Genomic DNA, 230,686 nt, shown 5'->3' on the forward strand with positions numbered 1-230,686 from the left:
GCCCAGCTCGTCCCCGATCGCCGCGGCCTGCTCCCGGGGCGAGAGGGACACCGGTCCGGTCAGTTCGTACGTGGCGCCTGCATGGCCCGTGTCGCGCAGCGCGGCGGCCGCGACCTCCGCGATGTCGAGCGGATCGACGACCGGCAGCGCGACATCGCCGAACGGCGCGGTCACCTCGCGCCGCTCACGGACCGATTCGGCCCACAGGAAGGCGTTGGAGCCGAACCCTCCCGGGCGCAGCACCGTCCATTCCAGGCCCGAACGCTTGACGGCGTTCTCGAACCCCGGAGGGTGACGCAGCGACCCGACGCCCTGCGAGGACAGCAGGACGACCGTCCGTACACCGCGGGACCGCGCGGCTTCGAGGGCGCCGTCGATGTCTCCGCCGCCGAGCACCAGGTCGCCGGAGGTGAGCAGGAACAGGGCGTCGGCGCCGTCGAGTGCGGGCCCCAGGCCCGCCGGGTCGGCGACGTCGGCGCGCAGCTGCCGTACGCCTTCGGGGACGTCCGGCGCGGATATCCTCCGTGAGACGGCCGTTACCTGTTCGCCCGCCGCGGCGAGGGCCCGCACGAGCGGCCTGCCGACGTTGCCCGTAGCTCCAGTGACCACGATCATTCTCGCTCCCCTGAGTCGTTCTGCCGAGTCGTTCTGTGCCGACTCGACGGAAGCTATCGGTGCGGGGGCAGTAGGTACCTAGGGGAAAGTAATGGCGAGAGGGGGTATGCGTGACCGACCTCACAACTCCCTTGGCACGCACGGCTGTCCGCGCCTTCCCCCCCTCCAGGCAGGTCGCGGCTGGCGACGGTGCGGTTCGGCGCGTACCGCTTGCACTGGACGATCACGGTCCGGTCATCAGCGCCAGCTCCAGGAGCAGCACGGCGCCGCGCACCGCCCAGGGCTTCCCCGGCCCTTGTGCCGCTTCCGCGAAGCCGTGTGCCTTTCCGTCGAGCTGCCATCAGAGCCCCCCTCCGCCGTCCCTGCCCAGCGGTGTGGGCAGGGACGGCGGGTTCGGGAAGAGCGCACGCAGATACGGTCGGCGGCCACCCCGTACATCCGGCCGGACCAAGCTGACCTGCGGTCTTCGGCCAGCGCTCATACGGTGACTGAATGGTCATCAGGTACCTCTCGCGCTCCTCATCCGCCCGCACCGCGGCCCTCGCGGCAGCCGCTCTGGTCCTCCTGCCCACACCCGCCTCCGCGGCCGCCGACGAGCCCACGCCGCCCAAGCCAGGCCCCGCGTACTCCTCGAACCTCCTCGACCGGCCGGGCGTTCAGGTCCGGCCGAACGCCGGCGCCCCTGCCGTGCCGAGCGACGTCTCCGCGCTGTCCTGGGTGGTGGCCGACGCCCGTTCGGGCGAAGTGCTCGCCGCGCACGACGCGCACCGCCAACTGCCGCCCGCCTCCACCCTGAAGTCGCTCTTCGCGCTCACGGCCCTGCCCCACCTGGACCCCGTGGCCCGGCACAGGGTCACCCAGAGCGAACTCGACGGCGTCGGGGACGGCAGCAGCCTGGTGGGGGTCGAGGCGGGGCGCAGCTACAGCGTCGCCGACCTGTGGCGCGGCGTGTTCCTCAGCTCCGGCAACGACGCCGTGCACGTGTTGGCCAAGCTGAACGGCGGCTGGCAGCAGACCGTCCGTCAGATGCGCACCAAGGCCCGCGCCCTGGGCGCCCACGACACCCATGTGGTCTCTCCCGACGGCTACGACGCGCCGGGGCAGGTCTCATCGGCGTACGACCTGGCGGTCTTCGGCCGGGCGGGGCTCGCCGACCCGGAGTTCGCCCGCTACTGCTCGACGGCGGTCGCCAAGTTCCCGCACGGCAACTGGTCCTACCCCATCCAGAACACCAACCGTCTCCTCACCGGAGCCGACGGCGTGGGCCGCTACCCCGGCCTGCTCGGCATCAAGAACGGCTACACCAGTCACGCGGGCAACACCCTCATCAGCGCGGCGCAGCGCGGAGGGCGAACCCTCGTCGTGTCGGTGATGAACCCTCAAGCGGAGGGCGGGCACCGCGTGTACGAGGAGACCAGGTCGCTCCTCGACTGGGGCTTCAAGGCCGCCGAACACGTCAGGCCGGTGGGTTCGCTGATCCCCAAGAGCGAGAGGCAGCGCACGGCGCAGGGGCCCGCTGCCGAGCTCGTCGCCACTTCGGTCGATGCGGACGGCTCGGACTGGACCGCGATCCTGCTCGTCGCCGCGGGTTCGGCGGCCCTGGTGGCAGGTGCGGTGGTGGTGATCCGAAGGAGGTCGGCCCGTGCCTATCGCTTCTCGGGGCGCCAGTAGCCCAACGCGTGCACGCGCTGCTTCGGGATCGAGAGCTCCTTGCGGACGTACGAGGTGAGGGCCCGGGTCGTCGTCGTGTCGCAGGTGATCCATACGTACACGCCGGCGGGGTCATCGAGGAGCGCGGGCAGCGCGGCCCTGACCGCCTCGACCAGGTGGCCGCCCGCGTCACGCCGCTCCACGCGGTGCAGGTCGTGCAGGCCCGGGGTGAGACTCAGGTCGAGGTCGTGGTCCGAGGGGTGCTGCGTCTCGAGCCAGAGGGTCGCCGGCACGTGGGGCATGGCGGTGAGGAGCGAGTTGACGGCCGGGACCGCCGCCGTGTCCCCGATCACCAGGAGCCGTCCGGGCAGCGGGTCGGGCACGTCGAAGCCGGTGCCCTGCAGGGTGGCCCCGATCCTGTCCCCCGGCCCCGCCTCGCGCGCCCAGTCGCTCGCGCGGCCATCGTGCAGAGCGAACTCCAGGCTGAACGTCCCGGCGGCGGGATCGGGGTCCACCAGGGTGTAGGCGCGCTGGTGGTGCCTGCCGTCCGCGTGGTCGAACCACAGGCGCACCCACATCGTCGGATGCACTCCGGTCTGCGCGAGCATGCCGCCGTCCGTGAAGTGCAGGCGCCGGTAGTGCTCGGTGACGTCCTCGGCGCCGGTCACGGTGAACGCGAAGTCCTTGCCGCGGAACAACTTGAGGACGACGCCTTCCCAGCCATGGCCCATCGGATTCCCCTCCCCTGAACGGCCGGAAACCGCTCACCAGCATTAAGTTAGGGCAGCCTAACCTAATAACGGCTGGGTGCGAACGCCCCACTCGGCCGCCTCACTCAGACTCCGCCGAGCAGGCGGGCCAGATCCCGCTCCAGGTCGAGATCCGCGGCCTCGCGCCCCGCGCCCACGGCGGCGTATGTACGCAGCAGGAACCGCTGGAGTACGACCCTGTCGAACTGCACCAGAGCGAGACCCTGCGGCGCATGGAACTCGAGGACCGTGCGCGCCCGCCCGCACGGCCAGACGTGCACGTCACCCCCGCCCGCAGGGGCGCGAAGCCCGTCATCGAGGAGCTGACGGGCGAAGATCCAGGTGACCTCCGCGCCATCGAGGGAGGCCTCCGGCGGGAAGGTGATCTGGACGGCCAGGGGGTCGTCGGCCGCGTAGCGCAGGGTCACGGGCACCCAGCGCTCGCGCCTTTCGGGGGTGACGAGACGGGCACGAGCGGGCTGCTCAAGGGTGACGGCCATGATCGGACTCCTCTGGTGCCGCAGCTGCCGCTGCTCGCTCTGCTTTCTTCCGTGTCTGTTCGAGTCCGCGGCGAGGGCTTTCATTACGCGACATCCGGATCAATCTCTGTGACCTACGCCACTTCGGCGAGCGGAGTGTGGGGCAGCACCCCCAGGCTCACCCCTTGTTTCGGGGATGGCCCCGACCGGGGAAAGGACATCGCATGCTCCTAGCCCGCCTCGCCCACGTGTCCGCCGCCGTGGCCACCACCCCCGCCCGTTCCCGGAAGATCGGCCTCCTCGCCGACCTCTTCCGCGCGGCCACCCCCGCGGACGCCCCCATCGTCATCCCCTATCTCGCGGGCCGTCTTCCCCAGGGGCGGCTGGGTATCGGGTGGAGCCTTCTCAAGGAGGCGCCGCCTCCCGCCGCCGAACCCACTCTCACCGTCCAGGCCACCGACGCCGCCCTCACCGCCATCGGCGCGCTCGCCGGGCAGGGGTCACAGGCCGGACGCAAGCGGCTGGTGCGGGAGTTGATGGGGGCTGCCACCGGTGACGAGCAGCGGTTTCTCGTCGGGCTGCTGACCGGGGAAGTCCGGCAGGGTGCGCTCGACGCCATCGCCGTGGAGGGGCTCGCTCGGGCCACGGAGGCACCGGCGACCGCCGTGCGGCGCGCGGTGATGCTGGCGGGGGCGGTGACCCCTGTCGCCGAGGCCCTCCTCGCCGAGGGGCCGAGCGCCCTTGAAGGGTTCCGGCTCAGGGTTGGCCGGCCCGTGCTTCCGATGCTCGCGCACGGCGCCGGTTCCGTCACCGAGGGCGTCGGCAAGCTGGGGAGGCCGTGCGCCGTCGAGGAGAAGCTGGACGGCATTCGCGTCCAGGTGCACCGCGACGGGGACGACGTGCGCGTGTACACCCGTACCCTCGACGACATCACCGATCGGCTGCCCGAACTCACCGCCGCCGCCCGGGGATTGGCGGACGAGGCCTTCATCCTCGACGGTGAGGTCATCGCACTCGACGGCGACGGCAGGCCTCGCCCCTTCCAAGAGGTCGCCGGGCGCGTCGGTTCCCGAGTCGATGTCGCCACCGCCGCCGCGGGACTTCCCGTCTCTCCCGTCTTCTTCGACGCTCTGTACGCCGGGGGGCTCGATCTCCTCGATCTGCCGTTCGCCGAGCGGCACAGCCACCTCGCGCGGCTCGTCCCCGAGCCGATGCGCGTACGGCGCGCCGTCGTCGCCGACCCCTCCGACCCGGCTCAACTCCGCGCCGCCGATGACTTCTTCGCCGACACGCTGCGGCGCGGTCATGAAGGCGTGGTGCTCAAGGCCCTCGATGCTCCCTACATCGCCGGGCGTCGCGGGGCGAGCTGGCTCAAGGTCAAGCCCGTGCACACCCTGGACCTCGTGGTCCTGGCCGCCGAGTGGGGGCACGGGCGGCGGACCGGCAAACTGTCCAACCTCCACCTCGGTGCCCGGCGCGCGGACGGGACGTACGCCATGCTCGGGAAGACCTTCAAGGGCATGACCGACGTGATGCTCGCCTGGCAGACCGAGCGGCTGCGTGAGCTCGCGGTCAGCGACGACGGTTTCCTCGTGACCGTACGTCCGGAGCTCGTCGTCGAGATCGCCTACGACGGGCTGCAGAAGTCCACCCGCTACCCAGCAGGGGTCACGCTCCGATTCGCCCGGGTCGTCCGCTACCGCGAGGACAAAACACCCGCCGAGGCCGATTCCGTCGAGACGGTTCTCGCGGAGCGCCGGCTTTAGCTCTCGGAGCGGGACCTCTACCACCAAGTTCAGGCAAAGAGCAGGCCGATAGGGTGACCTTAACGCGGTTTTGACGCCCATCCGCCCGAACAGCACCTAGGGGAAGAGCTGTGCCCGCTTCACGCCTGAGCCAGACGCCACTTCCAGGCATCGGAATCCGGTACGACCTGACGACCCGAGAACAGCGCCGTCTCTCGGTCGTCGCGCACCGGGACGGCGCGCGTACCCTCAGCGCCTACCGCGCCGACGACCCCGACGAGTGCGCGCTCTCGCTGCGGCTCAGCTCGGGCGAGGCGGACGCGCTGATCGACGCCCTGATGCCCTCGCACCACAGCCCGAACCTGCTGCACACCACCGACCTCGGCCTCGTCGCCGAGCGCATCGAGGTGACCGGCACGTCGCACTGGAACGGGCGGGTGCTCGGCGAGACCCAGATGCGGACCGAGACCGGCGCCTCCATCGTCGCCGTGCTGCGCAGGGCCGAGGCCATCCCGTCGCCCGCGCCTGACTTCCGTCTCGCGGGCGGGGACACGCTCATCGTGATCGGCACCCGCGAGGGTGTGGAGAGCGCCGCCGCGATACTCGGCCGGGAGTGATTCGATGCACTCCGCTGTCTTCCTGATCGAATTCGGCGCGATCATTCTCGCGCTCGGGCTGCTCGGCAGATTCGCCGGACGGTTCCGCTTCTCCCCCATCCCCCTCTACCTGCTCGCCGGGCTCGCGTTCGGCGAGGGAGGGCTGCTGCCGCTCGGCGCCAGTGAGGAGTTCGTCGCGATCGGCGCCGAGATCGGCGTCATCCTGCTGCTCCTGATGCTGGGGCTCGAGTACACCGCCAGCGACCTGGTCAGCAATCTCAAGACCCAGTATCCGGCCGGTCTCGTCGACATGGGGCTCAACGCCGTGCCGGGCGCCATCGCCGCCCTGCTGATGGGCTGGGGCCCTGTCGCCGCCGTCGTCCTCGCGGGCGTCACCTGGATCTCGTCGTCCGGGGTCATCGCGAAGGTCCTGAACGACCTCGGCCGCCTCGGCAACCGCGAGACGCCCGTCATCCTCAGCATCCTGGTCCTCGAAGACCTGGCGATGGCGGTGTATCTGCCCATCATCACCGCCCTGTTGGCCGGCGTCGGCTGGGCCGCGGGCAGTCTCACCCTGGGCATCGCGCTCGGGGCGGCCGGTCTTGTGCTGTTCCTCGCCTTGCGCTACGGCCGCGTCATCTCGCGCTTCGTGTCGAGCGACGACCCGGAGAAGCTGCTCCTGGTCGTCCTCGGTCTCACGATCCTGGTCGCCGGGATCGCGCAGCAGCTCCAGGTCTCCGCCGCCGTGGGCGCGTTCCTGGTCGGCATCGCGCTGTCCGGCGAGGTCGCCGAGGGAGCGCACAGCCTCCTTGCGCCTCTTCGAGACCTGTTCGCCGCCGTGTTCTTCGTCTTCTTCGGCCTGCACACCGATCCGGCGAGCATTCCGCCGGTGCTGCTTCCCGCGCTCGCGCTCGCCGTGGTGACGGCCTGCACGAAGATCGCCTCGGGGTACTGGGCGGCCCGCCGCGCCAAGATCTCCGTCAAGGGACGGTGGCGGGCGGGCGGTGCGCTTGTGGCGCGCGGCGAGTTCTCCATCGTCATCGCGGGCCTCGCGGTCACCGCGGGGATCGAGCCCAGGCTGGGCCCGCTGGCGACGGCGTACGTCCTGATCCTCGTGATCGTCGGCCCGCTGACCGCACGCTTCGCACAGCCGGTGGCCGCGCTGGTGGGCGGCGCCGTGTCGCGCCGCCGGGGAACCGCGGCCGCCGTCGCGCTGCCCTCGCCGAGGGAGCCGGAGCAACCGGCGCAGGAGTCGTTGGACGGTCAGGAGACGAGCGGCCGGTCCTGACGCCCGCCCTCGGCCGGGTACGCGGCGCGCGACGCCGCGTACCCCGCCGTGCCGCAGGGCTCATCGGATCTGCGTGCCGGTTCGCGCCGTTGCCGACCGCGGGCCCTGGTCCGTCCTCGCGCAGTTCTCCGCGCCCCCATTTTCGGGGCGCTCTCCGGGTCTTCTACCGCCCCACGGCGTACCCCTGCATCCCACGCGGGTTGGCCGCCGCCGAGAGCACCCCGGTGCGCGGATCGCGCGCCACCGCGCACAGCCGCCCCTCCGACCAGGGCTCGCCGACCGTCACGTCGTGCCCGCGCCGCCGCAGCTCATCGACGACCGCCTCGTCCATGCGGGACTCGACCGTGACGCTCCCCGGACGCATGCCGCGCGGGTAGAAGGAGCCGGGGAAGCTGTCGTTGTGCCAGTTGGGTGCGTCGATGGCGCCCTGGAGGTCGAGGCCGCCGCGTACGGAGTCGCGCAGCGCGACCGCCAGGAAGAAGTGCACCTGCCACTGGTCCTGCTGGTCACCGCCGGGGGTACCGAAGGCCACCACCGGTACGCCGTCCTTGAGCGCGAGGGACGGGGTGAGCGTGGTGCGCGGGCGGCGGCCCGGCGTCAAGGAGTTGGGCAGGTCCTCTTCGAGCCAGGCCATCTGGAGGCGGGTGCCGAGCGGGAAGCCCAGTTCGGGGACGACCGGGTTGGACTGCAGCCAGCCGCCGCTGGGCGTGGCCGCGACCATGTTGCCCCAGCGGTCGACGATGTCCAGGTGGCAGGTGTCGCCGCGGGTGGCGCCGTCCGCCGATACGGCCGGTTCGCCGGGCACGGGCGAGGTGCCGCTCTTGGCCACGGTCGGCTCGCCCGCGCCCGCTCCGGGCAGACCGAGCGCGTCGAAGCCGGGCTCTCCGTCGGCCACGGCGCGCGCGTGGGCGGAGATCTTCGGGGTGCGCCCGCCGGGGCTTCCGGGGCGCAGATCGTGCGAAGCCTTCTCGCCGATGAGCGTGCGCCGCTCGTCGTTGTAGGCGGGGGACAGCAGATCGGCGACCGGGACCGTGCCGGGGCCGTCCGCGTCGCCGTACCAGGCCTCGCGGTCGGCCATGGCGAGCTTGCAGCCCTCGATCAGCAGGTGGACGTAGTCGGCCGAGCCGTACGCGGGCAGGTCCGCGCGCGCGGAGGGCAGCAGGGACAGCTGCTGCAGGAAGGTAGGGCCCTGGCTCCAGCCGCCCGCCTTGCACAGCGTCCAGCCGTTCCAGTCGTACGTCGCGGGAGCCTCGTAGGTCGCTTCCCATCCGGCGAGGTCGGCTGCCGTCAGCGTTCCGGTGTGCCTCGATCCGCTGGTGTCCATCGTGGGGCGCGCCGCCTGGCGTATCAGGGCCTCGGCGATGAACCCCTCGCTCCAGATCTTCCGCGCGGCCTCGATCTGCTCGACGCGCGAGCCGTCGCCCGCCTCCTCGATCACGCGGCGCCAGGTGGCGGCGAGGGCCGGGTTGCGCAGGAGTTCGCCGGGGCGCGGGGCGTTGCCGCCGGGCAGGTAGACCTCGGCGGACGACGGCCATTCGGTCTCGAAGAGTTCGCGCACCGTCTCGACGGTCTCGCCGACGCGCTCCACGGGGGCGTGCCCGTCCTCGGCGTACCCGATGGCGTACTTGAGGACATCCTTGAGGGACTTGGTGCCGTGGTCGCGCAGGAGCAGCATCCACGCGTCGAACGCGCCCGGCACGGCCGCCGCGAGCGGACCGGTGCCCGGCACCAGTTCGAGCCCGAGCGAGCGGTAGTGCTCCACGGTCGCTCCGGCGGGGGCGACGCCCTGCCCGCACAGGACCCGCACCTCTCCCTCGGCGGGCGCCAGGATGATCGGCACCTCGCCCGCCGGGCCGTTGAGGTGCGGCTCGACGACGTGCAGGACGAAACCGGCGGCGACGGCCGCGTCGTAGGCGTTGCCGCCGTCCTCCAGGACGGCCATCGCGGACTGCGAGGCGAGCCAGTGGGTGGAGGACACCATGCCGAAGGTGCCTTGGAGGGTCGGCCTAGTGGTGAACAAGAGAGCTGCTCCTAGCGTGCGGTGCGGGTACTGGGGATCGTACGGAGGGTCGGGGCGGCGGCCGCGTCCGGCGCCGTGCCGTCGTCCGCGACGAGGTGGCAGGAGACCTCGCGCCGGCCATCTCCGGGCAGGACGCGCAGCTCGGGCACCTCGACGCGGCAGCGGTCGACGGCCAGTGGGCAGCGCGTGTGGAAGCGGCACCCGGGCGGCGGGGCCAGCGGGCTCGGCAGTTCGCCGCTGAGGACGATGCGCTCCCGGGTGCGCTGCAGGGCCGGGTCGGGGACCGGCGCGGCGGACAGCAGGGCCTGCGTGTAAGGGTGTTTGGGGTCGGCGAACAGCTCGACGGTCGGCGCCTGTTCGACGATCTGCCCGAGGTACATGACCGCGATGCGGTCGGCGAGGAACTCCACGGCGGCCAGGTCGTGCGTGATGAACAGGCACCCGAAGCCGCGGTCGCGCTGCAGGTCGGCGAGGAGGTTGAGGACCGAGGCCTGGACGGAGACGTCGAGGGCCGATGTGGGTTCGTCGGCCACCAGAAGGTCCGGGTCGACGGAGAGCGAGCGGGCGATGGAGATGCGCTGGCGCTGCCCGCCGGAGAGTTCGTGCGGATGCCGGTCGGCGTGCTCGGGGCGCAGGCCGACCTGGGCGAGGAGTTCCGCCACGCGCGCGCGTGCCGCGTCCCCTTTCGCGATGCCGTGCAGGCGCAGGGGTTCGGCGATGATCTGCCCGACGGTCATGCGCGGGTCGAGCGAGGATGAGGGGTCCTGGAAGACGAGGTGGAAGTCTTTGCGGAGGGGCCGCAGGGCTCGGCGTGAAAGGCGGGTCACGTCCGTGCCGTTGATGTGGACGGTGCCGCCTGTCGGGTCGTCGAGCCGTACGGCACAGCGTCCGACGGTCGACTTGCCGCTCCCCGATTCCCCCACCAGGCCCACGACTTCGCCCTTGCCCACCGTGAGCGTGACTCCGTCAGCGGCGCGCACGACGCCACCGGGGGCCGCGAAGTGCCGCTGAAGGCCGCGCAGTTCAAGAACGGGGGTGGGGATCACTGTCCGGCCTCCTGGGTGGTGGGCGTGAGCACGGCGGCGTCCTGCGGGTGCCAGCAGGCCGCCCGGTGCGCGGCATCGGCTCCGGCGTTCAGGGAGACCGCCTTGAAGCCGGGCCTGCGTGTCGTGCACTGGTCGTCGGCGTGGGCGCAGCGCGGGGCGAAGGTGCAGGCGTCCGGCTGTGCGTCGAGGCTGGGCACCAGGCCGGGGATCTCGGGCAGGCGCCGCTTGCCCTCGCCGCCCGGACGCAGGACCGCGCCAAGCAGACCGCGGGTGTACGGGTGGCGGGGCTCGGCGAACAGCTCGTCGACCGGGGCCTGTTCGACGGGGCGGCCCGCGTACATGACCAGGACGCGGTCGGCGGTGTCGGCCACCACGCCCAGGTCGTGGGTGATCAGGACGATCGCGGTGCCGAGCCGTTCGCGCAGGGACTGCAGGACTTCGAGGATGCCCGCCTGGACGGTGACGTCGAGCGCGGTGGTCGGCTCGTCGGCGATCAGGACGGACGGGTCGCAGGCGACCGCGATGGCGATCATGACGCGCTGGCGCATGCCGCCGCTGAGCTGGTGGGGGTATTCGTCGATGCGCTGGGCCGGGGCCGGGATGCCCACCAGGTCGAGGAGTTCGACGGCACGCGCACGTGCCTGCTTCTTCGACAGGCTCTGGTGGCGCCGGAGCACCTCGCCTATCTGCCGGCCGATGGTCAGGACCGGGTTCAGCGAGGTCATCGGCTCCTGGAAGATCATCGCGATGTCCTTGCCGCGGACCCGCCCGAGCTCCTTCTCGCTCGCTCCGGCGATCTCGGCACCGCCGAGCCTGATCGACCCGTCGATGTGCGCGGTGGGCGGCAGGAGCCCCATCACGGCCATCGCCGTGACGGACTTGCCGCACCCCGACTCGCCGACCACCGCGAGCACTTCGCCCGGTGCGACGTCGTACGAGAGATGGTCGACGGCGTGCACGGTGCGGGTGTCGGAGCGGAAGGACACCGACAGGTCGCGCACGCTCAGGACGGGCTCGGTCGTCGTCACTGGATCGGTCATCGGGTGGCTCCTCGGGGGTCGAGGACGTCCCGCAGGCCGTCGCCGAGCAGATTGAACGCGAGGGTGGCCGCGACGACGGCGAGTCCGGGGAAGACCGCCATCCACGGCGCGGGCGCGAGGAAGGACTGGGCGCCGGAGAGCATCACGCCGAGCGACGCGTCCGGTGGCTGCACGCCGAGGCCCAGGAAGCTGAGCAGTGCCTCGCCGATGATCGCGGCGGGGATGCCGACGGTCGCCTGGACGGTCAGCGCGGAGGTGGCGTTGGGCAGGATGTGCCGGAAGAGCACGGTGGCGTCGCCGCCTCCGTTGGCGACGGCGGCGGCCACGTAGTCGACGTGCCGCAGCCGCAGTGTCTCCGCGCGGGTGATGCGGATGACGGCCGGGATCTGCGAGATGCCGATCGCGATGGTCGCGTTGGTGAGCGAGGGGCCGAGCACCGCGGCGAGCCCGACGGCGAGCACCAGGAAGGGGAAGGCCAGCATGGTGTCGGTGAGCCGGGAGACGATGCTGTCGGTGAACTTGCCGTAGTAGCCCGCGAGCAGGCCGAGCGGGACGCCGACGACGAACGCGAGCGCCACCGCCAAGACGCCGACCTGCATGGACGCCCGCGCCCCGTACACGACCCGGGACAGTTGGTCGCGGCCGAGGTCGTCGGTGCCGAGCCAGTGCGACCAGCCGGGTGCGGCAAGGGCATTGGCGAAGTCGGGGCGCGCGGGATCGTAGGGCGCGACCAGGGGCGCGAGCAGCGCCACGAGGACGAACAGGGCGGCGATGACGCCGCCGGTCATGGCGAGCCGGTTCTTGCGCAGGGCGCGCAGCTTGCCGCTGCCGCCGCCCGCGCTCGCGGAACGTATCCGCCCCAGCGTGGTGAGCACTGCTGTCGTCACCGGGCACCTCCGAGCCGGATGCGCGGGTCGATGACCGAATACGCCACGTCGACCAGCAGGTTGATGAGGATGTACGCGGCGGAGGTGCACAGCACCACGCCTTGCAGGGTCGCGTAGTCGCGGGTGAAGACGGCGTCGATGGTGAGCTTGCCGAAGCCGGGCAGGACGAAGATCTGCTCGGTGACCACCGCGCCGGAGATGAGGTGGCCGAGCTGGAGGCCGAGCACGGTCACGACGGTGACCAGGGAGTTGCGCAGCGCGTGCCCGCCGATGACCTCGCGCCGGGACAGGCCCTTGGCCCGCGCGGTGCGTACGTAGTCGGCGGAGAGCGAGTCGAGCATCGCCGCCCGCGTCTGGCGCATCACCACCGCCGCGAGACCCGAGCCGAGGACGATCGCGGGCAGCACCATGCGGCGCAGGTTGTCCAGCGGGTCGGTGCCGAACGGCACGTATCCCGAGGCCGAGAAGACCGGCAGGGCGATGGCGAACCCGAGGACCAGGACGATGCCGAGCCAGAAGGTGGGGACCGAGAGCCCGAGCAGGGCAAGGGCGTTGGCCAGCCACTCCTCCGGCTTGCCGCGCCGCACGGCGGCGACGATGCCCGCCCCGATGCCGACCGTGATCGCCAACAACAGGGAGAGGGCTGCCAGTTCGAGGGTGATGGGCAGGGCTGCCGTGATCGCGTCGGCCACGGGAAGGCCGGTACGCGAGGAGGTACCGAGGTCACCGGTGATCGCGTGCCCGATGAACCGCCCGTACTGGACGACGATGTTGTCATTGAGGCCGTAGCTGTCGCGGATCGCGGCGAGCGCCTCGGGGCTGCGCTCCTCGCCGGCGAGCGCGAGCGCGGGGTCGCCGGGCAGTGCGCGGATCCCGGCGAAGACGACCATGCTGACCAGGACGAGCGTGATGAGGGACTGCCGGACGCGGGTGAGCAGGTAGGACGTCATGGGGCTGAGGCGAGCAGTCTGCGGGCGGAGTGGGCTCAGGCTCATCGGGCGTACCCCGCAGTCGTGAGGCGGACCAGGCCGTCCCCGAAGACGCGGACGCCCGCGACGTCCTTGCGGGCGACGATGTAGTTCTTCTGCCGGTAGAGGTAGATGAGCCCGCGCCGCTCCTGGGCGATCCGGGTCAACTCCTCGTATATCTCGGCGCGTTCGTCCTGGTCGGCCTCGGTGCGTCCGCGCTCCACGAGCCGGTCGATGGCCGGGTCCGAGAGCCCGTAGGCGTTCATCGCGCCGCGCGTCTGCAAGAAGCTGGCGATGTTGCCGTCCGGGTCGAGCCGCCCCGACCAGCCGCTGGTGAAGGCGTCGTAGTTCCCGGAGTCGGTCTCTTCGAGCATCGTGGCGTACTCGGTGGGGCGCAGTGTGACCGCGAACCCCGCTTCCTTGGTCATGGCCTGGACGACCTGCCCGATGCGGCTGGACTCGGGCGTCGTGGACACCTTCAGCTCGATGCGCACCGGGGTCTTCACCCCGGCCTCCCTCAGGAGCCGCTTGGCCTTGGCGACGTCTCGCCTGGGGCACTCCGATGCCTTGACGCCGGGGGCGATGGCCGACTCGGGTGAGACGGGGCCGCAGGCGGGCTCGAACATGCCCTGGAAGACCACCTTGTTGATCAGGTCGCGGTCGATGGCGAGCTCGAAGGCCTCGCGGACCTTCGGCTCGCGGGCGAGAGGTGTGTCGACGCGCCCCGGCTTCTGTCCGAGGCCCTTGACGTTGCCGACGTTGAAGCCGATGCCCTGGTAGCCGAGCGAGGGCGAGTTGAAGAGCTGGAGGTCGGGCTCGGTCAGCGCGCTGCGGACGTCGACGGGCGTCATCTGGTCGCCGACCTGGATGTCGCCGGAGCGCAGGTTGGCCAGGCGGACGTTGCCGTCGGGTATCGGCTTGTAGATCACCTTGTCGAGGTGGACCTGGTCGGCCGCGTAGTAGTGGGGGTCCTTGGCGAGCACGATACGGTCCCCGCCGACGCGCTCCACGTACTTGAACGGGCCCACGCAGGAGGGGTGGTTGGTGAAGTTCTTGCCGTACTTCTTGAGCGCGGTGGGCGACATCACCATGCCGGAGCGATCCGCGAGGACGGCGGTGAGCGGGACGTAGGCCTGCTTGAGCGTGAGTTTTACCGTGTACGGTCCGGTCGCCTCCGCCTTGGTGAGCGGGGCGAGTTCGGTGGCGCGGGCCGATCCCGCGAGGTCGCGGTGGCGGTGCAGCGAGGTGACGGCGGCGTCCGCGTCGAGCTTGGTGCCGTCGCTGAACTTCAGGCCCTTGCGCAGGCCGAAGGTGACGGTGCGGCCGTCCTTCGACGTCTTGGGCAGGGCCCTGGCGAGCTGCGGGATCACGGTCCCGTGCTCGTCGATGTCGTAGAGCTTCTCGCACATCCCGGCGAAGACGGTGCGGCCCACGAGGGTCTGCGCGAGGGTCGGATCGAGCTTGTCCGGGTCGGCGTTGAGGGCGACAGTGAGGGTGCCGCCGTCGCGCACGGGACGGTCGTCGGTCATGCGCTCCCCGCCGACCTCGGTGGCCGAGGACTGCAAGGAGCCGCAGCCCGCCGTTGTGGACATCACCAGGGCAACTGCCGCCAGGGCAACCGCTTTTCGGCGCACGAGTAGGTACCTCCGCCAGGGTGGTTCCGGGCTGATCGTGGACGATCAAGGAATACGGCAGAACGTATTTCGCATACAGTCCGCACACAAGAGGCCCGTCCGGATGCCGGACCAGATTTGATGAAGATTGAATAACCGGGCGCGACAAATGACCGGGGACGACATGCGGCGGACTTTCCGTCCATCAGGCGGGCTTTCCGTCCATCAGGCGGGCTTTCCGTCCATCAAGGGACGACGCACCCCAGAGCCACTCGACGGGCCGTTGTCAGTGGGCCGCGCTAGTCTCCGCGCAACTGACCGTTCACCCCGTTCTGGGAGGTTTTCATGGTCTCGCGTCTCAACCCGTATCTGAGCTTCGGTGGCGACGCCCGCCAGGCGATGGAGTTCTACAAGGAGGTCTTCGGCGGCGAACTGGCGCTCCACACCTTCGGCGAAGTCGGCCATCAGGGCACCCCGGATGCCGACAAGATCATGCACGGCATGCTGGAGGCGCCGAACGGCTTCACCCTCATGGGCGCCGACACCCCGCCGGGCATGGACTTCACCCCGGGCAGCAACTTCTCGGTGAGCCTCAGCGGAGACGACGAGGCCGAGCTGCGCGGCTACTGGGAGCAGCTGTCCGCCGGCAGCTCGGTGTCCGTGCCGCTGGAGAAGCAGATGTGGGGCGATGTGTTCGGCATGTGTACGGACCGCTTCGGCGTCCCGTGGATGGTCAACATCAGCCAGCCGCAGAGCTGATCGTCCACCCACGCCCCGAGCGGTTCCGCCACCGGGGCGCGGCCCCGCCGGGCCCCGGTCGCGGGCTCTGACCAGCGCGCCTACGGTGTGACGGGGATGTCTCGCCGGGGGGCGTCTGGAGGCCAGCGATGGACCGCTCACCCGCGCCCGATCCCTTCGACCCGCTGCAGACCGCAGGATCCTCGGCCTCCGCTCCCCCGCATCCGAGCGGTGGGGCGCACGAGCACCGCTGGCTGATTCTCGGCGTCGTCGGCATCGCCCAGCTCATGGTCGTCCTCGACGCGACGATCGTGAACATCGCGCTGCCCTCGGCCCAGCAGGATCTGGGATTCAGCGACGGCAACCGCCAGTGGATCGTCACCGCGTACGCGCTCGCCTTCGGCAGCCTGCTGCTCCTCGGCGGACGGATCGCCGACCTGGTGGGCCGCAAGCTGGTCTTCCTCGCCGGTCTCGGCGGCTTCGCGCTCGCCTCGGCCCTCGGCGGCGCGGCGACCAGCTTCACCATGCTGGTGGTGGCCCGCGCCCTGCAGGGCGTCTTCGGCGCCCTCCTCGCCCCCGCCGCGCTGTCCCTGCTCACCACGACGTTCACGGACCCCAAGGAGCGCGCGAAGGCGTTCGGCATCTACGGCGCCATCGCGGGCGCGGGCGGCGCCGTCGGCCTGCTCCTGGGCGGCGTACTGACCGAGTACCTGGACTGGCGCTGGTGCCTGTACGTGAACCTGATCTTCGCCGCGCTCGCCATGCTGGGCGGCGCCCGGCTGCTGCACGGAGGCAGGCCCGCGGACCGGCCGAAGCTGGACGTCCCGGGCACCCTGCTGGTCTCCGCGGGCCTGTTCTGCATCGTCTACGGCTTCTCGAACGCCGAGACGCACGCCTGGAGCGACGTCGACACCTGGGGGTTCCTGGTGGTCGGCGCCGTCCTGGTGGCCGCCTTCGCCTGGTGGCAGACGCGCGCCGAGCATCCGCTGCTTCCGCTGCGGGTGGTGCTCGACCGGGACCGCGGGGCGTCGTTCCTCGCGATGTTCATCTCCGGCGCCGGCATGTTCGGCGTCTTCCTGTTCCTGACGTACTACCTCCAGCAGATCCTCGGCTACACACCGGTCAAGACGGGCCTCGCCTTCCTGCCGATGGTCGCCGTGATGGTGGTGATCTCGGTCGTCACCACGAACTCGCTCGTGCCGAGGTTCGGCGCGAAGCCGATCGTGCCCCTCGGCATGGGTCTCGCGGCGGCCTCGATGGCCTGGCTCACCGCCCTCGACGTGCACAGCGGTTACGCGGCGCACGTGCTGCCGCCGCTGCTCGTCGCCGGTCTCGGTCTCGGCCTGGTCTTCGCCCCGGCGATGAGCATGGCGACCGCGGGCGTCGCCGCACATGACGCGGGGGTGGCCTCGGCGATGGTCAACACCAGCCAGCAGGTGGGCGGCTCGATCGGCACGGCCCTGCTCAACTCCCTGGCGACCAGCGCCGCGGCCAACTACCTCGTGGGCAGGCAGCCGACACCCGAGGTGCGGGCCCAGTCGGCGATGGAGAGCTACTCGACCGCGTACACGTGGTCGGCGGTCTTCTTCGCGCTCGGCCTGCTCGTTACCGTCGTGCTGTACCGCAGGGGAGCTCCGGTCCACTCCGAGGCGGGCGGCGGCGCGGTGCACCTGTAGGGCGGAGGGACGATGGCATCCACATCCGAGGCTTCGTCGACGGAGAGCGCCGACGGCGGCGTCGCGCTGGCCTCGGCCCGGGGCCGCTGGGTGCTCGCCTGCGCCGTACTCGCGTCCGGCATGGCGATGCTGGACGGCACCGTGGTGAACGTCGCCCTGCCCACCCTCGGCCGCGACCTGGACACGTCGATCGCGTCCCTCCAGTGGGTCGTCAATGCCTACATGCTCACGCTCTCCGCCCTGCTGCTCCTGGGCGGAGCCCTCGGCGACCGCATCGGGCGGCGCCGCACCCTGGTCATCGGCGTCGTCTGGTTCGCCGTCGCCTCCGCCCTGTGCGGGCTCGCGCAGGACGCGGGCACGCTCATCGCCGCGCGGGCGTTGCAGGGTATCGGCGGCGCACTCCTGACACCGGGCTCGCTGGCCCTGGTGCGGACGTCGTTCCGGCCGCAGGACCAGGCACGTGCCGTGGGCGCGTGGTCGGGGCTCGGCGGGGTCGCGGGCGCGATCGGACCGTTCCTGGGCGGCTGGCTGATCGACGGACCCGGCTGGCAGTGGATCTTCCTGATCAACGTGCCGCTGGCCGCGCTCGTGCTCTTCGCGGTCCGTCATGTGCCGGAGAGCAGGGACGAAGGCGCCGCGGACAAGCCGTTCGACATGACGGGGGCGTGCCTGGCGGCACTGTTCCTCGCGGCCCTCAGCTTCTCGCTGATCGGCGCCGCGGGTGACACGTCGAGGACCGCGGCCCTCCTGCCCGCGCTGGGCGCGCTCGCGGCGGGTGCCGCCTTCCTCGTGGTCGAGCGCCGGCGCCGCAACCCGATGCTGCCGCTCTCCCTCTTCCGCTCCCGCCTGTTCAGCGCGGCGAACCTCATGACGCTGTGCCTGTACGCGGCCATCGGCGGGCTCTTGTTCATGCTGCCGGTACAACTGCAGACGACCCTCGGCTACGACGCCCTGCAGGCGGGCACGGCGACGCTCCCGATCACGGTCCTGATGCTGCTGCTCTCGGCCGCGGCAGGGGATCTGTCGCGGCGGGTCGGCCCCACGTTGCCGCTGGTCGCGGGCCCGTTGATCGCGGGCGCCGGTGCGCTCCTGATGCTGCGGATCGAGCCCGGCGCCGCGTACGTCACGGAGGTCCTGCCCGCCGTCGTGGTCCTCGGCCTGGGGATGAGCGTGTTCGTGGCCCCCCTGACGGCGACAGTCCTCGCCTCGGTCGACGCCGGGCGCGCGGGGCTGGCCAGTGGCGTCAACAACACCGCGGCGCGGGTCGCGCAGCTGCTCGTCGTCGCCGCGCTGCCGCTGGCGGTGGGATTGTCCGGGACGGCGTACGCGGATCCGGACGCGCTGAACACGGCGTTCGGCAAGGCGGCCGTGGGCTGCGCGGGCCTCTTCGTCCTCGCGGCGGCAGCGGCGGCGGTCTTCATCCGTCCGCGCCCCGACTCCTGGCACGAGGACCCGGGGAACACGCCGCGCTGCACGTCCCATCTGGGCGTCACCGCACCGCCGTTGGAGCCGGGCAAGGGCTGCGCGGGACAGCGCACGCCCGTCAGGCCATCACATCGGGGGCGGCGCGCACGAAGAGAGTGACCGACACGCTCTCCTCGAAGCCGTTGCGCCGCATCAGCGCGGCGGACGCGGTGTTGCGCGACTCGACGTCGGTCACGACGGCGGTGGCACCGGCGGCGGTCAGCGTCGCGCAGCAGGCCTGCACCAAATGGCTGGCGACGCCCATGCCCTGATGGGCGGGGGCGCTGGCGATCCACTCCAGGTTCCCCCAGTCCGCACGCTGGTCGAATCCCATCGAGCCGAGGACGAACCCCGCGAGAGCGTCACCGTCGAGCGCCACCCAGCAGGAGGAGGCGTCGGCGTCCATGTGCCCGGCGATCGCCGAAAGGGACCAGGACGTGTACGGCTTCACCGAGGTGTCGTACAGCTCGCGCCCCAGGGCGAGGACGTCGGCCAGATGGGTGGGAGCCATCCGTTCGAGAACGATCGGGGACCGCTGGTGAGCGGCGGCGGCGGACATGTGACCTCCCAGGGGACTGGCGCCGGGACCTGCACGGGGGCGGGCACGGTGGCCGACCGTTCCTCACGCTATGAGGGCTCGGGGCGCGGCGCACGCCAGGACCGGACGCCGCCGGGCCCGAGGCGGAAGCGAGGAGCCCTTTAACGGGCTTCCGTTGCGAGCGCCTATCGTGGTGCACATGTCCGCTCCTGAGCTGATCCGCATCGTCTCCCGTTCCTCCCCCATGGCGCTGGCCCAGGTGGAGCGCGTACGCACCGAACTCGCCGCGCTGCACCCCGGGATCCGCACCGAGGTCGTGCCGGTCACGACCTCCGGCGACCGCTGGATGGGGGACCTCGCGAAGCTCGGCGGCAAGGGCGCGTTCACCAAGGAGGTCGACGCGGCGCTGCTCGCCGGTGAGGCGGACCTCGCGGTGCACTGCGTCAAGGACGTACCGGCGGACCGGCCGCTTCCCGCGGGCACCACCTTCGCCGCGTTCCTCAAGCGGGACGACATCCGCGACGCCCTCATCCACCCCGGCGGGCTCACCCTGGACGAGCTGCCCGCGGGCACCCGCATCGGCACGTCGTCCGTGCGCCGCATCGCCCAACTCGCCGCTTCTCACCCGGAGTTGGAGTGCGTCCCGATGCGCGGGAACGCCGGGCGCCGGATGGAGAAACTGGCCGCGGGCGACGCGGACGCGCTGCTGCTCGCGGTGTCGGGTCTGGAGCGCATCGACCGGATGGACGTGGTCACCGAGGTCCTGTCGGTGGAGACGATGTGCCCGCCGATCGGCGCCGGGATCCTGGCGCTGCAGTGCCGCGAGGACGACACCGAGACCATCGAGGCGGTCTCCGGCCTAGGCGACCCCGACACCTGGCGGGAGGCCACCGCCGAGCGCATGTTCCTGCACGTCCTGCAGGGGCACTGCAACTCCCCCATCGCCGGGTACGCGCGCTGCGAGCGGGGCGGCGAGCTCTCGCTGCGCGCCCGTGTCTTCACGCCGGACGGCAAGACGGTCCTCAACGCCCACGAGTGGGCCGGCCCGCTCGACCCGGCGACGCTCGGCACCTCCGTGGCGGTGACGCTGCTGCGCCAGGGCGCCCGCGAGCTGATCGACTCCATCGCGCACTGACAGCAGGACAGCGCTCATACGACGGTGACCTGCACCCCGACGGCGGCGATGGCATCGAGCTCGCTCGCGGACGCGCCGCTGTCAGTGACCAGGGTGTGCACTCCCGCCGTCGGGCAGATCCTGGCGAACGTCGCCCTGCCGATCTTGGTGTGGTCGGCGACCACGACGGTGCGGCCACTGTGGCCGGCGAAGGCGCGGTCGGTGGCCGCCTCCAACTGGTCGTGCGTGGTGCACCCGCGGGCGGCGCTGATGCCGTCCACGCCGAGGAACGCGATGTCCGTGTGGTGGTCGGCGAGGGTCTTCTCCGCGATGGGGCCGACCAGTTCGTAGCTCTCGCTACGGGCCGTACCGCCGACCACGATCAGGGTGACGGTCGGGCGCAGCACGAGGGCTGCAGCGATGTTCACGGCGTTGGTGACGATCGTGACGGGGCCCCGTTCGGCCAGCAGCCGGGCCACTTCCGTGGTGGTGCTGCCGCCGGTGAGACCGACCACGGCACCGGCGGGCACCAGGCGCGCCGCGGCCCGCGCGATGGCCTGCTTCTGCGGGGAACGCTGGTCGATCCGATGCTGGAGCGGCACCTCTATGCTCAGGCTGCCGAGGACCGCGCCGCCGTGCGTGCGCTCGAGCAGCCGCTGGTCGCTCAACTGCCGCAGGTCACGGCGCACGGTGGCCTGCGAGACGCCCAGCATCCGGGCCAACTGCGGGACGTCCGCGCTGCCTTGGGCCGCGACATGCTCAAGTATCCGCGCCTGGCGGTCGCTTCTCAGCACTGGGTGAGCATAGTCCGCGGCGACCGATACGAGCAGGGTCTCGCAGAATCACTGCGCGTTTGTGCGCGAGTACGCCACATGCTCATCAGTCCCTTTCTCTTGACATGCCTGAAACTGCTCGCTTAACTCCCTGGCACGCCGATGCCGAGCACTCGGCGCAGAGGTACGCCCAGCCGGTAGTTGGCCTCGGCCATGAGCCCGGACTGAGTCGCCAGGACCCTTCACGTGTCCGAGGCGGGGACGTGCCCTCGGACATCTGGAGCTCTGAGATGAGCCTCAAACGTGTTCTGCGCAGGGGTATCGCCGCGTCCGCGGCCCTCACGGCCACCGCGGTCACCTGTCTGTTCGCCGCTCCGTCGCCGGCGTCCGCCGGACCGACCGCCGCCGAACCACCTCCGTCTCACGCCGGTTTCGACTACCAGATAGGCGGCGCGTACACGCCGCCCGCCGGGGTCGAGGTCGTCAGCCGCGACCGGGGCGCATCACCCGCACCCGGCCTGTACAACATCTGCTACCTCAACGCCTTCCAGGCCCAGCCCGGCGCGGAAGGAGACTGGGACCCCGACCTGCTGCTGCGGGACACGGACGGCGACGTCGTCTACGACGGCGACTGGGGCGAGGCCGTCCTGGACATCCGCACCGCCGACAAGCGCGAGCGGATCGCCGCCAAGGTCGGCGGTTGGATCGACGGCTGCGCCGACAAGGGCTTCCAGGCCGTCGAGCCGGACAACTACGACACCTTCACCCGCTTCCCGGAGCTGCTGACCGCCGATCAGGCCATGTCCTACGTCGAGCTGCTCTCCGCACGCGCCCACCAACAGGGCTTGGCCGCCGCGCAGAAGAACACCCCCCAGCTGTCCGGTGAGCGCGAGCGGACCGGGCTCGACTTCGCCGTGGCCGAGGAGTGCGGCGCGTACGACGAGTGCGGGGACTACACCGCCGCATACGGCGACGACGTACTCGTCATCGAGTACACGGCCGACGGCCTGCGCGAGGCGTGCGCGGGCTGGGGCGAGCGGCTGAGCGTCGTGCGCCGCGACGTCGAGGTGTCCCCCGCGGGCAGCGGCGGATACGTCCGTCAGACCTGCTGACCCGCGGCCCTTCCGGGCTTCCCTCTCCACCTCCCCGCCATGGACGTCCGTGCCACGGCTCTTCGCGCCGCGGGCGCACCCGATCCCCCTGGAGGCAGTGATGACCGCAGGACCCCGAGCGCCGGGACGTCCGTCGCGGCGCGGTGTGCTGCGCGCGGGCGGCGCGGCGGCGATGGCGGCGGGCGGGGGCGTGCTGGCCGGCTGCGGCACGGGGCCCGCCGACGGGGTCGGCCCCGACGGGCGGGTGACGATCCAGCTGTGGCACGGCCAGACGGACACCGCGGCGAAGGTCATCAAGAGCCTGGTCGCCGGCTTCGAGCGCGCCCATCCGGACATCCGGGTCGACCTGGGCGGCGGTGTGCTCGCCGACGCAATGCTGCAGAAGGTCACCGCCGCGCTCGCCGCGGGCTCCTACCCCGACATCGCCTATGTCTTCGGCTCCGACCTGGCCAGCGTCGCGCGCAGCCCCGAGGTGGTCGACCTGACCGGGCACGTGCGCGAGGGGCCGACGCCGTGGCGCAACTTCCTGGCCCCGGCCCGGCAGGCCGTCACCGTCAACGGCCGGGTCCGGGCCGCGCCCGCGGTCCTCGACTGTCTCGCCGTGGTCTGCAACAAGAAGCTCTTCGCCGAGGCCGGGATCGATCTGCCCGAGGCGGGCTGGACCTGGCAGGAGTTCACCGACACCGCGCGGCGCCTGACCGATGCCTCCCGGGGGCGGTTCGGCACCGGCTGGCCCGGCGTCGGCGACGAGGACACCGTCTGGCGTCTGTGGCCGCTGGTGTGGGACCTGGGCGGCGACGTGATCGCCGACGACGGGCACGGCATCGGCTTCGCGCGGGAAGGCGTACGCGCGTTGGAGGTCGTACGGGACCTGGCGCGCGACAAGAGCGTCTACATCGACCCCAAGCCGGGCAGCGAGCAGATGTACCAGGTCTTCCTGTCAGGCCGGATGGGCATGGTGCCCACCGGCCCCTGGCAGCTCCCGGACATCACCCAGGCCGAGATCGACTACCACGTGGTGCCGCTGCCCAGCTTCAGCCGCCGTCCCGTGACCATCTCGGGCCCCGACACCTGGACGGTGTTCGACAACGGCGAGGCCCGGACGAAGGCGGCCCGCACCTTCGTCGGCTGGCTCAACCAGCCGAGCCAGGACAGCCGATGGGCCGTCCAGGCAGGCAGTCTTCCGCTGAGCCGCCGCAGCCAGGACCGTCCGGCCTGGCGCGAGCACACCCACCGGATGCCCGGCCTTCCGGTGTTCACCGAGGCGGTCGCGTCGGCGCGGGTGCGTCCCGTGCACGCCGCCTACCCCCGCATCTCCCAGTCCCTCGGGCAGGCGGTCGTCTCCGTGCTGCTCGGCCGCAAGAGCCCCGCCGACGCGGTGCGCTCGTGCGCCGAAGAGGCCAACGCCGCCCTGTTGATCCCGCGTTGAGGACGTTGAGGACACCGCCATGCCGCCACTCCCCCGCCCTCTGACCCTGCCGCCGGACACGTCCGGCCCACGTGCCCGGCGCCGACGGCGACGCGGTGAGACCGCCACCGCCTGGGCGTTCGTCTCCCCCGCGGTGCTCGTCATCCTCGGCCTGAGCGTCCTGCCGGTCGTCTGGTCGCTGCTGCTGTCCTTCCAGGCCAACGACCTCGTCACGCCGAGCCGTTGGGTGGGTCTTGACAACTACCGGGCACTGGCCCAGGACCCGCACTTCAGCCAGGCCGTGCGCAACACACTGCTCTACACCGCCTTGTACGTGCCCTTGAGCATCGTCATCGGACTGGCCCTCGCCCTGGCCCTGAACCGGCGGATCCGCTTCGTCGGCCTCTACCGCACCTTGTTCTTCGTGCCGTTCGTCATCTCGGCCACCGCCCAGGGCGTGCTGTTCTCGTTCATCCTCGACCCCGATTTCGGGGCGGCCAATTCCGTCCTTCACCACCTGGGCATCTCCCCGCAGGGATTCCTCACCGACTCCTCGCAGGCACTGTTCGTGCTGGTCGCCATCACCCTGTGGAGCGGCACCGGGCTGTGCACGGTCATCTATCTGGCCGCGCTGCAGGACGTCGACCAGTCGCTGATCGAGGCGGCCCGCCTGGACGGCGCGGGGCGGTGGCATCTGCTGCGGCACGTGACGCTGCCCGCGCTCTCCCCGGTCAGCGTGTTCCTGCTGCTGTGGCAGACCATCCAGTCCCTTCAGGTCTTCGACCTGGTCTACGTGACCACCAAGGGCGGTCCCCTCGGCTCGACCACGGTGATCGTCTACTTCATCTGGGAGCAGGCCTTCAAGAACTTCACCGCCGGGTACGGAGCAGCCGCCGCCTACGTCCTGGCGCTCGCCCTGTTCGTCGTGGCCGCCGTGCTGCGGGTGGCCCGCGGCCGTGGGCGCACCCTTCGTACGAAAGCAGCCGCCTGATGACCGCGACCACCACCGCGCCCGAGGCCACCGCACGCCGGGCGTCCGAACCCGCGGCTGTGCGCCGCCGCCGCTTCCGACTGCCCTTCAGTGCCTGGCACGTGCTGCTCGCCCCGCTGGCGCTGCTCTTCGCGGTGCCGCTGATCTGGCTGCTCCTGAGCTCGGTGATGAGCAACGCGGAGATCAACCGGTTCCCGCCGGCGCTGTGGCCGTCCGGGATCGACCTGGGCGGATACCGCTATGTGCTGGGCAACGCGATGTTCCCGCGCTGGCTGCTGAACTCGGCGATCGTCTCCGCGGTCGCCGTCGCGTCGAACCTCGTCTTCGGCGCCCTCGGCGGCTACGCGTTCGCGCGGATGCGGTTCCGCGGCTCGCGCACGCTGCTCGTCCTGATGCTGGCGACGATGGCTGTGCCCTTCCAGCTGACGATGATCCCCACCTTTCTGGTGATGAAGAAGCTGGGCCTCATCGACACCCTCGGCGCGCTGATCGTGCCCTCCCTCGTCACACCGTTCGCGGTGTTCCTGCTGCGGCAGTTCTTCCTCTCCCTGCCCAGGGAGCTGGAGGAGGCCGCCTGGATCGACGGCTGTTCGAGGCTGCGGGTCCTCTACGCGATCGTGCTGCCGCTGGCGCGGCCCGCGCTCGCCACGGTGGCCGTGCTGACGTTCCTCACCACGTGGAACGACCTGACCTGGCCGCTGATCGCGATCAACCACGACACCCAATACACGCTGCAGTTGGGGCTGACCACCTTCCAGGGCCAGCACCACACCCGCTGGTCCGCGGTGATGGCGGGCAACGTGATCACCGTGCTTCCGGTCCTGCTCGCGTTCCTCGTCGCGCAGAAGGCCTTCATCCGCTCGGTCACCTCCAGCGGCCTGAAGGGCTGACCTTCTCCGCTCCGAAGGGCCGACCTCACCGCACCTGTTCCCGCACGATCCGAAGGAACGCGATGCCGCACTCGTACGACCTGCTCGTCATCGGGGACGCCAACCCCGACGTGATCCTGGGCCCGCTCACCGGCCCCCTCGCCTTCGGCCAGCGCGAACAACTCGTCGAAGCCGGGGCCCTGACCCTGGGCGGCTCGGCCGCGATCATGGCGTGCGGGGCCGCGCGTCTCGGCCTGAAGGTGGCCTTCGCCGGCCGCGTCGGCGACGACGACGCGGGCCGCTACATCCGCGACGCCCTGACCGCCCGCGGAGTCGACACCCGCGCCCTGCACCTGGACGCCTCCCTGCCGACCCCGCTCACCGTCGTACTCACCCGGGGCGAGGACCGCGCCATTCTCACGTCGCCGGGCACCCTGACCGCCGTCAGCGGCGACGACGTCCCCGCAGAACTCCTCGCCGATGCCCGGCACGTCCACGCCGCCTCGTACTTCCTGCAGCCACGTCTCGCCGCCGACCTGCCCCGGCTGCTGCGCACCGCGCGATGGCACGGTGCGAGCACGTCCTTGGACACCCAGGACGACCCGTCGGGCCGGTGGGAGCCGACGGCCCTCGACGCCGTCATGGCCGAGACCGACATCCTCTTGCCCAATGCCCGAGAGGCGCTGCGGCTGGCCGGTCCATCGTCCGGCAGTCCGCAGGAGGCGGCCGAACTCCTCGCCGCCCGCGTCCCGTTGGCGGTCGTCAAGAACGGCGCCGAGGGCGCCCTGTGCCACACCGGCCACACACTCCTGACCGCACCGGGCCTCGCCATGGCCCCCGTCGACACCGTCGGCGCCGGAGACAGCTTCGACGCCGGGTTCATCGCCGCCCTCCTCGACGGGCGGCCCCCGCACGAGGCACTGCGGTACGCCGTCGCCTGCGGATCCCTGTCCACCCGCGCCCACGGCGGCACCTCGGCCCAGCCCACGCGGGACGAAGTACTCGCCCACACCACCCTGAGCGGAGCGCACGCCTCATGACCCACCCCAAGGTCGCCTTCATCGGCGCCGGCAGCGTCGTCTTCACCCAAGGCCTGCTCGCCGACCTCTTCGCCTTCCCCGAGCTGCAGGGCGCCCATATCGCCCTGCACGACATCGACGCCGAACGCCTGACCACCGCGCAGGCCGCGGCCGACCACATCGCCGAACACCTCGGCGCGCACGCGACCATCACCAGCCACGCCGACCGCCGCGAGGCCCTGGCGGGCGCGGACTTCGTCATCAACATCGTGCAGGTCGGCATGGGCGACGCCACCCGCACCGACTTCGAGGTCCCCGCCCGCCACGGGGTGCGCCAGACCATCGGCGACACCCTCGGCATCGGCGGGATCTTCCGCGCGCTGCGCACCTTCCCGCTCCTGAAGGCACTCGGCGAGGACATCACCGAACTGTGCCCCGACGCCTGGCTCCTGAACTACACCAACCCCATGGCCATGAACATCCAGTACCTCACCCAAGCCACCGGCCTGACCCGCGTGGTGGGCCTGTGCCACTCCGTGTACTGGACCATGCGGGACCTGGCCGAGCTCGTGGGCGTCCCGTACGAGGAGATCACCTATCGGGCGGCGGGCGTCAACCACCAGGCGTGGGTGCTGAAGTTCGAGCACCAGGGCACCGACCTGTACCCCCGGCTCGACGAACTGATCGAACGAGACGCGCAGTTGCGGCGCCGGGTGCGCGTCGACATGTACCGGCGGCTCGGCCACTACCCCACCGAGACCAGCGAGCACTCCTCCGAGTACGTCCCCTGGTACCTGCACCACGACAGTGAGATCGAGCGCCTGCGCCTGCCCATCGGCGCCTACCTCGGCATCGTCGACGAGAACGTCGCCGCCTACCGCCACACCCGTGACGCCCTGGCCGCCGGCGAACCGCTCACCGTCGAGGGCACCATGGAGTACGCCCCTCAGATCATCCACAGCATCGTGACCGGCACCCCGCGCACCGTCTACGGCAACGTGCCCAACCACGGCCTGATCGACAACCTCCCGCGCCACGGGGTGGTCGAAGTGCCCTGCCTCGTCGACGCATCCGGCGTGCAGCCCACCCGCGCGGGATCCCTGCCCCCGCAGCTCGCCGCGCTCAACCGCACCTACCTCAGCATGAACGATCTGGTCGTCCGCGCCGCGCTCGACGACGAGCCGCGCCACATCCGGCACGCGGCGATGACCGACCCGGCCACCGCGGCGGCCCTTCCCGTGGAACAGATCTGGCGGCTGTGCGACGACATGGTCAGCGCCCACGGGGACCGCCTCCAGCCCTCCCTGCGGCGACTCCTCGGCGACTGACCGGCGGTCCACCGCCGTGTCGGCGCTCGATGCGGCGCCCGACGTAAGATCGACATCGTCATACATTTCCGTACGGTCACCGCCAAGGCCGTGTATGTCGCGCCCCCACCGGCCGCCGCCTCTCACGAAAGCCCTTCATGCACCGCCTGCACCGCTCGCGCCTCGGCCGGCTCACCGCCTGTGCCGCCGCCCTTGCCCTGGCCGCTGCCTGCACCGCCGGCGACGGCAAGGACACCAAGGCCACGGACCGGCCGGCCTCCGTGCGCCCGCCGGAGGCCGACGCCGTCTTCGACTACCAGCTCGGCGGCCCCTACCCGCCCGACGCCGCCGTCCGGGCGGTCTCCCGCGATCGCTCGGCCGAACCGGCCGAGGGCCTGTACAACGTCTGCTACGTCAACGCCTTCCAGACCCAGCCCGGCGACGCCATCACCTGGTGGAAGAAGAACCACCCCGACCTGCTGCTCAAGGACGACGGCGGCTCCCTGGTGGTCGACACCGACTGGGAGGAGCCGCTCCTGGACATCTCCACGCCCGGCAAGCGCCGGGACCTGATGGATGTCGTGGGACCGTGGATCGACGGCTGCGCCGAGAAGGGCTACGACGCGGTCGAACCCGACAACCTGGACTCCTACGAGCGTTCCGACGACCTCCTCACGTCCGAACACGCCGCGGCCTTTGCCGAGTTGCTCGCCGAGCGGGCGCACAGCCGCGGCCTGGCCATCGCTCAGAAGAACACCACCGACCTCCTCCCCGACCGCGGGCGCGTGGGATTCGACTTCGCCGTCGTCGAGGAGTGCGCGGCGTACAAGGAGTGCGGCGACTTCGCCGACGCCTACGAAGACAAGGTCTTCGCCGTCGAGTACACGCGCAAGGACTACCGCGCCGCCTGCGACGCCTGGGGCCCCCGCCTGTCCGTCACCCTGCGCGACCGCGACGTCAGCCCCAAGGGCACGAAGGGGTACGTCTTCGCGCAGTGCTGATGGCTTTGATCGGCTCGGAACGATGGATCCGGGCTCCCGTACTCAACCCACCAGCGCTCCCGTGAGCAGATGGTTTCCGAGTTGCGTGAGCGTGTGCTGCATGCGGTGGCGTTCCCTGGTGCTGGCCACGAGTCCGGCGCGGCGCAGCACGGAAGCGTGCTCGCTCGCGGAGGACAGGGAGACTCCCGCGCAGCGCGCCAACTCGCTTGTCGTGCAGGGCACTTGCAGTGCCTGCAGTACGGCGGCCCGGGTATGGCCGAGCAGCGGCGCCAACCTGGCGCCCGGTGTGGCGAGCGCCTCCGGACAGGGCGGACGTGCGGGGTAGACCAGGACCGGCCACAGAGCCTCGTCCAGCAGGGCCACCGGAGTACTGCGACAGAAGTACGAGGGCACGAACAGCAGCCCTCTCCCCTCCAGGCGCACGTCGCGCTCTACGGGGTAGTCGGCGCACAGGACCGGGGACTGCCAGCGCAGCACCGGCGCGAACGTACGCAGCATCTCTTCGGTGCCGAGGCGGCACTGCGTCTCGGTCCGGAACCGCCGGTCGTCCTCGACGCGGGAGGTGATGTCCCGCCAGGAGGGCTCCAGGACGGATGCGTGGTACTGGCGCAGGGCCTGACCCAGGCGGTGCAGCGTGCTCACGTCTCCCTCCGCCAGCTGCCCGGCCCAGGGAGGCAGCGGGTTGCCGCTCGCCAACAGCGTGATTTCGGAGCGCAGTTGACGACGCGGAGTGGTCAGCACGGCGTCGATCCCGCACTCGAGTCCGCCCGAGCCCTCGGCGGGAGTGAGGAAGTCCGGGAAGTAACCGCGCGGCGGCATCAACGGCGACAGCATCCGCAGGGCGTGGGTGGCACGCGCGCACCTGCGGCGCCGCCAGCCGTCGAGCACCGGTTCCCGCCTCCTCTCGCGGAGTTGGTGCAGGCTGAGGACCGTTTCCCACAGCGGGTCCGGTTTTTCGGCGATCCTGGTGCGAGCCAGGTCTCCGGCGCTGAAATGGATACGCAACACGACTTCCCCCGATAGTCAGCCACGGCGTTCGATGAACGCGTTCCGGACCGCATGACGAGCCGGAACGCTCCTGTTCTATGCTGGGACGATACTGACGAGAACCGCGGTTCTCAATCCGCCACGAGGGTGATGCAGATGCTGAAGGCGCGTTCAGGACAGGCGTGTTGGAGAGAATGGGCGCACCATGCCTGACTCCGCGCGCACTCATGTGGTGGCGGTCGCCGATGAGTTGTTCTACGCCCACGGCGTCCACGCGGTGACGATGCGGCGTGTCCGGGACACCGCGGAGGTGCCGCTGAAGCGGCTCTACGAATTGTTCCCGTCCAAGGACGAGCTGCTGGCGGCCTGTCTCGCCCGCCGTGACCTCACGGCTCGCACGGCGATCGTCCAGCGGATCGACACCATCGAGGATCCGGTGGCCAAGGCCCTCGGCCCCTTCGACTTCCTGAACGACTGGTTCCACCAACCAGGCTTCCACGGCTGCGTGTTCGCGGGCGCGTTCGGCGAAGCAGGCGCCGCCTCACCGGTCGTCGTCACGGCCGTGCAGACACACAAGCAAGCCCTGCGTGAGCTGCTGACCGACCTGGTCGCGAAGGCGGGCGTCCAGGACGCGGCCGGGACCGGGGCACAGTTGGCGGTGCTGTTCGACGGGGCGATGGCCATCGCCACGTTCACCGGCGACACCGACGCTGCGCTCCACGCCCGCCGGGCGGCGAAGGCCGTGCTCGACACCGCGACCTGATAGGGCGGATCCGGAGAGGCCTGGCCCTTGCCGCTCATGCACCGCGACCAGGACTCCGGGCCGCTTCGACTCCCGAGCCGCCGCAGCATACGGCTCCGGCGTACGGTCACGGTAGCCGTTTCGGATGCGTCCGAAGCCGTTTCGGATGCGTCCGAAACAGGGAGCTCACGACCCTGGCGGGCTCCTCCCCAAAGCAGCGCCCGGTTGCTTAGGCTGGGGGGCGGCAGTGCCCGACGCCCCCGGCGTCGGACGCTCTGCTCGTCGGAGAACCGATCTCCGATCCGGGACCAGGTCCACCGCACGAGCAGGGAGGCACCGTGCCACAGCACGCCACGCCCCCCTCGTCCCCCTCGTCCGGTTCGTCCGGCTCGTCTGGCTCGTCTGGCTCGTCCGCCCGGGACGCGCGAGCGTCGCGGGTGCTCGCGCTGGTCTCCGCGGCGTTGCTCGCGCTCGTCACGCTGTTCGCCCCCTCGGGGTCGCTGACCTCTCCGGCGGCGCAGGCCGACGCCTCGTCGGCCGTCTCCGCATGGTGCGGCGACCCGCAGGGCCGACCCGACCCGCACGCCGCCCTCCTGAACACAGCCGCGGCCCGCGGCATCCCTCCCGAGACGGTTCCTTCCCCGTATCCCGGACTGATCACGGCGACGGCGCCCGAGCCGGCCTCGCTCCGCGGCCTCGGCGGACCGGACCACGCCCTCGCGCGGGGCCCGTCGGCCGAACAGGACTCCGCAGGACCGGCAGCACCGCGTGCGCCGCCTGCTCCGCGCAGCGACATCACCGTCGTCAGCGGCTGACCTCTCCACGCACCGCGCGTGCGCAGCGGGCGGCCCGCTGCCCTTCGTCCTGCCGTGGAGCAGTCACATGTCTCAGACCAAGTCCCGCGCGCCCTTGTGGCGTGCGCTGTTCGCACTCGCGGTGATCGCCGCGTCGCTCGCCGTCGCTCTCACCCAGTCCGCCCGCCTCGGCCTCGATCTACGGGGCGGCACCCAGATCGTCCTGGAGACCAAGGATTCCCCCGACCGGAAGATCAAGGCCGACTCCCGGGCCACCGACCGCGCCTTGGAGGTGATGCGCCAGCGCGTGGACGCGCTCGGTGTGTCCGAGCCGAGCCTGTCCCGCTCGGGCGACAAGCGCATCATCGTCGAGCTGCCGGGAGTTCAGGACCCGCGCGAGGCGGCCGACGTGATCGGCCGAACCGCCCAGCTGACCATCCACCCCGTATCCGGCATCACCGACCGGGCCCCCGGAGGCGACGGCCGCAGCGCCGAAGACGGATCCCGCACCCTCCCCGACCCCGATCAGAAGGGGGCCTATCTGCGGCTCGGGGCGACCGCGTTGACCGGCGACGGGGTGCGGAACGCGGAAGCCGCCTTCGACCAGCAAGGGGTGGCGGGCTGGACCGTCGGCCTCACCTTCCGCGAGGACGCGAGCGGCGACTGGGCCCGCGTCACCGGCGACGCCGCCTGCGCCGCCCAGGGCTCTCCGGAACGGCGCGTGGCCATCGTCCTCGACGGCAAGGTCATCTCCGCGCCGAGCATGAACCCCGACGTGTCGTGTGACACCGGCATCACCGGCGGCGACACGCGCATCACCGGTGGGTTCTCGCACGAACAGGCCCGGGATCTGGCCGCGCTGGTGAAGGGAGGCGCCCTGCCGGTGCCGGTGGACGTCGTCGAGCAGCGGACGGTCGGCGCGACGCTCGGCGCCGACGCCATCGCCGCGTCGACACAGGCCGCGCTCATCGGGCTCGCGTTGACGGCCCTGTTCATCATGGTCGTGTACCGACTCCTCGGCGCCCTCGCCACCCTCGCGCTCGCGCTCTACGGACTCATCTCCTACGCGTCCCTCGTCGCCCTGGGGGCGACGCTCACGCTGCCGGGCCTCGCCGGCTTCGTCCTGGCGATCGGCATGGCCGTCGACGCGAACGTGCTCGTCTTCGAACGGGCCCGCGAGGAATACCTCGGCGCACGGACGAAGTCGCTCGACAAGCCCCTCGCCCGCGGATTCGGCAAGGCGTGGAGCGCGGTGATCGACTCCAACGTCACCACGCTCCTCGCCGCGGGCCTGCTGTTCTTCTTCGCCACCGGACCCGTCAAGGGATTCGGTGTGACGCTGTCCATCGGTGTCGTCGCGTCGATGGTGTCGGCCCTCGTCGTCACCCGCGTGCTGGCCGACTTCGCGGTGCGGCGCCGCTTCGTACGGAGGCGGCCCGGCATCACCGGGATCACCTCTACGGGACGGGTGCGAGCCTGGCTGGCGCGACGCGACCCGCAGATCGTGCGCCATCGCAGGCGCTGGCTCGGCGTCAGTGCGGTGCTCGTGTTGATCGCGGTCGCCGGGATCACCCTGCGCGGTCTCGTCTTCGGTGTCGAGTTCACGGGCGGCCGGCTCGTCGAGTACTCCACGAGCCGGACGGTCGACGTCGACACCGCCCGGACCGTCGTGGCCGACGCCGGCTTCCCCCGTGCCGTGGTCCAGGAGTCCGGCGACGACGACATCTCCGTACGCACGGGTGAACTCACCGACGACGAACAGCACGCCATCAAGAGCGCGCTGGAGAAGCCGGGCGGCGACGTCACGGTCGAGCGCGACGAGATGATCGGCCCGAGCCTCGGTGACGAGCTGCGGGTGAAGGCACTGATCGCGCTCGGGATCGCCGTCGCCGCGCAACTGCTGTATCTGAGTGTGCGGTTCCGGTGGACGTTCGCCGCGGCGGCCGTCAGCGCGATGGCGCACGACGTACTGGTCGTGGTGGGACTGTTCGCCTGGCTCGGCAAACCGGTGGACAGTGTCTTCCTCGCGGCGTTGCTCACGGTCATCGGGTACTCGGTCAATGACACCGTCGTCGTCTTCGACCGCGTGCGGGAGGCACGGCGCCGCGATCCCCGCATGGACCTGGAAGCCACCGCGAACAGGGCCGTCCTCCAAACCCTGCCGCGCACCGTCAACACCGGCATGGGGGCGCTCTTCATCCTCACGGCGCTTGCCGTGCTCGGCGGGGACTCGCTGGCCGACTTCTCGCTGGCGCTGATCGCGGGAGTGGTGATCGGCACGGTGTCCACCGTGTTCACCGCAGTACCGACGGCGGTCACGCTGGAACGGCACCGCCCGCCGCGGGAGCGCCGTGGCGGGCGCGGACGCCCCACCGGGTCCGGAAAGGGCCGCAGCCCCCTCGATGCACGGCGCGCGGCGAGGGAGGACACCGGCGCCGTCGTGTGACCCCGGCTGGTCCGGGTGCGGGGGCGACGTGGCTCGATCCGTGACCGGCGGGACGGCCTCCGGGGCAACCGGATAGATTGCGCGGGTCGACAGTCCGGCGAGGTGAGGAGGGGAAGCGTGACCGACACCAGCGAAGCACGATCCGCGGACGGTGCGGCGCAGGCGACCGAGCAGAGCCGACTGCGCCGCCTGATGCGCTACATCCCTTTGATCGCCCCCGTCCTGCTGTGGACCGTGCCGTGCTGGGTCCTGCTCCACACCGGCCAGCACTGGCCGCTGCCCGTGGCGCTGGGCGGCACGGCGCTGTTCGCCCTGGGGCTTGTCGGCATGCCGCTCGCGATGATGCGGGGCCACGGCCGACGGCAGCAGGACTGGGCGGCGATCATCGGGGACACCCTCCTCGGGGCCGGCTGGGTGCTGTTCACCTGGTCCGTCCTGCTCGGCGTCCTGCTGCGCGTCGCCCTGGCCGTGGCCGACGTCGGCGACGGGCAGAACCGGGCCCGGGTCGTCACTTGGGCGGTCCTCGGCACAGCCGCCGCGCTGCTCGCCTGGGGGTATGCCGAGGCCCGCCGGGTGCCGCGGGTGCGCGAGCTCGACGTGGAACTCCCGCGCCTGGGAGCCGGGTTGGACGGCACCCGCGTCGCCCTCATCACCGACACCCACTACGGCCCGCTCGACCGCGCCCGCTGGTCGGCGCGGGTCTGCGAGACGGTCAACACCCTGGAGGCCGACCTCGTCTGCCACACCGGCGACATCGCGGACGGCACGGCCGCACGCCGCCGTGCCCAGGCCGCTCCGCTCGGCACCGTGCGAGCGACGCGGGCGCGGGTCTACGTCACCGGGAATCACGAGTACTACAGCGAGGCGCAGGGCTGGGTCGACCTGATGGACGAGCTGGGTTGGGAGCCGCTGCGCAACCGTCACCTGCTGCTCGAACGCGGCGGCGACACCCTGGTGGTCGCCGGTGTGGACGACGTCACCGCCGAGTCCTCGGGCCTGGCCGGCCACCGGGCCCACCTCGACGGAGCCCTGAACGGCGCCGACCCCGACCTGCCCGTCCTGCTCCTGGCCCACCAGCCCAAGTTCGTCGACCGGGCCGCGGCGGGCGGCATCGACCTCCAGCTCTCCGGTCACACCCACGGCGGCCAGATCTGGCCCTTCCACTACCTCGTCCGCCTCGACCAGCCCGCACTCGCCGGCCTCACCCGCCACGGCACCCGCACTCTCCTGTACACCAGCCGCGGCACCGGTTTCTGGGGCCCGCCGTTCCGCGTCTTCGCCCCCAGCGAGATCACCCTGCTCGTACTCCGCTCCCCTCAGCGGCCCTCCACGCCCTGACCATGTGTCCGCCGTCTTCGACGAGCTCGGGCTGCCCGCGTCACATGACCACGGCTGACCACAACCGCCGTGTCGCGGCCGTCATCCGCCACGTACACGGGTGATCGAAACCCTGCCGCCGGAATGCACTGCTCCGAAGGACATAGGCATATGCCATAAGCAAGGCCGGGTCGTGTGTTGCCAAATCCCTTACGAGCCACCCCCAGCTGTGCGAAAGTCATTAGCGGTCCATCCCGCCCGTTTGGTCGCACCGCATCCTCAACGGAGCACCTCATGCCGTCCCATGTCTTCGCGGACCGCCCTTCCGCCCAGCCGCCCGAGCGCGGCTCGGTCGAAGCGCTGATCACGCAGACGCGCCGGCTCCGCGGCGAAGTCGACGCCGTGCGCCGCGACACCGGGCCCGACCGCGCCGACCCGCAGGGGCGCTGGCAGCGCGCCCTGTGCGACCTGGCGGTCCATCAGCTCAACGACTTGGACGACCACCTCGCACAGTTGCGGGACGGACCCGTGGAACCGGCCGTGGAGCCCGCCGCTCCGGCCGTGCCCGCCCCGCTCGAACCGCAGCGCGGCTCGCTGCTCAGCCGGGTCGGCAGCGCGGAGTGGAACCTCCTGAACGACGAGGCGAGTTGGTCGGGCGAGCTGTACCAGATCCTCGGGCGGGAGCCAGCGGCTCCCCCGCTCTCCCTCGACGAGCTGCCCTCCGTGGTGCACGTCGACGACCAGCCGATGCTGACGGCCATGGTCACGGACTGCCTGATCGACGGTAAGCCGATCGACGGCGAGTTCCGTATCGTGCGCCCCGACGGAGGCGTACGACAGGTGCACATGATGGGCGAGCCCGTGCTCGCCGCTGATGGCAGCACCGCCTCTATGTGGGCGGTCTTGCGGGACGTCAGCGAATTGCGCCGCAGCCAGCGAGTGGTGCGCGAGACCCGTGACTCGCTGCACCGCCAGCGGCACATCGCGCAGACAGAGCACCGGCTCGCGGTCGAACTGCAGGAGGCCGTGCTGCCGCCGTGGCGCGGCTCCCTGCGGTTCCCGCACGGCGGGCCCGCGGCGATCGATCTCGCCGCGCACTACCTCCCTTCGTCCACGAGTTCACTGGTCGGCGGCGACTGGTACGACGCGATGGAGCTGCCCGACGGCCAGTTCCTGCTCAGCATCGGCGACCTCACCGGGCACGGCGTCACCGTCACGTCCGGCATGGCGATGCTGCTCGGCGCGGTGCGGGGCATGGCGGTCGCCGGAGTGCGCCCTGCCCAACTGATGGGCTGGCTCAACCAGTTACTGGACACCACCGCGCAACCGGCCCTCGGCAGCGCCGTCTGCTGCCAGTACACCCCCGCGACCCGCACCCTGACCTGGGCGCAGGCGGGACACCCCGCCCCGCTGCTGTTCCGCGACGGGACGGGGCGCGCGCTGGCCCCGCCGGGTGGCGTGATCCTCGGAGCGACTTCCGGAGCCACGTACGAGCAGGCCGAAGTCCAACTCGAGCCCGGCGACCTGTTGTTGCTGCACACCGACGGCCTTGTCCCCCGGCGCGCCAGGGACGCGGCCACGAGCCGGCTGCTCGCGCTCGCGCCACGCTTCACGGACAGGCGGGGTGCGCAGGACTGTGTGCGGACGGTCGTCGAAGAGTTCGGCGTGGCCCCACGTGAGGACGACGCCTGCCTGTTGATCGCGCGGGTCAACTCCTGACCCGCGCCCGGACGCTGCGGGGCGCTGTGCCTGCGACCCTGCCGGGCCCTATGCCTGGACCCGGCTGCCACCTCCGGTCTTGGCCGCCACCTTGGGCAAGGCCATCTTGATCTCCTCACGCAGGTCCTGGATCTTGGGATAGCCGGAGTACTGGGCCGTCAGGCGGTACATCTCGCGCAGCCGGTCCCATGTGCGGTGCGAGGAGTTCGACCCCATCGAGACCAGCGCCAACCGTGCGTACCGATCGGCCTGTTCCGGGTCGTCGGCGATGAAGCATGCCGACGCCAGCGAGATGTAGTCGAAGATCTGCGACCGGTCGCGGCCCTGGGACCGCAGGTCGATCGCCTCCTTGGCATGACGCTGGGCGGTGTTGGCCGCGGACGCGTCGTGATCGGCGAGTGTGCGGTAGGCCAGGGCCTGCATGCCGTGCATGTCCGCCTCGTCGAACATCTGCATCCAGCTGGGCGGCGGCACGTCCCCCTTGTCGGAGACGAAGAGGTCCTCCGCGACCCCGAGGGTGCGGCGCATCGCCTGGCCCTTGCCCATCGACGCCTGTGCCCAGGCCTCGATGGTGTAGAGCATGGCCTGCGTGCGCGGCAGGACTTCCTCGCCCGAGCCCGACTTGGCGAGCTTCATCAGGTCGAGGGCGTCGTCCGGGCGGCCGAGGTGCACCATCTGGCGCGCGGCTCGGGACAGGGCCTCACCGGCGCGCGGCCGGTCGCCGCCCTCGCGCGCCGCGTGCGCGGCGATCACGAAGTACTTCTGGGCCGTGGGCTCCAGGCCGACGTCGTGCGACATCCAGCCCGCGAGGACGGCGAGATTGGCAGCGACGCCCCACAGACGTCGCTGGAGATGGTCGGGGTGTCGGTAGGCGAGCATGCCGCCCACTTCGTTGAGCTGTCCCACCACAGCCTTGCGCTGCAGCCCGCCGCCGCGGGCCGCGTCCCAGGCCCGGAACACCTCGACGGAGGTCTCCAGCTCCTCGATCTCCTGCGACCCGATGGGGGCGGCCTCATAGCGGTCGAGCCCAGCGGGGTCGGCGTGCAGGGGATGGTCGGAGCGGGGGGCATCGGCAGCGAGGGCCGGATCGGTGTGCAGCCAGTCGTGCATGGCACCGGTCAGTGCGGAGCCGGCGGCGAGCGCGGCACCCGCGCCCACCAAGCCGCGTCGGTTGAGCATGAGGTCCATTCCCGTGAATTCGGTGAGGACCGCGGCTGTCCGTTCGGGCGCCCACGGCACGCCGTCGGGGTGCTCCACACCACCGTCGCCATGCCGTTTCCCCACGCGCCCGTGCCGGACCAGACCAAGATCCTCAATGGTCACGACACGGCCGAGACGCTCGGTGAACAGAGCCGCCAAAACCCTGGGCACGGGATCGCGCGGGATTTCTCCCATGTCGATCCAACGCCGTACCCGCGAGGTGTCGGTGGCCAGTTGCGGGTGGCCCATGGCCGCCGCCTGCCGGTTCACCAGTCTCGCGAGTTCCCCTTTGGACCAGCCTGCCAGGCCGAAAAGGTCCGACAGTCGGGTGTTGGGTTGTCCGTTCACGTCAAGCCCCCAGGTTCTCGGCTGAGTTGACAGTAACCGCCTGTCAGTTGCTGAGCGACTATTCGCCAGGGTTCGCCAGGGTGCGCCACATGGTGTGCCAGGGGACGACGGGTGTCAGGTAGGAAAGCGCCACCCCGACCCGGCCCACCGCGGGACATTCCCCAGGGTGCTCCCAACGGAGCCGGGGCGGGAGGCGCCGCAACTCGCAGGCACACGAAGGGATCTGTATCGCCCATGTACACAGCATCGTCCTCCGTGTCCGCCCCGCCCCGGCCACTGCACAGCCGACAGCCCGGCAGCGGCCCGTATCTGGAGCCCGCGCGCCCCGCGGCCGGGTCGCTCGGCGCCGGCCGGACGCGACGCGTTCCGGGGCCCGGCACGCAACCGCTCAGCGGGAGACTCGACTTGTCAGGCCCCCAGGGGGCGCAACTGCGCACCGCGATCGCCTCGGTGCACCGCATCTGTCCGGAGTTCAACCCGGTACAGGTCCTCCGCCGCAGCGGACGCACCGTACTGCTCGTGGGGACAACAGGACGCAGCACCGCGATCGCCAAGTGTTTACTCGACCACTCGCCGGTCTGGACCGAGCGCCTCAGGCACGAGATAGCTGCCTACCGCTCGTTCGTCCGGCACCGTCCTCCGGTCCGGGCCCCGCGGCTCATCGCCGCGGACCCCGAGGACTGCACGCTGGTGATCGAGCGCATGCAGGGACGCGTCGCCGCGCTGTCCCGCCACCCCGTGGAGCCGCCGCCGCGCGCGGACGTGCGGTTGGCGCTCAACGCGATCCGTCACCTCAACCGGTGGCGTCCGCCACAGGAGTTGTTCGGCAGGCCCATGGACTACGGCAAGCGGATCTCCCGCTTCCATGAGCTGGGCCTGCTCACCGACCGGGACCTGGGCGACCTGCAGAAGCTGCTGCACGGCATCGCGCACTCGGCCGGGCAGCACGGCACCTGGCAGTTCTGCCACGGCGACGCGCTGTTGTCGAACATCCTGCTCTCCCCCGCGGGCCCGGTGTTCGTGGACTGGGAGCACGCGGGCTGGTATCTGCCGGGCTACGACCTGGCGACGCTGTGGTCGGTGCTCGGTGACGCACCGGTGGCGCGGCGCGAGATCAGTCAGCTGGCGCAGGAGCAGGGACCGGCGGCGCGCGACGCGTTCCTGGTCAACCTGATGCTGGTACTGACCCGGGAGATCCGTACGTACGAGATGGCCGTGCAGCGATCGATGCACGACGCGACCCCGGCGGCACCGGGACCAGCCCACCCGGGTGCTGCGCCGTCCGGTGAGGAACAGCGGCTGCTGCTGCGGCGGCTGCACGACGACTGCCAACTGGCCCGCAGGGCCGTGCGCGCGGCGGTCGGTACTCGCTGACGGGGAAGACGGTCCGCAGTGCGCCTTGGACAGCGGCGCACTGCGGACTTGTCTATGCCCCCGGCTACTTCCGGGTGACTATGACGTGGTGAACTGCACCGCGTCCAGGTCGAAGGAATTGTTCTGTGGCGACTTGAAGACCACGTACAGCTTGTGCGTGCCTGCCAGCGCTTCGACCGGCACGTCGGGTGTGGCCTGATAGGTGTCCCAGCCCCCGGTGTTGGGGACGGGGGTCGTGGCGAGCAGCTTGCCGTCGGGAGCGTCCGCGCGCAGTTCGATCGAGCCGACGCCGTACGGCGATGACAGCTTGTAGCTGACCTTGCTGACGCCTTCGACACTCATCGGGCTGTACGCGATCCAGTCGCCGTCACTGACATCGCCGATGCGCTTGCCGTTCTCGGCGCCCTCCTGGGAGACGATGCGGGTTCCTGACTGGTCGTCGTGGTACTCGGCCTGCTTGTGCTTGGGGTGCATGACGGAACGGCCGTAGCCGGTGAGGGCGCTGACGCCGTCGCCACCCTTGTCGGTGTACTTCGCGTTCAGGACGTACGTGAGGTCGGCGCCTTCGGGGTGGCCGCCCAGGTCACCGGTGTCCACGGTGCCTTCGCAGCCGGGGATGTCGGTGGTGGGGTGCTCGTGGTCGTCGTGGCCGAGGGCCGGATTGACGGTGACCTTGGAGCAGTCGATCGTGCCGTCCTCGGGGTCGGTGACCGTGACCTTGTAGGGGATCTTGTCGCCGAACTCGATGAGCTTGCCGTCGACCGGGGTCTCGACCTTCACCTTGGGTGCCGTGTTGCCCGCCGTGACGGGCACGTTGGCGAAGCCGGACTTGCCGGAGGCGTCGGTGACCTTCAGCTGGGCGTTGAAGTCTCCCTTGGTGTCGTACGTGTGGGAGGGGTTGGCCTCGGTCGAGTCGTACGTGCCGTCGCCGTTGAAGTCCCAGGCGAAGGAGAGCGGATCGCCGTCCGGGTCCTTGCTGCCCTCGCTGGAGAAGTCGACCTTCAGCGGGACCGGGCCGTTCGTGGCGGACGCCTTGGCCTGGGCGAGCGGGGTGCGCTGGCCCTGGGCGTAGTCGATGCGGTAGAGCCCGGAGTCGTTGTTGCCGCCGCCGAACTCGCTGCCCCATTCCAGGACGTACAGCGAGCCGTCGGGCCCGAAGGTCATGTCCATGGGCTTGGCGAACTTCGCCGACTTCAGGAAGTCATTGATCTTCAGGAGTTTGCCGTCCTTGTCGAAGCGGATCTCCTTGACCGAGTCGCGGGCCCATTCGTAGAAGAAGCTCGCGCCCTCGAAGTAGGCGGGGAACTTGGTCTTGGAGGGGTTCTTGGGGTCGTAGTCGTAGACCGGTCCGCTCATCGGCGCCGAGCCGCCCGCGCCCATCTCCGGGAACTCCTTGGACTCGCCGTAGCCGTACCAGATCTCGGGCTGCTGGAGCGTCGGCAGGTCCTTCAGGCCGGTGTTGTTCGGCGAGGGGTTGGTGGGCTTGGCGCAGTCGAACTTGGCGCCGACTTCCTGCGTGTCGGGGTTGTAGGGGGCGTACGCCTGGTTGTTGCCGTGGCAGAAGGGCCAGCCGAAGTTGCCCGCCTTCTTGATGACGTTGTACTCGACCAGGCCCTCAGGTCCGCGGTCGGTCGTCGGGGCGCCCCGGTCGGGGCCGTAGTCGGAGGCGTGGACGTAGCCCGTCTTGGGGTCGACGGTGAAGCGGAAGGGATTGCGGAAGCCCATCGCGTAGATCTCGGGGCGGGTCTTCGCGGTGCCCTTGGCGAAGAGGTTGCCCTTGGGGATGGTGTAGCCGCCCTTGTCCGTGGGCTTGATGCGCAGGATCTTGCCGCGCAGGTCGTTGGTGTTGCCCGCGGTGCGGGCCGCGTCCAGCATCTGCTTGCCCTCGCGCCAGTCGAGCGGGGCGTAGCCCTGCCAGTTGGGGTCGAGGTTGGGCGGGGTGTCGTCGCCGACGCCGAGGTAGAGCGTGCGGTTCGGGCCGAACTCGACCGCGCCGCCGGTGTGTCCGGGCTCGGGGAAGGTGCGGTCGCGGTAGGCGGGGACGTCCAGGAGTTTCTTCTCGCTGGCGAGGTCGAGGGTGTTGTCCTTCTTGACCGTGAAGCGGGAGAGGCGGTTGACGTCCTCCTTGGCGCCCGCCGGCGCGTAGTAGAGGTAGATCCACCGGTTGTCGGCGAACTTCGGGTCGAGTTCCATGCCGACCAGGCCGTCCTCGCCGCCGGTGTAGACGTCGAGCTTGCCGGCCGTGGAGGTGGAGTGGCTCTTCGGGTCGAAGATCTTCACCTCACCGCTGCGCTGGACGTAGAAGACCTTGCCGTCCTCGGCGACGTCCAGCTCCATCGGGTCGGCGGTGTTGTCGTCCAGTGCTGTCTTCTCGTAGCCGGACCAGACCGTGCCGCCGCAGTCGCCGGGCTTGTTGCCCGCGGCCCACTTGATGCCGCCGAGCACGTGCTCGCGGAAGGCGGGCTCGGTGTACGACGCCTTGTCGTGGCCCATGGCGGTGGCCCAGACCTTGCCGCCCTCTGCGTTGCGGCACCAGGAGATGGGGTGGTCGGCGCCCATCTTGGAGCCGCCCGGGTCGTACGTCGTCTCGTCGGCGGTGACCAGGACGTGCACGTCGCCGCGGGGGTTCTTGTCGAAGTTGTACCACTCCTCCGGGCGCTCCCAGCGCTCGGGAAGACCCTTGGTGGAGGGGTGCACGCGGTCGGCGACCTTGGCGGTGCCCTTCAGGACGCCCGGTGAGTGGGCGGGCATGTGGGCACCGGCGTTGATGAGGTCGTCCCACCAGGGGAAGGAGTCCTCGACGCCCATGTCGAGGGTGTTGTGCAGGGCGACGACTCCCTTGCCGCTCTTCACGTACTTCTTCATGGCGTCGCGCTGGGCGTCGGTGTCCCAGACCATGCCGGAGTTCTGCAGCATGATGATGACGTCGAAGTCCTCGAGCTTCGCGTCGTCGAAGACCGTCGCGTCGGCGGTCTCGACGACCTCGAAGTTGTTCGCGGCTGCCTGCTCCTTGACCATCTGGATGCCGGCCGGGATGGAGTCGTGGACGTAGCCGACGGCCTTGGTGAAGAGCAGGGCGCGGAAGGCGGGCGCCTTGTCTGCGGCGCTCGACGTGGCGGGCAGGAACCCGACCGCGAGCAGCAGCGCCGCGACGACGGCGATCACCGTTCTTCGCAACCCTTTCGCGTCACGCGTTCTCATGTCACGCACATGACAGTCCATGGAGTGGTGGTCCTCTCTGCGGGAAGGACGGACGGACGTGCGGGATTGCCGGATGTCTGTGGGATTGCCGTACGCCAGAGGGTCAGAGGGCGGCCACGGCCCGACGCAGAAAGCCGAGCCCGTCGGTCGCGAGCGCGTCCTGGGTGGGCGCGAGGGGCCGCCAGACGGAGGCGGCGACGGCGATGGCGTCGTTGTGGGCCGTGAACGACTCGATGCAGAGCGCCCCCCGGTAGCCGGATTCGCCGAGGGCGCGCAGGAATCCGGGCCAGTCGAGATGGTCGGTGCCGGGGGCGCCGCGGTCGTTGGCGCACACCTGCACGTGGGCGATACGGCCCGCCGCCGTGCGGACCACTTCGGGCAGGGAGTGCTCCTCGATGTTCTGGTGGTACGTGTCCAGGGCGACGCCGGTCGATTCCTCGGGCAGCCCCGCGAGGCCCTCCAGGGTCTGGGCGACGGTGTTGAACAGGCTGGTCTCGTAGCGGTTGAGGGGCTCGACGGCGATGCGGACTCCGGCGCGCGCCGCGTACTCGACGACCGGCGCGACGTGCTCGCGCCATTCCTCGTACGCCGCGGTGCGCGCGGCCCGGTCCATCCGCCAGGTCCGGCCGACCGCCGCGTACACGGGACCGGCGACCACCGGGGCGCCGATCGCGTGGGCCGCGTCGACGCACCGGCGCAGGTAGTCCTGGGTGGCGCGCAGCGTGCCCGGGTCGGTGCGGACCAGGTTGCGCTCGTCGGGCATGACGGCGACGACGGCCGCCGGGGTGAGGCCCGTGGCGTCGAGGAGCTTGACGGCCGCCGCGGGCTCCCAGTCGTCGGGCTGTTCCAGGGGGAGTTCCACGCTGTCGAATCCCCAGCCCGCGAGCCGTGGCAGCGTCTCGCCGAGGACCTCGGTGGTGACCGGCGAGTGCCAGATCCAGGGGTTGGCGCCCACCTGCCAGGCTGTGTACGTCACTTCTTGCCTCCCCAGTCCTCGGGGAATCCCGGCATCTTCTGGCAGCCGCACATCGCGTAGTGCAGCGGCGGCATGCCCTCCTGGAGGTACTCGTCCAGGTTGGCCTGCGTGACCGTGGGCTGCGGCAGCTTCCACTCCTTGGGGACCTCCTTGCCGTCCAGGATGCGCAGGGCCGCGATGACCGGGGTGCGCCACTGGAAGGTCGGGTAGGTGGGGGCGATCGCGGTGAGGTCCTTGTCCTTCCACGCCTGGAGGAAGTCCTGCTGGTCCTCGCCGGTGATCGGCGGTACGTCGACGCCCGCGTCCTCGAAGGCCTCGACGGCGGCGACGGCCGTGGCGCCGGAGTCCATCCAGACGCCGTCGATGGAGCCGTGCCGGGAGATCGCGTCGGAGACGATCGACTTGGTCTTGGCGGGGTCGCCGTCGGTGAACTTGGCGTCCACGACGTCGAGTTTCCCCTTGTCGAAGGCGAGCTTCGCCGCCGACCAGCGGGTCTCCAGGACGTCCACGCCGGGCGAGATGCGCAGGGCGAGGATCTTGCCCTTGGGCTTGACCTTGTCGACGAGGAAGTCGGCGGCGACCGCGCCGTAGCCGTAGCCGCCGATGGGGTTGACGAACGTGACGGCGCAGTCGGTCTCCACGCCGCGGTCGAAGACGATCACGGGGAGCTTGCCGCAGGCCTCCTTCACCGCCGGGGTGAGGGTGGCGGTGGTGTTCGGCGAGACGATGAGCGCGTCGCAGTCCTTGTTGCCCGCGAGCTCCTGGATGTCGGAGATCTGCTTGTCGTCCTTGCCCTGGGCGTCCAGGACGGTGAAGTCGCTGATCTCCTTGTGGAGCTTCACCTCGGCCTTCATGTTCTTCAGGCCGACCTGGCGCCAGGGGTTGAAGACACCCGCGTTCGAAAAGCAGAGGTGGGTACCGCCCGAGCCCTTCTTCTTGTACTGGGCGGTATCGGTCATCTCCGGTTCGAGCATCTGCTCCCAGGGCTTGGCGGCCGGGCCCTCGGGGGTCTCTTTGCCGAGCTTCAACTGGCGTTCGTACTCGGCCTGTTCGAAGAACTTGGAGGGCTTGTCCCCGTCCTGGTCGGACCCTGCGGTCTGCGAGGCGCCCGCGGGCGAGTCGGGCGGTGTGTCGCTGGAGCAGGAGACGAGCAGGGCGCCCGCGAGGAGGGTGGCGGCGGGCACGAGGGCGCGTCTGCGGTTCGGTTTGATGTGCCTGACGAGGTTCTGCATCACGAGGGTCTGCCTCCCGAGGAGTGGGTACGACGGCGGCGCAGCCGGGACCAGTCGGCGGCCCCGAGCCCGACCGCGGCGATGACGATGACGCCCTGGACGGTGGACTCCAGGGCGCCCGATACGCCCTGCAGGTTGAGCAGCGTGAACAGTGCCTGGAGCGAGAAGGCGCCGGCCATCGCGGCGATGACACTGCCCCGGCCGCCGCCGAGGACGACTCCGCCGAGGACCACGGCGGTGATCGCCTCGAACTCGTAGCCGCGGCCCGCCTGGGCGGAGACCCCGGAGAAGCCGCCGACGAGGACGGCGGCGAGCGCAGCCGCCGCGCCGGACAGGACGAAGGCGATGACGCGGGCGCGGTGCACGCGCACTCCCGCCAGGGCGGCCGCGCGGTCGCTGTCCCCGGTCGCGATCAACGTACGGCCGAAGTCGGAGCGCATGAGCAGGGCGGCGACCAGGCCGGCGACGAGGCAGGCCAGGACCGCCCAGGGCAGCCAGCCCATGGCGGTGCCGCGTCCCATCTGGCGGAATCCCTCGGACAGTTGCCCGTGCGGGGAGCCGCCCGTCCAGAAGAAGACGGCACCCTCCAGGATCAGCATCATGCCGAGTGTGGTGATGAAGGAGGGCACTCTCAGGCGTGTGGTGATCAGCCCGCTGACGAGGCCGGTGACCGCCCCCGCCAGCAGCAGTCCGGCCGTGATGAGCGGCCAGGGAGCGTCCGGGAACGAGCCGTAGACCTCGGCCGCCGCGACGACGCCCGCGGTGACGATCGCCCCCACGGACAGGTCGAACTCCCCGCAGACGATGACCAGATACTGTCCGGCGGCCAGGATCACGAGGGGCGCGGCACGTTTGACGAAGGCGAGGAAGCGGTCGGGTTCGTAGAAGCCGGGGTCGGTGGCGGCGAGGGCGACGAGCAGCACGACCAGAAGTGCGTAGACGGGCGCCCCGGTGCCGAGTGAGCGAGCAACGCGCTTGTACGGGGCTGGTGTTGGCGCCTTGGACGGTGCGGCCGTCTGGCTGCTCATGCGGACCTCCTGCTGCCGCGCCGGGCGTAGATCGCGACGGCGGCGATGATGACGACGCCGCGCACGACGTTCTTGAAGAACGGGTCGACGCTGAGCTGGTTGAAGACGGAGTCGAGCACGGCGAGCACGAGTACTCCGCCGAGCGTCCCCGCCACTCCCCCGCGCCCGCCGGCGAGGATGGTGCCGCCGAGCACGACGGCGGCGATCGACTCCAGGTCGTAGCGGGCCTCGGTGCCCGCCCAGGGGGCGCCCGCGCCGAGCCGTGAGGCGAGGAAGAGCGCGGCGGCGCCCACGCAGAGCGAGCACAGGACGTGGGCGGCGATGATCGTACGCCGGGTGCGGACGCCGGAGAGCCGGGCCGCGTGTTCGTCGCCGCCCGTGGCGTACAGGTGGTGCCCGAAGCGGGTGCGCCGGGTGATCAGCCACATCGCCGCGGCGACGGCGGCGAGCAGGAAGAGCGAGACGGGGATCGGGCCCATCCGGTCGTAGCCCAGATGCTGGAAGGAGGCGGGGACCTTGCCCGCCGGGCCCGTGTAGTTGTCCTCGATCCAGCCGCGCAGGATGAACGCGGTGCCGAGCGTCGCGATGAACGCGTTGACCTTGAGCCCGGTCACGATGAGACCGTTGGCCAACCCGACGGCCGCCGACAGGGCGAGGACGGCGAGCACCGCCGTGACGACGCCGCCGTCCTCCATGGTGGTCGCGGCGACGAGCGTGCCGAGGCTGATCAGGTACGCCACCGAAAGGTCGAGCGAGCCGGTGAGGATGACGGCGGTCTGGCCCACGGCGACCAGGCCGAGGGCGACGCAGTTCTGCAGGATGCCGACGACGTTCGAGAGCGTGAGGAAGTCGCCGCCGCGCGCGGCGACCACGATCCAGCCGAGCGCGGTGACGGCCCCCGCCGCGAGCCAGACGCCGACGGCGGGATCGGTGAGCCTGCTGCGGCTCGGGGCGCGGGTCTTCACGGCGGGCGGTGGGGCGACGGTGGTGCCGGTGGTACCGCTCACGCGGCGGACTCCTCTCCGGACGGGTCGGTCGTCTCTGAGGACGCGTCTGTCGTGGCGAGCCGCATCACGTCCTCCTCGGCCGCCCCCGCCGGCAGTTCACCGGCGATGCGGCCCTCGGACATGACGAGGATGCGGTCGCTCATGCCGATGAGTTCGGGCAGTTCGGAGGAGACGATCAGGACGGCGATGCCCTCGCGGGCCAGTTCGCGGACGAGGGTGTGGATGGCGGCCTTGGCGCCCACGTCGACGCCTCGGGTCGGTTCGTCGAAGAGCAGGACGCGGGGGCGGGCGGCGAGCCACTTGGCGATGACGACCTTCTGCTGGTTGCCGCCGGAGAGGAAGCGGGCCTCCTGGTCCTCGCCGCGCGCCTGGAGGCGTACCCGCTCCAGGAGCGCGGTGAGTTCGCGGGCGGCCGGCGGCTCCCCCCGGGCGGGTACGGCACGGGTCACGAGCAGTGCGTTGTCACGCACCGACTGGCGCAGGGCGAGCCCCTCGGCCTTGCGGTCCTCGGTCACCAGGGCGATCCCGGCGCGGATGGCCTGCCGGGGGGTGGTGGGCCGCAGGGCGGCGCCGCTCACCGTCATGGTGCCGCCGGTGAACGGTGCCGCTCCGAACAGGGCCCGCGCGAGGGACGTACGGCCGGAGCCTTCGAGGCCCGCGATGCCGGTGACCTCGCCTGCCCGCAGCGTCAGGTCGATGCCGCGGAGCCGGTCGTTGCCGCCCCCGCTGACCGTCAGGCGTACCTCGCCGATGTCGTCGGGGTCGGCGCGCGGCGGGTAGTAGGCACTCAGCTCACGGCCCACCATGGCGCGGACGACCTGGTCGGTGTCCGTGTCCTGGGTGCGCACCGTCGTGACGTGGCGGCCGTCCTTCAACACCGTGATCCGCCGCGAGAGTTCGAAGACCTCGCGCAGGCGGTGCGAGATGTAGAGGATGCCGAGGCCGCGGGCCGCGAGGCGGCGCACGAGATCGTGCAGGAGACCCGCCTCGTGGTCGGCGAGCGGCGCGGTCGGCTCGTCCATGACCAGGACGCGGACGTCGGACGCGAGCGCCTTGACGATCTCGACGGTCTGCTGCCGGGCCACGGACAGATCGCGGATGTACGTGCGGGGCGTGATGCCCGATACGCCCACCTCGGCGAGGAGTTCGGCGGCCCGGGCCTCCATCGCTCGGCGGTCGACGAGGCCGTAACGGGTCGGTTCGCGGCCGAGGAAGACGTTCTCGGCGACCGTGCGGTGCGCGAGGAGGGCGAACTCCTGGTGGATGATGCCGATCCCGGCGGCCTGGGCCTGTGCGGGATGGCTGAAGGAATGCTCTGTTCCGTCGAGCGTGATGCTGCCCTCGTCCGGGACGTGTTCGCCCGCGAGGACCTTCATCAAGGTGGACTTGCCTGCGCCGTTCTCACCGACGAGCGCGTGCACCTCGCCCGCGGCGAGGTCGAGCGATACGCCGTGCAGCACACGCACCCCGAGAAAGCTCTTGGACACCCCGCGCATAGCCAACATCTCTTGCGTCGCCTGCATCGCCTGCACCCTCGGCTCCTTCGGCAGCGGTCTGCAGAGCAATGTGATGAGCGAACTTTGACCTGTCAAGGTCTCAAGCAGCTTTCTCCACAAGCGAGTTGACGATGACTTAGGTCGATCGTCGAACACCATCGGCCTTGTGAGCAGCGAAACTCGTCCCTATGGTGGCTGCCATGTCTGGAGCGCCGGATCACCCCGTTTCCCTGCCGTCGTCACCCGGCGAAGTCCTCGCCCTGCTCCGGACGGGAGCGGCGGAGACCCGCGCCGACATCGCCCGTGTGACGGGGCTCGCGCGGTCGACGGTGTCGCAGCGGGTGGACGCGCTGATCGCGCACGGCTTCCTCACCGAAGAGGCGGACGGCGGGTCGACGGGCGGCCGGCCACCGCGCCGCCTTCGACTGCGCACACGCGAACACGCCGTCGCGGGCGTCGACTTGGGTGCCTCGCACTGCCGGGTCGCCCTGCTGGACATCGGCGGCGAGATGCTGGCCCTGCGCGAGGACCCGCTCTCCATCGCGGACGGGCCCCAGGAGGTCCTGGGCCACGTCGAGCGCACGCTGCACGCCCTCCTCGAGGAGGCCGAACGCGACCCCGCGTCCCTGCAGTCCATCGGGGTCGGGGTGCCGGGACCCGTGGAGTTCTCGACGGGCCGCCCGGTGGATCCGCCGATCATGCCGGGCTGGCACCAGTTCCCCATCCCGGAGTTCTTCGCCGAGCGGTTCGGCCCGCGGGCGCTCGTCGACAACGACGTGAACGTGATGGCGCTGGCCGAGCAGCGCCGCGCCTTCCCCGACACGCGCTATCTGCTCTACATCAAGGTGGGCACGGGCATCGGCTGCGGCATCGTCGCAGACGGCCGGCTGCACCGGGGCGCGCAGGGCAGCGCGGGCGACATCGGGCACATCCGGGTCGGCGACATCGAGGAGCCCTGCCGGTGCGGCAACTCCGGCTGTCTGGAGGCGGTCGCGGGCGGCGCGGCGATCGCCCGCAAGCTCTCCGAGCTCGGCCTGCAGGCGACCTCGGGCAGCGACGTCGTGGGCCTGGTGAAATCCGGCAACCGCGATGCCGTACGCATGGTGCGCGAGGCGGGCCGCGCGGTGGGCGAGGTGCTCGCGGGCCTGGTGAACTTCTTCAACCCGGACACGGTGGTGGTCGGCGGCGCGCTGGCCGCCGTCCACGACCAACTCCTCGCGGGCGTACGGGAAGCGGTGTACCGCCGCTCGCATCCGCTGGCCACGCATGTGCTGCGGATCGAGCCGAGCCGCACCGGCGAGAACGCGGCGGCGATCGGCGCGGGCATCCTCGCGGTCGAGCATGCGCTGTCCCCGCGGCAGGTGGACCGGGCCCTGGCGGGCGCGGCACGCTGAAAGGCGTCAGGCCCAGCACGAGCACCCCGGTCCGCGTGGACAAGCACCATGCAACTCCGGCCATAGCGCCAACTGCCCCATACGACAGGGTCAATTGCGCCCCAACTTCGGCCTATGCTGCCCAGCAGCTGGGACCTGTGGAAGGCCCACTTCGAGCCCGCCGGTTTCGCGCTGGGGCGGATCGCCGATCACCTGGCGGGCCTGATCGACGGCCTGGAGCGGAAACCGGCCGTCATCAGGCACTCCGTCGGAGGGCTGCTCACCCACGGAACGGGACGCTCTTGTCGACCGGGCGTTCGCGACGCTGCGGCCGTGAGGCCGACTGCCATCCCCGCGCCCGTCCGCCGCCCGTCCCGGCGCCCGCCCATCCCAGCCCCCATCCCCCGAACAGGTGGACCGAACCTCTGACGCCGCGGGCGGTCCGTCCACCCGTCGGCGTGGTGTTCGTGCTGCTCATTGGTCCAATCCACTGACGCGCCGCAGGCCGTGCGGCCTCCCGGGGCGAAACCCGCCGGGACCGGCGCTGACATGGGAAATCCCGTCCCCTGGGCATGATTGACGGATCGTCGGAGAGCCGGTACCACTGACGCACGCCCGGCCCCGCACGCCCCATCACGCTTCACCGTCCCAGGAGGCTGCATTGCGAGGATCCGCCACCGCCCGTACCCCTGCCGCGCGCAGACGCGCCGTCAGGGCCGCGGGCGCCCTTGTCTCCGCCGGCCTGCTGCTTCCGCTGCTCGGTGCCGCCCCGTCCTCCTCCTCATCGTCGCCGGGTGCGCCCGCCCAGGCGTCCTCGGACGGGCTGCAGGGCGCCTTCGCGGCCGCGTCCGCCGAATACCGCGTACCGCAGAGCGTCCTGCTCGGAGTGTCCTATCTGCAGTCCCGCTGGGACGCGCACGGCGGCGCGCCGAGCGTCACCGGCGGCTACGGCCCGATGCACCTCACCGACGCACGCTCCGCCATCGCCGGGGCCCCGCACCACAGCGAGGGCGACGAGGACCCGCGCGGCGACGCGTCCCGCGGCGTCCTCAAGCCGAAGGAGTTCACGGCCAAGGTGCCGGAGATTTCCCAACTGCCGTCCCGACTCAAGACGTTGCCCCGCGCGGCCGAGCTGAGCGGGCAGTCCACCGAGCAGCTGCGCACCGACCCTGCCGCCAACGTCCGCGGCGGCGCCGCCCTGCTCGCCGCCGCGCAGAAGAAGCTCGGCAAGCCGCTGAGTGACGACCCGGCCGACTGGTACGGCGCGATCGCCCGTTTCTCCGGCGCGGACGACCAGGCCACCGCGGCGACGTACGCCAATGACGTCTTCGCCGTCATCAAGGACGGCCAGGAGCGCACCACGGACGACGGCCAGCACGTGGCCCTCGCGCCGGTCGGCGGTCTGGAGCCGGACGCCGCGCAGGTGCGGTCCATGGGGCTGCGGAAGGCCCCGAAGGGCGAGACCGAGTGCCCGTCGACCGTGTCCTGCGAGTGGATCCCGGCGCCGTACGAGGAGTTCAAGGACCCGGACGGCAACGACGACTACGGCAACCACGACCTGTCGAACCGGCCGGGGAGCCAGAGCATCGACACGATCGTCGTCCACGACACCGAGGGCCGCTGGGAAGGCGTCCTCAACATGGTGCAGGACCCCACGTACGTGTCCTGGCAGTACACCCTGCGCTCCACCGACGGCCACATCGCCCAGCACGTGAAGGCCAAGGACGTCGCCTGGCACGCGGGCAACTGGTACGTGAACTCCAAGTCGATCGGTCTGGAGCACGAGGGCTTCCTGACGGCGCCCGACACCTGGTACACGGAGGCGATGTACCGGTCGTCGGCGCGCCTGGTGAAGTACCTCGCCAAGAAGTACGACATCCCGCTGGACCGCCAGCACATCATCGGCCACGACAACGTCCCGGGCACGCTGCCGTCGACGATCGCGGGCATGCACACCGATCCCGGCCCGTACTGGGACTGGCAGCACTACTTCACGCTGATGGGCAAGCCGTTCAAGCGCACGGCCGGCCCGAACGGCGGTCTGGTGACCGTGGCTCCCACGTACTCCAAGAACCGTCCGGAGTACACGGGCTGCGTCAAGCCGGGCGACAAGTGCGTGCCGCACGGTTCCGCCGCCGTGCGCGTGCACACCGAGCCGCGTGACGACGCGCCGCTCATCAAGGACATCGGCCTGAGGCCCGGCGGCGGCGACTCCACGATCGGTGTGAACGACACCGGCGCGCGCCTGTCCACCGGTCAGCAGTACGCGGTCGCCGACCGCAAGGGCGACTGGACCGCCGTGTGGTACCTGGGCCAGAAGGCCTGGTTCAAGAACCCGAAGAAGCAGCCGACGGCCGTCGACGCGTCGGGGCTCGTGGTGACGCCGAAGGGCGACGCCAAGGAGATCCCCGTGTACGGACGCGCCTACCCGGAGAAGGCTGCCTACCCGGCGGGCGTCCCGGTGCAGCCGGTCACGCCGCTGCCGTACAAGCTCCTCGCGGGACAGAAGTACGCGATCGGCGACAAGGTGCCGGGCGAGTACTTCTACGCGCCGACGTTCGACACGGCGCCGCACAAGGTGGTGCGCGGCAAGGACATGTACTACGAGGTCCAGTTCGGGCACCGCGTGGCGTATGTGCGGGCGGCCGACGTGCGAGTGGTGCGGTCGGGCTCCTAGAGCCACCGGGGCTGTCAGGGCCGGGTCCGCGTGGGGGCGGGCCCGGCCCCGGCATGTGTGTGGCCCCAAGGGACTCAGTCGAAGACGTAGCGCTGCCCCGCCCGCGCCTTGAAGGTCTTCTCCCCGCCCTTCAACAGACCGCTGCGCACGGTGAGTTCGCGGGTGCGCGACGCGATGAGCACGATGCGTGTGGCCCGCCCGCCCGACCACTCGACGTCGAGGCGTGCCCCGCCGCGCGCCCGCAGCCCGCGTACCGACCCCTCGGGCCAGCTCGCGGGCAGCGCGGGCAGCACCTCGATCACGTCGAACTGGCTCTGCAGGAGCATCTCCACGATGCCTGAGGTCGCCCCGAAGTTGCCGTCGATCTGGAACGGCGGGTGGGTGTCCCAGAGGTTGGGCAGCGTCGAGGACTTGAGCTGCTCGCCGAGCATCTTGTGCGCGTGGTCGCCGTCGCGAAGCCGCGCCCAGAAGTTGACCTTCCAGGCCTTGGACCAGCCGGTGCCGCCGTCGCCGCGCGCGGTGAGCGAGACCTTCGCGGCGTCGGCCCACCGGCTGCCGGGCTGGATCTGGCGTCCGGGGTGCAGGGCGTAGAGGTGGGAGACATGCCGGTGGTCGTCGGTCTTGTCGTCCAGGTCCGCCTTCCACTCCTGCAGCTGACCCCAGGAGCCGACGCGCAGGCCGGGGTCGAGCTTGCCGAGGGTCTTCTCGAGATCGGCGCGGAAGGCCGCGGAGTCACCGAGGACGCGGGCGGCCTCCAGGGTGTTGGTGAGCAGGTCGTGGACGATCTGCTGGGCCATGGAGTCGCCCGCGGTGAAGTCGCCGTGCTCGGGCGAGTAACTCGGGGTGACGACGAGCGTGCCCTCCCGCGGATCGGTGCGGAGGTTGTCGAGCCAGAACTCGGCAGCCTCCTTCATCGCCGGATAGGCGGTCGAGCGCAGGTACTCCGTGGAGCCTCCGAAGCGGTAGTGCTCGTACATCTGCGCCGTGAGCCAGGCGGCCGCCTCGGGGAACCAGAAGGAGGTCGACCAGTCGTGGACGCCGGTGAAGCCATAGGGGTTCGTTTCGTTGTGCACCACCCAGCCCCGCGAGCCGAACATCTCCTTCGCCGTACGCCGGCCCGGCGCGCGCAGCGCCTCGACGAAGCGGTCGTAGGGGGCGGTGGTCTCGGCGAGGTTGGCGGCCTCCGCGAGCCAGTAGTTCATCTGGAGGTTGATGTTGGTGTGGTAGTCGGCCGACCAGGGCGGGGTGGTGCTGTTGTTCCACACGCCCTGGAGGTTGGCGGGCAGCGAGCCCGCGCGGGAGGAGGCGATGAGGAGGTAGCGGCCGTACTGGAAGAAGAGTGCTTCAAGGGCGCGGTCGGCGGGGCTCGACCCTCCCCCGTAGCCCTTGAGCAGCTGGTCGGTCGGCACGTCGGCGGGCGCGGCCTGGCCGATGTCGAGGGCGACGCGGCCGAACAACTCGCCGTGGTCGCGCAGATGGGCGGCGCGGAGCGCGCCGTGGCCCTTGGCTACGGCCTGGTCGACGGTGCGGGTGACGTCGGCGTGCGGGTCGTCGCCGCGGTAGTCGGGGTAGGTGTCGGCGTAGTCGGTTCCCGCGGCGAGCGCGAACCAGACGTGGTCGGCGCCGCTGACGGTGATGCTGCCGTCCGCGTTCGCCGAGCGCGTGCCGCCTCGGTGGACTACGCGCAGCTGCGCCTCGAACTGCAGGCCGTTGTCGGCGAGTTCACCGCGTACGGCGATTCGGTCGCCGTCCGCCTTCGCGGTGAAGTCGGCACGGGGCGAGGTGTACCGCAGGGTGCAGGTGACGCTCGCCGGGCGGTCCGCGGTAAGGCGTCCGACGAGCACACCGTCGGGGTACGAGGCGAAGAACTCCCGCTCGTGGCGCACCTGTTGGTGGGTGTACGTGACGGTCGCGAGGGCCCTGCGGAGGTCGAGGGTGCGGCGGTACGTGGCGTCGGGCGCGTCCGGTGCGCCCGCCACGTCGAGGTGCAGATCGCCGAAGGTCTGGTGGGCGCCGTAGCCGCGGCGGGGCTGACCGAGATCGGCGGCGACCGCGTCGGGGGTGAGGCCACCCTTCTCGTCCAGCTCCTTGCGCACGGCGTCGAGGGCACCGGGTCTGGCCTCGCGCCAGTTGCCGTGGTCGTATCCCTCGCGGGAGCCGGGGCCGCCGGTCCACAGGGTCTTCTCGTTGAACTGGAGCTGTTCGGATGCGGGGGTGCCGAAGACCATGGCACCGAGTGCGCCATTGCCGATGGGGAGGGCCTCGCGCTCCCAGTCGGCGGCGGGCGCCGCGTACCAGAGCAGCAATTCATCGGATGTGTCGCGTCGCCCCTCGGCTGCGGTCGCCGTACGAGAGAGCACGCCTCCGCCTGCTGCCAGTACGGCTGCTCCGCCTACGGCGGACTTCATCGTGGTCCTTCGCGAGATCCCGGGAGTCATGACCGGTCACGTTAAACGTCCGATGACTGGCCTGGCAAGGCACATGACAAAACCCACCCCTCCGGCAGAAGGGGTGGGTCGGTGGACGTCGGTGGTGCCGGGAGTGTCAGCCCTGCTGGAAGAGTTCCGCGGGCAGCGGCTTCAGGAGGGCGTACAGATCGTCGGTGATCGGCCGGTCCCAGGCGGCGATGGTGACAAGGACGCCGTCGCTGCGGTCGAACTGCACACAGGAGATACGGCTTTCGGAGAGCTTGAGACGGCGCACGATCAGGAGGTTGTCGCCCTGCATCACCGGCATGTCCTCGGTGGTGACGACGGTGATCTCCTCGTCGTTCTCCAGCGCCAGCAGCAGCTGGGCCACCTCGAAGGGCACCTCGTCGTCGGCCGTCTCGCGCGCCGGTGATCCCTCGGGCAGATTGCCGATGATCATCGCGGGACCGCGCCCGCCGAAGAGGTCGTAGCGCAGGAAGACGCCCTGGCAGCTGCCGTCGGGGGCGGGCAGCAGGCCCGCGCCGAGATTGCCGGGCCAGTCACCCGGGTCCATGGCGAGGACATCGAAGTCCGGGCCAGCGGGAGTGGCGGAGCTGCGGCGGCGGAGGAAGGACATGCGCCAATGGTACGTGGCCCGCGGTGCTTGTCGGCGCGGGGGCGGCGCCGGTCCGCGCGGGGCCTTCCGGGGGCGGGCCCCGTGTTCAGCGCGAGGTCAGCGGGGGTGCGGGGGCGCCGAGCGCGGCGGCAAGACCGGAGTGATCCGTTCCCACTTTCCGGTACACGGCGGAAAGCAGCCGGACGACGGCCGCCTCGTCGGTGTGCACCTCGTCGGCGCTGCGGGCGGCAGGCTCACGGCTAAGCCGTCGGCACCGCACTGGACTGCCTTCCTGCTGCGCATGCCTCGGCCTTCAGGCACTTCAGATTGCGCCCGCGGGGCCCGCAGGGAGCCGATTCGGCCACAGCGATGGGGTGTTGGCGGGGCATGCACTCCGGCCGGCGGGGCGTTCGGTCAAAGCCCGCCGGCCCGAGCACCCGCTACTGGGACTGGGGAGGCACCACAGCCACCGCACCTCTGGCGTGCAACAGCACCGCGTTGGTCACCGACCCCATCAGGCGCCCCAACGGCATCCGGCTCCGATGCCGCCCCACCACGACGAGCTCCGCGTCCCGCGACGCGTCCACCAACGACCCCGCCGCGTCCCCCGGCAGGACCTCCCGCTCGACCCGCACCTGCGGATACCGCTCCTGGAAGGGGGCGAGCTGCTCGCCGGCGAGCTCCGTGTACTGCGCCGCGGTCGCCGCGTCCGCCTCCGCCGAGGTCACGAAGTCGCCGGTGGCCGTGTAGACGAGCACGGGCCCCGGGTACGCGCAGACCACCCGGAGCACGGCGCCCCGCAGTGCCGCCTCGGCGAAGGCGAAGCCGATCGTCTCGTCGTGCGGGGAGAGCGCGTCGAGCCCGAGCACCACGCATGGCTCGGCGCCCGCCATGGGCTCGTCGCCCGGTCGCACCACCACCACCGGGCAGGCCGCGTCCCGCGCGCACGCAAGCCCGTTCGAGCCGAGCAGCAGACTGGTGAACCCGCCACGCCCGCGTGACCCGATGACCAGCAGCTGCGCCCCGTCACCGAGCTTCGGGATGTCACGCCCGGGGGCGCCCTCCACGACCTCGAAGCTCAAGGAAGGCAGCTCCGGTCGCCTTTCCAGGGATCGGCGTGTCCGGTCGATGACCGGGTCGGCCTCTCGGCGGTGATCGATGGCCGGCATGTGCGGGCCGTCGGCCAGCGGCATCGCGTACTGCCGCACATGCACGATCCGCAGCGGCGCGCGCCGCAGCCGGGCGGCGGTCAGCGCCCATTCCAGGGCATGGTCGCTGCCGGCCGACCCGTCGACGGCCACCACAACGGGTTCAACGGGCGCAGTGTCACTCATGGCTTCCTCGTCTCCGGCGCAAGGCCACGGTCGACCGGCACTGCTCCCGGCCCCGCCTCGTCCAGGAGGCGGGCCAGGCGCAGAGTCCAAAGTCACCAGGTCAACACGGCGCGCGCCACGAGCGGCCGCGACAGCCGGAGACAAGGGGCACAACGCCCCACACGGCCTACGTCAGATCGAACTCCCCGGCCCGTGCGCCGTGCACGAACGCTCCCCACTCCGCAGGAGTGAAGATCAGGGACGGGCTCTCGGGCCGACCGGCGTTGCGCATCGCGATGAAGCCTTCGACAAAGGCGATCTCCACATCACCCCGCCCCTCGCTGCTCGATCGCCAGTCCGCTGTGCTCAGGTCGAGCTCCGGCTTGTCCCAGCCCGCGAGCGGGCGCTGCTGACCTGCGAGCGGATGCTGCTGAATGGTGCCTTCGGCCACGTCCGTGCTCCTCCCGATGCGTCGTCCGCCCGCCAGCCTAGCTTTCGGTTCCGGTACCGGACAGGCCGCGGAAGGAGGACGGCCGCCTGTCCGGCACGACGGACCCTTCACGTCGTGGGCGGCTCCGCGCCGACCAGCCACATGGAGAAGAACTGCGAGCCGCCTCCATAGGCGTGCCCGAGCGCTCTGCGGGCCCCGTCGATCTGGTGCTCGCCGGCCTGGCCCCGCACCTGAAGTGCCGCTTCGGCGAAGCGGATCATCCCGGAGGCGCCGATGGGATTGGTGGACAGGACGCCGCCCGACATGTTGACGGGGAGATCGCCGTCCAGCTCCGTCACGCCCGACTCGGTCAGCTTCCAGCCCTCGCCCTCCGCGGCGAAGCCCAGGTTCTCCAGCCACATCGGCTCGTACCAGGAGAACGGCACGTACATCTCCACGGCGTCGATCTCGCGCCGCGGGTCCGTGACCCCCGCCTGCCGGTAGACGTCGGCCGCGCAGTCCTTGCCGGCCTGCGGCGACACGAAGTCCTTGCCCGCGAAGAGGGTCGGCTCGCTGCGCATCGCACCGCCGTGCATCCAGGCCGGCGGGCGGGGTGAACGGGCCGCACCCGCACGGTCGGTGAGGATCATCGCGCAGGCCCCGTCGGAGGACGGGCAGGTCTCGGAGTAGCGGATCGGGTCCCAGAGCATGGGCGAGGCCTGGACCTTCTCCAGGGTGATGTCCTGCTCGTGCAGGTGGGCGTAGGGGTTCTTCAGGGCGTTGCGGCGGTCCTTGTACGCGACGAGGGAGCCGACCGTGTCCGGCGCGCCGGTGCGCCGCATGTACGCGCGCACGTGCGGGGCGAAGAAGCCGCCCGCGCCCGCGAGGAGCGGCTGCTGGAAGGGGACGGGGAGCGAGAGCCCCCACATCGCGTTGGATTCCGACTGCTTTTCGAAGGCGAGGGTCAGTACGGTGCCGTGGACGCGGCCCGCGACCAGGTTGGCGGCGACCAGTGCCGTGGAGCCGCCGACGGAGCCCGCCGTGTGGACGCGCAGCATCGGTTTGCCGACCGCGCCGAGCGCGTCGGCGAGGTACAGCTCGGGCATCATCACGCCCTCGAAGAAGTCGGGCGCCTTGCCGATGACCACGGCGTCGATGTCGGCCCACGTCAACTCGGCGTCTGTCAGTGCCTGTTGAGCGGCTTCGCGGACGAGTCCCGCGATCGAGACGTCCCGCCGGGTGGCGACGTGCTTGGTCTGGCCGATCCCGACGACGGCCACGGGCTCCTTGCCCACCTCACTCATCACGCATCTCCTTCGAGGACGGCGACCAGGTTCTGCTGCAGACAAGGACCGGACGTGGCGTGTGCCAGGGCCCGGTCCGACTCGCCCCGGTGGATGCGGGCGGCGGCCTCACCGAGCCGGATCAGGCCGGCGGCCATGACGGGGTTCGCGGCAAGCGCGCCCCCGGACGGGTTCACCGAGACGTCGTCGCCCAGCTTCAGCGCCTTGCGCAGGACGACCTCCTGGGAGGTGAACGGCGCGTGCAACTCGGCGGTGTCCACGGGCCGTTCGAAGGCACCGGCCCGCTCGGCGGCCAGGCGGCTGGAGGGCGAGTCGGTGAGGTCACGCACGCCGAGGCTGTGCGCCTCGATGCGGTGGTCTATGCCGCGGATCCACGCGGGCCGCTCGCACAGGTCACGGGCCCGCTCCCCCGCCGCGAGGATCACGGCCGCGGCCCCGTCGCCGATCGGCGGGCAGTCACCGGTCCGGAGGGGACGTACGACGTAATCCCCTTGCGGAACCGAACCCTTCACCTGCGCATGCGAGTTGGCGGACGCGTCCTGGCGGCTGCGCGCCGCGACACCGGCGAGCGCGGGCTCGTCGGTGTCCCCCGCGTCGATCAGCGCCTGCGCCTGGAGGGCGGCGAGGGCGACCGAGTCCGGCCAGAGAGGCGCCGCGTAGTACGGGTCGAGCTGCCGGGTCAGTACGTCACGCACCGATCCGGGGGACGACTTGCCATAGGAGTACACGAGCGCGGTGTCGGCCTCACCGGTGAGCAGCTTGGTCCACGCCTCGTACAGCGCCCAGGCCCCGTCCATCTCGACGTGCGACTCGGAGATCGGCGGCCAGGCACCGACCCCGTCGAGCGCCATGGTGAAGGAGAAGGCGCGCCCGGCGAGGTAGTCCGATGACCCGGAACAGGTGAAGCCGATGTCACTGGTCTTCAGGCCGGTGGCGTCGAGGACCTGGTGCAGGACCGGCATGAGCATCTCCACCTCGGAGAGCTCGTCGGTGGAGCGCAGGTGGTCGGTCTGCCCGAAGGCCACGATGGCGATGTCCCGGACGGGCCGCATCACGGACGGCTTCGCGGACGGCATCTACACCAGCTCCTTGTACGTGTCGTAGTCGGCGTCCGGCTCGCCCGTGGGCCGGTAGTGGTCGGGGAAGCGGGCGCCCTCGGTCCACACCGGCTCGACACGCAGGCCCATCCGCACCTGGTCGTAGGGGATGTCCGCGATGCGGGCGTGCAGGGCGAGGTCGGCGCCGTCGAGGGCGATGTGCGCGTAGACGTAGGGCACTTGGATGTCGAGGTTCTTCGCCTTGATGTTGACGATGCAGTACGTGGTCACTGTGCCGCGCGGCCCGACCTCGACCCGCTCGGTCGTGGCGACGCCACAGGTGGGGCAGGCGCCGCGGGGCGGGACGTAGACCTTGTGGCAGGAGGGGCAGCGCTCGCCGACGGTCTTCTGGTCGGACAGTGCCTTGATGTAGGCGGTCTGGGCGCGGCCCGGCGCGTAGGTGTAGTCGAGGCGCGCGTGGGCGACGATGCCGGTGACGGGGTCACTGAACTGCCCGTCGTGCGGGGTGGCTTCACCGCCCGACGCCCCGTCGTACGCCTCGAAGCAGGCGATGTCGGTGATGGCGCCGGTGCGTTCGGCGGCCCAGCGGATGCGCACGCGCATGCCGGTCCTGACCGCATCGGGCCCCGGCGCGTCCAGGGCGTGCAGCAGAGCGGTGTCGGCGCCGTCGAGCTTCACCAGGACCCAGGCGAAGGGGGTGCCCAGGGGCTGCCCCCTGCGGGGTTCGTGGTTCCAGGCCCAGGTGGTGACGGTGCCGGTGGCGGAGACCTCGACCAGGTCGCGGATCTCGTCGGCGGTGACGGGGTCGTACTCGACGGGCGGGACGAGGGTGCGCCCATCGGTGGTCTTCACGCCGAGTACGGTGCGTTCACGCAGCCCGGTGAGGAAGGCGCTCTGCACGGGCCCGAGGGAGCGGGTGAACGGAAACTCGACGACGAGAGGCGCACGAAGCACTTCGGGTACGGGGGCGGATGCCATCAGCAAAACTCCCTGTGAGGACGGGACTGGAGGGCGCCCCGTCAGAGGAGCGCCCCGTCAGGGGCGCGGGGCTGTATCGATATGCGGCTCCGCCGCGTGGGCGCGACCAGCCACGGCGGGCCCGCAGGCGAAACGAGACCTACGTGCGCCGAAACACCGGGGGCCGTTTCTCCGCAAAGGCTCTGGAGCCCTCCTTCGCGTCGGCGGTGTCAAAGATGGGCCACCCCCGCTTCAACTCCGCAGCAAGCCCGTCCGCCTCGGACATCTCCGCGGCCTCGTACACGGACGCCTTGACCGCCTCCACGGCCAGCGGCCCGCACGCGTTGATCTGCTCGGCGATGACGAGGGCCTTCTCCAGGGCGGTGCCGTCCGGGACGACGTGCCCGATGAGCCCGATCGACGCGGCCTCGGCCGCCGAGTAGGGGCGCCCGGTGAGCAGCATCTCCAGGGCGTGCGTACGAGGGATCTGGCGCGGCAGTCGCACGGTCGAGCCGCCGATCGGGAACAGGCCGCGCTTGACCTCGAAGAGCCCGAACGTCGCGGACTCGCCCGCGACGCGGATGTCGGTGCCCTGGAGGATCTCCGTGCCGCCCGCGACGCAGTACCCCTCGACCGCGGCGATGACGGGTTTGCGCGGGCGGTGGTGGCGCAGCATCGCCTTCCAGTGCAGATCGGGGTCGGCCTTCATCCGGTCCCGGTACTGGTCACCGCCCATGCCCTTGCCCGCGAGTGCCTTGAGGTCCATGCCCGCGCAGAAGGCGCCGCCCGCTCCGGTGAGCACCACGGAGCGGATCTCGTCGTCCGCGTCGGCGGCCAGCCACCCGTCGTAGAGGCCCACCAGCATCGGCAGCGAGAGCGCGTTCTTCGCCTCCGGCCGGTTGAGCGTGAGTATCAGTGTGGCGCCTTCGCGCTGCACAGCGAGATGTTCCGTCCCACCCATAGCCGTGCTCCTTCTCATAACGGCTCGTCAACGGCCGGCCTGCGTCGACCATCTGCTGTCGGCTTCGGACCTGGAACAGGTTGCAGTAGGCGGGGAGCCAGTTCAAGAGTTTTCTGACAGTCAGTCAGATTTCTTCGACGAGCACCCTTCCCACTTGTGAGGGCCTCTGCTCTGATGACCGCCAGAAGAGATGACGCCGGGGTCAGGAGGAGCGGTGGAGTACAACCTTGCCGACCTGTTCGAGTCGGTCGTCGACGTGGTCCCCGACCGCGAGGCGCTCGTGTACATCGATCACCCCGGAACCGGGGCGGAACGCAGGCTGACGTACGCCGAACTCGACCGGGCCGCCAATCGCCTCGCGCACCACTTGATCGACAGCGGCCTCGAACCCGGCGAACATCTGGGGCTCCACCTCTACAACGGCGTCGAGTACGTGCAGACGGTGCTCGCCTGCCTCAAGGCACGCCTGGTGCCGGTCAACGTCAACTACCGCTATGTGGAAGAGGAGTTGGTCTACCTCTACCGCGACGCGGACCTCGCCGCGCTCGTGTTCGACGCGGAATTCACCGAGCGGGTCGCGGCGGCGCAGCCGCGCACGGAGAAGCTGCGGCATCTGGTGCGGGTGGGGACCCCGCCGGCCGACGCGCCCGCGCTCGACGTGGTGGCCTTCTCCGAGGCGGAGGCGGCGGGTGCGCAGGAGCGCGGGTTCGCGGCGCGCTCGGCCGACGACCTGTTCATCATCTACACCGGCGGCACCACCGGTATGCCCAAGGGCGTCATGTGGCGCCAGGAGGACCTGTTCTTCGCCGGGCTCTTCGGCGGCGAACCCGCGGGCGAGCCGGTCAAGCGACCCGAGGAACTGGCGGAGCGCGTCGCGGCGGGCGGACCCGGCATCACGTTCTTCCCCGCTCCCCCGCTGATGCACGGCACGTCGACGCTGACGTCGTTCATCGCCTTCAACTACGGGCAGCGGGTGGCCATTCACCGCAAGTACGTCCCCGAGGAGGTGCTCAGGACCATCGAGCGCGAGAAGGTCTCCAGCGTGTCGCTGGTGGGCGACGCGATGCTCAGGCCCCTGATCGACGCCCTGCACGGCCCGCTCAAGGGCACCGACCTGTCGTCGCTGTTCAGCGTCTCGTCCTCCGGGGCGATCATGTCGGAGACGGTGCGCGCCCAGTTCCAGGAACTGGCCCCGAACGTCCTGCTCCTGAACAACTTCGGCTCGTCCGAGTCGGGCTCCAATGGCAAGGCGACGGACGACTCCGGCCCGGAGAAGGGCTTCCGTCTGGAGGTCAACGAACGGACGCAGGTGGTGGATCTGGTCACCCACGATCCGGTGCCGGTGGGCGTGGTGGGCCGTCTGGCCCAGCGCGGCCACGTACCGCTCGGCTACTACAACGACCCGGCGAAGACCGCGGAGACCTTCTTCCAGAAGGGCGAGGAGCGCTGGGTGCTGCTCGGCGACATGGCGACGGTGGACGAGGACGGCATAGTGACCGTCCTCGGACGCGGCTCGCAGTGCATCAACACCGGTGGCGAGAAGGTGTATCCGGAGGAGGTCGAGCAGGCGCTGAAGTCACATCCGGATGTGTACGACGCGCTGGTGGCCGGAGTCCCCGACGAGCGCTGGGGCAACCGCGTGGCCGCGGTGGTCCAACTGCGGGACGGCGCACTCCAGTTGGACCTCGAAGCCATCCAGACCCACTGCCGCGCCCGCCTCGCCGGCTACAAGATCCCCCGAGCCGTGGTCTTCACCACCGAGATCCAACGCTCACCGAGCGGCAAGGCGGACTACCGGTGGGCGAAGGCGGTGGCGGCGAAGGGCTGACCGCCGCCCGGATGCGGTGGCCCAGAAGGGCGGTCACCTCGCGCAGACAGACGGCAACGCCCGCCCCAGGGCCACGCTGTGCAGCACGTCAAGCTGCCGCTCACCCCGTACCCTTACGCCCGCTACGGCCACAAGCCCACGGCAGGACGGAGCCGAGCGCGCCGACGCGGAGTCGGCGATCCCCCGCACCAACTCCCCGTTCACCCGATTGATCTCCTCACGGACCTCCCCGAGGTCCGGCTTCTCGGCAGGCACCTGCGAAGGGTCCGCGTCCCACCGCCGGTGCAGTTCCCGCTGCACCACCTTGTTGGCCTCGATCTGGTCCCGGAAGATCCGCACGGTCGCCTCGGGGTCGGCGCCGAGCTCCCGCGCCCGGTGCGCGACGTCGTCGAGCACCTGCTGCTCCCGGGCCGGGTCGTCGATGGGGCTGCCCGTGCCGTACTTCGCGGCGGCGACAAGATCGGCGGTGGCAAGACGCCGGGCGGCGAGATCGACCAGCGGATGGAGGCGGGCGTACGCCCCCGCGGGGGCGGCGGCCACGGACCGCTGCGGCGGAGCGGCGACGGCGACGCCCGCGCTCCCGGCCAGCAGAGCCACGCTCACGGCTCCAGCGGTGAACCAACGCCCCGCGGACGAGGTAAGACGCACTGTGTTCTCCTCGGTAGTCCTAGTCCTGCGCAAGGAATCCTGCCACGCGCCGCGCGAACCACTCCGGATCGTCGAGCCAGGGGAAGTGCCCACCACCCGGCTGCACTTGCCGCACCCCGCCCGGGAAGTACCCGGCGAACTCCTGCGCGTGCGCGGGGTTGGGCGCACCGTCGTACTCCCCCGCGAGGACGAGCACCGGCGCAGCAAGACCGGCGAGGGCCTCGCGCGTGGCGGGCGGGTCGAGGGCCCCGTCCCCGTAGAAGAGAGCGGCCGCCTGCGCGTTCTTCTCCCTCGCGCTCGCCGCCTGGTGCGCCCGCGCCGCGTCGTCCCAGCGGCCGTAGGCCAGGGGCACGATCGCGTCCCATACCTCAAGAGGGCTGCGCCCGGCCTCGATCTCCTTCAGCGCGGCCTCGGCGGCCGGGTACCAGGGCTCGTCCTTGCGCAGCAGCGCGGCGGCACGGTGATCCCCCGCGTCCAGCGTGAGGCCGAGCGACTGCGTGGCCGGTGTGATCAGGACGAGGCGGCGGATCCGCTTGGGGTGGCGGGCCGCGTACATCGTGGCGATGTTGCCCGCCGCCGAATGGCCCAGCAGGTCGACTTCTTCGAGGCCCAGATGCTCGCGCAGCGCCTCGACGTCGTCCACCTGCCGGTCGCAGCGGTACGTCGCCGGGTCGGCCGGCACCGCGGAGTCGCCCGTGCCGCGCAGGTCGAGCAGGATCAGGCGGCGGTGCGCCGTCAGGCCGCCGAGATCGCCGAAGTAGGCGGAGGCCCGCATGGGACCGCCGGGCACGCAGAGCAGCGGCTCGCCCTCGCCCTTCTCGTGGTAGGCCAGCTCGGTTCCGTCGTACGCGGTGAAAGTCGGCATGGGGGTGATCATCACATCTCGCGCCGCGCCCGGACAATGCCGTTCTGCCGCGGCGCTCCAGCTCCATGCGGCACTGCGCGATCTCTTGACGGCCGCCTCCGGGGCTGGATTACTGACCTCGACAGAAGATCCACGACCGAATGATCGGTCGCCCGTTTGGGACGGGAGTACCCCTCTATGACGGCCATGCTGGACGCCGCGGAGCGACTCGGGCGCGAGGAACTCGAGGCCCTGCAGCTGGAGCGCCTCCAGGACACCTTGCTGCACGCGTACGAGAACGTGCCCTTCTACCGGGCGGCGTTCGACAAGGCGGGTCTGCGCCCCGACGACTGCCGTTCGCTCGCCGACCTGGCCCGATTCCCGTTCACGGCCAAGACGGATCTGCGGGACAACTACCCCTTCGGGATGTTCGCGGTCGAGCAGTCCGAGGTGCGGCGCCTGCACGCGTCCAGCGGCACCACGGGGCGGCCCACGGTCGTCGGCTACACCGAGCAGGACCTGTCGATGTGGGCGGACGTCGTCGCCCGCTCGATCCGCGCGGCGGGCGGCCGTCCCGGGCACAAGGTCCATGTGGCGTACGGATACGGCCTGTTCACCGGCGGCCTCGGCGCGCACTACGGCGCGGAGCGGCTCGGCTGCACGGTGATTCCCGCGTCCGGCGGCATGACGGCGCGCCAGGTCCAGCTGATCCAGGACTTCCGCCCCGAGATCATCATGGTGACCCCGTCGTACATGCTGACGCTCCTGGAGGAGTTCGAGCGCCAGGGCGTCGACCCGCGCACGACCTCCCTGAAGGTCGGCATCTTCGGCGCCGAGCCGTGGACGGAGGAGATGCGCCGCGAGATCGAGGAGCGGTTCGCGATCGACGCGGTCGACATATACGGGCTCTCCGAGGTCATCGGCCCCGGTGTCGCCCAGGAGTGCGTGGAGACGAAGGACGGCCTGCACATCTGGGAGGACCACTTCTATCCGGAGGTGGTGGACCCGATCACCGGCGAGGTGCTCCCGGACGGCGAGCGCGGCGAGCTGGTCTTCACGTCCCTGACCAAGGAAGCCATGCCGGTCATCCGCTACCGCACCCGCGACCTGACCCGCCTCCTGCCCGGCACGGCGCGGACGTTCCGCCGGATGGAGAAGATCACGGGTCGCTCGGACGACATGGTGATCCTGCGCGGCGTGAACCTCTTCCCCACCCAGGTCGAGGAGATCGTCCTGCGCACGCCGGGCGTCGCACCGCACTTCCAGCTGCGCCTGACCCGCCAGGGCCGCATGGACGCGCTGACGGTGCGGGCCGAGTCCCGCGCGGACACGACTCCCGAGCGGCGCGAGGCGGCGGCCCGGGAGATCGCGACGGCGGTGAAGGACGGCATCGGCGTCTCGGTGGCGGTCGAGATCGTCGATCCGGAGACGATCGAGCGGTCGGTGGGCAAGTTCAAGCGGATCGTGGACCTGCGGGACAAGTAGAGACCGGCAAGCAGCGCCTATGACGCGCTGAAACGGTCCCGCAGCTCCCGCTTGAGGATCTTCCCGCTCGCGTTGCGCGGCAGCTCGTCCACGAACAGGACCCGTTTCGGCGCCTTGAAGTGGGCGAGCTTCTCGCGTGCGTGGTCGATGAGTTCGGCCTCGCTGACGTCTCCGTTGCGTACGACGACGGCGGTGACCGCCTCGATCCAGCGCTCGTCCGGCAGGCCGATCACGGCCGTCTCCGCGACGCGATCGTGGGTGTAGAGCGCGTCCTCTACCTGGCGGGACGCGACGAGGACGCCACCGGAGTTGATGACGTCCTTCACCCGGTCGACGACCGTGAAGTAGCCCTCCTCGTCCCGCACGGCGAGGTCCCCGGAGTGGAACCACCCGTCGCGGAAGGCCTCCTTGGTCTCCTCGGGCTTGTCCCAGTAGCCCTCGCACAACTGCGGTGAGCGGTAGACGACTTCGCCCTGTGTGCCGTCGGGCACCTCGAGGCCGCGCTCGTCCACGACCCGCGCCTCGACGAACAGGACGGGCCGCCCGCAGGAGTCCATCCGCCCTTCGTGCTCGTCGGGCCCGAGGACCGTGGCGAGAGGGCCGATCTCGCTCTGCCCGAAGCAGTTGTAGAAACCGAGTGACGGCAGCCGTTCGCGCAGCCGCTCCAGGACGGGCACCGGCATGATCGACGCCCCGTAGTACGCCTTGCGCAGGGCTCCGAGGTCGCGGGTGGCGAAGCCGGGATGGTTCGAGAGGCCGATCCACACGGTGGGCGGCGCGAAGAGGCTGTCGGCGCGGCCCGCCTCGACGAGGTCGAAGATCCGCTCGGCGTCGGGCGCGTCGATGATGGTGTTCTCGGCGCCCACGGCCAGGTACGGCAAGAGGAAGACATGCATCTGTGCCGAGTGGTAGAGCGGCAGCGAGTGGACAGGCTTGTCCGTCTCCTTGAGGTCGAGGGCCGTGATGGCGCTGACGTACTCGTGCACGAGGGCGCGGTGCGTCATCATCGCGCCTCGTGGCGCTGCGGTGGTGCCGGAGGTGTAGAGCAACTGGGCGAGGTCGTCCGCGCCGGGCTCCTCACCGTCGTACGCCATCGCACCCGGGAGCCGCGCGAGCAGGGAGTCGTCCGTGTCGCGGAGGGCGATGACGCGCACATCGCCGGGAAGGCGCGGGGCGAGGTCTGGGTCGGCGAGGACCAGCGAGCTGCCCGACTGGCCCACGATGTACGCCAGGTCGTCGCCGACGAGGTTCTGGTTGACCGGCACATGGACCAGGCCTGCTCGCGAACACGCCAGGAAGCCGATGAGGTAGGCGTCCGAGTTGTGGGCGTAGGCGCCGACGCGGTCACCGTGGCCGAGACCCTCCTCGCGCAGCACCTGGGCGGCACGCGACACGGCCGTGTCGAGTTCCGCGTACGTCCAGACCCGCTCCCCGTAGCGCAGAGCCACTCGCCCCGGTACGCGCCGCGCGCTCCGCCGCAGGACCCCGTCAACCGTATTTCCGCGTACACCCGTCATGGCGTGATCCTGTGCCGCGCGCCTCGCGGCGGTCAAGGATCCGGACGCGGCACGAACTGGCCGGTCCCGGCACTCGATCAAGTGACATACCGATTGGTATGCTCAACCGCCCCTTCCCTCACTCCAGTTGGGAGGCACCAATGCGTACCCGCTCCAGACGCCTGACGGCCCTCGGCATCAGCCTGCTGACCGCCACGGCCCTCCTGCCGTCGTCCGCCACCACCGCCGGCGCGGCTCAGGCGCGCGACGACCGCCCGTCGGGCGGCGGTCTGTCCGCGACCGTCCGCTACACCGAGTACGGCATTCCGCACATCGTGGCCAAGGACTACGAGAACCTGGGCTTCGGCACCGGCTGGGCGCAGGCCGCCGACCAGGTGTGCACCCTCGCCGAGGGATATGTGACCGTGCGCGGGGAACGGTCACGTTACTTCGGCCGTGACGGCAAGGCGGACGGCTCGCTCTCCTCGGCCACCACGAACCTCTCCAGCGACCTCTACTTCGGCGGGGTCCGCGACACCCGCACGGTGGAGAAGCTCCTCAAGCAGCCCGCCCCCGCGGGGCCGAGCGCCACGTCCAAGAAGCTGATGCACGGCTTCGCGGCGGGCTACAACGCCTGGCTGAAGCAGAACCGCGTCACCGACCCGGCCTGCAAGGGCGCCAAGTGGCTGCGCCCGATCACCTCCCTGGACGTGGCGCGGCAGGGCTTCGCCGTCCAGGTCCTCGGCGGCCAGGGGCGCGGCATCGACGGCATCACCGCCGCGCAGCCGCCGGGCGCGACGACACCGGACCGCGCGCCGGATCCCGAGCGCACGGCCAAGGAGGCGCGCGAGCTCTTCTCGGCCGACGAGGCCGTCATGGGTTCCAACGCCGTCGCGTTCGGCGGCAGGACCACCGCGAACGGCAAGGGTCTGCTGCTCGGCAATCCGCACTACCCCTGGCAGGGCGGCCGCCGCTTCTGGCAGTCGCAGCAGACCATCCCCGGCGAGCTGAACGTCTCCGGCGGCTCGCTGCTCGGCACGAGCGTCGTCAACATCGGCTTCAACCGCGATGTGGCGTGGAGCCACACGGTGGCGACCGGCGTGACCCTCAACCTGCATCAGCTCACGCTGGATCCGGCCGACCCGACCACCTATCTGGTGGACGGCAAGCGGGAGAAGATGACGAAGCGGACGGTCGAGGTGCCGGTCAAGGACGGCGCCCCGGTGACCCGCACCCAGTGGTGGACCCGGTACGGCCCCGTCACCACCGGGCTCAGCGCGCAGCTCCCGCTGCCGTGGACGGCGACGACGGCGTACGCCCTGAACGACCCCAACGCCACGAACCTGCGCGGCAGCGACACCGACCTCGGCTTCGGCAAGGCCCGCTCCACCGAGGGCATCCTGAAGTCCCTGCGCGACACGCAGGGCCTGCCGTGGGTCAACACCATCGCCGCGGACCGCGGGGGCCACTCGCTGCTCAGCCAGTCGCAGGTGCTGCCCCGCATCACCGACGACCTGGCCGAGCGCTGCTCCACGGACCTGGGCAAGGTGACGTATCCGGCGTCCGGCGTTGCCGTGCTGGACGGCTCGCGCGGCGCCTGCGCCATCGGCTCGGACAAGGACGCGGTCCAGCCCGGCATCTTCGGCCCGTCGAAGATGCCCACGCTCAAGGACGCCCCGTACGCCGAGAACTCCAACGACAGTGCCTGGCTCACGAATGCGGACCGGCCCATCACGGGCTACGAGCGGATCTTCGGGACGATCGGCACGCAGCGCTCCATGCGCACGCGCGGCGCCATCGAGGATGTCGCGGCGATGGCGAAGGAGGGTGATCTGACGGTCAAGGACCTCCAGAAGCAGCAGTTCGCGAACCGGGCGCCCGCGGGCGACCTCGCCGTCGACGACGCGGCACGCGCGTGCGCCGCACTGCCCGGGGGAACGGCAACCGGCAGCGACGGCAGGGCCGTCGACGTACGCAAGGCCTGTGACGCCCTCAAGTCCTGGGACCACAGCATGAATACGGACAGCAAGGGAGCCCTGCTCTTCGACCGGTTCTGGCGGGGGCTCGTCGCGGCCGTGCCGAACACCCAGTTGTGGAAGGTGCCGTTCTCGGCCGCCGACCCGGTGCGCACCCCGAACACCCTCAACACGGACGCGCCGGGCTTCGCGACCGCGCTGGCCGACGCGGTGGCGGAGCTGAACGGGGCGGGCATCGCGCTCGACGCGCCGCTGGGCAAGAACCAGTTCGTCGTACGCGGCTCGGAGCGGCTGCCGATCCATGGCGGCACGGAGTCGATCGGTGTGTGGAACAAGGTCGAGCCGGTCTGGGACGCGAAGGGCGGCGGCTATACCGAGGTCGCCCACGGTTCGAGCCACATCCAGGCGGTCGGGTGGGACAAGAGCCACTGCCCGAAGGCGCGCACGCTCCTCACCTACTCGCAGTCGTCGAACCCGAACTCGCCGCATTACCGCGATCAGACGCGGTTGTACTCCGGTGAGCGCTGGGTCACCTCGCGGTTCTGCGAGAGGGACATCTTGAGTGATCCGAAGCTGCGGGTGGTGAAGGTCCGCCAGCGGTGAGGACTCGACGGCCGTGCATCGGGCCACCGGCGTCGAGGTCGACGCCGGTGGCCCGATGCGTGTCCACCCGCACGTCCGTGGAGGCTGGGCGCGCAGTTCCCCGCGCCCCTTCGGGGCGCTCCTTGGCTGCGCTACACGGCGCGCTCCCGTCCCTCCCAATACGGCTCCCGCAGCCTTCGCTTGTAGAGCTTGCCGTTCGGGTCTCGCGGCATGACCTCGATGAAGTCGACGCTCTTCGGGCGTTTGTAGCCCGCGAGTTGGCGCTCGCAGTGGGCGAGGATCTCGGCGGCGAGTGCGTCATCCGCCGCGTGGCCCTCCGCGACCTCCACGACCGCCTTGACCTGCTCCCCCCACTCGTCGTGCGGGATGCCGAACGCGGCGGCGTCCGCGACGGCGGGGTGAGTGAGCAGCGCTGACTCGATCTCGGCGGGGTAGATGTTGACCCCGCCCGAGATGATCATGTCGATCTTGCGGTCGCGGAGGTAGAGATAGCCGTCCTCGTCCAGGACGCCGAGGTCGCCGACCGTGAAGAAGTCGCCGATGCGGTTCTTCTTCGTCTTCGACTCGTCCTTGTGGTACGAGAAGCCGCCGGTGCTCATCTTCATGTAGACCGTGCCGAGTTCACCGGGCGGCAGCTGGTTGCCGTCGTCGTCGAAGACGGCCAGTTCGCTGATGGGCCAGGCCTTGCCGACGGTGCCGGGGCGCTTGAGCCAGTCCTGCGCGGTGGCGAAGGCGCCGCCGCCCTCGCTGGCCGCGTAGTACTCCTCGACGCACTCGCCCCACCACTCGATCATCGCCCGCTTGACGTGGTCGGGGCAGGGCGCGGCGCCGTGGATGGCGTGGCGCATGGACGACACGTCGTACGCGGCCTTCGTCGCGTCCGGCAGCGCGAGGAGACGGTGGAACTGGGTCGGCACCATGTGGGTGTGCGTGCACTGGTACGTGTCGATGAGGCGGAGCATCTCCTCGGGCGTCCATTTGTCCATCAGGACCAGCGGGTGGCCGATGTGCAGGGCGGCGCCCGCGAATTGGAGCACCGCGGTGTGGTAGAGCGGCGAGCAGACGAGGTGGACGTTGCCGTCGAAGGGCTTGACGCCGAAGATGCCGAGGAAGCCGCCGAGGTAGGACTCCTCGGGGAGCTTGCCGGAGAGCGGGCGCCTGATGCCGCGCGGGCGTCCCGTCGTGCCCGATGTGTAGTTCATGACCCAGCCGAGGGTGCGCGCGTCCGGCGCGGACTCCGGCTGTCCGGCGAGGAGTTCGGCGTAGGGGCGGAAGCCGAGTAGGTCTCCCACGGCGTACCGGTGCGTGGCCGGGAGTTTCGCCTCGTCGGCGGCGTGCGTCGCCGCCCCCGCGAACCGCTCGTGGGCGATGAGCACCTTGGCGCCGGAGTCGGCGACGATCCAGGCGATCTCGGGTCCGACCAGGTGGTGGTTGACCGGGACGAGATAGAGACCGGCCTGCGAGGCCGCCAGGTACGCGGTGAGGAACTCGACGCCGTTGGGCAGCACGACGGCGAAGGCGTCACCGCGCTGCAGGCCCGCGGCGCGCAGCCCGTGGACGAGTTGGTTGGTCGCCGCGTGCAGGCGCCGCGCGGTCCACTCCTCGCCGTCGGGCGCGGTCAGGACCGTGCGGTCCGGGTCCGCTTCGGCCTGCGCCCAGAAGCCGTTGGGGGGCGTGCTGCCCGGCATGCTGCTCATAAGGACCTCTCCTCCGTCGTCTCGTCAGTCGCGTCCGGCGCGTCAGTGGCGTCCGGCGATGCGGTTCACGCGGTCGATGGCGCGCTCGAAGCCGCGGGTCAGCTCGTCGAAGACGGCCTGGACGCTGCGTTCGCTGTTCATCCGGCCGACGATCTGCCCGACGGGCGTGCCGAGCAGCGCCTGGACCTCGTACTTCTGGATGCGTGAGACCGCCTCGGCGACGAGGAGTCCCTGCAGCGGCATGGGCAGCGTGCCGGGTCCGTCCGGGTCGTCCCAGGCGTCGGTCCACTCGGTGCGCAACTGGCGAGCGGGCTTGCCCGTGAGGGCGCGCGAGCGGACCGTGTCGCCCGAACCCGCCGCCAGGAGCTTCTCGGTGAGCGCCCGCGAGTGCAGGTCGGCCTCCGTCGTGGTGAGCCAGAGGGAGCCGAGCCACGCGCCCTGCGCGCCGAGCGCGAACGCGGCGGCGATCTGCTCTCCGCTGCCGATGCCGCCGGCGGCGAGGACCGGCAACGGCGCGACGGCCTCGACGGCTTCGGGCGTCAGGACCATGGAGGCGATCTCACCGGTGTGGCCGCCCGCCTCGTAGCCCTGCGCGACGATGATGTCGATGCCCGCTTCCGCGTGCTTGCGCGCGTGCCGTGCGCTGCCCGCCAGAGCGGCCACCAGGACGTCGTTCTCGTGGGCGCGCTGGATGACGTCGGCGGGCGGTGAGCCGAGCGCGTTGGCGAGCAGCTTGATCGGGTAGTCGAACGCGACGTCGAGCTGATTGCGGGCGACCTGCTCCATCCACCCGGTGATGCGCCAGCCGGAGGCCTCACCTTCGGCGAGTTCGGGTACGCCGTACTTGCCGAGAGTGTCCTTGACGAACTGCCGGTGCCCTTCGGGGATCATCGCCTCGACGTCGGCCTCGCTCACCCCCTCGACCTTCTTCGCGGGCATGACCACATCGAGTCCGTAGGGACGGCCGTCGACATGCTCCTGCATCCAGTCGAGATCCCGGGCCAGCTCGTCGGGCGCCGTGTAGCGGACCGCACCGAGCACACCGAATCCGCCCGCCCTGCTGATGGCGGCGGCCACCGCAGGGAAGGGCGTGAAGCCGAAGATGGCGTGCTCGATCCCCAGTTTCCTGCTCAGATCTGTCTGCATGGGCGCAGGATGCCGCAGCCGTCCGGACGACGGAAGAGATTTTCTGATGCAGTGTCAGATCTTTGGCGGACGCCTGTGGTTGACAGGGCCGGGCGCTGACATGAAAGTTTCAGCAGTCTCTTGTGATCCCGAAAGATAATTTCAACTCAGGAGAGTTCCAGGAGGGGGCACGGTCATGGCCGAGGACAGCGGGGCGGCGTCGGACAGAGCCGGTGGCGGAGCGTCCGGCAGAGCGGACGGCGGCCTGAGCCGACGCCAACTGGGCGCGCGGGTCGCGGCGTTGGGCGGTGCGCTCGCGCTGGTCCCGTTCCCCGCGGGGCCCGCCGCGGCGGCGGGGTCCGTGAACGGCGGCGGGCGCCCGACCCTGCGGCCCGGCAGCCCCGAGCGGGCCGGGCTGCTCGCCGGCCATCTGCGGCAACTGGTGGCCGACGCCGAGCAGTTCCTCGGCCCGTCCCCCAAGCACCCCTGGTACGCGGGCGCCGTCCTGCTCGCGGGCCGCGGCGGCACGGTCGCGCTGCACCAGCCCATCGGCAAGGCGGTGCGCTATTCGGCGTACGACGAGAAGACCGACACCGGCGTCGAGCTGCCCGCCGACCGGCAGATCGCGATGGCCAAGGACACGGTCTTCGATCTGGCCTCCGTCTCCAAGCTGTTCACCTCGCTGCTCGCGGTGCAGCAGATCGAGCGGGGCAAGCTGGAGCTTGAGGCGAAGGTGGCCTCGTACCTCCCCGATTTCGGGGGCGCGGGCAAGCGGGACATCACCGTCCGGCAGCTCCTCACGCACACTTCGGGCTTCCGCGCCTGGATCCCCCTCTTCAAGGAGCCCACGCGCGAAGGCCAGTTGCGTCTCATCTGGAACGAGGCGCCGCTCAACCCGCCCGGCACCAAGTACCTCTACTCGGACCTGAACCTGATCTCGCTCCAGCTGGTCCTCGAAGAGATCACAGGTCGTCAGTTGGATGCACTGCTCCACGACGAGATCACTGCTCCGCTCGGGATGCACCGCACTCGCTACAACCCGCCCGCGTCCTGGCAGCCGAAGATCGCCGCCACCGAGGACGCCCGCCTGCCCTGGTCGGGCCTCGAACGCGGCATGGTGTGGGGCGAGGTACACGACGAGAACGCCTTCGGCTTCGGCGGGGTCGCCGGGCACGCGGGCGTCTTCTCCTGCGCCTGGGACCTCGCGATCCTCGCCCGCACCCTGCTCAACGGCGGGGTCTACGGCCGCTCCCGCATCCTCTCCGCCGATTCGGTGGACCTGTTGTTCACCGACTTCAACACCGACTTCCCCGGCGACGAGCACGGCCTGGGCTTCGAGCTCTACCAGCACTGGTACATGGGCGCGATGGCGACGCCGCGCACCGCGGGCCACACGGGATTCACCGGCACGTCCCTGGTCCTCGACCCGACGACCGACTCCTTCCTCGTCGTCCTCGGCAACTCGGTCCACCCGGTGCGCAGTTGGCGCTCCGGCTCGGCGCCCAGGGTCGCCACCGCGAACCGCATGGCACGCGCCGTTCCCGTACGTCCCGCACGCGGACGCACCGCATGGTTCTCCGGCATGGCGAACGGGACATCGGCCACCCTCACCCTGCCGCCGCTCACCCTCACCACGGACCGGGCACGGCTGCGGTGTTCGCTGTGGTGGGACACCGAGCCGGGCTCGGACCAGCTGCGCCTGGAGGCCTCGCGCGACGACGGCGCGACGTGGCAGCCGGTGCCGTTCACCACGGAGCACAGGGGATCGGACCGCAGACAGCACCCCGACGGCACGGCCTCCGGCTGGTCGGGGCGAGTCTGGCACCGGCTGACCGCGGACCTCTCGGAACTGCGGGGCGACGAGGTACGGCTGCGCTGGCGGTACGCGACGGACCAACTCTACGTGGGGCGTGGCGCGTACGCCGACGGGCTGCGGGTCGAGGACGGCGGCCGCACGGCCTTCGACGAGGCACGGCCCGCCGACGCGGCGCGCATGGAAGCAGTGGGGTGGGCCCCTTCGGCCGACTGAGGGCCCTCCCCCGGGGAGGCGCGGCCCTCACTCCCCCAGCGCGGCCATCGCGGCGTTGTGCCCGGGGATGCCGCTGACGCCGCCGCCGCGCACGGCGCCCGCACCGCACAGCAGGACGTTCGCGTGCCGCGTCTCCACGCCCCAGCGTCCGGTGTCGTCCTGGGCGTAGGGGAAGGCGAGGTCGCGGTGGAAGATGTTGCCGCCGGGCAGGCGCAGGTCGCGTTCCAGGTCGAGCGGGGTCTTCGCCTCGATGCAGGGGCGGCCGTCGGTGTCGGTGGCCAGGCAGTCGGCGATCGGCTCGGCCAGGTGGGCGTCCAACTGCGCCAGGGTCGACTTCAACAGCTCGTCCCGTACGGCGTCGTTGTCGTCGGCGAAGAGACGGGCGGGCGTGTGAAGGCCGAAGAGGGTGAGGGTCTGGCAGCCGCGCTCCACGAGTTCGGGGGCGAGGATGCTGGGGTCGGTCAGGGAGTGGCAGTAGATCTCGGACGGCGGCGCGGCGGGCAGTTCACCGGACGCGGCCTGGGCGTACGCGGTCGCCAGCTCCCCGTACCCCTCCCCGATGTGGAAGGTCCCGGCGAAGGCCTCGTGCGGGTCGACCGAGGTGTCGCGCAGCCGCGGCAGCCGTTCGAGCAGCATGTTGACCTTGAGCTGGGCACCTTCGGCCTGCGGGGGCGGCGGGTCGCCGACGAGGTGGGCGAGCTCCTGCGGTGAGGCGTTGACCAGGACGTGCCGAGCGGCGACGGTGGCCTCGCGCTCGGACGTACGGTACGTGACCTCGGCGCTCCGCCCGTCCGACTCGATCCGGATGACCTCGTGGTCCGTGGCGAGCTCGGCGCCCGCCGCGCGGGCCGCGGCGGCGAGGGCGCCGGTGAGCGCGCCCATGCCGCCGACGGGCACGTTCCAGTCGCCTGTGCCGCCGCCGATGACGTGGTAGAGGAAGCAGCGGTTCTGCCGCAGCGACAGGTCGTGGGCGTCGGCGAACGTCCCGATGAGGGCGTCGGTGAGCACCACCCCGCGCACCAGGTCGTCGGCGAACCGCTCCTCGATGGCGGCGCCGATGGGCTCCTCGAACAGCGTGCGCCAGGCGGCCTCGTCGCCGACCCGCTGCCGCAGTTCCTCGCGGGTGGGCAGGGGTTCGGTGAGCGTGGGGAACACCTGCTCGGCGACCTGCCCCGTCATGGCGTAGAACTCCCGCCACGCCTCGTACTCGCGCGGGCCGCCGGTGAGCCGCTCGAACGCGTCCCTCGTGCGCGCCTCGCCCCCGCCGACGAGCAGCCCTGCCGGGCTGCCGTCGCGCTCGGTCGGCGTGTAGGAGGAGACGGTGCGGGTGCGCACCCGGAAGTCCAGGTCGAGGTCCCGCACGATCTTCCGCGGCAACAGGCTCACCAGGTACGAGTAGCGCGAGAGCCGGGCGTCCACCCCGGCGAAGGGGCGACTGGAGACGGCGGCGCCACCGGTGCCGGAGAGCCGCTCCAGGAGCAGGACGGAGCGTCCGGCGCGGGCAAGGTAGGCGGCGGCGACGAGGCCGTTGTGACCACCGCCGACGATGACGGCGTCGTATCGATCGCGAGGAGACATGACTCTTGGTAGCACGTGGAGCGCCCCGAAGGGGCGCGGGCCGTGACAGATGCGGCTCCGCCGCGTGCGCGCGACCAGCCACGACGCGTCGGCAGCCTTCGACGCCCACGCGAGTCAGTGCCCCCGGACGCCTGCAGCTGCCGGAGCGCCCGAAGGGGCGCGAGGAACGGCGCGACCAGCCACGACGCGTCGGCAGTCGACCATCCACCGAAGTCGCCCGGCACAACGCGCCCCGCGCGTCAGTGCCCTCCCGACGCCCGCTGCTGGCGCAAGGCCGCCACCCGGCGGTACAGCTCGACCGCCTCGGTGCCGCGGCCCAGCTGTTCCAGGCAGTGCGCCTCGTCGTTGCGGCTGGCCAGGGCGTCGGGGTGGTCGGAGCCGAGGACCTGTTCGCGGGCGGCGGCGACGCGGCGGTACTCGGTGAGGGCGTCCGCCCAGCGGCCGAGCCAGCCGAGGCCCACGGCCACCTCGCGGCGGCTGACCAGGGTGTCCGGGTGGTCTCCGCCGAGGACGCGCTCACGGATCGCGCAGACGTCACGGGCCTCGGCCAGGGCTTCCTCCCAGCGGCCCTGGCGGCCGAGGTTCACGCCGAGGCCGTGCCGCGCGCGCAGGGTCTCGGGGTGGGCCGGGCCGTTCACCCGGGCGCGGTCGTCGATCAGGTCGCGGTACAGCTCGAGGGCCTCACCGCTGCGGCCGAGCCTGCCGAGGCTGATGCCCACTTCATAGCGGGCGGCAAGGGTGTCGGGGTGCTCCGGGCCGAGCGTGCGCTCCCGGCCCTGGGCGACGCGACCGTACTCCCGCAGGGCGTCGGCGGCGCGGCCGGTGCGGCTGAGCGTGAAGCCCACTTCGTAGCGGCTCGCGAGAGTGTCCGGGTGGTCGGGGCCGAGCGCGTGCTCCCGCTCCGCGGCCACCGCGCGGTGCACCTCGCCCGCCTCGGCCCAGCGGCCCAGGCGCCCCAGGCTCAGGCCCGCGTTGTGCCGGCTGACGAGGGTGGCGACCACTTCCGGTGGCGGCGTGGGGCGTTCGGGCCGACGCGGCGCCCTGGCCCGGCGTGCGTCGGTGCGCGGGATCCACTCGCCGGTCAGACCCGCCGCCGCGTCGGGCGGCGTGGTCCGCAGCTCGGAGGCGCCGTTCGCCTTGTGCCCGGTCGTCATGCCGCGGGTCCACGAGGGCAGCCGGGGCTCATGCGAGGGCGGTTGCTCCGGGCGGCGCACGGGCGGGGTGACGACGGTCGGGACGTACGTGGGGACCGTGCGGCCCGTGACGATGCGGCGGCCCAGCTCGCGCGCGTCACCGGGCCGCTCGTCAGGCTCCTTGGCGAGCAGGTCGAGGACGATCCTCTCGAAGTACTCGGGCAGCTCGTCGCGGTGGCTGCGCGGCGGTTCGGGCGGCGTGTCGCGGTGGCCGACGAGCACCGCCCAGGCGTCCTCCAGGTCGAAGGGCGGCGCCCCGGTGGCGATCTCGTACAGCACGCACCCGAAGGAGTAGAGGTCGCTGCGCTGGTCGACCTGGGCGCCGCTGATCTGCTCGGGCGACATGTAGTGCGGGGTGCCCATCGCGATGCCCGTGCCGGTCAGGCGCGAGGTGAAGCCGATGTCGTGACCGAGCCGGGCGATCCCGAAGTCACAGATCTTCACCGTGCCGTCCGTGAGCCGCATGATGTTGGCGGGCTTCAGGTCCCGGTGAACGATGCCCTGTTCATGGGTGTACGCGAGCGCGGACGCGACCTGGTCGGCTATCTCCACGACGTCCGCGACGGGCAGCGGATGCTGTTTGTTGTCCTCCAGGAGCTGGCTGAGGTTGCGCCCTTCGAGCAGCTCCATGACCAGATACAGGACGCCGTCGTGCTCGCCGAAATCATGGACGACGGTGACTCCGCGGTGCTGGAGCGCCGCCGCGACGCGTGCCTCTCGCCGGAACCGTTCACGCAACACGCGCGTGAAGGACTGGTCGTGCTGCGGCCCCATCGGCTTGAGGCACTTCACCGCGACCCTCCGCCCGAGGGACTCATCGCGGGCACGCCACACCTCGCCCATGCCGCCGCGCCCGATCAGGTCCAGTAGCCGGTACCGGCCCTGGATCAGCCTGGTGTCCGCCATCTCCCGCCGTCGCCCCCGTTGCCTCGCTTCGCCCTCCCCGGCCCGTCCAGTATGGCTGCCCGCCTGTCGAGTTTGTACGGGGCAGGCCGTGCGCCGGGGCCCAGCCTGGCCATCGCGCGCAGAATGTGCTTGGGCGGAAGTTGCCAGCGTAGACGCGAGGGAACGGTGCGCAGGATGGTGCCGGCGGTGACGAGCCGCCGGGTCACGGTGACGGGCGGCGGGGCCGCCCTGCCGTACAACTCGTGGGCGTACGGCGGCAGCGAGGCGTACGCCAGATTCGCCACGCGCCGCCACAGCAGGGCGCGCGCCGGGACCAACAGCGGGTGGGTCGGCGGGCGTTGGAGGAAGTCGTCGACGTCGCGCGCCTCGGGGCCCGCGGCCAGTTCGGGCCGCACACGCTCGAAGTACGCGGCGAGTTCGGCGGTCGACGCCGGTACGTCGGCGGGGTCGAGGCCCACGAGCCGGGCGCTCTCGCGGTGTTCGGCGACGTACCGGTCGGCGAGCTCGCCGGTCAGGCGGAATCCCGACCGGCGCGCGACGTGCAGATAGGAGTCGATCTCGGCGCAGTGCACCCAGAGCAGCAGCGCGGGCTCGTCGACGCCGTACCGCTCCCCCGTGTCGGGATCGGTGGCCTTGAGCATCGTATGGATCTTGCGGACGCGCGCTCCCGCGCGCTCGGCGACCTCGGTGGTGCCGTACGTGGTGGTGCCCACGAAGTTCGCGGTGCGCATGAGGCGGCCCCAGGCGTCCTTGCGGAAGTCCGAATTCTGCATGACGCCACGGACCGCGCGGGGGTGCAGGGCCTGCAGATACAGGGCGCGGATCCCGGCGACCCACATCATCGGGTCGCCGTGCATCTGCCAGGTCACGGACGAGGGTCCGAACAGCCCCGGATCGGCCGCCGTCGGCCGCTCCGATGAGGATGCCTCGCGCATACAACCACCTCCTCGTCGCAGGCTACGCCGCCGAGGCCACCCTCAACCCGCCTTGAGGACCTCGGGGTTGGCGCAGTGCTCCAGCGGCTCGCCGCGCAGGTAGCGGCCGACCTCGGCGGCCACGATGTTCGCCGCCTTGTGCGCGACCTGCTGGCTGCCGCCCGCGATGTGCGGGGTGAGGACGACGCCGGGGGCGGTCAGGAGCCGGGAGTCGGCGGGCAGCGGCTCCTCGGGGAAGACGTCGAAGCCCGCGCCCGCGAGGTGTCCCGATTCCAGTGCGTCGCAGGCGGCCTCGTAGTCAAGGAGCGCGCCGCGGGCGCAGTTGACCAGGATCGAGCCGCGGGGCATCGCGGCGATCTGCGCGCGGCCGATCATGCCCTTGGTCTCGTCGGTGACCCGGGCGTGCAGGGAGACGATGCGCGAGCGACGGAGCAGTCCGGCGAGCGAGACCTGTTCGGCGACACCCGTCAGCGCATCGGGCCGTACGTACGGGTCGTGCACCAGGACTTCGGCGCCCATCGCGTGCAGGACCGTGGCGACCCGGCTGCCGATCGCGCCGTAGCCGATCAGGCCGACGGTCGCGCCGTCGATCTCGATGCCGCAGTTGTCGTAGTCGTAGTAGTCGCCGCGCCAGGTGCCCTTGCGCAGGTCGGTGTGGGTGTCGCCGACACCGCGGGCGGCGGCGAGCATGAGGGTGAGGGTGTGTTCCGCGGTGGCGGTGGCGTTGCGGCCGGGCGCGTAGCAGACCGCCACGCCGTGCCGTGTCGCGGCTTCGAGGTTGGCGTTGACCGGGCCGCCGCGGCTGGTGCAGAAGAGCTCGAGGTCGGGGCAGTTGTCGAGGATGCGCTCGGTGAGCGGGCCGTGCTCGGTGACGCAGACCTGCACGCCCCGCAGCGCCTCGATCATCTCGTCCTCGCTGCCGGATGCCTCGATGACCTCGGCGACCGGGCCGAACGGCGTGTGTGGCCAGGGGAATTGAAGTTCGCGTACGTCCAGCGGCAGCTCTCCGGCGGCGGCGCGCACGGCCTCGGTGAGCAGGCTCGGGCGGATGAAGTGGTTGCCGGCGGCGAGGACGGTGGTGCTCATGGGTGGGTCTCCCCTGAAGGTCGGTGGAAGGCGGGGGGCTCGGTCGTCGCGGGGGTGTTGAGGCGAAGCAGTGCGGTCCGCCCGTCCTCGACGCGGATCTCCGTGAGGGCGCCGTTGAGGAGGCGCGGGAAGACCCTGCGGTAGTCGGCGAGCGGGATGCCGAGGAGGTGGCAGAGCAGGACGCGGACGAGGGTGGAGTGGGCGACGAGGAGCACTCTGCCGTGCGGCTGTTCGCGGGCGATGTCGGCCAGGCACTCGGCGGCGCGTGCGGCGGCCTTGCGCGGGTCCTCGCCGCCGGGCAGATGGTTGTCGACCGGGTCGTCGAGGAAGGCCGCCAGCTGCTCCGGGAAGCGCTGTCGCATCTCGTCCCTGGTCAGGCCGTCGCCCTGACCGAAGTCGAGTTCGACGAGACGTTCGTCGATCCGCTGGGTGAGCCCGCAGGCGTCGGCGGCGGGGGCGGCGGTGAGCCGGGCCCGCGAGAGCGGGGAGCTCCAGACGGCGGTGAGCCGCGCGGAGACGGCCCACCGGGCGAGCGCGGCGGCCTGCTCGCGCCCGTGCTCGGTGAGGGGCACATCGGTGCGCCCCGCGTAGCGGTTCTCCGCGTGCCAGGCGGTTTCGCCGTGGCGTACGAGGATGAAGTCGGTCACTGCGCTGCCCTCCTGCGGGCGTGGTCGGCCACGGTCTGGTCGAGCCAGCCGCGGCGGGTGAGTTCGTCGATGAAGCGGAGGTAGAGCGGCAGGTAGCGGTCGGTGCGGTCCTGCGACGGGCGGATCTCGGCGCCGATCCGCACCATGGCGGCCGCCGCGTCCTGGAGGCTCACCCCTGATGAGGTGGCCGCGAGGACCGCCATGCCGATGGCGCCCTCGGCCTGTTCCGGCAGGCGTACGGGACGCCCGAGGACCTCGGCGCGCAGGCGGCACCAGTAGCGGTTTCGGGCGCCGCCACCGGTGAGGGTGAGCGGGCCGTCGACGGGGGCGCCGAGGTGGTCGAGGTAGTCGAGGCAGAGCCGCTCCAGGCAGGCGACGCCGAGCAGGTAGGCGTGGAACTCGGTGGCGCGGTCGGGAACGTGACCGAGGATGAAGGGTTCGGCTTCCGGGGCCCGGAAGGGGAAGCGTTCGCCGCCGGTGGAGACCAGGGGGTAGGCGACCGCGTCCGGGTCGAGCGCGGCGGCCCGCTCGGTGAGCGCGTCCAGGTTCTCGCCGTGGAAGTGCTGGGCGATGACGCCCGCGCCGCTGCTGGAGGCGCCGCCGGGCAGCCAGCTCTCGCCCGGTCCGCGGTGGCAGTAGACGACGCCCGCCGGGTCGCGGACCAGGTGTGTGCCGGCGCCCTTGAGGACGAGGGTGGTGCCGAGCACCGAGTTCCAGGCACCGGGTGCCAGGGCTCCGGCGCCGATCTGGGCGGCGCAGCCGTCGGTCATTCCGGCGACGAGGGCGGTGCCTTCGGGGATGCCGGTGGCTTCCGCCGCCACGGCGCACACGGTGCCGAGGACGCTTCCGGGGCGTACGACGTCGGGCAACATGCCCTCGGGGACGCCGAGTTCGGCCATGACCTTGTCCGGCCAGCGCTCCTCGACCAGGTGGTAGCCGGTCTTGAGGGCATGGCTGGCGTCGGCGGCGACCTGATGTCCGGCGAGCCGCCAGGTGATCAGGTCGACCTGATGCAGGAGCCGGACACCGGATGCAGCCGCCGCGGGGTGGTGGTCCAGGAGCCAGCGCAGCTTCGGCAGCGCCCAGGACGGCTGCATGCTGCGGTAGCCGAGCTCACGCCAGACCTCGGCGCCGGACCCGTTGACGGTGGCCGCCTCGTCGGCGGCGCGCCCGTCGTCGTACATCAGGCCCGGGGTGAGCGGGCGCCCCGCGGCGTCGGCGAGCAGGATCGTCCCGGAGGTGCCGTCGATCGCGAGCCCGCGGATCCGTCGCGCGTCGAGTCCGTCGAGGGCCTCGCGGCAGGCGGCGGACAGCGCGGTCCACCACTGCTCGGGGTCCTGCTCGTGGCGTACGCCGTCGCGGTGGCTTGTCAGCGGCCGGGATGCGGCGGCGAGGGTCTGCCCGGTGCCGTCGACGGCTACGCAGCGGGCGCTCTGGGTGCCGAGGTCGAGGCCGAGCCAGATGCCGTCGAGGGGCCCTGGGACGCGGTCGGCGGGGCGGGTCTCAGACATGGATCTCTCCCGGGTCGTTGCGGTCGTCGTCGCCGTCGTGCGGCCTGGTGGCACTGCTCCCCTGCCATATCGCGCCACCCCGCCAGCCGGCCTCGCGGGCGAGGGTCCGCCGGCCGAGGAAGTCTTCGTACAGGGCGGTGTAGAACTGCGCGCGTTCCGGGTCGGGCTCCCAACTGCTCTGCATCCGCACGTATTTGGCGGCGGCGGTGTGCATGCTGCTCTCGGCGCCCGAGCGGACGAGGCCGGTGAGGAAGGCGCCCTTGGCGCCGAGTTCGGTGTCGCCGGAGCGGGCGGTCGGCACGCCCGTCGCGTCGGCGATCAGCGCGCACCACGCGTCGCTGTTGGCGCCGCCGCCGCACAGCCGCAGCTCGCTCACGTCCGTACGGGCCGCGGCCAGTGAGTCGCGCAGGACCAGCGAGAGTCCGTCGAAAACGGCGCGGGCCATGTCGGCGCGGGAGTGCTCGAGGGACAGTCCCCAGAAGGATCCGCGGGCGTGCGGGTCGAGGAACGGCGCGCGTTCGCCTGCCGGGGAGAGGTAGGGCAGGAAGATGAGCCCGCGGGCGCCGGGCTCCGATTCGAAGGCGAGGCGCGCCAGCTCCGGCGGCCCGGCAAGGCCCAGCATCTGCGCGGCCCAGCCGAGCACTTCGGCGCCGTTGAGGGTCGGGAAGGCGCGCAGGACGCGCTCGCGGCCGCGGTAGGCGATGTTGATGCCGGACGGTTCGCCGCTGGTGTCCACGTCGGTGCGGACGATCTCCGTGCACAGGGTGGTGCCGAGGATGCTGCACGCCTGGCCGGGGTTGACCACGCCGACGCCGCGGGCGGTGGAGGCGATGTCGTACGGGGACATCACGACCGGCAGCCCTGCCGGGAGGCCCAGTTGGCCCGCCGCCTCGCCGGTGATCTCGGCGATCCGCTCGGACTCGCCGAGGACGGTCGGCAGGAGCCGGTGATACGCCCTCAGGCCGAACAGGTCGAGGATCTGCGGGTCGTAGTCCCCGGTGGCGTGGTCGAGGAACGGGGCGGAGGCATCGGATTCGTCGCAGGCACGGACACCGGTGAGGCGCAGGAAGAGCCAGCCGGCGGCGGTCAGCGAGGTGCGGGAGCGCGCGAGGCGGTCCGGGTCGTGTGCGGCGAGCCAGCTGAAGAGGGCGTTGGGCATGCCGGCGCAGGTCAGCGAACCGTTGCGGCGGAAGGCGGCTTCGAGGACGCCCTCGCGCTGCCAGGCGGAGAGCAGGTCACCGGCGCGGCCGTCGGACCACAGGATCGCGGGTCCCGTGGGGCGGCCGTCCTCGTCGATCAGCCAGGCGCCGTCGCCCTGGGCGGTGAAGGACACCAGCCAGACGGGGTCGGCGAGGCCGGAGAGAACGCTGCGGACCGTGTGGACGACGGCGTTCCAGACGGCGTCCATGTCCTGCTCCGCCCAGCCGGGGTGGGGCCGGAGGACTTCGGTGGCGAGCCGGGAGACGGCGATCTCCTTGCCCTGGTCGTCGAAGACGACCGACTTGATCATCGTGGTGCCGACGTCGATGGTCAGTACGGACATCAGGTGGGTCCTTTCACGCCAGGGTCACGCCGGGGCCGACGCGGTGGTGGGCGCGGCGTCCGGGGAGACGTCGGCCGCTCGTGCCGGTGCCGCGTCGTCCGGCAGCTTCAGGAAGAGTGCGAGCACGGTGCTCACCGCATGCATCCCCGCGAAAATCCAGACCACCCCTGTGACACCGAGCGGCCCGACGAAGACGGCGACGACCGCGGGGCCGACGAAGGTGCTGGCTCCCGCGCCCAGGTTGAGCGCGGAAAGGGCCTGCCCCTTGTGCCGCGGCTCCAGCGAGGGCACGAGGGCCGAAAGCGGTACATATCCGGCCAGCGTAGCCCCGTAGAAGGCGGCGGCCAGCAGTGCGAGCGGGAAGTTGTCGCCTGCCGCGTTCGGCACGTAATAGAGCAGCAGCGTGCTGACGGCGCAGCCTGCGCCACCGAACCAGGCGATGGTCCTGCGCCAGCCGAACCGGTCGCCCACCACGCCGAACAGCAGGTTGGCGAAGATGTTGGTCGCGAACATCGCGCTGAGCAGGTGCAGCCACTCGGTGAGGCTGAAGCCGACGGTCTTCGTGAAGTGGATCGGCATGATCACGAAGAAGCCGAACTGCGAGGCCGTGTTGATGACCCGCGCGAGCGATCCCGCACCGACCCGGGGGTTGCGCCACAGGACCGTGACGCTCCCGAGCAGCGTGGCGACCGGCCCCTCGCCCTCGCCCCGCGGCTGCTTCGCGCCCCGGTCGTCGCGGACGAGGAGCAGGGCGATCAGGCCGCCCGCGGCCACCAGGGCCAGCGCGGACCACAGCGTGGCGTAGGCGCCGATCTGCGGAATGAGTCCGCTGGCGACCAGCGAACCGAGGGTGGGCAGGCCGCCGGTGAAGGCGAACCAGAACCAGCCCATGGCCGTGCCGAGCCGGGCACGCGGCGCCACCGAGGCGATCCAGACCAGGAACCCGTAGGCGAACAGCGGGTAGCCCAGGCCGCGCAGGCCGTACCCGAGCATCATCAGCGGATAGCTCGTCATGGGGATCGCCAGGACGAGGAAGAGCAGTTGGAAGACGCCCCAGATGCCGAGCCCCGTCCACATGACACGACGCGGGCCCCACAGGTCGGAAAGGACTCCGGAGAGCCAGGCGGCGATGGCCGCGGCGCCTCCGTACACGGTGAAGAGCAGTGCCACACGGGGCTGCGAGATGCCCTCGTCGATCAGGTAGGGCGAGAGGTAGCCGGACTCGACCCCGTCTCCGATCATGAAGAGGAGCAGCCCGAGGTAGCCCCAGGCGAGGGTCGGCGGAATACCCAGGCGTGTGATCAGCGAACGCGGAGGAGGGGTCGGCATCGACTCTCCCCTTTCTGCGGCGGGGGCAGGAGGGACGGACGAGCCGATGGAACCGTCGGCCGGAAAGGCGCGTCAATGGCGTCCGGAATCTTCCCATCAGGGTGGCGACCTGCCGTGTTGCGTCGAACCGGAGCCGCTCGCGGACGCCGTACTCCTTCGACGGCATGCGTTAAATCCATGCGAACATAACGCGGCGATCTCACACACGGAGGGAGTGCCACATGGACCGGGTCGAGGCTCAGGAGGAGCGGCGGCGGCAGATGCGTGAGGCCGTCATCGGGCGCGGATTCGTGCGCACCGCGGACCTCGCCGAAGAATTCCGCGTCAGTCTGATGACCGCGCACCGCGATCTGGACGCCCTCCAGGCGCAGGGGTGGCTGCGCAAGGTGCGGGGCGGCGCGACCGGGCTGCCGTCGGCGCAGTTCCACGGCAGCGTCGCGGAGCGCATGGCCACCATGGCACCGACCAAGCAGCTCCTCGCGCGGGCCGCAGCGACGCTGCTCGTGCCGGGCCAGACGGTGCTGCTCGACGACAGCACGACCTGTCTCCTCCTCGCGCACCAGGCCACCGAGCACACCCCGCTGACCGTGATCACCAACTCGCTGCCCGCCATCACCACGCTCGCGAAGGAACCCGGCATCTCGCTGATCACGCTGGGCGGCGCGTACTTCCCGGCGTACGACGCGTTCATGGGCCTGCACACCGCGGACGCGGTGCGCGCCTTTCGGGCCGACGTCCTCTTCATGTCCACGACGGCCGTCTCCAACGGCCGCTGCTATCACACGTCACCGGAGACGGTGCAGGTCAAGCGGGCGATGATGGAGTGCGCGGCGCGTCGTGTCCTTGTCGCGGACCACACCAAGTTCTGCAAGGACGGGCTGTACGCCCTCGCGCCGCTGACGGACTTCGATCTGCTGATCGTGGACGACGGCCTGGCGGCGGAACAGGTGCGGGCGGTGCGGGCGGCAGGCACCGAGGTGATGGTGGTGCCTGCCCGCGATCAGTGAGGGGTCAACTGCCGTCCGCGCCGGGGCGATCCGCGGTCAGGTAGGAGATGACCATGTCCCCCAGCATCGTCCGGTAGTACTCGCGGCGAGACGCCTCGGTGAGATCGCGGCCGAAGAGCGTGCGGAACGTCTGACGGTTGGAGACCCGGAAGAAGCAGAACGAGCTGATCATCGCGTGCAGGTCGACGGCGTCCACCTCCGCCGTGAACACGCCCCGCTCGCGCCCGGCTTCGAGGATGGAGGCGATGACGGCGATCGCCGGGGAGCTGAGGGACGCGAGGCTCGGCGATGCGGCGATGTGCTTCGCCTCGTGGATGTTCTCGATGCTGACGAGCCGGATGAAGTCCGGATGCGCCTCATGGTGGTCGAAGGTCAGCTCGGCGAGGCGGCGGATGGCGGAGACCGGGTCCAGATGCCCGACGTCGAGCTGCTGCTCCTCGTGCCGGATGACCTTGTACGCACGCTCCAGGACCGCGGTGAACAGCTGGTCCTTGCTGCCGAAGTAGTAGTAGATCATCCGCTTCGTCGTCCGCATGCGGGCGGCGATCTCGTCCACTCTGGCCCCCGCGTATCCCATGCGGGCGAACTCCTCGGTGGCCACATCGAGGATCTCCCCCTGCGTACGGGCCGCGTCCCGGGTTCGCTTGACGGGCGGGGACGGCGGGGGGACGGCGGCGGCCATGCGGCTCCTCAGGGCGGATTCTCCGGCGCCGGTCAGTCTAATGCCGGTGCAGATTCCACCTAAGGCTGCTGGAGATGCTGTGCGGCGAGCCGTACGGCCGCGTTCTGGGCCCCGTATCCCCGGTAGCCGCCCGTGCGCCGCACCAGTTCGAAGAACACGCGGCCGACGGTGGCGGTATAGCAGTGGAAGAACTCCCCGTTCTCGTCCCGGTCGTAGAGGATGCCGAGCTCCGCCATCGTGGCCAGGAGCTCCGGCTCCAGCTCGTAGCGGGCGTCGAGGTCGTCGTAGTAGTTGGCGGGGATCGGGAGCAGGCCCGCGCCCCGTTCCCGGATGCGCCGCGCGGCGCCGACGATGTCGTCCGTCGCGAGGGCGATGTGCTGGAGGCGGCTGCCGTCGGGGTCGGGCGCGGGCGCGATGTTGAGGACGACACGCACGCCGCCGTCGGGGGACGCGACGGCCCGGCTGCGCACCAGACCGTAGGGGTCGGCCAGTTCGAGACTGCCGTCCGGCTCCAGGCCCAACACGCCCCGGTGGAAGAGTGACGCCTCGTCGAACTGATGCCAGGGCTGGGTGAGGGCGATGTGGTCGATGTGACGGATGGTCCCGGCCGCCGGTTCGTCCCGCTCCCCCGGCAGGGCGCGCGCCGGTACGTCGGTGAAGTCACCTGTCCAACTGGGGTGGTCGGGCTGCTCCGTACGGCAGAAGAAGTACTCCGTGCCATCGGGCGCGGCCACCGCGTCCAGCGGTGCGTCGCGCGGGCCCCGGCGGCGCGGCACCACGGGTGCGAGCACCGCCTCGGCGCGCAGTGCGGCCCGGCCCGGGTCGGTTGTCTCCACGCCGATGGCGGTCAGCGCCGGGCCCTGACGGCGGCCGCTGACCCCGGTGTTGAGCAGGATGCGGGCCTCCCCCTGCTCCCACAGCTCGACCGGCTTCCAGGTGTGCCGCGCGGTGTGGGCGAAGCCGAGAGCCCCGAGCACGCCGCGCAGCGGTTCGGTGTCCGCCGCGGTGAGCTCGGCGAAGGCGAAGCCGGAGGGCACGGCCGCGGCGGGCAGCGCCGACAGTCCGGCCGACTCCTCGAGCAGGAGCAGCGAGCGGAGCGCGTCGACGGCGGTGGAGGCCGCCCCCGCCTGCCGGAAGACGTCGTTGAACACTTCGAGCGACAGGGGCCCTTGGTATCCGGCCCGTACGGTGGCGGCCACCAGCGGGGCGAGGTCGAAGCCGCCCTGGCCGGGGAAGCAGCGGTAGTGCCTGCTCCACTGCAGGACGTCCATGGCCATCAGCGGTGCGTCCGCCAGCTGAAGGAAGAAGATCTTCTCGCCGGGGATGTCGGCGATGCCCTTGGGGTCGGACCCTCGGGAGAGGATGTGGAAGCTGTCGAGGCAGGTGCCGAGGGCCGGATGGTCCGCTTGTTCGACGATCCTCCAGGCGTGGTCGTACGTGCTGACGTGCCGCCCCCAGGCCAACGCCTCGTAGGCGATGCGGATGCCGTGATCCGCCGCCCGGTCGGCCAGCATCCGCAGCTGCTCGGCGGCGAGCGCGTCGTCGTCGACCGATTCGGGGGCGACGCTGGAGCAGACGAGGAGCAAGTCCGCGCCCAGGCGCTCCATCACGGCGAACTTGCGTTCCGCGCGCCGCAGATTGCGGGCGAGGGTGTCAGCGGGGACGGCCTCGAAGTCGCGGAAGGGCTGGTAGAGGTCGATGCCCAGGCCCAGATCCGCACAGCGAAGGCGCACCTCCTCGGGGCTGAGCGGCCCGCCGACCAGATCGTTCTCGAAGATTTCCACGCCGTCGAATCCGGCGGTGGCGATGGCGGTGAGTTTCTCGGACAGCGGGCCGCTGAGCGAGACGGTGGCGATCGACTTGCGCATGGACTTCTCCTGTTGGGCCGGGTCGTCAGGCCGCCGGGAAGGCGGCCAGGTCACCGAGGTCGGCGAGCATCGGTCCGGTGTGCGGTTCGAGTCCGGTGAACAGCCGGAAGGCGTCGGCCGCCTGGAAGACGGCCATGCCGCCGCCGTCGAGCGTGCGGCAGCCCAGCGCGCGGGCCTCGCGCAACAGCTCGGTCTCCAGCGGCCGGTAGACGATCTCGGCCACCCACAGCTCGGGCCTGAGCAGCGCGACCGGCAGCGGCAGGCCCGGGTGCGCGACCATGCCGGTCGGTGTCGCGTGGACGAGCCCGTCCGCCGCGGCGAGCCGCTCGGCCAGCGCACCGCTCGGAGCGGACACCGCACGGCCCGGCCCGAAGCGCGAGGCCAGCGCGGCGGCGAGGGCTGCGGCTCGGGCCGGGTCGATGTCGACGAGGGTGACCCGGTCGACACCAAGGTTCAGCAGCGCGTGCGCCACCGCGGCGCCCGCCCCGCCCGCGCCGAGCTGTACGACGTCGCCGGTCGGCGCGTCGGCCAGGCCACGGGCGAAGGACTGGGCGAAGCCGGTGGCATCGGTGTTGTGCCCGATGGCGCGCCCGTCCCTGAAGACGACCGTGTTCACCGCCCCGAGCTCGGCGGCCTCGGGGGCGAGCTCGTCCAGGTGCTCGACGACGAGCTGTTTGCAGGGGTGGGTGATGTTGAGGCCGTCGAAGCCGAGGCGATGGGCGGCGTGCACCAGTTCGCCGACGGCCTCGGGTGCGACGCCCAGCGTGTCGATGTCGAGGGTGCGGTAGACGAGGCGCACACCGTGCCGGTCCCCCTCGCGCTCGTGCAGGGCGGGACTGAGGGAGGGGCCGATGCCGGAGCCGATCAGGCCGGTGAGGTACGAGGTCATCAAGGGTTCCTGTGGGTCGGCTTGGCACGGTCGATCAAGGGGTTGCGGCTCCGGCTGGTCAGAGGGCGGCCGCCTCACGGGCCTTCGCCGGTTCCGTCGCGTCCCCGGTGCGCAGGCCAAGATCGGCCGTGGGTACGCGGTGCGTCTCGCGCCCCGTGGCCACGGCGATCGCGCAGATCGCGCAGAAGACGGCGGTGAAGATCGCGACGCCGAGCCAGTTGTCGCCGTCGGGGCCGGCGATCTGCGCCGCGAAGGTCACCGCGAAACCGGCCACGGCGAAGCCGATCTGGGTGCCGATGGCCATGCCTGACAGCCGGACCTTGGCGGGGAACATCTCGCCGTAGAACGAGGGCCAGATGCCGTTGGCCGCGCTGTAGACGACGCCGAAGAGCAGCACTCCGGTGACGAAGACCAGCGGGTAGCTGCCGGTCGATATCGCCCACAGATAGACGAAGATCATGACTCCGCTGCCGAGCGCCCCGACGAGGAAGACGGGCTTGCGGCCGATGCGGTCCGAGAGCCCGGCCCAGAGCGGGATGGCGAGCAGGGCCACCGCGTTGGCGCTGCCCGCGACCCAGAGCATGCCCGTCTTGTCGAGTCCGACCGCGTCACTGGTGGCGTACGAGAGGGCCCAGACGGAGAAGATCGTGCTGACCGTCGCGATGAGCGCCGCCGCGACCACCCGCAGGACGTCTGCCCAGTGGTTCCTGAGCAGCTCCGCCAGCGGCATCCTGGCCACCTCCTTGTCCGCGGAGACCTGTTGGAAGACGGGGGTCTCCTCGAGGGTGCGGCGGATGACGTACCCGGCGACCGCGACGAAGGCGCTCAGCAGGAACGGGATGCGCCAGCCCCAGGCGTAGAGCTGCTCGTCCGGCAACGCGGCGACCGGCAGGAACACCAGGGTCGCGAGGAGCTGTCCGGCCTGGGTCCCGTTCAGGGTGAAGCTCGTGTAGTAGCCGCGCCGATGTTCCGGCGCATGCTCCAGTGTCATCGCGTTCGCGCTGGCCTGTTCACCGGCCGCGGACAGGCCCTGGAACACCCGCATCAGCACGAGCAGCACCGGGGCGACGGTGCCGACCTGCGCGTACGTGGGCAGGCAGCCGATGAGGAAGGTGGAGAGACCCATGAGGACCAGCGTCCAGACCATGATCTTCCGGCGCCCGAGCCGGTCACCGAAGTGGCCGAGCACGAGCGCCCCGAGGGGCCGGGCGGCGTACGCGACGCCGAAGGTCGCCATCGAGATCAAGGTGGCGGTGGCCGGGTCGTCCGGGTCGAAGAAGACCTTGGGGAAGACCAGGGCCGCGGCACTCCCATAGATGAAGAAGTCGTAGTACTCCAGCGCGCTGCCGATCCAGGCGGCGAAAGCGGCCTTGCGTGGTCGGCCTTGGGGTGGCGCGGCCGACGGCCGGCCTGCCTGTGGGTGAGCGGACACGTGAACTCCTCGGGGACGGAACGGGTGGCGAGCGGTGCACACCCGGCACGTGCAGTTAACACACTAGATAGTTAATTAACTTGGCAGTGATGTTGGCCCGCCCTTCGGGCCGTGTCAATACATCTGGCGGCAACACATACGGCGGGGCCCTGAAGACCTCGATCGCGGTCTTCAGGGCCCCGGAAAGGGACTGCGTCAGCGGCGCACGCGCGGCATCCCCAGCCCGATCCAGGAGATGATCTCGCGCTGGATCTCGTTGTTGCCGCCGCCGAAGGTGAAGATGACGGCGCTGCGGTAGCCGCGTTCCAGTTCGCCGTGGAGGACGGCGCCCGCCGAGCCCTCCTTGAGCGAGCCGGCCGAGCCGACCACCTCCATGAGCCAGGCGTACGCGTCCCTGCGCGCCTCGGAGCCGTACACCTTCACGGCGGAGGCGTCCTGGGGGGTGAGGGTGCCCTCCTGGACGGCGTTCACCATCTGCCAGTTGAGGAGTTTCATCGCATCCAGTTTGGTGTGCGTCCTGGCCAGGCGCTGGCGGACCCAGCCGAGGTCGATGACGCGGCGGCCGTCGGCGAGCTTGGTGTCGGCCGCCCAGCGCTGCACGTTGTGGAAGGCGCGGATGGCCATCGTGCCGTGCGCGGCGAGCGTGACGCGTTCGTGGTTCAGCTGGTTGGTGATCAGCCGCCAGCCCTTGTTCTCCTCGCCCACGCGACGCGAGACGGGGACGCGGATGTTCTCGTAGTAGCTCGCCGTGGTGTCGTGCGAGGCAAGGGTGTTGATGATGGTGCAGGAGTAGCCGGGGTCGCTCGTCGGTACGAGGAGCATGGTGATGCCCTTGTGGGGCGGGGCGTCCGGGTCGGTGCGGACGGCGAGCCAGACCCAGTCGGCCGTGTCGCCGTTGGTGGTCCAGATCTTCTGACCGTTGACCGTGTAGTGGCCGGTGGCCTCATCGCCTTCGCGGACCGCCTTGGTCTTGAGCGCCGCGAGGTCGGTGCCCGCGTCCGGCTCGCTGTAGCCGATCGCGAAGTCGAGCTCGCCGGAGAGGATCTTCGGCAGGAAGTACGCCTTCTGCTCGTCGGTGCCGAACTGCATCAGGGTCGGCCCGACGGTGTTCAGGGCCATCAGGGGCAGCGGGACGCCGGCCTGTGCCGCCTCGTCGAAGAAGATGAACTGCTCCATCGGCGAGAGCCCACGCCCGCCGTACTCCTCGGGCCAGCCGACGCCGAGCCAGCCGTCGGCCCCCAGGCGGCGGATGGTCTCCCGGTAGAACCGCTTCTGGGCCGCGGGGTCGGCGTATCGGGCGTAGGCGTTGTCGGGCACCAGCTCAGCGAAGTACGTGCGCAGCTCGGTGCGCAACTGCCGCTGCTCAGGCGTGTATTCGAGGTGCACGGCCCCTCCTGCTTTCGCTGGCTCCCCGGGCGTGGGCTTGACGGCGCACACAGTAGAACGCGTTTCAGAAATAGGGAATGGCGGTGACGCATGTGCCCGCGTGTGCCGCCCGGATGAGATCCCAGTTTGGTGAACGCCGACATAAGGAGATCTCCGATGCTCAGCAGGAACGGCACCCGCAGGAACACCGCCTACTTCGCCTCCTTCGCCGCGGCGGGAGTCCTGTTGCTCTCCGCCTGCGGCGACGGGGGCGGTCACGACCGCGCCGCCGCCTCCGGCTTCATGGACCTCGCGCTGAAGGCCGGAACCGGACCAGGCAGCGCCCGCGAGCAGCGCCATCCTCTTCGACGACGCCAACTTCTCGGATAACGGCCCAGCGCAGGGTGTCGCGGGCGAGGGCTGCCAGAACGTCACCCGCCCGAAGGTGACGTCGTCCATCTCCGTGAGCGGCTCGATGAAGCTCTGGACATCCCCCGACGGCAAGGGCACGTCCAAGGTCAGCGGTGACGTGGCCGACTTGTCCACCATCGGCTTCGACAACAAGATCAGCTCGGTGACGTTCGGCTAGGACCGCGGACCGGCGACGTACAGCACCTGCGCCGCGCCCCACTCGACAAAGCCCTCCGCCTGCTCCATGCCGATCGACTCGAGCAGGCGACGCGACCGGACATTGGCCTCTTGCGTGACCGCGACCATCTCCGAAGCGCCGGAGGTGGTCGCTTCACGCACCCAGCCGACGGCGGCGGCGACCGCCTCACGGCCGTACCCGAACCCCCAGTGTTCGGGCAGCAGTTGATACGACACCTCGGTCCGCCCGGCCCGCCGCCCATCGGGTTCCAGCTGTACCCCGCCGATCACCGGTCCGCCCGCGCGCAGCGTCACGCTGAAGGCGCCGCGCGTACCGACGCAGTGCTGCTCGCGCACGCGAAGTGTCTCCTTGTCGACCGGCCCGCCCAGATGGCGGCGGACGTCCGCGTCCGTCCAGAGCCGCGCCATGGCGGGGACGTCGTCTGCCTCGATCGGGCGCAGGACGAGGCGGTCCGTGGTGAGGGTGGCGGGCCAGGGGAACGTGCTCGGTGATCGCGACATGGGCCCGATCCTGCCGGACCCGCCCCCTGGGCACGCGAACAGGTCCGCCCCGGCAGCGAAGTCGCTGCCGGGGCGGACCTGAGTCAGCCGAAGTTCACTCAGCCGAGAAGGCCGAGCGCCTTGTTCAGCGTGGCGGACGGGCGCATGACCGCTGCGGCCTTGGCCTCGTCGGGCTGGTAGTAGCCGCCGATGTCGGCGGGCGAGCCCTGGACGCCGTTCAGCTCGTCGACGATGGTCTGCTCCTGCTCGACCAGCGTCTTGGCCAGCGGGGCGAACTCCTTGGCCAGCTCCGCGTCAGCGGTCTGCTTGGCCAGCTCCTGGGCCCAGTACATGGCCAGGTAGAAGTGGCTGCCGCGGTTGTCGATGCCGCCGACGCGACGGGTCGGCGACTTGTCCTTCTCCAGGAACGTCGCCGTGGCGCGGTCGAGGGTGTCGGCAAGGACCTGGGCGCTGGCGTTGTCCGTGGTCTGCGCGAGGTGCTCGAAGCTGGAGGCCAGGGCGAGGAACTCACCCAGGCTGTCCCAGCGCAGGTAGTTCTCGCGGACCAGCTGCTGGACGTGCTTGGGGGCGGAGCCGCCCGCGCCCGTCTCGAAGAGGCCGCCGCCGTTCATGAGCGGAACGATGGAGAGCATCTTGGCGCTGGTGCCGAGCTCCAGGATCGGGAACAGGTCCGTGAGGTAGTCACGGAGGACGTTGCCGGTCACCGAGATGGTGTCCTCGCCACGACGGATGCGCTCCAGGGAGAACGCGGTCGCGTCCACGGGCGACATGATCTCGATCTGCAGACCGTCGGTGTCGTGCTCGGGCAGGTACGCCTTGACCTTCTCGATGAGCTGCGCGTCGTGCGCGCGGGTCTCGTCGAGCCAGAACACGGCCGGCGAGCCGGTCGCGCGGGCGCGGTTGACGGCCAGCTTGACCCAGTCGCGGATCGGGGCGTCCTTGGCCTGGCACATCCGGAAGATGTCGCCGGTGGAGACGGCCTGCTCCAGGACGACGTCGCCGGCCTCGTTCAGGACGCGCACCGTGCCGGGCGCGGCGATCTCGAAGGTCTTGTCGTGGCTGCCGTACTCCTCGGCCTTCTGCGCCATGAGGCCGACGTTGGGCACCGAGCCCATGGTCGCCGGGTCGAAGGCGCCGTTGGCGCGGCAGTCGTCGATGACGACCTGGTACACGCCGGAGTAGCTGGAGTCGGGAAGCACCGCGAGGGTGTCGTGCTCGCCGCCGTCCAGGCCCCACATGTGGCCGGACGTACGGATCATCGCGGGCATCGAGGCGTCGACGATGACGTCCGAGGGCACGTGCAGGTTCGTGATGCCCTTGTCGGAGTCGACCATGGCCAGCTCGGGGCCCTCGGCCAGTTCGGCCTCGAAGGACGCCTTGATCTGCTCGCCCTCGGGCAGCGCGCCGAGGCCGTTGAGGATGCCGCCGAGCCCGTCGTTCGGGGTCAGGCCCGCGCCGGCGAGCGCCTCTCCGTACGCGGCGAACGTCTTCGGGAAGAAGGCGCGCACGACGTGGCCGAAGATGATCGGGTCGGAGACCTTCATCATCGTGGCCTTGAGGTGCACCGAGAACAGGACGCCGTCGGCCTTGGCCTTGGCGATCTGCGCGGTGAGGAACTCACGCAGCGGACCGACGCGCAGCACGGAGGCGTCGACGACCTCGCCCGCGAGGACCGGTACGGACTCGCGCAGCACGGTGGTGCTGCCGTCCTCGCCGGTGAACTCGATGCGCAGGGTGTCGCCCGCGGCGATGACCGTGGACTTCTCGGTGGAGCGGAAGTCGTCGACGCCCATGGTGGCGACGTTCGTCTTCGAGTCGGCCGTCCAGGCACCCATGCGGTGCGGGTGCGCCTTGGCGTAGTTCTTCACCGAGGCAGGGGCGCGGCGGTCGGAGTTGCCCTCGCGCAGGACCGGGTTGACGGCGCTGCCCTTGACCTTGTCGTACCGGGCGCGGATGTCCTTCTCCGCGTCGGTCTTCGGGTCGTCCGGGTAGTTCGGCAGCGCGTAGCCCTGCGACTGGAGCTCGGCGACGGCCGCCTTCAGCTGCGGGATCGAGGCCGAGATGTTCGGCAGCTTGATGATGTTCGCGCCGGGCGTCTTGGCCAGCTCGCCCAACTCGGCGAGGGCGTCGTCGATGCGCTGGCTCTCCTCGAGGAACTCGGGGAAGAGAGCGATGATGCGCCCCGCCAGGGAGATGTCACGGCTCTCCACGGCGACCCCGGCCGTCGAGGCGTAGGCCCTGACCACCGGCAAGAACGAATACGTCGCGAGGGCCGGGGCCTCGTCAGTCTGGGTGTAGATGATGGTCGAGTCAGTCACCGGGTGCTCCGCTCCACGTCTGCAACATTGCTCGACATCAAGATATCTCCTGATCGCCCATGGCCACGAAGCGGCCCCGCATTGCGGGCGTCACAGCCCGTGGCCCGCGTCACGCTCCGTGGTGCAGGCCGCCACGGATGGTTGCTGTCCGGTTCCCACAAGGTCCGGTCCGTTGTTCCTGGCGGTGACAGGGCCCTTGCGGTCGGGCCCGCGCGGCGAGGATGAGCGGGTGATCGCTCCCCCGGACATCGCTCCCCTGGACCCCGCTTCCCTGGACCCCGCTCCCCTGGACCCTGCAGACCCCGCCTTCGCGCGCGACCCGTATCCGTACTACGCGCGCCTCCGAGACCGGGGGCCCGCCGTGCGGGTCCCACTCGCCAACGGGACGTACGCCTGGCTCGTCACCGGATACGAGCGGACGCGGGCCGTGCTCGCCGACGCCCGCTTCTCGAACGTGCCCCCGCGGGGCGCCGGGCGGCCGAAGGGTGACTCGCCCGCGCAGCGTGCCCGCGCCTGCCTGGCCCGGCACATGCTCAACTCCGATGCGCCCGACCACACCCGGCTGCGGCGGCTGACCACCGCGGCGTTCGCCCCGCGCCGCGTCGACGCGCTGGGGCCGCGGATCGAGGAGCTGACCGCCGGGCTCCTGCGGGAGATGGAGCTACGGCTGCGGCGCGAGGGGAGCGTGGACCTCGTGGACGCCTTCGCCTTTCCGCTGCCCGTCCTCGTGATCGGTGAGGTGCTCGGGGTGCCGGAGGCCGACCGGGCGGATCTGCGGGACTGGACGTACCGGGTGGGCTCGCCGGCCGACGCGCTGGAGCCGGGCGCGGTGGACGAGGCGTGGACAGGTCTGTACGCCTACTTCTCCGAGCTGATCGCCCGCAAGCGCCGCGCACCCGGCTCCGACCTCTTCAGCGCACTCACGCAGGACGCGACGGGGGGCGGGCTCGACGACGGCGAACTGCTCGCCATGGCGTTCCTCCTCCTGTTCGCGGGCTACGAGACCACGATGAACCTCCTTGCGTCGGCGTCGCTGCTGCTGCTCACCCACCCCGAGGAGCCGACGGCCGCGCGGCATGATCCCGCGCGGTGGCCTGCCGTCGTGGAGGAGACGCTGCGGCACGCCAGCCCGCTGGAGGGCACGACGTGGCGGCACACGACCGAGGAGGTGGACCTCGGCGAGGGTGTGGTCATACCCGCGGGCGCCTCCGTCCTCGCGGTACTCGCCGCCGCCAACCGCGACCCCCGGCACTTCCCTGACCCGGACGCCTTCCGTCCGGCCCGCTATCTGGCAGGGTCCGGTGATACGCGCCCGGCGCCGCACGCCGCCTTCGGCCATGGGCCGCACTTCTGCGTCGGCTCCCGGCTGGCCCGCCTGGAGGCCACGATCGCACTCCCCCGCCTCCTGGCAGCCTTCCCCACCCTGCGCCTGACGGCCGACCCGGCCCAACTCCCCTACCGTCCAGGCCTCTTGGTCCGCGGCCCACGCCACGTCCCCGTAACGACGGCTCCATCCCCCGTGCGGGCCGTCAGCGGGTGAGTAGCAGCGCGTCGCCCACCGCGCGCTCGGTGCCGTCCGACGGGGAGTTGATCACCTTTCCGTTCACCGCCATGGTGACGGACCCGCCGCCGTCCAGGGCCATGGCCCGCACCGCGCCGAGCGACTTCATCAGCTCAGCGCCCTCGTTCAGGCCGAACCCGTCGCTGAATCCGGGCTGTCGGCCGTCCGCGCCGACCAGGAGCATGCGGCCCTTCCGGTCGACGCCCAGGAGCATGCGCGGGTTGCGCTTGATGCCCCAGGTGTACGCGAAAGAGGGGTCACCGGCGCGCTCGATGCCGTCGGCGGCGTAGTTCACCGCGACCTTGCCCCCGCGCACCAGCTCGGGGCCGCCGTTGACGATGTCGTCCTGCGGGCCCAGCTTCAGCTCCCGGCCCCCTTCGTCCAGGATCCGCTCCCGCACCTTCACACCGCCGCCCGGCTTCGCGTGCGTACGCAGCCAGGACGCGCCCGAGCCGATGCCCGCCAGGACGCTGCCGCCTTCCGGCACCGCGCCGCCGCGCGCACGCACCTCCTGGACCTGTCCACTCGCGTCAAGGACCGCCTCCACGCCCTCGCCCGCCGGAGTCTCCGTGCCGAGTTCGTCGGTGAACCTCACGATCTCGTCGGGGTCGGTGCAGGTCACGTCGTGCTGCGGCCGCTCGGTCGGGGCATCGCCGCCCACACCGCCGCAGTTGCGCACCAGACCCGGTACGCGATTGACGCCGTCCACGACCGCGGACGCGGCGCCCGCGCGGACCCGGAGCTCCGTGCTGAGCTTCTTGAACTCCGGGCGCAGGCCGTCGCCGCGGAGCACCGCCGCGATCCGGCCGTCGGTCGCCGCGCTCTGCAACTCGCCGTCGTACGCGGCGATGCCGGCCGACGCGCCCGGCACGCCGTCCTTGCCCTCCATGACGAAGAAGCCCGCGTTGACACCGAGCAGGGCGTCGTCGCCGGTGGCCATGTCGCTCACCGTCTCCCGGCCCGCGACGCCCTTGCCGTACGTGCCCTTCATCGCGCCGCGGTAACGCTTCGGGTCGACGATGGCCACCTCGACCCGAGCGGTTCCCGTACCGGGCACACCGTCGGCGCCGGTCCACTCGCTGACCGCGTCGAACCCGGCGGCGGCGAGCTCCTTCCGCGCGGCGTCGGCGTCGGCCCGTGCGGTGTACTCCCCCACCCTGACCCGCACCCCGATCACCCCGCGCCGGTCGGAGCCCCGCGGCCACGCGACGGGTTCGGCACGCGCGTCGAACCCCGCGCCACGCACCCGCTGCGCCAGCGCATCCGCGTCCCGCTCACCGGCGAGGTGAGCCCCGCCGGCCCGCACCGTGACCTTCCAGTGGTCGGCACCGGGACGGCCCGAGACGCTCCCCTGGTACAGGTCGACCCCGGAGGCGAGGCGATCGTGCTGCCAGTCCGCGATCGGCCGAGGGACAGCGGCAGTTGACGCCGCGGCGGCCGCCGCGGTGTCCCCGTACCGGTCGACCACGGCACCTGGGGTGAGAAGTCCCGCCGCGGCGACGGCGACCACCGTCACCTTCCCGGCAGCTCTGAACGGCAACGGACGGCATGCGAGGGCCACGGAAACTCCTAGGTCGCGTCGGTACACCGCAGCGAACGCGAGCGCGCGGGCGGCGATCGATCCCAGGAGTGAATACCAGAAGTCCGGCCGGAAAACAGGGGCCGCGCCCCCTCCTCGGGGCCCGCACCCCGCAGTGGGGTCCGGAATCAGTCGCCTTGCCCCGTGGAACGCGCGCGGTGCCGCCGTACCGCGTCGCGGTTGGCGCACCGCTGGGAGCAGTAGCGCCGGCGCCCGGTGCGGGAGGTGTCGGCGAAGATCGTGGCGCACTCGGTCACGGAGCACCTCCGGAGCCGGCGCATGCCCCGCCCCGCCAGATGCAGGGCCGTACCGACGGAGATCAGCTGGAATGGGAGGGCGCCGAGCGGCTGCCGGTCGTCGCGGTAGTGCAGGTGCCAGCCCGAGCCCGCGTGGTCGGTCAGCCGCGGGTGGGCCGCGGACGCCGCGAGCATCCCGTTGAGCAGCTCCGCGCGTTCGTCCTCGTCGGCGGCGTCGACGACCTTCTCCCAGGCGTCCAGTGCTTCCTGGGCGCGGTCGAGATCCTCCGGTGTGACGGGACGCTCCCTCTTCGGCTTCGGCTGGTACGGGCCGTGGGTCACCTACGTGACCGAATCGGCTCCGCCGGACAGGACCGGGTTCGCGCTCGGGCTCGCCATGTCCGTCAACCAGGTCGCCATCGTGGTGATGCCGCCCGTCCTCGGCCTGCTCAAGGACCTCACCGACAGCTTCGTACCGTGCGATGACCGCCGTCGCACTGGCTCTCTGGGCCCGGATGCGGACGGGCAACCGGCCCCGCTCGTGTGGCCGACACGGCGTGTGCGGTCCACCGTGAACCCGTACGAGGTGTTGCCGCGACAGCGGCGGGTAGCCGGGCCACCGCACCGGATTCCGCCGTGTGACCGCGCGGAACGACGTGACGAGGTACTGGAGGAACACCGTGAGCGAGGAGCAGCCCGAGACCCGGGGCGACGAAGAGACGCCCGTACCGAGGGATCTGCCCGATCAGCAGGCGTCGGACGGGGAGGACCGCTGGGAGCCGGACGACGAATCGGCCACCACCGGCAACGCCCCGGACGCCGACGACGACGTACCGGACACGGACGAGGCGGGCACCGGCCCGCGCGGTACGCCGCACACCGACGGCGAGCACCCGGACCAGCCGGTGCCGGACGAACCCGCCGACTGAGCCGGAGCCCGCGCGGGGCTTCGGCTCACTCGGCCGAGACGGCCAGGACGAAGGAGTGGCCCGCCGGGTCGCTGTAGGTACGGGTGTCCCGGGGGCCGGAGTTGTCCTTGGCGTCCACGGGCCGGGCGCCCAGGCCGACGGCCTCGCGCTCCGCCTCGTCCATGTCGCCGCGGGCCACCAGGATCCTCAGGTGCGCCTGCTGCGAGTCCTCCGGCCGCGGCCAGCTCGGCGGGGCGTAGCCGTAATCCCGGTGGACCGCCAGGCAGACGCCGTGCTCGTCGAAGACCTCGACATAGTCGGGATCCTTGCTCAGGCGGGCCGTGCCCCCGAGCAACCCCGCGTAGAACTCCGCGAGCTCCTCGGGCTTCGCGCAGTCCAGGACGATCACCGTGGTCTTCTTGACAGCCATGGGTCCCTCTCACGTCGACAAACAGCGACGGGCAGCCGTCTCGTCCGGCCACCCGCGTCTGTCCGGGTGCCCCGCTTCGCCCGCCTCAACCGGCGTCCGTCCGCGGGAGGTGGCCGACTGATCCGCGGTGCGATCGTCGGCGTAGAGTCGAACTCCACTACCACGGCGCCTTGTTCGAGGGGCGATATCGCGACGAAGTGATCAGCTGGGCGGAGTGTTCCGACTCTCCGTCATCCGCGCCGTGCCGGGTGACTAGCATGGCGCGATGTGTGGCCCGGAAGATCGCCGTCCTCTTTGGTGTTCCCGCCGGGCCCGCGGCCGATGTGTGTGATCGGTCGGCTCGTTGCTTACCTGCACTCAAGGACCGAGGGACCGCTGAATGCCCGTGCCTGCTCCTCCCAGCCCGCACCGAATAGCGAAGGCGCGCCGCCGCGCGTCGGCCGTGCCCGTGGTCGTGCTGGTGGTGACCGCAGTGGCCGGCGCCGTCGCGAGCGTCACGGCACCGGACAACGCCCGGGTCTGGACTGCGGCTTCGGTCGCGGCCGGCTGGCTGTGTCTGGCGGTCGCCCTCGTGACGAGTTCACTGCTCGTCACGAGGATCCGCGGGGCCGCCGAGGCGGACCGCTCCGAGGCCTCTTCCCTCAAGGCGCAGCTCGCGCGCCAGGGGGCCGAGTCCGCGCACCTGGTGAACGTCACGCTGCCGACCGTCGTGAAGCGGCTGCGCGACGGGTCGAGCGCGGGTGAGACCTTGGCGCAGACGGCTCCCCCGTCCGATCCACAACTGCGCCAGGTGGTCCAGGAGTTCGCGACCGTGGTGGAGGAGGCCGTGCGGCACGCCGCCGCCGTCGAGGCCCGCCACGACCAGACAGAGGGCCAACTCGCCCAGGCCGCCGAGGAGTTGGACCAGCTTACGGCGGTCACACTGCCCGCCGCGATCGAGCGGCTGCGTGACGGCGCGTCCGCCGACACGGTCCTGGCCGGCCTCGAATGGCCGCACAACGCCTTGCTGCGCGTGCCCGCCGAGTCGTTCGTACGGGAGCTCGCCTACAGCGAGCGGCGCGCCGCGGCCGCCCAGGCGGCCTCCGCCAAGGCGCTGAGCCGGGTGCAGGCCAAGTCCGTGGGCATGCTCGCCGACCTGCGGGACATGCAGGAGCGGCACGGCGTGGAGGTCTTCGGCGACCTGCTCCGCCTCGACCACAGCACCTCCCAGCTGGGGTTGATGACCGACCGCCTCGCCCTGCTGATGGGTGGCCGCTCCAGCCGCGCCTGGAACAAGCCGATCGTCATGGAGAGCATCCTGCGCGGCGCGGTGGGCCGGATCTCCGCCTACCAGCGTGTGCGGCTGCACTGCTCGACGACCGTGGCGATCGCCGGGTTCGCGGCCGAGGGCGTCATGCACGTGCTCGCCGAACTCATGGACAACGCGGCGAACTTCTCCCCGCCCATCGACGAGGTGCACGTCTATGTGGAGGAGCGCAGCGCCGGGATCGTCGTGACGATCGAGGACAGCGGCCTGAAGATGGCCGACGCGGCGATGCGCCGTGCGGAGGAGTCGGTCTCCGGCCACGTGACGGACCTGGCATCGCTGCAGGGCACCCGTCTCGGCCTCGCGGTGGTCGGGCGCCTCGCCGCCAAGTACGGCATGAGCGTCAACTTCCGCCCGTCCTCGCGCGGCGGCACGGGCGTGGTGGTGCTCCTGCCGCTCCAGCTCATGGCCCAGCAGCGCGACCCCGCCCCGCAGCATCTCGCACCCCGGAGCGCCGAGCCGACGCCCGCGGCGGTCCCGGCCCAAACGCCCGCCCCGGTGGGAGCGACCGACCCGGTGGCCCAGGAAGCCGCAGCCGTCCCGGAGCAGCCCGCCGCCCCGGAGGCGGCCGCGGCCCCCGCAACCCCCGCGCGGCCCGCGGCCGCTGCGGACGCCACCCTGCCGCCGGCGCAGCCCCGCCCCGCCGCCGCCACGACGAACGGTCTGCCCGTGCGGGCGCCCGGCCGCACCATGGCCGAGGCGGAGCGCGAGCGTCAGCAGCGCAGGGCGGCGTCCGATGCCGCCGCCGCGGCGGGGGCCGGGACGCTCTCCGGCGAGGCGGGTCTTCCGCCGCGTGACGCCGGTTCCCGTTTCGGCGCCTTCCACCGTGCGCGGCGGGCGGCGGGCGACGTGCCCGGCTCCCCCGCGGCACCCGAGTCCGCCGCCGATTCCGGGCCGCCGCCCGCCGAGTAGACCGAAGCCACCCGCACGGCGCCCGGGCTCTGGCGCCCCCTTCCCCGCTCGAGATCGTGAGATTGGAGGGACGGGCAGGTGACCGGCAGACCCGGCGCACCTCGCCCCACCTACCATGCAGACCACTGACAACAGCCTGACCTGGCTCCTGCAGAGCCTTCTGAAGCGCACCCCCGGTACGCGGCACGCCCTGGTGCTCTCCCGGGACGGCCTGAAGCTGTGCTGGAGCGAGCATCTGACGCTCGACCAGGCTGACCAGCTGGCGGCGATCTGCTCCGGCATCCAGGCACTGGCGCAGGGCGCGTCCATGGAGTTCGGCGACGGGACCGGAGGCGTCCGGCACTCCATGACCGAGTTCCACGGCGGGTTGCTCTTCATCGTCGAGGCCGGCCAAGGCGCGCATCTGGCGGTCGTGGCCGAGGAGAACGCCGATCCCGGAGTGGTGGGCCATCAGATGACCGAACTGGTCGAGCAGATCGGTGAGCACCTGCGCGCCGAGCCGCGCGGGCAGAGCGAAGGCAGCGGCTCCTCGTGACGCCGCGCAGGCCCGTGGACATCGGTGATCCGGACCGGCTCTACACGGTCACCGGTGGCCGCAGCCGCGCCGACGACGATTCGTTCGACCTGGTCACTCTGGTGGTGAGCGAGTGCGAGCCCACTGCCGGGATGCAGTCGGAGCACGTACGGATCCTCGAACTGTGCCGGCATCCGACAGCCGTGGTGGAGATCGCGGCGGAGACGAAGCTGCCGATCACGGTGGTGCGGATCCTGCTCGGTGACCTGCTCGCGATGGGCCGGATCACCGCCCGCCACCCCCGCGCGGCCTCCGCCGCCTCCATCCCCGATTCCGCCCTTCTCAAGGAGGTGCTCCATGGGCTCCGCAACATCTGAGCTGCCCTCCCGTACGCCGCTTTCCGACACTGCCGAGACCGGCCTGAAGATCGTCGTCGTGGGCGGCTTCGGGGTCGGCAAGACCACGCTGGTCCGGTCGGTCAGCGAGATCCGTCCGCTGAACACCGAAGAGGTGATGACGCAGGCAGGCGTCGGCGTCGACGAGACGACCGATGTGGCCGCCAAGACCACGACGACGGTGGCGTTCGACTTCGGTCGCATCAGTCTCAACGAGCGTGTGGTGCTGTATCTGTTCGGCGCACCCGGCCAGGAGCGCTTCTGGTTCCTGTGGGACCGGCTCTTCTCCGGCACGCTCGGCGCGGTCGTCCTGGTCGACACGCGGCGGATGGACGACTCCTGGTACGCCATCGACCGGCTCGAACACCACAAGACGCCGTTCGTGGTGGCCGTCAACCGGTTCGACGACGACACCTCCACGCATTCCCTGGACGAGATCCGGCAGGCGCTCGCACTGCCCGACCATGTGCCGCTGATCGACTGCGACGCACGGGTGAGGTCGTCCGGCAAGGACGTCCTGATCACCCTCGTGGACCACCTCTACGCACTGGCCATGGCCCAGGAGATGACACCGTGACCGAGCCGACCGGATCCTCTTTGCCGCAGAGCCCGCCGCCCGGGTGCCCGGCCCACGCGGGGGCGGGCCCCGTGCGCCTGGGCGGTCTGGAGTACCAGCAGACGCCTTCGCAGCTCTACCGCAGCCTGCGCAAGGAGCACGGCGCGGTCGCGCCGGTCCTCCTGGACGGTGACGTGCCCGCATGGCTGGTGCTCGGCTACTCCGAGGTCAGCTATGTGACAGGACACGACGAGCTGTTCGCCCGTGACTCGCGCCGCTGGAACCAGTGGGAGCACATTCCCGCCGACTGGCCGCTGTTGCCGTTCGTGGGCTACCAGCCGTCGGTCCTGTTCACCGAGGGCGAGGAGCACCAGCGCCGGGCCGGGGTGATCACTCAGGCCCTCGAAGGGGTCGACCAGTTCGAACTCGCCCGGGACAGCGCCCGGATCGCCGACCGGCTCATCGCCTCGTTCGCCGGCAGCGGCCAGGCCGAGCTGATGAGCGCGTACGCGCACGCCCTGCCGATGGTGGCCGCGGTACAGATCTGCGGTATGCCGCACGAGGGCACGGACACGCAGCAACTCGTGGACGACCTGCGGATCTCGCTGGACGCGGCGGAGGGCGACGACCCCGTGGCGGCGTACACCCGCGTCGGGGAGCGGATCCAGCTCCTGGTCAAGGAGAAGCGGGAGAAGCCCGGCGCGGACGTCACGTCGCGGATGCTGCTGCACTCGGCGGGCCTCACCGACGAGGAGATCGTCCAGGACCTGATCTCCATCATCGCGGCGGCGCAGCAGCCGACGGCCAACTGGATCTGCAACACGCTGCGGTTGATGCTGACCGACGAGCGGTTCGCCCTGAACGTGTCCGGCGGGCGGCTGAGCGTGGGTGAGGCGCTCAACGAGGTGTTGTGGCTCGACACCCCCACCCAGAACTTCATCGGCCGCTGGGCGGTGCGTGACACCCAGCTCGGCGGGCGGCAGATCCGGGCGGGCGACTGTCTGGTGCTCGGCCTCGCCGCGGCCAACACGGACCCGCAGATCTGGCCCGAGTCGCACGTCGGCCCGGAGAACTCCGCGCATCTCTCCTTCAGCCACGGCGAGCACCGCTGCCCGTACCCTGCTCCGCTGCTCGCGGACGTCATCGCCAGGACCGCGGTCGAGACGCTCCTGGAGCGGCTGCCCGACCTCGTCCTTGCGGTGGAGCCGCAGGAGTTGACCTGGCGCCCGTCCATCTGGATGCGCGGTCTGACGTCGCTGCCGGTGCAGTTCACGCCCGCGGCGCACTGACGCGGTGCCGGGGCGCCGCCGTTCGGGAGGCGCCCCGGTCGGGTCAGGCGGTGACGGGCGTGAAGACCACCGGCAGCGACTGCGGCCCGCGGGTGAACACCCCTTGCTCGACGGGGTCGAAGCCATCGGCGAGCCGCACGTCCGGCATCGCGTCCAGGAGTTGACCGACGCCGGTCTCCACCTCGGCCTTGGCAAGGAGGGCGCCCACGCAGAAGTGGCGGCCGAGGGCGAAGGAGAGGTGGTCGGCGGCGGCGGAGAAAGCGGTCGTCGTGGTCAGGTCGTCCCGGAAGATGTCGAAACGGTCCGGCTCGCGGTAGCGCTGCTCGTCGCGGTTGGCCGAGCCGATCAGGCAAGTGACGGTGGCTCCGGCGGGGATGGTGCCACCGGACACCTCCACGTCGGTCGCCGACTGCCGCATGATCATGTGGACCGGCGGCGTGTGACGCAGGGTCTCGGCGAAGGCGCGGGCGATGAGGGTCCGGTCCTGCCGGACGGCCTCGAGCTGCTCGGGGTTCATCAGAAGGTTGGCGAAGATGCTGGCGATCGCCTTGTCGGTGGTCTCGCCGCCCGCCGCGAGCAGCAGGCTGCAGAAGGCCTTGATGTCCTCGTCACTCATGCGTACGCCGTCGACCTCGGCGGCGCACAGCGCGGAGAGCAGGTCATCGCCCAGGTTCTCCCGGCGCTCCTGGATGATCGGGATCATGTACTCGGCGAACTCGACGCGGGTGCGTTCTCCGGACGCCGCGACCTCGGCGTCGCCCGACAGGTTGCCGAGGAAGGCGATGACGGTGGTGTACCAGCCGTGGAAGCGCGCGTGGTCGGCCTTGTCCAGGCCGAGCATGTCGGCGATCACGTTGACGGGGAAGCGGGTGGCGTAGCCCTCGACCAGGTCCACGCTTCCGGTGTGCCGGAAGGCGTCGATGAGTTCGCGGGAGTTGCGCTCGATGACCGGCAGGAACTTCTCCTGGAGGTCGCTGCCGCGGAACGCGGGGGCGACGAGCGCGCGCCGCACGGAGTGCTCCCGGCCGCTGAGCTGGAGGATCGTCTTGCCGTGGACGGGCTCGATCTGCCAGTCGTAGTTGTCGGTGGTGAACTGCGAGGCCTTGTCCTTGAACACGCGCTCGACGTCCGCGTACCGCGAGATGATCCAGCTCTGCGTCGCCTCGTGCCAGAAGAGCGGTGCTTTCTCCCGCATCGCCCGATAGGCCGGATAGGGATTCTCTGCGAACTCGGGCGAAAGGATGTCGGGGACCTGCTGCGCGGTGGACATGTGGCTCCTAGCTCGGAAAGAGGCAATGTGCACCAGGCTATTGATCACCTACGGGCCCAACCAGACCCCCTTGGCCGACTGTTGAGCGCTGCACTAATGTTGGCCGAAAACCCCCCTCTCCCCGCAGGATCAACCTACGGGGAGAGGGGGAGCAGCGGCGTCCCGCTGCCGGAGCCTCAGCAGCTGAGCTTGTCGCCCGGGGTGACGTTGAGGATCCCGGTGAACCGGGTGTAGTTGTTGATCCGGCTCTGCACCTGCTCGGGGTTCTTCCCGTCGCACTCCAGGCTTCCGTTGATGCTGCGGATCGTCTCGCCGAATCCCGCGCTGTTGACCATGGCGTTGTGCGGCGTCATGGTCCCCGGACCGTTCTGCGTGTTCCAGTACCAGAGGCCGGTCTTCCACGCCACGGCCGGGTCGTTCTGGACGAGGTCGGGGTTGTTCAGGAGGTCGATGTTCAGGGCGTCGCCCGCCGCCTTGTAGTTGAAGTTCCAGCTGAGCTGGATCGGGCCGCGGCCGTAGTACTTGTCGTTGCCCGCCGGGCAGCCATAGGGCTGCGAACTGTCGCAGTAGTGCGGGTAGTTCGCCGTGTTCTGCTCGACGACGTGGACCAGACCACCCGTCTCGTGGCTGACGTTGGCCAGGAAGGCGGCGGCCTCCTGCTTGCGTACGGTATCGCTGCCGGTCCCGGTGAATTCGGGATAGGCGCTGAGCGCCTCCTTGAGACCGCTGTAGGTGTAGAAGGAGTTCCGGTTCGGGAACATCTGGTTGAACTGGGCTTCACTGACGGGGAATTCGGCCGCGGCCTGCTTCCCCGCATCCGCCTTCTCCACCTTCTCCGCGGAGGCGTTGGGTGCGAGGGTCAGGAGAGTCAGTGCGGCGGCGGACGCGGTCGCGGTCAGTGCGGCAATTGCACGAGGACGCATGGGGGATCACTCCTTGGGCCGCCGGCGCGTGCGCGACCGGCCGCCGCGTGGTGGGGGGATGTGCGGCGGGGGATGTGCGGCCCGGAGCGCACCGGGCACACCAGGCACACCAGACACGCCGGGCACACCGGACCTGCGGCTATCCGGAATATCTCCCGCCGTTGGACTAGACCATACCGAGTGACGCATTCACGTCAAGAGGTCTTCGGATAACGGCAGTTGAGAGGCGGCGCGGGTACCTCAGGCCGTGCCCGGCCCGGCCAGCGCCTCGATCGCTCCGGCGACGTACGCGGCCCAAGGCCCCACGAACGGCCGCAGCTCCGCCCAGCGTTCCGCCTCCCCCGTCACGTACACGCTCCGCGCGTGGGCGAGCACGGGCCGGTGCGCCGCCGGGAGTCGCGCGAGCGCCCAGTCGGCCGCGGCGTCCTTGGACGTCAGGGCGCCGGTCTCCAGCGTCAGCCAGATCCGGGCCGGCGTCAGGACGACATTGCGCGTGTCCGAGTCGAGCTCCGCCAGCAGGTCCGGCACCCCGCCGACGATCGCGCGCGCGAGGTCCTCGCGGGGCACGGGAATCAGCACCTCCCCCGGCGGCGGCCCGGACAGCGGAGTGTCCGCGAGCAGCACCATCGTGATCAGGGGCGCGAGATCGGGGCTCCGTACCGGTGACGGCAACCGCCCGAGCTCGTACTCCCCCCCGCAGCCACTCCCCGTACTGGAACTCGCAGCGCGGCGGGTAGGTCCAGGGCACGACGTCGCGCCGGACGACGACCGTCAGCTCGACGGGACGCGCCTCCCCCCGGGCCGGCCAGACGGACAGATCCAGCAGCCCGTCGACGAGCCTCTCGCGCGAGCCGGCACTCACGGGCCGTTCCACGACGGCGAACAGGTCGATGTCGCTGTGCGGCCGCAATCCGCCGAGCGAGGCGGAGCCGTGGAGATAGATTCCGACGACGTCCGCGCCGAGCGTCTCGCGCACCAGGCGGACGGTGTCCTCGGTCTGTGTCACCACGGCCCTTTCGCACACGGCGGTCTCGTACGACGACGTGCGAGAGCGGGGGATGAACCGGTCACGATCGTAGAAATGCAGACCGCCCTAGGGCCAGCGAGTTTCCGACACGTCTGCCGCGAGCGTTCGCGGACGTACACTGAAGCGGTGTCGGGCAGGTCCCTGCTCCGCCCGGCCACCTGTGCTCAGCCCTCCACGACCCGGGACGAACCGGATCCGGTCCTCAAGCGACCAGTCGTACGGCGCACGGGTAGCGTTCCTCGGCCGTCTTGGCCCTTCGGCCCGCACGCAGATATCCCCCTGTGGGGCCCCGCTCGCCTGACGCGTATCACCGCGGACTCCGGCTCACCGTCGCCCTTGCCCCTCAGGCCGGGCGTGCGCGGTGTGCCGTGAGCCGCCTTCGAGGGGACTGTTGTGAAGCTCAGCGCACTGCTCGACGGGCACGACCACCACGTTCTGCACGGCGACCCGGGTGTCCCGGTCACCGCCGGAATGACCTTCGATGCCGGGCAAGTGACGTCCGGATCGCTGTACGTCGCCGTACCCGGCCACGAGGAGGGCGGGCCCGGGGGCATCGGCCGGGCGCTGGAAAGGGGGGCTGTGGCGGTCCTCGCCGAGGACGACGCACTGCCCGTCGACGGTTCCACCGGGGCGGCGTGCGTGGTGCGGGTGACCGACGCACGGGCGGCGGCCTCGCTCGTCGCCTCCCGGTACTACGGCGAGCCCGGCCGCTCGATGGACATCGTGGCGATCACGGGTACGAACGGCAAGACCTCCGTGTCGTACATGGTCGAGTCGGCGCTCAGGCTGGCCAAGGGCGCGAAGGTGGGGGTGATCGGCACCTCGGGCAGCCGGATCGGCACGGAGCGGATCCCGATGCCGCACTCGGTCCTGAGCACCCCCGAGTCGCCGGACCTGCAGTACCTCCTCGGCCACATGCGCGACCGCGAGACGAGCAGTGTGGTGCTGGAGGCCACGTCCATGGGTCTGCTGCAGCGGCGTCTGGACCATGTGCCCGTCGCCGTCGGTGTCTTCACCAATCTCACCCAGGACCACCTGGACGACCACGGGACCATGGAGCACTACAAGGACGCCAAGCTGCGCCTCTTCGCGGGTCTCTGCGACCGCGCGGTGGTCAACGCCGACGACCCCGTCAGCGCCGAGATCATGGCCCTGATGCCGGGGGCGGTGACCACGTACGGCCTGGACGCGCCGGCCGACTACCGGGCCAGCGACCTGGTGGTGGACGCGGCCGGCACTCGCTTCACGCTCCACCACGACGGCCGCAAGTACCCTGCCGCGATCCCGATTCCGGGCCGCTTCTCGGTGTCCAACGCGCTGGCCACGCTCGCCGCATGCCATCTGCTGGGGCATGAACTCCCCTCCCTCGTCGAGGCCCTGGACCGGATGCCGCCCACCCCGGGCCGCCTCGAGCGCTTCACCAGCGCGCGGGGCGCCTGCGTGATCGTCGACTACGCGCACTCGCCGGACTCGCTGGAGAAGGTCCTCGCCACCATCCGCGGCTTCGCGACCGGCTCGGTGATCACCGTCTTCGGCTGCGGCGGCGACCGTGACACCACCAAGCGCGCCCTGATGGGCGAGATCGCGGGCCGCCACTCCGATCTGTGCGTCCTCACCTCGGACAACCCGCGCACCGAAGACCCCGAGCACATCCTGGACCAGGTCGTTCCCGGCCTGACGTCCACCGGGACGCCCTTCCACCGCGTGGCCGACCGCCGCGCCGCCATCGCACGCGCACTGTCCACCGCGCGGCAGGGCGACATCGTGCTCGTCGCGGGCAGGGGCAGCGAACCGCACCAGATCGTCGGTGAACGGCTCATCCCCTTCGACGACATGACGGTGGTCCGCGAACTCGACGCGTTGTAGGGGCATTTACGCAGGCGAATGTGCGATTCATCCATCGCCTCGGCGTGCGCAGTGCGAATCGGGCACTGGCGCGGTGGGGCGAACGGCGTCTACGGTCCCTGCATTTCCGCCACATCACCTCGTCCGCCGTGGTGCTGTCATGCCAGGGAGCTGCCTGTGCCCAAGGAGCCATCTCCGTCCGTCACCGAGGTCGAGACGCACGGAGTCGAACGCATCCCGGACGCGGACCGCTCGGCAGGGCCGCTCGATCTGTTCCGGCTCGCGTTCGGCGGCGCGAACACCTTCGCCACCTGTGTGCTCGGCGCGTTCCCGATCCTGTTCGGCCTCTCCTTCTGGCAGGGTCTCGCGGCGATGCTCGTCGGGCTGCTCATCGGTGCGCTGCTGCTCGCGCCGATGGCGGTGTTCGGGCCCCGCAACGGCACGAACAACGCCGTCTCGTCGTCGGCGCATCTGGGCGTGCACGGCAGGATCATCGGATCCTTCCTGTCCCTGCTCACGGCCGTGGCGTTCTTCTCGCTGTCGGTGTGGAGCTCGGGCGACGCGCTCATCGGCGGGGCGCACCGGCTGCTCGGCGTGCCGGAGAGCGACGTGGCCTACGCCTGTGCGTACGCCGTCTTCGCCGCGCTGGTGCTCGCCGTGTGCGTCTACGGATTCCGCTTCATGCTGCTCGTCAACAAGATCGCGGTCGTGGCGGCCACCCTGCTGTTCGTCCTCGGCCTCGTCGCCTTCGCGGGGGACTTCGACCCCTCGTACGCCGGGATCTTCACCCCGGACGCCGACCGGGCGACCCAGGACCTGTTCTGGCCGTCCTTCATCGGCGCCGCGCTGATCGTGCTGTCCAACCCGGTCTCCTTCGGCGCCTTCCTGGGTGACTGGGCGCGCTACATCCCGGCCGACACCCCTCGCCGCAAGGTGATGGGAGCTGCCTTCCTCTCGCAGGTGGCCACGGTGCTGCCGTTCGGCTTCGGCCTGGCGACCGCGGCGATCATCGCCGAGCAGGCGCCGAAGTACATGGACCCGGCCGCCCCGAACTTCGTCGGCGGGCTGCTGGCGATCGCGCCCGGCTGGTACTTCCTGCCGGTGTGCCTGATCGCGCTGATCGGTGGCATGTCGACCGGGACCACCGCGCTGTACGGAACCGGTCTGGACTTCTCCTCGGTCTTCCCGCGGCTCGGCCGTGTCCAGGCCACCGTCCTGATCGGCGTCCTGTCCATCACGTTCATCTTCGTGGGCCGGTTCGGCTTCAATCTCGTCCAGGCGATCTCCACCTTCGCCACGATGATCATCACCTGCACCGTGCCGTGGATGATCGTCATGATGCTCGGCTACGTCACCCGGCGCGGCTGGTACGACCCCGAGGCGCTCCAGGTCTTCACGCGCAGGCAGCGCGGCGGACGCTACTGGTTCGCCCACGGCTGGAACTGGCGTGGTCTGACGGCCTGGTGGACCGGTGCGGTGACCGGCGTGCTGTTCACCAACATTCCGGGACAGTTCGTCGGGCCGCTCGGCGACCTCGCGAACGGCACCGACATCAGCCTCCCGCTGGGAGCGGCCGTCGCCGCGGTCGTCCACCTCGCCCTCCTGGCGGCCTTTCCGGAGCCGCGCGCGGTGTACGGGCCCCTGGGCCCGCGCTGGGTGCGCTCGGCGGACACGCCGGTCGCTCCGATCACCGGGCCGCCGGGCGTCGATCACGCAGAGGACTCCGCGACCGTGCGGGCGTAGCGGATCAGCCCGCCGTCTCGAGCTCCCGCTTGAGGTTCTTCAGCGTCCTGTCGATGTTGCCGACCTGGAAGGCAGCGAAGGTCTTGCCGCCCGTGGCGACTCGGTCGAAGGCGCCTGCCACGAAGGTGGGCCAGGACCGCCTGTCGTCCGTCCAGGTCTCGGTCACCTTGGTGGCGCCGTCGCTGTCCTCGAAGCGGTACTCCCAGGTGGCGATCGGGGCTCGCAGCCGGGGGCTCTTCAACCCGATCGCGTGCACGCGGAAGGCGAAGCGCAGGCCCGGCTCGGCCTTGGTCACCGTGCAGCGCGTGGTCCAGCGGAACGGACCGCGCTTGTTGTGCCCGTCGAAGACCAGGCCGACGCGGGCGGGCTCCTCGTCTCCGGGCACGGTGGCCCCCAGGTTCTCGGGGCTCCAGCGCCCCATCAGAGCGGGCCGGCTGACCTGCTCGTACACCGACTGCGGTGACGCCTCGACCAGGATGCTTCGTGACACTGTGAACGTGCGGGTCATGACAACTCCGATCCTCGACCCGCGACCTTACTCACCAGTAGCATGAATGTCAGCCCCACCGCCCACCGCAGGGTGCCACGCGTGCCGATGACCGGCGCCCCATGCCTCAGACGAGTCCGGTGACGGTGACGGCGATCCCTGGCGCGGCAGGCTCCCCCGTCACCCGCCGGACGGCGTCCGCAGCGGCCGAGCGCACCTCGCGCGACACGTCCAGGGCCCGCCGCCCCCGGTGCAGGACGACGTACACCTCCACGCTCCAGTCCTGGGTGCCCGTACTCCGCCGCACCCGCACGCCGGCGGAGCCCGCCGGAGCACTGGGGAGACCCCGTCTCAGCACGGCCGATGAACGCAGGAGATCCGCGAGACCCGGCCGCAGGAAGGCCACCCCCGGGGTGTCGAGGACCGCCTCCATGACGGCATCCGTCAGGACACGGGAAACATCTCGGTCGCTCACTGCTGCCGTCCTTCCGTGCTGTCGTCGCCGGCGTCGTCGATGACATCGGTGATCGTCACGTCGACGACCGCGGTCCGCATGCCCAGCTCGGCGTCCACCGCCCCGAGGACCTGGCTGCGCACCCGGTCGGCGACCTCCGGCAGGTTCCATGTGAGCGGGACCTGCACCTCGACGCGGATCCTGACCGGCTCCCGCCCGCGGGAGGCGTCGGACGCCGGTGCGTCGTCCAGCGGACCGATGCGGCAGCTGCCCGCCCGCACGCCCGGCAGGGACTCCGCCGCCGCCCGCACCGTTCTGGCCGCGGCGGCCTCCACGATCCACGCGTCCTCGTCCTCGTCGCCCAGCGGCAGCGTCCGGCCCGGCCGCAGTTCCAGCCGCACCACGTCCATGACACGGCCGGTGAGCGCGGAGGTGTCCGGCTCCCGCGGTGCCGTGTCGCGCGCCTGCGTGACGATTCCCTCGAGCTGCCGCAGGGTGTTCACCGCCTGCGCGCAGTGCGGGCAACTCTCGGCGTGGGCGTCGGGCACGCCCGCCTCCCACTGTTCCCATACGTACGACAACTCGCGCCCACAAGGCAGCAGTTCGTCCTCGGGCAGCACTTCGAAGCCCGCCTCCCGCTCATCGTCCGGTACGGATTCCCCGTTCATCGCCATGCGGCCATCGCCTCCGTCAGATAGCGCCGCGCCCTGAAGACACGGCCGCGGACCGCCTCCGGACTGATGCCGACCGTCTCGGCGATGGACTCGTACGGTGCGCCGTCCAGCTCGCGCAGCACCCAGCACACCCGCTGCTCCGGCGAGAGCCCCTCCATCGCCCGCGCGAGATCCTGCACGGCGGCGTGCGCCTCGGCCGCCCTCGCGGGCGAGACCTCGTGCTCCGGCGCGGGCGGCTCGGGCAGGCCGTCGAGCGCCACGAGCGGCCGCCGCGAACGCAGCACGTTCAGGCAGCGGTTGGTGACGATGCGGTAAATCCACGTACCGAACTGCGCGTCCCCGCGGAACTCCGGCAGCTTGCGCCACGCGCTGACGAAGGAGTCCTGCACGGCGTCCTCCGCCTCCTGACGGCTCCCCAGCAGGCGCGTGGCCAGGCGCAGCGCCCTGGGCGCGTGGCGGTGCACGAGCGCTTCGAAGGCCTCCTCGTCACCTTCCGCCGCCCGTACGGCCAGCAGTCCGTCCTCACGTCTCGAGGACGCGTCGGCTTCCTCGGATGTTCCGCCCCGGTCGCCCGGCACACGCGGCTCCTCTCACTTGGATCGTGCCCCTACGACACACGAAAGGCCCTCCGCGTTACGCGGCCCAGGAACGCTACATGCCGGGCGAAGAAATTCCCGCGAGGCGCGTAACGGACGCGGGGTACCCGGGTCGGAGCAGGTGGAGAGACAGAGAAGTCCCTGACAGCCAAATCCCCGACGACGACCAGGAGATGCCACCATGACGACGCAGGACCTCACTTCGCAGCCTGCCGGATCCGGCAGCACCCACAAGGACCTCACCGGCGGGGGCCAGAAGAGCACCCTCGGAGCCACCACCGTCACGGGCGGCACGGGCGCGGCCGAGCCCGCGGCGACGCGGGGCAAGACGTCCATCGCCGATGTCGTGGTCGTGAAGATCGCCGGAATGGCGGCCCGCGAGATTCCCGGCGTGTTCGACATGGGAGGCGGCCTCTCCCGCACCATCGGCGCCGTGCGCGACCGCGTCCCCGGCGGGCGCCCCAACGTCGGCCGCGGGGTGAAAGTCGAGGTCGGCGAGCGGCAGACGGCGATCGACCTCGACATCGTCGTCGACTACGGAGTGCCCATCACGGACGTCGCCCACGACGTGCGCGAGAACGTCATCTCGGCGGTGGAGCGCATCACCGGCCTCGAGGTGGTCGAGGTGAACGTCGCCGTGAACGACGTCCACCTGCCGGACGACGACACCGCGGACTCCGGCGGCGAGACGCGCGTCGAGTAGCGCGCGCCGCCCCACGCGGGCCCAGTCCTCACGCCGCCTTCCGCGGCATGGGGAGTCCTCTTTCTGTGGTGTGAGGTGAGTGGTGAGCACAGCTCTGGTCGGTCTGATGGCGGGCATGGCCCTCGGATTCGCCGGGTGGTTCGGCGGCTTCGGCGCGTTCCTCCTGGTCGCCGCGCTCGGCGCGGTCGGCTTCGTCCTGGGGCGGCTCGTCGACGAGGGCACGGATCTGCGTGCCTTCCTCGGCGGGCGTGACCGTGACCGGGAGCGGCGATGACCACGCCCGCGGCCGAGCGCGGTTCGACGACCATCGCGGACCGCGCGGTGCGGCGCATCGCGGAACGGGCGGCGACGGAGGCCCTGGCACCCGGTGCGGTCGAGGTGGGCAGAGGGTCGGCGGCCGTGCGCGGCCGCCGGGCCCAGGTCGGCGTCACCGTGACCCTGCCCTATCCCGCGGTCCTCGACGACGCGGGCGAGAGCGTACGGTCGCATGTCGTCGAGCGCACCGCCCGGCTCACCGGTCTCACCGTGCCGTCGGCGCGGATCCGCGTCCGTGGCCTGACCCGCCGCGAACGGTCCGCCGCGCAGTCGGCACCGCCGGTTGCCGCCGCAGAAGCCACAGAAGCCGCCGGGGCGGCCGGGGCGGCCGGGACCCGTGCGTACCGCCCGTGGTCCCAACGCCGCCTTCCTGTCGCGGTGTTGGCCTTCACAGCGGCCGCGGTCTGCGGGGTGCTCCTGTACGACGTGGTGTCCGTGCACGCGGCCGGGCGCGCTCCCGCACGGTGGCGGGTCCAGGCCATGGAGTGGCTCTCCACGCACGGCCCGGACGGCGGCACGACATCCGGCGTGCTCGCGGCGGTCGCCGTGTTCGCGCTCGGTGTGTGGCTGCTGGTTCTCGCCGTCACGCCGGGGCGTCGCGGCGGTCTCCCGATGAGGGCTCCACTGCCGGGCGTGCGCGCGGTACTGGACCGCCGGGCCGTCGCGATCCTGCTGCGGGATGCCGCGACCGACGTGCCCGGCGTCGGCCGGGTCCTGGTCCGGGTCGGCCGCCGTACGGCACGGGTGCGCGCCGGCCTCGAGTTCGGTGAACCCGACGGCGCGCGACGGTCGGTGATCCAGGACGCCGAGGCGGCGACCGCAGAGCTCGGGCTCGCCCGGCCGCTGCGGCTGCGCGTGCGGCTGAGAACGGCACCGGCCTGGCGCGCGCCCGCGCCTGAAGCTGCACCCGCGCCCGAAGCCGGGCCTGAGTCCGCGGGCGGGCCCGGGTCCGAAGTCGGGCCTGAGTCCGCGGGCGGACCCGCCGCCGCGGAGAGGAGCACCCCTGATGAGCCGACTCCGTAGCGGCACGAACCGCTCGACTCTGTTCTGCGTGGCGGCAGTTCTCCTGGCCGCAGGCGCCGCGCTGGCGTCCATGTCCGCCCCCGTGCGCGATCGGCTGCCGTCGGGCCTGCCCCGTATCGGCGCCGACCGGGTGTGGCTGGACCAGGAGCTGCTCGGGCGCTGGCGTGATCACGGCTGGTGGGTGCCGGTGGTGATCGCCGGACTGGCTCTCGGCGCCGTCCTGTTCCTCTGCTGGGCCGTCGCCCAGATCCGCACCGGACGGCTGCGCGAACTGCCGCTCGGGCAGCCCGGCGTCACTCTCTCCGCCACGGCCCTGGCCTCCGTGATGGCCGAACGGGCCCGGACCGTCGACGGAGTGGCCCGTGCCCACGTGAGCTTGCTGGGCCGCCCCCGGCGGCTGCGGGCCCGCATCACCCTGACCCTGGACCCCGACGCGTCACCCGAAGCGGTGCTGCGCGAGCTCGCCCGGGACACCGTCGCCGAGGCACGCGCGGCGGCAGCGCCCCGCACCCTGGAGGCCGACGTGCGCCTCACGGCCCGGCCGCACCGGGCGCGCCGCATCCACTGAGCGCCCGCGGCCGCTACGACTGCAGGGCTTCGAGGGTGGTGCGCAGGTCGTCGGGGTGCGGGCGGTTGTGCGGAAGCCTGCCGAGGACGGCCGCCATGCCGCAGGTGTTGGTGACGGCGGAGAAGACGAGGCCCGCGCCGATACCGGCGGCCAGCCAGCGCGCGGGCCGGTAGCGGGTTCCGGCCGCGAGGCCGAGGACGACCAGGGATCCTGCGGCGAGCCGGACCTGGCGCTCCATCGCCCAGGCCGTCGGCGCGCCCTCGGAGCGGTGCAGCGGGTGGCCCTGCGCGGCCCAGGCGGCGGTGCCGCCGACCAGCGTGGCGGCGGGGATGTCGGCGGCGGCCAGCTCGGCGCACGCGGTGGCGGAGCGGTTTCCGGAGGCGCAGACCATCAGGAGCTCACCGCGGGCGGCGGCGGCCTTCAGCTCGGGCAGCGCCTCACCGAGGTGGTCGACGGGGATGTTGTGCGCTCCGGGGAGGTGGCCGGATGCGTACTCGCCGGGGGTGCGGACGTCGATGACGGTGTAGCGGTCCAGTCGGGCCGCTGCCTGTGCGGGCGCCAAGTCGGTGGGGGTCAGATCGGTGGGGGAGGTCATGTGGAGCTGTCCTTTCCGTTGAACCAAGGCTCTCACTCCGGCTCGTGTGACCAAGACTCCCACCCCGGCTGGTGTCACCAAGACTCTCGCCCCGACGGGAACGGCAGGGAACGCCGAAAGCCTCCGCCGCCCCGGGCGGGGCGGCGGAGGCTTTGGGCGCGAGCCATCAGCTCTTGGGCATCAGGACGGTGTCGACGATGTAGACCGTGGGGATCTTCGCGAAGGCGTCGTCGGTCGGTGCGAACACCGTGACGTTCTTCGCGTTGTTCAGGGTGTCGACGAGCCCCGCCTTCTTGACCGCGGTGACCAGGGTGGACAGCTCCGGGTTGTTCGACGCGGCGGTGGCGACCGGGTCCTTCGCCATCCCGTCGAAGGATCCGGCGCCACTCTTCGGAACCGCCGAACAGGCCGGTCCGAACGGCTCGTTCGCCTTCGTGGCGTCGTCCGTTCTTCGCTCACATGGGGAATTCGTCGCGTGGCAGGCCGGGGATTGGTCCGAGATCTCCATTCACCCGATCGTGCGCACCCGGCCTGCCGGCCGTCAGGCGCCGCGGGCCTGCTCGAACCGGGCACGGCCCTCGGCAAGTTCGACGATCGGGTCGGGATAGTCGACGTCCGCCCGGCCCAGGCCCTGGCGTTTCCACGGCTCGTGGACGTACTTGTCCGGGACGGCGGCGAGTTCGGGCAGCCAGTGGCGTACGTACCTGCCGCGCGGGTCGAAGCGCTTGCCCTGGATGACGGGGTTGAGGACCCGGCCCGGCCGGGTGTCGGTCCCGGTACCCGCCGCCCACTGCCAGTTCATCTGGTTGTTGGCGACGTCGCCGTCCACCAGGAGGCTCAGGAAGTGCCGGGCGCCCACGCGCCAGTCGACGTAGAGGGTCTTGGTGAGGAAGCTCGCCACCACCATCCGCCCCCGGTTGTGCATCCAGCCCTCATGGCGCAGCTGCCGCATCGCGGCGTCCACGAAGGGGTAGCCGGTGCGCCCGTCCAGCCAGGCGGTGATCTCCTTCTCGTTCGTGCGCCACCGGTCGCCGCGCGAGCGGTAGTCCTGGACGGCTGCGTCCGGGCGGGCCGCGAGGACCTGGTGGTGGAAGTCCCGCCAGGCCAGCTGCCGTACGAAGGCCTGCGCTCCCGGAGAGCCCTCGCGGGATGCCTGGTGGATGACCTCGGCCGCCGACAGGGTGCCGAAGTGGAGGTGGGGGGAGAGGCGCGACGTGGCGTCGGCCGCGATGTCGTCGTGGCCTTCCTCGTACTCCGTGATGCCGCCGGAGAGCCAGGCGCGCAGCCGCCTGCGCCCGGCGCTCTCACCGCCCGCGTCGAGTCCCGGCGAGACGCCGGTGATCTCCGCGCGCGGCAGCACCGGATCCGATGCCACGTCGGCGACCCGCACCGTGTGCGGAGCGAACACGGGATCCCGTGGGCCCGCTTGCGTCCAGCGCCGGAAGTACGGGGTGAACACGGCGTAGTGGTCCTTGCCCGCCGGGAGCAGCTCCCCCGGAGCGACGGCCGTGACGACCGCGTCGTGCACGACGAGGCGGCAGCCGGTGTCGCCGAGCGCGGCCCGCAGCCGCTCCTCGCGCCGGGTCGCGTACCGGCTGACGCCGCCCGCGACGTGCACGTTCGCCGCCCCGCTCTCCGTCACGACCCGGTGGACCTGCTCGACGACGTCACCGCTGCGGACCACGAGGCTGCCGCCGCGCATGCGGAGACCCGAGTCCAGATCCGCCAGGCAGTCGGCGAGGAAGGCACGCCGGTTCGGGACCGCGAAGCCCGTGGCCTCCACCCCGTCGTCGTACACGAACAGCGGCACGATCCGGTCCGCCTCGCGCAGCGCGGCCCGCAGCGCGGGGTTGTCGTGCAGCCGGAGATCGGAGGTGAACAGGACGACGGAGACAGTCACTTGCTGCGGCTCCTCATGCCGTGGGGAAGTTCATCAGGGCCACCGGGTCGGACGTCGGTTCCTCGGAGCCGCCCGCCGGCTCCACGGTGATGCCGATGCCGGACGCCTCGTCCACCGGACCGTCGAGCAGCACCGCCTCGGTGCCGCGGGCCGGATCCATCAGACCCGCCGAACGCATCGAACCGTCGTCGTTGAACCACAGTTGATAGACCTTTCCCGAGGGCGGCTCGGGCATCTTGGCCGCCACGAAGACCGCCTGGTCGAGGCTCTTGGCGATCACGACCGTGCCGGTCGCGCCGTCGGGGAGCCGGGCGGTGGAGGCCTTGGCGTCCGGCGCCGCGAGCACCTTCGCCAGCTCCTCGGACCGGCGCTGCGCCTGCTGTTCACGCTCGCCCGCCTCGTCGGCCCGCTGGTGCTGCCACACGGCGATCCCGCCGAAGGCCGCGGCCGCCGCGAGGCACGCGGCGAGGGCGAAGCGGGACAGTTGCCGTGCACGGCCCGAGCCGCCGCTTGTCTTCCCCGATGTGGGGATGCGCGGGGGCAGTTGGCGGACGGTGGCGACCCGCCGCAGCACCTCGGCCTTCATGTCCGCCGGAGGGGCGTACGACACGGCGCGGGCCAACCGCCCCGCTGTCGCGGCCAGTTCGCTGACCTCCTGGGCGCAGGCGTCGCACACCTCCAGATGCCGCTCGAACTCCGTGCGCTCCTCGTCGATGAGGGCATGCAGGACGAACGCGCCCGTCAGCGTGTGCAGATCGGCGGCGCTCACGCGCTCACCCCCAGGCAGTCGCGCAGGCGGATGAGGCCGTCGCGCAGCCGAGTCTTGACCGTCCCCAGGGGTACGGAGAGGAGCTCGCCGACCTCCCGATAGGTCAGCCCCCGGTAGTAGGCCAGGGTGACCGACTGACGCTGCAGTTCGGTGAGACTGCGCAGGCAGCGGCGCACCTGCTCGCGCTCCAGGCGGTTCTCCACCTGCTCGCTCACCTCGTCGAAGGCCGGCGTGCGTTCGAGCAGCGCAGCCTTGTGGTCGCGCTCGGCCGATGCCTGGACGGAGCGCACGCGGTCCACCGCTCTGCGGTGCGCCATCGTGAGCACCCAGTTCATGACGCTCCCCCGCTCCGGCCGGTAGCGCGCGGCACTGCGCCACACCTCCACAAGGACCTCCTGGGCGACCTCCTCGGACTGGGCGGGATCGCGCAGCACCGTGCGCACGAGCCCCAGGACGGGAGAGCTGATCGTGTCGTACAGCGAGGCGAAGGCCTGCTGGTCGCCGCGTGCCACCCGGCTCAGCAGCTCGGCCGGATCGGGGCCCGCGGAGGGGGCCCCGCTGATGTGCACCACTTCGTTCACCCGGTGAATCCTCCTGGACGCTCGTCGCCTTTCAGAGGTGATTCGGAGCCGGTGCGTCGCCGGATTGCCCGTGGTTCACGATGGTGGCGTGGTTTCGGCGGTGCGCTGTTCGGCCGTCCGGGTGATGTTGCGGGCCATGCCGCCGAAGACGAGCGCGTGGAACGGCGAGACGCTCCACCAGTAGGCGTGCCCCAGCAGACCGTGCGGGTGGAAGAGCGCCCGCTGCCGGTAGCGGGTGCGGCCCTTGTCGTCCTCTTCCGCGTACATCTCCAGCCAGGCGAGGCCCGGCAGCCGCATCTCGGCCCGCAGTCGCAGCAGCCGCCCCGGTTCGATCTCCTCGACCCGCCAGAAGTCCAGCGAGTCCCCCACCCGCAGCCGCTGGGCGTCACGGCGGCCCCGTCGCAGGCCGACCCCGCCGACGAGCCGGTCCAGCCAGCCGCGCACCGCCCAGGCGAGCGGGAAGGAGTACCAGCCGTTGTCGCCGCCGACGCCTTCCACGACGCGCCACAGGGCCTGCGGCGAAGCGTCCACGGTCCGCTCGCGCCGGTCGGCGTAGAGGCTGCCGCCCGCCCAGTCGGGGTCGGTGGGCAGCGGGTCGCTGGGGGCACCGGGCGCGGAGGCGGACGACCACCGGGTGCTGACCTGGGCTTCCTTCACGCGTTCGAGGGCCAGTGCGAGCGCCTCGTCGAAGCTGATCGGGACGCCGGGCGCGTCGGGAACGTACCGGCTGATGTCGCGCTCGTGGCAGACGACCTCGTACCGCAGCGATTCCGCGAGCGGCCGGGCGATCGACGCGGGTACGGGAGTGATCAGGCCGACCCAGTGGCTGGAGAGGCGTGGGCTCAGCACGGGGACCGGCACGATGAGGCGGTGGGGCAGGTTCGCCACGGTCGCGTACCGGCTCATCATGTCGCGGTAGGTGACGACGTCCGGGCCGCCGATGTCGAAGGCGCGGCTGACCTCGTCCGGCAGGGTGGCGCTGCCCACGAGGTAGCGCAGGACGTCGCGCACGGCGATCGGCTGGATCCGGGTGCGCACCCAGCTCGGCGTGACCATGACCGGCAGGCGTTCGGTGAGGTAGCGCAGCATCTCGAAGGACGCGGAGCCGGATCCGATGATGACGGCGGCGCGGAGCATGGCGGTCGGCACGCCCGACTCCAGGAGGATCCGGCCCACTTCGGCCCGCGAGCGCAGGTGCGGCGACAGCTCCTGCTCCGGGATGCCCTCCGGGGTGAGCCCGCCCAGGTACACGATGCGCCGCACGCCCGCGGCGCGTGCCTGCTCGGCGAAGATCCGGGCCGTCGTCCGGTCCGTCTCCTCGAAGCCGGATCCGGTGCCGAGCGCGTGGATGAGGTAGTACGCGACGTCGATGTCCCGCATGGCCGCGCCGATCGACTCGGCGTCGGAGGCGTCGCCCCGCACCACCTCGGCCCGCCCGGCCCAGGGGTGGTCGCGCAGTTTGCCCGGCGAGCGGGCGAGGCACCGCACCTGGTGCCCCGCGTCGAGCAGTTCGGGGACGAGGCGCCCCCCGATGTATCCGGTCGCCCCGGTCACCAGGCAGCGCAGGCCCCCGGCGTCCTCGTCGCGCTCCATGGGGGGCCTCCGGCCTCGGGTGACGTCTCTCGGGCTCCACCATCTTCCGGGAGCGGCCTCCTGCGCGCGCTGCCGCGCTGCGGCGCATTCACCCATCGGGCCCCCTGCGGTGTGTGGCCCGCCTCCGTCTCCGCGAGCCTGGGTGCAGGCCCTGTCCGACGGTGACGGGAGAGACCGCGTTGCCGGGGGTACCCGGTTGCATCAGCGCCGTGACGCCCCCGTACGGCGCCATCGCCGTGGCTCCCTACCGGTCCAACAGGAGAAGACATGACCACGCAACGCGAGACGGTTGACGAGTCGTACTGGATGGCGACCACGCCCGGCACCGGATATCCGGCTCCCGGCGCGGATCTCACGGCGGACGTCGCGGTGGTCGGCGGCGGTATCGCCGGTCTGTGCACCGCCTGGGATCTGGTCCGCGCGGGCCTTGACGTCGTCGTCCTCGAGGCGGACCGGATCGCCGCGGGCGTGAGCGGCTACACCTCGGCCAAGCTGACCGCCGCGCACGGCCTCGTCTACGCCGGGATCGAGGCCGAGCACGGCGTCGGCGACGCCCGCCTCTACGCGCTCTCGCAGCAGGAGGGGGTCGAGCGGACCGCGGCCCTGTGCGCCGAACTCGGCATCGACGCGGACCTGGAACCTGCCCCCGCCTTCACCTACGTACAGGACCCCGGACGCGTCGAAGAGCTCGAGCAGGAGGCGGCGGCGGCGCGCCGGGCCGGTCTTGACGCGTCGTTCGTGACCGACACGGACCTGCCCTTCGACGTCGCCGGCGCGGTACGCGTGGACGGCCAGCTGCAGTTCCACCCCCGCAAGTTCCTGCTGGCCCTGGCCGAGCACATCACCCGCGCGGGGGGACGCATCTTCGAGCGCGCCCGGGTGACCGCGCTGCACGACGGCGCCCGTTGCCGGCTGACCACGGAATCCGGCGCCACGGTCCGGGCACGCGATGCCGTCATCGCCACGCACTACCCGGTCTTCGACCGCACGCTGCTCTTCACCCGGATCAAGCCCCGGCGGGAGCTGGTGATCGCGGCACCCGTGCCGTCGGACGCGGCGCCCATCGGCATGTACATCACGCCGGAGCACGGGACCCGCTCCCTGCGCAGCGCCCCGTACGACGCCGGGCGGCGGCTGCTGATCGTCACCGGGGAGTCGTTCGAGCCGGGCGCGGGCGACGTACGGGCCCGGTTCGAACGGCTCGACGCGTGGGCGCGCGAGCACATCCCGCACTTCGCCGACGCGGAGAGCGCCTACCGCTGGGCGGCGCAGGACAACGACTCCGCCGACCGCCTCCCTTACGTCGGCCACGCCCATCCCGGCACCCAGCACGTCTTCGTCGCCACCGGCTTCGGCGGCTGGGGCATGAGCAACGGCGTGATGGCGGGGCGCCTGCTCACCGCCCATATCGCGGGCGGGCCGCGGCCGGCCTGGACCGACCTGTACGACCCGCGCCGGCTGCCGCCGATCCGCGACGTCGGCCAACTCGCCTCGTACCAGGCCGGCGCGGCGAAACACTTCATCGGCGACCGGCTGCACACCAGTCATGTCGACTCGGTGACCGACATCCCGCCCGGCAGCGGAGCCGTCGTACGCCTGAACGGCAAGCGGTGCGCGGTCTTCCGCGACGAGAAGGGGCAGGCCACCGCCCTCTCCGCGCGCTGCACGCACCTGGGATGCCTGGTGCAGTTCAACGACGCGGAGCAGGCCTGGGAGTGCCCCTGCCACGGCTCCCGCTTCGCGACCGACGGCTCGGTCCTGCACGGCCCGGCCACGCACCCGTTGGAGATCCACGAGACGCCGGATTCCGCGGACTCCACGGATTCCCCTGATTCCCCGGCCTAGGAGAGGTTGTTCCCGTGGTGAGTGTGGACGGGTTCACGGACCGCCTCGACTACCCGATGTATGTGGTGACGGCCGCCGCCGATGGTGCGCCGACGGGCTGCCTGGTCGGTTTCGGCTCGCAGTGCGCGTTGGATCCGCCCCGCTTCGTGGTGTGGCTGTCCCGGGCGAACCACACGTATGGAGTGGCCCGACGTTCGGCGTTCCTCGGAGTGCACCTGCTCCGGCGCGATCAGCACCGACTGGCACGGCTGTTCGGCGGCGAGTGCGGTGACCGTGTCGACAAGTTCGCCGACGTCCGGTGGAAGCCGGGCACGGGCGGGGCCCCCGTGCTCACGGACTCCTGCGCCTGGTGGGTCGGCAGGGTGGAGCGGCACGCCGACTGGGGTGACCACGTCGGCTTCCATCTCACTCCGGTGGAGGCGGGCGCGGACCCCCCGCCGTACGAGGAGCTGCTGCGCCTCAGTGACATCACCGACCTCACCCCCGGCCACCCGGGCTGACATCTGCGACATCGCGGTGCGTGCGGAGCGGGAGGATGCGAGAGAAAGGACGGACATGGCCGACCAGAAGGCTGTGATGCGCGAACTGCTCAGGACTTCAGGACAGACGTACGCGGCGGAGGCGGGCATCCGACTGGCCGACACCCCTCAGCCGCTCTATCGCACGCTCGTCCTCTCCTGCCTGCTCAGCGCCCGCATCCGGGCGTCCGTCGCCGTGGCGAGCAGCCGCGCGCTGTACGAGGCCGGGATGCGCGGTCCGCGGCAGATGGCCGACGCATCCTGGCAGCAGCGGGTCGATGCGCTGGGACGCGGCGGCTACCGGCGCTACGACGAACGGACCGCGACCCAGCTCGGCGACGGCGCCCGGCTGGTGCTCGACGAGTGGGGCGGAGACCTGCGCGGGGTGCGTGAACGGGCGGACGGCGACGCGGCGGCCCTGAAGCGGCTGCTGCGGCAGGTGCCGGGCCTCGGTCCCGTCGGCGCGGACATCTTCCTGCGCGAGGTGCAGGACGTATGGACCGAGTACGCGCCCTGCTTCGACGCGAAGGTGCTCCAGGGAGCCGAGCGCCTCGGTCTGCCCAGGACCACGTCCGCGCTGCTGCGGCTCGCGGGCGACGAGCGGCCCGGTGTGGCGGCCGCGGCACTCGTCCGGGCCGCCCTCGACCGCAAGCTGGCGCAGGACAGCATCGACCGGGCCGCCGGACGCGGCTCCTCGTGAATCACTCCTCCTTGCACAGGCAGAAGGGGTGCCCCACGGGATCGGCGTAGACGCGCCAGCCCCGCTCTCCGCCCCGGTCGTCGAGGTCGAGGGGCGTCGCCCCCAGCGCGAGCACCTCCTCCTGCGCCCGGTCCATGTCGGCGACGGTGAAGTCGAGGTGCAGCTGCTGCGAATCCGACGCGCCCTGCGGCCACTTGGGCGGGCGGTGGTCCGGTGCGCGCTGGAAGGAGATCCGATGGCCGCCCGGGGCGTACAGGTCGTACCAGTCCTCGTCGTACTGCCGGACCTCACCGCCGAGCACGGCCTCGTAGAAACGGGCCAGCGGCTCGGGGTCGGGGCAGTCCAGTGCAACCAAGGTGTAGGTCGCGATCGCCATGGGCGGCTCGCCTCCCGCGTCTCGAACGTCCGGAGTGGATCAAGTTCCCCTTCTTTTCACGGTAAACCCGCCACTTCCCTCGCACCTTCTGGCGTCCACTGCCCCGATACTTGACCTCGGCTCCGCAAACGCACTGCTTGACCCGGTAAAACCCGGCCCGGAGACTTAACTGCTCACCCCACCTGGAGGTACCCATGAAGATGCTCATCAACGTGGCGGAGACGGTCGTGGCGGACGCGCTGCGGGGTATGGCGGCCGCGCATCCGGACCTGACGATCGACGTGGAGAACCGCGTGATCGTACGCAGGGACGCTCCCGTCGCCGGGAGGGTGGCCCTCGTCTCCGGCGGCGGATCGGGGCACGAGCCGCTGCACGGCGGGTTCGTGGGGCCGGGGATGTTGTCGGCCGCCTGTCCCGGTGAGGTGTTCACCTCGCCCGTGCCGGATCAGATGGTGCGGGCCGCGGCCGCCGTGGACAGCGGGGCGGGGGTGCTGTTCGTCGTGAAGAACTACACCGGGGACGTCCTCAATTTCGACATGGCCGCCGAGCTCGCCGAGGACGAGGGCATCCAGGTCGCCAAGGTGCTCGTCAACGACGACGTGGCCGTCACCGACAGCCTGTACACGGCCGGACGGCGTGGCACCGGCGCGACGCTCTACGTGGAGAAGATCGCGGGGGCCGCGGCCGACGAGGGCATGCCGTTGGAGCGGGTCGAGGCGATCGCGCGGCAGGTGAACGAGAACGCGCGGAGTTTCGGAGTCGCCCTGAGTGCCTGCTCCACGCCGGCGAAGGGCAGCCCCACCTTTGATCTGCCGTCCGGCGAGCTGGAGTTGGGCGTCGGGATCCATGGCGAGCCCGGTCGCGAGCGGCGCCCGATGATGACGTCCAGCGAGATCGCGGACTACGCCGTGGACGTCGTCCTCGGGGATCTCCAGCCCCGCAATCCCGTGCTCGTCCTCGTGAACGGCATGGGGGCCACTCCCCTGCTCGAGCTGTACGGCTTCAACGCCGAGGTGCAGCGTGTCCTCGCCGAGCGCGGCGTCGTCGTGGCGCACACGCTCGTCGGCAACTACGTGACCTCGCTGGACATGGCCGGGGCCTCCGTCACCCTGTGCCAGGTCGACGAGGAGCTGCTGCGGCTCTGGAACGCTCCGGTGCGTACCGCCGGGCTCCGCTGGGGAGTCTGACTCCGGGCCGTCACCCCGTACGACGCATGATCTTTCGTACCCAACTGTTCTACCGCGCAAGGAGTTTCCGTGCTCGATGCCGCATTCTTCCGTCGCTGGCTGACCTCGGCCGCCGCTCTCGTGGACCGGGAGGCGGAGCGGCTCACCGAGCTGGACTCGCCGATCGGCGACGCCGACCACGGCAGCAATCTGCAGCGTGGGTTCGCCGCCGTGGCGGCCACTCTGGAGAAGGAGGCACCCGCCACGCCCGGGGCCGTACTGACCCTGGCGGGGCGGCAGTTGATCTCAACGGTGGGGGGTGCGTCGGGGCCGCTGTACGGGACGTTGCTCCGGCGTACCGGCAAGACGCTCGGTGACGCGGCCGAGGTCAGCGAGCAGGAGTTCGCCGACGCGCTGCGCACCGGCGTCGACGCGGTCGGCGCGCTCGGCGGCGCCGTGCCCGGTGACAAGACCATGCTGGACGCCCTGGTCCCCGCGGTCGACGCGCTCGCGGAGTCGTTCGGCTCGGCGCGCGACGCCGCCAACGAAGGTGCCGTCGCCACGACGCCGCTGCAGGCGCGCAAGGGGCGGGCCAGCTATCTGGGCGAGCGCAGCATCGGGCACCAGGATCCCGGTGCGACCTCGTCGGCGCTCCTGTTCGACGCGCTCGTGCAGACCGCGGAGGCAGGACGTGAGTAACACCGACGCGAGTGACGAGAAGCTGGTCGGCATCGTCCTCGTCTCGCACAGCGGACCCGTCGCCGAGTCCGTCGCCGCGCTGGCCACAGGGCTCGCGGGCGGCGGTGCGACCGCGCCCGTGGCCCCCGCGGGCGGCACCGAGGACGGCGGCCTCGGCACCAGCTCGGAGCTCATCGCCCAGGCCGCCGCGAAGGTGGACCGCGGCATGGGCGTCGCGATCCTCACCGACCTGGGCAGCGCGGTCCTGACCGTGAAGGCACTGATCGCGGAGGGCGACGAGCTCCCGGAGGGCTCCCGTCTGGTGGACGCCCCGTTCGTGGAGGGCGCGGTCGCGGCGGTGGTGACCGCCTCGTCGGGCGCCGACCTCACCGCGGTGGAGGCCGCGGCGGCGGAGGCGTACTCCTACCGGAAGGCGTGAGGAGCCTGGCCGGTCAGTTCTGCCGGACGAACTGCCGGGCCAGCGCGTCACCCCGGGTGACCGCGGCCCGGTGGCTCTCGATGGGCGATGCCTTGGGGCCGTTGAACACGATGTAGGTGACGCCCTCGCCGGTGCCGCCGGACTTGGGGTCGGGGCTGATGCCGAGCGACTTCGCCGCGGCGTACGACGCCTCGCCGATGAGGTCGGTGGGTCCCGTGTCGCCGACGACGGCGTACAGGACCTCGTCCCGGTGGATCACGGCGACCACCGAGCCGCCGGTGATGCCGTGCTCGACGTGGCTCCAGCGGCGGCTCGCGCCCGGCACGACGACGTACGGGAGGCGCTCCGCGCTCAGTTGACGGCCGTTGGATTCCTGGAACGCGGTGGCGTGGAAGAACAGCGGGTCCGTGCGCCGGTTGCAGGCCTTGCTCGGGCGGCCGTCGCAGTCGATGTCCATGTCGGCCTTCCAGAACACCGCTCCGCGTTTGCCGCAGACGGGGACGTTCGCGCGGGCACCGTCGTCCGTACGGTACTTGCCGCGCGATACCTGTTTGCAGGAGTTCACCTCGGCGAGCAGCGCGGCAGCGGACACGGATCCTTCCCGTGCGCCCGGAGCCGGTGAACTCCCGCTGTTCGCCGTCGGCTTGAAGTCCGAGGCACTCCCCTGCGGATACGCCGCTGCGGGCAGCGACGCGGGCGAGAGCAGGGCGGCTCCGACGGCGACGGCGAGCGTCGCGATGGTGGTGCGCACGAAGAAGGACCTTCCCTAGGAGGAAACTGACGGCTGGTCGGACGAGCGGACGCCGGCAGCCTGAAGCACGTGACCAGACATCCCAATCTGTCCCGGGTCCTACACCTCGGCCACCGGTCGCGGTCCGCGGAGCACACGCACACCCTCTTGATGTGCACCCGACACCTGTGTCAAATAGGTCCGGACCAATGCCGCCCGAATGGAAGGCACGACCGTGCGCCGGACCCCCCACCTGTGTGCCCTCCTCGCCGCCACCGCCACCGCCCTCACCGCCTGCGCCTGGAGCGGCGGCGACCAGGACGCGAAGGACGTGCAGCCCCCGGCCGCCCCCCGAGGCGTCACCGTCCAGGCGGGCAGCGCCACCACCGCCCACGTCATGTGGAACCAGGCCACGGACGACACCGAGGTCACCGGCTACGACGTGTACCGGGGCAGGACCAGGGTCGAGCGCGTGCCGAGCGGAAAGCACATGGTGGACGTCGTCGGCCTGAAACCGTCCACGGCCTACACCTTCACCGTCCGCGCCCGCGACGCCGCGGGGAACGTCGGCCCCGCCGGCAAGAAGCTGACGGTGACCACGCCCGCCGCGGCCGCCGAGGACCACGAGCCGCCGTCGCGCCCCGGCCCGCCGCGGGGCGCGACAGCGGGGGGCCGGACGGTGACGCTGTCCTGGGGCGCCTCGAAGGACGACCGGGGCGTCGCCTCGTACGAGATCTATCAGGGCACGTCGAAGATCCACAGCGTGCCCGGGAGCGATCACGAGACCCTCGTCACCGGGCTGCGGCCGGGCACGGAGTACCGCTTCACCGTCAAGGCGCTCGACGCGGCCGACAACGCCTCGCCCGCCAGCCGTGCCGTCCGCCTCACCACCGCGGCGGGCCGGGACGACGGGCGTGGCACGGCGCCCACGGGCTTCCGTGCGAAGACCCGCCACGACGACGGGGCGTACTACATCGACCTGGCGTGGACGCCGCCGCGCACCGGCGGCGCGGTGGCGGAGTATCAGATCCACCTCGACGGCAAGACCGCCACGTCGCTGGTCTTCGGCGGTACGGCGCCCCAGAAGAAGGCCACACACAGCTTCTACGTGGGCAAGAAGCCGGGTGACACGCACCGCGTGAAGCTGCGCGCCAAGCTCCCCGACGGTACGTGGGGCGGCTACTCCGCCGAACGGACGGTCACCACCGGCTGACGCCCGTGACACGGGGTCAGCTGTCGGCCGTACGAAGGATTCCGTCACCTGCCCGGTGGCTGTCCGCATGCGGTGGCGGCGAAGGGCACGTTGGCTCGTCGTCAGGTAGCACGGGCGCTCCCCGACCCCCGGCGGCGCATGGGACGTACCGCCTCCCGTGCCACCGGAGGGCAGACTCATGCGTACTACTCAGATATTCGTCCGCGCCGGCCTGACCATCGCCGCCGCTGCTGCACTTCCGCTGGCACTGACCGCTCCTTCGGCGTACGCCGCGGGAATCACGGTGACCGCCACGGGATCGACGGTCACGGTGACCACGGCGGCCTGCACCGACGGAGGCAACGCCTCGCTGATGAGCAACGGCCAGGCCAGCTTCGCCCAGGGCAGGCAGATGCCCCTGACGAACGGCAGCGCCTCCTGGCAGAACGTCAGCACCGGGGTCCATACGGTGGCTGTGGTCTGCGAGGACGGTTCGACGGCCGGTTCACAGACGGTCACCGTCGGAGCACGGCCGACCAGTGCCGCACCCACCGTCTCCTCGACGTCCGCGCCCGCGCGCGGCGTCCGGGGCGGCCTCGGGGGCGGCAGCGAGGACTACGGCACGCTCACCCTCGTCGCGGGCGGGGCCCTCGTGGTCCTGGCCGCAGGCGGTGGCGGCGCCTGGTACCTGCGTCGCCGCGGCGCGCAGCACCGGCTCTGATCCAGGGCGGCCACAAAGAAGGCGACTGCCGCCGGTCCGACGTGAGTCGGGGCCGGCGGCAGCCGTCGTCCGCGCGAGCGTGCCCCGTCACACCTCAGGCGCCCCGAGCTCCTCAAGTGTTCGCTCGAGCCACCGCGTCCAGAACGTCTCCAGATCGATCCCGGCCCGCAGCACCACATGCCTCAGCCGGTCCTCCACCGTGTCCTTGCCCGGCGGGAAGTCCCGCTCCTCGATCTCCTCGTACTCGGCCAACTGCCGCCGATGCAGGGCGAGATGGCGGTGCAGATCCGCCTCGATGCCGTCCGTGCCGACGACCGCCGCCGCCCGCAGGCGCAGCAGCAGCGTGTCCCGCAGCGGCTTGGGATCCTGGCTCGCGGCCGTCCAGCGGGCCAGCTCGGCGCGGCCCGCGGGCAGGACCTCGTACTCCTTCTTCTGGCCGCGGGTCGCCTGCTGCTGCTCAAGCGCGCGGATGGCCCCGTCCCGCTCCAGTTTTCCCAGCTCGCGGTAGATCTGCTGGTGCGTGGCCGACCAGAAGTAGCCGATCGACTTGTCGAACCTGCGGGTCAGTTCGAGCCCCGACGAAGGCTTCTCTAGCAGGGCGGTGAGAATCGCGTGCGGGAGTGACATGGCGGCCATCCTAAGTACGGCGTCCGGGGCGGACGCCCGGGTCACAGGGCGCCCGGGGTCACAGCGCCGCGGCCAGCTCCGTGCCCTGCTTGATGGCGCGCTTGGCGTCCAGCTCGGCCGCCACGTCCGCGCCCCCGATGAGGTGCGCGCTGTGCCCGGCGGCGAGCAGTTCCTCGTACAGGTCGCGGCGCGGGTCCTGTCCCGAGCAGAGGACGACCGTGTCGACGGGGATGACCGTGGACTGTCCGTCGACCGTGATGTGCAGGCCGGCGTCGTCGATCAGGTCGTAGCTCGCGCCCGCGACCATCGTGACGCCGCGGTGGCGCAGCTCGGTGCGGTGGATCCAGCCCGTGGTCTTGCCGAGGCCCTGGCCGACCTTGGACGTCTTGCGCTGCAGGAGGTGGACGGAGCGCGGCGGAGTGGGACGGTCGGGAGCGGTCAGGCCGCCGCGGTCCTTGTAGTCCATGTCGACGCCCCACTGGCGGAAGTACGTCGCCGGGTCGAGGCTCGCCTTGTCGCCGCTGTCGGTGAGGTACTCGGCGACGTCGAAGCCGATGCCGCCCGCGCCGATGATCGCGACCCGCTCCCCCACGGGCGCGCTGTCGCGCAGCACGTCGAGGTAGCCGACCACGCTGGGGTGGTCGATGCCGGGGATCTCGGGGGTGCGCGGGGTGACTCCGGTGGCGACGACCACGTCGTCGTACGCCGCCTCCGCGAGGTCCCGGGCGGTGGCGCGGGTGTTCAACTGGACGTCCACGCCGTGCAGTTCGAGCTGCGTGCGGAAGTAGCGCAGGGTCTCGTCGAACTCTTCCTTGCCGGGCACCTTGCGGGCGACGTTGAGCTGGCCGCCGATCTCGGACGCGGCGTCGATGAGCGTGACGTCGTGGCCGCGCTCGGCCGCGGAGACCGCGAAGGCGAGTCCGGCCGGGCCCGCGCCGACGACGGCGACGCGCTTCTTGCGGCGGGTCGGCGCGAGGACGAGTTCGGTCTCGTGGCAGGCGCGCGGGTTCACCAGGCAGGAGGTGATCTGGAGATTGAAGGTGTGGTCCAGGCAGGCCTGGTTGCAGCCGATGCAGGTGTTGATGGCGTCGGACCGCTCGGCCTTCGCCTTGGCCACGAAGTCCGGGTCGGCGAGCAGCGGACGGGCCAGGGACACCATGTCGGCGGCGCCGTCGGCGAGCAACTGCTCGGCGATCTCCGGGGTGTTGATGCGGTTGGTGGTGACGAGCGGTACGGCGACCTCGCCCATGACCTTCTTCGTGACGAAGGTGTACGCGCCGCGCGGCACCGACGTCGCGATGGTGGGGATGCGCGCCTCGTGCCAGCCGATGCCGGTGTTGATGATCGTGGCACCCGCGGCCTCGATCTCCTTGGCGAGGTGGACGACCTCTTCGAGGGTCGAGCCGCCGGGGACCAGGTCCAGCATGGAGAGGCGGTAGATGATGATGAAGTCCGCGCCGACGCGCTCGCGTATGCGCCGGACGATCTCGACGGGGAAGCGGATGCGGTTCTCGTAGGCACCGCCCCAGCGGTCCTCCCGCTGATTGGTGGGGGCCGCGATGAACTCGTTGATCAAGTAGCCCTCGGAGCCCATGACTTCGACGCCGTCGTAGCCCGCGAGCTTGGCGAGCTCGGCGGCACGCACGAAGTCCTCGACGGTCTGCTCGACCTCGTCGTCCTCAAGGGCGCGCGGCACGAAGGGGCTGATCGGCGCCTTGATCGCGCTCGGTGCAACGAGGCCCTCGTGGTAGGCGTACCGCCCGAAGTGCAGGATCTGCATGGCGATCTTGCCGCCTGCCGCGTGTACGGCCGCCGTGACGCCCGCGTGCTTCTCGGCCTCCGCCTCGGTGGTCAGCTTGGCGCCGCCGTCCCAGGGGCGGCCCAGCTCGTTCGGGGCGATGCCGCCGGTGACGATGAGGCCGACACCGCCGCGCGCACGGGTCGCGTAGAACTCCGCCATCCGCTCGAAACCGTTCGGCGCCTCTTCCAGGCCCACGTGCATGGAGCCCATCAGGACCCGGTTGGGCAGGGTGGTGAAGCCCAGGTCGAGCGGGTTCAGCAGGTTCGGGTAGCGGCTCATGCGGGCCCTCCGTACGCGATGTCGCGATGTGTCGTCGGGACAGTTCTAGAGGACGCATGACCTGTTGTGCAACTAGTTGCATAAAGCGTGAGGCGCAGATCACGGGACCGATTCACCCCTTTCGCCGGAAGATTCGCAGGGCGCAACAGGGGATTGACCATTCGACGGAGCACTCCTACGCTCCTCGCACCCCCGCAGGTATATCGATTAACCCCTGGTTGTCATCGCCCTGGTTGGAGACATCCCGCTGTGCGCTCAACGATGAGTCGGCGCGGCTTCCTCGCCGCAGGTTCAGGCCTGGCCGCCGCCACCACCCTGCCCGCCCTCGCCGGCTGTTCCACGCTGGCCTCGGCGGATTCCGATCCCGACACGCTCGTGGTGCACAGCCAGCTCGGCACCACCGCGCCGGGCTCGCCCACGTACCTGTCCGCCCTGAACACCTTCCGGGACGAGAACCCCGGCCTGAAGGTGAAGAACCTCGTGAACGGCGACGACCTCGCGCAGGTCTACGAGACCTCGCGGCTCGCCCGCAAGGAACCGGACGTCGTCATGGTGAACCTCTACGACAAGACGCTGGCCTGGACCGACGTCGGGGCGACCGTCGACGTCAAGGGGTACATGGACGACTGGGGGCTGCGAAAGCGCGTCCTGCCCGTCGCCCTCGACGCCTGGACCGACGGCAAGGGGCGGCTGCGGGCCTTCCCGTACTTCGCCACCAACTGGCCGGTCGCGTTCAACACCGCGCTGCTCGAGAAGGCCGGAGTCGCCGCGATACCCACCACCGGCGACCAACTGATCGCCGCCGCCCGCAAGCTGCGCGCCAAGGGCATCGCCCCGGTGACCGTCGGCGGCAACGACTGGACGGGACAGAAGCTCCTCGCCCAGATCATCCAGACCTTCCTCACCCCCGACGAGGCACGGAAGGTGTTCACGACCGGCGACTTCAGCGGCAGCCGGGGCGCCCGCGACGGCATCGAGTACTTCACCGCCCTGCGCGACGCGGGTGTCTTCGCCGACAAGGCGCAGGGCCTGACCTCCGACTCGATGACGACGCAGTTCAACACCGGGGCAGCCGCCATCCAGTCCGCGATGTCATCGGCGCTGGCCAAGGTCCCCGAGAAGGTCGCCCGGCACACCGAGGTCGGCGGCTGGCCGCTCGCGCCGGACGCCGCGCACGCCAAGCCGACCATCCTGCGGACGTACACCCTCATCGGCTTCTGGATCAGCCCGAACGGCACGAAGAAGCTGGGCGCCGTCGAGAAGTTCCTGCGCTTCATGTACCGCCCCGACACCGTCTCGCGGTTCATCGAGGAGAGCGGCCGTGACATGGCCCTGCGCTCCGACACCCTCAGCACGGACTTCCCGCTGGTGGCCGACGCGCAGAAGCTCGGCACCGACGTCAGCCAGGCCCTGCTGCCCGACCTGTACGTGCCGCCGGCCGCGACGCAGCCGCTGATCACCGCGACCAGTACGGCGTTCACGCGCGGCACCAGCCCCGCCAAGGTGCGCTCCGTGCTCGAAGCCGCGTACCGCACCGCATGAGCCGCCCGCCCGAGCCGCCCGAGCCTTTTGGGAGTCACCCGAGATGACGACGCCGACGATGTCGACGAACGTGCCGCCGGGCGGGACCGAGGTCCGCCCCGCCCCCTCCGAGCCACCTGTCCGCACGCGCCGCCGCGAGGGCGGCACGATCCTCGCCGTCCCCGCCCTGGTCTGGTACCTGGTCTTCATGGTCGGGCCGATGATCGCGATCTTCGTGATCGCGGCCCTGCACTGGCCGGGCATGCTGCAGCCCGTCTCGTTCGCCGGGCTCGACAACGTCCGTGCGGTCCTCGACGACCCGGTGTTCTGGGACGCCGTGCGCAACACGGCGGTCCAGCTCGCCGTCGCGCTGCCGATCATGATCGTGTGCGCGTACATGCTGGGCTACTACGTGGCGCAGAAGCCGCCGGGCCACCGCGTCCTGCGCTACCTCCTCTTCATCCCCGGCCTGATCTCCACCCCGGCCAAGGCGATGGTGTTCTACGCGGCGCTCTCCCCCGACGGCCTGGTCAACGGCGCGCTGAAGTCGGTGGGCCTCGGCTCGGTCACCGACGCCTGGCTGGCCTCGCCCTCGACGGCCCTCGCGTGTCTGATCGTGCTCGACGTCTGGGGCGGCATCGGCTTCACGGCCGTCCTGTTCGCCGCCCGGCTCGGCAGTGTGCCCGAGGAGATCGGCGAGGCGGCGCAACTGGACGGCGCCGGGCACTGGCGAACGATGTGGGGCGTGCACTTCCCGGTCATTCGCGAGTTCGTGGGTGTGGTGACGATGCTCCAGTTCCTCTGGACGTTCTTCGGCTCCGCCCAGCACGTCCTGCTGCTCACGCAGGGCGGGCCCGGCAGTTCGTCGACGACGCTGTCGTTCCTCGTCTACCAGAAGGCGTTCATCGCAGCCGACCTCGGCTACAGCCAGACCGTCGGCGTGGTCCTCTTCCTGGTCGGTCTCGTCGGTCTGCTCACCATCCGCCGCGCGTTCCGCCAGAACTACTGACGCCGTACGACCCCCGATTGGAGCCGGTCACCTTGAAACACGGAAAGTCCTGGCTGCCCGCGCACATCCTGGCGTGGGCGTACGCGGCGCTGCTCGTCGTCCCCCTCTACTATCTGCTCGCCTCCGCCTTCAAGACGAACGACCAGATCTTCGCGAGCCCCTTCTCCCTTCCCACCTCACTGTCGTTCGGCAACTTCACCACGGCCTTCGAGAGTGCCGATCTGGGCCTTGCGGTCGTCAACTCGGCGCTTGTGACGGTCTTCTCGCTCGCGCTGACCCTTGCGCTCGCCATTCCCGCGGCGTTCGCGATCGCCCGCGCGACGGGCCGGATGGGGGCCTTCGTGGAGAAGGTCTTCTCGCTGGGCTTCCTCATCCCGACGTTCGCCGCGCTCTTCCCGACGTTCCTGCTCGCCGCGGCGACGGGCTTGTTCCACACGCGCCTCTTCATGGTGCTCTTCCTGCCCGCCACCGCGATGCCACTGTCCGTCGTCATCCTGGTGCAGTTCATGCGGACCATCCCCCAGGAGATGGAGGAGGCGGCGCGCATGGACGGCGCCTCCACGTTCGCGGTCCTGCGCCACGTCTATACGCCGATGTGTCTGCCCGGCATCGCGACGGTGCTGCTCCTGAACTTCCTGACGTTCTGGAACGAGTACCTGTACTCGCTCGTGATCATCGGCCCCGACCCGTCCCAGCGCACCGTGCAGGTGGCCCTGCCCACCCTCAAGTCCCTGACGGGGACGGATTACGGGGTGCTCACCGCCGGTACGGTACTGACTCTCGTACCGGTATGGGCCGTCTACACGGTGTTGCAGAAGCGGATGCAGCAGGCCCTCGTCAGTGGGGCGGTGAAGATGTGAGCGGCTCGGAAGCATCCCGCAGGGACAACGGCGGACGTCCGACGATCAAGGCGGTAGCCGCTGTGGCCGGGGTCTCCACGGCCGCCGTCTCGCAGGCCTTCAACGCCAAGGGGCGCATCTCCGAGGCCACCCGGCGCCGCATCCTGGACGCGGCCGCGCAGCTCGGCTGGTCGCCGAGCGCCACGGCGACGGCCCTGCGCAGCGCGCGGACCCGCACGCTCGCCCTCGTCGTGCGCCGCCCCACGGACGTGCTCGGCGCGGACCCGCACTTCAGCGAGCTGATCACCGGTCTGGAGGGCGAACTGGCGCCGCGCGGCTACGGCTTGCTGCTCCACCTGGTCACGGACGTGGCCGAGGAGAGCGCGCTGTACGAACGCCTTGCCGCCGAGGGCCGCGTCGATGGCGCCGTCCTGACCGACGCCCGTGCCGACGATCCCCGCCCGCCGCTCCTGCGCGGCCTGGGGCTGCCCGCCGTGCTGCTCGGCGCGCCACGGCCGGACGCACTCGTGCCCACGGTGGGCCTGGGCAACCAGGGCGCCGGCATACACGAAGCCGTCGACCACCTCATGGACCTGGGTCACCGGCGCATCGCCTATGTGTCGGGGCCCGGCGAGCTGCTGCACACCGGGCTGCGCCGCGCGGTCTTCGAAGAGACCCTGCAGCTCAAGGGAGCCCGGCCCGCCGCCGTCCTGAGCACCGACTTCTCCGAGGCGGCGGCCGTCGCAGCGACGGAGGAACTGCTCGGCATGGCGGAGCGTCCCACCGCCGTCATGTACGCCAACGACTCCATGGCGGTGTGCGGCATCGGCGCGGCTCAGCGCGCCGGGCTGCGCGTCCCGGACGACCTGTCCGTCGTCGGCTACGACAACCTCCCGATCGGCCGCTGGCTGCATCCGCGCCTGACGACCGTCGACCAGCAGGTGCAGCGGGTCGGCGCGGCAGCCGCGCGTGCGCTGCTCGCGCAGTGCGGCGAGGACGTGCCGCCCGTGTCGCTCGACGACCGTCCTCGGCTCGTCGTCCGGGAGTCGACGGGGCCCGCCGTCTGAACCTGACTCCTCATCACCTCTCCACCCCCGTACGGAAAGACCTGAGTACCACCATGCGACGCCACAGCGCCCAGCTCACCCATGACTCCGCCGTCCTGCCCTGGATAGGCGCCAACTTCTGGTCCCGCACCGGCGGTCCGCTGATGTGGCGGAACTACGACCCGAAGACAGTTCGTGAAGAACTGACCGTGCTGCGTGAGCACGGCCTGACGATGACCCGCTCCTTCTTCTACTGGCCGGACTTCCACCCCGAACCGCACCGCATCGACGAGGAGTTGTGCGAGCGCTTCCGTGACTTCCTGGACGCGCACATCGAGTTGGGGATGGGCACCGTGCCCACTTTCATCGTGGGGCACATGTCCGGCGAGAACTGGGACCCGGCGTGGCGCGGGGGCCGCGACCTCTACGAGGACGTGTGGCTGGTCGGCCGCCAGGCGTGGTTCGTCTCGCAGATGACGCGCCGCTTCAAGGACCACGCGGCGGTCACCGGCTGGCTCATCACCAATGAGATGCCGGGGTACGGCCGCATCTACCAGGTGGACCCGCCGTCGAGCGATGTCGTCACCGCCTGGACGCAGTTCATGTGCGACGCGGTGCGCGCGGCGGGCGGCACGCAGCCGGTGTCGCTCGGCGACGGCGCGTGGGGCATCGAGGTGACGGGCCGCGACAACGGCTTCTCGCTGCGCGACACGGCCGAGTACGTCGACTTCGTGGGCCCGCACGTCTACCGATCCGACACGGACCGCGTACGCCAGCACTACCGTGCCGCCTTCGAGTGCGAGCTGGCGGGGGTCACCGAACAGCCGGTGATCCTGGAGGAGTTCGGGCTCTCGACGGACACCGTGTCGGCCGAGAACGCGGGCATCTACTACCGCCAGACGCTCCACAACTCGCTCCTGGGCGGCGCGACCGGCTGGATGGCCTGGAACAACACCGACTACGACGACCTCTGGGACCAGTCGCCGTACGACCACCACCCCTTCGAGATGCACTTCGGCATCACGGACGGCACGGGCGCCCCGAAGGCTCCGCTCGTCGAACTCGCCGCGTTCTCCCAGGTGTTGGAGCAGGTGGACTTCGCCCGCTGCCGCCGCTCGGACGCGGACGCGGCGCTGGTCGTGCCCGCGTTCCTGGAGCGCGGCTACCCCTACAGCCGGCCGGCCGACCGCCCCCTGATCTTCACGTCGCTCCACCAGGGGTACGTCGCCGCGCGCGGGGCCGATCTCCCCGTGGCTCTCACGCGGGAAGCGGACGGCATGCCCGGCGACGCGGCGCTCTACCTCCTGCCGTCCACCCGGCAGTTGACGACCCGGACGCGGCGCGAGCTCGAGCGGCGGGCCTGCGAGGGGGCCACCGTGTACCTGTCGTTCTGCTCCGGCGAGCACCCGGGAACGCGCGGCCCGTGGTTCGACGACCTGGACGGGCTGTTCGGCGTCGAGCTCCAGCTCACCTATGGGGTGGCCGAACCCATCGAGGACGACGTCCTTGAAGTGACCTTCACCGAGGAGTTCGGCGGGATCGCGGCGGGCGAGACGCTCACCTTCCCCGTGGCGGGCAACGAGGACAGCCGCGCCTACCTGCCGGTCGTCCCGACGGACGCGCGGGTCGTGGCGAAGGACGCACACGGCCGCCCCGCGCTCCTCGTGAACGAGACAGGGCGCGGCCGTACGGTCCTGGCCACCTACCCCCTTGAGCACATGGCCGCGCGGACGGCCCGAGTGAACCCGGAGCAGACGCACCGCCTGTACGCGGCGCTGGCCCAACTCGCGGGCGTGCGGCGGCCGGTGACGGTCGACAGCCCCTACGTATCGGCGGATTCCCTGGTGCACGAGGACGGGCGGCGGTTCGTGTGGCTGGTCAGCCAGTCGGACGAAGAGCTGACGGTGCGTCCCGCGGTGGACGGTCCGCTGCACGACCTGGTGACGGGTGAGGCGGTGGCGGAGGTGCGGCTCGTCCCGTTCGGCGTGCGCGTCCTCGAACAGCGATGAGCGCGCCGCTGTACCGGGAGGCGGGCGCCCCGGTAGCCGACCGGGTGCGCGACCTGCTGGCGCGGATGACGCTCACCGAGAAGGTGGGCCAGGTCAACCAGCGGATGTACGGCTGGCACGCGTACGAGCGGACGCCCGAAGGACACCGCCTGACGGACGCCTTCCGCGCCGAGGTGGCCGCGTTCGACGGGATGGGCGCGCTGTACGGACTCCAGCGCGCCGACCCGTGGTCGGGGGTGACGTTCGCGGACGGCATCACGGCCGCGGACGCGGCGCGGGTCGCCGACTCGGTGCAGCGGCACGTCATGGCGAACACCCGGCTCGGCATCCCGGTCCTCCTCGTCGAGGAGGTCCCGCACGGCCATCAGGCCCTGGACGGCACGGTCCTCCCGGTGAATCTCGCGGTGGGCGCGACCTGGGACCCGGATCTGTACGAGGCCGCCGCGGCGGGCGCGGCACGCGAGCTGCGTGCCCGTGGCGGCCATGTCGCCCTGGTCTCGGCGCTCGATCTCGTGCGGGATCCGCGCTGGGGCCGGGCGGAGGAGTGCTTCGGCGAGGACCCCTATCTGGCGGCGCGCTTCACCGAGGCGCTGGTGCGGGGCATGCAGGGCGACGACGCCAGGTTCGGCCCCGACCGGGCCGCGGTCGTGCTCAAGCACTTCGCCGGGCAGGGCGCGACCATCGGCGGCCGCAACAGCGCGGCCACGGAGCTCGGCCCGCGCGAACTCCACGAGATCCACCTGGTGGCGGCGCGGGCCGGGGTCCGCGCCGGAGCGGCGGGCGTCATGGCCGCGTACAACGAGTTCGACGGCCTGCCGTGCGCGGCGAGCCGTGAGCTGCTCACCGGTCTCCTGCGTGAGCGCTGGGGGTTCACGGGCCTGGTCATGGCCGACGGGTGCGCACTCGACCGTCTCGTACGCCTCGCCGGTGACCCGGTGGCCGCGGGCGCGCTCGCCCTGGACGCGGGCACGGACCTGAGCCTGTGGGACGGCTGCTTCCCGCGGCTCGCGGAGGCGGTGGAGCGGGGCCTGGTCGCCGAGCAGGCCCTGGACGCCGCGGTCGCCCGCGTCCTCGCCCTGAAGTTCCGCCTGGGTCTCTTCGAGCGGCCCTACGTCGACCAGGACTCCCCGGCGCCTGAACACTCCCCCGCTCTGGACGAGTTGGGCGAGCGCCTGGCGCGCGAGTCCATCGTCCTGCTCAGCCATGACGGGGCGACGCTCCCCCTGGCCGAGCCGTCCCGGATCGCCGTCATCGGCCCCAATGCCGACTCGCTCTCCCAGCAGCTCGGCGACTACACCGCGCCGCAGCGCCCCGGCACCGGCCTCACCGTCCTCGGCGGGATCGAGGCGGTGGCGCCACCGGGAGTCGAGGTGACGTACGCACGGGGCTGCGAGCTGACGGGCGGCGACCGCGGCGGCATCGCGGACGCGGTGGCGCTGGCCGCCGGCGCCGATACCGCCGTACTCGTGCTCGGTGGCTCCAGCGCGCGGGAGGCCGACACCGGTTTCGACAGCAATGGGGCTGCTGTCGTGACTTCCGGCGCTCCGGTGGGCATGACGTGCGGCGAGGGGGTCGACCTGGCCGAACTGCGCCTTCCGGAGGGGCAGTTGGCGCTCCTCGATGCCGTGGCCGCCACCGGCACCCCCGTGGTCGTGGTCCTCGTCCAGGGTCGTCCGCATGCCGTGCCGGAGCCGGTCGGGCGGGCTCGTGCCGTGCTCTCGGCCTGGTATCCGGGGCCGTGGGGAGGGCGGGCGGTCGCCGACGTGCTCTTCGGGCGCGCGGAGCCCGTGGGGCGGCTGCCCGTCTCCGTGCCGCGCTCGGCCGCCCAGCTCCCGGTGTTCTACAACGCCAAGGACCACGGTTACCGGGGCTACGCGGACCAGCCCGCCACCGCGCTGCACGCCTTCGGCCACGGGCTCTCGTACACGACCGTCGAGTACGGGGAGCCCCGGCTCTCCCGTACCGAGGTTCCGCTCACCGATCCGGCGCTCACCTGCACGGTCGCGGTGACGAACACGGGGGCGCGGGCCGTGCGGGAGACCGTGCAGCTCTACGTGCGCCGCCTGACGGGCTCAAGCTCCTGGCCGCGCATCCGTGAGCTGGGCGGCTTCGCCCGTGTGGACCTGGCCCCAGGTGAAGAGGCCGAGGTCGCCTTCGTCGTCGGGGCGGATACCCTGACCTCGCTGGACCGCACGCTGGAGTGGGTCGTGGAACCCGGTGAGATCCTGCTGGAGACCGGGCCCGCCGCCGACCGTACGAGCGGCGCTCTCCTGACCTTGACGCCCGCCGCCGGTCCCGTGTGAGCGCCACGTCCGAATCCCGCCAGCCGGACATCGGCGCACCCCGCAGACTTGGGGGTGTCACCGGGAAACAGGGAGCATCTGATGACCAAGGTCATGACCAAGGCCGTCTTCACGACCATCGACAGCCCGCTGGGCGAGCTGCTGCTGGTCGGCGAGGAGTCGGCCACCGCGAACGGCGGCACCGCGCTGGCCTCGCTGTCCATGCCGGGTCAGAAGGGCGGCGCCGTCGTCCAGGACGGGTGGGTGCGCGACGACGAGGCCTTCGCCGTGATCGCCGGGCAGCTGCGTGCGTACTTCGAGGGGACGCGCCGGCACTTCGACGTCGAGTACGTGAGCGGCGTCGGCACCGACTTCCAGGAGCGGGTCTGGCACGCCCTCGACACGCTCCCGTACGGCACGACCACCACGTACGGGAAGCTCGCCGCGCGGCTCGGCATCTCGCGCGCCGCGGTCCGCGCCCTGGGCACGGCGATCGGGCGCAACCCCCTGCTCGTCGTCCGCCCCTGCCATCGGGTCATCGGCGCCGACGGCTCGCTGACCGGGTACGCGGGCGGCCTTGAGGCCAAGCAGCGGCTCCTGGACCTGGAGTCGGGGAGCTGAGTCGACGAAGGGCCGAGTGACGCACTAGCGTCCGCCGCGGTGTCCCAGGCGCTCCGAGAGGTCGCCCGCGCCCTTCGCCGCCAGCTCGGCGAGTTCTTCCTCGCGCTGCTCGCTCCACCGGATCATCGGCACGGAGATGGAGAGCGCCGCGACGACGTGACCCGCGCCGTCACGGACCGGGGCGGCCACGCAGCTCACGTCCGGGTTGGACTCGCGGTGTTCGGCGGCGACGCCGCGCTCCCGGATGTCGGCGAGCGCGGCGAGGAGCGCCTCCGGCTCCGTGATGCTGTTCTGCGTCATCGCCACCAACTCCCGCCCCGCCAGGCGGGATTCGAGATCCGTCGGGGGCAGTGAGGCGAGCAGCATCTTGCCGACCGACGTGCAGTGGGCGGGCAGTTTGCGGCCCGCGGCGGAGACCATGCGCACGGCGTGCGTGGAGTCCACCTTGGCGATGTAGATGACGTCCGTGTCCTCCAGGACCGCCACGTGGACCGTCTCGTCGCAGGTCTCGGCGACCTCGCGCGCCACCTGCTGGCCCTCGGCGGCCAGGTCCAGCTGCTCCGCGTACCGACTGCCGAGCTGGTAGGCGCGTACGCCCAGGCGGTAGCGGCCCGTCTGGTCCGGGATCTGGACAAGGTACGAGCGGGCGGCAAGGGTGGTGAGCAGTTCGTGCACGGTGGTGCGCGGCAGCTGGAGTCTGCGCGTGACCTCGGGGGCGGACAGTGTCCCTTCGCCCTCCAGGAACAATTCCAGTATGTCCAGCGCCCTGGTCACCGCGGGAACGAGTCGTCCCATGGTCGGCCTCCCACCCCGTGCGTCCGATGTCGCGTCCGCCGCGGCGTCCGAAACTTCGGTCAACGATCGATATGACGAACACAGGCTAGACACAGCGACGTTCGCGGCGCAACGGCCTGAGGGGCACACATGCGGGTCCGAGACCGACCCAAGACCGTTTGGCGCGACCCATTGACACCCTGCCGCCTGCGTGAATACGGTCACGCCAACATTTCGAACGTGTGACGAAATACCGAACAACCAAGGGGCAACTGCCTTGCGTATTACGGGAATCAGCACGCACGTGGTGGGGACGCCGTGGCGCAATCTCACCTACGTCCAGGTCCACACCGACGAAGGTCTCACCGGCGTCGGCGAGACCCGCATGCTCGGCCGCACCGACGCGCTGCTCGGCTACCTCCAGGAGGCGGCGGCCAACCACATCGTGGGGTCCGACCCGTTCGCGGTCGAGGACCTCGTGCGGAGGATGAAGTACGGCGACTACGGCCGGGCCGGCGAGATCGTCATGTCGGGCATCGCCTGCGTGGAGATGGCCTGCTGGGACATCAAGGGCAAGGCCCTCGGGGTGCCCGTCTGGCAGCTGCTCGGCGGGAAGGTGACCGACAAGGTCAAGGCGTACGCGAACGGCTGGTACACCACCGAGCGCACTCCGGAGGCGTACCACAAGGCCGCTCTGGCCGTGGTCGAGCGCGGCTACCGCGCCCTGAAGATCGACCCGTTCGGGACCGGGCACTTCGAGCTCGACCAGGCGGGCACGTCCTACGCGGTCTCGCTGATCGAGGCGGTACGGGACGCGATCGGTCCGGACGCCGAGCTGATGCTGGAGATGCACGGGCGGTTCAGCCCGTCCACGGCGGTGCGTCTCGCGAAGGACATGGCGCGGTTCAGGCCCGCTTGGCTGGAGGAGCCGGTGCCGCCGGAGAACCTCAAGGCCCTGGAGAAGGTCGCCGCCAAGGTGGACATGCCGATCGCCACCGGTGAGCGCATCCACGACCGGATCGAGTTCCGCGAGCTGTTCGAGTCCCAGGCCGCCGACATCATCCAGCCGGACCTCGGCCACATCGGCGGCATCCTGGAGACCCGCAAGCTGGCCGCGACCGCGGAGACGCACTACACCCTGATCGCCCCGCACAACGTCGGCGGCTCGGTGCTCACGGCGGCCTCGCTGCAACTCGCCGCCTGCACGCCCAACTTCAAGATCCTGGAGCACTTCAACGACTTCGCGGACGCGGAGATCAAGAAGGTGGTCAAGGGCGCGCCCCAGGTGGTCGACGGCTACTTCGAGGTGTCGCACGAGCCGGGCCTCGGCGTCGAGCTCGACACGGACGCGGCGGCCGAGTTCCCGCAGCAGCAGGCGCGGTTCGACCTGTGGGCCGAGGGCTGGGAGAAGCGCGCCCCCAAGGCGGCCGGGAAGTGAGCAGCGGCCCGTCGTCGCGCGCGATCGTAGTCGACCGTCCCGGCTCGCACCGGCTCACGGCCGGCCCGCGGCCCGAGCCAGGCCCGGGTGAGGTCCTGGTCCGGGTGGCCGCCGCCGGGATCTGCATGAGCGACCGCGAGGTGTACGACGGTCACCGGGATCCCGCCTACGTGCGCTATCCCGTGACCCCCGGGCACGAGTGGTCGGGCACCGTCGAGGCGGTCGGCGAGGGCGTCGACCCCGCGCTGATCGGGCAGAAGACGGTCGCCGAGGGGTTCCGAGCCTGCGGCACCTGTGAGCGGTGCCGCTGCGGGGAGACGAGCCTGTGCGGCGGCGGGTACGCGGAGACCGGATTCACCGAGCCCGGCGCCTTCGCCGACCACGTGGCCGTACCCGCGCGCCTGCTGCACCTCCTCCCCCCGGACGCGGACCTGGCCGCAGCCGCTCTCCTCGAACCCGCCGCCGTGATCGCCGGCGCGGTACGGACGGGACGGCCGCGGCCCGGCGAGCGGATCGCGGTGGTCGGCGCGGGCACCCTCGGGATGCTCGCGGTACAGCTGCTCGCCGCGTCGTCGCCCGGCGAGCTCGCCGTGATCGACCCGCGGGCCGAACGCGGTCGGCAGGCCCTTGACTTCGGGGCGAGCGAGAGTCTGACGCCCGCCGAATCGGAGGCGTACCGCGGCCGTTTCGACCTGATCGTGGAGACCGCGGGCGCGCACGGCACGGCCGCCTCGTCCTGCCTGCTCGCGCGCAGGGGCGGCCGGGTGGTGCTGACCGGCATGTTCACTCCGGGTGCCGTCGGCATCGATCCGGTGCATCTCTCGCTGAGCCAGCTGGAGGTGCGCAGCGTCTTCGGCGCGCCGTCATCGGCGTGGACGGACGCGGTCCGGGCGTTCGGGCTCGGTCTGCTCCAACCGGCGCCGCTCATCTCGCACGAGTTCCCGCTGGAGCGCTTCGCCGAGGCCGTCGCGCTGGTCGGCGGCGGCGACCCGAAGACCGGGAAGGTGCTCTTGCGCCCCTGAGAGACCCAAAGCGCCCGAGGCACCTCAGGCGCCGTAAGACGTACTCCTTGAACCGACCAACGTACGAAATACCGAACACAGCGTCATTCACAGCGTATGGGAGTCCCGTGACCAGCCCGTCAGCACCCCGCCGCCCCGGCGTCGACGCCCTTGCCCGCATCGGGCACCCCGTGCCCGCCATCGACCCGGCCGACGCGTCCGCGTACGCGTTCCCCGACGGCGGCACCTGGCGCACCGAGATCCCCTCCGTGGAGGGGCCCGAAGCGCTCGCCGTCGTGCTCAAGGAGAGCTCACGGCTCGACGTGCCGATCCACCGGATCAGTCAGGGCAGCGGGATCTGGATGCTCTCCGACGACGAGATCACCGAGATGGTCGAGGCCTGCGCCGAACGGGACATCGAGCTCTGCCTGTTCACCGGGCCGCGCGGCACCTGGGACATCGGCGCCGCGACCCGCACCGACTCCGGCGGCGGCGGGCTGCGCTCGCGCGGCCATGAAGCGCTCGCCGGATGCGTCGAAGACGCCGTCCGCGCAACGGAGTTGGGGGCGCGCTGCCTGCTCGTCGCCGACGAGGGCGTGCTGTGGACGCTGCACCGGCTGCGGGTCGCGGGGGTGCTGCCCGCCGACACCACGTTCAAGGTGTCGGCCCTGATCGGCCCGGTCAACCCGGCCTCGTACGCGGTCTACGAGCGGCTCGGCGCCGACTCCCTCAACATCCCCTCCGACCTCACCCTGGACCACATCACGGAGATCCGCCGGGCGAGCCGCGCCCCGATGGACCTGTACGTCGAGGCACCCGACGACCTGGGCGGCTACGTCCGGATGTACGAGGCGGCCGAGCTGATCCGGCGCGGCGCCCCGCTCTACCTCAAGTTCGGCCTGAGCAAGTCACCCGGCATCTATCCCTACGGTGCCCACCTGCGCGACCACACCCTGGCCACCGCTCGCGAGCGGGTCCGCCGCGGACGTCTCGCACTCGACCTGCTCGCACGGCACGGCGCGGACGGCGGAATGTCGCCGCTCGGCTCCCGCCTGCCCGGCGAGCTCCAGCGCTTCCCCGTCCCGGAAGGGGACTGACCCATGAGCACCCGCATATCCAGAAAAGCGCGTCTCACCGCAGCCGTGGCCACCGCCGTGCTCCTCGGCTCGCTGACCGCCTGCGGTCAGGAGGCCATCGGCGGCAGCCGCTACAAGCCGGACGAGGGCAGAGGCAGCACCATCGGCCTCGCGATGCCCACGAAGTCCTCCGAGCGGTGGATAGCCGACGGCAACAACATGGCGAAGCAGTTCCAGAAGGCCGGGTACAAGACCGATCTGCAGTACGGCGACGACAAGGTCGAGAACCAGATCGCCCAGCTGGAGAACATGATCACCAAGGGGCGCAGCCTCCTGGTGGTCGCCGCCATCGACGGATCCGCGCTCTCCGAGGTCCTGCAGCGCGCGGCCGACGCGGGCATCCCCGTGATCTCGTACGACCGCCTCATCCTCGGCACGGAGAACGTCGACTACTACGCGTCGTTCGACAACGAGCGCGTCGGCCGCCTGGAAGCCCAGTACATCGTCGACAAACTGAAGCTGGGCAAGCCGGAGAAGGGCGGCGACGCGAAGAACATCGAGCTCTTCGCGGGCTCGCCCGACGACAACAACACCAAGTACTTCTGGAACGGCGCCATGAAGGTGCTCCAGCCGTACTTCGAGAGCGGCCAGCTCGTCGTCCGCAGCAAGCAGACGAAGATGAACCAGGCCACCACGCTGCGCTGGGACGGCGGCACCGCGCAGAAGCGCATGGACGATCTGATCAGCAAGAACTACGGCTCGGCGAAGGTCGACGCGGTCCTCTCGCCGTACGACGGGATCTCGATCGGCATCATCTCCGCGCTGAAGAGCGCGGGGTACGGCTCCAAGAGCCAGCCGCTGCCGGTGATCACCGGGCAGGACGCGGAGCTCGCTTCGGTGAAGTCCATCATCCGCGGCGAGCAGACGCAGACGGTGTTCAAGGACACCCGCAAGCTGGCCGCGCAGACGGTGTCCATGGGCGACGCGGTCCTGAACGACAAGAAGCCGAAGGTCAACAACACGAAGGACTACAACAACGGCAAGAAGACCGTTCCGTCCTTCCTCCTCGACCCGGTCAGCATCGACAAATCCAACACCCAACTCCTGGTGGACGAGGGCTACTTCAAGGCTGGGCAGCTCAAGTGAGCGCGCCCGTACTGGAGATGCGCGGGATCACCAAGACGTTCCCCGGCGTCAAAGCGCTCTCCAACGTGAACCTGACCGTGGGCGCCGGGGAGATCCACGCGATCTGCGGCGAGAACGGCGCGGGCAAGTCGACGCTGATGAAGGTCCTCAGCGGCGTCCACGAGCACGGCAGCTACGACGGCGAGATCCACTTCGAGGGCGAGCGGATGGCCTTCAAGGACATCCGCGCCAGCGAGAAGCGCGGCATCGTCATCATCCATCAGGAGCTGGCGCTCGTCCCGTATCTGTCCATCGCCGAGAACATCTTCCTCGGCAACGAACAGAGCACCCGGGGCTTCATCGACTGGAACGACACGCTGCGCAGGGCGAGCGCGCTGCTCAAGCGGGTCGGCCTGAGCGAGAAGCCGCAGACTCCGGTGGCCGACATCGGCGTGGGCAAGCAGCAGCTCGTGGAGATCGCCAAGGCCCTGTCGAAGGAGGTGAAGCTGCTCATCCTGGACGAGCCGACGGCCGCGCTCAACGACGGGGACAGCGCCAAGCTGCTCGACCTCATCCTGGAGCTGCGCGCCCAGGGCATCGCCTGCATCATCATCTCGCACAAGCTGAACGAGATCCGGGCCATCACCGACTCGGTGACGATCCTGCGCGACGGGCAGACCATCGAGACCCTGACGGTCCGTGAGAACCCGGAGTCCGACCCACAGTTGTCGGAGGACCGCATCATCCGCGGCATGGTCGGCCGCGACCTCGACAACCGCTTCCCCGACCGCACGCCCTACGAAGGCGATGACGCGGGATCTCTCGCCCTGTCCGTGCGGGGCTGGACGGTGCGGCATCCGGTCGATCACCAGCGCAAGGTCGTCGACGACGTGTCGCTGACCGTGCGGCGCGGCGAGATCGTCGGCATCGCGGGCCTGATGGGCGCGGGCCGCACGGAGCTCGCGATGTCCGTCTTCGGGCGCTCCTACGGTCAGTACGTCGCCGGCACGGTGGCCGTCAACGGGCGCGAGGTCGTGACGAAGACCGTGCCCGCGGCGGTCGACGCGGGGATCGCGTACGTCACCGAGGACCGCAAGCAGTACGGCCTGAACCTCATCGACAACATCAACCGCAACATCTCCCTGGCCTCGCTGCCGGGCATGCGGCGAGGGGGCGGCTTTGTCGACGAGCACCACGAACGCTCCGTCGCCGAGCGGTACCGCAAGTCGATGAACATCAAGGCCCCCACCGTCTTCGAGCAGGTGGGGCGGCTCTCCGGCGGCAATCAGCAGAAGGTCGTCCTGAGCAAGTGGATCCATGCCGACCCCGAGGTCCTGATCCTCGACGAGCCGACGCGCGGCATCGACGTCGGCGCCAAGTACGAGATCTACACCGTCATCGACAAGCTGGCGGCCTCGGGCAAGGCGGTGCTGTTCATCTCCTCCGAACTGCCCGAACTGCTCGGGATGTGCGACCGGATCTACACGATGGCCGAGGGCAGGCTGACCGGTGAGGTCGACCGCGCGGACGCCACGCAGGAACTCCTGATGCGCCACATGACCAAGAACAGAAGCTGAGGCATCCGCGATGACCACCACGACCACGCCACCACGTGACACCTCGTCCACACCGTCCGCCAAGGAGTCCGCCCGCGATCTGCTGCTGCAGAGCGTGCGCTCGAACATGCGCCAGTACGGCATGCTCGTCGCCCTGGCCTTCATCGTCATCCTGTTCCAGATCTGGACCGACGGCACGCTGCTCCTGCCGAACAACGTCTCGAACCTGATCCAGCAGAACGGCTACATCCTCATCCTGGCCATCGGCATGATGATCGTCATCATCGCCGGCCACATCGACCTGTCCGTCGGCTCACTTGTCGCCTTCGTCGGCGCCATGTCGGCGGTGATGATGGTCAAGCACGACATGCCCTGGGTGCTCGCGCTCGTCCTGTCGCTCCTGATCGGCGCGGTCGCGGGCGCGTGGCAGGGCTTCTTCATCGCGTACGTCGGGATCCCGTCGTTCATCGTGACCCTTGCCGGCATGCTGCTCTTCCGCGGTCTCACCCAGATCGTCCTGGAGGGCCAGTCGCTCTCGCCGTTCCCCGAGGGCTTCCAGAACATAGCCAAGGGGTTCATCCCCGAGATGGGCCCGTACACGCAGTACCACAACCCGACGCTGGTGCTCGGTCTCGTGACGGTGGCGTTCCTGCTCTTCCGCGAATGGCGCAGCCGCAAGCAGCAGTTGGCCTATGACCTCGATGTGATGCCGACGGGCCTGTGGGCGGCCAAGCTGGTCGCGATCACCGCGGCCGTCGTCGCCTTCACGCTGACCCTCGCGAGCTTCCACGGCGTGCCCGTCGTCCTGCTCATCATGTGCGGCCTGCTCATCGCTCTCGGCTACGTGATGCGCAACGCCGTGGTCGGACGCCACGTGTACGCGCTGGGCGGCAACAAGGCGGCGGCGAAGCTGTCCGGCGTCAAGGACAAGCGCGTCACCTTCTTGATCTTCGTGAACATGGGTGTGCTCGCCGCGCTCGCGGGCTGTGTGTACGCGGCGCGCCTGAACGCGGGCACTCCGCAGGCGGGCCTGAACTTCGAACTCGAGGCGATCGCGGCCTCGTTCATCGGCGGCGCGTCGATGAGCGGCGGCGTCGGCACGGTGATGGGCGCCGTGATCGGCGGCCTGGTGCTCGGCGTCCTGAACAACGGCATGTCCCTGGTCAACATCGGCACCGACTACCAGCAGGTCATCAAGGGCCTGGTGCTGCTGGCCGCCGTCGGCTTCGACGTCTGGAACAAGCGGAAGGTCGGTCGTTAGTCCCGCCTCAACTCCCCTGATTGGACCCGCACATGGAAACGAGCAGACGCACCGTCCTCGCCTCGGCTGCCGCCGTCGGCCTTACCGCCGCCGTCGCCGGTACCTCGTACGCCGCGGAAGGCAAGAAGCCCGTGAAGGAACTCTTCGGCAAGCTGGCCGACGGCACGAGGGTGTACCGATGGTCGCTGGAGAACGGCGGCACCCGTATGAAGGTGCTGTCCTACGGCGGCATCGTGCAGTCCCTCGAACTCCCGGACCGTCACGGCCGCTACACCAACGTGTCCCTCGGCTACGACACCATCGAGGCGTACACGGCCGGGACGACATTCTTCGGCGCGCTCATCGGCCGCTACGGCAACCGCATCGCCAAGGGCCGCTTCACCCTGGACGGCAAGACCCACCAGCTGTCCGTGAACGACGGCGAGAACAGCCTGCACGGCGGGGCCAAGGGCTTCGACACGCGGGTGTGGGACGTCGAGCCGTTCAAGGACTCCTCCGGCGTCGGCCTGCGACTGCACTACACGAGCGTCGACGGCGAGATGGGCTACCCCGGAACACTGCGGGTGACCGTGACGTACACGCTCACCGCGCGCGGCGACTGGCGCATCGACTACGCGGCGGCCACGGACAAGGCCACCGTGGTGAACCTGACGAACCACACGTACTACAACCTCGCGGGCGAGGGCAGCGGAGACATCCTGGACCATGAACTGGCCCTGACCGCCTCTCGGTTCACGCCCACCGACGCCGGTCTCATCCCCACGGGCGAGCTGGCGAAGGTGGCGGGCACGCCCTTCGACTTCCGGCACGCGAAGACGGTCGGCCGAGACATCCGTGTCTCGCACGAGCAGCTGGTGACCGCCAAGGGCTTCGATCACAACTGGGTCCTGGACAAGGGCATCACGCGGCGCCCCGAACACTTCGCGACGCTGCGGGACCCGGAGTCGGGGCGCACCCTGAAGGTCGCCACGACCGAGCCGGGGGTGCAGTTCTACTCCGGGAACTTCCTGGACGGTACCCTCACCGGACCTTCGGGACGCACCTACCGGCAGGGCGACGGTCTGTGCCTGGAGACCCAGCACTTCCCGGACTCCCCGAACCAGCCGACGTTCCCCTCGACGGTGCTGCGGCCCGGCGAGACCTACCGGTCGAGCACGGTGCACAGCTTCTCGGCGCGTTGAGCCGCAGCAGCGTATCGGTCACTCGAAGCCGAGGTCCGCGGCCGTGAACTCCGTGCGCACCGTGAAGGCATGTTCCGTCCCCTCGCCGGTGACCCGGACCTCGGCGCCGTCCCGGGCCGCGCGGAAGACGGCCGCGGGCCGGCCCTCCAGGTCGGGGACGGTGATCTCCGTGCCGTCCCGCGTGTCCGGGGTGACCAGGAGGGTGAGGTCCTGGAGCCAGTCGCCGTCGGGCCGCCGGTCGTCGGCGCCCAGGGGGAGCAGCGCGCCGGGGCGGACGTAGAGGGGGAGGCTGTCGAAGCCGTGGGTCTCACGGCGGAACGCGGGGCCCTCGACGGTCTCGCCGGTCAGGAGGTGGGTCCAGGTGCCTTCGGGTACGTAGAACTCGACGTCTCCCTCGGCGGTGAAGACCGGGGCGACCAGGAGGTCGGGGCCGAGCATGTACTGGCGGTCCAGGGTGCGGCAGGCGGGGTCGTCCGGGAACTCCAGGACCATGGGGCGCATGACGGGGACGCCCGTGCGGTGGGCCTCGACGGCGGATCCGTACAGGTAGGGCATCAGGCGGTGTTTGAGGCGCGTGAACTTCCGTGCCACGGCTACCGCTTCGTCGCCGAACGCCCACGGCACCCGGTAGGAGACGTTGCCGTGCAGGCGGCTGTGTGAGGAGAGCAGGCCGAAGGCGAGCCAGCGCTTGAAGACCGCGGGGTCAGGGGTGCCCTCGAAGCCGCCGATGTCGTGGCTCCAGAAGCCGAAGCCGGAGAGCGAGAGGGACAGGCCGCCGCGCAGCGACTCGGCCATGGCGCCCAGCGAGGCGAAGCAGTCGCCGCCCCAGTGCACCGGGAACTGCTGGCCGCCCACCGTGGCCGAGCGGGCGAAGAGGACCGCGTCCCCCGGGCCGCGTTCCTTCTCCAGGAGTTCGAAGACCGTGCTGTTGTAGAGCTGCGCGTAGTAGTTGTGCATGCGCTCGGGGTTCGAGCCGTCGTGCCAGACGACGTCGGTGGGGACGCGTTCGCCGAAGTCGGCCTTGAAGCTGTCGATGCCCTGGTCGAGCAGGGTACGCAGCTGGTCGGCGTACCACTCGCGTGCCGCCGGGTTCGTGAAGTCCACGAGAGCCATGCCGGGCTGCCAGAGGTCCCACTGCCAGATGTCGCCGTTCGGGCGTCGGACGAGGTAGCCGGCGGCGGCCGCCTCGGCGAAGAGTCCGGACTTCTGCGCGATGTACGGGTTGATCCACACGCTTACCTTCAGGCCGCGCTCGCGGAGCCTGCGCAGCATGCCCTCCGGGTCGGGGAAGACCTCCGGGTCCCAGCGGAAGTCGGACCACTGGTACTCGCGCATCCAGAAGCAGTCGAAGTGGAAGACGCTGAGCGGGAGGTCGCGCTCGGCCATGCCGTCGACGAAGGAGGTGACGGTCTCCTCGTCGTAGGGCGTGCAGAACGACGTCGTCAGCCACAGGCCGAACGACCAGGCGGGCGGAAGGGCGGGGCGGCCGGTCAGCGCGGTGTAGCGACGCAGGACTTCCTTGGGCGTGGGGCCCGCGACGACGTAGTACTCGATCGACTGGTCCTCGACGCTGAACTGGACCTGGCCGACGGACTCGGAGCCGATCTCGTAGGAGACCTTGCCGGGGTGGTTGACGAAGACGCCGTAGCCGCGCGAGGAGAGGTGGAAGGGGATGTTCTTGTAGGCCTGCTCGCTGCTGGTGCCGCCGTCGGCCTGCCAGATGTCGACGTTCTGGCCGTTCTTGACGTAAGGGGTGAAGCGTTCACCGAGCCCGTAGATGTACTCCCCCACGCCCAGGGCGAGTTGGCCGATCATGTGGTGGCTTCCGTCGGGCGCGGTGGCGAAGCCGGTTCCTCTGCGCTCGACGGCCGTCAGCCGCCGCCCGTCGGCGCCGAGGAATTCCAGGCCCCAGGGCTTGTCGGTGTCCAGGCGCACGGTGAGGGGGCCGCTGGTGAGTTCGGTGACGGCGCCTTCGCGCTTGACGCGCCCCGCGCCGTCTGTGCCGCTCAGGCCGAACTCCGGTCCATGCACGGCCTTTCCCGCGTGGTGGGTGGCCCGGACCCCGATGACGCCCTCGGCGGGCGAGAAGCATTCGACGGTGATGAGCGGTGTGTTGAGGGTGTCGCCGCGCTCGCGGACCCGGTGGACGGCAGCGTACGCCGTGAAGCGCCCCTCGCCTTCCCGTACGTCGCGCACGTCGGTCGCGTACGAGGCGCACACCCCGTCGCGCATCAGCCAGAAGCCGTCGGTGAACTTCATGCGGTCTCCCTCTGCTGCTGCGCGGTGGCGGTGAAGGCGATCCGTGCCAGCCGCAGCGGCCCGCGCAGCCGCACCCGCAGGTCACGCACTCCGCAGACGGTGAAGCCGGAGGTGCGCGCGGCGTAGTCGTACACGCCGCCCGTCGCCGGGACGGTGACGGTGGTAGCGGTGCTGCCCGAGATGAGGTCGATGGCTCCCCCGCCCGCCACCTCGACCGAGACACCGGTGACCCCGGCCCCGAAGTCACAGGCGCGGAACAGCAGTTCACCGGGCCCGTCGTCCACCGCCCGTACGGCGTCGCCGGTCGTCCTGGAGCGGTCCACGATCTCCGTGCCGTCCTGTTCGTCGTAGCAGGTCGCCGCGAGGCCGGCCTCCCGCACCGGCCTCGCGGCGATCGGCGCACCCTCGATGTCGAGGGTCGCCGAGATTCGGATGTCGCCGCTGGAGGCTCCGGCGAGCATCTCGTACGTTCCCGGCGCCACGGCCCAGCGGTCGTGCCGTACGTCCCAGAACGCCAGCTCCGACAGGGGCAGTTGGAACTCAAGGCGCTGCGCCGCCCCGGCCGCGAGATGGATGCGGCGGTGCGCGGCGAGCTGCCGGTGCGGCAGGGCGAGGGCCGTGGCGGGATCCCTGGGTGCCCGGGTGTAGAGCTGGGCCACCTCGTCGGCGGCGACGGGACCGGTGTTGGTGACGGTGAACGCGACGCGGAGCAGCTCTCCTGCGCGCGCGGCCACCAAGTCCTCGTACGCGAAGGAGGAGTAGCTCAGCCCGTGCCCGAACGGGTAGAGCGGTGTGCCGTCGAAGTACAGGTAGGTCTGCCGGGAGCCGATGACGTCGTAGTCGAGCAGGTCCGGAAGGTCGGCTTCTGCGGCGTACCAGGTCTGCGGGAGGCGACCGGCCGGGGAGACGTCGCCCGCCAGGACCCGGGCGAGCGCGGTACCCGCGGCCTGTCCGCCGTGGGCGCTCCAGAGCAGCGCGGGCAGTTGGGCATGGGCATCGGCGACCGCGTAGGGATAGGCGGAGACCAGGGCGAGCGCGGTGCGCGGGTTGGCGGCACGGGCCGCGCGCCACAGCCGCTCCTGGTGGGGCGGCAGGGCGAGGGTCGTGCGGTCCTCGGTCTCGCGGCCGTTGATGTGGGGGTCGTTCCCGGCGACGACGAGCACGGCGTCCGCGTCGGCGGCGGCACGGGCCACGGCGTCCTCGCCGCGCTCGATGAACTCGACGGTGAAGACCTCCCGCTCCTCGGCAACCTTCACGCCCTCGGCGGCGACAGAGACGTACCCACCCGTCCCTGTGTGCTCGATGAGGTGCCCGTCCCCGTGACCGACCAGCGCGAACGTCTCCTGTACGACCCAGCCGCCGGGCTGGTCGGCGGACGCGCGCACGAAGCCGTCGTCGGCGACCGAGAGATAGCGGCCGTCGGGGGCGCGCAACGTCCATGCGCCGCCTCCCCAGTCGACGAGGGCGAACTCGGTCGGCTCGGGCCCACAGGTCAGGGGCGGCAGATCGGTGCGGCCGGTGAGCAGCGCGGGGTCCAAGGCAACCTCGGCGGCGCGATCGCTCCTCTCGGTGTCCGGCACCCGGAGCCAGCCCGCCGCGCACTTCAGGCGAACTCGGTCCGCGCCTTCGGCGAAGGTGACGCGGTCGGTCCCGAACCGCTGGCGCAGTCCGTCGAGTGGCGTGCTGCGGTGGATGAGGGTGCCGCTGTACCAGTCGGTCTTGCACTCGTCGGCGAGATGTCCGACGACCGCGATCCGGGTGCCTTCGGGCAGCGGGAGCAGGCCGTCGTTCTTGAGCAGGACGACGGCCTGCTCAGCGGCTTCCTGGGCGAGCGCCCGGTGTTCGGGGGTGTCGAAGGCGTGCGATGCCGGGTTCGCGTACGGCCCCTGGTCGGGGTCGAACTCGCCGAGCCGGAAGCGGACGGACAGGTGACGGCGTGCCGCCGTGTCGATGTCGACCCTGGTCAACAGGCCCTGTTGAAGGGCCCGTTGGACGCGGCCGATGATGACCGACGCGTCCGTACCGTGGTCCGTGAAGCTGTCCACGCCCGCGACGAGGGCGGCCGCGGCGGCCTCCTCGTGGGTGTCGAAGTACTTCTCGGACTCGACGAGGTTGCTGGGCGCTCCCGCGTCGGAGCAGACCAGCAGCTCCTGGTCGGTCCAGGTGCGCAAGTGCTCGCGCAGGTGCGGCGAGACGTGGTTCGGACGGCCGTTGACCAGGCTGTACGCGGGCATCACCCCGGCCACGGCACCCGCCTCGACGGCGGCGCGGAAGGCCCGGAGGTCGTACTCGTGCAGGACGCGCGGGCGCACGGAGGCGGACGAGGTGTCCCTGCCGGTCTCGTTGTTGTGGGCAAGCCAGTGCTTGAGCACGGGGGCGGTGCGCCAGTGGCGCGGGTGGTCGCCGCGCAGACCACGCGTGTAGGCGACGGCGATGGCGGAGGTGAGCCGGGGGTCCTCCGAGTAGCCCTCCTCGTTCCTGCCCCACAGCGGGTGGCGGAGCAGGTTCACTGTCGGCGCCCAGAGGTTGAGGCCGACGCGGTCGTCCCGCGCCCGCATGGTGCGCGCCTCGGTGGCGACGGCCTCGCCGATGCGGCGGACGAGGTCGTCGTTCCAGGTGGCGCCGAGGCCGACCGCCTGCGGGAAGACGGTGGCGGGGCCCATCCAGGCGACGCCGTGCAGGGCTTCTTGTCCGGTGCGGAACGGGGCGATGCCGAGCCGTTCGACCGCGGGCGTGAACTGGTGCAGGAGCGCGATGCGTTCGTCGGTGGTCAGCCGGGACAGCAGGTCGTCCACGCGCTGATCCAGGGGCAGTTCGGGGTCACGGAATGGCGGTGGGCTTGCTGTCACGTACGGATCCCGTCGGCGAGCGGTGGGCACGGTGGAAGTGGCTCAGGGCCATGCTTCTTGTCGTTCTTCGAAGCGCTTCGATGCTCTGTGCAGCTCATGCCGATGTCAAGACGGCAGTCGTGCAACACCTCTTGTTACGGCCCAGGCCTTCACTTAACCTCGCAGCAACATCGAAGCGCTTCGAAAGCCGACCGGCGGTGACCGCCGTGTGTCAGGGCACGCGCCACGAAGGGTTGACGCAATGACGCCGAACTCCCTCTCCACCAGCCCCCGTTCGACCCGGAGAACCTTCCTCGCCAACTCCGGGATCGCCGCTCTCGTCGTGGCCGGCGGGGCCCCACTGCTCACGGCCTGCGGAGGCGGCGGGTCGAAGAACGAGGGCGCCACGACGGGGAAGAAGCTCAAGGACCTGCTCCCCGCGTACTCCGCGTCGGACCTCGCCGCCCCGGACATCCCCGCCAGGAACGGATCAGCGGCGGGCTTCACCAAGGCCCTGCCCGCGGACCGTCTCAAGGTGTCGGTGCCTCAGAAGTTGGGCAGGGGCGGTGAGTTCACCGTCATGGCGCCGATCTGGGGGAACGTACCCAAGGAGGGGAACCCCTACTGGACGGCGATGGACGAGGCGGCCGGTGTCCGCGTCAAGTGGCGGAACCAGCAGGGCGACACGTACGGCCAGAAGCTGGGTGCGGTCCTCGCCTCCAGCGGCGTCCCGGACGCCGTCGTCGTGCCCGGCTGGGAGCTGACCGGCAAGATACCGAGCGCCATCGCCAACAAGTTCGCCGACCTCGGCCCCTACCTGAGCGGCGACAAGGTCAAGGAGTATCCGAACCTCGCCGCGATCCCCACCGGCGCCTGGCAGCGCTCCATCTTCGGCGGGAAGCTGCGCGGCCTGCCGATGCCCTCCGCCACCACGCCGAACATCGCGCCGTTCTACCGCACCGACCTCTTCGCGAAGGAAGGGCTCGAAGCACCCACCAGCGCCCAGGAGTTCTACGACCTGTGCAAGCAGCTCAATGCCCCCAAGAGCAAGGTGTGGGCGTGCGGCGACATGAGCTGGGCGGCCTGGAGCATCTTCGGCGTGCTGCCGGAGAAGCCGTACTACTGGAGGCTCGTCGGCGGCAAGCTGGTCAACCGCTACGAGACCGATGAGTATCTGGAAGCCCTGGAGTGGTCGCGCAAGCTCTACTCGGCGGGATTCGTCCACCCCGACGCGAAGGCCGAGACCGGCAGCATCGGCGACCTGTGCGCGGCGGGCAAGGTCTGGATGTACTGCCAGGACCTCTCCGACTGGTACGGCAAGGCGGCCGTGCAGCGCGTGGACGACAAGAAGTTCCGCATGGAGGCGTTCGACTACTTCGCCCCCGACGGCGGCGCACCCACCCTCTACGCACGCCCGCCCGCCGACATCTGGACGTTCATCAGCGAGAAGGCCGACGAGAAGACCGTCCGCGACATCCTCGCCCTCGCCAACTACACGGCCGCTCCCTACGGTTCGAAGGAGCAGCGCCTGCGCATGTACGGCGTCGAAGGCGTCCACCACACGTTCAAGGACGGCGTCCTCACCAAGAACGGCAAGGGCAACAACGAGGTCTTCTCGACGTACGAGTACCTGGCGTCGCCCGCGCCCTTCGTGGCCTACCCCGATCTGCCGGACGTCACCGAGGGCATGGTCGGGTGGCAGCAGCGCCAGGGAGCGCACACGAACAAGCCGCTCTTCCACGGCATGATGATCATCGAGCCGACCCGGTACACCGAACTGAACGCCGAGTTCGAGGACTTGGAGAAGGACATCGTGCGGGGCCGCAAGAAGGTCTCCGACATGCAGCAGGCGGCTTCGGACTGGAAGTCGGGCGGCGGCGACAAGCTGCGCGACTGGTACAAGAAGCTGCTCGACGAGACCGGGGCGACCGGCGACTCGGCGTCCTGACATGGCCCAGAGCACGGCTCACGCGCGCGACAACACCCAGCCGGCGGTGTCGCAGACACCGGCCGAAGCCGCGCCCCCCGCGAAGAAGGCAGCCGCCCGCGTCCCGCTGCGGCACCGCCTGCGCCGCGATCGCGTACTGCTCCTGATGGTGCTGCCCGCGCTGCTGATCCTTCTGGTCTTCAACTACGTGCCGCTGATCGGCAATGTCGTCGCCTTCCAGGACTACGACCCCTACATCGCCGACAACGCGTTCCAGGCGATGGCGCAGAGCCCCTGGATCGGCATCGAGCACTTCCGGCACATGGTGGAGGACCGGCTGTTCTGGCAGGCGGTCAGGAACACCCTGGCGATCTTCGCGATCCAGTTGACGCTGTTCTTCCCGCTGCCGATCGCGCTCGCGCTGTTCATCAACAGCTTCGTGCGGCCCCGGGTGCGGGCGGTCGCCCAGGCGATCCTGTACCTGCCGCACTTCTTCTCCTGGGTGCTGGTCATCACCGTCTTCCAGCAGATGTTCGGTGGTGCGGGCCTTGTCGCGCAGGTCCTGCGGGACCACGGGCACGAGGGCTTCGACCTGATGACCGATCCGGGCCTGTTCAAGTTCCTCGTCACCTTCGAGATGGTCTGGAAGGACGCGGGCTGGGGCGTCATCGTCTTCCTCGCCGCGCTCGCCGCCGTCAGCCCCGACCTGTACGAGGCATCGGCGATGGACGGCGCGAATCGCTGGCGGCGCATGTGGCACATCCAACTGCCCGCACTGCGCCCGGTGGTGGCTCTGCTCCTCGTGCTCCAGGTCGGCAACGCGCTCACGGTCGGCTTCGAGCAGATCCTGCTCCAGCGCACCGCCGTGGGCCCCACGGCCTCGGAGGTCCTCGACACCTATGTGTGGAACACCGGCCTGGACAACGGCAACTTCGGCTACGGCGCCGCCATCGGCATCGTCAAGGGCGTCTTCGGCCTCCTGATGGTGCTCGGCGCCAACAAGGCCGCCCACCTCATGGGCGAGCAGGGGGTGTACAAGCGATGAGCGTGCTCAACTTCGGCATCAAGCCCGGCAGCAGGTCCGGTCTGCGACCGGTGTGGGAGGAGCCCCCGACGAGGGCCGGCCTCGCCACCAAGGGCGTGACGCTGACCCTGGTCTGCCTGGCGGTCCTCTTCCCGGTGTGGGTGGTGGTCGTCACCAGCCTCTCCTCGGTCAGGACCATCACCGAGACCGGCGGCCTGGTGGTGATCCCCCGGGGCATCACCTTCGTCCACTACCAGGAGCTGCTCGGCGGCGGCCAGGTGTCGCGGGCCACGCTGGTCAGTGTGGGCGTCACGGTCGTCGGCACGCTGTTCAGCATGGTGGTGTCCGTCCTGTGCGCGTACGGTCTCTCGCGTCCGGGGTCGGTCCTGCACCGCCCGATCCTGCTCGTGATCGTCGCGACGATGTTCTTCGGCGCCGGGCTCATCCCCACCTACTTGGTGGTGCAGGGCCTCGGCCTCACGGACACCTATCTGTCGCTGATCCTGCCGAGCGCCCTGAACGTCTTCAACATCCTCGTCCTGCGGGCGTTCTTCATGGGGACGGCGCAGGAGCTGATCGAGAGCGCGCGCATCGACGGGGCCGGGGACCTGCGCATCCTGTGGCGGATCGTCATGCCGCTGTCCCGCGCGGTGATCGCGGTCATCACCCTCTTCTACGCGGTGGGCTACTGGAGCGCGTGGTTCAACGCGTCGATCTACCTCAGCGATCCGGACATGATGCCGCTGCAGAACGTCATGCAGCAGCTGGTGATCAAACAGCAGAGGCCGACGGGCCTGTCCCAGGCGATCAACACGGGGCACCTGTCACCGCTCGCCATCCAGATGGCCGTGATGGTCCTGGCGCTCCTGCCGGTCGCCGTCCTCTCGCCGTTCGTGCAGCGGCACTTCAAGCAGGGCATGCTCACCGGCGCAGTGAAGGGCTGACCCCACCGATGCCTTCCCTCGACGACACCACCCGCGGCCGGATCCTGTTCGGCGGCGACTACAACCCCGAGCAGTGGCCCGAGGAGGTCTGGCCCGACGACGTACGCCTGATGCGAGAGGCCTCGGTCAACTCCGTCACGCTCGGCGTGTTCTCCTGGGCGAAGCTCGAACCTCGGCCGGGAGAACGGGAGTTCGGCTGGCTCGACCGGCTCATGGACCTGCTGCACGAGCATGGCATCGGCGTGGTCCTCGCGACACCGACGTCCGCTCCCCCGCCATGGCTCGGCCGCCTGCACCCCGAGACGCTGCCCCGGGACGAGAACGGACAGGTGGAATGGTGGGGCTCGCGCCAGCACTTCGCGCACTCCAGTGCCGACTACCGCAGGTACGCCGCCGCCATCACCGAGGACCTGGCGGCGCGGTACGCGCACCACCCCGCGCTCACGATGTGGCACATCAACAACGAGTACTGCACCTACGACTGGGGCGACGAGGCGGCGGGCGCCTTCCGCCGCTGGCTCCGGGCGAAGTACACCACGCTGGACACACTCAACTCGGCCTGGGGAAGCGCCTTCTGGGGGCAGAGCTACGACACCTGGGCGGAGATCCTGCCGCCCCGCCGCGCCCACTACCTGAAGAACCCCACCCAGGTCCTGGACTTCAGGCGCTTCACGTCCGACTCCCTCCTCGAGTGCTTCCTCGCGGAGCGGGACATCGTCACCGCGCACACCCCGCACCTGCCGGTGACCACCAATTTCATGCCGCTGTGGGCGGGGCAGGACGCGTGGGAGTGGGCCGCGCACGAGGACGTCGTCTCCGTCGACCTCTACCCCGACCCCAGGGACCCGCTCGGCGCTCAACAGGGCGCCCTGATCCAGGACATGACGCGCTCCCAGGCGCGCGGCGGGCCGTGGATGCTGATGGAGCAGGCGGCGGGGCCGGTCAACTGGCGCGGCGTGAACCACCCCAAGCCGCGCGGCCTGAACCGCCTCTGGTCCTGGCAGGCGGTGGCGCGCGGCGCGGACGCCGTCTGCTACTTCCAGTGGCGCCAGTCCCGGCAGGGCGCGGAGAAGTTCCACTCCGGGATGCTCAGCCACGCGGGCGAGCACGGCCGCACCTTCCAGGAGGTCAAGGAGCTCGGCGCCGAACTCGCCGCGGTCGGCCCCGAGGTGGCGGGCACGCGCGTCACGGCCGAGGTGGCCGTCCTGCACGCCTGGGACTCCTGGTGGGCCAGTGGACAAGATGGCCGCCCCTCCGCCCTGGTCGACCACGCGGAGGTGCTCGGCGCCTGGCACCGCGCCCTGTGGGAGGCGAGCACGCCCGTCGACTTCGCCCACCCCGAGCACGACCTGACCCCCTACCGCCTGGTCGTCGTCCCGCACCTCTATCTCCTCACCGACGCCGCGATCGACAACCTGCTGGCGTACGTGCGCGAGGGGGGCACCCTCGTCTGCGGATTCCTCACCGGAGTCGCCGACGCGGACGACCGGGTGCGGCCCGGCGGAATGGACGCCCGCCTTCGCGCGCTGTTCGGGATCCGCACCGTGCACGAGTGGTGGCCGCTGGAGACCGAACAGCGCCTGGACTGCGGTCAGTTCACCGGGACGCTCTGGTCGGAGGAGCTACAGGCCGACGACAGCGCGACGACGGTCGCCGTCTACCGGGGCGGCGAGCTGGACGGCCTTCCGGCGGTGCTGCGCCGCGACCGCGCCTGGTACCTGTCCACGCTGCCCGAGCCCGAGGCCCTACGCGATCTGCTCGCGCGTGTGGCCGCCGAAGCAGGCGTACGGCCTCTGCTCGCAGGCCTCCCCCGCGCGGTGGAGGCCGTACGCCGCGGCGAGCTCCTGTTCCTCCTGCACCACGGCCGCGGCGAGGTGACCGTGCCCGTGCCGGGCAGGCACCTCGATCTGCTGACCGGCAAGACGGCCGAGGACTCGATCAACCTCGGCCGGTACGGCGTGGCCGTCCTGCGCCACGCCCCCGACGACGACCGCGGGTCCGCCCCGGACCCGGGGCACCCCTCCCCCCACCCTGGAGACCCCACATGACACAACGCCCCCGCCGCACCCTCACCCATCTGCTGCTCGCCCCCACCCTCGCGGCGGGCGCGGTGCTCGGGCTCGCCTCCGCCCCCGCCCAGGCCGCCATCTGGAACTCCTGCGACCAGTGGGGCAACACCACCCTGGACGGCTACACCCTCTACAACAACATCTGGGGCTCGGGCGCGGGCAGCCAGTGCATATCGGCGGACTCCGGCACCAAGTGGAGCGTCCACGCCGACCACCCCAACACCAGCGGCATCAAGTCCTACCCCAACTCCAAGAAGGTCATCGGCAAGCCCGTCGACTCACTGTCCTCGCTGAAGAGCTCGTACGACGTCAAGGTCCCGTCGGCCGGCGACTACAACTCCTCGTACGACATCTGGGACACCGACTACGACTACGAGATCATGCTCTGGGTCAACTACCACGGGAACGTCGGCCCCCTCGGCACCGCCCAGGGCAGCGTCAGTCTCGGCGGCCACACCTGGGCGGTCTACAAGGGCACCAACGGCGCCAACGAGGTCTTCTCCTTCCTGCGCACCTCCGACTCCTCGTCCGGGTCCGTCGACATCCTCCCGATCCTGAAGTGGATCAAGGACACCAAGGGCTGGATGGGCAACGAGACCATCGGTGACGTGCAGTTCGGCTACGAGATCAGTGGCTCGGCCGGAGGGCTCGACTTCACGACCAATTCCCTGACCGTGAGCGGCGGTTAGCCGGGGAGCGCATCACCGGCCAGGGCCAGGTTCTGGATCGCGGCGAGCCCGAAGAGCGCGGTCTCGTTGGTGTTGATCCGCAGATTCTCGTAGCCGGGCTCCAGGACCGCAGGGCCCTCCAGGTCGGTCTTCGCCCAGCTCATGTCCTTCGTGTAGCCGTCGCTGTCGTGGAACTTCCGCCAGGCGCGCGCCGCCAGCTTCTCGTCCTTCGACAGGGCGGCGGCGTACGCGTCCTGGCGGGAGTGCCCCTGGAAGAGCAGCAGGCTGCCGAAGTCCTTGCCGTAGCGCTCCTTCTGCTCGGCCTTGGTGGCGTTGAAGTAGCGGCAGTAGTCCAGCCACGCCTCCTTGAACTTCGGCTGGTCCACGAGGTCGATCAGCTCGGCGCACATCTCGACCAGGCCGAACATCGCGGAGAGGTGGGAGACGTCGACGGCGGGCTCCGCGGCAACCGCGAACTTCCCGGTGTCGAGGTCGTAGAGTCCGCTGCCCTGGACGAAGCCGTTGGGCTGGGCCGCGATGGTCTCCATGGTGGAGCGCAGGCGGGCCTCGGCCTTGGCCGCCTTGGGGCCGCCGCGCTCCCACTCGGTGAGCCAGGCCGCGGCGAGGCCGCTCCAGTCGGTGCCGAAGCCGATGGACAGGGCGTTGCGGTCGGGTTCGTACGGCTCGGTGCGAATCTTGCGCAGCGGGTCGAGGACGAGGAACGTCTCGTCGGAGTCGACCAGGGCGTGCATCAGGTCGCCGACCCGCTCGTCGGCGGTGAGGAAGTAGTAGGGGCGACGGTAGACGGCCGTGGAGATCCGCTGCTGCTTTGCACTGTCCGCGAAGTGCTGGACGCCGTGCCGGGTGCCGAGACCCGCCCACTCGCCGAGGTGGTAGGAGTCGACCTCGCCGGTGTGGCGGGTCATGGCCTCGGCGAAACGGAAGATGTCGGCGCGGCCCGAGCGCAGGTAGGCGTACCAGAGCCACAGGTCGGGCGAGAGCTCCGAGTTGTCCCAGGCGTAGCCGCCGACGTCGTACCGCCACTGGTGCCGGTCCTCGTCGTAGGTGTGCATGATGTCGCCGTAGTCCCAGAAGCCGTACCAGCGGCGCTGTTCGGCCTGGTCCTTGTAGTACGTGAAGAGGAAGTCGAGGTGGTCCTCGATCGTCGCCTTCGCGGGCGTGGAGCGGTCGACGGGTGAGAAGAGGCCGCCGAAGACGCCCGTCCTGGTCACGTGCTCGGGGGGCGCCGCCAGTTGAGGCGGGGTGCGTACGGCGGCTGCCTGGTCGACGAGGGTGGCCGCGGAGGGGGTCGCGGCGTTCGCCCAGAACATCAGCTCGCTGGTGCGCGCGATGCCGTACGGGGTGCCGAAGCCCGGTTCGTAGTCCTCGTAGGTGATGTTGAGGCCCTCGATCTGCTCGGGGTAGGTGTCCTGCCCCATGCCGTCGTGGTACGTGCGCAGGTCCATCGGCTGCGCCTCCGGTGACCAGAGCCAGAGCGTGACCTCGGCCGTGTCTCCGGCGGCGCCCCGGATGTCCAGCTGGGCGGGGTGTTTCTCCCAGAAGTCCCGCAGGCCGAAGGAGAACCCGCCGCCGACCCCGCCGACGTACCCGAACCCGGTCGCACGGCCGCCGCCTCCTGCCGTGATCCAGCTGTGCCCCGGCTCGGTGCGCTTGCGCAGGGTGAAGCCGTCGGCGGAGAGCTGGGCGAGGGTGTAGTCGCCCCAGGTGGGGACGTACTGGAGGCGGGTGGTGACCCGCTGGTCCCAGGTCGCGGGGTCCGGCAGCTTCTCGCCCTTGACCTGGGCGGTGCGGATCGCGGCGCCCGGGTCGCGGCGCAGGCCTGTGATGCCCTTGACCGCTTCGGTCAGGAATCCCTTGCCCTCGCCCGCGATGCGGATGTGCCGGTCGTACGCGACGTCGCGCATCGGCACGCTGAAGCGCACCCCCAGGCCGCGGATGAAGTCCTTCTCCGCGTCGCCGTCGTACGTGATGGTGTGCACCATACGGAAGGATTCGGCGCCCGCGTAGAAGTAGAGGCGCACGCTGAAGGGCAGCCAACTGCGCCTGCCCTTGCGGTGTTTGCCATCGATGCGGACCACGGCGCGTACCGGGCCGTCCTGCTCGGCCTTCGCGCCGCTGATCTCGCCGTCGAACCTCTCCCACTCGGCGTTGCCGTGGTCGCCGTCGTCGAGGTCGCCCTGGCGGAGCAGCACGAGCCGGCCGTCGGTGGCGATCTTCACGCCGTCGCGGGTGATGGACTCTACGAGCCGCTCGCCGTCCTTGGCGATGACAGCCTTGAAGACGCCGGTGTCCACGGTGATCGCCTTGCGGGTCTCGGTGACGCGGACCGTCTTGCCCTGGGCTGGTGTGCCCGGTCCGAGGCGGAACTTCTCGGCGCCCGTGGCCGCTTCCGGACCGACCGCGTGCGCCGTCCACTTCACCGAGCCGTCGGGCCAGTGGGCCGTGGTCCAGGTCTGTACGGGGACGTCCTTGCCGTCGGCGGTGGCGAGGGCGAACCGCTGCCCGGCGGGGTGGGCGCCCTTGGGCCACGGGACACCGAAGGTGGAGCCTGGCGCGGCACCGAGCCCGCCCTTCTCCAGCCAGCCGATGGTGACGGGGCCGTCGTCCGCCGCCGCGCGGGGAGCGGCTTCGGCGTCGCCACGACCGAGCGCCCAGCTGAACTGCGCGGCGGCACCGGCCACGGCGGCGGCCTTGAGCAGGGACCTGCGGGGGATCGGAGACATGGTGATCCTCTCTCTTTGCGTGGGCATGACAGATACGTGCACGACAGATACAGATGTCCGGGCGAGTCCGGCCCGGGTGGGAGGGGGCGTCAGCCCGCCGTGCCGCGCCGCTCGACCGCAAGCGCCGCCGCCGCGACCATCCCCAGCGCGGGAGCCGCCAGCGGCAGCGCGAACCAGGCGGACGCCGCGACCACGGCGAACCCGCAGACGATCACCAGCGAACCGGCGGGATCGCGCAGCGTGCGGCGTACCGCCCCGGTCAGGAGCGCGCGCCACGACGCGTCGGGGCGCCAGCTCGCGGCGGCCCGCAGTCCGGCGACGACCAGGACGAACAGGGCGAGGACCCCGACCGCGCCGACGAACGCGCCCCCGGGAAGCCCCGCCCGTACGAAGGCGATGTCGGCGAGGAGCAGCGCGAGCGCCGCCCAGCCGGCCAGGCCCACCAGCCAGCCGCGCCGCACCGCCGCGCGCAGGTCGGCGGTGAACTCCCGCCAGCCGGATGCCTCATGGGCCAGATGCCGGTCGAGGTGACGGGCGCCCGCAGCGAAAGCGGCGGGCAGGGTGACCAGGGGCAGGGCGGCCAGGCCGATCCACACTCCGGTCAGCAGACACTCGGCGAAGGCGCCGAAGCCGTCCATGAAGCGTGACTTCCCGCGCACGCGGCCACTCACCACGCCTCAGCCCTTCAGACCCGACGTGGCCATACCGTCGATCAGGTACCGCTGGAAGGCCAGGAAGAACGCGAGGACGGGCAGCAGCGCGACGAGGGACATGGCGATCATGCCGCCGTAGTTGGCCAGGCCCTCCTGGTCGACGAACATCTTCAGGCCCAGCGAGACGGTGTACTTGGAGGGGTCGTTGAGATAGATCAGCGGCCCCATGAAATCGTTCCAGGAGTTGATGAAGGTGAAGATCGCGCTGGTGATCAGGGCGGGCCTGCACAGCGGCAGGACGATCGACCAGTAGATGCGCGGATGCCCGCAGCCGTCGAGCCGCGCCGCCTCGTCCAGTTCCTTGGGCAGGTTCCGCATGAACTGCACCATCAGGAAGACGAAGAAGGCGTCCACCGCCAGGTACTTGCCGAGCAGCAACGGCGTATAGGTGTTGATCAGGCCCATCTTCTGGAACAGCACGTACTGCGGGATCAGGAGCACGTGATACGGCAGCAGCAGGGTGCCGATCATCAGCGCGAAGAGCACGCCTCGACCGACGAACCTGATCCGCGCGAAGGCGTAGCCCGCGAGGGAGCAGGAGATGAGTACGCCCACCACCGAACCGAGTGCCAGGAAGAGGGAGTTGGAGAAGAAGGTGGCGATGGAGATGTCGGCGATGCCGTCGGCGAGACCGGAGTAGTTCGCGACGATGGGGTCGGTCGGGAACAGGTCGAGGCTTCCGACGATCTCGTCGTTCGGCTTGAACGAGCCGCCGATCGCCCAGATCACGGGGTAGAGAACCACGGCGAGGACCACCAGGGACCCCGCGTGCCAGGCCAGCGAACCGGCGCCACGACGGCGGCGGGCGGGCAGTGCGCTCGGTGCGGTCATCGGGAGCCCTCCTCGTAGTGCACCCAGCGCTTCTGCGACCAGAACAGGACGGCCGTCACCAGCGCCACCGCGAGCAGCAGCATCCAGGCCATGGCGGAGGCGAGACCCATCCGGCTGTTCTCGAAGCCCTGGACGTAGAGATAACAGGTGTAGACGAGCGAACCGTCCGCAGGGCCGCAGGCGTTGCCGCCCGCGCCACCGCCGACGATGTACGCCGACGCGAAGATCTGGAAGGAGTGGATGGTCTCCAGAAGGACGTTGAAGAAGAGGACCGGGGAGATCATCGGCAGCGTGATGTTCCAGAACCGCCGCCAGGTGCCCGCGCCGTCCACCTCCGCTGCCTCGTACAGCTCACGCGGCACCTGTTTGAGGCCGGCCAGGAAGATGACCATCGGGGCGCCGAACTGCCAGACGGTGAGGGCGATCAGGCTGTAGATGATCCACTGCGGGTCGCCGGTCCAGCCGCCCACGTCCATGCCGAAGACGGCACGCTGCGTTCGGTCGACGATGGCGTCGTCCGAGAAGATCGCCTTCCAGACGACGGCGATCGAGACGCTGGCGCCGATCAGGGACGGCGCGTAGAACGCCGCCCGGTAGAAGGCCTGTCCGCGCCGCTTCTGGTTGAGCAGCAGCGCCACACCGAGGGCCGCGGCCAGCTTGAGCGGGGTGCCGACGATCACGTACCAGAGCGTCACCTCCACCGACTTGCGCCAGCGCGGGTCACCGAACATCTCGGTGAAGTTGTCCAGGCCGATCCACTTCGGGGCGTCGAACAGGTTGTAGTCGGTGAACGCGAAGTAGAGCGAGGCGACCATGGGCCCGGCGGTCAGGACCAGGAAGCCCGCGATCCAGGGCGACATGAAGAGGAGCCCGGCGATGTTCTCGCCCCGCCGTCGCCGCCGCGCGGCCTCGGGGAGGCGGGTGCCACGCGGCGGCGACGGCTTCTGGGTGGCGGGGGGAGCGGCGGCTGTCTGCGGCGAGGTCATCGTGCCGCCCATCAGGAACCGAGCGCGGTCTTGCACTCGGTGAAGAACTGCTCCACCGCCTCGTCCACCGACCGCTCCCCCAGGGCCAGTTCCTCGGCGATGCGCAGAAAGGCCGCCTCGCACACGTCGGCGCCCGCCGGGTGCGGCGTGATGGTCTCCAGGACACCGGCGTCGACCAGCTGCTCTTCGTACGCGGCGATCTCCTTGTTGACCGCGGCGATGACCTTGTCCTTCTCCTCGGCCGGTTTGTACGCCTCGTACTGCGCGGTCGTGGTGGGCACGCCGCGGTCGTAGCCCATGATCTTGGCGACCTCGGGGTCGTGCACCATGAAGTCGATGAACTGCGCGACTTCCTTGGGGTGTTGGGTGCGCTTGGAGCCGCTGAGCATCAGCGAGCCGAGGTACTGGCCCGTCTTCTTGCCGTCGGTGGTCGGGAGCGGCGCGAGGCCGTACTTGCTCTTGCCCTCGGCTGTGTAGCGGACCGTGAAGTTGTCCCAGGTGAACTCGGATGCGGCGATCTCGGCGGCGACGGCCGACTTGGGCTTGATCTGGGCGACCTTCTTCGGGTCGGCGTAGATCCCCGACTTCACCCCGGCGTACCCCTTGGTCCACCACTCCTTGAGGTCGGCCTCGTCGAAGCCGAGGCCGCCCTCGGTGAAGAAGGCCTTGCCCTGCTGGCGCAGGTAGGGGTCATAGAGGTACATGACGCCGTAGAGGCCGCTGTCGCCCGATCGGCCCTGCTCGTGGATCTTCTCCATCGCGGAGTGGTAGTCGTCCCAGGTCCAGCCCATCTTGGGGGTGACACCGGCCTTCTCGAAGACCGGCTTGTCGATCACCAGGGCCATCGAGTTGCTGCCGACCGGGACGCCGAGCAGTTTCCCGTCGACCTCGCCGAACTTCTCCAGGCCCGCGCGGAATCCGTCCAGGCGGAGGTTGCCCGCCTTGGCCTGCGCGTTCAGGTCGAGCAGCACGTTGCGCTGGTCGTACTTGCGCAGGAAGCCGATCGCGTTCTGGAAGACGTCGGGCGGATTGCCGCCGGACGCCTGCGTGTTGAACTTCTTCCAGAAGTCGAGGTAGGGCTGGAAGTCCGTCTTCACCTTGATCTTCGGGTGCTTCTTCTCGAAGAGCTCGATGGTCCGGTTGATCCGCTGGGCGCGGTCGTCGGAGCCCCACCACGCGTACCGGATCGTGACGGTCCCGTTCCCCGACCCGCTTCCGCCGCCGCAGCCCGCCGCGGTCAGCCCGAGGGCCGCCAACGAGCCGCCGGCCAGTCTCAACAGGCCGCGCCTGTCAACTTCCCCATGCGTCGGCACAGTTCGTCCTCCGTCGGTGCGTCAGTACCCGATTGAATCGTTTTAGGAAAGCGCTTGCCGGGACAAGGTAGGGAGCCGGGATGCGTACGTCAACGGTTCGGGCAGGAACGGTCGAAGCGCTTCGAGCCCGCGCACTCCAACCCGGCCACACCAGAAGGGTTTTCCTGCGCGAAACATTGACGCGGGCCGGTGGGCGTCCTAACTTCATCGCGTCGTACTTCGTACGTCATATATGAGACGCGATACGCGATGACTGCACGGCGGCCGCGCCACGGCTGCACGACGGCTGCACGACGACTGAGAGCATCGATGAACTTTGCGCCCCACCCCATCCCCTCGCGCACGCAGTACGTGCTCGAGGCGGTCAAGCACCGTATCCTCACCGGGCAGTTGGCGCCCGGCCAGCCGCTCGTCGAGACCGAGCTCGCCGCCCAGTTCGCGGTCTCCAAGACTCCCGTGCGGGAAGCGCTGAAGACACTCGCCGGGACCGGGCTCGTCGTCATGAGCCAGTACAAGGGCGCCACCGTGCGCACGGTGGACGCGGCCATGGCGCAAGAGGTCTACGACGTACGCCTCCTGCTCGAACCGGAGGCGCTGCGCCGCACCGTCCACTCGGGCGCCCTCCTGGAGGAGGCACGCGACGCCCTGGAACGGGCGGACCGCGCGGCCGACGCCGCCGAACGCTCGCTGGCCAACCGGGAGTTCCACCGCGCGCTCTACGTGCCGTGCGGCAACCCTCTGCTGTCCCGGATGCTCGACGACGTGCGCGACCAGGCGGCCCTGGTCTCCGCCGTGGCCTGGGCGACCCTGCCGTCCTGGGAGCGGGAGGCGGCCGAGCACCGGGAGATCCTGCGCCTCGCGCTCGCGGGAGAAGCCGACGCGGCGGCGCGCGGACTCCACGACCACATCGCCTCGTTCGTGCGGCGGGCGTTCCCGGAGGGGGAGCTTTCATGACCGGACCGAGCCTCCAGCAGCACGACTCCCCCTTCGGCGACTCCCGCTTCGACGCGCTGCGTTCCGCTCTCGCCGACGTCGTCGCGATCCCGGTGACCCCGTTCGCCGATGACGGCTCCGTGGAGCCGGACACCTACCGTGCCCTGGTGCGACGCCTCGTCGACGCCGGCGTGCGCACCCTCACCCCGAACGGCAACACCGGGGAGTTCTACGCGCTGAGCCCCGACGAGCGCCGCCTGGTCACCGAGTTGACCATGGAGGAGACGGGCGGGGACGGCGCTGTCGTCCTGGTGGGCGTCGGGCACGACCTGCCGACGGCGATCGCCGCGGCCCGGCACGCGCGGGACGCCGGGGCGCACATGGTGATGGTCCATCAGCCGGTGCATCCGTACGTGTCCCAGGACGGCTGGGTCGACTACCACCGTGCCGTCGCCGACGCCGTGCCCGAGCTCGGCGTCGTCCCCTACATCCGCAATCCTCGTCTGGCCGGTCAACGCCTGGCGGATCTGGGCGAGTTGTGCCCGAACGTGATCGGCGCGAAGTACGCGACGCCGGACGCCGCCGCCTTCGCCGCGTTCGCGCGGGACGCGGGGCTCGGGCGCTTCGTGTGGGTCGCGGGGCTCGCCGAGCTGTACGCGCCCGCGTACTGGTCCGTCGGCGCCACCGGCTTCACGTCGGGCCTGGTCAATGTGGCACCCGAGGTGTCCCTGAGCATGCTCGAAGCCCTGCGGGCGGGCGACTACCCGGCGGCCATGGACGTCTGGGAACGGATCCGCCGCTTCGAGGAGCTGCGCGCCGCCGACCAGTCCGCGGACAACGTCACCGTCGTCAAGGAGGCCCTGGCAGCGCTCGGTCTGTGCCGCCGCGAGGTGCGCCCGCCGAGCCGGGTCCTGCCCGACGAGCGGCGCGAGGAGATAGCGGCGCTGGTGAAGGCGTGGGCGATATGAGGCCCGACGAACTGCGCAGCCACCAGTGGTATAGCACGGACGGCCTTCGGTCCTTCAGCCACCGCGCGCGCACCCGGCAGCTGGGGTATCTGCCCGAGGAGCATCTGGGCAAGCCCGTGATCGCGGTCCTCAACACCTGGTCCGACATCAACCCCTGCCACGTCCATCTGCGCGACCGTGCCCAGGCGGTCAAGCGCGGGGTGTGGCAGGCGGGCGGCTTCCCCCTCGAATTCCCCGTCTCCACACTGTCGGAGACCTTCCAGAAGCCGACCCCGATGCTCTACCGGAATCTCCTGGCCATGGAGACCGAGGAGCTTCTGCGGTCCTATCCCGTGGACGGCGCGGTGCTGCTCGGCGGCTGCGACAAGACGACTCCCGCCCTGCTCATGGGCGCCGCGAGCGCCGACCTGCCGGCCGTGTTCGTGCCTGCCGGGCCCATGCTCCCCGGGCACTGGCGCAACGAAGTCCTCGGCTCCGGCACCGACATGTGGAAGTACTGGGACGACAAGCGGGCCGGTCTGATCGGCGACTGCGAACTGGCGGAACTGGAGAGCGGGTTGGCTCGCTCCCCCGGTCACTGCATGACCATGGGGACGGCCTCCACGCTGACCGCGGCGGCCGAGGCGCTCGGCGTGACGATGCCCGGCGCCTCGTCCATCCCCGCGGTGGACTCCGGTCACGACCGGATGGCGGCCGCTTCCGGCCTGCGGATCGTCGAACTCGTGCGCAAGGGCCTGACGTTGTCGAGGCTTCTGACGGCGGAGGCCTACGAGGACGCGGTCGCCACCGTCCTCGCGCTCGGCGGCTCCACCAACGCCGTGATCCACCTCATCGCGATGGCGGGCCGCAGCGGCGTACGGCTCACGCTGGACGACTTCGACCGGATCGCGCGGACCGTGCCCGTCCTCGCCAACCTGCGCCCCGGCGGGCAGTACCTCATGGAGGACTTCCACTTCGCGGGCGGACTCCCGGCGTTCCTGGCCCAGTTGACCGACGTACTCCACCTGGACCGGCCCACCGTCGCCCACGACACCCTGCGCGAGCAGCTCGCGGGCGCCACCGTGCACAATCCCGAGGTCATCCGCCCCCGCACCGAGCCCCTGGCGGACGAGGGCGGAGTGGCGGTGCTCCGCGGCAATCTCTGCCCGGACGGCGCCGTCATCAAGCACATCGCCGCCGAGCCGCATCTGCTGCGGCACACCGGCCCCGCGGTCGTCTTCGACGACTACCGGCAGATGCAGGGCTCCATCAACGACCCGGCGCTCGGCATCACCGCCGACCACGTCCTGGTGCTGCGCGGCTCGGGCCCCAAGGGCGGTCCCGGCATGCCCGAGTACGGCATGCTCCCGATCCCCGATCACCTGCTCAAGCAGGGGGTGCGTGACATGGTGCGGATCTCCGACGCGCGGATGAGCGGCACGTCGTACGGGACGTGTGTGCTGCACGTCGCGCCCGAGTCGTACGTGGGCGGGCCGCTCGCCCTGGTCCGTACGGGCGACCTGATCACCCTGGACGTCGAGGCACGCTCGCTCCATCTCGACGTCGATGATGAGGAGTTGGCGCGGCGCAAGGCCGCGTGGACACCGCCGCCCGCGCGTTACGGGCGCGGCTACGGCGCGCTCTACAGCGAGCAGATCACCCAGGCCGACACCGGCTGCGACTTCGCGTTCCTGGCCCGCGAGGGCGAGGTCCCCGAGCCGTACGCGGGCTGAGCCCTTCCCCTCTCCCAGCTCTTCTATTTGTACGAGATTTCGAACAACGTCTGCGAAGCGCTTCATCTCGCGGACTGTGTGCCGCCCATGAGAACGGAGAAGCAGACATGGCCTCAGCTGTGGCGAAAGCGCCACCGCAGCCACCGCCCCGGCGCCGCACGCCGGGTGCGCCCCGGCGCCGCACGGGAGCGACCCCGCGCCGCCTCCCGTATCTGCTGATCGCGCCGGCCGGACTCCTGATGGTGGGCTTCATCGCCTACCCGGTCATCAGCGTCTTCTACTACAGCCTGCGCCACTACAACCCCACCAAGCCGTGGCGCGACGGCTTCGCGGGGTTCGAGAACTTCGTCACCGCCTTCACCGACGACCCGCAGTTCTGGCAGACGCTCGGCTTCAGCCTGCAGTGGGTGGCCGTCGAGGTCGTCCTGCAGCTGCTCCTGGGCCTGGGGCTCGCGCTGATCGTCAACCAGACCTTCATCGGCCGCGCGATGGCCCGCGCCCTCGTCTTCTCGCCGTGGGCCGTCTCCGGCGTACTGACCTCGACGATCTGGTTGCTGATCTTCAACTCCCAGACGGGCATCACCCGTTACCTCGCGGACATGGGGATCGGCACGTACGGAACGTCCTGGCTCTCGGACACCAGCACCGTCTTCCCGGCCGTCGTCGTCGCCGAACTCTGGCGCGGTGTCCCCTTCTTCGCGATCCTCATCCTCGCCGACCTGCAGTCCGTCTCGAAGGATCTGTACGAGGCCGCGGAGGTGGACGGCGCGAGCCGCTTCCGGCAGTTCTTCCACATCACGCTGCCCCACCTGAAGGACGCGATCATCCTCTCCACGCTGCTCCGCGCGGTCTGGGAGTTCAACAACGTCGACCTGCTCTACACCCTCACCGGCGGCGGACCCGCGGGCGAGACGACGACCCTGCCGCTGCGCATCGCGTCCATCGCCGTCGACTCGCACGACTTCGGCTACGCATCCGCGCTGACCTCCATCGCGTTCGTGATCCTCCTCTTCTGCTCGATGGTCTATCTGCGCCTGAGCAAGTTCGGGGGGCAGGACAAGTGACCACCACTCAGCACCTGGACAGGGGAGCCGACATGGCGGCCGTGACCGCTCCCGCCAAGCCGTCCGCCGGCGGCCCGCGCACACCCAGGCGACGCCCCTGGGACGAGGCCCCCCGCTGGCAGATCTATCTCCCCCTCGGCCTGTACCTCCTGTTCACCCTCATCCCCTTCTACTGGATGCTGCTCTTCGCGATCCGCCCGGCGGGCTCGACCTCGCTGCTCCCCTGGCCGATCACGTTCGAGCACTTCGACAAGGTGTGGACCGAGCGGAGCTTCGCGCTCTTCTTCCAGAACAGCCTCATCGTCGGCGTCCTGTCGATGCTGATGACGACGCTCGTCGCCCTCGCCGGCGGCTACGCCCTGGCCCGCTTCGACTTCAAGATCAAACGCGGCTTCATGCTGGCGCTGCTGTGCTCGCAGTTCATCCCCGGCGCACTGATGCTGGTGCCCCTCTTCCAGATCTTCGCCAACCTCCAGATGATCAACTCCCTTGGCAGCGTCATCATCGCCGAGGCCGTCTTCCAGCTGCCGCTCTCGATGATCCTGATCAGCGGGTTCATCAAGAACGTGCCGTACTCCCTGGAGGAGGCCGCCTGGGTCGACGGCTGCGGACGCTTCCGCGCCTTCTGCGCCGTCGTCCTTCCCCTGCTGCGGCCCGGTCTGATCGCGGTCGGCTCCTTCGCCTTCGTGCACAGCTGGAACCACTTCCTGTTCGCCCTGATGTTCCTCTCCAACCAGGACAAGCAGACGATCCCGGTCGGCCTCGCCACGCTGATGGGCGCCGACAGCGTCGACCTCGGCGCACTCGCGGCGGGCGGCGTCATCGCCGCACTGCCCGTCGTGATCGTCTTCGCCTTCATCCAGAAGTGGCTGGTCACCGGGTTCAGCGCCGGGGCGGTGAAGGGGTGAGCGCCGCGCCCCTGCCCGTCGTCCTCGCCGGAGCGCGCGGACACGGCAGATGGCATCTGGCGAACATCCGGCGCCTCCAACAGGCCGGTCGCGTACGGCTCGTGGGGATCTGCGAGCTACAACCGCTGACCGCCGCCGAGCTCGACGGGGCCGGTGAGCCCGTGCAGTCCGCGGACTTCGCCGCCCTGCTCGACGCCACCGGAGCCGCCGCGGCAGTCATCTGCACGCCCATCCCCACCCACGCGGACCTGGCCGTCGCCGCCGCCGCGCGGGGCGTGCACCTGCTCCTGGAGAAGCCGCCCGCCCCTTCGTACGCCGCCTTCCGGCGGATCACCGACGCGGTCGGCGCCGCGGGGGTGGCCTGCCAGGTCGGGTTCCAGTCGCTCGGCTCGCAGGCCGTGCCCGCCGTCCGCGCGCTGGTCGCCGATGGGGTGATCGGCGAGCCGATGGGGGTCGGCGCTGCGGGCGCCTGGGCGCGTGACGAGGCGTACTACCGGCGCGCGCCCTGGGCCGGGCGGCGCCGCCTGGACGGCGCTGACGTCGTGGACGGGGTCCTGACCAACCCCCTGGCGCATGCCGTCGCCACCGCCCTGGCGGTCGACGGGTCCGTACGGGCCGAGGACGTGGCACGGGTGGACACGGAACTGTTCCGCGCCAACGCCATCGAGTCCGACGACACCTCGTTCGTGCGGATCACCACCGCGCGCCGCGGACACGTCGGTGTCGCCGCGACGCTCTGCGCCGAGCAGCCCGACGAGCCGTACGTCATCGTCCACGGCAGCCAGGGCCGCATCACGTTCTGGTACAAGCAGGACCGGGTGCTCGTGCAGCGCGCGGGGCACGGGCCGCAGGAGGTCCTGAACGGTCGGACGGACCTCCTCGAGAACCTCGTCGACCATCTCGCGGGCCGCGCGGAGCTGCTGGTTCCGCCGGCCTCTACGGGCGCCTTCATGAAGGTCGTGGAGGCGGTCCGCCGGGCGCCCGACCCGCGGCCCCTGCCGGTCGAGGCCTGGCGCGCCGTGCCAGGCGAACACGAAGGCGTGCGGCGCCGGATCGTGCACGGCATCGACGGACTCGTCGCGGCTAGCGCCGACACGCTGTGCGGCTACGCGGAGCTCGGCACGTTCTGGGCGCTGCCGCCCGGCCGGGCGCCCGGCCGCCGGCCGCCGGTTTCTCGCACCCCCACCGCCGAGACCCCACCGAGGTGAGAACGCCATGAACAGAACCGCGACCGACACCGCGCTCATGCTGCGCTGCTCGGGCCGCCCCGTCGTCCGCTACGTCATCCACCCCTCGGCCGAACCCCGGCTCGCGCCCCGCCCCTACCTCCACCCCGTGCGGACCTTCGGCGGCCTCCCCGTCACCGAGTACGGCCCGACCGACCACCCGCACCACTTCGGCGCGGGCGTCGCCGTGCCCGACGCGGCGGGCCGCAACTTCTGGGGCGGGCGCACCTACGTACGCGACCAGGGGCCGACCGAGCTCGACAACCACGGCGAGCAGCGCCACCTGGAGTTCAAGCTGCGCGACCCCGACGGATTCGTCGAGGAGATCGGCTGGCTCGACGGCGCGTGCGAGCTCCTTCGCGAGCGGCGCACCGTCGCGGTCACGCCGCTCACCACCTCCGCCTGGGCCCTCGACCTCACGTTCTCCCTCACCAACCCGGCCGCCACGGAGATCTCCCTCGGCAGCCCGGCCACCAACGGCCGCCCCGGTGCCGCCTACGGAGGCTTCTTCTGGCGCGCCCCCAAGGAGCGGCAGGCGCCCCAGGTGTTCACCGCGGACGCCGAGGGCGAGGCCGCCGTCCATGGCGCCCCCGCCGACTGGCTGGCCCTTGCGGGGCAGGGCTGGACCCTCGTCTTCGCCGGGGCGACGCCCGAGACGCGCCGCGACCCGTGGTTCGTGCGGACCGCGGAGTACCCGGGCGTCGGCTCCTCGCTCGCGTCCGCGCGACGCCTGCCGATCGGCCCCGGCGAGACCGTCGTACGCCGTGTCATCACCGTCGTCGCCGACGGGCGGCCCAGCCGGGCCGAGGCCGCGGGGCTCGTCCGCAAGGCGGTGACCGCGTGAACGCACCCTGGCCCGACGCGCACAGGCTCGGTGACCTCGGCGACGGGACGTACCGCAATCCCGTCCTCGCCGCCGACTGGTCCGACCCCGATGCCGTGCGGGTCGGCGACGACTTCTACCTCACCGCGTCCAGCTTCGGGCGCGCCCCGGGCCTGCCGCTCCTGCACTCCCGCGACCTGGTGAACTGGACCCTGATCGGGCACGCCCTGGAGCGCCTGGAACCGGCGGAGTCGTTCGCCGCGCCGCGGCACGACTGCGGGGTGTGGGCGCCGTCCATCCGGCACCACCAGGGACGGTTCTGGATCTTCTGGGGCGACCCCGACCACGGCGTCTTTCAGGTCAACTCCCCCGACATCCGCGGACCTTGGAGCGCCCCGCATCTCGTCAAGGCGGGCAAGGGGCTCATCGACGCCTGCCCGCTGTGGGACGAGGAGCGCGGCGAGGCGTATCTCGTACACGCCTGGGCCAAGTCGCGTTCCGGCGTCAAGAACCGCCTCACCGGCCATCGGATGAGCTTGGACGGCCGCGAACTCCTGGACGAGGGACAAGTGTTGGTCGACGCCGACAAGATCCCCGGCTGGTTCACGCTGGAGGGGCCCAAGCTCTACCGCCATGACGGCTGGTTCTGGATCCTCGCTCCCGCCGGTGGGGTGGAGAACGGCTGGCAGGGCGCCTTCCGTTCACGCACCTTCCACGGCCCCTACGAGGAACGGATCGTCCTGGAGCAGGGCGACACCGCCGTCAACGGCCCCCACCAGGGCGGTTGGGTGCGCACCCCGTCCGGCGACGACTGGTTCCTGCACTTCCAGCAGCGCGGCGCGTACGGCCGTGTCGTCCACCTCCAGCCGCTGCGCTGGGGCGCCGACGGCTGGCCGGTGATCGGGGACGGCGGCGCCCCCGTCGACGTACACAAGAAGCCCGACCTGCCGCCGCAACCCGCTTCCGCGCCCACCACCGACGACGACTTCCCCGGCGGGCGCCACGGCCGCCAGTGGCAGTGGTCCGCCAACCCCCGGGAGGGCTGGACGACTTCGCACGCGGCGGACGGTCTGCGCCTTGCCTGCGTACGGTCCGCCGACGCCCACGACCTGCGCCGCCTGCCGCACGTCCTGACCCAGCGGCTCCCGCTCGCGCCCTGCACCGTCGAGGTCGCCCTGCGGCTCGACGGCGCCACGGCCGACGCCAGGGCCGGGCTCGCGGTGCTCGGTGACGCCTTCCACTGGATCGGCCTCGAACGCGACGGCGACGGCTCGGTCCGACTCGTCCACCGGTTCGCCGAGTCCGTCGCCGAACGGGAGCGCGACGCCGAGCATCCGCGCCCCGCCGCCGACGGCACCGCGCGGCTGCGGATCGACATCACGGACGGCGCCCGCTGCCGCTTCTCCGCCGACACCGGCGACGGCTTCCGTCCTTCGGGCCAGGTCTTCGCGGCGGCTCCGTGGCGGTGGGTGGGCGCACTCATCGGCCTGTTCGCCGCCGCCCCCTCGGGCCGGAACGGAGCCGGGACGGCCCTGTTCACGCACTTCCGCATCACCTGAAGCCCCGTATGCCGCACACCCTCAAAGAAGAGAGCCGATCATGAGCATCACCATCCGTGGGAACCGAGACAGAAGCAGAGAAGGAAGCAGAGACAGAAGCCGTCGCGCGGTGGCCGCCGTCGCCGTCACCGCCGCGCTCGCGCTGACCGCCACCGCCTGTGGCGACGACGGCAGCGGGGCCGGCGGGGACAAGGGCCAGGAGGGGTCCGGGAAGGGCGAGATCACCTTCTGGGACAACAACGGCGGTGTCCGCACCGACGTCTGGAAGGAGATCATCAAGGACTTCGAGGCGAAGAACCCCGACATCCGCGTCAAGTACGTGCCGATCCCCGCCGAGAGCGTGCAGTCGAAGTACGACACCGCCATCCAGGGCGGCGGCCTGCCGGACGTCGGCGGTGTCGGCGCCGCGATGCTCGCCGGGATCTCCGCGCAGGACGCCCTGGAGCCCCTTGACGAGCGGCTGAGCGGCAGCTCCCTGGACGGCGAGCTGAACCCGGGCATGGTCGACAGCGTCCGGGCCGCGGGCGGCGGCAAGCAGCTCTTCACGGTGCCGACGTCGGCGAGCAACGGCGTGCTGTACTACCGCACCGACCTGTTCAAGGCCGCGGGTCTGGACGCCCCCACCAACTGGGGCAAGTTCTATGAGGCGGCGGAGAAGCTCACCGCCAAGGGCGACAACAAGTTCGGGTACACCATTCGCGGCGGCGAGGGCTCCATAGCTCAGGCGCTCGACGCGACGTACGGCCAGTCCGGCATCGGATCGTTCTGGGACGGCGACAAGACCACCGTCAACGACCCGAAGAACGTTGCGGCGTTGAAGAAGTACGTGGCGCTCTACAAGAACAACACCCCCGCGGCCGACGTCAACAACGACTTCAAGAAGATGAACGCCCAGTGGGACACGGGCCAGATCGGCATGCTCAGCCACAACCTCGGCTCCTACACGGACCATGTGAAGGCGCTCGGTGAGGGCAAGTTCCGCGGACTGCCCAACCCGACGACCGACGCGGGCGTCCGCGTCCAGGTCTCCAACCCGGTCGACGGGCTCGGCCTGTTCAAGTCCGGCAAGAAGAAGGCGGCGGCCTGGAAGTTCATCGAGTTCGCGGCCTCGCACGAGTCCAACAGCAAGTGGAACAAGTCGGCCGGCGCCATCCCCGCCAACACCGCGGCCTCCAAGGACGCCTGGGTGAACGAGGCCGAGCCCACGAAGCTGGCCGCCGCCGCGCTCAACGACGGCTCCCTGAAGATCGTGCAGCTGCCGTACTACCTGCCCGACTGGAACACCATCAGCAAGGCCGACAACGAGCCGAACTACCAGAAGGTCCTGCTCGGCAAGATGTCCGCGAAGGACTTCCTCGACACCCTCGCCGAGCAGCTCAACAAGGCTCAGGCCGAGTGGAAGGAACAGAACAAGTGACAGCGCGCCCCGCGCACGGCGTCGGCAGACGCCGTGCGGTCGCGGCCCTCGCGAGCCTTCCGCTCACGGCGGCCGCGGCCCCGGGGGCGTTCGCCCGCCCGGCAGGCACCAGGCCCACGCTCTACATCGCCGGAGACTCCACCGCCGCGCAGAAGTACGCGGACGCGGCGCCCGAGACCGGCTGGGGCATGGCTCTGGCCTTCTTCCTCCACGACCGGCTGAGAGTCTCCAACCACGCCATGAACGGCCGGAGTTCGAAGAGCTTCGTCGACGAGGGCCGTCTAGCGGTGATCCTGGAGGCGATCCGACCCGGCGACCGCCTCCTCATCCAGTTCGCGCACAACGACGAGAAGAGCGCCGACCCGGCCCGCTACACCGAACCCTGGTCGACCTACCAGGACTACCTCAGGCAGTACGTCGACGGGGCGCGGTCCCGTGGCGCGCGGCCGGTGCTCGCCACCGCCGTGGAGCGGCGGAAGTTCGACGCGGACGGCACCGCGCTGCCCACCCATGGCGAGTATCCGGCGGCGATGCGGGCCCTCGCCGACGCCGAGGGCGTGCCGCTGCTCGACGTCCAGACCCAGTCCCTGGCCCTGTGGCAGAGGCTCGGCGTCGAGGCGACCAAGGCGTACTTCAACTGGACCGCCACCGAGCAGGACAACACGCACTTCAATCCGCCGGGCGCGATCGAAGTGGCCCGGCTGGTGGCAGCCGGGCTGCTGCACCGCGGGGTGCTCGCGCCCCGGGACGTGCGACGGCTCGACGACGCGATACCCGAATCCTGGATCACCTGGCCGGAAGGATCATGACGATGAGGACGACGAGCATGCCGGCACGCAGATCCCTCGCCGCACTCGCGGGGTGCACCGCCCTGGTGATGGCGGTCACCAGTGCCCCGGCCTCGGCCGCCGGCGCCCGGCACGACGTACTGCCGCCCCGCGACGGCTGGGCGTCCGCCGACGGCGGGACCACCGGCGGCGCCGGGGCCGATGCCGCGCACACCTACACCGTCACCACCTGGGAGGAACTGCGGACCGCGCTCGCGGACGACCCGGGCGCTCCCCGGATCATCAAGGTCAAGGGCACGCTGAACGCCACGGCGGAGGGCTGCGCCGCCTTCGAGGCCGATGGCTACGACTTCGACCGCTACCTGGCGGACTACGACCCCGCCGTATGGGGACGTGACACGCCTGTCAGCGGCGCGCAGGAGGACCTGCGGGCGGCGTCGGCGACGCGGCAGGCAGCGGCGATCAAGGCGTACGTCCCGGCCGACACGACCATCGTGGGCGTCGGCCGGCGCGCCGGGATCGTCGGCGGCAGCCTGCAGATCCAGGGTGTGGACAACGTCGTCGTCCGCGACCTCACGCTGGAGAGCCCGCTGGACTGCTTCTCGCAGTGGGATCCCACGGACGGGGACAGGGGGGCCTGGAATTCCGAGTACGACAGCATGGTCGTGCACGGCTCGACGCATGTGTGGGTCGACCACAACACGTTCACCGACGGCGAGCATCCCGACAGTTCGCTGCCGTCCTACTACGGCGAGCTCTACCAGCAGCATGACGGCGAGCTGGACGTCGTACGCGGCGCCGACCTCGTCACCGCCTCCTGGAACGTCTTCGCCGACCACGACAAGACCCTGATGATCGGCAACAGCGACAGCGCGGGCGACACGGACCGCGGCAAGCTGCGGGTCACCCTGCACCACAACGTCTTCCGGGACATCGTCGAGCGGGCGCCGCGCGTCCGCTTCGGGAAGGTGGACGCGTACAACAACCACTTCGTGGTCCCCGCGGACGGCTACCAGTACTCCTTCGGCATCGGCCAGGAGTCTCAACTCGTCGCCCAGAAGAACGCGTTCACGCTCCCGCACGGGGTCAGCGCCGCGAAGATCCTGAAGAAGTGGAAGGAGGCGCCGGTCACCGCCGACGCCAACCACGTCAACGGCAAGCGCGTGGATCTCATCGCCGTGCACAACGCGGAGATCCCCGAGGAGACCCTTCAGTCGGGTGCGGGCTGGACACCGAGCCTCCGGACGCGGGTGGACGACCCGCGCAGGCTGCCAGGCCTGCTCGACCGTCGGGCGGGCGCCGGCAAGCACCGCTGAGCCCGCCCTCCTCTCCCTCGTACCTCCCTCCTGCCCGAGCCGCACAGCGAAGGATCAGCCATGCCCTCGCACCACTCCCGCACGACCTTCGACCGGCGTACGTTGCTCACCGCGAGCGCGGGCGTCGGAGCCGCCCTGGCCCTCGGCGCCGCGCCCGCCGTCGCCGCCGCCGCGCACCGCCCCACCCGACGGACGCTGTACGTCGACCCGGCGGGGCGCGGCGACCACACCACTGTCCAGGCCGCCGTGAACGCCACGTCCGGCGCGGGCTGGAGGCTGGTCATCGCCCCGGGCACGTACCGCGAGACGGTGACCGTGCCCGAGACGAGCGCCGGGCTCACGCTCATCGGCGCGAGCGGCGATCCACGCGACACGGTGATCGTGTACGACAACGCGGCGGGCACCCCGAAGCCCGACGGCTCCGGGACCCATGGGACCAGCGGGTCGGCCACCACGACCGTGCGGGCCGCCGGTTTCACCGCCCACGCGATCACGTTCGCCAACGACTGGCTGCGCGCCGACCACCCGGACTACACCGGCACCCAGGCCGTCGCGCTCAAGGCGACGGGCGACCGCTCGGCCTTCTTCCGCTGCCGCTTCCTGGGCCACCAGGACACGCTCTACGCCGACACCGCGGAGCTGGGTGCCTTTGCCCGCCAGTACTTTCGCGACTGCTACGTGGAGGGCGACGTCGACTTCGTCTTCGGCCGCGCCACCGCGGTCTTCGAGCGCTGCCGCTTCCACACGCTCACCCGGAGCGACCTGGCCACGGCGCCCTACGGCTTCGTCTTCGCGCCGTCCACCGCCGTCGCCAACCCCCGCGGCTACCTGGTCTCCCGCAGCCGGGTGACGAGTGGCGCCCCGGACGCGTACTACAAACTGGCCCGCCCCTGGGTCCCCAGCTCGGACACGACGGCACGCCCCATGCTGACGGTGCGCGACACCCGACTCGGGCGCGGTATCGACGCGGTGGCTCCGTACGCGAACATGCGCGACGCCCACCCCTGGCAGGCCCAGCGGTTCGCCGAGTACCGCAACACGGGGCCGGGGGCGGTCGTCACGGTCCCGCAGAACCGCCCTCAACTGACCGACGCCGAGGCCGGGTCCGCGACGCGCGCCTCCTACCTGGCGGACTGGACTCCGGCGCGGAAGGACGGCTGAGCAGCCACAGCCACAGCGCCGCCCCCGTGAACTGGAACACGGAGATACTCAGCATCAGGCCGTCGGCGCCGAGTCGGCCGGCGAACACCCCGGTCAGCGCGGCGCCGCCCGCCGACGCACCGATCTTCAGGCTGCCTCCGGTGGTGTTGACCTGGCCGAGGCGGTCCGGCGGCGACTCGCGCTGACGGAGCATCAGTGTCGCGGCGAAGAGCGGCCCTTCGGCCAGGCCCGCTCCCACGCACACGGCCCACGCCCACGGCAGGGAGGGCACCACCGCCAGTGCGGCGACGGCCGCGCCGAACCCCAACAGGCCACCCAGCACCGCCCGTTCGGATCCGCGGGGCGTGAGCCATCGTGACGAAGCAAGCGTCCCCGCGAGGGATCCCAGAGCGAAACAGGCCAGCAGTTGCCCGCCCGCCGCGGGGCCCGCCCCGATGTCCTGGCCGAGCAGCACCGCAGCCACCGCGAACCCGCCGTATCCGAACCAGGCGAACATCGTCGACACGGTCAGGGCCCGCAGCACCCTGTTGGCCCCGAGGACAGAGAGCCCGCCCGCGACAACCTGCACGACACCCGTCCGCTCCTTCCTGACCTCCGGCGGCGGCGGGATCCGCATCAGAGGAACGACGAGCAGGCCGAGCACGGCGGCGGCCACGATCACGATCCCGGTGTTTCCTCCGCCCGCGAGCGCGGCGACCACCGCGGCGAGGCCAGGACCGGCGATGGCCGCGATGTTGTAGCTCGACGCCTCGAGGCCGTACGCACGCGAGAGCCGCTCAGGGGGCACGAACCTCGGCAGCAGGCTGGTGAGCGCCGCCACGACCGGCTCGACACAGCCGACCACGGCGGCCACCATCAGCACGAGCACCAGCGGCGAGCGCCCCGCCGTCGTCATGAGGAGGGCGGTCGCGAGCGCATAGCCGCCCGCGAGCGCGATCACGAGACGGCGCGGACGCTGCGTCCGGTCGAGGGCGTGGCCGATGAGCGGCCCGCTCAGCACGTACGGAAGCGTCATCGCGGTCTGTACGAACCCGGCGCTCGCCGCGTCCCCGGTACGCGCCTGGACGGTGAGCACCAGCGCGGTCGCGACCCCCTCGGCGGACACCCTGAGCAGCGTGGCGGCCGTGAGATGCGGGCGAAGCAATCGGGCCCCCTGAGCACTCGTACACGACGGACCGATGCACGAGGCACCGACTCATGAGATACCGACTCATGAGGTCCGACTCAATCACCCGCCGTCGGTGCCAGGGAGACGTTCCAGAAATCGGCGTAGCGGCCGCCGAGGCAAAGCAGTTCGTCGTGGCTGCCTTCTTCCACGATGCGGCCGCCGTCCAGGAAGACGACGTGATCGGCGCGCTGGACGGTCCGCATGCGGTGCGCGACCATCACGACCGTCCGGCCCGCCATCAGGCGCTCGATGCCCTCGTGGACGGCTGCCTCGTTCACCGGGTCAAGTGCGGAGGTCACCTCGTCGAGGAGCACGATGGGCGCGTCCTTCAAGAGCGCTCGGGCGATCGAGACCCGCTGGCGCTCACCGCCCGACAGGAGGGCGCCGCCCTCGCCGACATGCGTCGCCCATCCCGCGGGCAGCCGCTCGATCACCTCGTCCAGGCGCGCCGCCGTGGCTGCCGCCCGCACTTCGGCCTCGTCGGCGTCGGGTCGGCCGATGCGGATGTTCTCCTCGATCGTGCCGCCGAAGAGGTAGACGTCCTGGAAGACGATCGAGAACCGCGCCATCAGCACCTCGGTGTCGACGGCGCGCACATCCACGCCTCCCACGCGCACCGCGCCCGCGTCGACGTCGTAGAACCGCGCGAGCAGTTGCAGCAGGGTGCTCTTGCCCGCGCCCGAGGGACCGACGACGGCGAGCCGTCGGCCCTGGGGCACGGACAGCGACGCGTCGTCGAACACCGTGCGCTCCCCGTGCCGGAAGGTGACGGACTCGAACTCCAGGTCATGGCCCGCTGGTTGGACCGGCACGGCCGGTTCCGGCAGCGGTTCGGTGCGCAGGACCTCGTCGAGTCTGGCCAGTACGGAGCGCGCGCCGCGGAGTCTTCCTCCGATGTCCGACAGCGAGAGGAGCGGATCCGCGCAGCGGGCGGCGAGGACCAGGATCGTCAGGACCTCCACGACGCCGATGTCCCCGTCGAGCGCGAGGTGGGCACCCAGGGCGAGCAGCCCGGTGAACATCGCCTGCACCGTGAGGGTCAGACCCACCGCGCCGGGCAGCGCCGACAGCGTGGAGCGGCGGGAGGCGCGTTCGACTTCCCGGAGCGATTCGTCGAGCAGCCGGAAGCGTTCGGCCGTGCGGCCACCGGCCCGCAGCGCCGGCTGGACCTGGAGGTACTCGATGACCCGCCCGGTCGCCTCGTCGTCGCGCGCGGCACGCTCCGCGTCACCCGCGGCCATCGAGCGTGCCGTCCAGAGCTGGATGGCCGCCACGATCGGTACGGCGGCCGACGCGGCAAGCCCCATCTGCCAGTTGAACGCCAGCATCACGGCGACGATCGTCAGGGGTGTCACGCTTGCGGAGATGAAAGGTGCGAGGAGATGGGCGATCACGCTCATCGCCTGCAGGACGCCGCGACCGGCCAGGACCGACACCTCGCCGAGGCGGCCCGCCTCGTACCAGCCGATGGGCAGGCGGGCCAGATGGTCGCCGAGCCGGTGGTACATGCCGCGCAACAGCGCGGTCCCGACGAGGAATCCGGACAGGTCGCTGATGTAGCGCAGAGCCGCGTACAGCGCGATCGCGGCCCCGAACGCGATCAGCCAGGGCCAGGCGTCGTCGGGCGTGCTGCCGAACAGGGCCCGCGACAGGGGCACCAGCAGGGCGTAGGACAGCCCTTCGGTGATCGCGGTCGCTGTCATGAGGGTCACGGTGCGGCGCAACGGCCGTGCGTACTCGCGCCCGAGGACGCGCAGGAGCATGCGGATCATCGGGGCTCGCCTCCTTGCGGCACGCGGCTGTCGGCTTCGGTGCTGTGGGCCTCGGCGCTGTCGGCTTCGGCGCTGTGGACCTCCATGCCGTGGGCTGCCGTCCCAGCGGCAACCGCCGATCGGTGGTGGGACAGCCAGAACGCGGCGAACCTGCCGTCCTGCGCGAGGAGTTCGGAAGGTGATCCGCGCTCGACGATCACGCCGTCGTCCAGCATCACCACGGTGTCGGCCTCCGTGATCGTCTCCAGGCGGTGGGCGATGACCAGAAGGGTCCGATCGCCCTCCAGCGTCGCCAGGGACCGGCGCATCGCCTGTTCCGTCTGCGGGTCGGCGAAGGCGGTCGCCTCGTCAAGGACCAGGACGGGCGTATCGGCGAGGAGGGCACGGGCGAGCGAGATCCGCTGCGCCTCGCCGCCCGACAGGCCGGCGTCTTCTCCGATCACCGACTCGTAGCCGCGGGGCAGTTCGAGGATCCGGTCGTGAACGTTCGCGAGCCGGGCGGCGCGCACCACGTCCGCGCGGTCGGCGCGCGGTACGGCAAGGGCGATGTTGTCCGCGACCGACGCGCGCAGCAGGGAGACGTCCTGGAAGACGAAGGAGACCCGTCGGTAGAGCTCCCGGCCGTCGAGGGCGCGCAGGTCGACACCGCCCAGGACGATGGAACCGTGGGTCGGGTCGAAGAACCGGGGCAACAGCTGGACCAGAGTGGACTTTCCGCTTCCCGACGGTCCGACGATCGCGGTGACCGTGCCGGGCTCGAGCACCAGGTCGATCCCGCGCAGCACTTCGCGATCGGCCTCGTATCCGAACCGGACGTCACGCAGTTCCACCCGGTGGCCCCGGGGTGTGGCCGGGTGCGCGGGCTCCGGCAGCGACGGCACGTCGAGCACGTCCCGGATCCGGCCGACGGCGCGCCGGGCGGCCTGCATCTCGTCGAAGCCGTGGCCGAGGGCAGCCACCGGTGCGGTCAGCCCCAGGCCGAGCAGCAGGAAGGGCAGCAGGTCGGCCGGGGCGAGGTCGCCGCCGGTGATCAGGGACACGCCACCGATCAGCACGACGAGCAGGACGAACGGCGGCGAGAGCACCAGTTGCATCCCCGCGGCGATCCGCGAGATGCCGTGCACCCAGCGGTTGAAGGTGTCCACGAAGTCGTCGGTGGCCGCGAGGAACTCGCGGTGGGCGCGCCCGGATCCGCCGAACGTCTTGACCACCGAGATGCCCTGCACGAACTCGACGACGGACGTCGAGATCCGCCCCATGGCCGCGTCGAACTCCTCCTGCTCGCGCAGCCGGGTCGGCGTCATCATGAGGGGAACGAGGGCCACCGCGAGGACCACGGGAATCAGCGTGATCAGAGTGAGCCGCCAGTCGATGGTGAACAGGTAGATCAGCGACGCAAGGGGCACCACGAACGCGGAGACGAGTTCGCCGGGGGTGTGGGCGATGAACGGGTGGACCGCGCCGACGTCCTCCCCCACCACCTTGGCCAGCTCACCGGTCCGGCGCCGGGAGAACCAGCCGATCGGTACCCGCCCGAGGCGGGCCGCCAGTTGCCGACGGAACGTCAACTGCACCTGCCCGTCGACGACATGACCGATGCCGGAGGACGCGGCCGTGAACAGCAGCCGGACGAACATACCGGCCGCGCCCGCGATGACGACGGCCCGGACATGTCCGTGGTCGACGGGTCCGGGTGACAACAGCGTGCGCCCCAGCTCGACGACCGCGAGCAGCGGCGCCAGACCGGCGACAGCACCGATGACCTGAAGGACCACCACGGCGGCGAAACTCCGGACGTGCGGGCGCAACAGCCCCGCCATGTCACTCATCGTTCCCCCGCCTTCGTCAGTCGGTCGGCCAGCAGCTCGAATAACTTTCGGAACATGTTCCGAAAGTAGCATCGAGACAGCCGGGCTGTGAACACGAAGGCTGGATCCGCACCCGTATCAAGGCCGGGTCGACGGGGCGGCATGATGGGGCGATGGCCCGATCCCCCGCATCCCACGGCCGCACCGGCCGGCCACCCCTGACCTCCCGTGCGCAGATCCTGACGGCGGCCCGTGGGCTGATCGACCAGGACGGCTGGGAGAAGCTGACCATCCGCCGGCTCGCCGCCGAGCTCGGCATCGGCGCGACGACCCTGTACCACCACATCCAGAGCAAGGACGATCTGCTGCTCCTGCTGCTCAACCACCACGTCGCCCAGATCGAGCGCCCCCCGCTGCCCGGCGACCCGCGGGAGCGCATCGTCGTGGCCACCACCGCGCTGCACGACGCGCTCGCCGCCTGGCCATGGGCCGCGGAAGTCCTGTCGGCCGACGGTTTCGTCGGCCTCCTCGACGAATCGGCGATGTGGATGGTCGAAGCCATCGTGGCCGGGGCCGACGACCACGGGTGCACTCCCGAGCAGAGCGTCGACGTCTTCCGCAGCCTCTGGTACTACACCGTCGGCGAGGTCCTCGTCCGCGCCCACTCCGCCCGCCGGCACGCCGCCGGCAAGCCCTTCGCCTACCGCGACGACCTGGACCCGTCCAAGGTGCCCCACCTGGCCGCCATCGGCGTCCGATGGGCCGCGCTCGCCGCACGGGACATCTACCCCCAGGGACTCCGCGTGTTCGTCGACGGGCTGCTCGCACAGGCGGACGGCGTGACGACGGCGGGCCACCAGTGACCGGCCGGTCGCTGGTGGCCCGCACGCCCTACGGCTACGGGTAGCTGATGTCCGACGCGCTGTACTTGCAGTACGTCCCGTCAGGGCCGCTGCCCGTCTCGTCGGGCTCGTCGCCCGAGTCGTTGCCGGTGTAGCGGATGCAGGGCTTGATCTTCTTGTCGTCGTCGCCGTGGATACGGATCTTGCTCAGGGTCGCCGTGTCGCCGTAGTTGGTGTTGATGCCGACCAGCGACTTGCCCGGCGCCGTCACGTCCACGTCGTTGATGACGATCGTGCGCTTGTACTGCTTGGAGCAGTTGCCGCAGGAGCGGACCAGCTTGCCGAAGTCCGAGACCTGGAAGCCGGTGATGTTCAGCTTGCCCGCGCCGTTGAACTGCAGGACCTTGTCGTCGGCCTTCTTCGCGCCGCCGCCGGTGACGGTGTACACCGAGCCGGTCGATGTGCCCTTGAAGGTGGCCGCGTCCTCGCCGACGTCCTCCCACCACACGTTCTGGATGGTGCAGCTGCCGGAGCAGTGCACGCCGTCGGCGGCCGGCTTGCCGAGCACGACGTTCTTCAGGACCGCGCCGTCCTTCAGCTTGAAGATCGGGTCCTGGCCCTCCTCCTGGCCGTCGCCGCCCAGGTCTCCGCTGCCGTAGAAGCGCTGGAGCCCGCCGTCATAGGTGCCGGACACCTCGATGGTCTTCGTGACGGGCTTGTCGCCGGTGGGGGTGGGCCAGTCGGCCGCGGCCGTCGCCGCTCCGGCCGGGGAGAGCAGCATGGTGGCGCCGAGGGTGGCACCGGTCAGCAGGAGGGCGCCGCCCGCCGCGCCCACGACACGGCGGCGGGTCAGTCGGCGCTTGCGGCTCTTGCGCAGTTCGGCTCGTTGCGTGGTCATGGGGACCGCTCTTTCGCTGGGGGGATGACCTTGCGTCTGCTGGTCTCCGCCCGGGTGCGGAAGGTTGCCGCCCCGCCGAACCTTTTCCGCGGGGTGCTACGAGGTGCGGGCGAAGTCGCCGCGTACCGCCGCCTTCTGGCCTGATGCGGTCGCCTCCGCCGCGTACGTGTCCTCGCCCGCGTCCCTGCCGCCTTCGGCGTGGTTGTACTGGCCCGCGAAGACGTGCTCCCCCGCCGGGACGGTCCGGCCCGCCTTCAGCGTCCAGCGGTAGACCAGGTCAGCGCCCTGTTCGCGCACGGAGACGGTGAAGTCGTCGGCGGGCAGGGAGCGCCAGTTGCCGGTGTCGGTGACGCTGCCGGTCTGCGCCACGCGCAGTTCGACGGTGAGCGCGCTGAGCGGCTTCCCGGTCTTGAAGGTGAGGGTGCTCTGCGCCCAGAAGTCGTTGCTCTGCGGGTCGATGGAGCCGTCGCTCCAGAGGTAGCCGTCCTCGACGCTCTTGGCGTCCGGCGCCACACGCCGCGTGGATGGCGGCGGGTCGTCCTTCTTCGGCGGCCGGTCCGCGTCCTGGTTCTTGTCCCGGCCCGGCGCGGTCGTCGTCGGGTGCGCGGGCTCGGCCGGTGAACTCGGCTTGGCTTTCTCGTCGTTCGGCGCTGACGCGGAGGGGCTGGGCCCGGACGAGGAGTCCGGGGCGGGAGGTGTGCCCACGGTGCTCGGCGGCGCGTCCTCGCCCTGGACGACGGAGGCGACGGCGTACCCGCCGAACGCGAGGACTCCGGCCACGGCGGCCGTCGCGCCGGCGATCCGCAGCCAGGGGGCGGGCCGTGGCAGCCCGCCGCGGGACGCGGCAGCGGGATCGTCGGCGTCGCGCTCCATGCCGCGCTCGATCCGGGCGAGCATCCGCTCCCGGTCGGGGCGGTGCTCGGCCGCGCCATCGCGCAGCTTCTTGCGTACGTCGTCCATCACTGCCTCCCTCCCACGAGTTGCGACGCGGCCCGCTCACCCAGTTGCCGTTGCAGCTCCGCCATCCCCTTGGACGTCTGGCTCTTCACCGTACCGACCGATATCCCCAGGGTGAGCGCGGTGTCCCTCTCCGACAGGTCGAACGCGTGCCGCAGGACCACACAGGCCCGCTTACGGAACGGCAGCGTACGCAACGCCTCCTGGACGTCGACGACCGCAGGAACGTCGGGGTCGTCCACGCCCTCCGCACGCTGCCCCCAGAACAGCGCGACGCGGCGGCGCTCGCGGACGGCACTGCGGATACGGCTGCGCGCCATGTTGGCGACGACGCCACGGGCGTACGCGGCCGGATGATCCGCGGCGCGCACCCGGTCCCAGCGGTGCCAGAGCGCGACCAGGGCGTCCGCCGCCAGGTCGTCGGCGGCGTCCTTCTCGCCGGTCAACATATGGGCGAGGCGGGCGAGTTCGGCGTAGTGCCGCTCGAAGAAGTCATGGAACTCCGCGGCGGCTGCGTCATCGACGGCTGTCCCCACGGGCGACCTCATCTCTGTGCTTGCGCGGCTCAGCGCGCGCTGGTGACCCCCCTGCCTCCGAAGCGCGGTGCGCGAGCATAGCAACGTCTGTGCGAGACATCGAACAACGTCCGGAACCCCAGTCAGATCTGAGCCAACGAAGGAGTCGTCCCAGCGGCAACCATTCGCGCTCCCCGCGGCGACTCAGCCGAGGCACTGTCCCTATCCCCGCAGGAGCACCCATGGCAGAGCACCCGTACACCGAACCACCCCGCCGCACGGGCCGAAGAGGACGGCGGGCCCGCGCCCGGGTCCTGATCACCGCCGTCGTCGCGGGCGCGCTCGCCGCCGGGGGGCTCATCGCCCTGTCGTCCACCTCGTCGGCGGCCACCACGCGCCAGGCCGAAGCACTGGACCGCGGCGTGGTCAGCGTGCACACCGACGCCGGGAATCTGGTCAGTTGGCGCTGGCTGGGCACCGATGACGACGACGTGGCCTTCAACGTCTACCGAGGCGGTACGAAGGTCAACGCGTCCCCGGTCACCGGCTCGACGAACTACTTCCACCCGGGGGCACCGAACAGCGCCGACTACACCGTCCGCGCGGTGGCCGACGGCACCGAGCAGGGCGACTCCGTGCACGCGGTGCAGTTCCGTGCCGGGTACAAGGACGTGCCGATCACACCGCCCGCCGGGGGCACGACCCCGGACGGCGTGGCGTACACGTACGAGGCGAACGACGCCTCCGTGGGCGACCTCGACGGGGACGGCGCCCTGGACTTCGTACTGAAGTGGCAGCCCACCAACGCCAAGGACAACTCCCGGTCCGGCTACACCGGCAACACGGTCATCGACGGAATCAAGCTCGACGGCACCCGGCTGTGGCGGATCGACCTCGGCAGGAACATCCGCTCGGGCGCGCACTACACGCAGTTCCAGGTGTACGACTACGACGGGGACGGCAGGGCCGAGGTCGCCATGAAGACGGCGGACGGCACGAAGGACGGCACGGGCAAGGTGATCGGCAGCGCGTCCGCGGACCACCGCAACTCCGGCGGATACGTCCTGGCCGGTCCCGAGTACCTGACCATGTTCGACGGACGCTCCGGCGCCGCGCTCGACACGGTCGACTACGTCCCCGCGCGCGGCAACGTCGCATCCTGGGGCGACAGTTACGGCAATCGCGTGGACCGCTTCCTCGCCGGGACCGCCTACCTCGACGGCAGCAGGCCGTCGCTGATCATGGCGCGCGGCTACTACACGCGGTCCGTCATCGCCGCCTGGGACTGGCGGGGCGGTGCCTTCACCCGGCGCTGGACCTTCGACACCAACTCCTCGACGAACGCGGGCAAGGGATACGACGGCCAGGGCAACCACAGCCTGTCGGTCGCGGACGTCGACGACGACGGCAAGGACGAGATCGTCTACGGCGCGATGACCGTCGACGACAACGGCAGCGGTCTGTGGACGACCAAGCTGGGCCACGGGGACGCCGGGCACGTCGGCGACCTCGACCCCTCACGCGCGGGCCTGGAGTACTTCAAGGTCTCCGAGGACAGCTCGAAGCCGGGTTCCTGGATGGCCGACGCCCGCACGGGGCAGCGCCTGTGGGCCACGGCGACGGGCACGGACAACGGCCGGGGCGTGTCCGCGGACATCCACGCCGGTTCGGCGGGCGCCGAGTCCTGGTCCGCGGCCGACAGCACCCTGCGCTCACCGTCCGGCGCGTCGGTCGGCCGCGAGCCGTCCAGCATCAACTTCGTGAACTGGTGGGATGGCGACACCACGCGCGAACTCCTCGACGGCACGAGGATCGACAAGTACGGCACTGGCGGCGAGACACGACTCCTGACGGGGGCGTCGGTCGCCTCCAACAACGGCACGAAGGCGACCCCAGCGCTCTCGGGCGACATCCTCGGCGACTGGCGCGAGGAGGTCGTGTGGCGCACCGCGGACAACAAGGCACTGCGGATCCACTCCACCCCGCACGAGACAAAGACGAAGATCACCACACTGCTCCACGACATCCAGTACCGCACGGCGCTCGCCTGGCAGAACACGGCCTACAACCAGCCCCCGCACCCGAGCTTCCCCATCGGCTCCGGCATGGCGAAGGCGCCGCGCCCGGTGGTGTCCACGCCCTGAGCAGCAGCCCAGAGGCCGACGGCCCCGGTGACCCGCTACTGGGCGGGCCCGGGGCCCGAGCTAGCCCGCACCGTCAACTCTGGTGCGAGCAGCGCGACTTCATCAGCCCCCTGCCCGCGCAGCTTCGCGACGACGCGCTCCACGGCCTGCCGCCCCATCTCCTGTGCGGGTATGGCGACGGAGGTGAGCCGCACCGAGGCCTGGGTGGCGACCTGGTCGGGGCAGATGGCGATGACGGAGACGTCCTCCGGTATGGCGCGGCCCTGTTGACGCAGGAGGCTCAGGAGCGGCTCCACGGCGGACTCGTTCTGCACGACGAACCCCGTGGTGCCGGGGCGTTCGTCGAAGATCCGGGCCAGGGTCGCGGCGAGCGCGTCGTACGACCCCTCGCAGGGCCGGTGCAGCACGCGCACGCCGAGTTCACGGGCCCGCGAGCGCAGCCCGTCCAGGGTGCGCTCGGCGAACCCGGTGTGCCGCTCGTACACGGCGGGCGCCTCACCGATCACGGCGATGTCCCGGTGTCCGAGCCCGGAGAGGTGCTCGACGCACTGGGCGCCGGTCGCCTCGAAGTCGAGGTCGACGCAGGTCAGGCCGGTGGGGTCGGCGGGCAGGCCGATGAGGACGGCCGGTCGGTCGGCCTCGCGGATCAGCGGGAGCCGCTCGTCGTTCAGCTCCACGTCCATCAGGATCATCGCGTCGGCGAGCGCGCTGCCCTCGATGCGGCGGACCGCCTCGGGCCCCTCCTCGCCGGTCAGGAGCAGCACGTCGTACCCGTGGGTGCGTGCGGTGGTGGCGACGGCGATGGCTATCTCCATCATCACCGGCACATACATGTCGGTGCGCAGCGGCACCATGAGCGCGATGATGTTGGACTTGCTGCTGGCCAGGGCGCGGGCGCCGGCGTTCGGGTGGTAGCCGAGCTCCCGGATGGACCGTTCGACGCGGTCCTTGGTGGAGGTGGAGATGGACCGCTTGCCGCTGAGTACGTAGCTCACCGTGCTGGCCGAGACTCCGGCGTGGTGGGCTACCTCGGCGAGGGTGACCATTCAGCTCTCCTAGACGGGCATGGACGGGTCGGGAGGCGGGTGCGAAGCGCTTCGACCTGGGGCCGTCCTGACCTTAGAGCGACACCCGTGTGCTGTCCATAGCTGTGTCGAAGCGCTTCGACTCGCCTTGTCACCCCGGGGAGTTGTCGTCCCCGTAAACGATGCCACGGCCGTTCGTCGACACGTACACCCGCCCGTAGATCCGCGGATCGCCGGTGATGGCCGCGCCGGTCCAGCCCCACTGGTGGGCGTCGTCGTTGACGCGCACCCAGCTGTCACCGGCGTCGGTGGAGCGGAAGATGCCCCGCACCCCGTCGATCCTCGCGCTGGTGTAGAGCGTCTGATGGTCGGAGCCCGGCGCGGCCTTGCCGAAGCCGATCGTGTCGGCCTCCTCGACGCCCTGGACGCGGGTGAAGCTCGCGCCGGAGTCGGTGGAGTGCCACAGGCCGTACGTTCCGCCGGACTCGCCGCCCGCCAGCCAGATGTCGCCCTTCGAGCCGGGCACGGCCTTGAAGCGCACCGCACCCTCGGCCGGCAGGCCGGTGGACGCCTTCGCGGTGAAGGTCGCCCCGCCGTCCGAACTGACGTAGAACGTCCCGGACTTGAAGCCGTAGAACGTCTTCGGGTCGGCCCGGTCGGACTCGACGACCGCGCCCTGCGGGATGCCGGATGACGCCGTCCACGACGCACCCCGATCACCGCTGGTGTGCACGCCCGTGCCGTCCGGGCTCCACACGAAGCGGCTGCCGTCGGCGGACGCGGCGACCGTGCCGCCGCCGGAGACCTCCGGAGGTTCCTTGCCCGCCGACCAGCTGGCGCCGTTGTCACCGGAGAAGGCGATACGCGGCCCGCTGTCGAGCTGGCCGACGCGCACCACCGTGGCCGGGTCGGACTCGGCATGGTCGATGCTGGTCGTGGTGGTGAAGTTGGGTTCGGTGTACATCAGGGGCGGCACCTTGGTGACGTCCGTGTGCCGGAAGCCGCCGATGTCGCCGAGCGCGCTGAGCAGCGGCGCTCCGGATGCCGGTGCGGCGAGGTCGTTGACGGCGGTCTCCTCCAGGCCCTCCACCATCGGGGCTACGGTGAACTTGCCGCCACTGTCCCACTGTTGAAGGTTTCTGGTGCCGTAGACGGTGGCCCCGGTGCCATACATCATCCGGTCCGAGTCGAAGGGGTCGATCTCCAGGGCCTCGGTCATCCAGCCCAGTTTCGGGGCCTGTTCGGGCGGTGCGGGGTTCGCGCCCCAGGACAGCCAGGGCACGGACGAGACGTCCATCGTGTAGCGGTTGGTGCGCTCGGGGTAGGCACCGTGGTTCCAGGCTCCGGTCCAGCTCCCGCCGCTGTCGGTGGAGCGGAAGATCTGGGTGTCGGGGAACCAGGAGCTGTAGCCGGTGACCATGACGGTGCCCGGACGCTGCCGGTCGACGGTGAGCCCGCTGTAGCCGTAGTAGGTGTCGGCGTCGGGGGCGGGGCTGATGTTCTTCCACTCGCCGGTGCGGGTGGCGTACCGCCACACCTGTCCCTTGGAGCCGTCGTAGGGGCCGCCCTTGTCGCTGTAGGCGAGGTAGAGGTAGCCGTTCTCCGCGTCGAGCACGCCCTTGTGGGCGAGGTATCCGGTGGGCTGGTCCGCGAGGCGGGACCAGGTGGCGCCCGCATCGGTCGACCGGTAGACGGCGTTCTCCTTGTCGGCGACGCCCACGTAGACGGTCTTGGTGGGTGAGCCGGACGTGCCCGTCGACTCGTCGAAGGTCACCCAGGCGATGCCCTGGTTGTCGGAGGCGTAGCCGGTCGAATCGCCCGGGTCCTGCTGGTAGTTGCCGGGGTTGGGGAACGCGGTCACCTTCGACCAGGCGGCTCCGGAGTCGGTGGAGCGCCACAGGCCATGGCCGCTGGGCGCCCCCAGGTAGAGCACACGGTTGTCGTGCGGGTCGACGGCGAGGCGTTCGCCCATGCCGCGGCCCGGCATGTTGCCGCCGAGCTTGAAGGGCAGGTCGGCCCTCTTCCACGTCTCGCCCCGGTCCGCCGAGCGCATGACGGCGCCCATACCGGGGTCCCAGTCGTTCGTGTACGTCCCGACGGCGGCGTACACCTTGTCCGGTTCGACGGTGTCCGAGGCGATGCTGACGACCCCGGTGTGACCCCAGTCGTCCCAGCCCACCGAGTCGAGCAGCGGCGTCCACGTCTGCGACGACTCCTGCCAGCGGTAGGCACCGCCGATATCGGTGCGCGCGTACGCGAGGTTCTTCTCGGCGCGGTTGAAGACGATGCCGGGGACGAAGCCGCCGCCGTCGATGCGGACGTTCTTCCAGGTGTACGCGGCCGTCGCCTTCTCCTTGGCGTCGTCGGCCCCGGAGGACGGGGCGGCCACCAGCAGCAGCCCCGGGATCAGACACAGGGCGCCGAGCAGTTTCCCGGTGCGTGTCCTGCGGGCGGTCACTGCGACCCCGGCCCCGGTTCGAGGAGCTCCGCGTACGCCCCCATGGCAAGGGCGATGTCGGCCTGCGCCCAGAAGCGGTGGTAGGTGAACTGCGGCGCCGCTCCCCCGGCGAGATAGGCCTCTACCTTCGGCCAGTCGGGGTCGTCGCGGTAGAAGGAGCGCAGGGAGGTGAAGTCGGATCCGGAGTTGATCGTGTCGCCGTTCGGCATGGTGCCGGTCCAGCCGCTGGGGACGTACACCCCGTCCTCGAACCTGTTGTAGTCGGCGCGGGTCTCGGGCACGGCGATGCCCCGTGCGTCCTGGTGGTGCTGCCACATGCCGTCCAGGAGCGCCTTGGCCGCGGTGGCTGCTTCGGTGTGACGGGTGGCGGCTGCGTAGTACGTGAGGGTCTTGGCGTAGGCGGCGGCCACTCCGACGTCGTTGGTGCGGTCGACGACGGAGACGTGAAGTCCCGTGTTGGAGCCCGGACTTGACGGGTTCCAGGTGTCGGGCCGACCGGACCACTTGAGGGTCGAGGGGAAGCTGTATGTGCCGTCGGCGGCGATCTTCGTCTCGGACAGGGCCCACTTCACCCACTTGTCCATGACGGTCTTCGCGGTCGGGTCGTCGGTCTCGTGGAGGTACTCGGCGACCCGCTCCATCGACCAGGCCTGGAAGCCGAACCACTGGTTGGACGGCGGGTCGTGGTAGACGGGCTTCTCGTCGTAGGCCATGCCGTAGAAGGTGGGCGTGCCGGCCGGGGGCTCGGCGTAGCGGCCCTGCCAACTGTTGGTGGCGCCGCCCGCGATGGCACCCTCGGCGGACTGCAGCCAGCGGTAGAACTCGATCTGCCGGGTCAGGCTCTTGGTCCAGTCGGCCTTGCCGGATGCCGACTTGGGGGCCAGCGGGGCGTAGGCGCTGAGGGCGAAGGCGGCCAAGGGGTTCTGGTAGCCGCCGTGGCTGTGGCTCGAGCCGATGCGCCAGGCCCAGCCCGCGGAGGTGTCGGTGGCGCCACCCCAGGCGTAGTACCAGGACAGCAGGTAGTGCGAGCTGTTCTTGCCGCTGCCCGGTGCGCAGCCGGAGGGGTCGGTGCAGTCGCCGATGACCTTGAAGTACTTGTCGAACAGGGCGTAGCGCAGGTAGTCGCCCATCTTGGCCGCCTTGGCGACGGTGACGGCGACGTCGGCCTGCTTGCCCTGGGCGGAGGCCCAGACGTGGGCCCAGTAGGCGGCCTGGACGGCGCGGGCGTCGGCGTCGGGGGCGTTGGTGTACTTCCACTGCTTGGCGTAGGAGGCGTCGCCGGTGAACAGGTCGAGGTAACCGTTCGGGCCGCCGTGGGCGAACTCGTCGCGGGTGGGGTGCGGGACGGTCTCCCAGACCGACTCCTGGGAGCCGCGCTGGAAGGTGTTGATGTAGACCGGGCCCGCGCTGTCGCCGCCGTATCCGTAGACGTTGTCGACGTCCTGGAGCCAGTGCATGCCGTAGATGTCGTCGGTTCCGTACGCGCTCTTCAGCTCGGCGGCGATGGGGTCGGCGCCGGCCTGGATCGCGGGGTCGAGCCGGGCGGGGTACTGGGAGGGCTGGTCGTGTTCGGGGGCGTACGTGGCCGGTTTCGCCGCATTGTAGAAACCGTTCGTCGGCTGGTCGGCATGGCTCGGGATCATGAATTTCTCCATGGTTTCCCAGGACGCGTTGAAACGTGTCCAGTCGCCGCTGACCTTGCCGTACATGGCTTGCAGCCAGATCAGATAGCTGTATGCCTCGGATGTCGTCTCGTGCCCGTGGTCGGGCGCTTCGACAATGAGGGTTTCCACGGAGTGGTAGGGAATACCATCCGGCGAGAAATAGCCGTTCGCGGAATCGGTGATCTTCGCGTACAGATCGAGGAAACGCTGTTCGTACTCGGTGGCTGCGGGGGCGGCATGGGCGCCCTGAGCTGCGGGGTTGAGCGCCACGATGGCGGGGGCCAGCGCGGCTCCTGCACCCAGGGCGAGCAGGTTGCGGCGGCTGATTTCCGGTCTGGAGGGCGGACCGGGACGGGGAGAACGGGGGGAATGGGGAAATGCGGACATGCGGGGGTGTCTCCTGACGGCTCGATGGGGGGTGGGCTCCGCTCGGGGAGCGAAGGGAACCAGCGGGGGAACCAGTGGGAGCGCTCCCAAAATTAAGCCGGACGGTCTCGATGTCAAGAGCCGTCACAGGAAAGGGAGTTGTCGAATTAATTCGACAGCGTCGATCCGAAGAATCTGAGAAACTCGCCAACCTTTCTGTTCTGTGCGGCGACTTCCTGCTAGCTTCCACGGCACCAGTGGGAGCGATTCCGGTTCAATCCGAGGAGTCGCTCATGCCCCGTCCCCCGCGTCTGCCGCGCTCCCTTGCCGCGCTTGCGGGCGCCGTCCTCATCACCGCCGGACTCGCCATGCCCTCCGCCCTGCCGACGGCGGGCGCGGCGCCTGCCTCGGCGGCACCACCACCCGTACTGCACGCCGACGGCAACCGGCTCGTCGACACCGAAGGCACCGCGCACCGGCTGCTCGGCGTCAACCGCTCCGGCGGCGAGTACGCCTGCGTCCAGGGCTGGGGCTTCTTCGACGGGCCCGTCGACGACGCCTCCGTCAAGGCCATCGCGGACTGGAAGGCCAACACCGTACGCATCCCGCTCAACGAGGAGTGCTGGCTGGGCACCGACAACATCGACCCGCGCTGGGCGGGCGGGAACTACCGCGCGGCCATCGGCGATCTCGTCCGACGCGTCCAGGACCACGGCATGACGCCGATCGTCGAACTGCACTGGTCACACGGCCAGTACACCGGCAACTCGTCGGCCTGCTCGGACGTGCACGCCAGCTGCCAGAAGCCGATGCCGAACGCCCGGTACACCCCGGCGTTCTGGGCATCGGTCGCGAACACGTTCAAGGACGATACGGCCGTCGCCTTCGACCTCTTCAACGAGCCCTATCCGGACCGTGCGACGCCCACCACCGACCAGGCCTGGGCCTGCTGGCGCGACGGCGGCACCTGCCCCGGCATCGGCTACGAGGTCGCCGGCATGCAGGACCTCCTCGACGCGGTTCGCGGCACAGGCGCGAAGAATCTCGTGCTCGCGTCCGGCATCGCGTACGCGAACGATCTGAGCGGCTGGCTGAAGCACGCACCCACGGACCCGGCGGGCAATCTCGCCGCGGCCTGGCACGTCTACAACTTCAACTCCTGTGCCACCGCGAGCTGTTGGGACGCCACACTGGCGCCGGTCGCCGCGAAGGTGCCGCTCGTGGCGGGCGAGATCGGCGAGAACACCTGCTCCCACGGCTTCATCGACACCGTCATGAAGTGGCTCGACGAGCACCAGGCGTCCTACCTCGGCTGGACCTGGAACACCTGGAACTGCTCGTCGGGCCCCGCCCTGATCAGCTCCTACGACGGCACACCCACCCCGTTCGGCGTCGGGCTCCGCGACCATCTGCGCGCGCTCGACAGCTGACCCGCACCACCCACACCACCCACACTCGAAGGGAAGCCGACCATGAGCCGTACGCACACCCGGCACCGCAGATCCCGCACCCTCTTCCTGGCCGCGCTCGCCACCGTCCTCGCCACCACCGGCGGTACCGCGCTCGCCGTCGGCGACAGCGGAAGCGGCGCGACCCGGGCAGCCGCCGCCCGCGTCGACAATCCGTACGCGGGCGCCAAGCCCTATGTGAACCCCGAGTGGTCCGCGAAGGCCGAGGCCGAACCGGGCGGCAGTGCCATCGCCGACCAGCCCACCGGCGTCTGGCTCGACCGGATCGCCGCGATCGAGGGCGCGGGCTCCGCGATGGGCCTGCGCGACCACCTCGACGCCGCTCTCCAACAGGGCGCAGGCATCATCCAGTTGGTCATCTACAACCTGCCGGGCCGGGACTGTGCCGCCCTCGCGTCCAACGGGGAGCTCGGCCCCACCGAGATCGACCGCTACAAGAGCGAGTACATCGACCCGATCGCGACGATCCTCGCCGAATCCAAGTACGCGAACCTGCGCATCGTCACGACCGTCGAGATCGACTCGCTGCCCAACCTGGTCACGAACACCGGCGGCCGCCCCACCGCAACGCCCGAGTGCGACGTGATGAAGGCCAACGGCAACTACGTGAAGGGAGTCGGCTACGCCCTGAACAAGCTCGGCGCCGTGCCGAACGTCTACAACTACGTGGACGCGGGCCACCACGGGTGGATCGGCTGGGACGACAACTTCGCCGCCTCCGCCCAGGTCATGCACCAGGCGGCGACCTCCGAGGGCAGCACCGTCGACAAGGTGCACGGCTTCATCACCAACACGGCCAACTACAGCGCCCTGAAGGAGAACAACTTCAAGATCGGCGACACCGTCAACGGCCGTTCGGTCCGCGAGTCCACGTGGGTCGACTGGAACCGCTCCGTCGACGAGCTCTCCTTCGCCCAGTCGTTCCGCGACCAACTGGTCTCCACCGGCTTCAGGTCCGACATAGGCATGCTCATCGACACCTCACGCAACGGCTGGGGCGGCGCCGCCCGGCCCGCGGGCCCCGGCCCCACGACGGACGTCAACACCTATGTGGAGGGCGGTCGTTACGACCGGCGCATCCACATCGGCAACTGGTGCAACCAGTCGGGCGCGGGCCTCGGCGAACGGCCGAGGACCGCACCGGAGGCCGGCATCGACGCCTACGTGTGGATGAAGCCGCCGGGCGAGTCCGACGGGTCGAGCAAGGAGATCCCGAACGACGAGGGCAAGGGCTTCGACCGCATGTGTGACCCGACCTACCAGGGCAATCCGCGCAACGGCCACAACCCGTCCGGCGCGCTCCCCGACGCGCCGATCTCCGGGAAGTGGTTCTCGGCGCAGTTCAAGGAGCTCCTGAAGAACGCATATCCCTCGCTGTAAGCGCGACGCGGGAGGTCCGGGGCTCCGTCTGCGGGCGCATTGTGGCTGGCTGCGCCACGCGGCAGAGCCGCACATGTCAGCCCCCCCGCGCCCCTTCGGGGCCCGGACCTCCCCCATTCCCAGGAGACCCAAGTGAGCCGCACCCCCACCGCCCTCCGGCGCAGAGCCCTCGTCGCTCTGCCCGCCGCCGCTCTGCTCGCCCTCATCCCGAGCAGCGCCACCGCCTACCCCAACCCCGGCCATGTCACCGGCGACATCGTCGTGCACGACCCGACCATGGTCCGCACCTCATCGGGCACGTACCTGCTCTACTCGACCGGCGACGGCCTGCAACTGCGTACCTCCACTGACCGGATCGCCTTCAGTCGGAGTGGCTCCGCGTTCCCCACCCGTCCTGGCTGGTGGAACAACTACAACTCCACCGGAGACGTCTGGGCGCCCGACATCTCGCACCACGGCGGCAAGTACCTGATGTACTACTCCGTCTCGTCGTTCGGCTCGAACAAGTCGGCCATCGGCCTCGCGGCCTCCACCACGGGTGAGCCGGGCTCGTGGACGGACTACGGCCCTGTCCACACCTCCACCACCTCCAGTGACTACAACGCCATCGACCCGAACCTCTTCGTGGACGACGACGGCAAGTGGTGGCTGTCCTTCGGCTCCTGGTGGACCGGGATCAAGATGATCCGGATCGACCCCTCGACCGGCAAGCAGTACGCGGGCGACACGGCCCGCCGCTCGCTCGCCTCGCGCCCCACGGGCACCAAAGCCGTCGAAGCGCCCTACATCGTCAAACGGGGCGGCTACTACTACCTCTTCGCCTCGTACGACACGTGCTGCGCGGGCACAAGCTCCACGTACAAGATCAAGGTGGGCCGCTCCACCAGCGTCACCGGGCCGTACGTCGACAAGAACGGCGTCGCCATGATGAACAACGGCGGCACCCCGGTCCAAGAGAGCCACGGCCGCTACATCGGCCCCGGCGGTCAGTCGGTCATGAAGGACACCGACGGCGACCTGCTCGTCTACCACTACTACGACGGCCAGGACAACGGCACCCCGAAGCTCGGCGTCAACCTCCTGAACTGGAGCTCCGGATGGCCCGTCGCCCACTGACCCTCTTCTTCCCGTGATGCCCCGTGAGACGTGCGGGTGCGGCGGCAACGTCCGCCGTGCCCGCGGCGACAGACAAGGGGGCGGGATCGACCCACCCCCCGAATGACCGGAGGACAACTCATGCACGCAGCGCGCGGGACGAGCGCGAGGGCCAGGCGGATCGGCGTGGCCGCGGTGGCCGGGGCCGCGATCGCCGGGGCGGTCGCCTGGAGCGGGAACGCCGCCGAGACGTCCGGGTCCGGCGACGGCGGCGTCACGACGCCGAAGCCCGCGGCGGCAGCCGCGGGCCAGGCGGTCGGCTTCGGCGCCGGCACCACGGGCGGCGGCAACGCGACCGCCACCACGGTGAAGACGCTCGCGGCGTTCAGGGCCGCCGTCGGCGGCAGCAGCGCCAAGGTGGTGAAGGTGGACGGACTGATCTCGCTGTCCGGTCAGGTCGACATCGGCTCCAACACCACCGTGCTCGGGGTCGGTTCGGCCTCCGGGTTCACCGGCGGCGGTCTTCGCATCAAGGAGGCCACCAACGTCGTCGTACAGAACCTCGACATCAGCAAGCCCGTGGCGCCGGCCGACGGCATCACGGTCCAGGAGTCCACCAAGGTGTGGATCGACCACAACTCCTTCTCCGCGGACCGCGAGCACGACAAGGACCACTACGACGGACTGCTCGACATCACGCACGCCTCCGACGACGTCACCGTCTCCTGGAACACCTTCAAGGACCACTTCAAGGGCTCCCTCGTGGGGCACAGCGACAACAACGGCGACGAGGACACCGGCCACCTCAAGGTCACCTACCACCACAACCACTTCAGCAACGTCTACTCGCGCATCCCCAGCCTGCGCTTCGGCACCGGGCACTTCTTCGACAACTACGTCCAGGGCGCGGACACCGGGGCGCACTCCCGGATGGGCGCGCGGATGCTGGTCGAGAACAACGTGTTCCGTGACACGAAGATCGCCATCACGACCAGTCGCAGCAGCGACGAGGACGGGTTCGCGGTGGCGCGCGGCAACGACCTCGGAGGCGCCGCCACCGAGATCTCCCAGGAGGGCGACTTCACGAAGCCTCCGTACGCCTACACGGCCGAGCCCGCCTCGTCCGTCGTGGGATCGGTGACGGCAGGGGCGGGCGCGGGCAAGCTCTAGCCCAGCCTCCAGCCTCTAGCTCAGGCGGATCACATTCCATGACAGCGGCTCCAGGACGGCGCGCAACGTGCCGTCCTGGAGTGCTGTCCCGGTGACGCCGTGCGGGGTGACGCGCTCCTGCTCCGCGAGGGTGTTGCGGGCCTCCGGGTCCGCGTCGGCGAGCGCACTGTGCTCGATGACGCCCGTCAACTCCATTCCCTGGAGCGCCACTTCGAGCGGCAGTGGTTCGCTCTGGCTGCGGTTGACCGCGAAGACGGTGACCGTTCCGTCTTCGGCGCGGACAGCCGTCGCGTGCAGCAGGGGCACCTCGCCGTACTTCGCCGTCTCGTGCGTGGGTGAGTCCGCGCGTACGTCGAGGACCTGGCCCCTGCCGTGCCGCGAGGCCTGGGCGAACGGGAAGAAGGTGGTCTGGCGCCAGGCAGGGCCGCCCGGCTCGGTCAGGATCGGCGCGATGACGTTGACCAGCTGGGCCAGGCACGCGACCGCCACCCGGTCGGCGTGGCGCAGGAGGGCGATCAGGAGCGAGCCCACGACGACGGCGTCGGTGACGGTGTAGTTGTCCTCCAGGAGGCGTGGCGCCTCGGGCCAGTCGCGCAGGCTCTCCTCGATCTCGGGGTGCGGCCGGGACTGGTACCAGACGTTCCATTCGTCGAAGGACAGGCCGATCTTCTTCTTCGACTTCAGGCGGGCGCCCACGTGGTCGCAGGTGGCGACCACGTTCTCGATGAAGGACTCCATGTCGACGGCGGAGGCGAGGAACGAGTCCCGGTCGCCGTCAATCTCCTCGTAGTAGGCGTGCAGGGAGATGTGGTCGACGAGGTCGTAGGTCTCGGCGAGGACCGTGGCCTCCCAGGCGGCGAAGGTCGCCATGGACTGGCCGGAGCTGCCGCAGGCGACCAGCTCGACGTCCGGGTCGGCCTGGCGCATCGCGCGTGCGGTCTCGGCGGCCAGGCGCCCGTACTCCTCGGCGGTCTTGTGGCCGGTCTGCCAGGGCCCGTCCATCTCGTTGCCCAGGCACCACAGGCGGATGCCGAAGGGGTTCTTGTCGCCGTGCGCGGCACGCAGGTCGGAAAGGGCGGTGTCGGCGGGGTGGTTGGCGTACTCCTGGAGTTCGAGGGCCTCTTCGACGCCGCGCGTGCCGAGGTTCACCGCCATCATCGGTTCGGCCTGCGGCCCGATCTTGCGCAGGAAGGCGATGTACTCGGAGAGCCCGAAGCGGTTGGTCTCCGTGGAGTGCCAGGCAAGGTCGAGGCGGCGCGGCCGGTCTTCGGCGGGGCCGACGGAGTCCTCCCACTTGTACCCCGAGACGAAGTTCCCGCCGGGGTAGCGCACGGCCGTCACGCCGAGCTCGCGGATCAGTCCGAGCACGTCCGTGCGCAGTCCCGCGTCGTCGGCCGAGGGGTGGCCCGGTTCGTGGATGCCGGTGTAGACGCAGCGGCCGAGGTGCTCGACGAAGGAGCCGAAGAGCCGTGGGTCGACGTCGCCCACGGCGAAGGCGGGGTCGAGGGTGAAGCGGGCGGTGTGGGTCATGATCCCCTCAACTTGGTTCGATATACCGGACGTTGAACGATTTCCCGGACAGACCGTAAGACGGGCGCCGCCAGGGGTCAATGGGTCGTCACGACCCTTCGTCCGGCAGCCGCATCAGGCGCCGGATGGTGCGGTGGTAGATCTGGTCGAAGTCGCGATCGGCGCACTCGGCGCCCTGCGTCGGGCAGGCATCGACGTACCGGGCGAGATCTCCGTCGCCGGCATCAACGACCTCAGCGTCGCCCGGCACGTCGGCCTGACCTCGGTGAGCCTCCCGCTGTACGAGATGGGATCCATGGCCGCCCGGCACATCATCGAGTCCGCGCCGGGATCGGACGCCGACGGCGGCGCGACCACCACGCTCAGCCATCGTCTCGTACCCCGCGAGACCACCGCCCGGCGCACGCAAGAGCCGTAAGAGCCGGGCGGTGAGAGTCGGCTACTGTCCGGCCAGGCCCGTATGCGCCACGCCACTGACGATCTGGCGCTGGAAGAAGACGAAGACGATGACCAGGGGCAGGCCCGCCATCAAACCGCCCGCCATGAGCTGGGCCCACTGGATGCCGTAGGAGTTCATGACGGTCGCGATGCCGTTCGGCATCGTCATCAGGTCGGGGTTGTTGGTCACCATGTAGGGCCACAGAAAGTTGTTCCAGGACGCGATGAACGTGAAGATCCCGACGGCGGCGAGCGAGGGGCGGGACAGCGGCAGGACGATGGTGAAGAAGACCCGCCAGCGTCCCGCACCGTCGATGTACGCGGCTTCCTCCAGCTCGTGCGGGATCGACTGGAAGAACTTGTAGAGGATGTAGACCATCGCGGCGGGCGCGCACTGCGGCAGGATCATCCCCCAGTAGGTGTCGACCATCCCCATGGACTGGACGGTCGTGAAGAGCGGGACGCCGAGCACGGCGGGCGACACCATGAGGCCCGCCATCACCAGGCCGAGCAGCGCGTTCTTGCCCCGGAACTCGGTGCGCGCGAAGCCGTATCCGGCGAGCGCGCTGACGAACACCACGATGGAGGTGACGCAGACCGAGACGATGAGGGAGTTCACGAACCAGTTGGTGATGTTGCCGGTCTCGAAGAGCGCCTTCCACGCCTGGCCGGTCCACTCCTCGGGCACCCAGTGAGTGGGCACCTCGACGGCCTCGGTCTCCGACTTCAGGGAGGTGAACAGGGCCCACAGCAGCGGCGTCATCCACAGCGCGGAGACCGCGGTGCCGAGCGTGGTGAGCACGATCTGGCCCGCGGTCCACTTCTTCTTGCGGCTGTTCTTCCGAACGTCGACGGCCGTGCTCATCGCACGCCCTCCTCACGCTTGCGCAGGAGCCACATCCGGCCGAGGGCGACGGCCGCGATGAGCACGAAGAAGATGATGGAGATCGCGGAGGCGTAGCCCACGCGGTAGGAGGTGAAGCCCTCTTCGAGGGTGTACTGGACGAAGGTGCGGGTGCTCTCCTCCGGGCCCGGCCCGAAGTCCTGCATCACCACGGCCTGGTCGAAGACCTGGAGCGAGGCGAGGATCTGCAGCGTGACCACGAGGCCGGTGATGTTGCGCAGCATCGGCAGGGTGATGTGCACCATCCGCTGCCAGGCGTTCGCGCCGTCGAGCTCGGCGGCCTCGTACAGATGCCGCGGAATGTTCTGCAGGGCCGCGAGGAAGAGCAGGAAGCTGAAGCCGACCGTCCACCACAGGGTGGTGATCACGACGGCGAGCAGGGCGGTGGACTTCTGCGTCAGCCAGGGCGTGTCGAGGCCGAAGACGTGGTTGATCATTCCGGTGGCCGGGTTGAACAGCCATTGCCACAGGTTTCCGGCGACGGTCGACGGCAGCAGGAAGGGGGCGAAGAAGCACAGCCGCCACAGCCACTTGGCGCGCTCGATGTGGTGGGCGAGCATCGCGAGCAGGAACGCGAGGACGACGATGCAGGGCACCACGAGCAGGGTGAAGTAGGCGCTGTGGCCGAGGGAGTCCCACAGGAGCGGACTGTCGAGGGCCTCGCGGTAGTTGTCGAGGCCCACGAAGCGTTCGCCGGTGCCGGAGATGTTGGCGTCGGTGAAGCTCAGCCACAGGCCGCGGCCGATCGGGAACAGCACGAACAGGGCGAAGAGCGTCAGGAACGGCGCGACGAACCAGCCGCCGTGCTGCAGGCGACGGGTCAGCCGGTCCCGGAGCGAATCGGCGTCCGCGACGGGCTCGGTCCGTACGGCGGCCGGTGCGACCGTGGTGTCGACGGCGCTCACGCGGCGGATCCTCCCTCGGTCGCTGCTCTGCCTTCCATCGGGTTCTTCATGGCGACCAGCTTTTCGAGTACGTCCTTCATGCGGCGGGCCGTGGCATCGGGTCTGGCGGAGCCCACGTTGGAGGACGCGATGACGGGGCCGATGCGCTGGGCGAGGAGCCCGGTGGATCCCGCGAACCAGGCGGGCGGCTCTACCGCCATGTGGTCCATCGCCGAGACGTACTCGGACTGCGGATCGAGTGCCAGGTACTTCTTGTCGTCGAGCGTCGGCAGGTAGGCGGGGATGTGGCCGCCGCGCGCCCAGGCCGTGGCGTTCTTGACGACGTACGCGGCCAGTTGGTGCGCGCCCTCGTTGGTGGCGCCGCCGCGCTGCGACTGGTGGGGCAGGACGAAACAGTGCGACTCGGTGTGGGTGGCGGGTTTGCCGAAGACGGGCGGCAGCGGGGTCGCGCCGTACTCGAGCTTCGCGCCGCTGAAGACGGGCACCGACCAGTTGCCCTCCCAGGTGAAGGCGGAGCCGTTGACGAAGGACTCGGCGTCGGCGATGCCGATGGCGGTGGAGTAGCCGTCGGTCAGGTGCCGGCGCAGGAACTCCAGGACCTGGGTGGCCTTGTCGGTGTCGAGGGTGACGTCACGGCCGTCGGCGCTGAGGCAGGTGCCGCCGAGCTGGGTGTAGAAGGAGAGGAAGAACCACCAGGAGAAGTTGGGTTCGTCGGCCTTGATGCCGATGGTGTGGACGTCCCCCTTGACGGCCTTCTTGGCGGCCTTGAGCGCCTTGAACCAGTCCTCGGGCGAGGTGACCTCGGCCAGCTCACCGCCCGCGTCGAGCAGTCCCGCCTTCTCGCACACGTCACGGCGGTAGAAGCAGAGCTGGGCGTGGATGTCGAGGGGCAGACCGTAGAGCTTGCCGTCGACCACGGCGCGCTTCCACAGCAGCGGGTCGAAGTCCGCCTCGCCGACGCCGTACTTGGCGAGCAGCCGCACGTCCCAGGGGTCGAGCAGTTGTCCCGGGGCGAAGCCGGGGATCCGTCCGAGGTGCATCACGGCGAGGTCGGGGGCGCGGTTCCCGGAGGCGGCCATGGCCAGCTTGGTGTAGTACGGATTGCCCCACTGGAGGGTGGAGTCCTTCACGTCGACGCGGGGGTGCGCGGCGCGGAAGGCGTCGAGCATCGCGATCATGTTGGCGCCGTCGCCACCGGAGAACAGGTTCCAGTAGCGGACCCGTACATCCGCGTCCGACGCGATCGCGGAGGCGCTGCGGTTCGCGGAGGCCAGTGCGAAGCTGCCCGCGACGGCGAGCGCTCCGATGGAGCCGAGCACGCCTCGTCGGCTCGGGAGGGGTGGTGACATTGCGGCTCACTTCTGTTCGATATTTCGAATGCTGCTCGCAACTTCGAACGGGACCGTAAGGTCGAACGCAGGGCGCGTCAACGGTTCGGACAGAGCCGGACGTGAAGTCCCGGTAATTTCCAGCAAGTTGTTCGACATCACGAACCCCGAGGCGCTCCTCGGCCACTTCCTGCGCAATGCGTTGACGTGTAGCCCCCGGCTACCTAAGTTGCCGTTCGACCTACTGATCGACGTTCGAAATACCGCACAGAGACTGGGGTTACGCATGGCACGCAGACGCTGGAGAATCGGGCTCACCCTGGGAGCCCTGCTCGCCGGAACGCTCGCCGCGGGACCCACCGCCGCGGCCGAACCCACCGATTACACCATCGACGTCGATACGACCCGCACCGGCGCGAAGATCGACGACTCGATGTACGGCGTCTTCTACGAGGACATCAACCGCGCGGCCGACGGCGGCCTCTACGCCGAACTCGTCCAGAACCGCTCCTTCGAGTACTCCACCGCGGACAACGCCTCCTACAAGCCGCTGACCTCGTGGGACACCTCCGGTTCGGCCGAGGTCGTGAACGATGCCGACCGCCTGGGCGACCGCAACCGCAACTACCTCTCCCTGGACGGCGGTTCCTCCGTCACCAACTCCGGCTACAACACCGGCATCGCGGTCACCCAGGGCAAGCGGTACGACTTCTCGGTCTGGGCCCGCACGAGCGGGGCCGAGCGCGCGCCGCTGACCCTCACTCTGCGCGATGCCTCCGGCGACCTCGCCGCGGCCCGCCGCGTCACCGCGCGCGGCGGCTGGGCGAAGTACAAGGCCTCGTTCACCGCTGCCCGCACCTCCGCCACCGGCCGGCTCACGGTCGCATCGGGCGCGCCCGTCGCCCTGGACGAGATCTCCCTCTTTCCCCACGACACCTACAAGGGCCGAGCGAACGGCCTGCGCAAGGACCTCGCCCAGAAGATCGCCGACCTGAAGCCCGGCTTCCTGCGCTTCCCCGGCGGCTGCCTGGTCAACACCGGCTCCCACGAGGCGTACGACGAGCAGTCCGGCTGGCAGCGCAAGCGCTCCTACCAGTGGAAGGACACCATCGGTCCGGTCGAGCAGCGCGCCACCAACGCCAACTTCTGGGGCTACAACCAGAGTTATGGACTGGGCTACTACGAGTACTTCCAGTTCGCCGAGGACACCGGCGCCATGCCGCTGCCCGTCGTGCCCGCCCTGGTGACCGGCTGCGGCCAGAACAAGGCCACCGACGACCCGGCGCTCCTGAAGCGGCACATCCAGGACACCCTGGACCTCATCGAGTTCGCCAACGGCCCGGTGACGAGCGAGTGGGGCAAGAAGCGCGCGGCGATGGGCCACCCCAAGCCGTTCCGCCTCACCCACCTGGAGGTCGGCAACGAAGAGAACCTCCCGGAAGAGTTCTTCGCCCGTTTCAAGGAGTTCCGCTCGGCCATCGAGGCGAAGTACCCGGACATCACCGTCATCTCCAACTCCGGTCCCGACGACAGCGGTTCGACCTTCGACAAGGCCTGGCAGCTCAACCGTGACGCGGACGTCGCCATGGTCGACGAGCACTACTACAACAGCCCGCAGTGGTTCCTGGAGAACAACGACCGCTACGACTCCTACGACCGCATGGGCCCGAAGGTCTTCCTCGGCGAGTACGCGTCCCAGGGCAACACGTTCGCCAACGCCCTGTCGGAAGCGGCCTTCATGACTGGCCTTGAACGCAACGCCGATGTCGTCAAGCTCGCCTCGTACGCCCCGCTGCTCGCCAACGAGGACTACGTGCAGTGGAAGCCGAACATGATCTGGTACGACAACGACCAGTCGTGGGGCTCGGCCAACTACGAGACGCAGAAACTCTTCATGCGCAACGTCGGCGACGAGGTCGTGCCGTCCACCGCATCCGGCACCCCCGCCACATCCGGCCCCATCACCGGCGCCGTCGGCCTGTCCACCTGGGCGACCAGCGCCGCGTACGACGACGTGACGGTGACCGGCGAGGACGGCAGGACGCTCCTGACCGACGACTTCTCCGGCAGTGACGGCCAGTGGAGCAAGGCGGCGGACAAGGGCACCTGGGCCGTCCAGGACGGTGCGTACGTCCAGTCCGACGAGGCGGCCGAGAACCCCCTGGTCACGGCGGGCGACAAGGGCTGGCAGAACTACGACCTGAAGGTGAAGGCCACCAAGAAGTCCGGCAAGGAGGGCTTCATGGTCGCCTTCGGGGTCAAGGACACCGGCAACCACTACTGGTGGAACCTGGGCGGCTGGAACAACAGCCGGTCGGCCGTCGAGAAGACCGTCGACGGCGCGAAGCAGACCATGATCGAGGACACGACGACCATCGAGCCGGGCCGCAGCTACGACTTGCGCGTGGAGGTGCGCGGCCGCCAGGTGACACTCTTCCTCGACGGCAAGAAGTGGGGCTCCTTCACCGACGACAAGCTCGCCGAGCCGTTCCGCCAGGTCGTCACCCGGGACAAGGCCACCGGCGACCTCATCGTCAAGGTCGTCAACGCTCAGGGCTCCGATGCGCGTACCAAGGTGAGTCTCGGCGAGGGCGCGGAGGTGGGGCGGACCGCGAAGGTGACGACGCTCACCGCCGACCCCAGCGCGGAGAACACGAAGGACGCGACACCGGTCAAACCTGTGACATCGACCTTCTCAGGGGTGTCCGAGACCTTCTCGTACACCTTCCCCGCACACTCGATCACGTTCATGAGGATGGGTAAAATGGCTGGTCAAAAGGGTTAAGAGGGGCTCATTGGGGGGTTCGGTTGGCGGGTGGGGACCCGGCAATGACAGGATGAGGACCATGACAATCAAGGCTTATTTCGACATCACCATCGACGGCAAGCCGGAAGGCCGCATCACCTTCAACCTCTTCGACGACGTCGTCCCGAAGACGGTCGAGAACTTCCGCGCGCTCGCCACCGGCGAGAAGGGCTTCGGCTACGCCGGCTCGAAGTTCCACCGCGTCATCCCGGACTTCATGCTCCAGGGCGGCGACTTCACCGCCGGCAACGGCACCGGTGGCAAGAGCATCTACGGCGCGAAGTTCCCCGACGAGAACTTCCAGCTCAAGCACACCAAGCCGGGTCTGCTCTCGATGGCCAACGCGGGCCCCGACTCGAACGGCTCGCAGTTCTTCATCACCACGGTCGTGACGAGCTGGCTCGACGGCAAGCACGTCGTGTTCGGTGAGGTCGCGGACGAGGAGAGCCTGGCTCTCGTCAAGAAGATCGAGAGCTTCGGCTCGCAGTCCGGTGCCACCAAGGCCGAGGTCGCCATCTCCGCCTCCGGCACCCTCTAGCACCTGGCACGAGCCCCCGCCGCAACCGGGCGGGGGCTCACCCATGTGCGGACTCAGGCGAGGCCGGTCACGTACCGCAGGCCGCCCTCGACGTGGGCACGGAAGGCCGGGTCCGCATAGGCCTCGTCGGCGTGGCCGAGCGCCGTGTAGAACATCGGGCCGCCCTCGTGCTCGTGGCACCACACCAAGGGGTGGTCACCGCCCATGCCGCCCCCTTCGTACGAGGACTCGTCGGCGGACGCCAGGACCCGCACGGCGCCACGCGGAGAGGCCCGGAAGTCGTACCACTCGTCGGTGAACTCCCAGGTGGCGGCGAGGTGTTCGGTGGCGGGGTGCGCGTGGTCCTCGACGGTCAGACGGCCGGGCTGGTAGGCGGGGTGGTGGGCGAAGCGCGCACCGAGGAGCTCTCCGTAGTACGGCCAGTCGTACTCGGTGCAGGCCGCGGCGTGCACGCCCATGAAGCCGCCGCCTGCCGACCGGTGTGCGCGCAGTGCCGCACGCCCGGCAGGGGTGAGGACGTCGCCGCTGGTCGAGAGGAAGACGATCGCCGCGTAGCCGGACAGGTCCTGCTCGAAGGCGGCGGCATCCTCGGTCGCGTCGGCGGAGCAGCCGCGGCCTGCGGCGAGCTCGCGCAGGGCGGCGACTCCGGTGGGGATCGACGCGTGGCGGTAGGCGGTCGTTCGGCTGTAGATCAGCAGACGGGGACTACTCATGGCCCGATCGTAGGTTCCCGATGCGGTCGACCTCTCCCCCCGCGCGGGCGGGCCACGGTAGCGTCTGCGGCGCCAGCAGATTGCCGAACGATGTTCCAGATACCGAACGCACATGGCACTGAGGAAGGGCACGCATGCCCAATATCACGCCCCCGCCCTTACCTCTGGGACCGATCCGCCTCCGTACGACCAGGCACACCGCCCTGCGCCCCGCCGCCACCGCGCGCATCATCGGCGGCTTCTGGGCCACCCGGCGACGGACCAACGCATCGGTGAGCGTTCCGCAGGGGCCCGAGCGCCTCGAACAGGCCGGGAACCTCGCCAACTTCCGTGCGGCAGCGGGTGATTCGGGGCCTGGGTCGGGTTCGGGTCCTGGGTCGAAGTCGGGATCCTTCACCGGGGATTTCCCGTTCCAGGACTCCGACGTGCACAAGTGGCTCGAGGCCGCCTCGTGGCAGCTGGGGGCCGACGGCGCCGACCGTCCCGGCGAGCGCGGACTCGCCGCGGACGTGGAGCGGCTGGTGTCGCTCGTCGCCGCCGCCCAGGACCCCGACGGCTACCTCCAGACGTACTACCAGGTCGCCCACCCCGAACGGCGCTGGAGCGAGCTCGACTGGGGCCATGAGCTGTACTGCGCTGGGCACCTGATCCAGGCAGCCGTCGCGCATCACCGGGCCACGGGCCGCCCTGAACTCCTGGACGTGGCGGTGCGGTTCGCCACGCACATCGACTCCGTCTTCGGCGTGGACAAGAAGATCGACGGGATCTGCGGGCACCCGGGGATCGAGACCGCCCTGGTGGAGCTGTACCGCGAGACCGGTGCGCGGCGCTTCCTCGATCTCGCCGGCCACTTCACCGACCGACGCGGCCACGGGCTCCTCGCGGCGGGCGCCGAGCGCGACCAGGCTCGCGATCCGGGCCCGGCGTACTGGCAGGACCACCTCCCCGTACGTGAGGCGCCGACCGTCACGGGGCACGCCGTGCGGCAGCTGTACCTTCTGGCGGGGGCCACCGACCTGGCCACGGAGACCGGTGACGCGACGCTGCGCGCGGCCCTGGAACGGCTCTGGCGCGCCATGACCGCCACCAAGACCTATCTCACCGGCGGCGTCGGCGCGCGCCACGAGGGCGAGGCGTTCGGTGCCCCCTTCGAGCTGCCGCCCGACCGGGCGTACGCGGAGACCTGCGCGGCCATCGCCTCCGTGCAGTGGTCCTGGCGGATGGCGCTCCTCACCGGCGAGACCCGCTACTCCGATCTCGTCGAGCGCACCCTCTACAACGGCTTCCTGTCCGGCGTCGCCCTGGACGGCGACCGCTGGCTGTACGTCAACCCACTCCAGGTGCGCGACGACCACGAGGACAGCCCCGGCGACCGTTCGGCCCGCCGCACGCACTGGTTCCGCTGCGCCTGCTGCCCGCCGAACGTGATGCGCCTGCTGGCCTCGCTCCCCCACTACGTGGCGAGCGGTGACGCGGAGGGACTGCAGCTGCATCAGTACGCGACGGGTTCGTACGCGACGGACGGGGGCGGAGGCGGGGCGGTCACGGTGGAGACGGACTACCCCTGGAAGGGCCGCGTCACGGTCACCGTCGACGCCGCGCCGAAGGACCGCGACTGGACACTCTCGCTGCGCATCCCCTCCTGGTGCGCCGAGTTCACGGTGGCCGCACCGGACCGCCAGGACCGGGCCGGCGACCGCACCGACGCGGACCGGGGCTGGCTGCGGATACGCCGCCGGTGGCGCCCCGGCGAGCGCGTCGTCCTGGACCTCGCGCTGGACGTGCGGCTCACGGAGCCGGACCCACGGGTGGACGCGGTGCGCGGCTGCGTGGCCGTCGAGCGCGGGCCGCTCGTGTACTGCCTGGAGAGCGTGGACCAGGAGGCGGGCCTGCGCCTGGACGAGGTGACCCTGGCGACGTGCGCACGCACCGCCACCGAGCACCGGCCGGAACTCCTGGGCGGCGTCACGGTGGTCACCACCACCGGCCGATGCCGTTCGGACGGGGCTCCGATCCCGCTGACGGCGGTGCCGTACTACGCGTGGGCGAACCGGGAGGACGGGGCCATGCGGGTCTGGATTCCGAGGGCCTGACGGGCGGTATCTGACGGGCGGTATCAGACCGGCGGTGGCTGACCGGCACCAACCGGGTTGGGTGCGGGAGATGCGGGAGATGAACGACAGCTGTCCCCCATCTCACCCGCCCCACCCTCACCGCCGGTTGAGCGCACCTTGGCCCACGTACGTATGTACGGGGGACACCACCTTCACCACCCGGAGTCCTCCATGGCAGACGCGGGCAACGTCACCGCCCTCTTCCGCGCGTCCACCGCGCACAGCCCCTCGTACTCCGCGCTGAACAGGGCGGCGGCGGACGGCGGACGGCCGCTCGTCGACTTCTGCGTCCCGTGCAATCCCTACTTCCCGACCCCCGAGATGTACGAGGAGCTCGGCGGACGGCTGCGGGACATCCTCACCTACTACCCGAGCGGCGCGGACACCATCGCGGCCGAGCTGAGTGCCGTGCTCGGACTCAACCCGCAGACCGTCGTGATGGGCAACGGCTCGACCGAACTCATCACCTGGATCGACCACTTGCTGGTGCGTGACGCGCTGGCCGTGCCCGTGCCGACATTCGGTCGGTGGACCGATCAGTCGATGGAGACCGGCAAACGGGTGGACATGTTCCTGCTGCCGGAGGCCGACGGCTTCGTGCTCGACCCGACGGTCTACGTCGACTTCGTCCGCGCACGCGGCTCGCGCACGGCGGTCATCTGCAACCCCAACAATCCGGACGGAGGCATGCTTCCGCGCCGCTCCGTGCTCGCGCTGCTCGACGCCCTGCAGGACCTCGACCTGGTCGTGGTCGACGAGTCATTCCTCGAATTCGCCGACAGCGGACCGGAGTCGAGCGTCACCGACGAGGCGGTCCTGCGGCCCAATGTCATCGTCCTGCGCAGCCTCGGCAAGAACTTCGGGCTGCACGGCGTGCGCTTCGGCTATCTGGTCGCCAATCCCGGCCTGGCCGGACGGGTGCGTGCCGCGCTGCCGAAGTGGAACCTCAACTCCTTCGCGGAGACCGTGGTGTTCATGCTGAAGCAGCATCGCCACGCCTATGACCTGAGTCTGCGTCAGGTACGTCGCGACCGCCAGGAGATGATCTGGCACCTCGGTCGCCTCCCCGGACTCACCAGCTATCCCTCGCAGGGCAACTTCGTGTACGTACGACTGCCCGACGGCGTCGATGGCGCGGTCCTGCGGGACCGCCTCCTGACGGAGCACGGCATCCTGGTCCGCGAGTGCGGCAACAAGATCGGCAGCTCCAGCCGCTTCCTGCGCCTGGTCGTGCGCCCGCCGGTCGACGTGGAACACCTGGTGAGCGGCCTCGGCCAGGCACTGTACGCGGCCGGGGACGCCGCGCTCCTGCCGGCCTCCTACGGCACGGGGAACGCCGCGGTGGATCGTCTGGTGATGCGGGCCTGAGTCATCGGTGCGGAGCCGTGAACCGGAGCCGTAAAATCGTGCGCATGAACGCACCCGGGGGGACCCGCACATGACCGATGCCCACGCCTTGGCCACCGGCCGGGACGGTGCCGTGACCAACTGGGCCGGGAACATCACCTTCTCGTCCCGTGAGCTGCACCGGCCCGCGTCGCGGGCCGCCCTGCGGGCCCTCGTCGCGGGCAGTCGCCAGGTGCGGGTGCTCGGCAGCGGCCACTCGTTCAACCGGATCGCCGACGTGGACGGCGACGGCCCCGGCACGACTCTCCTCTCCCTCTGTGCCCTCGAGCCCGCCATCGACGTGGACACCACGGCGCGCACCGTGCGGGTGGCGGGTGGCGTGCGGTACGCCGAACTCGCCCGGCACGTCGCCTCGTACGGGCTCGCCCTGCCCAACATGGCGTCGCTGCCCCACATTTCGGTGGCCGGTTCGGTAGCCACCGGGACGCACGGCTCGGGCAACGGCAACCAGTCCCTCGCGGAGGTCGTACGCGCGGTGGACCTGGTGACCGCCGACGGAGAGACGCGCGTTCTGAGCCGTGGCGACGACGGATTCGACGGCTCCGTGGTCTCGCTCGGCGCGCTCGGCGTGGTCGAGGCCCTTACCCTCGACCTGGTGCCGGACTTCACGGTGAGCCAGCACGTGTTTGGTGAACTCCCCCTGGCCGCACTGGACTTCGACGCGGTGACGTCGTCGGCGTACAGCGTGAGTCTGTTCACGGACTGGCGCGGGTCGCGCTTCAACCAGGGGTGGCTCAAGCAGCGTGGAGAGGCCGCCGTCGACTTCCCCTGGGCTGCGCCCGTGAGCGAGGCCCGGCATCCGGTGCCGGGCATGCCTGCCGTCAACTGCACGCAGCAGCTGGGTGTTCCCGGGCCCTGGCATGAGCGACTGCCCCACTTCCGGGCCGAGTTCACGCCGAGCAGCGGGGCCGAGCTCCAGTCGGAGTATTTGCTCCCGCGCGAGCACGCCATCGCCGCGCTGCACGCGCTGGACGCGATCAGGGGTGACGTGGCGCCCGTCCTCCAGGTGTGCGAGGTGCGCACGGTCGCGGCAGACACGCAGTGGCTCAGCCCCGCCCACGGCCGGGACACCGTCGCGTTCCACTTCACATGGGTGCCGGATGCGACGGCCGTACTCCCGGTGGTCGCGCTCGTCGAGGAACGCCTGGCGCCGTTCGCGCCCCGGCCGCACTGGGGCAAGGTGTTCGGCGCCGCCCCCGCGGAGCTGGGGGCCCGCTATCCCCACGCCGGGGACTTCGCGGCGCTTGCCCACCGCCTCGACCCGCAGGGCAAGTTCCGCAACGCCTTCGTGCGATCTTTCGTGTGTCCCTTCCTCCAGGATCGGTGACCGTCGTCTCCAGGCGGTGACCGGGGCGGCCCTTCCTCACATGACCGTGGCGTCGGCGACGGGGATGCCGAAGTCCGGGGTTCCGTCCGCCTTCCAGCCGATCTTCTGGACGCGGGTGTGGCGGTTCGGGTCGTTCAAGGGGTCGCCGACGATGTCCTTGTACTGGCGGGCGTGGTAGACGAGGACGTCGGTGCGGCCGTCCTCGGCGACGGTGAAGCAGTTGTGGCCAGGACCGTACTGCTTGGTCGTGTCGTTGCTGGTGAAGACGGGGGTCGGTGACTTGGCCCAGGACGCGGGGTCCATCAGGTCGCTGCGGCTGTCGGCGGTGAGCAGCCCCATGCAGTAGTTGGAGTCGGTGGCGGACGCCGAGTACGAGAGGAAGACGCGGCCGTTGCGCTGGATGACGGACGGCCCTTCGTTCACCTTGAAGCCGACGCACTCCCAGTCGTACTCGGGTGTGGTCAGGCGTATCTGAGGACCTGTCAGCGTCCAGGGGTTCGCCATGCGGGACAGGAAGACGGCGGTGTTGTTGTCCATGCCTGGCTCGTACTGCGCCCAGGCGAGGTAGCGGCGGCCGAATGGGGTCTCCCCTGCTCGAACGGAGTTGAGATCGTGGGGAAGAGTGAAGGTGGTCGCGTCGAGCGAGAACGTGTCCCAGGCCGTGGTGAGCCGCCCCTTCTCCACCCAACTCCCCTTGAGGGGATTGGCGTTGGCGTTCTCCAGGACCCAGATGCGGATCTTCCATACGTCGTCGGCCGGGGCCGCGGCGAAGTAGATGTACCACTTGCCGTTGATGTGGTGGAGTTCCGGCGCCCAGATGTGCGCGGCCATGTCACCACTGGTGTGCCGCCGCCAGATGACGGACTCGTCCGCCCGCGTCAGGCCCCGCAGGGTGCGGGAGCGGCGCAGGATGATGCGGTCGTAGCCGGGGGACGTCGCGGTGAAGTAGTAGTGGCCGTCGGTGTGGCGCTGGATGTGCGGGTCGGCACGCTGCTCGACGAGCGGGTTGCGGTAGGCGGCGGCTCGGGACACCGCGTGGGCCGGTGTCTGGGCGAGGACCGGCGTGGCAGCGAGGGCGCCGACTGCCAGGCTTCCTCGCAACAGGGCTCTGCGGCTGGGTACTTCGCTGTGGCTCATGGGACTCCCTGGTGGGCGGGTCGGGTCACGTGACGGACTTCTGCGCGGCGGTCGGGGTGTCGGGAAGCGGTACGGCCGAGGGTGCGGGCGGCGCGCTGAGCGCGCGTCGCAGCAGGGGGACGGCGAGCAGGCCGAGCACGGCGACGGCCAGCAGGAACAGCAGGCCGGTCAGGGCGCTGCCGGTGGAGTCGACGACCGCGGCGATGCCGAGCGGGCCGAAGCCGCCGCCGAGATTGCCGACCGCGTTGACGGCGGCGATGCCCGCTGCCGCCGCGGCGCCCGTCAGGAAGCGCGGGATCAGCGCCCAGAACGCGGGCTGCGCCGCGTATCCGCCCACGGCCGCCGCGCACAGGCCGAGCATCTGCACGACGGGTGAGCCGAAGAGCGCGGTGACGGTGAACCCCGCGACGGTCAGGGCGAGCATCGCCGCGGTCCACAGATAGGGGGTGTCGCGGCGCGCCACCAGGCGGGGTACGACGACGAGTCCGGCGGCGACACAGACGTACGGGATGGCGGAGACGAGGCCGACCTCGGTGCTCGTCAGGTCGCCGAAGCCGTCGATGATCGTGGGCAGCCAGAAGGACAGGCCGTAGGTGGAGAGGGGGAAGGCGAGGAAGAACACGGCGGCCGTCAGGACGCGGCGGTCGCGCAGCACCCCGAGCGCGTGCTGCGGCTGTTCGCCCGCCTCCGCACGGTCGGCGGCCAGGGCGTCGGTGAGCCACTGGCGTTCATCGTCGGCGAGCCAGCGGGCCTGCTCCGGTCCCGCGGGCAGCCGGACGAGGACGACCGGGGCGATGAGCACGGCGGGGATGCCGGTGGCGAGGAACACCCACTGCCAGCCGGTCAGGCCCCAGGTCCCGTCGAGGTCCATCAGGACGCCCATCAGCGGGTTGCCGACGATGAAGGAGACGGGCGCGGCGAGCATGAACGCGCCGATGGCGCGGCCCCGGTGGCTGCCGGGGAACCAGCGGGACAGGTAGTAGAGCACTCCGGGGAAGAACCCGGCCTCTGCGGCGCCGAGTGCGAAGCGGGCCAGGTAGAACTGCCAGGTGCTCTGTACGAGGACCGTGGCGATGGTGACCAGGCCCCAGGTCAGCAGGATCCGCGCGATCCAGCGGTGTGCGCCGACGCGGTGCAGCATCAGGTTGCTCGGCACCTCGAAGAGGGCGTACGCGGTGAAGAAGAAGACCTGGCCGAGGGTGAACGCCGTGGCACTGACGCCCAGTTCGGCCTGGAGCTCCAGTTTGGCGAAGCCGACGTTCGAGCGGTCGATGTAGGCGATCACATACAACAGACCGAGGAACGGCAGCAGTCGCCACGCGGTCTTCTTGAGCACTCTGCGCTCCATGGTGCGAGCGTCCCCTCACGTTCGACGTTCGTGATTTCGAACACCATCTGATACTCCGAACGCCGAAACGGTAAGGGGGTGTTGAGGCAAGGTCAACGGTTGCGACGAGAAACGCCCGCGGGGTCCCGCCCAGCCGATCGGCCAGCTTCTACTCGGCCCTTCCGAGCGCCTCCCCGCACGCCTTGATGTACGCGCCGACCAGCGGGCGGCGGTCCTCGCCCACCCGCCAGGCCAGGGCGAACCTGCTGGGCTCGATGCCGCGGACCGGGCGCGTGACGACGCCGCCGAGCGTGATCAGGGGTGCGTTGCCCGCGGCCACCAGGCAGACACCGCGGCCGTCCACCAAGGCCTCGTACGTCTCGTCGGTACTGGCGATCTCCGCGCCGATGCGGGGCGGGCGGCCCGCGCGGGCGTCCAGGGCGAGCCAGTAGTCCCGCAGCATGCCCGCGCTCTCGGGCAGCGCGAGGAAGGGTTCGCCGACGAGGTCGGCGAAGTCGACCTCGTCCAGGGCCGCGAGGCGATGCGACTCGGGCAGGGCGACATGACGCGGCTCCTCGGCGACCACCACCCACGCGTAGCGCTCCAGGTCGGGCAGCGGCAGCCAGACGAAGGCCACGTCCGCCGTACCGTCAGCGAGGCCGGCGCTCGCGTCCTGCCAACTCACCTGTCGCAGCCTGATGGTGGCGGTCGGATGAGCCGCGCTGAAGCGGGACCGTACCGCGGGGAGGAGTCCGCCACGCGCCGGTCGCGTGCTCATGCCCACGCAGAGCGTGGCCCGCTCCTCGGTCTTCGCGCGTTCCACCGCGTCGACGGCCGACTGCCATGCAGCAAGCGCCTGTTGGGCATGCGGTAGCAGAGCGGCGCCCACGGACGTGAGCCGCACACCGCGCTGGTCCCGCACGAACAGCTCTGCGCCCAGCTGCCGTTCCAGCGCCCGTATCTGCTTGCTCAGCGCGGGCTGCGACACGAAGAGCCGCTCGGCGGCCCGCGTGAAATGCAACTCCTGTGCCACCGCGACGAAGTAGCGCAGATCCCTGCTGTGTACGTCCCTGCTGTGTACGCCCCTGCTGTGTACGCCCCTGCCGTGTTGGTCCATAACCATCAGCTATCACGTCAGGTCTTGGACGGGCCACCCGCCCCGGCGGCAGTGTGATCCCCGGTACACGGAAGAACTTGCTGAACCAGCCGACACCCCAAGGGAGTTCATGATGACGAAGGTATGGCTCGTGACGGGCGCCAACAGTGGCTTCGGCCGGGCGATCACCGAGGCGGCGCTCGCCGACGGAGGCGTGGTCGTGGCCGCCGCCCGCAACGCCTCGTCCCTGGACGACCTGGTCGCCGCCCACCCCGACCAGGTCGAGGCCCTCGCCCTGGACGTGACCGACACGGCAGGCATCAAGGCCGCCGTGCGCGACGTCATCGACCGGCACGGCCGGATCGACGTCCTGGTGAACAACGCGGGCCGCAGCCACGTCGGCGCCCTGGAGGAGGACTCCGACGGCGAGCTGCGCGCCCTGTTCGACGTGCACGTCTTCGGCCCCGCCGCGCTGACCCGCGCCGTCCTTCCGCACATGCGGGCGCGGCGCTCGGGAGCGATCGTGCAGATGAGCAGCATGGGCGGGCAGATGTCGTTCGCGGGATTCTCGGCGTACAGCGGCTCGAAGTTCGCCCTGGAGGGGATGTCGGAGGCGCTGGCCGCCGAGGTGGGTCCGCTGGGCATCAAGGTCCTCGTCGTGGAGCCCGGCGCCTTCCGCACCCACCTGTTCGGCAACACCAGCGCCAGCCGCGTGGAGATCCCGGACTACGCGCGGACGGCGGGCGCCACTCGCACGATGGTCGCGGGCGGCGACGGCGAGCAGCCCGGCGACCCGGCGAAGGCGGCCGCCGCGATCATCACGGCGCTCGACGCCGAGGACACTCCGCTGCGGCTGCCGCTGGGTGACGACGCCGTGGACGCGGTCGTCGGTCACCTCGACGCGGTCCGCGCGGAGATCGCCACATGGGAGAAGGTCGCGCGCGCGACCGCCTTCGAAGCGTGAGGCGGCGCGGGGTCAGCGGTCGCGCTTGACCGCCCGCAGGACCACGAACTTCGGTCCTCCGGCGACGACTTGGGAGTTACCGAAGAGCTTCCGCAGCTTCACGTGATAGTCGAGATGGCGGTTGCCGACGACCCACAGTTCGCCGCCGGGGCGCAGCGCGTCGCGTGCTCCGCTGAACATCCGCCAGGATGTCGCCCCGGAGGTCGCCTGGTGGCTGTGGAAGGGCGGGTTGTTCAGGACGAGGTCCACCGACCCGGCGGGTACGGCCGACAGGGCGTCGCCCGCGATGAACTCCGCCCGTGAGGGGTCGCCCCCGTTCGCGCGGAAGGTGGCCTCCGCCGAGGCGACGGCGGGATACGACTCGTCGATGAAGGTGACCGTGGCCTCGGGGTCGGCGACGGCGGCGGCCGTGCCGAGCACGCCGTTGCCGCAGCCCAGGTCCACGATGTGCGCGGCGCCCTTGCCGGTCGGCAGGTGGCGCAGGAAGAAGCGGGTGCCGATGTCCAGGCGGTCGGCGCAGAAGACGCCCGCGTGGTTGACGACGGTCAGCCCCGCGCCCACGCCGGAGTCGGCGTCCAGGACATAGCTGCGCGGCCAGGGGCTGTCGGCGGCTGGGCGCTCCGTGGCCCGCTCCGGATCGGGCGTGCTGAAGATGAGCCGCGCCTTCTGCCGGGCCAGCGACGTCCGCGTAGGACCGATGATCCGCTCGAAGAGGTCCAGCGTCGAGGTGTGGATCTCGGTGACCATTCCGGTGCCGACGACGACCGTGCCCGCGTGCAGGGCGGGCGCGAGCCGGTGCAGCTGGTCCTCCAGGAGCGCGAGGCTCTTCGGCACGCGGATCAGGAGTACGTCGATGCGGCTCGGCGGGGCGTCGACGGTCGTCGAGATCCGCACCGCGTCGGGCGCGAACCCGGCGCGTGCCACGTTGGCCCGCGTCGCCTCGGCCGCGAGGAACGAGTCGGTGATGAGCGTCGGCCCGTGCTCGGCGAGCGAGGTGGTCAGCGCGCCCCAGCGGTCGCCGACGACGGCCACCGTGCCGGACAGGTCGACGGGCCTCGCCTCCTGCGCCACCTCGCCCGCGAGGCCCTTGTCACCCGCGGGGTCCGCCTCGCCCGCGAGATGCCGCAGCAGGTAGGCGTCGGCGGCGGACCAGGCGCGCAGCGGGTCGCGCGGGTCCTCGGGAAATCGTGTGAGGTCGTACGCGCCCCATGACGTGCTCAGCAGGTTCATCGTGCCGTCAGGCTATCGGAGTGGAGCGCACTCGATCTTCGCGGAGGCCTGGTGGTCCTGCGGCGCATGCCTGATCCTGCGGGGGCGGATCGAAACTGCTGCGCCGGATAGCGGCTCCTGTAGTGCGAAAGTGGCCGGTTCTCCTTACCGTCCTTTCGTGGAGCACCCGCGCATTCCATCCCCGAGGAGCCATCATGCCGGAGCTGTTCATCGGCGGAACATGGACCACTGCCGCGGACGGGCAGGTACGGGAGATCCGCTGCCCCGCGGACAACACCCTGGTCGCGACCGTCGACGAAGCCGGGCCGAAGGATGCCGCGGCGGCGATCGCCGCCGCGCGTGAGGCCTTCGACAGCGGGCCATGGCCCGGCACTCCGGCTGCCGAGCGCGGCCGTCTGCTGCTGCGCGTGGCCGACCTCCTCGAACGCGACAAGGACGCGCTCGCCCGCGCCGAATCCCTGGACACCGGGAAGCGGCTCGTGGAGAGCGAGTACGACATGGACGACATCGCGAACTGCTTCCGCTACTTCGGCAACCTGACGGCGTCGGGCGGCACCGACCGCATCGTCGACGCCGGCAGCCCGGAGGTGGACAGCCGGGTGGTACACGAGCCGGTCGGGGTCTGCGCGCTGATCACTCCGTGGAACTATCCGCTGCTGCAGACCGCCTGGAAGGTCGCCCCTGCGCTCGGCGCGGGCAACACCTTCGTCCTCAAGCCCAGCGAGCTGACCCCGCACACCGCGATCATCCTGATGCGGCTGCTCACCGAGGCCGGCCTGCCTTCCGGTGCCGCCAACCTGATCCTCGGCGCGGGCCCCACCGCGGGCGCGCCGCTCAGCGAGGACCCGCGGGTCGACCTGGTGTCGTTCACCGGCGGGCTCGTCACCGGGCGGCGCATCATGGCCGCCGCGGCGCCCACGGTGAAGAAGGTCGCCCTGGAACTGGGCGGCAAGAACCCGAACATCGTCTTCGCCGACGCCGACTTCGAGGCCGCCGTCGACTACGCCCTGATGGCGATCTTCCTGCACTCGGGCCAGGTCTGCTCGGCGGGGGCGCGGCTGCTCGTCGAGGACTCGCTGCACGACAGGTTCGTCGACGAAGTGGTCGAGCGCGCGCGGCAGATCCGGCTCGGCGGGCCCTTCGACCTCAACGCCCGCACGGGGCCGCTGATCTCCGCCGCGCACCGCGACAAGGTCGAGGCGTACGTGGCGGCGGGCATCGCCGAGGGTGCGGTCCTGCGCTGCGGCGGCGCGCGCCCCGACGACCCGGCGCTGAAGGACGGCTACTACTACCCGCCGACCGTGCTCGACGAATGCACGCCGGGCATGTCCGTGGTCACCGACGAGTCGTTCGGCCCTGTGCTCACCGTGGAGCGGTTCCGGGACGAGGAGGAGGCGATCGCGCTCGCCAACGACACCGTCTACGGGCTCGCGGGCGCCGTCTGGTCGCAGGACACCCCCAAGGCGCAGCGCGTGGCGGCCCGGATGCGGGCCGGAACGGTGTGGATCAACGACTTCCATCCCTACGTCCCGCAGGCGGAGTGGGGTGGCATGAAGCAGTCCGGCTTCGGCCGTGAACTGGGGCCCGCGGGCCTCGCCGAGTACCAAGAGCCCAAGCACATCTGGCGCAACCTCGCACCGACCCCTCAGAGGTGGTTCGAATGAGTACGGTTTCCGGCCCAGGCCCGGACCCCGCCGTCCCCGAGAGGACGCAGGGCCAGCACGACGACGACGCGCTCGGCGAGCTGGGCTACCGCCCGGAACTCAAACGGACCCTCGGCAACTTCCACACCTTCGCGGCCGGAATCAGCTACATCTCGATCCTGACCGGCACCTTCCAGCTCTTCTACTTCGGCGTCAGCTTCGGCGGTCCCGCCTACTGGTGGTCCTGGCCGATGGTCTTCGTCGGTCAGCTGATGGTGGCCCTGTGCTTCTGCGAGCTTGCCGCCCGGTATCCGGTCGCGGGCTCCATCTACAACTGGGCCAAGAAGATGGGCGGTCCGCACGTCGGCTGGCTCGGCGGCTGGATGATGATGACGGCCACCATGGTCACGCTCTCCGCCGTGGCACTCGCCTACCAGATCACGCTGCCGCAGATCGACGGCTGGTTCCAGTTCGTGGGGGACGGCAGCGGCAAGAACGACGCGGCGGCCAACGCCGTGCTCCTCGGCACGGTCCTCATCCTGTTCTCCACCGTGGTGAACGCGTTCGGGGTCAAGCTCATGGCCCAGATCAACTCGGCGGGAGTGTTCATCGAGCTGATCGCCGCGGTCCTGCTGATCATCTTCCTGGGGGCGCACATCACCCGGGGTCCCAGCACCGCCCTCACCGAGACGAACGGCCTGGGCAGCGGCCAGTCGCTCGGGTATTTCGGCGCCTTCCTGACCGCGTCGCTGGCGTCGGCGTACGTGATGTACGGATTCGACACGGCCTCCTCGCTCGGCGAGGAGTCGCACAATCCGGGCCGCAACGCACCCCGCGCCATCCTGCGTGCCCTCATCGCCTCCTTCACCATCGGCGCGTTCATCCTGCTGTTCGCGCTGCTCGCGGTCCCGGATCTGCAGGCCGAGGAGCTCTCCACCGGCGGACTGCAGTACGTGGTCCTGGAGACGCTCGGTTCGACCATCGGCGAGATCTTCCTGTGGTGCGTGGTCGTCGCCATCACCGTCTGCGTCCTGGCCGTGCAGGCCGCCGGCATCCGGCTGATGTTCGCCATGGCACGGGACAACAACCTCCCGGCGGGCACGCATCTGGCCAAGGTCAGCCCGCGCTTCCAGACCCCCGTGGTGCCCGCCGTGCTCATCGGCATCGTCGGCGTCGTCATCCTGGTGATCAACATCAACCAGCCGCAGATCTTCTCGGTGATCACGAGCATCGCGATCATCATGATCTACGTGGCGTATCTGCTCGTCACGGTACCGATGCTGCTCAAGCGGTTGCGCGGCCAGTGGACGCCCGCCGAAGGGAAGTTCTCCCTCGGCCGGTGGGGTCTGCCGATCAACATCATCGCGGTGCTCTGGGGCGCGGCCATGGCCCTGAACCTGGCCTGGCCGCGCGCGGAGGTCTACAACGCCACCGGGCCGCAGCACTGGTACCTGCGCTGGGGAGCTTTCCTCTTCATCGGCGTCGTCGCCCTCGGCGGCTTCGCCTACTACTGGTTCGTGCAGCGGCACAAGACGGGTGTCCTCGCCGAGCACCGCTTCGAGGCCACCGACCCCACCACTCCCCCGCCGCCGTCGGCCGCCCCCTGAACCCCCTCTGATCTGGAGTCACCATGCCCGCAGAGAGTCCCAGCTCCGAGTTCGACTACGTGGTGGTCGGCGGCGGCACGGCAGGCGCCGTCGTCGCCGCGCGGCTGACCGAGGACCCGGACGTCAGTGTCTGCGTGCTGGAGGCAGGACCGTCGGACGTCGGCGACGACAACATCCTCCAACTGGACCGCTGGATGGCCCTGTTGGAGTCCGGTTACGACTGGGACTACCCGGTGGAGCCGCAGGAGAACGGCAACAGTTTCATGCGGCACGCCCGCGCCAAGGTGCTGGGCGGCTGCTCGTCGCACAACTCCTGCATCGCCTTCTGGGCCCCCGCCGAGGACCTCGACGAGTGGGGCTCGCTGGGCTGCACGGGCTGGAGCGCCGCGGACTGCTTCCCGCTCTACCAGCGTCTGGAGACCAACGACGCGCCGGGCGACCACCACGGCCGCTCGGGCCCGGTGAACATCATGAGCGTCCCGCCGAACGACCCCTGCGGCGCCGCCCTGTTGGAGGCGTGCGCGGCGGCGGGCATCCCCACCACCCCGTTCAACACCGGCAAGACGGTGACGCGTGGCGCCCACTGGTTCCAGATCAACTCCCGCCCCGACGGCACCCGTTCGTCGGCCTCGGTCTCGTATCTGCACCCGATCCTCGGCAAGCGGCCCAACCTCGAGGTACGCACGGGACTCCAGGCCAAGCGGCTGCTGTTCGACGAGGGCAAGCGCTGCACGGGCGTCGAGTACCTGGAGCCCGACACCGTGCACAGCGGCCGGGTCACGGCGAGCCGCGAGGTGATCGTGTCCTGCGGTGCCATCGACTCGCCCAAGCTCCTGATGCTGTCGGGGATCGGCCCCGCCGGGCATCTGCGGGAGTGCGGCGTGGACGTACGGGTGGACTCCCCCGGGGTCGGCGCCCACCTCCAGGACCACCCCGAGGGCGTGATCATGTGGGAGGCGAAGCAGCCGATGGTCACCTCCTCCACCCAGTGGTGGGAGATCGGCATCTTCGCGGACACCGAGGCGGGCCTCGACCGGCCCGACCTGATGTTCCACTACGGCTCGGTGCCCTTCGACATGAACACCTACCGGCGCGGCTACCCGACCACCGACAACGCCTTCTGCCTCACGCCGAACGTCACCCGCGCCCGCTCCATGGGCACGGTCCGGCTGCGCACCCGCGACTTCCGGGACAAGCCGAAGGTCGACCCGCGCTACTTCACCGACGAGCACGACGTCCGCGTGATGACGTACGGGCTCCGCCTGGCCCGTGAGATCGCCGCGCAGGCGCCGATGGCGGACTGGGCGGGCACCGAGCTCGCTCCGGGACCGGACGCCACGACCGACGACGAGCTGTTCGCCTACATCCGCCAGACCCACAACACCGTCTACCACCCG

The 230,686-nt window shown here is 70.7% G+C and carries 188 protein-coding genes and 4 pseudogenes (2 of these 192 only partly in view); 98 read left to right on the forward strand and 94 right to left on the reverse strand.

What is annotated here, in order from left to right; genetic code table 11:
• On the reverse strand, positions 1-615 hold the 5' portion of the coding sequence (locus AC5P1C_RS14045; protein WP_493866114.1) for an NAD(P)H-binding protein. Its footprint begins 213 nt before the window's first position; 615 of the gene's 828 nt are visible here — the first part of the coding sequence; it begins with the start codon at positions 613-615; its stop codon lies off the left edge, out of view.
• Between the two features lie 492 nt (positions 616-1,107).
• Between AC5P1C_RS14045 and AC5P1C_RS14050 the strand changes: the two genes are divergently transcribed.
• Entirely contained in the window at positions 1,108-2,286 is a 1,179-nt protein-coding gene (locus AC5P1C_RS14050) for a D-alanyl-D-alanine carboxypeptidase family protein (protein WP_493866115.1), read from the forward strand.
• On the opposite strand, the gene AC5P1C_RS14055 is transcribed toward AC5P1C_RS14050, so the two are convergent.
• Together AC5P1C_RS14055 and AC5P1C_RS14060 are read right to left on the reverse strand one after the other, a co-directional pair.
• A complete protein-coding gene (locus AC5P1C_RS14055; RefSeq protein WP_493866116.1) occupies positions 2,262-2,996 on the reverse strand; it encodes a siderophore-interacting protein in 735 nt (244 codons plus the stop codon). The two genes, AC5P1C_RS14050 and AC5P1C_RS14055, sit on opposite strands and share 25 nt — an antisense overlap.
• A gap of 104 nt (positions 2,997-3,100) precedes the next feature.
• Positions 3,101-3,514, reverse strand: coding sequence for an SsgA family sporulation/cell division regulator (locus AC5P1C_RS14060; RefSeq protein ID WP_493866117.1), 414 nt, complete (start codon positions 3,512-3,514; stop codon positions 3,101-3,103).
• Positions 3,515-3,717: 203 nt separating this feature from the next.
• On the opposite strand from AC5P1C_RS14060, the gene AC5P1C_RS14065 reads away from it, so the two are divergent.
• From AC5P1C_RS14065 to AC5P1C_RS14075, 3 genes are all read left to right on the forward strand, one after another.
• Positions 3,718-5,259 (forward strand): ATP-dependent DNA ligase, encoded by a 1,542-nt coding sequence (locus AC5P1C_RS14065; protein ID WP_493866118.1) that lies wholly within the window; start codon positions 3,718-3,720, stop codon positions 5,257-5,259.
• Between the two features lie 110 nt (positions 5,260-5,369).
• Entirely contained in the window at positions 5,370-5,855 is a 486-nt protein-coding gene (locus tag AC5P1C_RS14070) for a cation:proton antiporter regulatory subunit (protein ID WP_493866119.1), read from the forward strand.
• 4 nt (positions 5,856-5,859) lie between these two features.
• Positions 5,860-7,122 carry a cation:proton antiporter gene (locus AC5P1C_RS14075; protein WP_493866120.1) on the forward strand — a complete coding sequence of 421 codons (1,263 nt, stop codon included), beginning with the start codon at positions 5,860-5,862 and terminating at the stop codon, positions 7,120-7,122.
• 163 nt (positions 7,123-7,285) lie between these two features.
• Here AC5P1C_RS14075 and AC5P1C_RS14080 read toward each other — a convergent pair whose 3' ends face one another.
• The 6 genes from AC5P1C_RS14080 to AC5P1C_RS14105 are packed head-to-tail and all read right to left on the reverse strand — an operon-like array spanning position 7,286 to position 14,675.
• Positions 7,286-9,142: a gamma-glutamyltransferase family protein gene (locus AC5P1C_RS14080; protein ID WP_493866121.1), complete on the reverse strand. Its 1,857-nt coding sequence runs from the start codon at positions 9,140-9,142 to the stop codon at positions 7,286-7,288.
• A gap of 11 nt (positions 9,143-9,153) precedes the next feature.
• On the reverse strand, positions 9,154-10,188 hold the full coding sequence (locus AC5P1C_RS14085; RefSeq protein WP_493866122.1) for an ABC transporter ATP-binding protein: 1,035 nt from the start codon (positions 10,186-10,188) through the stop codon (positions 9,154-9,156).
• Positions 10,185-11,228 carry an ABC transporter ATP-binding protein gene (locus AC5P1C_RS14090; protein WP_493866123.1) on the reverse strand — a complete coding sequence of 348 codons (1,044 nt, stop codon included), beginning with the start codon at positions 11,226-11,228 and terminating at the stop codon, positions 10,185-10,187. The genes AC5P1C_RS14085 and AC5P1C_RS14090 overlap by 4 nt, the downstream gene beginning before the upstream one ends.
• Complete coding sequence (locus AC5P1C_RS14095; RefSeq protein WP_493866340.1) at positions 11,225-12,091, reverse strand: ABC transporter permease; 867 nt, start codon at positions 12,089-12,091, stop codon at positions 11,225-11,227. Before AC5P1C_RS14095 ends, AC5P1C_RS14090 begins: the two co-directional genes overlap by 4 nt.
• A 20-nt stretch (positions 12,092-12,111) precedes the next feature.
• Positions 12,112-13,065 (reverse strand): ABC transporter permease, encoded by a 954-nt coding sequence (locus AC5P1C_RS14100; RefSeq protein ID WP_493866124.1) that lies wholly within the window; start codon positions 13,063-13,065, stop codon positions 12,112-12,114.
• Positions 13,066-13,106: 41 nt separating this feature from the next.
• Positions 13,107-14,675, reverse strand: coding sequence for an ABC transporter substrate-binding protein (locus AC5P1C_RS14105; RefSeq protein ID WP_493866341.1), 1,569 nt, complete (start codon positions 14,673-14,675; stop codon positions 13,107-13,109).
• 366 nt (positions 14,676-15,041) lie between these two features.
• On the opposite strand from AC5P1C_RS14105, the gene AC5P1C_RS14110 reads away from it, so the two are divergent.
• From AC5P1C_RS14110 to AC5P1C_RS14120, 3 genes are all read left to right on the forward strand, one after another.
• On the forward strand, positions 15,042-15,455 hold the full coding sequence (locus AC5P1C_RS14110) for a VOC family protein (RefSeq protein WP_493866125.1): 414 nt from the start codon (positions 15,042-15,044) through the stop codon (positions 15,453-15,455).
• Positions 15,456-15,583: 128 nt separating this feature from the next.
• Entirely contained in the window at positions 15,584-17,110 is a 1,527-nt protein-coding gene (locus tag AC5P1C_RS14115) for an MFS transporter (RefSeq protein WP_493866126.1), read from the forward strand.
• Between the two features lie 12 nt (positions 17,111-17,122).
• A complete protein-coding gene (locus AC5P1C_RS14120; protein WP_493866127.1) occupies positions 17,123-18,694 on the forward strand; it encodes an MFS transporter in 1,572 nt (523 codons plus the stop codon).
• Here the strand turns inward: AC5P1C_RS14120 and AC5P1C_RS14125 are convergent.
• On the reverse strand, positions 18,654-19,133 hold the full coding sequence (locus tag AC5P1C_RS14125) for a GNAT family N-acetyltransferase (RefSeq protein WP_493866128.1): 480 nt from the start codon (positions 19,131-19,133) through the stop codon (positions 18,654-18,656). The two genes, AC5P1C_RS14120 and AC5P1C_RS14125, sit on opposite strands and share 41 nt — an antisense overlap.
• 178 nt (positions 19,134-19,311) lie before the next feature.
• Here AC5P1C_RS14125 and hemC point away from each other — a divergent pair, with 178 nt between their 5' ends.
• On the forward strand, positions 19,312-20,247 hold the full coding sequence (hemC, locus tag AC5P1C_RS14130; protein ID WP_493866129.1) for a hydroxymethylbilane synthase: 936 nt from the start codon (positions 19,312-19,314) through the stop codon (positions 20,245-20,247).
• A 14-nt stretch (positions 20,248-20,261) separates the two neighbouring features.
• Here the strand turns inward: hemC and AC5P1C_RS14135 are convergent, their stop codons facing one another.
• Positions 20,262-21,020 carry a DeoR/GlpR family DNA-binding transcription regulator gene (locus tag AC5P1C_RS14135; RefSeq protein WP_493866130.1) on the reverse strand — a complete coding sequence of 253 codons (759 nt, stop codon included), beginning with the start codon at positions 21,018-21,020 and terminating at the stop codon, positions 20,262-20,264.
• Between the two features lie 269 nt (positions 21,021-21,289).
• Here AC5P1C_RS14135 and AC5P1C_RS14140 point away from each other — a divergent pair, with 269 nt between their 5' ends.
• The 7 genes from AC5P1C_RS14140 to AC5P1C_RS14170 all read left to right on the forward strand — a co-directional run bounded on the left by AC5P1C_RS14140 (position 21,290) and on the right by AC5P1C_RS14170 (position 28,706).
• A complete protein-coding gene (locus AC5P1C_RS14140; protein WP_493866131.1) occupies positions 21,290-22,111 on the forward strand; it encodes an endo alpha-1,4 polygalactosaminidase in 822 nt (273 codons plus the stop codon).
• 100 nt (positions 22,112-22,211) lie between these two features.
• A complete protein-coding gene (locus AC5P1C_RS14145) occupies positions 22,212-23,540 on the forward strand; it encodes an ABC transporter substrate-binding protein (RefSeq protein ID WP_493866132.1) in 1,329 nt (442 codons plus the stop codon).
• Positions 23,541-23,559: 19 nt separating this feature from the next.
• Positions 23,560-24,510, forward strand: a complete 951-nt coding sequence (locus tag AC5P1C_RS14150) for a carbohydrate ABC transporter permease (RefSeq protein ID WP_493866133.1) — start codon at positions 23,560-23,562, stop codon at positions 24,508-24,510.
• The gene (locus AC5P1C_RS14155; RefSeq protein WP_493866134.1) at positions 24,510-25,400 is read left to right on the forward strand and encodes a carbohydrate ABC transporter permease; all 891 of its coding nucleotides are present in this window, start codon (positions 24,510-24,512) and stop codon (positions 25,398-25,400) included. Before AC5P1C_RS14150 ends, AC5P1C_RS14155 begins: the two co-directional genes overlap by 1 nt.
• A gap of 62 nt (positions 25,401-25,462) precedes the next feature.
• Complete coding sequence (locus AC5P1C_RS14160) at positions 25,463-26,419, forward strand: carbohydrate kinase family protein (RefSeq protein ID WP_493866135.1); 957 nt, start codon at positions 25,463-25,465, stop codon at positions 26,417-26,419.
• Complete coding sequence (locus AC5P1C_RS14165; protein WP_493866136.1) at positions 26,416-27,726, forward strand: alpha-glucosidase/alpha-galactosidase; 1,311 nt, start codon at positions 26,416-26,418, stop codon at positions 27,724-27,726. Before AC5P1C_RS14160 ends, AC5P1C_RS14165 begins: the two co-directional genes overlap by 4 nt.
• A gap of 137 nt (positions 27,727-27,863) precedes the next feature.
• Positions 27,864-28,706, forward strand: coding sequence for an endo alpha-1,4 polygalactosaminidase (locus AC5P1C_RS14170; protein WP_493866137.1), 843 nt, complete (start codon positions 27,864-27,866; stop codon positions 28,704-28,706).
• A gap of 42 nt (positions 28,707-28,748) precedes the next feature.
• On the opposite strand, the gene AC5P1C_RS14175 is transcribed toward AC5P1C_RS14170, so the two are convergent.
• Positions 28,749-29,714, reverse strand: a complete 966-nt coding sequence (locus AC5P1C_RS14175) for an ArsR/SmtB family transcription factor (RefSeq protein WP_493866138.1) — start codon at positions 29,712-29,714, stop codon at positions 28,749-28,751.
• Positions 29,715-29,898: 184 nt separating this feature from the next.
• Here AC5P1C_RS14175 and AC5P1C_RS14180 point away from each other — a divergent pair, with 184 nt between their 5' ends.
• The 5 genes from AC5P1C_RS14180 to AC5P1C_RS14200 all read left to right on the forward strand — a co-directional run bounded on the left by AC5P1C_RS14180 (position 29,899) and on the right by AC5P1C_RS14200 (position 36,711).
• Positions 29,899-30,456: a TetR/AcrR family transcriptional regulator gene (locus tag AC5P1C_RS14180; RefSeq protein WP_493866139.1), complete on the forward strand. Its 558-nt coding sequence runs from the start codon at positions 29,899-29,901 to the stop codon at positions 30,454-30,456.
• Between the two features lie 317 nt (positions 30,457-30,773).
• Entirely contained in the window at positions 30,774-31,250 is a 477-nt protein-coding gene (locus AC5P1C_RS14185; RefSeq protein WP_493866140.1) for a hypothetical protein, read from the forward strand.
• 67 nt (positions 31,251-31,317) lie between these two features.
• Complete coding sequence (secD, locus tag AC5P1C_RS14190) at positions 31,318-33,675, forward strand: protein translocase subunit SecD (protein ID WP_493866141.1); 2,358 nt, start codon at positions 31,318-31,320, stop codon at positions 33,673-33,675.
• Positions 33,676-33,792: 117 nt separating this feature from the next.
• Positions 33,793-35,013: a metallophosphoesterase gene (locus AC5P1C_RS14195; RefSeq protein ID WP_493866142.1), complete on the forward strand. Its 1,221-nt coding sequence runs from the start codon at positions 33,793-33,795 to the stop codon at positions 35,011-35,013.
• A 273-nt stretch (positions 35,014-35,286) separates the two neighbouring features.
• Positions 35,287-36,711: a PP2C family protein-serine/threonine phosphatase gene (locus AC5P1C_RS14200; RefSeq protein ID WP_493866143.1), complete on the forward strand. Its 1,425-nt coding sequence runs from the start codon at positions 35,287-35,289 to the stop codon at positions 36,709-36,711.
• 48 nt (positions 36,712-36,759) lie between these two features.
• On the opposite strand, the gene AC5P1C_RS14205 is transcribed toward AC5P1C_RS14200, so the two are convergent.
• A complete protein-coding gene (locus AC5P1C_RS14205) occupies positions 36,760-38,259 on the reverse strand; it encodes a DNA-binding protein NsdB (RefSeq protein WP_493866144.1) in 1,500 nt (499 codons plus the stop codon).
• 234 nt (positions 38,260-38,493) lie between these two features.
• Here AC5P1C_RS14205 and AC5P1C_RS14210 point away from each other — a divergent pair, with 234 nt between their 5' ends.
• A complete protein-coding gene (locus tag AC5P1C_RS14210; protein ID WP_493866145.1) occupies positions 38,494-39,633 on the forward strand; it encodes an aminoglycoside phosphotransferase family protein in 1,140 nt (379 codons plus the stop codon).
• Between the two features lie 78 nt (positions 39,634-39,711).
• On the opposite strand, the gene AC5P1C_RS14215 is transcribed toward AC5P1C_RS14210, so the two are convergent.
• The 6 genes from AC5P1C_RS14215 to AC5P1C_RS14240 all read right to left on the reverse strand — a co-directional run bounded on the left by AC5P1C_RS14215 (position 39,712) and on the right by AC5P1C_RS14240 (position 48,582).
• Entirely contained in the window at positions 39,712-42,834 is a 3,123-nt protein-coding gene (locus AC5P1C_RS14215) for a ThuA domain-containing protein (RefSeq protein ID WP_493866146.1), read from the reverse strand.
• 103 nt (positions 42,835-42,937) lie between these two features.
• Complete coding sequence (locus AC5P1C_RS14220) at positions 42,938-43,810, reverse strand: sugar phosphate isomerase/epimerase family protein (RefSeq protein ID WP_493866147.1); 873 nt, start codon at positions 43,808-43,810, stop codon at positions 42,938-42,940.
• Entirely contained in the window at positions 43,807-45,042 is a 1,236-nt protein-coding gene (locus AC5P1C_RS14225; RefSeq protein WP_493866148.1) for a substrate-binding domain-containing protein, read from the reverse strand. Before AC5P1C_RS14225 ends, AC5P1C_RS14220 begins: the two co-directional genes overlap by 4 nt.
• A complete protein-coding gene (locus tag AC5P1C_RS14230; protein WP_493866149.1) occupies positions 45,042-46,070 on the reverse strand; it encodes an ABC transporter permease in 1,029 nt (342 codons plus the stop codon). The genes AC5P1C_RS14225 and AC5P1C_RS14230 overlap by 1 nt, the downstream gene beginning before the upstream one ends.
• Entirely contained in the window at positions 46,067-47,077 is a 1,011-nt protein-coding gene (locus AC5P1C_RS14235) for an ABC transporter permease (protein WP_493866150.1), read from the reverse strand. The genes AC5P1C_RS14230 and AC5P1C_RS14235 overlap by 4 nt, the downstream gene beginning before the upstream one ends.
• Positions 47,074-48,582: a sugar ABC transporter ATP-binding protein gene (locus AC5P1C_RS14240; protein ID WP_493866342.1), complete on the reverse strand. Its 1,509-nt coding sequence runs from the start codon at positions 48,580-48,582 to the stop codon at positions 47,074-47,076. The genes AC5P1C_RS14235 and AC5P1C_RS14240 overlap by 4 nt, the downstream gene beginning before the upstream one ends.
• A 191-nt stretch (positions 48,583-48,773) precedes the next feature.
• On the opposite strand from AC5P1C_RS14240, the gene AC5P1C_RS14245 reads away from it, so the two are divergent.
• On the forward strand, positions 48,774-49,967 hold the full coding sequence (locus AC5P1C_RS14245) for an ROK family protein (protein WP_493866151.1): 1,194 nt from the start codon (positions 48,774-48,776) through the stop codon (positions 49,965-49,967).
• Positions 49,968-50,607: 640 nt separating this feature from the next.
• Complete coding sequence (locus tag AC5P1C_RS14250) at positions 50,608-52,623, forward strand: N-acetylmuramoyl-L-alanine amidase (RefSeq protein WP_493866152.1); 2,016 nt, start codon at positions 50,608-50,610, stop codon at positions 52,621-52,623.
• Between the two features lie 74 nt (positions 52,624-52,697).
• On the opposite strand, the gene AC5P1C_RS14255 is transcribed toward AC5P1C_RS14250, so the two are convergent.
• The 9 genes from AC5P1C_RS14255 to AC5P1C_RS14295 all read right to left on the reverse strand — a co-directional run bounded on the left by AC5P1C_RS14255 (position 52,698) and on the right by AC5P1C_RS14295 (position 61,670).
• Positions 52,698-55,031, reverse strand: coding sequence for a glycoside hydrolase family 95 protein (locus AC5P1C_RS14255; RefSeq protein WP_493866153.1), 2,334 nt, complete (start codon positions 55,029-55,031; stop codon positions 52,698-52,700).
• Between the two features lie 136 nt (positions 55,032-55,167).
• The gene (locus AC5P1C_RS14260) at positions 55,168-55,668 is read right to left on the reverse strand and encodes a hypothetical protein (RefSeq protein WP_493866154.1); all 501 of its coding nucleotides are present in this window, start codon (positions 55,666-55,668) and stop codon (positions 55,168-55,170) included.
• Positions 55,669-55,753: 85 nt separating this feature from the next.
• The gene (locus tag AC5P1C_RS14265) at positions 55,754-55,876 is read right to left on the reverse strand and encodes a hypothetical protein (protein WP_493866155.1); all 123 of its coding nucleotides are present in this window, start codon (positions 55,874-55,876) and stop codon (positions 55,754-55,756) included.
• Between the two features lie 211 nt (positions 55,877-56,087).
• Positions 56,088-56,981, reverse strand: a complete 894-nt coding sequence (locus tag AC5P1C_RS14270) for a universal stress protein (protein WP_493866156.1) — start codon at positions 56,979-56,981, stop codon at positions 56,088-56,090.
• Positions 56,982-57,147: 166 nt separating this feature from the next.
• Positions 57,148-57,411: a DUF397 domain-containing protein gene (locus AC5P1C_RS14275; RefSeq protein ID WP_493866157.1), complete on the reverse strand. Its 264-nt coding sequence runs from the start codon at positions 57,409-57,411 to the stop codon at positions 57,148-57,150.
• 107 nt (positions 57,412-57,518) lie between these two features.
• Entirely contained in the window at positions 57,519-58,685 is a 1,167-nt protein-coding gene (locus AC5P1C_RS14280; RefSeq protein ID WP_493866343.1) for a thiolase family protein, read from the reverse strand.
• An 8-nt stretch (positions 58,686-58,693) separates the two neighbouring features.
• Positions 58,694-59,770 carry a thiolase family protein gene (locus tag AC5P1C_RS14285; RefSeq protein WP_493866158.1) on the reverse strand — a complete coding sequence of 359 codons (1,077 nt, stop codon included), beginning with the start codon at positions 59,768-59,770 and terminating at the stop codon, positions 58,694-58,696.
• The gene (locus AC5P1C_RS14290; RefSeq protein WP_493866159.1) at positions 59,771-60,730 is read right to left on the reverse strand and encodes a Zn-ribbon domain-containing OB-fold protein; all 960 of its coding nucleotides are present in this window, start codon (positions 60,728-60,730) and stop codon (positions 59,771-59,773) included.
• A gap of 139 nt (positions 60,731-60,869) precedes the next feature.
• On the reverse strand, positions 60,870-61,670 hold the full coding sequence (locus AC5P1C_RS14295) for a crotonase/enoyl-CoA hydratase family protein (RefSeq protein WP_493866160.1): 801 nt from the start codon (positions 61,668-61,670) through the stop codon (positions 60,870-60,872).
• A gap of 214 nt (positions 61,671-61,884) precedes the next feature.
• On the opposite strand from AC5P1C_RS14295, the gene AC5P1C_RS14300 reads away from it, so the two are divergent.
• A complete protein-coding gene (locus AC5P1C_RS14300; RefSeq protein ID WP_493866161.1) occupies positions 61,885-63,498 on the forward strand; it encodes an acyl-CoA synthetase in 1,614 nt (537 codons plus the stop codon).
• Positions 63,499-63,531: 33 nt separating this feature from the next.
• Here AC5P1C_RS14300 and AC5P1C_RS14305 read toward each other — a convergent pair whose 3' ends face one another.
• Positions 63,532-64,101: a chorismate mutase gene (locus AC5P1C_RS14305; RefSeq protein ID WP_493866162.1), complete on the reverse strand. Its 570-nt coding sequence runs from the start codon at positions 64,099-64,101 to the stop codon at positions 63,532-63,534.
• 64 nt (positions 64,102-64,165) lie between these two features.
• Positions 64,166-65,011 (reverse strand): alpha/beta fold hydrolase, encoded by an 846-nt coding sequence (locus AC5P1C_RS14310; protein WP_493866163.1) that lies wholly within the window; start codon positions 65,009-65,011, stop codon positions 64,166-64,168.
• Positions 65,012-65,188: 177 nt separating this feature from the next.
• On the opposite strand from AC5P1C_RS14310, the gene paaK reads away from it, so the two are divergent.
• On the forward strand, positions 65,189-66,475 hold the full coding sequence (gene paaK, locus AC5P1C_RS14315) for a phenylacetate--CoA ligase PaaK (protein WP_493866164.1): 1,287 nt from the start codon (positions 65,189-65,191) through the stop codon (positions 66,473-66,475).
• Between the two features lie 17 nt (positions 66,476-66,492).
• Here paaK and AC5P1C_RS14320 read toward each other — a convergent pair whose 3' ends face one another.
• Positions 66,493-67,992: an acyl-CoA synthetase gene (locus AC5P1C_RS14320; RefSeq protein ID WP_493866165.1), complete on the reverse strand. Its 1,500-nt coding sequence runs from the start codon at positions 67,990-67,992 to the stop codon at positions 66,493-66,495.
• A gap of 140 nt (positions 67,993-68,132) precedes the next feature.
• Here AC5P1C_RS14320 and AC5P1C_RS14325 point away from each other — a divergent pair, with 140 nt between their 5' ends.
• Positions 68,133-70,550, forward strand: coding sequence for a penicillin acylase family protein (locus AC5P1C_RS14325; RefSeq protein WP_493866166.1), 2,418 nt, complete (start codon positions 68,133-68,135; stop codon positions 70,548-70,550).
• 131 nt (positions 70,551-70,681) lie between these two features.
• On the opposite strand, the gene AC5P1C_RS14330 is transcribed toward AC5P1C_RS14325, so the two are convergent.
• Positions 70,682-72,238, reverse strand: a complete 1,557-nt coding sequence (locus tag AC5P1C_RS14330; protein WP_493866344.1) for an acyl-CoA synthetase — start codon at positions 72,236-72,238, stop codon at positions 70,682-70,684.
• A gap of 51 nt (positions 72,239-72,289) precedes the next feature.
• Complete coding sequence (locus AC5P1C_RS14335) at positions 72,290-73,393, reverse strand: NAD(P)H-dependent flavin oxidoreductase (RefSeq protein ID WP_493866167.1); 1,104 nt, start codon at positions 73,391-73,393, stop codon at positions 72,290-72,292.
• Positions 73,394-73,568: 175 nt separating this feature from the next.
• Here AC5P1C_RS14335 and AC5P1C_RS14340 point away from each other — a divergent pair, with 175 nt between their 5' ends.
• Positions 73,569-75,401 (forward strand): serine hydrolase domain-containing protein, encoded by a 1,833-nt coding sequence (locus tag AC5P1C_RS14340; RefSeq protein WP_493866168.1) that lies wholly within the window; start codon positions 73,569-73,571, stop codon positions 75,399-75,401.
• 27 nt (positions 75,402-75,428) lie between these two features.
• Here AC5P1C_RS14340 and AC5P1C_RS14345 read toward each other — a convergent pair whose 3' ends face one another.
• The 8 genes from AC5P1C_RS14345 to AC5P1C_RS14380 all read right to left on the reverse strand — a co-directional run bounded on the left by AC5P1C_RS14345 (position 75,429) and on the right by AC5P1C_RS14380 (position 86,129).
• The gene (locus AC5P1C_RS14345; protein WP_493866169.1) at positions 75,429-76,979 is read right to left on the reverse strand and encodes a phytoene desaturase family protein; all 1,551 of its coding nucleotides are present in this window, start codon (positions 76,977-76,979) and stop codon (positions 75,429-75,431) included.
• 239 nt (positions 76,980-77,218) lie between these two features.
• Positions 77,219-79,078: a serine/threonine-protein kinase gene (locus AC5P1C_RS14350; protein ID WP_493866170.1), complete on the reverse strand. Its 1,860-nt coding sequence runs from the start codon at positions 79,076-79,078 to the stop codon at positions 77,219-77,221.
• Complete coding sequence (locus AC5P1C_RS14355; RefSeq protein ID WP_493866171.1) at positions 79,060-80,013, reverse strand: oxygenase MpaB family protein; 954 nt, start codon at positions 80,011-80,013, stop codon at positions 79,060-79,062. Before AC5P1C_RS14355 ends, AC5P1C_RS14350 begins: the two co-directional genes overlap by 19 nt.
• 42 nt (positions 80,014-80,055) lie before the next feature.
• Positions 80,056-81,099: a 2-hydroxyacid dehydrogenase gene (locus AC5P1C_RS14360; protein WP_493866172.1), complete on the reverse strand. Its 1,044-nt coding sequence runs from the start codon at positions 81,097-81,099 to the stop codon at positions 80,056-80,058.
• Entirely contained in the window at positions 81,096-81,746 is a 651-nt protein-coding gene (locus AC5P1C_RS14365) for a histidine phosphatase family protein (protein WP_493866173.1), read from the reverse strand. The genes AC5P1C_RS14360 and AC5P1C_RS14365 overlap by 4 nt, the downstream gene beginning before the upstream one ends.
• Positions 81,743-83,257: an FGGY-family carbohydrate kinase gene (locus AC5P1C_RS14370; protein ID WP_493866174.1), complete on the reverse strand. Its 1,515-nt coding sequence runs from the start codon at positions 83,255-83,257 to the stop codon at positions 81,743-81,745. Before AC5P1C_RS14370 ends, AC5P1C_RS14365 begins: the two co-directional genes overlap by 4 nt.
• On the reverse strand, positions 83,250-84,800 hold the full coding sequence (locus tag AC5P1C_RS14375; protein ID WP_493866175.1) for an FGGY-family carbohydrate kinase: 1,551 nt from the start codon (positions 84,798-84,800) through the stop codon (positions 83,250-83,252). The genes AC5P1C_RS14370 and AC5P1C_RS14375 overlap by 8 nt, the downstream gene beginning before the upstream one ends.
• 24 nt (positions 84,801-84,824) lie before the next feature.
• On the reverse strand, positions 84,825-86,129 hold the full coding sequence (locus tag AC5P1C_RS14380; RefSeq protein WP_493866176.1) for an MFS transporter: 1,305 nt from the start codon (positions 86,127-86,129) through the stop codon (positions 84,825-84,827).
• A 221-nt stretch (positions 86,130-86,350) separates the two neighbouring features.
• On the opposite strand from AC5P1C_RS14380, the gene AC5P1C_RS14385 reads away from it, so the two are divergent.
• Complete coding sequence (locus AC5P1C_RS14385; RefSeq protein WP_493866177.1) at positions 86,351-87,136, forward strand: DeoR/GlpR family DNA-binding transcription regulator; 786 nt, start codon at positions 86,351-86,353, stop codon at positions 87,134-87,136.
• 4 nt (positions 87,137-87,140) lie between these two features.
• Here the strand turns inward: AC5P1C_RS14385 and AC5P1C_RS14390 are convergent, their stop codons facing one another.
• The 5 genes from AC5P1C_RS14390 to AC5P1C_RS14410 form a co-directional block, all read right to left on the reverse strand.
• Entirely contained in the window at positions 87,141-87,818 is a 678-nt protein-coding gene (locus AC5P1C_RS14390) for a TetR family transcriptional regulator (RefSeq protein ID WP_493866178.1), read from the reverse strand.
• A 59-nt stretch (positions 87,819-87,877) separates the two neighbouring features.
• Positions 87,878-89,686: a bifunctional sugar phosphate isomerase/epimerase/4-hydroxyphenylpyruvate dioxygenase family protein gene (locus AC5P1C_RS14395; protein WP_493866179.1), complete on the reverse strand. Its 1,809-nt coding sequence runs from the start codon at positions 89,684-89,686 to the stop codon at positions 87,878-87,880.
• Positions 89,687-89,711: 25 nt separating this feature from the next.
• Entirely contained in the window at positions 89,712-90,575 is an 864-nt protein-coding gene (locus AC5P1C_RS14400; protein ID WP_493866180.1) for a shikimate dehydrogenase, read from the reverse strand.
• Positions 90,576-90,633: 58 nt separating this feature from the next.
• Positions 90,634-92,007, reverse strand: a complete 1,374-nt coding sequence (locus AC5P1C_RS14405; RefSeq protein WP_493866181.1) for an MFS transporter — start codon at positions 92,005-92,007, stop codon at positions 90,634-90,636.
• A 195-nt stretch (positions 92,008-92,202) separates the two neighbouring features.
• Entirely contained in the window at positions 92,203-93,393 is a 1,191-nt protein-coding gene (locus AC5P1C_RS14410) for an acyl-CoA dehydrogenase family protein (protein WP_493866182.1), read from the reverse strand.
• A 156-nt stretch (positions 93,394-93,549) separates the two neighbouring features.
• Between AC5P1C_RS14410 and AC5P1C_RS14415 the strand changes: the two genes are divergently transcribed.
• Positions 93,550-93,762 (forward strand): hypothetical protein, encoded by a 213-nt coding sequence (locus AC5P1C_RS14415; protein ID WP_493866183.1) that lies wholly within the window; start codon positions 93,550-93,552, stop codon positions 93,760-93,762.
• A gap of 55 nt (positions 93,763-93,817) precedes the next feature.
• A complete protein-coding gene (locus AC5P1C_RS14420; protein ID WP_493866184.1) occupies positions 93,818-93,961 on the forward strand; it encodes a hypothetical protein in 144 nt (47 codons plus the stop codon).
• Here the strand turns inward: AC5P1C_RS14420 and AC5P1C_RS14425 are convergent.
• Both AC5P1C_RS14425 and AC5P1C_RS14430 read right to left on the reverse strand, forming a co-directional pair.
• Complete coding sequence (locus AC5P1C_RS14425) at positions 93,958-94,482, reverse strand: GNAT family N-acetyltransferase (RefSeq protein ID WP_493866185.1); 525 nt, start codon at positions 94,480-94,482, stop codon at positions 93,958-93,960. The genes AC5P1C_RS14420 and AC5P1C_RS14425 overlap by 4 nt on opposite strands.
• Before the next feature lie 98 nt (positions 94,483-94,580).
• Positions 94,581-96,800, reverse strand: a complete 2,220-nt coding sequence (locus AC5P1C_RS14430; RefSeq protein WP_493866186.1) for an NADP-dependent isocitrate dehydrogenase — start codon at positions 96,798-96,800, stop codon at positions 94,581-94,583.
• Positions 96,801-97,029: 229 nt separating this feature from the next.
• Between AC5P1C_RS14430 and AC5P1C_RS14435 the strand changes: the two genes are divergently transcribed.
• Complete coding sequence (locus tag AC5P1C_RS14435; protein ID WP_493866187.1) at positions 97,030-98,340, forward strand: cytochrome P450; 1,311 nt, start codon at positions 97,030-97,032, stop codon at positions 98,338-98,340.
• Here AC5P1C_RS14435 and AC5P1C_RS14440 read toward each other — a convergent pair.
• Positions 98,330-99,922 carry a phosphodiester glycosidase family protein gene (locus AC5P1C_RS14440; protein ID WP_493866188.1) on the reverse strand — a complete coding sequence of 531 codons (1,593 nt, stop codon included), beginning with the start codon at positions 99,920-99,922 and terminating at the stop codon, positions 98,330-98,332. The two genes, AC5P1C_RS14435 and AC5P1C_RS14440, sit on opposite strands and share 11 nt — an antisense overlap.
• Before the next feature lie 146 nt (positions 99,923-100,068).
• Positions 100,069-100,518 (reverse strand): CGNR zinc finger domain-containing protein, encoded by a 450-nt coding sequence (locus AC5P1C_RS14445; RefSeq protein ID WP_493866189.1) that lies wholly within the window; start codon positions 100,516-100,518, stop codon positions 100,069-100,071.
• A 338-nt stretch (positions 100,519-100,856) separates the two neighbouring features.
• On the opposite strand from AC5P1C_RS14445, the gene AC5P1C_RS14450 reads away from it, so the two are divergent.
• A complete protein-coding gene (locus tag AC5P1C_RS14450; protein WP_493866190.1) occupies positions 100,857-101,105 on the forward strand; it encodes a hypothetical protein in 249 nt (82 codons plus the stop codon).
• 25 nt (positions 101,106-101,130) lie between these two features.
• Here the strand turns inward: AC5P1C_RS14450 and AC5P1C_RS14455 are convergent, their stop codons facing one another.
• Complete coding sequence (locus AC5P1C_RS14455) at positions 101,131-101,514, reverse strand: VOC family protein (protein WP_493866191.1); 384 nt, start codon at positions 101,512-101,514, stop codon at positions 101,131-101,133.
• 379 nt (positions 101,515-101,893) lie between these two features.
• Here AC5P1C_RS14455 and AC5P1C_RS14460 point away from each other — a divergent pair, with 379 nt between their 5' ends.
• The 5 genes from AC5P1C_RS14460 (at position 101,894) to AC5P1C_RS14480 (ending at position 106,486) form a co-directional block, all read left to right on the forward strand.
• Positions 101,894-103,732, forward strand: coding sequence for a sensor histidine kinase (locus AC5P1C_RS14460; RefSeq protein ID WP_493866192.1), 1,839 nt, complete (start codon positions 101,894-101,896; stop codon positions 103,730-103,732).
• Between the two features lie 115 nt (positions 103,733-103,847).
• Positions 103,848-104,267 (forward strand): roadblock/LC7 domain-containing protein, encoded by a 420-nt coding sequence (locus AC5P1C_RS14465; protein WP_493866193.1) that lies wholly within the window; start codon positions 103,848-103,850, stop codon positions 104,265-104,267.
• Positions 104,264-104,623 (forward strand): DUF742 domain-containing protein, encoded by a 360-nt coding sequence (locus tag AC5P1C_RS14470; protein ID WP_493866194.1) that lies wholly within the window; start codon positions 104,264-104,266, stop codon positions 104,621-104,623. The genes AC5P1C_RS14465 and AC5P1C_RS14470 overlap by 4 nt, the downstream gene beginning before the upstream one ends.
• Positions 104,604-105,218, forward strand: coding sequence for a GTP-binding protein (locus AC5P1C_RS14475; RefSeq protein WP_493866195.1), 615 nt, complete (start codon positions 104,604-104,606; stop codon positions 105,216-105,218). Before AC5P1C_RS14470 ends, AC5P1C_RS14475 begins: the two co-directional genes overlap by 20 nt.
• On the forward strand, positions 105,215-106,486 hold the full coding sequence (locus tag AC5P1C_RS14480) for a cytochrome P450 (RefSeq protein ID WP_493866196.1): 1,272 nt from the start codon (positions 105,215-105,217) through the stop codon (positions 106,484-106,486). The genes AC5P1C_RS14475 and AC5P1C_RS14480 overlap by 4 nt, the downstream gene beginning before the upstream one ends.
• A 43-nt stretch (positions 106,487-106,529) precedes the next feature.
• Here AC5P1C_RS14480 and AC5P1C_RS14485 read toward each other — a convergent pair whose 3' ends face one another.
• The 3 genes and pseudogenes from AC5P1C_RS14485 to AC5P1C_RS14495 all read right to left on the reverse strand — a co-directional run bounded on the left by AC5P1C_RS14485 (position 106,530) and on the right by AC5P1C_RS14495 (position 109,685).
• Positions 106,530-107,756, reverse strand: a complete 1,227-nt coding sequence (locus tag AC5P1C_RS14485; protein ID WP_493866197.1) for a cytochrome P450 — start codon at positions 107,754-107,756, stop codon at positions 106,530-106,532.
• A 176-nt stretch (positions 107,757-107,932) separates the two neighbouring features.
• Positions 107,933-108,679 carry a chitinase gene (locus AC5P1C_RS14490; RefSeq protein ID WP_493866198.1) on the reverse strand — a complete coding sequence of 249 codons (747 nt, stop codon included), beginning with the start codon at positions 108,677-108,679 and terminating at the stop codon, positions 107,933-107,935.
• A 240-nt stretch (positions 108,680-108,919) separates the two neighbouring features.
• A pseudogene (locus AC5P1C_RS14495) lies at positions 108,920-109,685 on the reverse strand (aminoglycoside adenylyltransferase family protein).
• Positions 109,686-110,099: 414 nt separating this feature from the next.
• On the opposite strand from AC5P1C_RS14495, the gene AC5P1C_RS14500 reads away from it, so the two are divergent.
• Positions 110,100-111,572: a UDP-N-acetylmuramoyl-L-alanyl-D-glutamate--2,6-diaminopimelate ligase gene (locus tag AC5P1C_RS14500; RefSeq protein ID WP_493866199.1), complete on the forward strand. Its 1,473-nt coding sequence runs from the start codon at positions 110,100-110,102 to the stop codon at positions 111,570-111,572.
• A 156-nt stretch (positions 111,573-111,728) separates the two neighbouring features.
• On the forward strand, positions 111,729-113,294 hold the full coding sequence (locus AC5P1C_RS14505; RefSeq protein WP_493866200.1) for a purine-cytosine permease family protein: 1,566 nt from the start codon (positions 111,729-111,731) through the stop codon (positions 113,292-113,294).
• Between the two features lie 4 nt (positions 113,295-113,298).
• Here the strand turns inward: AC5P1C_RS14505 and AC5P1C_RS14510 are convergent, their stop codons facing one another.
• The 4 genes from AC5P1C_RS14510 to AC5P1C_RS14525 form a co-directional block, all read right to left on the reverse strand.
• Positions 113,299-113,802, reverse strand: coding sequence for an SRPBCC family protein (locus AC5P1C_RS14510; protein ID WP_493866201.1), 504 nt, complete (start codon positions 113,800-113,802; stop codon positions 113,299-113,301).
• Between the two features lie 106 nt (positions 113,803-113,908).
• Positions 113,909-114,256, reverse strand: a complete 348-nt coding sequence (locus AC5P1C_RS14515) for an Asp23/Gls24 family envelope stress response protein (protein ID WP_493866202.1) — start codon at positions 114,254-114,256, stop codon at positions 113,909-113,911.
• Positions 114,253-114,909, reverse strand: coding sequence for an Asp23/Gls24 family envelope stress response protein (locus tag AC5P1C_RS14520; RefSeq protein WP_493866203.1), 657 nt, complete (start codon positions 114,907-114,909; stop codon positions 114,253-114,255). The genes AC5P1C_RS14515 and AC5P1C_RS14520 overlap by 4 nt, the downstream gene beginning before the upstream one ends.
• Complete coding sequence (locus tag AC5P1C_RS14525; RefSeq protein WP_493866345.1) at positions 114,900-115,424, reverse strand: RNA polymerase sigma factor; 525 nt, start codon at positions 115,422-115,424, stop codon at positions 114,900-114,902. The genes AC5P1C_RS14520 and AC5P1C_RS14525 overlap by 10 nt, the downstream gene beginning before the upstream one ends.
• A gap of 262 nt (positions 115,425-115,686) precedes the next feature.
• Between AC5P1C_RS14525 and AC5P1C_RS14530 the strand changes: the two genes are divergently transcribed.
• The 4 genes from AC5P1C_RS14530 (at position 115,687) to AC5P1C_RS14545 (ending at position 118,114) form a co-directional block, all read left to right on the forward strand.
• Positions 115,687-116,208 (forward strand): Asp23/Gls24 family envelope stress response protein, encoded by a 522-nt coding sequence (locus tag AC5P1C_RS14530; protein ID WP_493866204.1) that lies wholly within the window; start codon positions 115,687-115,689, stop codon positions 116,206-116,208.
• Positions 116,209-116,290: 82 nt separating this feature from the next.
• Positions 116,291-116,482, forward strand: coding sequence for a hypothetical protein (locus AC5P1C_RS14535; RefSeq protein WP_493866205.1), 192 nt, complete (start codon positions 116,291-116,293; stop codon positions 116,480-116,482).
• Positions 116,479-117,546, forward strand: coding sequence for a DUF6286 domain-containing Asp23/Gls24 family envelope stress response protein (locus AC5P1C_RS14540; protein ID WP_493866206.1), 1,068 nt, complete (start codon positions 116,479-116,481; stop codon positions 117,544-117,546). Before AC5P1C_RS14535 ends, AC5P1C_RS14540 begins: the two co-directional genes overlap by 4 nt.
• Positions 117,530-118,114, forward strand: a complete 585-nt coding sequence (locus AC5P1C_RS14545; protein ID WP_493866207.1) for an Asp23/Gls24 family envelope stress response protein — start codon at positions 117,530-117,532, stop codon at positions 118,112-118,114. The genes AC5P1C_RS14540 and AC5P1C_RS14545 overlap by 17 nt, the downstream gene beginning before the upstream one ends.
• A gap of 13 nt (positions 118,115-118,127) precedes the next feature.
• Here the strand turns inward: AC5P1C_RS14545 and AC5P1C_RS14550 are convergent, their stop codons facing one another.
• The 6 genes and pseudogenes from AC5P1C_RS14550 to AC5P1C_RS14575 all read right to left on the reverse strand — a co-directional run bounded on the left by AC5P1C_RS14550 (position 118,128) and on the right by AC5P1C_RS14575 (position 123,552).
• Positions 118,128-118,709 carry a rhodanese-like domain-containing protein gene (locus tag AC5P1C_RS14550; protein WP_493866208.1) on the reverse strand — a complete coding sequence of 194 codons (582 nt, stop codon included), beginning with the start codon at positions 118,707-118,709 and terminating at the stop codon, positions 118,128-118,130.
• Between the two features lie 172 nt (positions 118,710-118,881).
• Positions 118,882-119,139 (reverse strand): annotated as a pseudogene (locus AC5P1C_RS14555) (fasciclin domain-containing protein); the annotation flags it as partial.
• A gap of 111 nt (positions 119,140-119,250) precedes the next feature.
• Positions 119,251-120,609 (reverse strand): cryptochrome/photolyase family protein, encoded by a 1,359-nt coding sequence (locus AC5P1C_RS14560; protein ID WP_493866209.1) that lies wholly within the window; start codon positions 120,607-120,609, stop codon positions 119,251-119,253.
• 13 nt (positions 120,610-120,622) lie between these two features.
• Positions 120,623-121,378: an anti-sigma factor gene (locus AC5P1C_RS14565; protein ID WP_493866210.1), complete on the reverse strand. Its 756-nt coding sequence runs from the start codon at positions 121,376-121,378 to the stop codon at positions 120,623-120,625.
• On the reverse strand, positions 121,375-121,959 hold the full coding sequence (locus tag AC5P1C_RS14570) for a sigma-70 family RNA polymerase sigma factor (RefSeq protein WP_493866211.1): 585 nt from the start codon (positions 121,957-121,959) through the stop codon (positions 121,375-121,377). The genes AC5P1C_RS14565 and AC5P1C_RS14570 overlap by 4 nt, the downstream gene beginning before the upstream one ends.
• A gap of 75 nt (positions 121,960-122,034) precedes the next feature.
• Complete coding sequence (locus AC5P1C_RS14575; protein ID WP_493866212.1) at positions 122,035-123,552, reverse strand: SDR family oxidoreductase; 1,518 nt, start codon at positions 123,550-123,552, stop codon at positions 122,035-122,037.
• Between the two features lie 267 nt (positions 123,553-123,819).
• Here AC5P1C_RS14575 and AC5P1C_RS14580 point away from each other — a divergent pair, with 267 nt between their 5' ends.
• The 3 genes from AC5P1C_RS14580 to AC5P1C_RS14590 are packed head-to-tail and all read left to right on the forward strand — an operon-like array spanning position 123,820 to position 126,615.
• Entirely contained in the window at positions 123,820-125,397 is a 1,578-nt protein-coding gene (locus tag AC5P1C_RS14580) for an FAD-dependent oxidoreductase (protein ID WP_493866213.1), read from the forward strand.
• Positions 125,398-125,411: 14 nt separating this feature from the next.
• Positions 125,412-125,897 (forward strand): flavin reductase family protein, encoded by a 486-nt coding sequence (locus AC5P1C_RS14585; protein WP_493866214.1) that lies wholly within the window; start codon positions 125,412-125,414, stop codon positions 125,895-125,897.
• A gap of 55 nt (positions 125,898-125,952) precedes the next feature.
• The gene (locus tag AC5P1C_RS14590) at positions 125,953-126,615 is read left to right on the forward strand and encodes an HhH-GDP family DNA glycosylase (RefSeq protein ID WP_493866215.1); all 663 of its coding nucleotides are present in this window, start codon (positions 125,953-125,955) and stop codon (positions 126,613-126,615) included.
• Between the two features lies 1 nt (position 126,616).
• Here the strand turns inward: AC5P1C_RS14590 and AC5P1C_RS14595 are convergent, their stop codons facing one another.
• On the reverse strand, positions 126,617-126,991 hold the full coding sequence (locus tag AC5P1C_RS14595) for a VOC family protein (RefSeq protein ID WP_493866216.1): 375 nt from the start codon (positions 126,989-126,991) through the stop codon (positions 126,617-126,619).
• 194 nt (positions 126,992-127,185) lie between these two features.
• Here AC5P1C_RS14595 and dhaK point away from each other — a divergent pair, with 194 nt between their 5' ends.
• From dhaK to AC5P1C_RS14610, 3 genes are all read left to right on the forward strand, one after another.
• On the forward strand, positions 127,186-128,178 hold the full coding sequence (gene dhaK, locus AC5P1C_RS14600; RefSeq protein WP_493866217.1) for a dihydroxyacetone kinase subunit DhaK: 993 nt from the start codon (positions 127,186-127,188) through the stop codon (positions 128,176-128,178).
• 69 nt (positions 128,179-128,247) lie between these two features.
• On the forward strand, positions 128,248-128,856 hold the full coding sequence (dhaL, locus tag AC5P1C_RS14605; protein WP_493866218.1) for a dihydroxyacetone kinase subunit DhaL: 609 nt from the start codon (positions 128,248-128,250) through the stop codon (positions 128,854-128,856).
• Positions 128,849-129,274, forward strand: a complete 426-nt coding sequence (locus AC5P1C_RS14610) for a PTS-dependent dihydroxyacetone kinase phosphotransferase subunit DhaM (RefSeq protein WP_493866219.1) — start codon at positions 128,849-128,851, stop codon at positions 129,272-129,274. The genes dhaL and AC5P1C_RS14610 overlap by 8 nt, the downstream gene beginning before the upstream one ends.
• Positions 129,275-129,287: 13 nt before the next feature.
• Here the strand turns inward: AC5P1C_RS14610 and AC5P1C_RS14615 are convergent, their stop codons facing one another.
• A complete protein-coding gene (locus AC5P1C_RS14615; protein ID WP_493866220.1) occupies positions 129,288-130,025 on the reverse strand; it encodes a glycoside hydrolase family 75 protein in 738 nt (245 codons plus the stop codon).
• A 214-nt stretch (positions 130,026-130,239) separates the two neighbouring features.
• On the opposite strand from AC5P1C_RS14615, the gene AC5P1C_RS14620 reads away from it, so the two are divergent.
• Both AC5P1C_RS14620 and AC5P1C_RS14625 read left to right on the forward strand, forming a co-directional pair.
• Complete coding sequence (locus AC5P1C_RS14620; protein WP_493866221.1) at positions 130,240-131,217, forward strand: fibronectin type III domain-containing protein; 978 nt, start codon at positions 130,240-130,242, stop codon at positions 131,215-131,217.
• Between the two features lie 178 nt (positions 131,218-131,395).
• Entirely contained in the window at positions 131,396-131,917 is a 522-nt protein-coding gene (locus AC5P1C_RS14625) for a hypothetical protein (protein WP_493866222.1), read from the forward strand.
• Between the two features lie 87 nt (positions 131,918-132,004).
• Here the strand turns inward: AC5P1C_RS14625 and AC5P1C_RS14630 are convergent, their stop codons facing one another.
• The gene (locus AC5P1C_RS14630; protein ID WP_493866223.1) at positions 132,005-132,544 is read right to left on the reverse strand and encodes a PadR family transcriptional regulator; all 540 of its coding nucleotides are present in this window, start codon (positions 132,542-132,544) and stop codon (positions 132,005-132,007) included.
• 58 nt (positions 132,545-132,602) lie between these two features.
• The gene (locus AC5P1C_RS14635) at positions 132,603-134,624 is read right to left on the reverse strand and encodes an oxidoreductase (RefSeq protein ID WP_493866224.1); all 2,022 of its coding nucleotides are present in this window, start codon (positions 134,622-134,624) and stop codon (positions 132,603-132,605) included.
• A 249-nt stretch (positions 134,625-134,873) separates the two neighbouring features.
• Between AC5P1C_RS14635 and AC5P1C_RS14640 the strand changes: the two genes are divergently transcribed.
• The 7 genes from AC5P1C_RS14640 (at position 134,874) to AC5P1C_RS14670 (ending at position 143,951) form a co-directional block, all read left to right on the forward strand.
• The gene (locus tag AC5P1C_RS14640; RefSeq protein ID WP_493866225.1) at positions 134,874-136,166 is read left to right on the forward strand and encodes an ABC transporter substrate-binding protein; all 1,293 of its coding nucleotides are present in this window, start codon (positions 134,874-134,876) and stop codon (positions 136,164-136,166) included.
• 43 nt (positions 136,167-136,209) lie between these two features.
• Entirely contained in the window at positions 136,210-137,154 is a 945-nt protein-coding gene (locus AC5P1C_RS14645; protein ID WP_493866226.1) for a carbohydrate ABC transporter permease, read from the forward strand.
• Positions 137,155-137,186: 32 nt separating this feature from the next.
• Positions 137,187-138,014 (forward strand): carbohydrate ABC transporter permease, encoded by an 828-nt coding sequence (locus tag AC5P1C_RS14650; RefSeq protein ID WP_493866227.1) that lies wholly within the window; start codon positions 137,187-137,189, stop codon positions 138,012-138,014.
• The gene (locus tag AC5P1C_RS14655) at positions 138,011-139,060 is read left to right on the forward strand and encodes a LacI family DNA-binding transcriptional regulator (protein ID WP_493866228.1); all 1,050 of its coding nucleotides are present in this window, start codon (positions 138,011-138,013) and stop codon (positions 139,058-139,060) included. Before AC5P1C_RS14650 ends, AC5P1C_RS14655 begins: the two co-directional genes overlap by 4 nt.
• Before the next feature lie 53 nt (positions 139,061-139,113).
• Entirely contained in the window at positions 139,114-141,048 is a 1,935-nt protein-coding gene (locus AC5P1C_RS14660) for a glycoside hydrolase 5 family protein (RefSeq protein WP_493866229.1), read from the forward strand.
• Entirely contained in the window at positions 141,045-143,351 is a 2,307-nt protein-coding gene (locus AC5P1C_RS14665) for a glycoside hydrolase family 3 N-terminal domain-containing protein (protein WP_493866230.1), read from the forward strand. Before AC5P1C_RS14660 ends, AC5P1C_RS14665 begins: the two co-directional genes overlap by 4 nt.
• Before the next feature lie 81 nt (positions 143,352-143,432).
• Entirely contained in the window at positions 143,433-143,951 is a 519-nt protein-coding gene (locus tag AC5P1C_RS14670; RefSeq protein ID WP_493866231.1) for a methylated-DNA--[protein]-cysteine S-methyltransferase, read from the forward strand.
• A gap of 24 nt (positions 143,952-143,975) precedes the next feature.
• Here AC5P1C_RS14670 and AC5P1C_RS14675 read toward each other — a convergent pair whose 3' ends face one another.
• Positions 143,976-144,746 (reverse strand): IclR family transcriptional regulator, encoded by a 771-nt coding sequence (locus tag AC5P1C_RS14675; protein ID WP_493866232.1) that lies wholly within the window; start codon positions 144,744-144,746, stop codon positions 143,976-143,978.
• A gap of 256 nt (positions 144,747-145,002) precedes the next feature.
• Here AC5P1C_RS14675 and AC5P1C_RS14680 point away from each other — a divergent pair, with 256 nt between their 5' ends.
• The 7 genes from AC5P1C_RS14680 (at position 145,003) to AC5P1C_RS14710 (ending at position 153,363) form a co-directional block, all read left to right on the forward strand.
• Positions 145,003-146,163: a mandelate racemase/muconate lactonizing enzyme family protein gene (locus tag AC5P1C_RS14680; protein ID WP_493866233.1), complete on the forward strand. Its 1,161-nt coding sequence runs from the start codon at positions 145,003-145,005 to the stop codon at positions 146,161-146,163.
• A complete protein-coding gene (locus tag AC5P1C_RS14685; RefSeq protein ID WP_493866234.1) occupies positions 146,160-147,185 on the forward strand; it encodes a zinc-dependent alcohol dehydrogenase in 1,026 nt (341 codons plus the stop codon). The genes AC5P1C_RS14680 and AC5P1C_RS14685 overlap by 4 nt, the downstream gene beginning before the upstream one ends.
• A 107-nt stretch (positions 147,186-147,292) precedes the next feature.
• Entirely contained in the window at positions 147,293-148,261 is a 969-nt protein-coding gene (locus AC5P1C_RS14690) for a hypothetical protein (protein WP_493866235.1), read from the forward strand.
• Positions 148,262-148,264: 3 nt separating this feature from the next.
• Positions 148,265-149,386 carry a multiple monosaccharide ABC transporter substrate-binding protein gene (gene chvE / locus AC5P1C_RS14695; RefSeq protein WP_493866236.1) on the forward strand — a complete coding sequence of 374 codons (1,122 nt, stop codon included), beginning with the start codon at positions 148,265-148,267 and terminating at the stop codon, positions 149,384-149,386.
• A 17-nt stretch (positions 149,387-149,403) separates the two neighbouring features.
• Complete coding sequence (gene mmsA, locus AC5P1C_RS14700; protein ID WP_493866346.1) at positions 149,404-150,942, forward strand: multiple monosaccharide ABC transporter ATP-binding protein; 1,539 nt, start codon at positions 149,404-149,406, stop codon at positions 150,940-150,942.
• A gap of 10 nt (positions 150,943-150,952) precedes the next feature.
• Positions 150,953-152,182, forward strand: a complete 1,230-nt coding sequence (gene mmsB / locus AC5P1C_RS14705) for a multiple monosaccharide ABC transporter permease (protein WP_493866237.1) — start codon at positions 150,953-150,955, stop codon at positions 152,180-152,182.
• Between the two features lie 32 nt (positions 152,183-152,214).
• On the forward strand, positions 152,215-153,363 hold the full coding sequence (locus AC5P1C_RS14710) for an aldose epimerase family protein (protein WP_493866238.1): 1,149 nt from the start codon (positions 152,215-152,217) through the stop codon (positions 153,361-153,363).
• A gap of 18 nt (positions 153,364-153,381) precedes the next feature.
• Here AC5P1C_RS14710 and yicI read toward each other — a convergent pair whose 3' ends face one another.
• Complete coding sequence (gene yicI, locus AC5P1C_RS14715) at positions 153,382-155,622, reverse strand: alpha-xylosidase (RefSeq protein ID WP_493866239.1); 2,241 nt, start codon at positions 155,620-155,622, stop codon at positions 153,382-153,384.
• Entirely contained in the window at positions 155,619-158,471 is a 2,853-nt protein-coding gene (locus AC5P1C_RS14720; RefSeq protein WP_493866240.1) for a glycoside hydrolase family 3 C-terminal domain-containing protein, read from the reverse strand. Before AC5P1C_RS14720 ends, yicI begins: the two co-directional genes overlap by 4 nt.
• A 241-nt stretch (positions 158,472-158,712) precedes the next feature.
• Between AC5P1C_RS14720 and AC5P1C_RS14725 the strand changes: the two genes are divergently transcribed.
• Genes AC5P1C_RS14725 through AC5P1C_RS14745 form a run of 5 tightly spaced genes read left to right on the forward strand, consistent with a single transcriptional unit; the run spans position 158,713 to position 165,103 of the window.
• Complete coding sequence (locus tag AC5P1C_RS14725; protein ID WP_493866241.1) at positions 158,713-160,398, forward strand: extracellular solute-binding protein; 1,686 nt, start codon at positions 158,713-158,715, stop codon at positions 160,396-160,398.
• Between the two features lies 1 nt (position 160,399).
• Positions 160,400-161,422 carry an ABC transporter permease gene (locus AC5P1C_RS14730; protein WP_493866242.1) on the forward strand — a complete coding sequence of 341 codons (1,023 nt, stop codon included), beginning with the start codon at positions 160,400-160,402 and terminating at the stop codon, positions 161,420-161,422.
• The gene (locus AC5P1C_RS14735; protein WP_493866243.1) at positions 161,419-162,345 is read left to right on the forward strand and encodes a carbohydrate ABC transporter permease; all 927 of its coding nucleotides are present in this window, start codon (positions 161,419-161,421) and stop codon (positions 162,343-162,345) included. The genes AC5P1C_RS14730 and AC5P1C_RS14735 overlap by 4 nt, the downstream gene beginning before the upstream one ends.
• Before the next feature lie 8 nt (positions 162,346-162,353).
• Positions 162,354-164,393, forward strand: coding sequence for a beta-galactosidase (locus tag AC5P1C_RS14740; RefSeq protein WP_493866244.1), 2,040 nt, complete (start codon positions 162,354-162,356; stop codon positions 164,391-164,393).
• Positions 164,390-165,103 (forward strand): glycoside hydrolase family 12 protein, encoded by a 714-nt coding sequence (locus AC5P1C_RS14745; RefSeq protein WP_493866245.1) that lies wholly within the window; start codon positions 164,390-164,392, stop codon positions 165,101-165,103. Before AC5P1C_RS14740 ends, AC5P1C_RS14745 begins: the two co-directional genes overlap by 4 nt.
• Here the strand turns inward: AC5P1C_RS14745 and AC5P1C_RS14750 are convergent.
• The 5 genes from AC5P1C_RS14750 to AC5P1C_RS14770 all read right to left on the reverse strand — a co-directional run bounded on the left by AC5P1C_RS14750 (position 165,100) and on the right by AC5P1C_RS14770 (position 171,669).
• Positions 165,100-167,826, reverse strand: coding sequence for an exo-rhamnogalacturonan lyase family protein (locus tag AC5P1C_RS14750; protein WP_493866246.1), 2,727 nt, complete (start codon positions 167,824-167,826; stop codon positions 165,100-165,102). The two genes, AC5P1C_RS14745 and AC5P1C_RS14750, sit on opposite strands and share 4 nt — an antisense overlap.
• Positions 167,827-167,915: 89 nt before the next feature.
• Positions 167,916-168,464: a hypothetical protein gene (locus AC5P1C_RS14755; protein ID WP_493866347.1), complete on the reverse strand. Its 549-nt coding sequence runs from the start codon at positions 168,462-168,464 to the stop codon at positions 167,916-167,918.
• Between the two features lie 39 nt (positions 168,465-168,503).
• Positions 168,504-169,370 (reverse strand): carbohydrate ABC transporter permease, encoded by an 867-nt coding sequence (locus AC5P1C_RS14760; RefSeq protein ID WP_493866247.1) that lies wholly within the window; start codon positions 169,368-169,370, stop codon positions 168,504-168,506.
• Positions 169,367-170,368: a carbohydrate ABC transporter permease gene (locus AC5P1C_RS14765; RefSeq protein ID WP_493866348.1), complete on the reverse strand. Its 1,002-nt coding sequence runs from the start codon at positions 170,366-170,368 to the stop codon at positions 169,367-169,369. Before AC5P1C_RS14765 ends, AC5P1C_RS14760 begins: the two co-directional genes overlap by 4 nt.
• Positions 170,368-171,669, reverse strand: a complete 1,302-nt coding sequence (locus AC5P1C_RS14770; RefSeq protein WP_493866248.1) for an ABC transporter substrate-binding protein — start codon at positions 171,667-171,669, stop codon at positions 170,368-170,370. The genes AC5P1C_RS14765 and AC5P1C_RS14770 overlap by 1 nt, the downstream gene beginning before the upstream one ends.
• A 309-nt stretch (positions 171,670-171,978) precedes the next feature.
• Between AC5P1C_RS14770 and AC5P1C_RS14775 the strand changes: the two genes are divergently transcribed.
• The 12 genes from AC5P1C_RS14775 to AC5P1C_RS14830 all read left to right on the forward strand — a co-directional run bounded on the left by AC5P1C_RS14775 (position 171,979) and on the right by AC5P1C_RS14830 (position 185,544).
• Complete coding sequence (locus AC5P1C_RS14775) at positions 171,979-172,623, forward strand: GntR family transcriptional regulator (RefSeq protein ID WP_493866249.1); 645 nt, start codon at positions 171,979-171,981, stop codon at positions 172,621-172,623.
• Entirely contained in the window at positions 172,620-173,570 is a 951-nt protein-coding gene (locus tag AC5P1C_RS14780; RefSeq protein ID WP_493866250.1) for a dihydrodipicolinate synthase family protein, read from the forward strand. Before AC5P1C_RS14775 ends, AC5P1C_RS14780 begins: the two co-directional genes overlap by 4 nt.
• Positions 173,567-175,282: an L-arabinonate dehydratase gene (araD, locus tag AC5P1C_RS14785; protein WP_493866251.1), complete on the forward strand. Its 1,716-nt coding sequence runs from the start codon at positions 173,567-173,569 to the stop codon at positions 175,280-175,282. Before AC5P1C_RS14780 ends, araD begins: the two co-directional genes overlap by 4 nt.
• 107 nt (positions 175,283-175,389) lie before the next feature.
• The gene (locus tag AC5P1C_RS14790; protein WP_493866252.1) at positions 175,390-176,346 is read left to right on the forward strand and encodes a carbohydrate ABC transporter permease; all 957 of its coding nucleotides are present in this window, start codon (positions 175,390-175,392) and stop codon (positions 176,344-176,346) included.
• 32 nt (positions 176,347-176,378) lie between these two features.
• The gene (locus AC5P1C_RS14795) at positions 176,379-177,254 is read left to right on the forward strand and encodes a carbohydrate ABC transporter permease (protein ID WP_493866349.1); all 876 of its coding nucleotides are present in this window, start codon (positions 176,379-176,381) and stop codon (positions 177,252-177,254) included.
• A complete protein-coding gene (locus tag AC5P1C_RS14800) occupies positions 177,251-178,462 on the forward strand; it encodes a Gfo/Idh/MocA family protein (RefSeq protein WP_493866253.1) in 1,212 nt (403 codons plus the stop codon). Before AC5P1C_RS14795 ends, AC5P1C_RS14800 begins: the two co-directional genes overlap by 4 nt.
• Positions 178,463-178,469: 7 nt before the next feature.
• Entirely contained in the window at positions 178,470-179,324 is an 855-nt protein-coding gene (locus AC5P1C_RS14805; protein WP_493866254.1) for a DUF6807 domain-containing protein, read from the forward strand.
• Entirely contained in the window at positions 179,321-180,862 is a 1,542-nt protein-coding gene (locus tag AC5P1C_RS14810; protein WP_493866255.1) for a glycoside hydrolase family 43 protein, read from the forward strand. Before AC5P1C_RS14805 ends, AC5P1C_RS14810 begins: the two co-directional genes overlap by 4 nt.
• A gap of 40 nt (positions 180,863-180,902) precedes the next feature.
• Positions 180,903-182,279 (forward strand): ABC transporter substrate-binding protein, encoded by a 1,377-nt coding sequence (locus AC5P1C_RS14815; protein WP_493866256.1) that lies wholly within the window; start codon positions 180,903-180,905, stop codon positions 182,277-182,279.
• Positions 182,276-183,088 (forward strand): rhamnogalacturonan acetylesterase, encoded by an 813-nt coding sequence (locus tag AC5P1C_RS14820; protein WP_493866257.1) that lies wholly within the window; start codon positions 182,276-182,278, stop codon positions 183,086-183,088. The genes AC5P1C_RS14815 and AC5P1C_RS14820 overlap by 4 nt, the downstream gene beginning before the upstream one ends.
• A gap of 2 nt (positions 183,089-183,090) precedes the next feature.
• Positions 183,091-184,383 carry a pectate lyase family protein gene (locus tag AC5P1C_RS14825; protein WP_493866258.1) on the forward strand — a complete coding sequence of 431 codons (1,293 nt, stop codon included), beginning with the start codon at positions 183,091-183,093 and terminating at the stop codon, positions 184,381-184,383.
• Positions 184,384-184,443: 60 nt separating this feature from the next.
• Positions 184,444-185,544: a pectinesterase family protein gene (locus tag AC5P1C_RS14830; protein ID WP_493866259.1), complete on the forward strand. Its 1,101-nt coding sequence runs from the start codon at positions 184,444-184,446 to the stop codon at positions 185,542-185,544.
• On the opposite strand, the gene AC5P1C_RS14835 is transcribed toward AC5P1C_RS14830, so the two are convergent.
• From AC5P1C_RS14835 to AC5P1C_RS14845, 3 genes are all read right to left on the reverse strand, one after another.
• Positions 185,441-186,649: an MFS transporter gene (locus tag AC5P1C_RS14835; protein WP_493866260.1), complete on the reverse strand. Its 1,209-nt coding sequence runs from the start codon at positions 186,647-186,649 to the stop codon at positions 185,441-185,443. The genes AC5P1C_RS14830 and AC5P1C_RS14835 overlap by 104 nt on opposite strands.
• Before the next feature lie 119 nt (positions 186,650-186,768).
• Positions 186,769-188,484: an ABC transporter ATP-binding protein gene (locus AC5P1C_RS14840; RefSeq protein WP_493866261.1), complete on the reverse strand. Its 1,716-nt coding sequence runs from the start codon at positions 188,482-188,484 to the stop codon at positions 186,769-186,771.
• On the reverse strand, positions 188,481-190,313 hold the full coding sequence (locus AC5P1C_RS14845; protein WP_493866262.1) for an ABC transporter ATP-binding protein: 1,833 nt from the start codon (positions 190,311-190,313) through the stop codon (positions 188,481-188,483). Before AC5P1C_RS14845 ends, AC5P1C_RS14840 begins: the two co-directional genes overlap by 4 nt.
• Before the next feature lie 152 nt (positions 190,314-190,465).
• Between AC5P1C_RS14845 and AC5P1C_RS14850 the strand changes: the two genes are divergently transcribed.
• Complete coding sequence (locus AC5P1C_RS14850) at positions 190,466-191,155, forward strand: TetR/AcrR family transcriptional regulator (protein WP_493866263.1); 690 nt, start codon at positions 190,466-190,468, stop codon at positions 191,153-191,155.
• Positions 191,156-191,189: 34 nt separating this feature from the next.
• Here the strand turns inward: AC5P1C_RS14850 and AC5P1C_RS14855 are convergent, their stop codons facing one another.
• The 3 genes from AC5P1C_RS14855 to AC5P1C_RS14865 form a co-directional block, all read right to left on the reverse strand.
• Positions 191,190-192,032, reverse strand: coding sequence for a pectate lyase (locus AC5P1C_RS14855; RefSeq protein ID WP_493866264.1), 843 nt, complete (start codon positions 192,030-192,032; stop codon positions 191,190-191,192).
• A gap of 96 nt (positions 192,033-192,128) precedes the next feature.
• Positions 192,129-192,992, reverse strand: a complete 864-nt coding sequence (locus tag AC5P1C_RS14860) for a hypothetical protein (RefSeq protein WP_493866265.1) — start codon at positions 192,990-192,992, stop codon at positions 192,129-192,131.
• The gene (locus tag AC5P1C_RS14865; RefSeq protein WP_493866266.1) at positions 192,992-193,525 is read right to left on the reverse strand and encodes a SigE family RNA polymerase sigma factor; all 534 of its coding nucleotides are present in this window, start codon (positions 193,523-193,525) and stop codon (positions 192,992-192,994) included. The genes AC5P1C_RS14860 and AC5P1C_RS14865 overlap by 1 nt, the downstream gene beginning before the upstream one ends.
• 221 nt (positions 193,526-193,746) lie before the next feature.
• On the opposite strand from AC5P1C_RS14865, the gene AC5P1C_RS14870 reads away from it, so the two are divergent.
• Positions 193,747-195,648 carry a rhamnogalacturonan lyase gene (locus tag AC5P1C_RS14870; protein WP_493866267.1) on the forward strand — a complete coding sequence of 634 codons (1,902 nt, stop codon included), beginning with the start codon at positions 193,747-193,749 and terminating at the stop codon, positions 195,646-195,648.
• Positions 195,649-195,683: 35 nt separating this feature from the next.
• Here the strand turns inward: AC5P1C_RS14870 and AC5P1C_RS14875 are convergent, their stop codons facing one another.
• The 3 genes and pseudogenes from AC5P1C_RS14875 to AC5P1C_RS14885 form a co-directional block, all read right to left on the reverse strand.
• On the reverse strand, positions 195,684-196,694 hold the full coding sequence (locus AC5P1C_RS14875; RefSeq protein ID WP_493866268.1) for a LacI family DNA-binding transcriptional regulator: 1,011 nt from the start codon (positions 196,692-196,694) through the stop codon (positions 195,684-195,686).
• 130 nt (positions 196,695-196,824) lie between these two features.
• The gene (locus tag AC5P1C_RS14880; protein ID WP_493866269.1) at positions 196,825-199,131 is read right to left on the reverse strand and encodes a xyloglucanase; all 2,307 of its coding nucleotides are present in this window, start codon (positions 199,129-199,131) and stop codon (positions 196,825-196,827) included.
• Positions 199,128-201,011 (reverse strand): annotated as a pseudogene (locus AC5P1C_RS14885) (glycoside hydrolase family 48 protein); the annotation flags it as partial. The pseudogene AC5P1C_RS14885 and the gene AC5P1C_RS14880, both read right to left, overlap by 4 nt.
• 443 nt (positions 201,012-201,454) lie before the next feature.
• On the opposite strand from AC5P1C_RS14885, the gene AC5P1C_RS14890 reads away from it, so the two are divergent.
• The 4 genes from AC5P1C_RS14890 (at position 201,455) to AC5P1C_RS14905 (ending at position 206,275) form a co-directional block, all read left to right on the forward strand.
• Entirely contained in the window at positions 201,455-202,591 is a 1,137-nt protein-coding gene (locus AC5P1C_RS14890) for a glycoside hydrolase family 5 protein (protein WP_493866270.1), read from the forward strand.
• A gap of 42 nt (positions 202,592-202,633) precedes the next feature.
• Positions 202,634-204,010: a glycoside hydrolase family 6 protein gene (locus tag AC5P1C_RS14895; RefSeq protein WP_493866271.1), complete on the forward strand. Its 1,377-nt coding sequence runs from the start codon at positions 202,634-202,636 to the stop codon at positions 204,008-204,010.
• Between the two features lie 132 nt (positions 204,011-204,142).
• Complete coding sequence (locus AC5P1C_RS14900) at positions 204,143-205,126, forward strand: arabinan endo-1,5-alpha-L-arabinosidase (protein WP_493866272.1); 984 nt, start codon at positions 204,143-204,145, stop codon at positions 205,124-205,126.
• Between the two features lie 120 nt (positions 205,127-205,246).
• Entirely contained in the window at positions 205,247-206,275 is a 1,029-nt protein-coding gene (locus AC5P1C_RS14905) for a pectate lyase family protein (RefSeq protein WP_493866273.1), read from the forward strand.
• 15 nt (positions 206,276-206,290) lie between these two features.
• On the opposite strand, the gene arfA is transcribed toward AC5P1C_RS14905, so the two are convergent.
• Positions 206,291-207,805 carry an arabinosylfuranosidase ArfA gene (arfA, locus tag AC5P1C_RS14910; protein WP_493866274.1) on the reverse strand — a complete coding sequence of 505 codons (1,515 nt, stop codon included), beginning with the start codon at positions 207,803-207,805 and terminating at the stop codon, positions 206,291-206,293.
• Between arfA and AC5P1C_RS14915 the strand changes: the two genes are divergently transcribed.
• Positions 207,804-208,223, forward strand: a complete 420-nt coding sequence (locus AC5P1C_RS14915; protein WP_493866350.1) for a substrate-binding domain-containing protein — start codon at positions 207,804-207,806, stop codon at positions 208,221-208,223. The two genes, arfA and AC5P1C_RS14915, sit on opposite strands and share 2 nt — an antisense overlap.
• Positions 208,224-208,244: 21 nt before the next feature.
• On the opposite strand, the gene AC5P1C_RS14920 is transcribed toward AC5P1C_RS14915, so the two are convergent.
• The 3 genes from AC5P1C_RS14920 to AC5P1C_RS14930 are packed head-to-tail and all read right to left on the reverse strand — an operon-like array spanning position 208,245 to position 211,401.
• Positions 208,245-209,108 (reverse strand): carbohydrate ABC transporter permease, encoded by an 864-nt coding sequence (locus AC5P1C_RS14920; RefSeq protein WP_493866275.1) that lies wholly within the window; start codon positions 209,106-209,108, stop codon positions 208,245-208,247.
• Entirely contained in the window at positions 209,105-210,052 is a 948-nt protein-coding gene (locus AC5P1C_RS14925) for a carbohydrate ABC transporter permease (RefSeq protein ID WP_493866276.1), read from the reverse strand. Before AC5P1C_RS14925 ends, AC5P1C_RS14920 begins: the two co-directional genes overlap by 4 nt.
• Complete coding sequence (locus AC5P1C_RS14930) at positions 210,049-211,401, reverse strand: extracellular solute-binding protein (RefSeq protein WP_493866277.1); 1,353 nt, start codon at positions 211,399-211,401, stop codon at positions 210,049-210,051. Before AC5P1C_RS14930 ends, AC5P1C_RS14925 begins: the two co-directional genes overlap by 4 nt.
• Positions 211,402-211,666: 265 nt before the next feature.
• Here AC5P1C_RS14930 and AC5P1C_RS14935 point away from each other — a divergent pair, with 265 nt between their 5' ends.
• Complete coding sequence (locus tag AC5P1C_RS14935; protein WP_493866278.1) at positions 211,667-214,165, forward strand: alpha-L-arabinofuranosidase family protein; 2,499 nt, start codon at positions 211,667-211,669, stop codon at positions 214,163-214,165.
• Between the two features lie 61 nt (positions 214,166-214,226).
• Positions 214,227-214,724 (forward strand): peptidylprolyl isomerase, encoded by a 498-nt coding sequence (locus AC5P1C_RS14940; RefSeq protein ID WP_493866279.1) that lies wholly within the window; start codon positions 214,227-214,229, stop codon positions 214,722-214,724.
• A 53-nt stretch (positions 214,725-214,777) separates the two neighbouring features.
• Here AC5P1C_RS14940 and AC5P1C_RS14945 read toward each other — a convergent pair whose 3' ends face one another.
• The gene (locus tag AC5P1C_RS14945) at positions 214,778-215,437 is read right to left on the reverse strand and encodes a ThuA domain-containing protein (RefSeq protein WP_493866280.1); all 660 of its coding nucleotides are present in this window, start codon (positions 215,435-215,437) and stop codon (positions 214,778-214,780) included.
• A gap of 134 nt (positions 215,438-215,571) precedes the next feature.
• Between AC5P1C_RS14945 and AC5P1C_RS14950 the strand changes: the two genes are divergently transcribed.
• From AC5P1C_RS14950 to AC5P1C_RS14960, 3 genes and pseudogenes are all read left to right on the forward strand, one after another.
• On the forward strand, positions 215,572-217,530 hold the full coding sequence (locus AC5P1C_RS14950; RefSeq protein ID WP_493866281.1) for a glycoside hydrolase family 127 protein: 1,959 nt from the start codon (positions 215,572-215,574) through the stop codon (positions 217,528-217,530).
• Positions 217,531-217,722: 192 nt separating this feature from the next.
• A pseudogene (locus AC5P1C_RS14955) lies at positions 217,723-218,907 on the forward strand (pyridoxal phosphate-dependent aminotransferase); the annotation flags it as partial.
• 82 nt (positions 218,908-218,989) lie between these two features.
• Positions 218,990-220,285, forward strand: coding sequence for an FAD-binding protein (locus tag AC5P1C_RS14960; RefSeq protein ID WP_493866282.1), 1,296 nt, complete (start codon positions 218,990-218,992; stop codon positions 220,283-220,285).
• Between the two features lie 36 nt (positions 220,286-220,321).
• On the opposite strand, the gene AC5P1C_RS14965 is transcribed toward AC5P1C_RS14960, so the two are convergent.
• From AC5P1C_RS14965 to AC5P1C_RS14975, 3 genes are all read right to left on the reverse strand, one after another.
• Positions 220,322-221,422: a glycoside hydrolase family 43 protein gene (locus AC5P1C_RS14965; RefSeq protein ID WP_493866283.1), complete on the reverse strand. Its 1,101-nt coding sequence runs from the start codon at positions 221,420-221,422 to the stop codon at positions 220,322-220,324.
• Between the two features lie 25 nt (positions 221,423-221,447).
• Positions 221,448-222,770 (reverse strand): MFS transporter, encoded by a 1,323-nt coding sequence (locus tag AC5P1C_RS14970; protein WP_493866284.1) that lies wholly within the window; start codon positions 222,768-222,770, stop codon positions 221,448-221,450.
• 148 nt (positions 222,771-222,918) lie between these two features.
• On the reverse strand, positions 222,919-223,866 hold the full coding sequence (locus AC5P1C_RS14975) for a LysR family transcriptional regulator (protein ID WP_493866285.1): 948 nt from the start codon (positions 223,864-223,866) through the stop codon (positions 222,919-222,921).
• 112 nt (positions 223,867-223,978) lie between these two features.
• On the opposite strand from AC5P1C_RS14975, the gene AC5P1C_RS14980 reads away from it, so the two are divergent.
• On the forward strand, positions 223,979-224,809 hold the full coding sequence (locus AC5P1C_RS14980) for an oxidoreductase (protein ID WP_493866286.1): 831 nt from the start codon (positions 223,979-223,981) through the stop codon (positions 224,807-224,809).
• 12 nt (positions 224,810-224,821) lie between these two features.
• Here the strand turns inward: AC5P1C_RS14980 and AC5P1C_RS14985 are convergent, their stop codons facing one another.
• Positions 224,822-226,030 (reverse strand): methyltransferase, encoded by a 1,209-nt coding sequence (locus tag AC5P1C_RS14985; RefSeq protein ID WP_493866351.1) that lies wholly within the window; start codon positions 226,028-226,030, stop codon positions 224,822-224,824.
• 203 nt (positions 226,031-226,233) lie between these two features.
• On the opposite strand from AC5P1C_RS14985, the gene AC5P1C_RS14990 reads away from it, so the two are divergent.
• The 3 genes in view from AC5P1C_RS14990 to AC5P1C_RS15000 are tightly spaced (at most 23 nt apart) and all read left to right on the forward strand, a layout consistent with a single transcriptional unit that may run on beyond the window.
• Positions 226,234-227,703: an aldehyde dehydrogenase family protein gene (locus AC5P1C_RS14990; RefSeq protein ID WP_493866287.1), complete on the forward strand. Its 1,470-nt coding sequence runs from the start codon at positions 226,234-226,236 to the stop codon at positions 227,701-227,703.
• Positions 227,700-229,289, forward strand: a complete 1,590-nt coding sequence (locus AC5P1C_RS14995) for an APC family permease (RefSeq protein ID WP_493866288.1) — start codon at positions 227,700-227,702, stop codon at positions 229,287-229,289. Before AC5P1C_RS14990 ends, AC5P1C_RS14995 begins: the two co-directional genes overlap by 4 nt.
• 23 nt (positions 229,290-229,312) lie before the next feature.
• Positions 229,313-230,686 carry the 5' portion of a GMC family oxidoreductase gene (locus tag AC5P1C_RS15000; protein ID WP_493866289.1) on the forward strand. The gene runs 189 nt beyond the window's last position, so 1,374 of the gene's 1,563 nt are visible here — the first part of the coding sequence; its start codon is at positions 229,313-229,315; its stop codon lies off the right edge, out of view.

The sequence above is a fragment of the Streptomyces sp. A18 genome, assembly GCF_059026065.1.

Excerpts from the sequence above, each read along its gene's own strand:
- AC5P1C_RS14730 (WP_493866242.1), top strand. The coding sequence starts at position 160,400 with ATGGCCCAGAGCACGGCTCACGCGCGCGACAACACCCAGCCGGCGGTG.
- AC5P1C_RS14345 (WP_493866169.1), bottom strand. The coding sequence starts at position 76,979 with ATGTCTCCTCGCGATCGATACGACGCCGTCATCGTCGGCGGTGGTCAC.
- AC5P1C_RS14290 (WP_493866159.1), bottom strand. The coding sequence starts at position 60,730 with ATGGCATCCGCCCCCGTACCCGAAGTGCTTCGTGCGCCTCTCGTCGTC.
- AC5P1C_RS14990 (WP_493866287.1), top strand. The coding sequence starts at position 226,234 with ATGCCGGAGCTGTTCATCGGCGGAACATGGACCACTGCCGCGGACGGG.
- AC5P1C_RS14510 (WP_493866201.1), bottom strand. The coding sequence starts at position 113,802 with ATGACCCGCACGTTCACAGTGTCACGAAGCATCCTGGTCGAGGCGTCA.
- AC5P1C_RS14745 (WP_493866245.1), top strand. The coding sequence starts at position 164,390 with ATGACACAACGCCCCCGCCGCACCCTCACCCATCTGCTGCTCGCCCCC.
- AC5P1C_RS14975 (WP_493866285.1), bottom strand. The coding sequence starts at position 223,866 with ATGGACCAACACGGCAGGGGCGTACACAGCAGGGGCGTACACAGCAGG.
- AC5P1C_RS14540 (WP_493866206.1), top strand. The coding sequence starts at position 116,479 with ATGACCACGCCCGCGGCCGAGCGCGGTTCGACGACCATCGCGGACCGC.
- AC5P1C_RS14980 (WP_493866286.1), top strand. The coding sequence starts at position 223,979 with ATGACGAAGGTATGGCTCGTGACGGGCGCCAACAGTGGCTTCGGCCGG.
- AC5P1C_RS14840 (WP_493866261.1), bottom strand. The coding sequence starts at position 188,484 with ATGATCCGCATGCTCCTGCGCGTCCTCGGGCGCGAGTACGCACGGCCG.
- dhaK (WP_493866217.1), top strand. The coding sequence starts at position 127,186 with ATGAAGATGCTCATCAACGTGGCGGAGACGGTCGTGGCGGACGCGCTG.
- AC5P1C_RS14145 (WP_493866132.1), top strand. The coding sequence starts at position 22,212 with ATGACCGCAGGACCCCGAGCGCCGGGACGTCCGTCGCGGCGCGGTGTG.
- AC5P1C_RS14215 (WP_493866146.1), bottom strand. The coding sequence starts at position 42,834 with ATGAGAACGCGTGACGCGAAAGGGTTGCGAAGAACGGTGATCGCCGTC.
- AC5P1C_RS14455 (WP_493866191.1), bottom strand. The coding sequence starts at position 101,514 with ATGGCTGTCAAGAAGACCACGGTGATCGTCCTGGACTGCGCGAAGCCC.
- mmsA (WP_493866346.1), top strand. The coding sequence starts at position 149,404 with ATGCGCGGGATCACCAAGACGTTCCCCGGCGTCAAAGCGCTCTCCAAC.
- AC5P1C_RS14965 (WP_493866283.1), bottom strand. The coding sequence starts at position 221,422 with ATGAGCCACAGCGAAGTACCCAGCCGCAGAGCCCTGTTGCGAGGAAGC.
- AC5P1C_RS14890 (WP_493866270.1), top strand. The coding sequence starts at position 201,455 with ATGCCCCGTCCCCCGCGTCTGCCGCGCTCCCTTGCCGCGCTTGCGGGC.
- AC5P1C_RS14415 (WP_493866183.1), top strand. The coding sequence starts at position 93,550 with ATGCTCAGCAGGAACGGCACCCGCAGGAACACCGCCTACTTCGCCTCC.
- AC5P1C_RS14710 (WP_493866238.1), top strand. The coding sequence starts at position 152,215 with ATGGAAACGAGCAGACGCACCGTCCTCGCCTCGGCTGCCGCCGTCGGC.
- AC5P1C_RS14390 (WP_493866178.1), bottom strand. The coding sequence starts at position 87,818 with ATGGCCGCCGCCGTCCCCCCGCCGTCCCCGCCCGTCAAGCGAACCCGG.
- AC5P1C_RS14310 (WP_493866163.1), bottom strand. The coding sequence starts at position 65,011 with ATGCCGACTTTCACCGCGTACGACGGAACCGAGCTGGCCTACCACGAG.
- AC5P1C_RS14845 (WP_493866262.1), bottom strand. The coding sequence starts at position 190,313 with ATGAGTGACATGGCGGGGCTGTTGCGCCCGCACGTCCGGAGTTTCGCC.
- AC5P1C_RS14330 (WP_493866344.1), bottom strand. The coding sequence starts at position 72,238 with ATGCCGGGCAGCACGCCCCCCAACGGCTTCTGGGCGCAGGCCGAAGCG.
- AC5P1C_RS14475 (WP_493866195.1), top strand. The coding sequence starts at position 104,604 with ATGGGCTCCGCAACATCTGAGCTGCCCTCCCGTACGCCGCTTTCCGAC.
- AC5P1C_RS14155 (WP_493866134.1), top strand. The coding sequence starts at position 24,510 with ATGACCGCGACCACCACCGCGCCCGAGGCCACCGCACGCCGGGCGTCC.
- AC5P1C_RS14165 (WP_493866136.1), top strand. The coding sequence starts at position 26,416 with ATGACCCACCCCAAGGTCGCCTTCATCGGCGCCGGCAGCGTCGTCTTC.
- AC5P1C_RS14245 (WP_493866151.1), top strand. The coding sequence starts at position 48,774 with ATGTCTGGAGCGCCGGATCACCCCGTTTCCCTGCCGTCGTCACCCGGC.
- AC5P1C_RS14920 (WP_493866275.1), bottom strand. The coding sequence starts at position 209,108 with ATGAGCACGGCCGTCGACGTTCGGAAGAACAGCCGCAAGAAGAAGTGG.
- AC5P1C_RS14160 (WP_493866135.1), top strand. The coding sequence starts at position 25,463 with ATGCCGCACTCGTACGACCTGCTCGTCATCGGGGACGCCAACCCCGAC.
- AC5P1C_RS14285 (WP_493866158.1), bottom strand. The coding sequence starts at position 59,770 with ATGCCGTCCGCGAAGCCGTCCGTGATGCGGCCCGTCCGGGACATCGCC.
- AC5P1C_RS14170 (WP_493866137.1), top strand. The coding sequence starts at position 27,864 with ATGCACCGCCTGCACCGCTCGCGCCTCGGCCGGCTCACCGCCTGTGCC.
- AC5P1C_RS14875 (WP_493866268.1), bottom strand. The coding sequence starts at position 196,694 with ATGGTCACCCTCGCCGAGGTAGCCCACCACGCCGGAGTCTCGGCCAGC.
- AC5P1C_RS14580 (WP_493866213.1), top strand. The coding sequence starts at position 123,820 with ATGACCACGCAACGCGAGACGGTTGACGAGTCGTACTGGATGGCGACC.
- AC5P1C_RS14490 (WP_493866198.1), bottom strand. The coding sequence starts at position 108,679 with ATGCGTCCTCGTGCAATTGCCGCACTGACCGCGACCGCGTCCGCCGCC.
- AC5P1C_RS14400 (WP_493866180.1), bottom strand. The coding sequence starts at position 90,575 with ATGACCTCGTACCTCACCGGCCTGATCGGCTCCGGCATCGGCCCCTCC.
- AC5P1C_RS14750 (WP_493866246.1), bottom strand. The coding sequence starts at position 167,826 with ATGTCTCCGATCCCCCGCAGGTCCCTGCTCAAGGCCGCCGCCGTGGCC.
- araD (WP_493866251.1), top strand. The coding sequence starts at position 173,567 with ATGAGGCCCGACGAACTGCGCAGCCACCAGTGGTATAGCACGGACGGC.
- AC5P1C_RS14895 (WP_493866271.1), top strand. The coding sequence starts at position 202,634 with ATGAGCCGTACGCACACCCGGCACCGCAGATCCCGCACCCTCTTCCTG.
- AC5P1C_RS14675 (WP_493866232.1), bottom strand. The coding sequence starts at position 144,746 with ATGGGACGACTCGTTCCCGCGGTGACCAGGGCGCTGGACATACTGGAA.
- AC5P1C_RS14340 (WP_493866168.1), top strand. The coding sequence starts at position 73,569 with ATGGCCGAGGACAGCGGGGCGGCGTCGGACAGAGCCGGTGGCGGAGCG.
- AC5P1C_RS14270 (WP_493866156.1), bottom strand. The coding sequence starts at position 56,981 with ATGAGTGACACTGCGCCCGTTGAACCCGTTGTGGTGGCCGTCGACGGG.
- AC5P1C_RS14125 (WP_493866128.1), bottom strand. The coding sequence starts at position 19,133 with ATGTCCGCCGCCGCCGCTCACCAGCGGTCCCCGATCGTTCTCGAACGG.
- AC5P1C_RS14200 (WP_493866143.1), top strand. The coding sequence starts at position 35,287 with ATGCCGTCCCATGTCTTCGCGGACCGCCCTTCCGCCCAGCCGCCCGAG.
- AC5P1C_RS14370 (WP_493866174.1), bottom strand. The coding sequence starts at position 83,257 with ATGTCTGAGACCCGCCCCGCCGACCGCGTCCCAGGGCCCCTCGACGGC.
- AC5P1C_RS14545 (WP_493866207.1), top strand. The coding sequence starts at position 117,530 with ATGAGCCGACTCCGTAGCGGCACGAACCGCTCGACTCTGTTCTGCGTG.
- paaK (WP_493866164.1), top strand. The coding sequence starts at position 65,189 with ATGACGGCCATGCTGGACGCCGCGGAGCGACTCGGGCGCGAGGAACTC.
- hemC (WP_493866129.1), top strand. The coding sequence starts at position 19,312 with ATGTCCGCTCCTGAGCTGATCCGCATCGTCTCCCGTTCCTCCCCCATG.
- AC5P1C_RS14375 (WP_493866175.1), bottom strand. The coding sequence starts at position 84,800 with ATGTCCGTACTGACCATCGACGTCGGCACCACGATGATCAAGTCGGTC.
- AC5P1C_RS14180 (WP_493866139.1), top strand. The coding sequence starts at position 29,899 with ATGCCTGACTCCGCGCGCACTCATGTGGTGGCGGTCGCCGATGAGTTG.
- AC5P1C_RS14915 (WP_493866350.1), top strand. The coding sequence starts at position 207,804 with ATGATCCCCTCAACTTGGTTCGATATACCGGACGTTGAACGATTTCCC.
- AC5P1C_RS14905 (WP_493866273.1), top strand. The coding sequence starts at position 205,247 with ATGCACGCAGCGCGCGGGACGAGCGCGAGGGCCAGGCGGATCGGCGTG.
- AC5P1C_RS14255 (WP_493866153.1), bottom strand. The coding sequence starts at position 55,031 with ATGAAGTCCGCCGTAGGCGGAGCAGCCGTACTGGCAGCAGGCGGAGGC.
- AC5P1C_RS14625 (WP_493866222.1), top strand. The coding sequence starts at position 131,396 with ATGCGTACTACTCAGATATTCGTCCGCGCCGGCCTGACCATCGCCGCC.
- AC5P1C_RS14850 (WP_493866263.1), top strand. The coding sequence starts at position 190,466 with ATGGCCCGATCCCCCGCATCCCACGGCCGCACCGGCCGGCCACCCCTG.
- AC5P1C_RS14465 (WP_493866193.1), top strand. The coding sequence starts at position 103,848 with ATGCAGACCACTGACAACAGCCTGACCTGGCTCCTGCAGAGCCTTCTG.
- AC5P1C_RS14055 (WP_493866116.1), bottom strand. The coding sequence starts at position 2,996 with ATGGGCCATGGCTGGGAAGGCGTCGTCCTCAAGTTGTTCCGCGGCAAG.
- AC5P1C_RS14670 (WP_493866231.1), top strand. The coding sequence starts at position 143,433 with ATGACCAAGGTCATGACCAAGGCCGTCTTCACGACCATCGACAGCCCG.
- AC5P1C_RS14935 (WP_493866278.1), top strand. The coding sequence starts at position 211,667 with ATGGCACGCAGACGCTGGAGAATCGGGCTCACCCTGGGAGCCCTGCTC.
- AC5P1C_RS14635 (WP_493866224.1), bottom strand. The coding sequence starts at position 134,624 with ATGAGCCGCTACCCGAACCTGCTGAACCCGCTCGACCTGGGCTTCACC.
- AC5P1C_RS14140 (WP_493866131.1), top strand. The coding sequence starts at position 21,290 with ATGAGCCTCAAACGTGTTCTGCGCAGGGGTATCGCCGCGTCCGCGGCC.
- AC5P1C_RS14550 (WP_493866208.1), bottom strand. The coding sequence starts at position 118,709 with ATGACCTCCCCCACCGATCTGACCCCCACCGACTTGGCGCCCGCACAG.
- AC5P1C_RS14825 (WP_493866258.1), top strand. The coding sequence starts at position 183,091 with ATGAGGACGACGAGCATGCCGGCACGCAGATCCCTCGCCGCACTCGCG.
- AC5P1C_RS14150 (WP_493866133.1), top strand. The coding sequence starts at position 23,560 with ATGCCGCCACTCCCCCGCCCTCTGACCCTGCCGCCGGACACGTCCGGC.
- AC5P1C_RS14210 (WP_493866145.1), top strand. The coding sequence starts at position 38,494 with ATGTACACAGCATCGTCCTCCGTGTCCGCCCCGCCCCGGCCACTGCAC.
- AC5P1C_RS14995 (WP_493866288.1), top strand. The coding sequence starts at position 227,700 with ATGAGTACGGTTTCCGGCCCAGGCCCGGACCCCGCCGTCCCCGAGAGG.
- AC5P1C_RS14485 (WP_493866197.1), bottom strand. The coding sequence starts at position 107,756 with ATGTCCACCGCGCAGCAGGTCCCCGACATCCTTTCGCCCGAGTTCGCA.
- AC5P1C_RS14645 (WP_493866226.1), top strand. The coding sequence starts at position 136,210 with ATGACGACGCCGACGATGTCGACGAACGTGCCGCCGGGCGGGACCGAG.
- AC5P1C_RS14855 (WP_493866264.1), bottom strand. The coding sequence starts at position 192,032 with ATGACCACGCAACGAGCCGAACTGCGCAAGAGCCGCAAGCGCCGACTG.
- AC5P1C_RS14735 (WP_493866243.1), top strand. The coding sequence starts at position 161,419 with ATGAGCGTGCTCAACTTCGGCATCAAGCCCGGCAGCAGGTCCGGTCTG.
- chvE (WP_493866236.1), top strand. The coding sequence starts at position 148,265 with ATGAGCACCCGCATATCCAGAAAAGCGCGTCTCACCGCAGCCGTGGCC.
- AC5P1C_RS14760 (WP_493866247.1), bottom strand. The coding sequence starts at position 169,370 with ATGACCGCACCGAGCGCACTGCCCGCCCGCCGCCGTCGTGGCGCCGGT.
- AC5P1C_RS14630 (WP_493866223.1), bottom strand. The coding sequence starts at position 132,544 with ATGTCACTCCCGCACGCGATTCTCACCGCCCTGCTAGAGAAGCCTTCG.
- AC5P1C_RS14940 (WP_493866279.1), top strand. The coding sequence starts at position 214,227 with ATGACAATCAAGGCTTATTTCGACATCACCATCGACGGCAAGCCGGAA.
- AC5P1C_RS14360 (WP_493866172.1), bottom strand. The coding sequence starts at position 81,099 with ATGAGCACCACCGTCCTCGCCGCCGGCAACCACTTCATCCGCCCGAGC.
- AC5P1C_RS14795 (WP_493866349.1), top strand. The coding sequence starts at position 176,379 with ATGGCGGCCGTGACCGCTCCCGCCAAGCCGTCCGCCGGCGGCCCGCGC.
- AC5P1C_RS14930 (WP_493866277.1), bottom strand. The coding sequence starts at position 211,401 with ATGTCACCACCCCTCCCGAGCCGACGAGGCGTGCTCGGCTCCATCGGA.
- AC5P1C_RS14105 (WP_493866341.1), bottom strand. The coding sequence starts at position 14,675 with ATGTCCACAACGGCGGGCTGCGGCTCCTTGCAGTCCTCGGCCACCGAG.
- AC5P1C_RS14790 (WP_493866252.1), top strand. The coding sequence starts at position 175,390 with ATGGCCTCAGCTGTGGCGAAAGCGCCACCGCAGCCACCGCCCCGGCGC.
- arfA (WP_493866274.1), bottom strand. The coding sequence starts at position 207,805 with ATGACCCACACCGCCCGCTTCACCCTCGACCCCGCCTTCGCCGTGGGC.
- AC5P1C_RS14740 (WP_493866244.1), top strand. The coding sequence starts at position 162,354 with ATGCCTTCCCTCGACGACACCACCCGCGGCCGGATCCTGTTCGGCGGC.
- AC5P1C_RS14520 (WP_493866203.1), bottom strand. The coding sequence starts at position 114,909 with ATGGCGATGAACGGGGAATCCGTACCGGACGATGAGCGGGAGGCGGGC.
- AC5P1C_RS14765 (WP_493866348.1), bottom strand. The coding sequence starts at position 170,368 with ATGGGCGGCACGATGACCTCGCCGCAGACAGCCGCCGCTCCCCCCGCC.
- AC5P1C_RS14110 (WP_493866125.1), top strand. The coding sequence starts at position 15,042 with ATGGTCTCGCGTCTCAACCCGTATCTGAGCTTCGGTGGCGACGCCCGC.
- AC5P1C_RS14240 (WP_493866342.1), bottom strand. The coding sequence starts at position 48,582 with ATGTTGGCTATGCGCGGGGTGTCCAAGAGCTTTCTCGGGGTGCGTGTG.
- AC5P1C_RS14395 (WP_493866179.1), bottom strand. The coding sequence starts at position 89,686 with ATGCGCAAGTCGATCGCCACCGTCTCGCTCAGCGGCCCGCTGTCCGAG.
- AC5P1C_RS14050 (WP_493866115.1), top strand. The coding sequence starts at position 1,108 with ATGGTCATCAGGTACCTCTCGCGCTCCTCATCCGCCCGCACCGCGGCC.
- AC5P1C_RS14425 (WP_493866185.1), bottom strand. The coding sequence starts at position 94,482 with ATGTCGCGATCACCGAGCACGTTCCCCTGGCCCGCCACCCTCACCACG.
- AC5P1C_RS14860 (WP_493866265.1), bottom strand. The coding sequence starts at position 192,992 with ATGGACGACGTACGCAAGAAGCTGCGCGATGGCGCGGCCGAGCACCGC.
- AC5P1C_RS14060 (WP_493866117.1), bottom strand. The coding sequence starts at position 3,514 with ATGGCCGTCACCCTTGAGCAGCCCGCTCGTGCCCGTCTCGTCACCCCC.
- AC5P1C_RS14065 (WP_493866118.1), top strand. The coding sequence starts at position 3,718 with ATGCTCCTAGCCCGCCTCGCCCACGTGTCCGCCGCCGTGGCCACCACC.
- AC5P1C_RS14350 (WP_493866170.1), bottom strand. The coding sequence starts at position 79,078 with ATGGCGGACACCAGGCTGATCCAGGGCCGGTACCGGCTACTGGACCTG.
- AC5P1C_RS14090 (WP_493866123.1), bottom strand. The coding sequence starts at position 11,228 with ATGACCGATCCAGTGACGACGACCGAGCCCGTCCTGAGCGTGCGCGAC.
- AC5P1C_RS14260 (WP_493866154.1), bottom strand. The coding sequence starts at position 55,668 with ATGTCCTTCCTCCGCCGCCGCAGCTCCGCCACTCCCGCTGGCCCGGAC.
- AC5P1C_RS14100 (WP_493866124.1), bottom strand. The coding sequence starts at position 13,065 with ATGACGTCCTACCTGCTCACCCGCGTCCGGCAGTCCCTCATCACGCTC.
- AC5P1C_RS14115 (WP_493866126.1), top strand. The coding sequence starts at position 15,584 with ATGGACCGCTCACCCGCGCCCGATCCCTTCGACCCGCTGCAGACCGCA.
- AC5P1C_RS14295 (WP_493866160.1), bottom strand. The coding sequence starts at position 61,670 with ATGGGTGGGACGGAACATCTCGCTGTGCAGCGCGAAGGCGCCACACTG.
- AC5P1C_RS14805 (WP_493866254.1), top strand. The coding sequence starts at position 178,470 with ATGAACAGAACCGCGACCGACACCGCGCTCATGCTGCGCTGCTCGGGC.
- AC5P1C_RS14530 (WP_493866204.1), top strand. The coding sequence starts at position 115,687 with ATGACGACGCAGGACCTCACTTCGCAGCCTGCCGGATCCGGCAGCACC.
- AC5P1C_RS14590 (WP_493866215.1), top strand. The coding sequence starts at position 125,953 with ATGGCCGACCAGAAGGCTGTGATGCGCGAACTGCTCAGGACTTCAGGA.
- AC5P1C_RS14225 (WP_493866148.1), bottom strand. The coding sequence starts at position 45,042 with ATGCAGAACCTCGTCAGGCACATCAAACCGAACCGCAGACGCGCCCTC.
- AC5P1C_RS14815 (WP_493866256.1), top strand. The coding sequence starts at position 180,903 with ATGAGCATCACCATCCGTGGGAACCGAGACAGAAGCAGAGAAGGAAGC.
- AC5P1C_RS14320 (WP_493866165.1), bottom strand. The coding sequence starts at position 67,992 with ATGACGGGTGTACGCGGAAATACGGTTGACGGGGTCCTGCGGCGGAGC.
- AC5P1C_RS14755 (WP_493866347.1), bottom strand. The coding sequence starts at position 168,464 with ATGGACGGCTTCGGCGCCTTCGCCGAGTGTCTGCTGACCGGAGTGTGG.
- AC5P1C_RS14665 (WP_493866230.1), top strand. The coding sequence starts at position 141,045 with ATGAGCGCGCCGCTGTACCGGGAGGCGGGCGCCCCGGTAGCCGACCGG.
- AC5P1C_RS14725 (WP_493866241.1), top strand. The coding sequence starts at position 158,713 with ATGACGCCGAACTCCCTCTCCACCAGCCCCCGTTCGACCCGGAGAACC.
- AC5P1C_RS14660 (WP_493866229.1), top strand. The coding sequence starts at position 139,114 with ATGCGACGCCACAGCGCCCAGCTCACCCATGACTCCGCCGTCCTGCCC.
- AC5P1C_RS14575 (WP_493866212.1), bottom strand. The coding sequence starts at position 123,552 with ATGGAGCGCGACGAGGACGCCGGGGGCCTGCGCTGCCTGGTGACCGGG.
- AC5P1C_RS14460 (WP_493866192.1), top strand. The coding sequence starts at position 101,894 with ATGCCCGTGCCTGCTCCTCCCAGCCCGCACCGAATAGCGAAGGCGCGC.
- AC5P1C_RS14950 (WP_493866281.1), top strand. The coding sequence starts at position 215,572 with ATGCCCAATATCACGCCCCCGCCCTTACCTCTGGGACCGATCCGCCTC.
- AC5P1C_RS14380 (WP_493866176.1), bottom strand. The coding sequence starts at position 86,129 with ATGCCGACCCCTCCTCCGCGTTCGCTGATCACACGCCTGGGTATTCCG.
- yicI (WP_493866239.1), bottom strand. The coding sequence starts at position 155,622 with ATGAAGTTCACCGACGGCTTCTGGCTGATGCGCGACGGGGTGTGCGCC.
- mmsB (WP_493866237.1), top strand. The coding sequence starts at position 150,953 with ATGACCACCACGACCACGCCACCACGTGACACCTCGTCCACACCGTCC.
- AC5P1C_RS14775 (WP_493866249.1), top strand. The coding sequence starts at position 171,979 with ATGAACTTTGCGCCCCACCCCATCCCCTCGCGCACGCAGTACGTGCTC.
- AC5P1C_RS14230 (WP_493866149.1), bottom strand. The coding sequence starts at position 46,070 with ATGAGCAGCCAGACGGCCGCACCGTCCAAGGCGCCAACACCAGCCCCG.
- AC5P1C_RS14960 (WP_493866282.1), top strand. The coding sequence starts at position 218,990 with ATGACCGATGCCCACGCCTTGGCCACCGGCCGGGACGGTGCCGTGACC.
- AC5P1C_RS14780 (WP_493866250.1), top strand. The coding sequence starts at position 172,620 with ATGACCGGACCGAGCCTCCAGCAGCACGACTCCCCCTTCGGCGACTCC.
- AC5P1C_RS14120 (WP_493866127.1), top strand. The coding sequence starts at position 17,123 with ATGGCATCCACATCCGAGGCTTCGTCGACGGAGAGCGCCGACGGCGGC.
- AC5P1C_RS14970 (WP_493866284.1), bottom strand. The coding sequence starts at position 222,770 with ATGGAGCGCAGAGTGCTCAAGAAGACCGCGTGGCGACTGCTGCCGTTC.
- AC5P1C_RS14335 (WP_493866167.1), bottom strand. The coding sequence starts at position 73,393 with ATGCAGACAGATCTGAGCAGGAAACTGGGGATCGAGCACGCCATCTTC.
- AC5P1C_RS14945 (WP_493866280.1), bottom strand. The coding sequence starts at position 215,437 with ATGAGTAGTCCCCGTCTGCTGATCTACAGCCGAACGACCGCCTACCGC.
- AC5P1C_RS14355 (WP_493866171.1), bottom strand. The coding sequence starts at position 80,013 with ATGCGCGAGGCATCCTCATCGGAGCGGCCGACGGCGGCCGATCCGGGG.
- AC5P1C_RS14075 (WP_493866120.1), top strand. The coding sequence starts at position 5,860 with ATGCACTCCGCTGTCTTCCTGATCGAATTCGGCGCGATCATTCTCGCG.
- AC5P1C_RS14830 (WP_493866259.1), top strand. The coding sequence starts at position 184,444 with ATGCCCTCGCACCACTCCCGCACGACCTTCGACCGGCGTACGTTGCTC.
- AC5P1C_RS14385 (WP_493866177.1), top strand. The coding sequence starts at position 86,351 with ATGGACCGGGTCGAGGCTCAGGAGGAGCGGCGGCGGCAGATGCGTGAG.
- AC5P1C_RS14595 (WP_493866216.1), bottom strand. The coding sequence starts at position 126,991 with ATGGCGATCGCGACCTACACCTTGGTTGCACTGGACTGCCCCGACCCC.
- secD (WP_493866141.1), top strand. The coding sequence starts at position 31,318 with ATGTCTCAGACCAAGTCCCGCGCGCCCTTGTGGCGTGCGCTGTTCGCA.
- AC5P1C_RS14325 (WP_493866166.1), top strand. The coding sequence starts at position 68,133 with ATGCGTACCCGCTCCAGACGCCTGACGGCCCTCGGCATCAGCCTGCTG.
- AC5P1C_RS14870 (WP_493866267.1), top strand. The coding sequence starts at position 193,747 with ATGGCAGAGCACCCGTACACCGAACCACCCCGCCGCACGGGCCGAAGA.